The sequence below is a fragment of the Mucilaginibacter sp. NFR10 genome, assembly GCF_900100445.1.
GTDB classification, from domain to species: Bacteria; Bacteroidota; Bacteroidia; order Sphingobacteriales; family Sphingobacteriaceae; genus Mucilaginibacter; species Mucilaginibacter rubeus.
The window spans coordinates 1,028,849-1,259,534 of the sequence record NZ_FMTV01000001.1; the positions used below are offsets into that span (position 1 = coordinate 1,028,849).

The window sequence follows — 230,686 nt, forward strand, 5'->3', positions numbered from 1 at the left end:
CAGGAAATGATCAATACTTCTTGTATCTGGTTGCTGGCCACCGGTGTTCTTGGGGTTTTGCTGGTATTCAACCTCCATTACGCCTTTCTGCCACAGGATCACCTTCAGTTTTTAAGGCTCCATGCGCATATGGGAATGGGAGGCTGGTTTTTATTGTTGGTGATAGGGGTAAGCAGTAAATTGGTACCGATGTTCTTGGTGTCCCGCAAACAGAATTTGCGGCTGCTTGATTGGGTTTATTATCTGTTGAATGGCGGCCTGCTTGCATTTGTGATTGATACATACCTGGAAGGTATCAATAACCGGACCTATCTCATCGCACTGCTTCCAGCTGCAGCGTTTATCATATATTTCATTTATTTAATCCAGTGTTACCGGTCAAGAATGAAAAGAAAGTTGGATTTGCCCATGATGTACACTATGTTGTCTTTTATATTGCTGCTGGCTGCATTGCTGATACAGCCGCTCATTATTAACGCGCATGTTCAAAATACCGCACAAGGCATTGCGCTTACTAAACTATACGGGCTATTGGTGCTAATGGGCTGGCTTTCTTTACTGATCCTGGGGCAGGCGTTTAAAACTTTGCCTTTCCTGGTTTGGCTAAAAATTTATGGCCCAGGCACCGGCAAAGAACCTACGCCTTTACCTTCGGATCTATACAGTCAAAAATTACTGATCATCCAGGGTATTGCCTTTACCGGTTTTATATTATCCATGATCACTATGGCGTTATCCGGCCTGGCTGCGCCTGCGCGTATTGCCTCAGGTTGCCTGCTGTTAACGGCGCTTTGCTATCTTTTAAATTTAACCAGGGTCCTTACCCACAAAAAAACAACCGGCCATGCATAGCTTTGACATTACCGATCCTGATACCTACATAGAAATGGAAGCATGGGAGCGCTTACGATCCATTATTGACCCTGAACTTCATGTCAATATCATTGATTTGGGACTTGTTTATACTATCAGGGCAAATAGCACAGTGAGGATGCTGGTGGTGGTAATGACCTTATCGTCACCCAGTTGCCCGGTGGGTGAAGCCATTTTGCAGGGGGTGGCCAATTGCCTTCAAGCCAGATTTGTGGACTACAAGACAGATGTGCAACTCACCTGGGAACCAGCATGGGGCTTTGACAATATTACCGAAGAAGGCAAAAAACAGTTGTGGGGATAATGGACTGGATAAGTAAAGGCAGGTATCATTATTGGGCAGGAGGCAGCTTTGTGGTGCTTGCTGTTTTTGGCGTGGTGCTCAGGCTGATGCATATCGCCTTTGTGCCTCATTTAAACTATATTTTTTTGCTGCATGCTCACTCGCATTTCGCTTTTGCCGGGTGGGCCTTTCTTGGATTGGCCATGCTATTGGCCGGACGGGTTTCGCCTGTTCAAAGACGCCGGAAGTTCCTGTATGCCCTTAATGCAACACTCGTAAGTGCTTATGGCATGCTGGTTAGTTTCTCCTTTCAGGGCTACAAAACAGTCTCTATTATTTTTTCGACGTTTTTTATTTTAAGTACTTATTATTTTACCCGGCAGTTCCTGAAAAGTTTAAAGGAAACACGGCAACTTTCAAAAGGCGCGCGCCAATTGACCCTTGGCGCTTTGTTTTTTCTCTGCTTTTCCTCACTGGGCCCTTTAGCCCTGGAGCCGCTTATGGTTATGGGATTAAAAGGCACGGCAGTGTACCAGGATGCAATTTATGTTTACCTGCATTTTCAGTTGAATGGCTGGATGCAGTTGGCGGCCATTGCGTTGGTTGAAATCACCTATTTTAATATGTGCCCAACCAATCCGCGGCGTTGGGTATATCAACTATTAATCTGGTCGAACCTGCCGCTGTATTTAATTTTTACCTTGTGGAGCAACCCTGCCGGTTGGGTTTTTCTGATAGCCGGAATTGCGGCTACGGGTAATCTTACCGCGTGGTTTATGATATGCCGGGGTCGGAAAGCGCGGCTGCTGAAACTGCCTTTGCTGTTAAAAGTTGCATTTTTGGCCATCACCTTAAAAACCGTTTTCCAAACCCTGGTATGTATTCCCGTCATTGGCAGATGGGCTTTCAGTGACCGTAATATCATCATTGGCTATATTCATTTGCTGACATTGGGCATCGTGACACCAGTCATACTCGATCAGTTTAAGCAAGCCGGCTTTTTCGGCGCCGGAAAAAAATTGCAGATCATAAACGGAAGTTATATAGTGTTGACTTTCGCATATCTCGTGATATTATTTGTTGAACCCGCCTTAAAACTTGTCGGAATAATAGTTCAGGATGTCGAGCCCCAATTATTGTTGCTATCCATACTGTTGCTGCTATGCGGGGTCGGCTATTTTGGGCTGCTAATTTTAGGTAGTTCAAAAAAAAGCGAGGCAGTTAGCGTATAAAATCAGATTCAAATATTTATTTTTGGATTAACACGCCGGATATGAAAAACAAAGTTCTCCTAATCGAAGACAACCAGGACATTCGGGAAAACGCAGCAGAGCTGCTGGAGCTTTACGGTTTCGAAGTGCTGGTTGCCGACTGCGGCGAGGCAGGATTGGACCTAACTGATTTACACCCGGACTTGATTATTTCGGATGTAGTTATGCCGGGTATTAGTGGATACGATGTGTTCAATCAGCTTCAACAGGATTCCCTTAAAAAAAACATCCCCTTTATCTTTACCACTGCACTTTCCGAAAAGAGGGACCAGGACATAGCAAAAGTGATGGGAATACAAAACTATCTCATTAAACCATATGACGAAGCTGAGCTTATCAACTGTATCCGGAAGTGCCTGGACATAATCTGATTTCTCTTCGGTTGAACGCCCGGTAATTTGCCTCAAATATCGGGTTAACGTGCCATGACTATTTTTTACTGAATTTACGGCAATGCTTTTCAAAGTTTCAGCCGTAGCTAATGAGCGCGGTCACTTTTGCGCTTTAAAAATTGATTGTTATCACATTTACGAAAAAAGAACAGCCTAAAATATACAAGAACAATAATAAAGGATAAATTTGTCTTCTATTAAATTAATAACAAATGGAAACACAAATTTTGGATGTAACGGTCATTGAACCAAAACTAAAACATCCCACTATTTTTAAGAGATTCGATGAACTGACCGGCGGTGAGGAATTGATCATTCACAATGATCATGACCCCAAACCGCTTTATTATCAGTTGCTGGCAGAGCGCGGACAGATCTTTAACTGGGAATATCTGATGAGCGGCCCGGAGGTTTGGAGGGTTCTGATTGGTAAAAAGAACCCGCATAACCAGGAAGAGACAATTGGTGAGATTGTTGCTAAAGACTATAGGAAGGCGATGGTTTTCAAAAAACTCGGCATTGATTTCTGCTGCGGCGGCAAAAAAACATTAACAGAAGCCTGCGTGAAAAAAGGGCTTGCCGTTGAAGAAGTGAAGCTCGCACTGCAGTCGGCGGATAACGGAGAATATGTAAATGCGCATAATTTTCAGGACTGGGCTCTTGATTTTTTAAGTGACTACGTAGTAAATGTCCATCATAAATATGTACGTGACAATATTCCCTTTATTGGTGAACTTGCAACAAAAGTGGCGCGTGTACATGGGGACAAACACCCCGAACTGGTTAGGGTGGCTAACGTATTCGCTACGGTGGCACAGGAACTGAGCATGCACATGATTAAAGAGGAGCGCATCCTTTTTCCTTATATCAGGGATATGGTGACAGCCCGGGAATTAGGTACCGCTGTGTTGCCGGCGCCGTTTGGAGGGGTTATGAATCCCATTCAAATGATGGAGATGGAGCACGAAGGAGCGGGAGAAGAACTCGAAGAGATCAGGCAAATGACAAATAACTATACGCTTCCGGAAGATGCCTGTACCTCGTATCGTATCCTTTTCCAAAAGTTGCAGGAGTTTGAAAATGACCTGCACACACATGTACACCTCGAAAATAATATTTTGTTTCCGAAGTCGGTTCAACTCGAACAGCAGTTAAAAGATAATTCTCAATTATAGGTTTTAAGTTGAAAGGATAGTAGTGTTATTATCTAAATCATGTGAATATGCCATCAGGGCGGCAGTATATGTTGGTTATAAGACCTTGACCAAAGAAAAGACCGGCATCTCAGAGGTCGCTGAAGCGATAGGTGCACCTGTCCATTTCACTGCCAGGATCCTGCAGGGGTTATCCCGAAAGCGCGTCATTTCCTCCAGCAAAGGTCCGCACGGTGGTTTTTATATTGAAAACTCCGCCAAGGTTTACCTGATTGATATTATCCGGGCTATTCAATGCCTGCATACTTGGACTTAAAAACTGTTCCGACACGAAGCCTTGTCCGGTGCATGACGAAATCAAGACGGTACGGACACAACTGCTCCTCGAATTTAACAAAAAATCCCTTCGAGACCTGGTAAGCGATTACCAGCAAAATAAGTTCGTTTTAAAATAAAAAAAAATTATTCAACAAACAGGAGGGGACAAGTTTAAAATAATAAAAGATAAAAATGTCTTTATTTATAGGGGTGCTTTGGGGCAGAAGCTATATAGATATATTATATATCATATAAAATGCTATTTAAATGAGATATATCACTAAAAAAACATGATTTGAATCATGAAATAGTCAAGATTAATAAAGCAATTTCGAAGTATTATAAATATGAAAATAATGAAAATTTCAACCAGCTTTATCCGGGCCGCCTTTATAGGAGGTATGGCCCTTTTGGCCGCTTGCGGCCCTTCCAATGGGGGTGATAAACAGGCAACGGAATCTGCTCCGGCTGCCAATGCCGAAAATAGTTCGGCCGCATCTTCAGCAGATGTTGACCCCGCCGCCAAAAGTGACAGCAAGGGCGTAGGTAAATTCACAAGCGTGGAGATCGGCACAATTGACAATGCAATGGCCGACAAAGGCAAAGGAGTTTTTACTGCCAAGTGCTCCGCCTGTCACCAGATCACCGATCAGAAGGTGGTTGGGCCCGGTCTTAAAGGGGTAACCAAACGCCGTACGCCGGAATGGATCATGAACCAGATCACCAATCCGGTAGAAATGGAACAAAAAGACCCCGTGGGTAAAGCACTTTTAGCAAAATATCTGACTCAGATGAGTTTTCAGAATGTAAGTGACGATGAAACCCGACAGATACTTGAGTATTTGAGAAAAAACGATCAATAACCTCTTTATATGTTTAAACCATGAAACGAATTACACAAACTACCCTGTTGTTAGCGGGACTGGGGGCGATTGCCATTGCCAGCGGTTGTAAAGCAGGTAAAACGGGGCAGGCAGCCACCGATGAAGATGCTGCCAAAAAAGTATACGTAGCGCCCGGCAAGCATGATGAATTGTACATGTTCGCTTCCGGTGGCTTCAGCGGCCAGATTGCAGCGTATGGCATTCCTTCCGGCAGGTTGCTTAAAGTGATACCTGTGTTTTCCCAGAACCCGGAAAATGGTTATGGCTACTCAGAAGAGACCAAACCAATGCTCAACACCTCGCACGGATTTGTGCCCTGGGACGACACGCACCATCCTGAATTTTCCAAAACCAATGGCGAAGATGATGGCCGCTGGCTTTTTATCAACGGTAATAACACGCCACGCATTGCCCGTCTCAACCTGGCAACTTTCAAAACGGAAGAAATTCTGGAGTTACCAAACGTTGCCGGTAACCACGCCTCTCCATTTTGTACAGAAAATACCGAGTATATAGTAGGTAACACTCGTTTTAGCGTACCGCTTGATGGAGATAAGGATGTATCGATAGGTGATTTCAAAAAGAAGTTCAAAGGTGCCGCGACTTTTATCAAGGTAGATAAGAACACGGGCCGCATGAACATTGCCTTTCAATTGATTGTTCCTGGCTTTAACTATGACCTGGCACATGCCGGCAAAGGCCCCTCACATGATTGGATCTTCTTTACCTGTTATAATACAGAGCAAGCTAATACCTTACTTGAAGTTAATGCCAGTCAACGTGATAAGGACTTTATCATGGCGGTGAACTGGAAAAAAGCAGAAGAGTTGGTGGCCCAGGGCAAGGGGCATAAAGCGCCTGCTAAATACGCGCATAATCTCTATAACGAGCGCACCCACTCAGCTACTTCAACCATGGAAAACGACGTGACCATGCTGGATGTAAAAGATTATCCGGGACTAATCTATTATATTCCCTGCCCAAAATCACCTCACGGTGTTGACGTGGAACCCAACGGCGAATACTTTGTAGCCAGCGGTAAACTGGCCGCGGTGATTCCTGTATTTTCGTTTAAGAAGATGCTTGGTGCTATTGACCAAAAACAATTTGAAGGGGACTTTGACGGTATTCCGGTATTGAAATATAATACTGTATTGGAAGGTGAAGTGCAAAAGCCGGGTTTAGGTCCGCTGCATACCGAATTTGACGGTAAAGGTTATGCTTATACGTCCATGTTCGTGTCTTCAGAGATTGTAAAATGGAAAGTGGACACACGTGAGATCATCGATCGTATTCCAACTTATTATTCTATTGGCCACCTTTCTGTACCGGGCGGCGATTCCAGGCATCCATATGGTAAATATGTGATTGCATTGAACAAGATCACCAAAGACCGTTATCTGCCCACCGGTCCTGAGCTAACGCAATCTGCCCAGTTGATTGACATTACCGGCAACAAGATGAAACTATTGCTTGACTTCCCGACCATTGGTGAGCCGCACTATGCACAGACCATACCGGCGGAGAAAATAGAGAAAAATTCTGTGAAGTTTTTTAAACTGGAAGAGAATGATAATCCATACGCTGCCAAATCAGAGAAAGAAGCCCGCGTAGTAAGAAAAGGCAACCGGGTGGATGTATACATGACTGCTATCCGGTCTCACCTGGCCCCGGACAATATAGAAGGCATAAATCAGGGTGATGATGTGTATGTGCATGTGACCAATCTGGAGCAGGACTGGGACGTTCCGCACGGCTTTGCCATCAAAGGTTCCAATAACTCAGAATTATTGATCATGCCGGGCGAGACCGCCACACTGAAATGGACACCTGACCGGACTGGTATTTTCCCATTCTATTGTACCGACTTCTGCTCTGCATTGCACCAGGAGATGTCTGGTTACTTTAGGGTATCGCCTAAAGGCTTAAACGTACCACTTACTTTCCACCTGGGAGAAAACCTCGCGGCAAGGTAATAGATCTTTTATTCAACGGGAGGGCCCTGTGTCCTCCCATTAATACCAATAATATGAAAACCGGTTCAAGAATAGCAATAGCTGCAGCCATGGTGCTGCTGCTAACAGCGTATTTTCTTCCTTTATGGGAGATTACCTTGTCCGCACCACAATACCCTGAGGGCCTGAGTATGGATATATGGCTGAATGGTATCACAGGAAACGTGCTGCAGATCAATGGGCTTAACCATTATATCGGCATGCAGCATATCGACCCGCAGAACTTTGCCGAATTTAAGATTGCCCCCTATGTGTTCGGGTTACTAATCCTGATCGGGTCGATTGCTTCAGTAAAAGGCAGCAGAAAACTGCTGATTGGCTTGCTGGCGCTGATGATCGTTTTTGCCGCCGCCGGATTTATTGATTTTTACCTATGGGAATACAACTATGGGCACAATCTTGATCCTCATGCAGCCATTAAAGTTGAAGGCATGTATTATCAACCTCCGCTGATTGGGTATAAACAACTTCTGAACTTCCTGGCAGGGTCTTTTCCTGCTACGGGGGGGATGCTGATCGGCCTGGCCGGAATAATTACCGCCGCTACATTATACATCGAAATAAGAAATGGTAAAAGAAATGAAAAAGAGAGGAATGATCGTGCTGCTGGCACTTTGGATCACCGCCTGCAGTCAAAAGCCTGAGGCCCTGCAATATGGAAAAGATGCCTGCGTACACTGTATGATGACAATTATGGACCGTAAGTTCGGTGCAGAGATCGTAACTTCCAAAGGCAAGATTTATAAGTTCGATTCTGCAGAGTGTATGCTGGGTTACATCAGCGAAAAACGTGGGCAGTTTGGCGATGCAGATACTTACCTTGTTGTAAACTACAAGTCAGGCGGTACACTTATGGATGCCCGCAAATGTGCCTATATACATGACCAAAAGATCAGTTCTCCGATGGGCGGTAACCTCGCGGCCCTTGCTTCCGAACAAGAGGCGAAAACCTTTCTTGGAAACGGGAAACTGCTGACCTGGAATGAACTTGTTAAATAAAAGATTGCATGAAAAGGGTCTCACTCATTTGTCTTTTTGCCGTGGCGGTAACTGTTGTTTCGCATGCACGTACACTTGTAGTGGCCGTGGATACTGCCTTGCCTGATTTAAAGGCAGCTGTTGCTGAGGCTGCCGATGGTGATACGATCAAGGTGAAGAAGGGGTATTATTATTCGTACAATACACTTATCACCAAAAGACTGACCATCATTGGCGATGGGTATCCTGTGCTGGACGCAAATTATAAAGAAGAGGTAGTGACTATCCTGACGAATGGTGTTACGTTCAGCGGCTTTGTGCTCAAAAACTCTAGAACCGGTTCGATGCGCGACTATGCCGGTATCCGCCTGCATAAGGTACACAATGTTACAATCAGTAATAACAGGTTAATCAATAACTTTTTTGGGATTTACCTGTCCGATTGCGATCATGTGTCTGTTATTGGTAATACAACCAGTGGCACTGGTACCGAGCTTACGGCCGGTAACGGCATTCATGCCTGGCAATGTCATGATGTTATCATTATGAATAATTATTCTACCCGCCACCGCGACGGTATCTACTTTGAATTTGTGAAAAAGAGCAGGATCATCAGTAATACCAGTGAACGGAACTTTAGGTATGGGCTGCACTTCATGTTTTCGGATGATGATCTGTATCAAAAAAACACTTTTCGCAATAACGGATCAGGTGTCGCGGTGATGTATTCCAAACGGATACGAATGTTTGATAATTTGTTTATTGAAAACTGGGGAAGCTCTATTTATGGTTTGCTGCTGAAAGATATTACCCGGTCCCAAATTGTTGGCAATCGTTTCGTTAGGAATACGACGGGTATTTATATGGAGGGTTGCAACCTCATGACGGCTAACGATAATATCTTCATCAATAATGGTTGGGCTATGCGTATACTGGCTAATTGTGAAAACGGCAGGTTTGAGCGGAATAATTTCGAGTCGAACTCTTTTGATGTGACAACCAACGGGGTGCTCAACCTTAATAAATTTGATCAGAACTACTGGGACAAGTATGAAGGTTATGATTTGAATAAAGATGGCACCGGTGATGTACCCTACCGGCCGGTTAGCCTCTATGCGCAGATAATGGAGCAAATTCCGCAAAGCGTGATGTTGATGCGGAGTTTTATGGTCAATCTTTTAGACAAGGTTGAACGGGCTATCCCATCTCTTACCCCTGAATCTGTTAAAGATATAAACCCTAAAATGAAACCATGGACACGTTAATTGAACTAAGCCACATTAAAAAGGCATTCGGCAAATTACAGGTGCTAAAAGATATTAGTTGTCATTTTGAAAGCGGCAACATTGTGTCTGTTTTGGGGCCAAACGCCTCCGGAAAAACAACCATGATCAAAAGTATACTCGGTATGGTTATACCTGACGAAGGCGACATCCGGTTTCGCGGAGCCAGAGTCAACAAGACTTTTGATTACAAAAAAAATATCGGCTATATGCCACAGATCGGGCATTACCCGGATAATATGAAGATTGGCCAGTTGTTTGACATGATGCTTGATATTCGTAACTGCAATAAAATACCTGATACAGACCTGATTGAGGCTTACCGGCTCAAAAGTATGTACCATAAGCCTATGAGGACACTTTCCGGAGGTACCAGGCAGAAAGTGAGCGCCGCCCTTGCTTTTATGTTTAATCCTGACGTACTGATACTCGACGAACCCACAGCGGGCCTTGATCCCTTTGCCACCGAGATTTTAAAACAAAAGATCCTCGCCGAAAAAGCAAATAACAGGCTTGTGATCATCACCTCACATATCCTTTCAGAGTCGGAGGAGTTAGCTGATACCGTGATGTACCTTTATGAAGGCAAGATCAAATTTTATGAGCCGCTGGCTACGCTGCAAATGGAGACAGGTGAGCAGAGACTGGGTAAAATATTGACCCGATTATTAACTGAAGAACATGTTTAAGATAGCCAAATATATTATTCTCGACATCATACGCAGTAAGGTACTCATTGCCTACACGTTGTTGCTCGCTACCATTTGTACAGTGATCTTCCTGTCAGACAGCGATGTGATTAAAGGACTGGTAAGTATTACAACCATTGTGATGATCATTGTGCCGCTGGTCAGCATTATCTATGCAACCACCTATTATTTCAATGCAGCGGAGTTTACCGAATTGCTTGTTTCCCAGCCTATCAAACGCAGGGACATTTTATTGGGAGAATACCTCGGCATCAGCAGCTCTATCCTCGGGGCTTTTGTGCTCGGAGTTTGCCTGCCGGTTGCTTTGTTTGCACTCTCAGCTACGGGCATCACCTTAATGGTTGCCGGAGGTTTGGTAACCTTAAGTTTTACTTCACTCGCTTTCTGGGCTTCCACCAAAACCAGGGATAAATCAAAGGGGATTGGGCTTGCGCTAATGATTTGGTTCTATGCGGCCATTATTTATGATGCTTTGGTGCTGTTGTTCCTGTTCACCTTTAGCGATTATCCGTTGGAAAAAGCCATGATTGTGCTCACGGCCTTAAATCCCGTAGACCTGGCAAGGATCATGATCTTGTTAAAACTGGATATTTCTGCTCTGATGGGTTACACCGGCGCGCTTTACCGACAGTTTTTCGGAAGCGGTACAGGCATTGCCTTCAGTGTTTCGATGCTATTTATCTGGTCTGTTTTACCCGTACTACTGGCGCTTAAAATTTTCTCCAAAAAAGATCTGTAAGATGTTCCGCCGTTTCACCGCCATATTGCTCCTGTTCTCGGTGCTGGTTATGAACCTGAACTCGCTATGGCTTTATGCGGGGTTCCGGCTCAACCAGGATTATATCGCGGCAAAACTTTGCGCCAATAAGTCAAGGCCCATGCTGCACTGCAACGGCAGGTGTTTCCTGAGCAAACAGCTTAAAAAGGCTAATAGTGAAGAGAAAAGCAACGAAAACCGAACCGCTAAAGAAATCATTTTTGAGGCTTATTATCACGGGGTTAATCAATTTACTGTACACATCAAACTGCTGGCCATTTTTACCTCCCTGGTAAGTTTCGCCCTGCTGCTTCGCCCGCTCGGAGCTATCTTTCGGCCGCCCGCTGCATCTTCAGTTCACCGCTACATGCTCTCCTGAGCAAATTCAATTTTGGTTTAACAAGAAGATGTTTAAAAATGAAATACTTTATCGTGTTCTGCTTTGCTATTGCCTTTACTTTACAGGCATCAGCGCAAAAAATACGGGGTGTTGTTGTCGACGCCCAAACCCAGGCACCCGTTGTCGGTGCCAGTATCCGTGTCAAAGGAAGTAAGCTGGGTACCTCAACGGATTTATCAGGCAAATTTATATTGGCGCATAAAAATAAAACTGATTCCCTGATGGTCAGCTGTACCGGTTATGGTACTTGCTGTATCAGGTGCGATAGCTCGCTCACAGTTCAACTAAAACCGGTGATTGCCGGCCTGGAGGAGGTGGTGGTAACGGCGGGCCGCCAGGAGCAGCCCCGCAAGGATATACCGGCTGCAATCAGCAAGATAAGTTCAAATACCATTCGCGAAGCGCATGCAACTACTCCTTATCAATTGTTGAATAAAGTTGCGGGGGTATATATGGTGAACCTCGGTAATGAGCAGCATACCATGGCCATTCGCCAACCGATTACTTACAATGCGCTTTATCTTTACATGGAAGATGGTATCCCGATCCGACCGACGGGCATATTCAATCATAACGCTTTGTACGAGATTAATACCGATGGTATCCGGGATATTGAGGTGATTAAGGGGCCAGCTTCGTCTTTATATGGCAGTAACTCAATAGGTGCGGCTGTTAACTTCAATACGGCAAAAGAATCCGTAACGCCGGCAGGGCAAATCAATGTACAGGGAGATAAATACCATTACCTGCGGGCTGGTATTCAAGGGGGGCTCACTGCGGGAAAAGTTGGGTTTTATATGGCAGGTTATGCCACACACCAGGAAAAAGGCTGGCAGGATTATACTGATTTTGATAAGTATTCGCTTTCTGCTAAAGTTAGTTATCCGCTGGGGGCCGACAGTAAGCTAACAGTATATGGTACCTATAATTATCTTAACACACAAACACCCGGAAACCTTGACAGTACACGTTTCTATAACCGATCTTACAGTAGTAATCAGCGTTTTGCCTACCGCAGGGTGAACGCATTCCGGGCCAGCAGTCGTCTTGACCATAATTGGAATGATGATAATCACACCTTTCTAACGCTTTTTTACAGAAACAATTCCACCGGGCAATTACCCAGCTATTACATTTCTGATGTCCGCAACAATAAGGGCCAATACTTAAAGTCAACAGGTCAAATAAATGAGCTGAGTTTTTACAGCTTTGGCTTACTTGCCCAGCATACGGTAAAGTTAAATTTTATGCACTCACAATTGATCGCAGGCATTTACCTGGATAATAGCCCAAGTTCGTTTTATGCTAACTTCCTGAATATTAAAAAAGATAATACCACTCAGTATTATACCGGTTATATCAACACTGATTCGCTGATTGATAATTATAAGATCCACCTGTTTAATGCCGCATCCTATGTACAGTATATGGCAGAGCCGGTTAAACGGATAAAAATTACTGCCGGACTGCGTTATGACCTGCTCGTTTACAATTTTGACAACCAGCTTCCTCCTTTAAAAACCAAGTACAAACAACAGGAGCATAATCGATATGATGTATTGGCGCCGAAGCTTGGCGTAACTTATGACCTGCAGAAGGGGCGCGGCATTTATGCCAATTTCAGTATGGGCTTTCAGCCGCCTGAAACTAATACCCTTTACAATTCCAGGCAATTAACACCGCTTAAACAGGCCACTTACAATAATTATGAACTGGGCGGCTGGACATCATTGTTCTCCCAAAAGATCAGGTTTGAGCTAACTGCTTATTACCTGCAGGGGAAAGATGAGATCATCAGCTTGCTTCAGGCAGACAATACTACACAATATGCCAACGCTGCTGCTACTACCCACAAAGGCTTAGAGTATAACCTCCTGGTTGGCTCCGTAAAAAGCCTTGCCTTTCGCATCGGCGGAACGTTTGCGTCCCATACCTTTAATAAATACAGTGAAATTAGTGCCGGAAAATCCATCGGCTATGACGGTCATCAAATGACCAATGCGCCAAAATGGATTGCTAATTCGGAGATTACCTGGAAACCCGCTTTTATCGCTGGCTTCAGAACCGGTGTTGAATGGCAACATTTGGGTAAATACTTTACAAATGCAGCTAATACCAAAACCTACAGCGGTTATGATCTTTTTAATTTACGCACTGCCTATCGCATCAGCAGCGGCAGCGCGAAGGGACTGGAAGTTTGGTTTAATGTAATGAACCTGACCAATAAGCTATATGCAACTACTGTGACTGGAAATAGCTATGGGGATACTTATACGGCGGCCCCTCCGCGCACCTTTTCATTAGGTATCAGTCATTCTATTTCAAAACTATGATCATGAAAAAAACATCCGTTGCGAATCCGGTTAGATTGCGATATATCATTCATTATCGTGAAATCGCGATATATCAAAAAGCTCAAAAAACTATCTTAATTACAAATATTTGACTGTTAATTGCTTAACAAATGGCACGTGTTTGGTGTTATGGATAGTAAATTACCACATCACTAACGCTAAACAACCCAAACATGTCAAAAAAAGTAGCCGAGCAACTTGTAGAAATGCTGATACAGGCCGGCATCAAACGTATTTACGCCATTACCGGCGATAGTTTAAACGAACTTAATGATGCCGTACGCAGAACGCCCGAATTAAAATGGATCCACGTACGCAATGAAGAAGCAGGCGCTTTTGCAGCTTCGGCCGATGCGCAACTGAGCGGGCTTGCCTGTTGTGCAGGAAGCAGTGGTCCCGGGCATGTGCATCTGGTGAATGGCCTTTATGATGCTCACCGGTCAGGAGCACCTGTTTTAGCCATAGCATCTACCTGTGCTACTAAAGAGTTTGGCAGTAACTACTTCCAGGAAACCAATGTTATCAAGCTTTTTGATGACTGCAGTTACTATAACCAGGTGGCTGCCAACAACAAGCAAGTACCCCGTATGGCACAGGCGGCTATCCAAACCGCTATTCAGCGCAAAGGGGTTGGCGTATTGGGTTTACCGGGCGATGTGGCAGGGGAGGATGCTGTTGAAATCGATTCGTCGGTAAATAACTTTTTTTGCAAAGCCAACATTACCCCGGTATGGGAAGAGTTAGTAAAACTGGCCGATCTGATCAATCGTCACCCTAAAGTTTGCATTTTTGGCGGTATTGGTTGCGCCGACGCCCATGATGAGGTAGTTGAACTGGCGGCACTGATCAAGGCGCCGGTTGGTTATTCGTTCCGTGGTAAAATGTTTTTGGAGCATGATAACCCATACGAGGTAGGTATGACCGGCCTGCTTGGCTTGCCTGCTGCGTATCATAGCATGCATGAAAGCGATTTGGTTATCCTGCTTGGCACCGATTTTCCTTACACGCCTTTTTATCCCCAGGATAAAAAGATAGTGCAGATTGACATCAAGCCCGAAAATCTTGGTCGCCGCGCAAAACTAACGATGGGGCTTTACGGTGATATAAAATCTACAATTAAAGCGTTGATCCCTTTAATTAAAGAAAAAACCGACAGCAGCTTTTTAGATGCGCAACTTCATGTACATGCTAAAGTAAAAGAACAGCAGCAAGCTTACATTAAGGATTTTGGTGAACATGATGCTATTCATCCCGAAGCTTTAGCAGCTATCGTAGACGAATATGCATCTGCTGATGCCATTTTTACCTGCGATACCGGGATGTGTAATGTTTGGAGTGCCAGGCATATCAGCGCTAATGGGCGGCGTTCTATGATCGGCTCGTTTGTTCATGGATCTATGGCCAATGCTATGCCGCATGCTATCGGCGCGGCGCTGGCTTGCCCCGAAAGGCAGGTTGTGGCTATGTGCGGCGATGGCGGTATTTCTATGTTGTTGGGTGACTTAGCCACTATTAAACAATATGATCTGCCTATAAAGATCATTGTATTTAATAACAGGAGCCTTGGCATGGTAAAGCTGGAAATGGAAGTAATGGGCCTGCCCGATTTTGAAGTGGACATGCACAATCCTAATTTTACCATGGTCGCGGAGTCAATGGGTATAAAGGGGATCACTATTAATGACCCGCAGGACCTTGAGCAGGGCATAGCCGAAGCTTTTGCACACACAGGACCAGTTTTAGTAAATGTTTATACCGACGGAACTGCCCTTGCCATGCCGCCGCATATCGAACTTAAAATGGTTAAAGGAATGGCCGTCTCCATGACCAAAATGATGCTTGGCGGTAAATTTGATGAGGTGTTGGCAACTGTGAAAGGTAACTATAAGCATCTGCCCGAAATATTTGATTGAATTATTATACGAATACCTTGCAAATTCAACACAATTAAAACGAATTACACGAATTCCTAATCAATTCGTGTAATTCGTTTTAATTAGCGAAAATTAGTGTGGAAATTATTTTGCCCCCGAATGCCTGATTACCATAATGGCCCGAAAGTGATACTACCTGTTACGAATTGATTTTTGATTGATTTTTTTTACTATACCCATCGTAAGGTTGATGATAAATAATAGCTGCCCCAGTATAAAAGCAGCTGTCATTATTAAAGCGCCCTGCTGCTTTTTTTGAAATTCTGAAACCGCGTAATACCTGCGTGGGACACCATCCAATCCTATAAAATGTATTTGCTTACTTAGTAAAAGAATAACAACGGTTGTGGTGATCAATATATGCGCCCAGCTTAACCAAAGGGATGGCAAAGCATTCATCGCCAATGTATAAATTGTCCATATCAAAATAAGTATAAGCGCTATTAGCCGGTAAACTACAGGATATGAGATTACAAAATATGTATCATGCAGATTAATATCCAGGGAGCCGTTTGTAAACAGGAACGAAATTACAACTGATAGCAATGCAGTAATGGGCAGTAAGTGATATGGCTTAGTTCTAATATTAAAAAAAGTATAAGGTTTCAAGGCGTTGGTAATATTTGTTGCTGCTATAAAATTATAGATAAGTTGAAGCATCTCCATACTTATTTTGAAGTTAATTTAATAGCAAGTCCTTTTTTTGTGCAATGCTTGATACTTACAATTTCAAATGCGCAACAATGTTATTGTCCCTGATCTGTATAAAATTAATATGCTCATCAGCCGGATCGTAATCGATACTTAAAACAAGGTTATCTATTTTGTAATGGTCTACCAGGAAGGGTTTATCCAGTATCGGCGAATCTCCGTGTTTGGTTTGCGTAAGTTCTCCTGCTTTTTTGAAAACGTCTGCGCGGGTATCGTCAAATGAAATCTCAAACGGGAGCACGTATTGCAGACCCGGGTTGGGGTAAATATTCAGATGCGAGAATATTGGCCGGCCGGGTTCTAAAACGATCAGTTCATCTTCGTCAATAACAGCATCCTCATTGGTGAACCCCAAATCGATACCCAATATTTCAGATCGCATGTAATCGCTTTTCAGGATATTGTATGAGCTAAGATCAGTAAATGTATGGGCTAAAAATGCCTGGAAACTATCATCATAAAGATACGAGCCGAATTGGTTTGTAAAATGGAGGTAGGTGAACATTTGGCCGTTTCTTATTTGATTGATCAAAATTACAACAAATCAAAATAAAGCTACATTATGTTTTTTACTTTCGTTACACGATGATAATACAGTTTGCTCCAGGTTTGTTTTTGAGGGAAGAAAATGATGATATCTTAATTGTTTCTTATGAAAACCCAATGTTATCCTTCGAAAAAACGATCCATTTAAATTCAAAAGCTATTATCCATAATGATCATCTAAAGACCAATATAGTTGATATTCGTTCAGATAGTCTGGTTTTTATAACAATTAATCAAGGTTCGCCCAGGGGAATTAACACATGTTCTGAAATCTATGTTAAAAATGCAGAAGAAATCTGTTTGCTTTGCAGTTTTCGTGCGTTTGAACAAGTAAATGACCTTCGTAAAACAGGATGTTATAAGCTTACTGAATATATTGCAAACCGGTTAAAGGATAAATATGGTATTGAATGGGAATACAAAATATCGGTGGATACCCCCGAAAAAGAGAAACAGTTTAACATGAGCGTTTTCATTATAATCCTCACGCTTATAGTAATTTTTGTTTTAATATACTACCGGCTAAAGTATGATATGAACCATCCTAAAATAAATTCCAGTCGTTGATGATATAAAGCAATTTATTTTTCTTCAGTGAATCGGGCTTCCTCTAAATTTCCCTACTTTTAAGCCCGTAATGGAAGCAAAAAATAACAAGAAAACCATTTGGGCCTGGTGCATGTTTGACTGGGCCAATCAGTCATATAATATCGTTATCACCTCTACCATATTCCCCGCATACTTTGTGGAGGTTACCAAGTTCAATTCAAAAAACACCCAAATGGTAACCTTTTTGGGGCACAGGTACGTTAATACGGTTTTATCAAATTATATATTGGGTTTGTCATATCTTGTGGTGGCAGCTATTTTACCAATCCTTACTTCCATAGCCGATTATCGGGGCAATAAAAAATCATACCTGCAATTATTTACCTGGTTGGGTAGCCTGGCCTGCGCGGGTTTGTTTTTCTTTAAGCCCGGCACAGGGTTGGAAATCCCGATGCTTTGCTTTGGATTGGCTTCTATAGGTTATTGCGGTGGCTTTGTGTTTTATAACTCTTATCTCCCCCAAATAGCCACGCCCGATAGGCAGGACGCTGTGAGCGCCAAAGGGTTTATTTATGGTTATGTAGGCAGTATTGTAGTGCAGGTATTATGCTTTATCGTAGTGCTTGAACCTAATTGGTTTGGCATTACCGACGACTGGCTGCCGGCCCGGATCTCGTTCCTGATGGTTTTTGTATGGTGGATAGGTTTTTCCATTATCCCGTTCCGCATGTTGCCGAAAGGGCAGCCCAATGCGGGCAAGCATAGTTATAACGTGCTTACCGGCGGCTTTAAAGAACTGGCAAAGGTTTTTGGCAAAGTGCGCAAAATGCCGCTTCTCAAACGCTTCCTGGTGTCGTTTTTCCTTTACTCTGTCGGTGTACAAACCATTATGCTGGCTGCGGCTAACTTTGCTGCCAAAGAATTGCACATGCCCGATGCTGCCCTGATCTCTATTGTGCTCATCATCCAGGTGGTTGCTGTGCCGGGGGCATTGATCGCCTCCAAATCATCGGAGAAATTCGGGAATGTGCGTACGCTGGTAGGTTTGGTGGCAATCTGGTCGGCCATTTGCTTGTATGCTTACTTTATCACCAATTCTACCCAGTTTTATGTTGCCGCGGTGATCATTGGTATTGTAATGGGAGGGGTACAATCCTTGTCACGCTCAACCTACTCCAAATATTTGCCCGAAAACATCCCGGATACGGCTTCGTATTTCAGTTTTTATGACGTTACCGAAAAGCTGTCGATTGTGGTAGGCCTGTTTTGTTTTGGCTTTGTGGAAGCTGTGACTAATGAGATGCGCGACTCGACACTTGCCCTTGATTGTTTTTTTGTGTTGGGGCTTATTATGCTCATCGTGCTGATGTTTAAAGAAAATAAACTTCGCAAACAGCGTGTTGAAGTAGAGGCCTAAACAATTTGGCGGCAGGCTTGTACTATCAATAAATAAAAACATAAGCCATGATCCACACAGTTAACCACAACGTTACCGGCGATAACGGCACACAGAGAAATATCATTATTGAGCCGGTACTGCATCAATCAACAAATCATGAATTAAATGCCACTGGCTTGTACAAGCTTTATAAAGGTGGGGCCGATGGGGAAGCTACACTTTTTGAAATTCAGGAGATAGCTCCCGAAATTGGTGAAAGTAAGCCGCTGCTGGATGATAACAAAAATCCGGATTATTTAGGACAGATCAGGTTTGAGGGTGATGTTACTTCTAAATGGCATTATTCGGAAGGCACTTTATCGAATTATGAGCAGCAACAGGTGGTAGAGTTTATCCAAAACACAAATTAGTTAGTTTTTCTTTTTTCCTGCTGACATAGGGCTGTCACCATGGTTTGGTTACTTTGTATTGTAATCAAAAACAAAACATCAAAGCAATGGAAACTAACACAAATCAACAGTCAACAGAAACTGCAGTAGCATCTGTTTATACACCCGATCAACTTTTACAAAGCTGGCTTGGCCAGCGCCGGGTAACCCGCAGGGTTATAGACGCTTTTCCGGAGGAAGCCTTATTTAATTATTCGATAGGTGGTATGCGCCCCTTTGCCGATATGGTTAAAGAGTTTATTAGTATGGGCGGGCCTTGTGTAAGAGGTGTTGTAACAGATAACTGGACCCCAATTGCAGGTCTGGATCACCATACAGGTAAAATAGCAGCGGCTACAAAGGCGGAACTGTTGCAACTTTGGGATGAGGCCACTGAGGAAATAAAAACCTATTGGCCCCAGATTACGCCTGAGCGTTTCCAGGAAACAGTACTGGCATTTGGCCAATACGAAGGATTAGTCAATTATATTTTACAGTACGTTATTGATAACGAGATCCATCACCGCGGCCAGGGCTATGTTTACCTTCGCACTTTGGGTATTGAGCCACCCGCGTTTTATGACAGGAGCTAAACCCGTTTTATAAAAAATAATCAAGGCTTTCCGAAAGGGAGGCCTTTTTTTATAATTGCCCCGGGCCAATATTGGCGTTTTTATATCTTTAACGAAGTGGTTACTTCAAATTTTAATAATGGCAATTATCCGCTCTTTTGCTCTTTTTTTGCTGGCCGGTTTATTTGAAATAGGCGGCGGCTATTTGGTTTGGCTTTGGTTAAAAGAAGGTAAGCCGCTTTGGTTTGGTATAGCGGGCGGGGTGATCCTGGCGCTTTATGGTATAGTAGCAACGTGGCAAACCGCCAATTTCGGCAGGGTGTATGCGGCTTATGGCGGTATTTTTATTGTACTGGCATTAATCTGGGCCTGGAAGGTGGATGGATTTAAGCCCGACCGTTATGATATTATCGGTGCTTTGATTGCATTGGTAGGCGCTTGTATCATTGTTTATGCACCGCGAGGACATTGATAAGTACTATTGTCGGACTTTTTTGCAGTTTCTAAAATTTGCATACATTTAGTGAGCAAATGGAAAATAAAAACAACAAAAAAACCATCCGCGCCTGGGCTTTCTTTGATTGGGCCAACTCAGCGTATAACCTTGTCATCACTTCAACCATTTTTCCGGCTTATTATGTAGCTATAACTACCAATCATGCCAATGGCGACAGGGTTAACTTTTTTGGTAAAAGCTTTGTAAATACAGCACTTTCAGATTATGCTTTATCGGCCGCTTACCTGGTAATGGTATTGCTGCTGCCCATATTGTCATCAATAGCCGACTATAAAGGCAATAAGAAGATCTTCATGATGTTTTTTACCCTGCTTGGTTCGGCAGCCTGCTGCGCGTTGTTCAACTTTGACAAAGACCACCTGGAGTTAGGTATCATTTGCTTTGCGCTGGCGGCTATAGGTTATAGTGGTGGCTTTGTGTTTTACAATTCATACCTGCCCGAAATTGCCACTGTTGATATGCAGGATAATGTGAGTGCCAAAGGTTTCACCTATGGTTATATCGGCAGCGTACTGCTTCAGCTTATTTGCTTTTTATTTGTGCTGAAAGGGGAGTGGTTTGGTATTGTTGACAAAACCTTCGCGCCCCGATTGTCGTTTTTGCTGGTAGGCTTATGGTGGATAGGTTTTGCTATGATCCCCTTCAGCGTATTGCCTAAGGGCAGCCCAAATGCGCAAAGCCACAATCATCATATTATAAAAGGCGGTTTTATCGAATTAGGGCACGTTTGGAAAAAGGTTAAGGAAATGCCGTTGTTAAAAAGGTTTTTACCGTCATTCTTTTTTTATTCCATGGGAGTGCAAACCATTATGCTGGTGGCAACCGGTTTTGCTGCTAAAGAGCTTAAAATGGAAACTCCGCAGTTGATCACTATCATTTTAATTATTCAATTGGTAGCTATTTTGGGCGCTACGCTGATGTCGCGCCTGTCGGGTAAATATGGTAACGTAAGGATTTTAATTAGTGTGGTGATCCTGTGGATCGCGGTTTGTATAGCTGCTTACTTTACCTATACACAAACACAGTTTTACATCATAGCAGTGGTGGTTGGTTTGGTGATGGGCGGTATCCAGTCCATGTCGCGCTCAACGTATTCAAAATATCTGCCCGAAAATATCCCCGATACGGCATCTTTCTTTAGTTTTTATGATGTTACCGAAAAGCTGGCCATAGTAGGCGGGGTATTTAGCTTTGGTTTTTTTGAAGAAATAACCGGCAGTCCGCGAAACTCGGTTTTGGTACTGGGTGTATTTTTCATTGTTGGCTTAGTTTTGTTGTTTTCTTTGCTGAGGGCTGAACGAAACGTCAATAAAAATTTGGATTTTAGCGCCCGTTAACTAATTTGTGCCGATGAAGGTTGAATTGTTTATACCGTGTTTCATAGATCAGTTGTTTCCGGCAACTGCTTTTAATACCGTAAAATTGTTGGAGAAAGCAGGCTGCAAGGTTAGTTATAACCCGGCGCAAACCTGCTGCGGTCAGCCGGCTTTTAATGCTGGTTTTTGGGATGATGCCAAAGAGGTGGGAAGCAAGTTTTTAAGCGATTTTTCGGAAGACAGTGTTATTGTTTCGCCTTCGGCTTCATGCACCGGAATGGTGAAGAATTACTATAACGATCTGTTTACCAATACGGCTGTTCACAATAAATGCAGAGCCATTCAAGGGAATATCTACGAACTGTCCGACTTTTTGGTGAATATCCTGGAGTTTGATTATTTCGGCGCCGAGCTTGATGGCAAGGCCGTTTATCATGATAGCTGTGCCGGCCTGCGCGAGTGCAAAATAAAGGATGAGCCGCGCCAACTGCTCTCCAAGGTACTTGGCCTCGAACTGCTTGACCTGAAAGACGGTGAAACCTGCTGCGGTTTCGGCGGTACATTTGCCGTTAAGTTTGATGGCATTTCAACCGCGATGGCGCAGCAAAAGGTTAATAATGCCCTTGATGTTGGTGCGGAATACATCATATCTACTGATGCCTCATGTTTAATGCACATGCAGGGGTACATCGATAAAAATAACCTGCCTATCCAAACCATGCACATTGCCGATGTTTTGGCTTTGGGCTGGGGGAATGTGTAAGAAGCAGCTATTCTTTGATTAGTTTCAACTTCAAGGTATCATCATATACTTTGGTATCCCATTGCATTTGCTTACTGTTGTAGTTGCTGATCTTTACCTTTGTTGTATCTCGTTTTGTACCTCCGTCAAAAACAATGTCGAACTTTTTTTCTCCTGTCTGGTATATGTATTGACCAAACCATGCGCGGTTAGCCTCAAAAACATAAGGGTTGGCACAAAATGCAATCCGGCCGCCGTCTTCTATATAAACGTAGCACCAGTTTTGCGCACCGTTCATCCATTCGTTTTTACCCACGAGTTTGCCGTTCCTGATAAGCTCATCTATTTTCCATTTTCCTGTAAGGGCCGATGGAGGGACGGCTGCTACATAACGGTAAATACTATAAAACGCAAGACCGATTACTAAAAGTTTTAAAACTGGTTTTGCAAAACTTAGCCTTAAGGGCGGTATTGTTACGTCTTTAAATAAAACAGGTTTAATATCCGGCCATCGTAGTAGTAAAAGGTATAACAATCCGGTAGTTATAATGATTGAGTTCATAAATGCCCCCACGGCTATATTATAAAAAGCATTGATTAGTACAATGTTTAACATTATGGGTAATAATATGCAGGTGCCCAGCAAGGTAGTACGCCTGAATAAAAGCATGATGGCGCCACCAATCTGAAGTAAACCGAGTATGACCGCGAGTGTAAGAGTGGCCAAAATAATTCCAGGTGAGGTCGAAGCCGTTTAACTTGCCTACAGGCGTGTTATCCCTCATGTAAACGTGTCCAAACTGTGTTTTCAGGATCTTGGCAAAGCCATAAGCCGACACTTGGAAGGCAAGGAAGTACCGAATAACGCCCCGCAGAAACGCGTGCCTTATTCCTGAATTAAATCCTTCCTTTTTACTTTTTTGATGCCAATAAATGGAATAAATCACCGAAAGGATGCATATTCCAATAATGATCCAGGTGAAAATCATTGCGAAGGACAGGTCACCAAAAGAACTAAACAGCTTATAAAGCAAAGTGCCCCACATTATCATTAAACAATCGTAGATAGCTACGAGCAGATACAGGCATTCAAGGAACTTGGCAAACCAATAGGAGCGGGGTGTGGTATTCATAGCTTATTTGCGTTCAATATCCAGGATAGATCCTTCTTTGGCCATCTCTACAAGAAATGGTTTGGCAATACCTTGCTGGGCGTTATCATAGGCGGTATCACCCTTTGCCGCGATATCATCAAGGCCCTCTTCACGGTCCGATTCATATTTGTTTAAGGCCAGGTAAACAGAATCGCCGGAAACCTTATTTACCCTGTAAAGGGTATAGTGATCGTTTTTAAGTTTGATATGAAATATATCGTTCTTTTGTGGCGATAAAACCCATTGGTTTACTTTTTTTGCTTTCTGCTTTTCGCTGATATAAAAAAATATCGAACCAATAACGATCAGGAAACAGCCTGCAAATGTCCACACAGGTATTGTAGTTTGAGATTTTTTATTATCATAGCTTAATTTAAGCGAGGCGGGCATTTCCTTAAGCTTCAAAACCTGCCTGCAATGGAGGCATTGGGATACGCCTGTTTTACCTATCGGGAAAAACGGGATCCAGAAAATATGCGCCCAGCGTTGAAATACATTCATCTGGATACTGTTGGTTGTATTGCAGTTTGGGCAGATGTCGCTTGTTATTTCAGCTTTTAATAGTTTCGCTTTGGTGCCGTATATGATCATGGTATGGGTGGTTTAGGGTTTACGTTTATCCGCACTGAAAATAGGTAAATTACCAGGACTATGAAAATACCGGGACTATAAAGAGGCTCTTGTTTATAGAAAAACTAAAGCAACGATGGTGGCACTGTTTTGTCAGCGGGTATTGGCAATAGGCCCTGCAGGTTAAAAAAACTCAAAAAAACATCAAAAAAAAGCCGAAAATAAATGCACGTTCTTAAGTGTTGATTTCGTACTCCTTAAAGTTTTAATTGTTGATAATCAAATATTTATCGATGTTTCAGGTGAAATGTTAAAGCTTTGATTATCAATATGTTTCATAAAAAGCATGTTTTGCGTTTCAGTCTCAAAAAATGGGACATTTTAAAAAATCGGCAAAGACAAAACCAATTTTATTTGGGAATCGCGATTTTGGGACACCCATAATTTTACAATTACTTTTTACCTTGAAGTGAAATTGCTGAAATAGGCATTTCTTTAAAAAACATTATCTTTGCCGATTGAAATGAACAAGAAAGTCGCTTTTTACACTTTAGGCTGCAAGCTGAATTATTCAGAGACCTCATCCATTGGTCGGCTGTTTAACCAGGCCGGTTATGATACGGTAAATTTTACCGAAACACCGGATGTTTTTGTGATCAATACCTGCTCGGTAACTGACAATGCCGATAAAAAGTGTAAGAAGATTGTTAAAGAGGCGCTTAAAATTTCACCTAATGCCTATGTAACTATAGTAGGATGCTACGCGCAGCTAAAACCGCAGGAAATTGCCGAAATCCCTGGCGTAGACATGGTACTTGGCGCTGCCGAAAAATTTCAGATTGTTGACCACATTACCGACTTAACCAAGAGGCCAAAGGCGCTGGTGCTTAATCAGCCGGTGTCTGAAGCTAATGAGTTTGTTCCCGCATATTCTTTTGGCGACCGTACCCGTACTTTCCTGAAAGTGCAGGACGGTTGCGATTACTCTTGCACCTTTTGTACCATCCCTTTGGCCCGCGGCACAAGCAGGAGCGATACTATTGAAAACGTTGTTGCTCAGGCAAAACAAATTGCTGAGTCGGGCGTAAAAGAAATTGTGCTTACCGGCGTAAACCTTGGCGATTTCGGGATCCGGAACGGTAAACGCGAAGACAAGTTTTTTGATTTGGTTAAGGCCCTTGATGAGGTAGAAGGGATCGACCGTTTCAGGATCTCATCCATAGAACCTAACCTGCTTACCGACGAGATCATCGCTTTTGTAGCTGCTTCAAAACGTTTCGTACCGCATTTTCATATCCCGCTGCAATCGGGTTCGGATAAGATCCTGGGCTTGATGCGCCGCCGTTACAAACGCGATTTGTATGTTAACCGTGTTGCCAGGATAAAAGAGCTGATGCCCGATTGCTGCATTGGCGTGGATGTTATTGTTGGTTTCCCCGGCGAAACAAGGGAGGATTTTATCGATACCTATAACTTCCTCAACGAACTTAATATATCGTACCTGCACGTATTTACTTATTCGGAAAGGGAAAATACTTTGGCCGCTCAGATGACGGGCGCGGTACCCGGCTCGGCAAGGGGCGAGCGGAGTAAAATGTTGCATATCCTGTCGGATAAAAAACGCCGTGCTTTTTATGAAAGCCAACTCGGTAAAAACCAGGAAGTTTTGTTTGAGGGTGATATCAAAGATGGCTTCATGCACGGCTTTACCCGTAACTATGTAAAGGTACGTACCAAGTATGATCCTGTACTGGTTAACGAATTGAAAACGGTGCACCTAACAAATATTTCACCTGATGGTGATGTTGAAATAACAGAAGGCGAAGAAATATTAGTGCATTAAATTCTATATTCGCCTTAAAATATAACCTATGTTTCCAACGCTTACATCGTTATTGAAATACCTTTTTGGTTTTAATCTTCCTTTGCCTATACAAACCTTCGGCTTTTTTGTGGCGATAGCTTTTGTTGGCGCTTATTGGGCATTTGGCCAGGAGTTTAAACGTAAAGAAGCGTTAGGCGTAATCCATACTTTTAAAAAACGTGTTACTATCGGGTTGCCGGCTTCAAATGCCGAGCTTGCGGGAAATGGTGTTTTTGGCTTCATATTAGGCTATAAAATTGTTGACTGTATCCTTAATTACCAGGCTCTTATAGATAACCCGCAGGAGTTTTTGTTATCCCTGCGAGGCAACTGGATAGGTGGGATCCTTGGAGCTGCAGCGTTCGCGTACTGGGCATGGCATGAAGCTCAAAAACAAAAGCTTGATAAACCGGTGACCAAAGATGTAGATGTACATCCCAATGAATTGATGGGTAGTATATTGTTATGGGCAGCCGTGTTCGGCTTTGCTGGTGCCAAGCTGTTTAATGCGTTGGAAAACTGGGGCGACTTTATGAAAGACCCGGTTGGCATGCTGATAGGCTTTAGTGGTTTAACCTTTTATGGCGGTCTGATCTGCGGTGGCGCGGCAGTACTCTATATTGCTAACAAACACGGCATTAAACCGCTGGATATGCTTGATATCGGTGGCCCGGGCATGATGCTGGCTTATGCTTTAGGCCGTATCGGATGCCAGATGAGCGGCGATGGTGATTGGGGTATAGTTAACCTGGCGCCGAAGCCTCATTGGTTAAGCTGGGCACCTGATTGGATGTGGAGCTTCAAATTTCCGCACAACGTGAACGACGAAGGTGTGCAGATGATGGATTGCGTGGGTAAATTTTGCCATGAACTTCAATATCCGGTTTATCCAACCTCGTTTTACGAATCTGTAATTTGTTTATTACTGTTCTTTGTATTGTGGAAAATAAGGCACATTTTTAAAGCTCCGGGCGTTTTGTTTGGTATATACATGATATTAGCAGGCGTTGAGCGTTTCTTTATTGAGCTCATCAGGGTTAATACAAAGTATGTTGTTGCGGGTGTTTCATTTACCCAGGCCGAAATGATCTCTGTGATCATGGTTTTAGGTGGTATTACACTTATTGTAACCGGATTAAACAAAGAAAAGAAAGCGCTGGGCACAACAAATGGCTGATAACAAATCAAAAGGCAGTTTAATTCATAACCAGGTATTCAGATTTGTAGTTTCGGCCGGTGCCGGTTTTTTGGTGGATGTTTCGGCATTTTATCTTTTTTACCACAACCTTTTAATACAGCATACTTATAGGATATTCGGGCTTACCGTTCGTAACTATACCGTATCATTGGCATTATCGTTTTTTATGGGCGTAGTAGTTAATTTTTTAATTACCCGTTACATGGTGTTCAATGAATCTAAATCCGCGCCGCGCAAGCAGTTTTTTCGCTTTGTAACGGTGGCTATAATCGGTTTCTTCGCCAACTTATCAGTTGTAAAAATATTGATCCAAACTTGCAGCTTTAACCCTACAGTAGCACGGATCTCGGCTGCATTAAGCTTGTTCTTCGCCAGCTTTTTTATCCATAAAGTTTTTTCATTTAGCTTATCATTAAAACGTAACCATGCAAACAGCGAACATCATAAACCAGGTAATTGAAGTTTCAAAACAGGCGGGTGATTTCATCAGGCAGGAACGTAAAGCATTTGATCCTGATAAGATAGAATATAAAGGCCTCAACGATATGGTATCCTACGTTGATAAAACCGCCGAAGAAACTATAGTAAAAGGCCTGAGCAAGATTTTGCCTGAAGCAGGGTTCATCACCGAAGAAAAGACAACAACCAAAATAGGCGAGCGTTACAACTGGATCATTGACCCTCTGGATGGTACTACCAATTTCATTCATGGAGTACCCGCGTTTTCGGTAAGTATTGCTTTGAAAGAATATGATGAACTGATAGCCGGTGTTATATATGAAATAAACCTTGATGAATGCTTTTACGCCTGGAAAGATGCGCCCGCATATCTGAATGGCAAAGAAATCAGTGTAAGTAAAAACAAAACAATAGGCACCAGCTTATTGGCAACCGGGTTCCCATATTACGATTTTACCAAGCAGGCCGCCTATATCGAATTGTTTACGGAACTGATGCGCAGCAGCCATGGCTTACGCCGTTTAGGTTCTGCAGCAGTAGACCTGGCTTATACCGCCTGTGGCCGTTTTGATGCTTTTTATGAGTATAACCTTAACGCCTGGGATGTGGCCGCCGGTATTGTGATTGTAAAACAAGCAGGAGGCGAAGTGGTGAACTTTAAAGGCGGCTCTGAGGTATTGGATACCCGGGAACTGTTAGCTACCAATGGGAAGATCACGGGGGAGATGTTGGGGGCGATACAGAAGTATTTCAGGTAATACTTTTACACCTTTATTCCTTAGCATATCCCAAAAGCAATCCTTTATAAAATTGCAATTGCCTCTTAAGCGCATGTTGCTGATCTTTTGGTAATATTATTTGATCGTGGCCTTTGTTACCGTTAAAACGAACAATGACCTTATCTGCTGTTACAAGTTTTAATAATATTGAGATTTTGTCGTCGTAAATCGTCTCCTCGCTGTATTCGTTTATCCAATGCTGTAAAGAGTCTGTCGCAAAATCGGGTTTGTACAGGAGACGTTTACCATTTATAACAAATGTCAAACTCTGTAATCCTAAAGGTTTTTTATTTATATGTTGACAACCAAAATAAATGTTGCAGCCTGTTATGTCATAACAATTTATATAGGCGTATAAACCGGTGACTGGCTTACCGACTATTGAATTTTTATCTTTGAAATACGTTGCCTGAACCGCAGACTCTCTTGTGATATTGCTTGAATCTTTAATTAACTTTTTAAAGAGTTTTTTATCCACATTGATTGCGGCTAATTTTTTGAGACTCGCTTGCGCTGTTTCTGACAATTCAACAGATTGAGTTGGAGTGTTTAATATTGAGGTGTCAATAACCATGCTACCACTATAAGTAGTCTTCTGCTCCGATCCAATCATTTTAGCTATGAATATTACCACCATGATGGCGACCGAAGCTATCAGAGCGATACTACATCCAAGATTTGTATTTTGCTTATCGGTAGGAAAATCATCTGACTGGAGTGTTTCATTGGCATCACCATTTTACATGCCTTCCAATTGATTTTCTGCATATTCTGTTACGATTTCTGTAGATGATAACGTATTATTTGTCTGCGGTTTTTGATGGTAAGTTGTTCCGCAGTATGCGCATTGAATTGTTTGATTTGCGCTTGCAGTTAATATTGCACCGCAATTCTTACAATTTAGTAATTCATTAACTTTCATAATTTAGAAAGTTAGAGTAAACCAAGCATTTATCGACTGAAATTAAAATGTGGCAGTTGGGAATATCAATCAAATTAGGCATTGTGGTAACGTTTAAAGATTGGGTAGCTAAAATAAAAACTTATAGACAGATAACCTCATTTAATTATAAACAGGATTGGGGGTAAAAAAGCAAAAAGCCTCTCATTTTCATGAAAGGCTTTCGGGTAAGCAATGGGGCTCGAACCCCAAAATCAATATCATTATAACGCTTCAGAAACCACCTCGGTAACTTCAGGCACCATTCGTTTAAGCAAGTTTTCGATACCGGCTTTAAGGGTTACGGTTGATGATGGGCAGCCGCTGCACGAACCGCGAAGTTCAACAGTTACAACACCCTCGTTAAATGAGCGGTAAGAAATAGCGCCGCCGTCCTGCTCTACAGCCGGGCGAACGTAGTCATGCAGGATCTGCTGAATTTTAACTTCAGTTTCAGTGCCTTCAAAGTTTCCGGCTTCGGCTTCTTCCTCTAACTGGATCTTTAATTCTGACTCGATTGCACCTTTAACAAACTCTTTCATTATCGGTTCAACATCTGCCCATTCGCTGCCTTCAGTTTTGGTAATGGTAACAAAATTGCTGGCAAAGAAAACGCCGTTTACAAATGAGAACTTATACAGTTCCTTTGCAAAAGGTGAATGTTCGGCACTTTCCTTAGTAGGAAAGTCAACACTGCCGTTAATAAGCAGTTTGTTAACTATGAATTTCATAGTTGCCGGGTTAGGCGTTAATTCGGTATATACGTTGATATTCATCGTTTCGTGTTTTTATTCAATCTAATTAACAAATTTAACTACCTTTTTTATTAAAAGCTACCCTAAACTTTGTTATGACATTTCTTTGATGTGCAGATTTTAAATTTCAGATGTGCGGATGTGCAGATATGAAAATTGCTTGGACAATTAAAGCATCAAAAAATCATAATAAAATTCGCACATCTAACTCAAATCCCTGTATAGTTCAACGGCGTTATCTTTTTAATCTCTTCTTTAATGGCCGCACTTACATTTAACGTATCAACAAACTCGGCTATTGTGTTGGCGTTGATTTGGTGGTTGGTTCGGGTAAGGTCTTTCAGGGCTTCGTAAGGATTAGGGTAAGCTTCACGCCTTAAAATGGTTTGGATAGCTTCTGCAACAACAGGCCAGTTAGCTTCTAAATCAGCATTGATAGCATCAGTGTTTAGCAATAGTTTGTTTAATCCCCTTACGGTTGATTTAATGGCGATCAATGTATGTGCAAAAGGTACACCGATGTTCCTTAATACGGTCGAGTCGGTAAGGTCGCGCTGTAACCTTGAAATCGGCAGTTTGGCTGCAAGATGCTCAAATAAAGCATTAGCGATACCCAGGTTGCCTTCCGAATTTTCAAAATCGATAGGGTTAACCTTATGCGGCATGGCCGATGAACCAACTTCGCCGGCTTTGATCTTTTGTTTGAAGTAATTCATGGATATGTAAGTCCACATATCACGGTCAAGATCAATCAGGATATTGTTAATGCGTTTCAAAGCATCACATTGTGCGGCAAAATTATCGTAGTGCTCAATTTGGGTAGTAAACTGCGAGCGTTTTAAACCCAATATTTCGTTCACAAAATGATTACCGAATGATTTCCAGTCCTTATCAGGATAGGCGATAAAGTGAGCGTTAAAATTACCGGTAGCGCCACCAAACTTGGCTGAATTTGGAATAGGTTTTAGCAACTCAAGCTGGGCTTCCAAACGTTCAACAAATACCAGGATCTCTTTGCCTAACCGGGTTGGAGAAGCTGGCTGGCCATGCGTATGCGCCAATAACGGAACATTTTCCCACTCGGCAGCAAATGCTTTCAGGATACTAATCAGGTTATTAATGGCAGGGTAGTAGCTGTTATTCAGAGCAAGCTTAAAGGTATATGGAATAGCAGTGTTGTTGATATCCTGAGAAGTAAGGCCAAAGTGGATAAACTCTTTGTAGGGCTCCAAACCTAATTTATCAAACTCTTTTTTAATGAAATATTCAACCGCTTTAACATCGTGATTTGTCGTTTTTTCAATCACTTTAATGCTTTCAGCGTCATCTTCCGAAAAATTCCTGTAAATATCGCGTAACTTTTCTGATAGATTTTTATCAAATGATTGTAACTGAGGTAGTGGGTATTCGGCCAGTGCTATGAAATATTCTATCTCAACAAGTACACGGTACTTGATAAGGGCAAATTCTGAAAAGTATCCGGCAAGATCGCCGGTGGTGTTTCTATAACGGCCGTCAATAGGCGAGATCGCTGAAAGTGAAGTAAGCGTCATATATTAAAAAGAGAGTGGGTAATAATTTTTTGCAAAGGTAATCATTTTTGGGGTGCCAGCGGCAGATTAAAAGCTTCACAATTAAACCACAGGATAAAAAGCATAAATTAAATGGATTTTAAAAATGAACAAGTATTTGTAATGAAAAAGTAAAAATGAATGGAAACTTTTTATTCAAAAAATGTTTCCTTAGTTTTGACCCGGAAAGTCAATGAGTCAAACAGAAAGAATTATAAAAGGTGCTGAAGACCTGTTTTTAACCGCAGGTATTAAAAGTATCACCATGGATGATATAGCCAGGCACCTTGGCATGTCAAAAAAAACGATCTATCAATTTTTCAAGGACAAAAACGAATTAGTTGTTGCCCTTACAAAAAAGAAATTGAAGGAAGATGAGGATCAAATGAATGAGATTATCAGTAAATCAGCTAATGTGATTGAAGAGATGATCAACATGACCAAATGCTCAGAAGAGATATTTTCAAGGATCAACCCGATTGTTATTCATGATTTGCAAAAATATCATGCTGAAGCCTGGGAAGACTTTCAAAGATTCAAGGCCGGGGTACTGATCCAAAAAATGGAAGAACTTTTAACTAAAGGCATGGGTCAGGGTTACATTCGTAAGGATATTGACGTAAAGATAATGGCACGGATGCGGGTTAACCAGGTGGAGTTGGGTTTTAATACTTCAATATTCCCGGTAACTGAATTTAGCCCCTGGAAGGTACAAGTTCAGTTTTTAGATCATTTTAACTATGGCATTTGTACGCTTGAGGGCTACAAGCTGCTTAACGAATATAAAAATATTAATAATGAATAACCGGCTGCTGACACAAGGTTGTCAATAGCTAAAAGAAATTTGTATCAGTTTAAGTAAATCACTCAACCACAATATATATAATGAAATATCTATTTTTTACGGCAACTGTATTTTGTGCCGTAGCCTTTAAAAGCTACGCGCAGGAGGCAACGTCAAATGGACAAACCTATAACTTTACAGTTCAGGATTGTGTCAATTATGCTTACGAGCACCAAAGCGCAGTTGTGAACTCGGGTCTTGATATCAAAAGTGCGGAGTATAAGGTTAAAGAAACAACCGGCATTGGCTTACCACAAATCAGCGGCTCAGCCTCATTCCAGGATTATCTTAAAATACCAACCACGTTATTACCGGGTGAGTTTTTTGGAGCCCCTGGTACCTTTGTGCCGGTTAAATTTGGCGTAAAGTACCAATCAAACCTTGGTGTTAGTTTAAACCAGATCCTTTTTAACGGGAGTTATCTTGTTGGTTTAAAGGCTTCAAGAACATATCGTGAGCTTTCACAGCGTAATTATACCCGCTCAAAAATTGAAGCCAACGTTGCTGTCACCAAAGCATATTATCAGGTTTTGGTTAGCGACGAACAAATTAAACTATACGATGCTAATATAACCCAGTTAAAACAGCAGGTTGACCAAACCGTAGCACAAAATAAGCAAGGCTTTGTTGAAAAAATTGATGTAGACCGCATTACTGTGCAATACAATAATTTAATAACGAACCGCGAAAACGTTGTACGTTCATTGGCTTTGAACTATCAAATGCTGAAGTTTCAGATGGGAATGCCTGTTGATGAAAACCTTGTGTTGAAAGATAAGCTAAGCGACGTTAGCCTTGATAATAACGTTGCAGAAATGTCGGTAGATACAGGCTTTTACCATAATCGTATAGAGTACTCCTTGCAGGAAACTCAGAAAAAACTAAATGAGCTTGATCTGCAAAACAAAAAAACAACTTATTTGCCAACATTAAGCGCGAATGGCAGCTATGCGGCATCATATCAGAATAATAATTTTAGTAAGCTTTACAGCCAGGTTTTTCCTTCAAGTTATATCGGTTTAACGCTCAACGTTCCTATTTTCAGTGGCGGGCAAAGACTAAACCAGGTAAGACAGGCAAAAATTGAGGTGCAAAAATCAACAAACGACCTCGTAAACCTTAAAAATACGATAAATCTTGATGCAAAGGTGGCAACTGTGTCATACATTAATGGCTTACAATCACTTAATAATCAAAAACGTAACCAGGAGCTTGCACAGGAAGTACTGCGTGTATCAAAAGTAAAATATCAGCAGGGGGTAGGCTCAAGCATTGAGGTTACACAGGCTCAAACATCTCTTGAAGATGCCGATAACAAATATATACAAGGTCTTTATGATGCCCTGGTTAGTAAAGTTGACCTTGACAAAGCTTACGGACGAATTAAATAACAACACTAAACTCACTATATAACAATGAAAATGAAAAAATTCATATACATACCTTTCCTGGTTTTACTGGCTGCATGCTCAAGTAAGCCCAAAGATAAAAAGGCCGAACTGGCCGATCTGCAAAAGCAACAATCGGATATCAATTCAAAAATAGCGAAGCTGCAGGCTGAAATGGGTACTACCGATTCGGCTAAAACAACTGATGTAAGTGTTACAGAAGTGAAGAATGGCAGCTTTACCAACTATGTACAGATTCAAGGTAAAATAGACGCACAGGATAATGTTACTGCCTATCCGCAGGCATCAGCCGTCATTACTGCTATCTACGTAAAACCAGGCCAGCATGTAACTAAAGGCCAGGTGTTAGCACAACTGGATAATAGTGTTATGCAACAAAATATAGCACAAGCCGAAGCACAGGTTAGCTTAAGCCAACAGTTGTTTGATCGTCAAAAAAACCTTTGGGATCAGAAAATTGGCACTGAAGTACAATATCTGCAAGCTCAAACCGCATTGCAAAGCAATCAGAAAGCTTTGGCTTCCTTAAAAAGGCAATCGGGTTTATACCGCATCATATCGCCAATCTCTGGTACCGTAGATCAAATGGACCTGAAACTCGGACAGGGTGCCACGCCGGGGCAAACAGGGATCCGTATTGTGAATGCCGATGTTTTAAAAGTTAAGGCCGATGTCCCTGAATCATATGCAAGTAGCGTAAATACCGGTAACGATGTCAAAATATTAATTCCGGATGCTAAGGACTCGTTGGTTACTAAAGTTACTTTTGCGGCCAAAGCCATCGACCCAACATCGCGTAGTTTCGGTGTGGAGGTCAAATTACCTCAGCGCAGCACACTTCGCCCTAATATGACTGCAATTTTAAAAATTGCTGATTATTCAAAAACAAATACCATAGCAGTACCGGTTAAAGCTATACAGAAATCAGAGAATGGCGACCATGTTTTTGTTAATCAGAATGGTATTGCCAAACAGGTGAATGTAAAATCGGGTGTTACCTATGGTGGCCAAACAGAGATATTATCAGGCTTAAAAGCCGGCGACCAGCTGGTTGTTGAAGGTGCAACTGAAATAGAAGACGGCGATAAGATCAAAGTTGTTCAGTCGGCCAATTAGTTATTAATCAATTGATCTGTTCATTATGAAAGATGTAAAAAAAGAATTTGGCCCTTCAAGCTGGGCCATTGATAACAAAACAGCCATTTACGTGCTCATGTTCCTGATCACTGCGCTGGGGCTGATAAGTTATAACCGTTTACCAAAGGAAAACTTCCCGGACATAGCGCAATCAAAGGTGTTTGTCACAACACAGTTTCTGGGGCAATCACCGCAAAATATTGAAAATTTGGTAACCAGGCAAATCGAAAAACGCCTGAAATCATTAAAAGGTTTAAAAAAGGTAACATCTAATTCAATTCAAAACGCTTCGGTAATTACTGCGGAGTTCAATGCTGATATTGATATAAAAGATGCGAAAACAGATGTTAAGGAAGCTGTTGATAAAGCGAAGCAGGATCTTCCGCAAGGAGATCCAAATCTTAAGGAATCGACCATTTCAGATATTAATGTGGCTGATATCCCTATCCTTTATATAAATATATCGGGTAATTACGACCTCAAAAAGCTTAAAGAATATGCAGACGCGTTAAAAGATGAAATAGAAGGATTTAAAGAAATCTCTAAAGTAGACGAGGTGGGCGCATTGACTCCAGAAATTCAAATAAATGTCGATATCAATAAAATGGCTGCCGCGCAGCTTACCTTCAATGATATTACTACAGCTGTAGGAAACGAAAATATATTAGCTTCTACGGGCACAGTGAAAACAGATGGAGTACGACGTACCATTGATATCAAGCAGGATTTTAAAAATGCTGATGAAGTAAAAGCAATGGTAATCAGGAACCCTAAAGGACAGCCAATATATCTTAGGGATATTGCGGAAGTGAAGGATTCATTTCTTGAGCAGGAAAGCTATGCTCGTTTGAAAACTAATGCCAACCCTAATTTTAAAAATGTAATTACTCTTAATGTAAGTAAAAGGGCGGGGGAAAACTTGATAGAAGCCTCAGACAAAATCAACGACCTGATCAAACTTAAGCAGAAGACAGTATTTCCCAAAGGATTAGATATTACAGTAACCGGGGATCAATCTGACAAAACCCGTACAACGTTAAACGACTTAATCAACACGATTGTTATTGGTTTTTTGCTGGTTACCGTTATTCTGATGTTTTTCATGGGCACAACCAATGCTATTTTCGTTGCGCTCTCGGTTCCGTTGTCATGCTTTATAGCCTTTTTGGTGATGCCTGCTATTGGCTTTACGCTCAATATGATCGTGTTGTTCTCGTTTTTGCTGGCGCTGGGTATTGTGGTAGATGATGCTATTGTAGTGATAGAAAATACACATCGTATTTTTGCTAACGGAAAGGTTCCGATTAAGGAGGCCGCAAAAATGGCTGCAGGCGAGGTTTTCTTGCCAGTGTTTTCAGGGACCATGACCACTTTGGCTCCATTTATACCATTGGCATTCTGGAATAGTTTGATTGGTCATTTCATGTTTTTCCTGCCTATAACACTGATCATTACTTTGTTGGCCTCGTTGGTGGTAGCCTATATCTTTAACCCTGTATTTGCGGTTGACTTTATGAAACCTCATCATAATGGTGAGCATGATAACCCTAAGTTTGACAGGCCTACAAAAAGGGCTATGATATTTTTGGCCATCGCTGCAGTAATCGGTTACTTGATCAATATTGGTTTTGGCAACCTGATGGTGCTGATCATGGTATTATATCTGATCAATCATTTCTTCCTACTGCGGATTATTGACAAATTTCAGAAAAACGCCTGGCCCAAATTTCAAAATTGGTATGCCAAATGGCTTGAACGCGCTGTCCGCAGACCAGTAACCGTTTTGGTAGGAACCATTGGCTTATTTGGTTTTGCTATTTTCCTGATGGCAGTACGAGGAAAGACTCCGGAGTTTTTTCCTTCCGGCGACCCTAACTTTGCATACGTCTATATTACTTTGCCTATCGGTACTGATCAAGCTTATACTAACGAAGTAACCAGGCAGATAGAAAAAAAGGTTGCAACAGTTGTTGAGCCTGATAAAGATATTGTGTCGTCAGTTATTTCAAATGTTACAAAGGGAGTAAACGATCCAACAGATGAAGACCAAAGTGACTACCAGAATAAAGGCAAAATAACAGTTGCTTTTGTTGAGTTTGGTAAGCGAAACGGAAAAGATACTAAAGCAATACTCAAACGTATACGTGAAGCAGTACAAGGTGTCCCAGGCGCTAAAATATCAGTAACCCAAGAAAATAGTGGCCCGCCTGTACAAAAGGATATAAGTATTGAAATTGTTGGTGATAATTTAGATACTTTGGTAGCGACAGGCACCCGACTGAAAAATTATTTAGCAAAACAGAATATTGCTGGTATCGAAAATCTTATTGCCGACGTGCAAAGTGATAAGCCTGAAATAGTATTCGATGTTGACCGTGAGCGTGCCAACAGGGAAGGAATATCGTCCGGGCAGATTACTGATAATTTGGCAACCGCTATTTTTGGAAAAAAAGCAGCTGATTTTAGAAATACTAAAGAGGATGATTATCAAATAAAAGTAAGAGCGCTCGAAGATCAGCGAGGCAGTATTGATGAGATCAAAAACTTAAAAATAACCTATCGCGATATGGCAATGAATGGAACAATACGCCAGGTGCCAATATCAGCTTTCACTGATGTACGTTATACAACTACGTACAGCAATATCAAGCGTAAACAGCAACGCAGGGTTTTAACGCTTGGCTCAAATGTTATTAAGCCTAATAACCCTAACGAGGTTAACGCCAATATTTTAAAGGCGATAAACAACTTTAAGAAACCGGATAATGTTATTATAAGGCAGGGTGGTGGCCAGGAAGACCAAATGGAAGCAATGACTTTCCTGCTTTCTGCACTTGGTGTGTCGTTCGGGCTTATTCTCATTATTTTAATGATCCAGTTTAATTCAATTGGTAAAACGCTTATTATTATCAGCGAGATCCTCTTTAGTATTATTGGTGTGTTGCTGGGGGTTAGTGTATTTGGTATGACCATGTCTATTGTAATGACTGGCATTGGTATCATAGCACTGGCGGGTGTGGTTGTTCGTAATGGGATCTTATTGGTTGAGTTTACCGATATGTTGTTGGAGCAGGGAGTGAGCATCCACGATGCAGTAGTTGAAGCAGGGCATACCCGTATGACTCCTGTATTGTTAACCGCAACAGCTGCTATTTTAGGTTTAATACCGCTGGCAGTTGGTTTCAATATCGATTTCGTTGGCTTGTTTACCCATTTTGCACCGCATATCCATTTTGGTGGTGATAACGTTGCTTTCTGGGGCCCATTAGCCTGGACAATGATCTTTGGTTTAGGTTTCGCTACCATCATTACATTGATCCTTGTACCTTGTTTATACCTCATCCGCTATAATCTTAAAGCAAGGCTGTTCGGTAAAAAATCGGTTGAAACCAAACATGTGGAGGTATTGGAAACAGAAACAGTTTAAAATAGAGAGCCATTAGTAACACAAACAGCCGCGGTCGAAAGATTGCGGCTGTTTTGTTTTATGACAGTTTTTTAAATAAAACATAATAATGTATTTATGGTTCTTTATGCAAACGTTTATCACAGCCATGAAACTTGAAATATCAAAACCGCTTTGGCCGGTAATAGGCCTTGGTACATTAGCCGGTATGCGTACCTTATCTGCCCCTGTTGTAACAACGCATGTATTAAGTCATCATCCATCAAAGCAACTTGAAAAATCACCGCTAAGGTTCATGCAATCAACAACCGTGGCTGCTGTTTTAAAGATCTTATCGGTTACTGAAGTTATTGCGGATAAATTACCTTCAACTCCAAACCGTATAGAACCCACCGGGTTAGCGGCAAGGGGGCTATCAGGTGCTTTGGCCGGCGCAAGTATTTACAAAGCTGTTGGCGGTAAAGCATTAACCGGAGCACTGATAGGAGGGGCAGTGGCAATAGCAGCCACCTACGGAAGCTACTTCCTGCGAAAAAACACAGTTAAGGCAAATCATATTGCCGATCCATTAATTGGCGCGATTGAAGATGCTTTGGTAATAGGATCGGGTTTTGGCTTAAGCAAGCTGATTTATGCCCCGGTTGCAGGCTGAACATATTTTTCAAGTTCTCCCAGGTTACTGATCTCGTTACGCGAGCGGGGCAGGCTGTCGGGATAATTCTTTTGAATAAAGGTTACCAGGTTTTCGCGGATATAGCAGCGGAGGTCAAATGCATCTGATGAGGTTCGGGAACTCATTAGTACCCTGATCTCGATAGTGTGTTCTTTAACATCAGTTACCTGTACTACTTTAACCCGTTTATCCCATAAGTTTGATTTAACTATCAGGCGTTCAAATTCTTCGCGTATAGCATCAACCGGGACTGTGTGGTCCATGTACAAAAACACGGTACCCAGGATATCTGCCGACGTACGTGTCCAATTTTGGAAGGGCTTTTGAATAAAATAATTGATGGGCAGTATCAACCTCCGCTCGTCCCAGATCTTTAAAACCACGTAAGTGAGCGTGATCTCTTCCACGCGCCCCCATTCGCCCTCCACAACCAAAACATCATCAATACGGATTGGCTGCGTAAAAGCTATCTGGAAGCCTGCGAGTAAATTACCCAATGAGGTTTGCGCGGCAAAACCAACTATGATACCACCAATGCCAACGCCGGTAAGCAAACCCGTACCTATCTTGCGCATACTTTCAAAACTAAGCAGGATAATGGCTATAGTTAAAAAGATGATGGTTACTACAATGATCTTACGGATAAACTGGATCTGTGTCCGCACCTTACGTTCTTTAAGGTTATCTACTTTATTAAGATCATAAGCGTGATAAATATAATCTTCCAGGATCCGCACAGAACGTACAAGCAAGCCTGCAAATGATATGGTAAGCAAAATCTCGATAGTTTTATCGAAGGGCTGATAATAGAGTTTGTTCATCCTCATCAACGGCGAAAACAGGTTGAGTATGAATAAGGGTATAAAATAAGCCACTGCCGGTCCCAGGTTTACAATTATTGATCGCAGGATAGAATAATCAGTATCCTTTCGCTGGGCGTACACTTTAAATAACCTGGTTATGATAAATTTGGTAAAAAGGCCTATGAGTATCGCCGAAACGATAATGATCAGGTTCCAGGCAACAGGGGGGATCTGTTGTGAAAACTCAAGCAAATCGGGCGGCAGTCTGGTTTCTATATCCATAATCACATGCTTCTTTCCCGTATAAAATAGTTGGAATGTAAAATTGTTTTAGCAAATGACCTGTGAGCGGGTGTTGCTACATTTATTTAATGAATTTTTGATAGTTTTGTTAAAAAAGTCAGGAAATCGATTGTATTGACTTGTTTGTTTACCTGTTTTTAAGCAAAATTTTTCACATGGCAGCAGCGAATGACCAGCAGGATATTAAAAGGGAGAAAATTTTAGAGGCCTCGCACCAGCGCTTTTTACATTACGGTTATTCTAAAACTACGATGAATGAAATAGCAGGTGATCTTTCCATGTCGAAAGCTCTGTTGTATTACTATTTTCCCGACAAAAGCCAGCTGTATATCGCTGTAATGCGTAAACTCGCCACCGATTATCTTAAAACGCTCGAAAACAGGTTAAATAGTTTTGCCAATTTAAAAGATGCTTTTACTTTCCAGGTAAATACCCATCACGAGTTTATTGTTAATAATTACAATTTTTTTGATTTTTTCAGGCTCAATGAGCAAAATCTTCCCGAGGCCATCTGGCAGATAGTTGGCGAGGTACACAGCGCCGAACTGGGCCTGTTAAGCAATGCTATTAAAACAGAGGTTGAAAAAGGCGCTATAAAGCCTGTGGAAAACCCTGAAGAAGTTGTTGATGTGTTGATGGACGCTTTACATGGCATCAGGGTTGGTGCCATATCTCAAAAGAAAACTAACTTCCCCCGTAAAGAGCATCTTGAAGAGATCCATACCAAGAAACTGCTCCTGCTCGATATTTTTATCAAAGGGTTAACGGCTTAAAGTCATTTGAAAGTATAAATAGGCTGTACTGTCAGTTAGCCGTCAAATGAACCATCTGTTGAGCACTGCGGCTATTATTTATAGGTACATTTGTACCCACAAATAGTTTAATAGCCAGGTAATTACCTTCTGTTTAAATTATTTTACTTACTTCTTTTTTAAGAGGTGATTGTTTTAGAGTGATTTAGCCTGCGTAGCTTTTTGCCGCGCGGGCTTTTTTATACGCTGATAACAGTGTTAATATCAATATTGCCAACCAGTATTTTATGAACCGGACAAGCATTAGCTATCTTGAGCAGGCGGTCTCGTTGCTCATCGCTTACTTCGCCTTTAAAGCTAAGCCTGGTTTCAATACGTGTACCAGTTAAAGTCTTAAACATTTCAACATCGGCTTTAATTTCCTCTATAGGCCACATTTTACGGTTAATGTACATGCGCAGGGTGATTGCAGTGCAGCTTGCGAGGCTCGCCAGTAACAAACTAAATGGGTTCATGCCTGTATTGCTGCCTTCGGCCTCAAGGGGTTCATCGGTTATAAGGCCATGCCCACCGCTGTTAACTACTGTTTGATATTGAGTGAGTCCTATAAGTGCAGTAGCTGTTTCTATCAACTCAATTCCGGTTTCTTCCATAAGGCGTTTAAATAGAGTATTGTTATTAATAAATTAAGCTTAGTCCTTAGTCCTAAGGCATGAGTTCTAAGTATAGAAAAGCAAAAAAACAGATTGGCGACTTCCGACTCAATACTATCGACTTAATTTTCTTTATTCGGGTGTTTCATTAATATCAACCAGGTTCCAGTTCTTTTTCAGAAATTTGGGGCCGCCATTATATTTCAGTATCACTTCAAAATTGGTACGGTTTGTTTCACCCTGGCTATCTGTTGAAAGAACATACGATTTGATAATAAAAACAGAGTCGGCCTTTTTGCCAAATTGATATCTGTCATCAGGAAAAGAGATATTTCCCGAACGTATGGTTGGGATTACAAATTCCTTCGCAATTTTATAAGCATCATCGGTATTAGGCATTTTGCTAAATGAAAGCACCTCCGTAACATCACCGGATATGGCAAACTTTACCATAATAAAAATAAATACTACACCAGCGATGATAATAGCGTAGACGCCTTTCATAGCGCGCTTTTTTTTTAGCTGCTTTTCTTTAAGATAAGTTTGAGTCATTAGTTTATAAAGGGTGCGATAAAATTAGCAATTAATTTGATGAATAAACACCCCTTTGTTAAGCGGTAATTATGGCTGATGGCCGAAGAACAAATAAGCAATAAAAATAGCCGCAATAACGCCGGCCAAATCGGCAATAAGTCCTGCCGGAATAGCATAACGCGATTTTTTAATACCCACCGAACCAAAGTATAAAGCAACGATGTAAAAAGTAGTATCGGCCGAACCGTTAAAGATCCCGGCAAGCCGCCCCGCAAATTTATCGACACCAAAATTTTGCATTACCGTTATCATCATACCTTTTGAGCCCGAACCGCTAAGTGGTTTTAAGTAAGCCACGGGCATAGCATCTACAAAGCGTGTATCTAAATTAAACTGAACACAAACCCAGCGTAAGCCTTCATTCATATAATCCAACGCGCCGCAATTCCTGAACACGCTGATCCCAACCAGCATAGCTACCAGATAGGGAATTATCTTTACTGAGGTTTCAAAGCCGCCTTTAGCGCCCTCTACAAAAACTTCAAATACGTTTACCTTTTTTATAAGGCCACCCACGATAAATATTACCGGTATGGTAAACAACATCACATTGCTTATAACTGATGATACCGTACTGATCTGCTCTTTGGTTAGCTGCGTGGTAAAGTACCATACCACCAATGTAATGAAAGCGGTAACGCCGCCAAGCCAGCCAATAATAACCCTGTCAAAAAGATTGATTTTTTGCTTAATGGCCACTGCTATTAAGCCAACTACCGTGGCTACATAGGTAGCAATGATACAAGGTAAAAATACTTCGGCCGGATCTTTTGAATTAAGGATGGCCCTTTGTGCGATGATGGTAACGGGTAATAACTGCAAGCCGGATGTATGCAGCACCAGGAACATGATCTGGGCATTTGAAGCTGTTTCTTTATCTGGATTCAGCTCCTGCAGGCTGCCCATCGCTTTTAAGCCAAGCGGTGTAGCTGCGTTATCGAGGCCCATTAAATTGGCCGAAAAGTTCATCATCATCTGGCCCGTAGCGGGGTGATCTTTAGGTACATCGGGAAACAATCGGCTAAAGAAAGGTCTTACTATCCGTGATAAAAAATTAATAGCTCCAGCTTTTTCGCCAATGTTCAGAATGCCGAGCCAGAATGCCATAGAGCCAATCAGCGGCAAAGCGATATCCATTACCGACGATTTTGACGAATTAAATAATCCTTCAACCAATAATTTGAAAGCTTCTGTATCGCCAAAAAAAACTAATTTTATGAGTGAAACTACAAATGCAATTACAAAAAAAGCTATCCAGATATAGTTAAGCGCCATAGTAATGTTTAAGGCTTTGAAGTTAGTGCTTTTGCTGTTTAATATGAAATACTGATACTTTTATACTACCGATAAACCAATAAATGAACGACACTATCCATAAACTCAACGGAATTATAGATAATGTAAGGCAACTTAAAAGCTATGACATTGACTGGGCCCATAAGGCATCGCCCGCTAAATGGTCAAAAAAAGAAGTGATTGGGCATTTGATTGACAGTGCTCAAATTAACCTGCAGCGTTTTGTGCGTTGCACCTATGAAGAAAACTTCAGACTTACCTACCAACAGGTAGAATGGGTTGCTGCCGCACGTTACCAGGATGCTGACATTAACGAATTGATTGAACTTTGGGCCTTGCTGAACCTGCAGATTGTACGGGTTTTAGAGAATTACCCTGCCGACAGATGGAGTGCCCGCTGTGACAACAGCAAACAGGAACCAAACCTGCAAACTGTAGAATGGCTTGCCGCCGACTATGTTGATCATATGCTGCATCATCTAAAAGATATATTGTAATGGCTGGCTATTCGGGTACACCACTGGCAAAGAAACTGGGCATAAAAGCAGGCGGGAAGCTGTTGCTTGTTAATGCCCCTGACCATTACCTTGATCTGTTTAGCGACATGCCTCCTGATGTTTATTTTACAGATGATATTTCATTTGAAATTGATGTGATTCATTTCTTTAGCAAAAGTGCGGATGAATATCGGGTTAAGTTGCCTGAACTGATAAAGCAAACTAAACAGGACGGCATGATTTGGGTATCCTGGCCCAAAAAGGCTTCAAAAGTAGTTACTGATATTACAGAAGATTTGATCAGGAACTTTGCTTTGCAAATGGGGGTGGTTGATATCAAGGTTTGCGCGGTTGATGAAGTGTGGTCGGGTTTAAAGCTGGTGATCCCCGTTAAAAACAGGAAATATGTGGTATAGGTCATTTTTGGTTAAAACCAGTTAAACAAACGGCACTGCGTTTTAGCATAAGCACTTAATTGTATAACTTAGCGCAATAATACCCGATAATATGGCTCAGATTGAATTAAAACGTGTACATGGCGATTTTGGCTTTGAAGCTGTTGACGCTAACGGTCACACCGTAAAAATGGACAGCAGTCCGGAAAGTGGCGGCCAGGATTTTGGCATCCGCCCAATGCAAATGCTTTTAATGGGCCTGGCTGGTTGCTCGGCAATTGATGTGATCAGTATCCTGAAAAAACAGCGCCAGGAAATTACCGACTATAAAATGGTGGTTAATGGCGAGCGGGAAGCCGGTAAAGAACCTTCATTATGGGAGGATGTAGATATTGAATTTCATATTTATGGCAATGTCGATGAGGATAAAGCTGTACGGGCTGCCGAGCTTTCTATTAATAAATACTGCTCAGTTGCTGCAACACTTGCAAAAGCCGGTGCTGAAATTAACTGGAAAGTAATTGTTCACCCTGCTCAATAATATAGTTATTATTCGTTGAAAATACCAGATGGTGGAACAGGAAGTACCTATTAAAACAGTTCACCTGTTCCCCCTGTTGGACCAAAAGCTAATAGAACTGCTTAGATCATTATCAACCGACGACTGGAACAGGCCTACATTAGCAAAGCTTTGGACTGTAAAGGATATTGCCGCTCATTTACTTGATGGTAACATGCGCGTCATTTCTTCCGTTCACCAGTTTGCCGGCGACCCTCCTTCAAATCCCATTAATAACTATAGTGATTTAGTTGTTTTTTTGAACGGATTAAACGCTACCTGGGTAAACGCTATGAAGCGTGTAAGCCCACAGTTGCTTACCGATCTTTTAGAAACTACAGGCAAACAATACAGCGAAATAATGACTGCTGCTGATTTGTTTGCGCCTGCACCATTTTCAGTAGCCTGGACAGGTGAAGATGAATCTGTTAACTGGTTTCACATAGCCCGCGAATACACCGAAAAGTTTCATCACCAACAACAGATCCGTGAAGCGGTAGGCAAACAAGGTATCCTAACTGCCGAATTATTTTATCCCTGCATCGATACCTTTATGTGTGGGCTTCCGCATACATATCGTACGGTCAACGGAAACACTGGTATGCTAATTCAAATTACTGTAACTGGCGAAGCCGGCGGTAACTGGTACCTGCTTAAAATGGCTGAGGGCTGGACACTCATCAAAAATGCCGGATCAGTGCCGGATACTACAGTAACTTTATCGCCTGATATTGCCTGGAAGGTTTTCACCAAAGGTATCGATCCACAAACAGCATTGGAGGTATCTAATATCAGCGGCAATATTAACCTTGGCGAAAACTTGTTTAATATGGTTGCCGTGATGGCTTAACAACTATTTTGTTTAATTACTCTTTAACTGTACAAAACTGTATTCTTTTTAACTCATTAATCAGTTTGTACAAAAGGTTAAAAATTTGGCTGTTATTGCTTGTTTAAAGCAACCTTAATCGCATTATAAAAACATAAGCGCTTAACTTAGTTAATCAGCATTTTATCTCAAATTTCATATGCTTTTTTTGTTTGATTAGCCTGCCTTTTGGCCATGGGCTTTCTGGATTAACAAATATTGATGGCATCAATGTTGGATTAACCAGTGTACGTTTTACTTGAATGTTAAACGTATAATTAAACATATAAATATGAAAACAAATTTAAAAAAAGCCTCATTGCTTCTTACGGGAGTTATGATTGGCAGTAAATTATTCGCTCAGTCAACAGATACCTCAGCTACAGCAAAAGATTACGTGAGGCCCTTTTCGGGTGGTGGTGAATTGCGCACATGGTCAATAGGTGTACATGGTGGTTTGTTAACCCCTTTTACCATATTTGGACGCAATAACAGGCAGGATTTTACCAGCCCAACCGAACAGTTTGGTTATGGCGGATACATTAAAAAACAAATATTGCCATCCTTGGGCTTACAGGCCGACTTCCTTCGCGGTAAATTAACTTCATCAAACAGTCAACCTAACGCAGCAGGTACTTCTCCCTATGATTCATACTCTACTAAATTAAACTGGTCGGCAGCTTTAAGTGCTAATATTACGCTGGCTAACATCAATTGGCGCCATGAAAAGCCGTTTATTCAGCCTTATTTAACCGCAGGTGTTGGTAATTTGAACTACACACCAAGGATTACCCCGGTTGGCGGGCAACAGGAAAACTTTAAGAAAACCGATAACGGCCATATCAACGAATTGTTTATCCCGGTTGGCTTAGGTTTGAAATTTGACCTTGCACCAGGTATAAACCTTGATTTAGGTTACCAGGTTAACTTTGTACAGGCCGATAACCTTGACGGATATAAGTATGGAGCGGGTGATGACAGGTTTTCATACGCGCATATTGGTTTAGAGTTTGCCCTTGGTAATAAGAAAAAACACCAGATGGCAACTCATAATCCCGTATCGTCAATGCGTACAGAGTACCAATGGGAAAACCAGCGTACCCGCGCCGAACTACAGCAACAGATTGATGCTGAAAAAGCAAAAAATGCGCAGCTGGCCAGCGACCTTGCAACAACCAATGCCAATCTTGCTAAGTTAACTGCCGACAGCGACGGTGACGGTGTTGTGGACGTAAACGATAAATGCCCTAACACACCAGCCGGCCAAAAAGTTGATGGCTCAGGTTGTCCTTTGGCTAAACCGGTAGTTTATGTTACTGAAGAAGATAAAAAAGTGGTTAAAGACGCTATCAAAAACCTTGAGTTTGATTTGGGTAAAGCTACCATTCGTGCGCATTCATATCCAAGTTTGGATAGGGTAGCACAGTTATTAGTTGATAAAAACTTTAGCCTGAAACTTGCTGGCCATACTGACAATACAGGTTCGGCTGATTTAAACATGCGTTTATCAAAAGATCGTGCTGAATCGGTTAAATCATACCTCGCAAGCAAAGGTGCAAATCCATCGCGTATTGAAGCAACCGGCTATGGTCAAACACAGCCAATAGCTACAAACAAAACAGCTGCAGGCCGTCAGGCTAACCGCAGGGTTGAATTTACCTTGTATTAACAAAGGTTGTTAAACCTTAAATAAGTAAAAAGCTGCTCAATTGAGTGGCTTTTTTGCTTTCATATTTAGCAACCAAACCAGGGATTGGTTGAATAGGCAGGATTTTAATCGATTCGCCAATACCATCATCCCGTGTAATTTCTTGTAGCAGGAGCGGGTAACGGTTGTGATACGAGGGAATCGTTAACAGCGATCAAGTGTTGAGTATGTGCGCTCAATTTTGTTGTAAATTGATCTGTATTTATTTGTCCGTGACATTTATAAGCAACGTTATTTAATATCAGTGTAAATTAAAACAAAGTCATTTTAAAGATTACTAACATAACCGTTTATTGCAGCGGGTGGTGAATAATATCCGCTTTTTAGTTAAGGTTAAAGTTTATATGCTATCGGTAACTCCTGAGCGTATCAATTGACTTTTTTATGACTTTTTTAATTACAAATTAAGAAACAGCTCTTGTCATCACTTGTTCAAATCATACATCTCATTATTATAAATTAGCTATGAAAGCAATCCTGGTAGTTCACAATCTCAAAAAAGAAAGCAATTATGCACTTACTTACGCCGGTAATTTAGGTGATAAATTAAAAACCAAAGTAATTGTTATGAACACGGTACCGGAGCCGATGAGTGTTCAGTTATCTGATACTACCAAGCAGGATATATTTGATAATGAGGAATTCAGTTTTAAAGATCAAAATAAAGGCATCGAAAAGATAGTTTTCCTTAACTATCTGGATACTTTGGGGATGTCGCTCCACGCAATTATAGCTAAATATGATATAGGTTTAATTATCAAAGGGGTTGGCGGAACTGCAAAAGAAATTAATGAACAGCTTGTGCCTGTTTTAAATCATTCATGCTGCCCCTTACTGGCCGTTCCGGAAGGTGCCTCATTCAATATTACGAATATGGGATACCTTGCCGATCTTCGTTATGCCAAAAAGGATATCGTAAGCCTTTTAAGTAAAATGAGTGAAGCAATGGATGTAAAGGCATCACTTTTTAATATAACTGAATCGGGATTACCCCATATGCATAATGATTATGCTGATGCTGTGTTCAGGCAATTGTTCTCCGGTTCAAGGCTGAACCTGGTGAATATCAAGGAGCGGGATATCATGAAAACCGTTGATGTACTGGCCAATATAATGCGGGTTGATTTTTTTGTATTGAGCAACCGCAGCTCACAATTAAATGGGTTATGGGATTGGGAGAATATGGAGAATGAAGAACATGCCCATCTACCGGCGCTTATCTTTCCATGCTGAAAATAGCGTAAATATAAAGGGAAGATACTGTGATCGATCTTCCCTTTATATATTCAATTTGGTCTTTTATAAAACGTAAACACCATTTGCTTTCAGAACTTTGCTGAAAAACAACAAATGCCCCGGCAAGGCGTTTTGCCAAAACTCCCAGGTATGGCCTCCTGGTTGTTCGGAATAATCATGTGGAGTATGGTTATAAACCAATCTGCGGTGTAATTCACGGTTGGGCTCAAGCAAAAAGTCATCAACTCCTATATTAATAACCAATGGCAGCCCGTTTTTACGGATCTGATCTGCCATGTTCACAACAGAATATTGCAGATAAGTATCGGGCGTCATAGGCCCCCAAATCTTATCAAGCATTTTGCTAAGCATCTCAAACCTGTCGGGCGGAAGTTTCCAGGTTGTCATGTTGGGGTCAAGGGCTCCGCTCATGCTCCCTGCTGCTGCGAAAAGGTCAGGATGTTTGGTCGAGAGATACAACGAACCAAAGCCCCCCATGGATAAACCTGTGATAAGCCTGCCTTTTTTATCATTGATAGTGCGGTATTTGCTATCGATAAAAGGGATCACCTCTTTAATAATATAAGTTTCAAACTTGCTGTTAGGATCAATCGGGCTATCAACATAGTAGCTGAAGATTTCACCTTCCGGCATTACAATAATGATATTATACTGATCGGAGAGATCTTTCACCAGTGATTTATCCGGTGTTTTCGACAGCCAGTCGTCAAAATGGCCGTAGCCGCCATGCAGAAGATAGAGTACCGGGAAACTGGCTTTACTTTTTGCATATGCCTTCGGAAAGACAATCGCCGCTTTGTAAGTTTTGTTCATAGCTGCGCTGGGGATTTGTACCGTGTCAACTTTGGCAGCAAATACCCATACGCAGCAAAACAACAGCGTAAATGTTAGAACTATTCTTTTCATATACTTAGGGTTTAGGGGCAGCTGCTACTATTTTTAATAATTCATCATCAGGGTGGTTTTTAACTACGCATTGGTTGTCCAATATCATTGTTGCACCATTTTCGGCAGTATATGCCGGCCAGTTAGGTAATGATGGCGTATTCGGGTTGCCGGTTTTGGAAAAATTTATCCATGCGCTGCTTATTTTATCGGCAAGGGCATATGCTTCCTTACCGCCGCCGGTCATTTCCTGGCAACGGGCTATGTTATTAAACTGAAAAGCAATATCCATACAGTGCATGGCTTTATACATACCTCCATTTACGGGCGATTGCCAGGTAAACAGGTACATATACACCGGGGCCGCGCCACTAACAGCCTTTTCATTGGCCTGTTTAATGGCTAATGAGCGGAAGTTAAATTCAATGTCGGTATATTCTGATGGTTTTGAGATTGTTGGATACGCTTTTTGAGCAGCAGCGATATAAGCGTCGGTTTTATCGCCGTATTTCTTTTGCAGGGCAGTCTTTAACTCATCCATTGTTTGGCTTTTGGGGCCGGGAACAAATGGAGCAAACTCGTTTTTGGTAGTGCCTACCAGCAGCGGAACATTTTTAGACAATGCCTTGGCGGCAGCATCAGAGGGCTGATAAGGCAGAAAATCGCCGTCTAAAGCAGGGCCCCAGCCGTTCATGGTTCTGCCTTCTTTCTTTAAATCGGCTGAAACCTTGCGCATTGCTTTTTTACCCGCTTCGTTCAGTACATCATAAGGCAGTTTTTGAAGAGAATCAACCTGTGAAGGCTGCAGGTGAAGTTCTTCCAATAATGCAGCGGCAATTTTTTGGGTAACCGGTTTTTCATTAAAATTGGTGATATAGCTGCCGCTTTCAACAATGGCATTTTTAAATAAACCTTTTACTGATGGCGCGTTCATTAAACAGGTAACCTTGCCGCCGCCGCCCGACTGCCCAAAGATGGTCACATTATCAGGATCGCCGCCAAACTGGGTTATATTTTGTTTTACCCATTCCAGGGCCAATTTCAAATCGAGCAGGCCCGCGTTTGCAGAGCCCTTATATTTATCACCATAGGCTGAAAGATCAAGAAAGCCCAAAATGTTTAACCGGTGATTTACCGACACCAGTACCACATCTCCCTTTTTAGCCAGGTTTTCACCATCATACGATGGAAGCTCAATTGATGAACCGGCAGTAAAGCCGCCACCATGCAGCCAAACCATTACCGGGCGTTTTTTGCCATCGTTCAGTTTCTGTGTCCATACATTGAGCGACTGGCAGTGTTCATTTGAATAACCCAGATCATGCTGAAAGGCAAATTCAAATTCGTCGTTAACAGTTGTAGTTGGATCGGTAGAACAAACCGGACCGTAAGTTTTTGAACTGCGTACATCTGTCCATGGCGCAGGTTTTTCGGGCGCCATAAACCGGTCGGCTTTGGCGTAGGGGATACCTTTAAATGTAAAAATGCCATTGTGAAGATAGCCTTTTACTTTTCCGCTTTCGGTTGATGTTACAGCCACATCGCTCCCGGCGACAACTGGTTCGTTGCTGCTTTGGCAAAACGCCGTTACGGGTAAAAAGCAAATGAGTAAAAGCAGCATGAGGGTACTGTTTTTTTTCATGATTGTATTTGGTTAAATTGGTTTAAACTTCGTGATCCGAAACTGGCTTCCGGAATTGAAAGATAGCTAATTACCAATAATTGGCGAGGATCTTTATCCACTGGTAATAGCTATTGTGTAAATATAACACAATGGATTAGCCAAATACAACTATATCATACTTTTTACTTTAAAAAAATTTCAGCTGAAAACGTAGTTAATTTAATATAATTATAATCCATAGCTATCCTTATACCGCTGCATCGAAGTTTCAAATATTTCCATCGCGTTGCCCTCGATATCCTGGTTTTCAAATGCTCCATACACAGTATCAAAATTAAGCATGGATGCTTTTTGATATGCTTTGACAAATTCTTCCTTGGCGAGTAATATAATATTAGGATAGCTGTACATAATAGCCATATGCCGTTTGCTTCTGGCTATATTAAATGTATCACCACAAAGCATAGTTCCATTAGGTGTAAAGCCTGCAATGTGCAACACACAGCTGCCCGCAAAATGACCACCGATATGTACTACGCTTATGCCATCCCAAAGTTGTGTGGTGTTACCACCCCATAAGTAGATATACGGAGAATTAAAAGGTATCCATTCGGCGTCATTTTGGTGTATATAGATTGGGCAGCCAAATTCGGCGGCCCAGTCATTCATATTACTATAATAATGCGGATGTGAAAACGCGATAGCTTTTAATCCGCCTTTAGCCCGGATAAATTCAATTGTAGCATCATCCAGGTACGGAATACAATCCCACAAAATGTTACCTCCCGGAGAGATAAGGAGCAGGGCCCTTTGGGCAATTGCAAAGTCTGGTTGTATTTTGAGTGCATACAGATGTTTATTTAACTGTGTTATTTTGATGGTGCGGTTCTTAAGTTCGGCTGGCGTATTCCATTGCTGTCCACTCTCCGAAACGTATTGTCGATCATCGGTACAAATTGGACAAAATTGGGGTGTTACCGGCCCGGCTAAAAGCTGGGTGCCGCATGTGCTACATATGATGGTTTTATTCATTGTTTTATAAAGTGTTATTTAGGGAGATGATTTTAGATCCGGTAAGCTATTTTAGCCAATGCTTTGATCTGTTCCAAATCGGAAGCAGGGTTGAGGTGGTTGCAGTTACCTGTTTGTTCAACTGTTTCGGTCACAGGTTTTTTAAACGTAAGCTTCCCATACTTTGAAAGATTTACAAGCAATACGCTGAGCAAGATCACAATTAACCCCAAAAACTGCATTAACGAAATACTTTCATGTGCAAAGCAAACCCCAAGTAATACGGCGATAACCGGATTTACATACGAATGGGTGCTCACCTGCGTTGCAGGCCTTACCTGCAGCAGCCATACATAAGCGCTGAATGCCCCAATTGATCCGAATATGATAAGGTAAACGATAGCCATCCATGACTGAGCCGGAACAGTAGCGAGATCAAATCCGTTAAACTCCTGGTGAATAATGGCAGCCGGTACAAAAGCCAAACCGGCAATGATCATTTGCCAGGAAGTATTTACCCTTGCCGGAGCTGTACCGCCCCGCTTTTTTGAATATAATGATCCTGCCGACCATGCGACAGGACCAGCCAGTAACAATAGTAATCCTGTTAATTTTGCATGGTCCATAGTACCGGTAACTGATTTTAGGAAGGCTTCACCAAAAAGGAGCAGGATTCCTGCAAAGCCGATGATGAGGCCGAATATGGTCGATTTATTTTTTAGGTTTACCCGCCAGTTAGCTTTATCTAATATGATGAACCATATCGGGTTCACGGAAACCATAATGGCAACCATGGCACTGGGGATATTGCGCTCGACCCAGATCACTATACCTGTAGCTATGAATAGGGTAAGCAGCCCGCAGATACCGGAGGTAATGATATCGCGCTTAACAAATATGTTGTCGCCCTTAATGTAGCACCAGCCAAGTAATAAAATACCCGCGGTAAAAAAACGAAATGCACCCATCAGCATGGGAGGGAAGCCCTGAATTGCCATTTGTATAAAGAAATAGGTTGACCCCCATACTATATAAACAGTAGCAAAGGCTATGATCACTAAAAGGGGGGATGCTTTTGTATTTGCTGTAATTGCCATGATTATTTTATTGGTTAAAGATGTTTGCTGATTTTAATTGGTTTGCAATGATTGGTAAGCCGTAAGCTTTTTGTTCACAATACGTGAGGCGAACCATTTATCCAAGCTCCATGAATATTGGGACGTCCCGGCCAGCAGAAAACTTGCGGCGCTCAAAGTAAACACTGAGTAACCTAAAGGCGATTCGACGCCGAAGGAAATTGCCATCGCGATAGCAAAACATAAACTAAGGATACCGCTGCCGATAGCTGCCACGCGGGTAAATAAGCCAAGGATGAGTAATATGCCAAAACCGCCTTCGCCAATGGTTGCAATAGTTGCCAGCGGATTTATGATGCCATTGGGCAGGAAACTCATTACCTGTTTGGCATAGGCAATAAAATGTTTCCAGTCGCCCCAGCTAACGTGTGCGTGACCGTTTGGGCCAAATAAGCCGAGGCGGTCGGCTACTTCCCACAGGTAGCTTACTCCAATGGCTAACCTTAGGTATATGGATGATATTTTTTGATTGAGTTGCATAAGTTTTATTTTTTTGATGATCAAAAATATCATGCTTTTGGACTATACTTGTAGTCCAGAAAATAGATTAAAGATAGTCCAGGATGATGCTCATTGAAAGTTTATTAAGTGTAGATAAAAGCAGCCAGGTGCCTGTGTATTTGCAAATTAGCAACGGTATTATCAATTATATCAGGCAGGGGACCTTAAAACCAGGCTCTGCGCTTCCTGCCAGTCGTGTGTTGGCAGCATCGTTAAACGTACATCGTAAAACAGTAGTAGCTGCTTATGACGAACTTTATGCGCAAAGCTGGGTTGATGTTATAGCGCGTAAGGGGATTTACATAGCTAAAAACCTGCCCGATGTTGCACCCCGGCCTATCGAAAAAGCTGTTCTGAAACATAGCCTGGCAAATAAGACATCGTTCAACGTTGATGACAACAGGATCAACCCTCAGCGCATGTTTGTGGAAATGCCTGATGGCAATATTACATTTACCGAAGGGTTTCCCGATACCCGCATTGCGCCTGTCGACCTGATGGTGCGCGAATACAGACGGATGGCAGGTTATCATTTTACGCATAAATACCTGATGTACGGGCTGGAGCAGGGTTCCGAAAATTTAAGGAACGAACTTGCCCGTTTTTTGGGTGAAACCCGTGGCCTGCATGTAACACCTAATGATATTTTAATAACCAAAGGCGTTCAAATGGCACTTTACCTGTGCGCACAGGTACTGATTAATAAAAATGATATTGTAATTGTAGGTAACCCAGGCTACAGTGGTGCAAATGAGGTGTTTGAGCAAGCCGGTGCCAGGTTGGAATTTGTCCCTGTGGATGACTACGGTATTGATATTAATGCTGTTGAGACTATTTGTAAAGCACAAAAGGTACGTATGCTTTATGTGGTGCCGCATCATCATCAGCCTACTACAGTAACGCTGAGTTCGGAGAGGCGTATGCGTTTACTCGAACTGGCAGCAAAATATCAGTTTGCCATTATTGAAGATGATTACGACTTTGACTTTCATTATACAAGCGGCCCTATTTTACCGCTGGCCAGTGCCGATTATTATGGCAATGTAATATATGTGGGTTCATTTTGCAAAACCATCGCGCCGGGCATTCGCATTGGCTTTATGGTTGCGCCGGCTAATTTTTTATTACAAGCCACCCGCTTACGCAGGCTGATTGACCGCCAGGGGGAGCACCTGTTAGAAGAAGCTATGGCAAGTTTATTAAAGAACGGTGACATTAGCAGGCACCTGAAAAAAGCCAATAAGCTGTATCACGAACGGCGGGATATTCTTTGCAAATTACTGCAGGAGCAATTGGGCGATTATATTTCCTTTAAAATACCATGTGGCGGTTTTGCCATATGGGTTAAATACCTCCATGATCTGGACACTGCCGTTGTTGCAGAAAAAGCTAATGAACTGGGGCTGTCTATAGGTGCGGGACATGATTATTATTATGATAAAACATTTAAACACAGCTTTGTACGAATAGGGTTTGCCTCATTAAACGAAAAAGAAATGCATGAAGCGGTAAATATCTGGAAAAAGGCCATTCTTAAATGCCTTCCAAAAGTTTAAAAGTTTGGCATAGGGGATTAAACGCCATAATAGGATGAATTTGTTAATATGATGTCATGCTTTGGCAGTTACTGTCATGCTTTTAAGTTAGATATTTTCTGCCAAAATTTGCGTTTGTCATGCCGATGACAAATTGTCGGTTAATTTTTTTAAAAAAGCTAAGACCTATAATATGTAAAAATCAGGGAATAGTTTTTTTACAAAAAAAAGTTTGGCGATGAGTTTTTATAGCCGCAAAGCAGGCTAAGAAATTAATGAGCGAAATAATTTTCTCCAAAAATAAATTTGTGCTTGTTTGTCCGCTTTTTTTTAAATAATTCGGCAAAAAACAATTTTTCGGCTTTTTTTGCCTCGATTTAAGCCCATTTTTTTTCGTTATGCGCAAAACTCTGGGTTAAATTTAATAAACACCAGTTTTTGAAGGTAGTTTCAAAGAAAAAATCCATTTTGAAAATGACTTTTTTGGGCTTAAAGCATTGATTTATAGGGCTGATTTTTTAATGGCATGTTTTTAGCCGAACTGGTGGCAGGAATGATACAATTGTTCTTGCATCCCTGCCACAGCATGCCTGTAGGAACGGTTGTATTTCCTGAAAACATTGTTAGTTCAGTAATCAAAACATTAAAAAATTAAAGTTATGTTAACCGTATTAGAAGTTGCCCTTTTCTTAGCTGTTATTATCGTTCCATTAATCCCTGCAAGAAAAACTGCAAAATAATTGGACATTAAAACCAGTTAATGAATGGGCGGCCTTTGGTTGCCCATTTTCGTTTTTATACCATTTGTGATCGGTCGTACGCATTGCTAACCAATCCGCTCCGGGTTTTTTTCCGTCGCTTCCGAAACCTCCTTCTTTCCCAATTTGCTGAATTTTTTATTTATATATAATGTTACCTGTGGTAGTAGTGATGTAGTGCTGTAATAAAAGCATCAGATCATGCTATCGGATAGATTTGTGCATCAATGATCCATTGGATTTATACCAGTGCTTTATAAACGAGGTTGGCATTTGGCATGCACGGCGATAATATTTTATATACCGCAAGCCATAATTCACTATTTTCCAGAAAAATTAAATGAAAACTCTTAAATAAGCATGCAGCAATTACCCAAACGCCTTTTATCAATAGATGTATTGCGTGCGATTACTATGCTCCTGATGATATTTGTTAACGATGCGGGCGGTGTACAGCATATTCCCGAATGGATAGACCACGCCAAAGGTCTTGAAGACAGGATGGGTTTTGCTGATACTATTTTCCCGGCGTTTTTGTTCATTGTGGGCTTGTCGTTACCATTTGCCATTAATAACAGGATCAAAAAGAGTGATAGTACGAGACATGTGTTATTTTATATCCTGGTGCGCAGTGCGGCGCTGCTCATTATGGGTTTTTACCATGTAAACCTTGAAGAATATAATTCATCGGCGGCATTAATTCCGAAGGCTGCATGGGCACTGGTTATTACTATGGCATTCTTCCTGATCTGGCTTGACTATCCGGAATCTATGGCAAAGACTAAAAGATATGCCTTGCAGACATTGGGAATTGCTATGCTGATTGGCATGGCGGTGATTTATAAAGGTGGCGAAGATGGCGAGGTACGGGGTATGGAGCCTTCATGGTGGGGGATATTGGGTTTGATAGGATGGGCATATTTGGTTTGTGCTTTGATATTTTTCGTGGTTAAAGGCAAATTGAACGGCATTATCGTAGCATGGATAATGCTTGCCGCCATTAACATTTTGGCACACTCTATATTAAAGATAGAGGTGTTGCACGACGAAACGATGGTAGCCATCGCAGGAAAAGATGTTACAGGCAGTTTCCTCGGCAATGCTATTATCTTTTTAAAACCGTTTTGGATAATCAACGATGCGTCAACCATGACTTTAACTATGGGAGGCGCGGTGATATCAGGGATCTACGCCAAATTGGTTGAGCAGGGTAAAACGCAACATATTTGGGGTACACTGATTGTCGTCGGTATCTTGTTCCTGGTAGCGGGTTTTGCTTTAAGGCCTTATACCGAAGGTATTTCCAAGATCCGTTCAACACCTGCATGGGTATTCATTTGTTCCGGAATTACCACGTTAGCTTTTTTGATGCTGATATACATGGTAGATGTTAAAGGAAAAATAAATGCCTTTAACTGGATCAAACCGGCAGGTACCAGCACACTAACCTGCTATCTGATCCCGTATTTTCAGGTGTTTACACTGGAACTGTTCCAAATTAACTATCCCGGCGTTATCAATAACGGATTTCCGGGACTATTGCGCTCTTTTCTGACGGCTGTGATCATCGTTTTATTTGTTGGATTACTTGAAAAGAAAAGATTGCGCTTAAAAATTTAATTATTATACATACCTAAAATGTCATGGCAACAATTTCATCATTATTGTAACCATGGCTAGTGAAATATGCCGGGAGATGTTGGTGAAAAAATGAGCGCTTACTCGATACGGCTATCAGACACTTGGATTAAAAGAACTTTAAAAGCATCTTCAAAAGAGGCCCCCTGAAATCAAGCGGCCTCTTTTAGGTTTAGGTTGATTATAATAAAAGCTACTAATTATAATTGCGTTCTTTGGCATAATCGGCAATCAATGCGCCCGCATTGGCGTCAGGCAAAACCTCGCAATTAGGATGTAGCTATACTAATGACGTAGGGATGTCCGTACTTACACGGCCTGGAATAGCCTGTTTAACAATTTTAACTTTACGGCAGTCTCGTAGACTATATTTCATGTTGGATTTATATAAGAGATGAAATTTTATATTCTGCAATTATCAGCCAAACTTTACTCAATTGCTATTTTGAAGCCACTACAATACCACTACTATTATGTTATCGATAAAGTGCTACGTGGTCATTAGCCCAAAGTCGTAGTTTCTAAGCACAGAATTTTAAAAACGACTTTATACTCCTCACTTAGCATTTGACGGGCAATCGGCGAAGGTAAGTTTGTAACAAATTGAGGTGTTTAATCGCGGTAGTGCTAATGTAGTGGCACAAAAATATCCAGCCGAAACTTAATCTTTTAGCTTTGACCAACATTGCAAAACCATTATGCTTAAACCGCAGGGCAATTTCTTAACTTTATATATGAGTCTGAAAAAACACATCAATGTCCTGTTTAAGGCCACTGCCTTGTTTTGGTTCGGTCTGCCGATTTTTGTACAGGCACAAAATATTAAAGTGGTAACCAATCACGTTGGTTATGAAGATAACAAGGCAAAACATGCCGTTATAGTTGCCGACAACCGTCTTACATTTACATCATTTAACCTCATTGATGCAGATAAGGGTAAAGCTGTATTTACCGGAAAGATCTCTTACAGCGGCCCGGTTGGCAAATGGAAAAAATTTGAGTTTTGGACGCTTGATTTCAGCAGTTTTACCGTGCCGGGGACTTATAAAATTCAATTCGCTTCACCTAAAGGAATAATTTCATCATACCCTTTTACCATTGGCAAAAATGTGCTTGAAAAAGCAACTATATCCGATGTAGTATATTATTTTAAAGGGCAGCGCAGTTCGGGCCTGCTGGATAAGGCCGATCATCATCTGGTATTACCGGGCACAACGGATACTATTGACGCGCACGGCGGTTGGTATGATGCCACCGGCGATTATGGCAAGCATTTGTCGCATTTATCATTTTCCAATTATTTTAATCCGCAGCAGATCTGTTTAACAGCCTTTAGCCTGTTTAAAACATATGAGCTGCTAAACGCCCGCCCGGGAACTGATTTCCGCCAGTTTAACCGCAGGATTTTAGACGAAGCCATGTATGGCGCTGATTATTTAGTGCGGATGCAGGCTAAAAATGGCTCATTTTATCGCTCTGTGTCATCGCCCGGCCCCGGGAAATTGCCTAAGGATAGAGTGATCCAGGCAGATGAAGGCAATTACCGGATTAAACAAACCAAAGACCAGTCGTTTACCAAAACCACCGGGGGCAAAAACTGGCGTGCTTATCAGGTCAGTTACCGATCGGGCGGGGGGATTGCTATTGCGGCGCTGGCTATGGCTTCGGCTTATCAAGCGTCGGGTGAGTTTAGTAACGCCGATTATCTGAAAGCTGCCGAAAATGCCTTTGCTTTTCTGGAAAAGGAAAACCCGCAAATGGACTATGATAAAAAAGAAAATATCCTTGATGATTATTGTGCGCTGAGTGCCGCTACCGAATTATACAAAGCAACTCACAAGGATATATATAAAGCTGCTACAGAAAAGCGTGCTAACAACCTGCTTAACCGCCTAACCTCATGGAATAAATACCAAAATTTTTGGCGCGCCGATGATAAGGACAGGCCTTTTTTTCATTCATCAGATGGCGGCTTGCCTGTAGTAAGCCTGCTGTATTACTATCCTTATGCGTCCACAGATCTGCAGGCAAAGATCAAAACAGCGGTAAGAAAATCAATGGAATTTGAATTGGCTATTACCCACGAAGTGAACAATCCCTTTGGTTACAGCCGCGAACTGGTGCAGGATACATTGGGCAACCGGCACAGCGCTTTCTTTTTTCCGCATGGCAGCGATGCTTCGCCCTGGTGGCAGGGCGAAAACGCGAGATTAGGTTCAGTAGCCACTGCTGCACGAATGGCTGCCAGCCTGTTTAAAGATGATAAGACTTTCCATGACCAGCTCTCCGGCTTTGCGATAGATCAGTTGAACTGGATCCTGGGCCTGAACCCCTTTGATGCCAGTATGCTGCAGGGCACAGGACATAACAATCCGGCGTATGGCTTTTTTGGCACGTTTGAATATACCAACGCGCCGGGCGGCATTGTGAATGGCATTACTTCAGGGTTTGATAATGAGGATGATATTGATTTCAATATCCCTTATGCAGTGTCAGGTAAAGATTCCGACTGGCGCTGGGCCGAGCAATGGCTTCCACACACGGCCTGGTACCTGCTGGCAGTATCAACGAGTGATTAATTGTAAACCATATCTACTATGAAGGAGTTTAAGATCAGTTTGTGTTTCATCTTCGGGTTACTGTTGGTTTTGCCGATGTTTTCTTTTGCCTTTGATGAACATAAAACACTGGCGATAGGAGCAGCGGCGCCCGATTTTAGTCTGCCCGGTATTGATGGCAAAACTTACACTTTGCAATCGTTCAGAAATGCTAAAGTGTTAGTTGTGGTTTTTATGTGCAACCATTGCCCTACCTCGCAGGCTTATGAAGACAAGGTAATAAAACTAACCAGCGACTATGCACCAAAGGGAGTTGGTGTGGTAGCAATCAATCCTAATAATCCTGCCTCATTGCGCTATGATGAATTGGGCTACAGTGATTTAGGCGATTCATTTGAAGAGATGAAAATACGTGCGAAAGATAAAGGCTTTAACTTCCCATACCTGTATGATGGCGAAACCGAAGTAGCTTCCAATAAATATGGCCCGGTTGCTACCCCTCATATTTTTGTTTTTGATAAAGACAGAAAGCTGCGTTACAATGGCCGAATAGATGATGTGGAAAACCCTGCCAAAACACCCAAATCATTGGATGCTCGTAACGCTATTGATGCGGTACTTGGAGGCAAAGAAATAGCAGTACCGGTTACCAAAACCTTTGGCTGCTCGGTTAAATGGGCCGAAAAAAAGGACTGGATAGATAAGGCGCAAATTCAATGGGCAAAGGAGGCGGTAAAACTTGATACCATTAACGCCAGCGGAATTGCAACAGTGGTAAAAAATCATTCGGATAGGTTAAGGCTTATCAACCTTTGGGCTACCTGGTGCGGCCCCTGCGTTGCGGAGTTTGACGATCTGGTTACCCTAAACAGGCTTTACCGCGACAGGGGACTGGAATTTGTAAGCATCAGCGCTGATGACCCGGCTAATAAAGATAAAGCTCTGAAGTTTTTACAACGCAAGCAGTCATCAGGTATCAACTACATTTATACAGGCGATGACAAATATAAAATGATAGAGGCAGTAGATCCTAAATGGGATGGAGCTTTACCTTATACCATGCTGATTGACCCGGATGGGAAGGTTGTATACAGCCATCAGGGCGCTATCGATCTGGAGGAAGTTAAGAAAGTGATCTGGAATAACCCGATGATGGGCAGGATCTATAAATAAATCATCAATGCAGAAATTATCGATATGAAAAAAATAGCCCTGATCTTCAATTTTTGCCTGTTAACCGTTATCAGCGCGTGGGCACAAAAGGCCCCGCGTTTTAAAGTAATAGCCCTGTATGAAAACGGGGGACATCATATTAAGTATTCAAAAGTGGCAAAAGTATGGCTGGATAAGCTGGCTGCTGACAGTAATTTTTCTGTCGATTATATTCAAAGTACTGATAGAATTGATGATGCTTTTTTATCTAATTATCAGTTAATTATCCAGTTGGACTACCCGCCGTATGCCTGGAAAAAAAAAGCCGTAAAAGCCTTTGAAAAATACATTGATGAAGGCAACGGAGGCTGGATAGGTTTTCACCACGCAACCCTGCTGGGCGAGTTTGATGGCTACCCGATGTGGAACTGGTTCTGGAATTTTATGGGGGGGATCCGCTATAAAAACTACATAGCTACATTTGCCAAAGGTACTGTCAATATTGAAGATCAAAACCATCCGGTAATGAGGGGTGTATCACCAGCTTTCCTGGTTCAGAAGGAAGAGTGGTACACTTATGACAAAGATCCAAGGCCTAATGTACATGTGCTGGCCTCGGTAGATGAATCAACCTATGAACCTAAAGACGGTATTACCATGGGTGACCATCCTGTTGTGTGGACTAACCTCAGGAAAAAAGCCCGTAACGTTTACATCTTTATGGGACACTCGCCTGTGCTTTTTGATAGTAGGGATTATACCAGGCTTTTCAGCAATGCGATATTCTGGGCCGCCGGAAAATAAATACGGAGTTAGCCGGGATTGAATAAAAGCATTTTTAAAACAAGATGCCTATGGGGCAGCACTTTGTTCGATGTTTGATAGTAGCTGGAAAGTAGTGAAATCTGGAAGCAATTTTACCCGGATTGTTTAGTAACCTCCATCAAAAAGTCGTATAGATTAGTTTCGGTACTTAATTGCAGTTTTTTGCGTACCCGATAACGGCTGATTTCCACGCCTTTAAGCGAAATATTAAGTAACTGCGCTATCTCCTTCGACGAAAGGTTTAACCGCAGGTAAGCACACAGCTTCAAATCGGTTGAGCTTAAACCGGGGAATTTGGCTTTCATGGTGGCTAAAAAGTTATTATGCACCTGATCAAAATATATAGAAAAGTTGTCCCAGTCATCATCACTTTTCCCGGTATCGCTTAATAATTTAAACACACTCCTGAATTGGTATGATGCATCAGGGATGTTAAGTTTTTTGATTAATACCATCAGCTCGTCCTTAATATTGAGCAATAGTTTTCCCCTGTCAACCATTTGCATGGTTAAGGTAGCCAGCTCCTTATTTTTATAAGATAGTTCGGCTTCAAGTTTTTCGTTTTTAAGAGCTATGATCTCTTTATCATTCCTGTCAAGTTCAAGACTATGGAGGTAGCTTAATCTTTTTTGCTCCTCTTCATGGCGTTGCTGATGCAAAGCGAAACGTTTTTGCTGCGCCTTTATGCCGATATACACAGTACAGGCAATGATCAGGAAATAAGCCAGGTAGGCCCAAACAGTTTGATACCATGCCGGCTCAACAATAAAAGTATAATTGACAGGAGCAGATGCTGTGCCCAAATTATTACGGGCCTTTACCGAAAAGGTGTATTTGCCATAAGGAAGGTTGGTATAGTCCTTCTCTGTTTTAACCGACCATTGCGACCAATCTTTATCAAAACCTATCAATTTATAGCTAAACTCCTGATTGCTTTTTTGTGCGAACAGGGTGGAGGTATATTCAAAATGAAAGGAATTCCAGTGGTTGGACAGCGAGGCAATAAGTTGCGTGTTTTGTGCTGATTCGATCCGGTTGTTTTTAACAAAATATCCCCCGAAAATAAGGCTGTCTTTTTCAGCTATAGCTTTTACTGTAGTAAGCAACACCTTGAGTTTGTTCTCCGATGAAATGTATTGGCGATAATTTAAATGGAAAACACCATTGTTTGAGCCGATAAAGATGTTCTCCATATCGTGCGGATAAATATACTCTGCCCCCTTTACCGTTTGCCCGGCCAGTTCAGGGAAATAGATCACCTTATAAGATGCGTTAGATGATCTTTTGCCAAAATCAATTACTCCAACCCGCTGGTTGCTGATAAACCAGATATTGCCTTGGCCATCTTCTGTAAGGAACTCGATTTTTGCTTTGCCAAATATAGGGTTGTAAAAAACAGACCGGGCAAAGTCACCCTCGGTGACATTATATTCATAAGCACCTTTTTCGGTGGCAGCTATTACTTTGTTTTTAATAAAATATACATGATTATTCAGCGCCGATGGCAAACCACTTTTTTTAGTATATTGCGTATAACTAACTATCTTTTTTCTATCAGCGGATAGCTGCACTTTAAAAATACCCCTGTAGGGGTGCGTTGCCCACACAAAATTGCTCTTATCTACCGCGAGGTTTCCTAATGATTCATAAATACCATTTATTTTTCCTTCAAAGCTAAATCCGGCACCATTGTATTTTAAGAGCTGAAAGCCGGTGTAAGTCCCCGCTATCACATCCTGCGAAGCAGGGAAAGCTTTCATCATCCACGCCCCCGGGCCGGGAGTAATCAGTTTAGCCTGGTTATCGTCTACCTGTAAAACACCATCCTGATGACCGGCCAATAAATGCCCGTTAATTTGCGTTAGGCTTAAAACCTGTCCTTTAGTGTTTGGCACTTCTGTAAAAGCACCTGTGGCCGTGCTGATATCTTTTTGCTGCGCGCCTATCGATACAGTATATAAGCCATTTGATGTTCCGATATACAACTTGTTGTTAAAAATGCTTACCGAATTACTTTTTACCAGGTTTTCGCGATTAGGATAAATATTTTTAACGGACGTGTTATAATTGATAAAATCGAGCCCGTTTTCCAGTCCAAGCCATAAATTATGATCTTTGTCTAACAATATACCATGCACATTATTGTTTTGTAACCCCTGATTGTTGGAGAACTGGTCTATCGGCTTGCCTTTGCCATCAATAATAATCAGCCCTTTTGCTGATGTGCCAACGGCGTACCTGTCGGCACCAATTTTTTGAATGAAGTTTATCAGGTCCGTGAACAGGACGCCATCAATAGCCGTAGTTTTTTTTACCAGTGATGAGCCAGTCATGATAAAGAGGCCATTTTTGCGGGTACTTACCAGTAAGGTATCTTTATTAAACTCAGTGATGCCGGTGACACTCAGCGCCGTTGTGGGTTGTTGAACGAAGACTTGCCAGCGCGAATCTTTAAAAATAACCAGTCCGATAGCTTTATCATAAGCAAACAATTTACCGCCGGCCCGGTTTAGCAGCATCCAGCCACCGGGTGCATCAAATGTGTGCATGGTGTTGTTTTTTAACTCAAAGATGCACTCAATGGTTCTGAAAAATACCTCGTTATTATGGATAACAATATCCCAGATATCGGCGAACTGCCTTGCTTTTTTGGGCAGGAGTTGTTTAAGCGAATGGAATTTGAGGATGCCTGAATTGTTCGGAAAAAAGTAACCTACTTCATCCTGTCCGCCAACATAAATACGCCCCCAGGCATCAATTGCTATAGATTTTATGGCACTTTTGTTAGGAAGCGGATATGTTTTCCAATAACTCCCATCGAATGTCAGCAGGCCTTCGTCATTGGCAAAATAAAGGATCCCATTCTTATCTTGTTTAATATTCCAAATCTCGCTCCCTGCATTATATTCATTATGTGTGTAGTTTTTAATAGCGGGTGTCCCAATGGTAGTTTGAGCAGAAGATGCGCAGATCGACATGCGCAGAACAATAATAAATAGAATGTTTTTTTTCATTAACGATTTCCTGGCAAGGGTTTAAAACCCATTGATAATTAGTATTACCCGGCAAATGTGGGCCTAATTAAGAGCCGTAAATTAATCAACATTTTACATATAGTATGTAGTTCGCTAATATTGCTAAGCGAAAAAAACGCATATGTGGTAAACCTGCAATAGATTGCGTAGTGGTATTGCAGAGGCAGAGACTATTTATAAAACCAAAATAGCAATGCTCCATTGTGTAGCTGTCAAATATCTGCAGCGGCATTGAATAGCATGACCTAAGCTAAATGCATAATTGCATACAATGCTGCCCCTGATATTGCAATCCAAAGCGCTACTCCCTGCAGAAGCGGCTTCAATCCAACCGATGCTAATACCCTGCGTGAAAGGCCTGCACCTATTAAAAATAAGGTAAGCGTTAAACCAGCTTTTGCTATGTTGACTATAAACGGGCTTACCAACTTTATAACGGGCACATAAGTATTAGCTATCATAGCCAATATGAACAAGCCAATAAAATAAGGAATGCTTACTTTTTTCGATCGGTTCCTGAACAGAAAGGTAGATAGAAATGCCACCGGGATGATCCACAGAGCCCGGGCCAGTTTAACAGTAGTGGCTACTTCAAGCGCGTAAGCTCCGTATTTACTTGCTGCACCCACTACTGAGCTTGTATCATGTATGGCAATCGCGCACCATAAACCAAACTGCGTTTGTGATAAATTAAGATAATGACCTATTAGCGGGAAAACAAACAAGGCTATTGAGTTGAGGATGAATACGCAACCTAATGCTACAGAAATCTGCTTTTCTTCGGCTTTAATAACGGGCGAAATGGCTGCGATGGCACTCCCGCCGCAAATAGCGGTTCCTGATGAGATTAAAAATGATGTCTTTTTTTCGATGTTTAGCCATTTGCCCATTAGTGTACCAAAGAGTAAAGTTCCGGTTATGGAAGCGATGGTAAACAGAATCCCTTCTTTGCCGGCTTGCAATGCGCTGTGCACATTCATGCCAAAGCCTAAGCCTACCACTGAAACCTCTAATAAAATATGGGTTGCCCTATGATTAAGGTGCAGATAGGGATGACCGGAACATTGCGCTACTATTAAGCCTAATAATAAAGCAACGGCCGGGCTCATGAAGGGCATTAAACATAGCACTATACAAATTGCGAATATAACCTTGCGGGCGTTTTCATTGATGTTTAATAAAAGGCCGCCGGTATTGTTTAGTTGATGTTGGGTATTCATTTTTCCTTTGTTTTAATGATACAAAGGTGTGAGGAATTACCGCTGGTTTTTTATCATAAAACGCAATCTGTGATAACTAAAAGTTATTATGAACTCTTAATAATTTAATGTGCCAAATACGCCGTTTTGATAATCGGATAATGCCTGCTCAATTTCTTCGGGTGTGTTCATCACAAAATTATCCTTAGCTGATACGGGTTCGTCAATAGGTTCTGCTGAGAGGAATAATACCTGCGAATCTTCGGTAGCCATCACTGAAATCTCTTCGTTATTTTTTTCAAATACGATTAGATTATATTGGTTGATGGTTTGTTCATTTACATTAACACAGCCATTTATAATATAAAGTAATGCCCAGTAGCCGGGTATGGCTTCAAAGTTTGCCTTTTTACCTTCGGCTATTTTTCCAACTATAGAAATAACCGGGGTGAAGTTTTTGATAGGTCCGGTTTTGCCCTCATAATCTCCGCTGGCCAAACTGAAGTCGAGGCCTTCACCAATAAGTACTTTCGGTAGTTCGCTTGCTTTGGCCGACTGGTAAAAAGGCTCATCCCACTTTTTACTTTTAGGCGCATTGATCCAAAGTTGAATAAGTTCCTGAACGCCACCCTGCTGCAGTAATTCGGCAGTGGGGCCCTCGCTGTGCATAATACCTTTGCCTGCAAACATCCATTGTACATCGCCGGCTTTGATGATCTCATCGTTACCCGCATTGTCTTTATGGTAACCTTCGCCCTGCAGCATAATAGTGTAAGGGCTAAAGCCTCGATGCGGGTGTGGATGGATGCGCAAGGTTTGACCGGGCGTTATTATCTCCGGCCCCATGTGATGCAATACAATGAACGGGTTTGCAAACCTAAAATCTTTATGGGGCAGCGGTTGGCGAACGGTTTCTTCGGCAGGAATTTTCTTCTCACGACCGGCGAGAATATGAGTGATGACTTTTTTCATTAGGATGATGTTATCGGAATAAAAATAGTTTATTCAGCACATAATACAGCTTGCCAACAAGAAAATTACTGTTGTTTTACTTGCTCATTGTTAACCGCACCAGATACTGCTTAAATTCATCCTCCAATAACACCTCCATATCAAATTCTGCTTCTGCAACGATGGGCTCAAGTGTTTTTTCATCAACATATAGCCAACGGAACCAGTCAGTTTTTTGGCGATTGTATTCATATTGATAAAGTAGCTCACCGTAATAACCTTTTTCCGGCAGGCCATCTTCATATAAATAAGTGATATCTGATGAATCAAATAAGATTTGCCCGCCTGGCTTGAGCAGCAGTTTAATGTGTTGTAAAAACACCTTTAGGTTTGCAAGCGTTCCGGTAAGGCCAATCCCGTTCATGAGCAAAAGCAGGGTATCGTATTTACATTCGTCATAAACAAAAATGTTACCTTTGATTACTTTGTTTACTTTGCGCAGTTTCATTACATCACAGGCTAACGGGGAAATATCAAGCGCGGTGCAATCAAAGCCACGTTGCTGCAATACTAAAGCATGACTGCCTGCTCCTGCGCCAATATCCAGCACGCTTCCGCGGCATTCGTTCATGGCCAGCCATTCTATATCCGGCATGTCATCCTCATCCCTGAAGTAAACATCAATGGGCATCTCCTCTTTAGGTCCATATTGATTATTGATCCAAAGTTTATGGTTAGCTGATTTATGATAATGATCATGTATGGCCTGGCCCAGTATATCTTTCATGTGCCCAAAAGTATGAATTGAAAGTTTAATTTAGCGCCACATTAATCCCTTTGATCGACTATGTGGTTAAGTTATGGTTTGCTGGCACTTATTTTAGTAGCTGGTGTAGCATACAGTATATCGGCCCGTAAGCTAACTGTTATAGCAGCATTAACCGGTGCCGCTGTTGCCATCCTGGTATTTGCCGGTGCCTGCTTTACAGGTTTAGCCATGATGACCACCTTTTTTATCTTAGGCTCGGCGGCTACCTCAGTGCAAAGCAAAGTTAAGCAGGATTTAAATGCGGCGGAAAAAGGTGGAAGAACAGCCGGACAGGTTTTGGCCAATGCAGGTACCGCTGCCTTATGCGGAATTTTGATCTTCGTTTTTCCGGCCCAAACTCAAGTTTTACAATTGATGATTGCCGCCAGCTTCGCTTCGGCAACAGCCGACACATTGTCATCGGAGTTAGGGACGGTTTACGGAAAACGTTTCTTCAATATTATAACCCTAAAGCCGGATTTACGCGGACTTGATGGGGTGATCAGCTTAGAGGGTACTTTAATTGGCGTAATTGGCTCAGTTATCATTGCTGTTGTTTATGCCATAGGAATGGGTTGGACAGCGGACCTCATCTTGATAGTTGTTGCCGGCATATTGGGGAATGTAGCCGACTCTGTGTTAGGTGCTGTATTAGAAAGAAAAAATCTGATCAACAACAATACCGTTAATTTTTTAAATACCCTGATAGCCGCTTTGTTTATGTTGTTGTTGTACTTTGTTTTATAATTTAATCTGTAAATAAAAATGGTTCCTATCCTGATATTGATCGTTGTTGCGTTGGTGGTGTTCGTTTTCCTCAATAAAAAGAAAATGGTAAATGAAACGCCTGCTGCCACATTGAATTATAAAGCGCTTTTAGAATTGCACATTCCATATTATCAGCACCTTGATGCTGATCGAAAACTGTTGTTTGAGAGAAAGGTTGCCGGACTTTTAGCGGATATTACTATCGAGGGTGTTGGTACAACGGTAAGCGATGCTGATAAAGTAATGATAGCTGCCAGTGCCGTGATCCCGATATTTGGCTTTAACGATTGGAAATACCGTAACCTCACCAACGTGATCCTTTACCCAGATACTTTCGACAGCGAGTTTCGGTTTGAAGGAGAAAACAGGAACATTTTAGGAATGGTAGGCTCAGGATATATGAACGGGCAAATGATCCTGTCGAGAGCGGCGTTGACAAAAGGTTTTAGTAAATCGGCAGGGAAAGGGAACACGGCTATTCATGAGTTTGTACACCTGCTTGATAAATCGGACGGGGCTACTGACGGTGTGCCCGAAAGTCTGCTTGCTCATGAATATGTAATGCCGTGGCTGAAGATGATTCACCAGGAAATTCACAAAATAGAAGCGGGTCGTTCTGATATTAATCCATATGCAATAACCAATGAAGCCGAGTTTTTAGCCGTTGTTTCCGAGTACTTTTTTCAAAAGCCAAACGAGTTGAAACATAAACACCCCGAACTGTATGATATGCTAAGCACCATCTTCTTGCAGGATCTGGCTGATAATGATGTTGCCTGATCAAAAGCTCAGGCCAAGCTGCCCTAACGACTCATGCTGAACAACCGTATTGCTGATATAATAAACCGGCGTTTCCTCGTGCCTCGAAGCTACGATGATATTGATACCATCGGCACAATTGGTAAACAAATCTTTCACCAGTTTAGGGTCGTTGTTATTTTTAGATAGGTGTGAAAGCAGCAAGTGGGTCATGTGCGGTGGGCGGTGTGTTGTAAATAACCCCAGGGCCTGCTTGTTTGATAAATGTCCTTTTCCCCCGCGGATGCGTTGTTTTAAATAATAAGGGTAACCGCCTTTATCAAGCATGTTATCATCGTAATTGGCTTCCAAAAAAGCGGCGTGGCACTGGCTAAAGTAGCGGATCAGTTGGTCGCACACTATTCCCAGGTCGGTAAACACGCCTACCTTAACATTGCGACAGCTTACAATAAAGCTATGCGGCTCAGACGCATCATGCATTTTGGGGAAGGATGTTACTTCGAGGTCACCAATAACAATTGTTTGAAATGCGGTAAGGTGATGGACCTTAAAATGATCAACACCGCTAAGGTGCATCAACGTGCCGGGGGTGATGTAAACCGGCAGCTGATATTTTTTGGCTAATACCGGTATACCACGAATATGATCAGAATGTTCATGCGATACAAAAATGGCTTTTACCTTTTGCATGGACAAGCCCAGCCGGGTCATGCGTTTTTCAGTCTCGCGGCATGAAATGCCCACATCAACCAATATAGCCTCCTGGTCGTTCCCTACGTAATAGCAATTGCCATTACTTCCCGAATTTAATGATGTAATGAATAAAGACATTGCAATGCAAAGTAAACTATTTTGGTGTTATTATTTTAATCCTAATGATTTTAGCATTCAGAAAATCAGCATTTTTTTTTGACGCTATAAAAACCTGCTTATATTTAGCCATGGATTCACCGCAAACTTTACCCGTACTTGATGCAGAAGAACTACGTGTGCTTGGTACTTTAATGGAAAAGGCCAAAACCACGCCCGATTATTATCCTATGACCCTTAACGGATTGGTGGCCGCCTGTAACCAGAAAACATCGCGCAAACCTGTTGTTAATTATGACGATGATACTGTTATCAATGCGCTAAACTCATTAAAACGACGGGGGTTGACATCTACCGCTACCGGTGGTTCTATTCGCAATATTAAATACAAACACAATTTTGCGATAGTTTTCCCGGTGATCCCGTCAGAAGTAGCACTGATTTGCCTGTTGATCCTTCGCGGTCCTCAAACACCCGGTGAATTGAATACCAACAGCGGCCGCATGTACGAATTTGATTCGATAGAAGAAGTACAGGAGATCCTGGATAAACTAGCTGGCGGCGAGACGCCTTACATTGTACAGTTGCCAAAACGCCCCGGCCAAAAAGAGGTTAGATATGCCCATCTATTAAGCGGAACACCCGAAATTAACGATGATGATTTTGCAGATGAGCCAAGTGGTCGCCCATCTTCATCAGTAATGGAGGCCCGTTTAACAAAAGCCGAACAGGAAATTGCCGAATTGAAAGAAACCGTGGGCAGGTTGATGAGGGAATTGGGAGTGGAGTAAAAATTATGGTCTATGGAACTTGTTTCAACACCTCATTTGCTAAGCCGCCTGCTAATCTGGGCGTCTGCCTGTCCTGTGGGGTGCTGAAATAAATTCAGCATATGGTGCAGTTTTTTCATGGCTATATTTCTTTTAAAAATACTTCCATTACATCCCGCAAAGCCCTCTCCGTTTGCTCATCTGTAATATTCCCATTCACATCTATTTTACTCCTGATAAAAGGAATAAGCAAAGTTGCTCCTGCTGTTACTTTTGCTGAAAGCGCCCCAAGTGTCAGCAGCAATGCAGCGTGAGCATGACTGCCAACTGATGACGCGGTAACTAAAGCTACAGGTTTATCAACCAACGAACCGCTCGAAACCATCCAATCCAACATATTTTTAAGCTGACCGGGAACTCCAAATGCATACTCAGGTGTACAAATGATAATGCCTGATGCATTTTTAATTAATTCTCGCAATTCTGCAATTGCTTCTGGTGGATGTTCATGATCCAATCCCGGATCAAATGGCGGGATATCTGCCAGTTTGCCGTACACAAAAAAGCTTATATCAGTTGGAACCAATCCGCTTAAAAATTGAAGGATTTTATGATTAGATGATCCCGACCTTAAACTGCCGGAAATGGCGAGGATATTACCTTTATAATTCATGAAGCAGACGTTATTAAACCAAACTTACGAAGTTTTGGAAACTTCGTAAGTTTTCGGAATGTCATATAAAGGATGCTAATCAAAAGCTCCCCTTCAGGGGGCTGGGGGGTTATACGAATGACAAAATAAACGCCGAACCTTTACCTTCGGTTGATTGTACCTGGATATTGCCCTTGTGCAACAGCATGATCTGTTTACACAGGCTTAGGCCAATACCGCTGCCTGTTTTACGGGTACTGAAGAAAGGGATAAAGATTTTGTCGAGCAGTTCGGGTGGCATGCCTAATCCGTTATCGATAACTTTTACAAAGGTTTTTCCACCCTGAATCTCAGCTGTAAGCGTTATGCGCGGTGTTTCGCGGTCTTTTACAGCTTCAATAGCGTTGACCAGCAAATTGATCATCACCTGTTCGATGAGGTTAATATCGGCTTCAATGGCAAGTGTCGGATCGCGCAGGATGATCTCCAGTTCTATCTTCTTTTTCTCCAGTGTAGGCGTCATCAAGCTGTTGAGGTTTTCAAAGATATTACGCACCATGATCTTGTTCAGATCAAGTTTGGTGATCTTATTGAGGCTGCGGTAGCTTTCGGTAAACTTAAGCAGGCCTTCGCTGCGGCGCTTGATGGTATCGATACCGAGCTCAATATCTTCCAAATCGCTATGAGGCAGGCTTTCGGCAATATCAGGGCTTTGCAGGCGGTTCTTGAGCGTATCCGCCAGTGAGGAAATAGGAGCTACGGAGTTCATGATCTCATGCGTCATTACATTAAGCAATTTCGACCACGCTTTCGACTCCGTTTCGTCCAAAGCTTCGTTCACGTTTTGAAATGCTATTAGCTTGTATAGTTTATCATCGCTGCGCATCAGGCTCGCATTCACTAATATTTTAACCTGTTGCTGGTTACGGGTAACAGTGATAATCTTACTATCTCCGGGTTTGAGTTTAATAAGTTCAGCATACAATGATGGCTCACGCTTTTCAAGTGAGTGCACAGTCTTAAGATAAGGTACGCCTATAATGGTTTTAAAAGCTTCATTGATCCAGCCGGTTTCGCCGGTTTCTTCTTCGTAAGATAAAATGCCGGTATCAACCAGCTCAAGGATTTTTTGCAGGTAATGATATTGTGTTTCGCGTTCGCGGCTTATCAGTTTAAATGTGGTATTGATATCGTTAAAACCTTTACGCAGGGGCTTAAGCTCATTGGGGGCCTTGCGTACATCAAAATGGCGGGAAAAATCACGGTAATGGATCGACTCTACAAATTGATTTACTTCGTCCTGTGCTTTTTTCTGAAAACGGATCATATCCACCACCGAGTAGGCAACCAGCGGCAACAGGATCACGAGATACAACAGCTGATTAAGGCTTACTATGACAAAAGCCGTGACGGTAAGTACAATCAGCAATAAAAATACACGCAGCAAAAGCCGCCACTCGTAACGGTTAAATATCATATTTACTTAGTCTTCGGTATAAGGCGGTGCGGGTGAGGCCAAGTTCTTTGGCTGCGCGGGTAATATTGCCATTGTGTTTTTCAATAACCCTTAATATAGCGTTCTTTTCAAGGGCGCTTAACGGAATATTGTCGGCATCAACCACGCTCTCTGTTGATGTTTCCAGTATTGAAAAGATCAGGTCGTCGGGCCTTAAGGTATTGTCGTCGGCCATAATCACTGCACGTTCAATAGTATATTGTAATTCACGAACATTGCCCGGAAAATTGTATGATTTAAGCTTGTTAATAGCTGCCGTATCAAAGTCCATTGATGGCTTAAGATATTTACTCGCGTACAATTTCGCAAAATGGCGAGCCAATATTACAATATCCTCATTACGACGGCGTAGCGGTGGCATATTGATCTCGACAGTATTGATACGATAGATCAAATCCTTACGGAACTTGTTTTCGTTTGCCAGTTCGCTCAAAGGCACATTGGTAGCGCAAATGAGCCTGATATCCACATCAACAGGTTTGTTGGTGCCCAAACGGGTTACCTGGCGGTTTTGTAAAATGGTAAGCAGCTTGGCCTGTTGCTGCAAACTGATGTTGCCAATTTCATCTAAAAATAAAGTACCGCCCTGGGCTTCTTCAAAACGCCCCATACGGTCTTCCCGGGCATCGGTAAAGGCGCCTTTTTTGTGGCCGAAGAGCTCACTTTCAAACAGGGTATCTGTTAACGCGCCAACATCTACTTTAATAAAAGGTTTATCAGCGCGGAGCGAACGTTCGTGGATAGCCTTTGCCATAAGATCTTTACCGGTACCGTTCTCTCCAAGGATCAGGATATTGGCATCGGTAGGGGCTATCTTGTTCACCTTATAAAAAATATCCTGCATCACGTCCGATTCACCAAGGATAGAAGTGTCTCCCGCGGTGCTTTTTACAGGGGTTTTGGTGGTTTTTGTTCCACCTTCTTTTTTATCCAAAAGATCTTTTATCGTATTTATGAGCTTTTCGTTGTGCCATGGCTTTACCACAAAGTCATTTGCTCCTTCTTTAAGCGAACGGACAGCCAGGTCAATATCACCATAAGCTGTTATCATAATTACGCAAACATCAGGCTTCCATTCTTTTACCTTGCGCAGCCAGTAAAGCCCCTCATTGCCCGTGTTAATTGCGCTGTTGAAGTTCATGTCAAGCAAAATCAGATCAACCTCGTTACGTTGCAGCAGCCAGTTCAGGTTTTCGGGGTTCTTTTCGGTGATGATTTCACGGGCTTCGGGTTTTAGCAAAAGTTTAACCGCGGTAAGTACGTCCGGATCGTCATCAACAATTAAAACGGTGGCTTTTTTTAGTATCATTTATTTTTAGTTAATAGTTCATAGATAATTGTTCATGGTCTTCAAAACGATGCCACTTGATCATTTAAGTTCAAAATAAAAATAGCATCTTATTTATTGAGGGTGTCAATTTAATAAAAGTTATAAATTTAAATTAAATTGTATCTCTTTACCGAAGCTGCCTAAATAAACTTTTAGCATTGTTGCCATCAACTATGAACTATACGCTAAAACCATTTAACTATGAACAATAAATTAAAGACTCGCTAATTATGCCACATGTTACAATTTTTGTGCTAAATACCCGCACTTTATGCAGTATATGATATAAATACTTCACAATGAAGTGCTAACCTGTATTTGCCTATAACAGGCTATTAATACGTAAAAAAACATTGTATCAATACCGTACACCTGATGTAACAGAAGCGTACGCTCAAATATGGTGTTTTGTGTTTAAGTTATTGAAAAACAGTATCTTAATTTGTGGCATATCTTTTTGTTATAACATTCAAAATATTATAGAAATACAGTGGACAGAAAAATTGAGAAAAAGACCTGGAACAACAAAAAGATACTTACCATTGCAGGTATTACAGGCATTATTTTACTAATAGGCGGCAGTATTTATCTTACATCGGGTAAAAGCAAGCTTGATGTTGATACTGAACGCTTAACTATAAGTACTATTACTAAAGGTCCTTTCCAGGAGTTTATACCGGTTAACGGCGTGGTTATGCCGCTAACTACCATATTTCTTGATGCATCTGAAGGCGGTGTTGTTGAAGAAAAATACGTTGAAGACGGAGCTAACCTTAAAAAAGGCGATCGGATTTTGAGAATGTCTAATACCGATCTTGAGCTTACTTTAGCTAACCAGGAAACCGCGGTTTATGCCGAGCAAACCCAAATGCAGATCTCCCATAACAATGCACAGCAAAACACCATCAGCAAGCTAAATACTATGGCCGATGTAGAGAATGCATATAAAGAGGCTGAAAGGATTTACAAGTTGGACAAACATTTATATGATCAGAAAGCCATCGGCCTGCAGGAATATCAATCAGCTAAAAATACTTATGATTATCAGGTAAATCGTTACAAATTGGCTAAACAGATTCTTAGGCAGGATACAGCGTTGGTTAAGCAACAGGCTTCACAATCACAGGAACAATACGCCCACATGAAAACTACACTTGAACTGATGCGAAAAAAAGTGGCCGGTTTAGTATTGGTGGCGCCTACCGATGGTCAGTTAACCTCAATGGATGCCGAAGTAGGTCAGAGCAAAAATAAGGGCGAGCATTTGGGGCAGATAGACGTACAATCAGGCTTTAAGGTTAGGGTTGATATCGATGAGCATTACCTGTCACGTATTTACACCGGCCTGAAAGGCGATTTTCAGTTTGCCGATCAAACATATAACCTGGTCATAAAAAAGGTATATACCCAGGTTAAAACAACAGGTAGTTTCCAGGTTGATATGCAATTTGTTGGTAAAGTGCCTACAGGGATCCGTAAAGGGCAAACACTGCAGGTGAGGTTGGCGTTGAGTGATCAGATGCAGGCGGTATTGGTGCCTAAAGGTGGTTTCTTCCAGCAAACAGGCGGCAATTGGATCTTTAAGGTAAGTGAAGATGGTTCAAAAGCATACAGGGTAAACATCCAGCTTGGACGCCAGAGCCCTGATTACTTCGTGGTAACAGAAGGCTTAAATCCGGGCGATAAGGTTATTACCTCAAGTTATGAAACCTATGGTGATATTCAGGAGCTTGTGCTAAAAAAATAACGTAACCAAGCTGCAACGCCTGGCACTGTTTAAGCGTCATATATAATATATAACAGAGCTAATTAATAAATTAAAATAAACAAAAAATAAAATCATATCGCCATAAAGGCGGGATGAATAACGGAGGCACCAATGATAAAAATTTCTAATCTTGAGAAATTCTACCGTACCGAAGAGGTAGAAACCATCGCATTAAACAAGCTATCTATGGAAGTGGCTACAGGTGAGTTTGTAGCCATTATGGGCCCATCGGGCTGCGGTAAATCAACCCTGCTTAATATTTTAGGAATGCTTGATGACCCGGATGCCGGCAGCTATGTTTTTAATGAAATTGAAGTAGCGCATTTTAATGAGCGTAAACGCGCCGATCTGCGTAAACACAACATCGGTTTCGTGTTCCAGAGCTTTAACCTTATTGATGAACTTACTGTGTTTGAAAACGTTGAATTGCCGTTGATTTACACAGGAGTGGCTGCTTCAGAGCGTGTTAAAAGGGTGGAAGAGGTGTTAGACAAAATGCAGATCATGCACCGTCGCAACCACTATCCGCAGCAGTTATCAGGTGGTCAGCAACAGCGTGTGGCCATTGCCCGTGCAGTTGTTAATAAACCCAAACTGATCCTTGCGGATGAGCCTACCGGTAACCTGGACAGCAGCAATGGTAACGATGTGATGGAACTGCTTACCGACCTGAACGAACAGGGAACTACCATTATCATGGTTACCCACTCTGAACATGACGCCCGTTACAGTCACCGCATTATACGCCTGCTTGACGGACAAACGGTTATGGAAAATATCATGGTGTAGTTTGTTTGGTTAATAGTTGATGGTTCATAGTTCATGGCAAGAAAGGACTTTTAACTTAAAACTAACGACTCCAGACTTAGACCACCGCCCCCGAAATCAGTTTATAGATAAGTTAATAATTGCCTCTGCTGCCCTTCTCTGCATTTGTAGAGAAGGGCATGTTAGAGAATTTTTTTATTCAGAGCTATTCCTATGTTTAAAAACTACTCGAAAACCACATAGCAAAATTTAGTTAACGCCAAGCTTTAGCGCCTTAAGTATCACCGGCCTTACCGTTATTATAGCTTTTGTTATATCAGTTTCCAAGCATTGAAGGCGGCGTTGACTAACCCGGTGAAGAGTTTACGATCTGAATAATTATTATTAAGTCATTAGCTACGCGTCATAAAGTCATTTTGATTGGCTAATTGCGCAAGTGACAGGTAATGACTTAATGGCCAATGACTAATGAAATAAAACATATGTTTAAGAACTATTTAAAAATCGCGTGGCGGAGTTTGATTAAAAACAAACTTTATTCGACCATCAACATTGGAGGTTTGGGTGTAGGCATGGCAGTGAGCTTTATGTTGCTGTTATATGTTTATAATGAATTTACTTACGATGGGTTTCATGAAAATAAAGACAGGTTGTATAAGGTAATGCGTAACCAGCCTTCAAATGGCGAAATAAACACGGGGGATGCCACGCCCGTGCAGATTGCTGCCGCGCTGCAAAAAGACTATCCGGAGGTTGAGTATGCAGCCCGTGCAAACTGGTCATATGATCAACTGTTTAATTACAACAACAAACCGTTAAAAGTTAATACAATTGCGACCGACGAGTCATTTCTGAACATGTTTACACTTGATTTTGTGAAGGGTAACAAAAAAGATGCTTTTAGGGATATGTCGTCAGTTATCATGTCCGAATCGGCAGTAAAGGCCGTTTTTGGCGATGTCGATCCTATAGGTAAAACTGTTAAGTTAAATGGTTCGCGGCTGGTAAAAGTGAGTGCTGTTTACAAAGATCTGCCCCGGAATTCTACGTTCAGGTTTAATGCACTAATTCCATGGAAACTTTATGAAGCTGATAATGGTTGGGTGAAAACATCGGGTTGGGGTAACTATTCGTTTAAAACTTATGTTATGCTTAAGCCTGGTGTTAATGTAGATAAGCTTAATCTGGAAATCAAAAAGTTAATTGGTCGCTATGACGATCATAATAAAGAAAATCAGTTGTTCTTGTTTCCATTTGCCAAATGGCACCTGCACAGCGAGTTCAAAAATGGAGTGAATACAGGTGGCGCAATCGAATACGTGCGTTTATTCCTTTTTCTGGCAATAGGTATTTTGCTTATTGCGTGTATCAACTTTATGAACCTTTCTACTGCGCGGTCTGAGCGCCGCTCCCGTGAAGTTGGGATCCGTAAAGTTGTGGGTGCACGGAGAATAGCCATTGTTCAGCAGTTTTTAGGCGAATCAATCCTAACCGCTATAATTTCGCTTGTTGTTGCACTGGTAATAATAGCATCAACGCTTGGTTATTTTAACGAAATCATACATAAGCAACTAACAATTCCTTATAGAAATGCGTGGGCATGGGGTGCCGCTATATTAGTAACGCTGATAACAGGTTTATTGGCAGGTAGTTACCCGGCTTTGTTTTTATCGTCGTTTAAACCGGTAAAAGTTTTAAAGGGCACTAACAAAACTGGTAGAAAAACGCTGCACTCAAGACAGGTATTGGTTATTGTGCAATTTGTATTTGCTACATGTCTTATACTTTCAAGTATCCTGATTTATAAACAGATCAACTACATTAAAGACCGCCCGGTAGGTTATTCACAAAATGGACTTATCGAAATCTCATTAGATGGAAATTTATATAAAGAGTACGAAAACTTCAGAACGGATATAATTAATGCAGGAGCCGCTGTTGATGCTGCAGAGACATCGGGCAGTATAGCCAGTAACGGCAGCAGCAGTTGGGGTATTAACTGGCCCGGACAGCTACCTGGCGAGGATAAAATACCTATCGACCAGATTGTTACTTCATTTCATTTTATTTCAACCTATAAGCTTGAATTGATAAAAGGGCGTGATTATATACCAGGTCGCATGGCCGACTCACTGTCGCTCATTATGAACGAATCGGCCGTTAAACTGATGCGGTTAAAAGATCCGCTTGGGCAGATAGTGAAATGGCAGGGCCGTAATTGTACCGTGGTTGGTATTGTTAAAGATTTTGTTTGGGGATCGCCATATGAGCCTGTCAAGCCTGCCATTATTGGTTTTGATAAAGGCTGGGCAGGTCAGCTTGGTATTCGTTTAAATCCGAATGCTCCTGTATCAAAAAGCCTTGCTACAATTGGCGACATTTACAAAAAATATAACCCCGAATATCCTTTTGAATACAAGTTTGTTGACGAAAACTTCAGCGGCAAATTTGAAAATGAAAAGCTGTTGGGTACGTTGTCGAGTTCGTTTACGGTGTTGGCCATTATCATATCTTGCCTCGGCTTGTTTGGCTTAGCTTCGTTTTCGGCAGAGCAGCGTAAAAAGGAGATCAGTATCCGTAAAGTATTAGGCGCAAGCATCAGTAGTTTGTGGTTCAACCTTTCGAAAGAGTTTTTAATGCTCGTGGTTATTTCATTTATCATTGGTTCGGCCCTGAGCTGGTACAACATGAGCAAGTGGTTACAGCATTATACGTACCGTACCGATATAAACGCCTGGGTATTTATTGTCACTATAGGGATTAGTATGGTAGTTTGCCTGCTTACGGTAAGCTGGCAGGCTATCAAAGCGGCGTTGAGCAATCCGGTTAAGAGTTTGAAAAACGAATAGATCGGTCTACGCTCCGGCAACCGCTCAATACTTGCGCCAGAAAAGTGTGATTTAAGAGGTCAAAGGCGAAAGGAAGAACAAAATGGATTAAAATCCCAATTTCAAAGCCTTTTGCCTTTAACCTTAAACAATCGTTCACAAACGCACTACATGTGTTCCATTATCGTACGGTTTTAAATTGATGTTTTTTGTATAAATATCTGATTTTTAATTAATTGTATATTTGGTACGGGTTTTAATACTTTAGTGGTATAAACCCTTTACCAATGTTGCGTAACTACATTAAAATAGCCTGGAGAAACCTCCTCAAACATAAAGTATTTTCATTTATCAATATTTTAGGGCTGGCTATTGGTGTTGCTGCCTTTTGGCTCATTGCCCTATATGTTATCGACGAATGGAGCTATGACCGGTACAATGAAAAGGCCGGCAGGATTTTCAGGGTTGTACAACACGGGGCATGGAACGGCGGCAAGTTTAACCTTGCAGTGACATCGGCCCCATATGCCCCCGCTTTAAAAAACGACTATCCTGAAGTTGAAGATGCTGTCCGCATAGATGCTGAAGGAGGTGGTAAAATAAGCTATGGTGAAAAGCAGATCAATGAAGGCGCCATGCTTTTTACTGATAAGGGCTTCTTTAATATCTTTACCCATCACTTTTTATCCGGCGACGCTGCCACTGCCTTAAGCAAACCTAACAGCATTGTACTTACCAAAACACTGGCCAAAAAACTGTTTGGCAACACTGCCGATGCTTTAAATAAAACGGTGCTTATCGAAAATAATCCCAATACCGTTACCGCCGTAGTAGATGATGTGCCGGTAAATTCGCAATTCAGTTTTGAGGCGCTGCGCTCGTTTCCTGATGGTTATACTGATAAATGGGGCAATGCAGGTATTTATACCTACTTACTGCTCAAAAATCCGGGCGATTATAAAAAGATAGAAGCGAGCTCGGATGCTTTCTTCAATAAATATATAAAAGGCGAACTTGGCCCAATGCAATTTACGATGGAACTGCAACCGCTTACTTCCATCCACCTGCATTCAAACCTTGATTATGAGCTTGGGAGCGTTGGTAACATCACCTATATCTATGTGTTTGGTGTAGTGGCCTTGCTAATCCTGGCAATCGCGGTTATTAATTACGTAAACCTAACTACCGCACGTTCATCGGTAAGGATCAAAGAGATCGGCGTACGCAAGGTGATCGGATCAAGCAAAAAACAACTAATAACCATGTTCTTTGCCGAATCGGTATTACTAACCGGCGTTGCTACCCTGATAGCTGCGGTAATGGTACAGTTTTTACTACCTTATTTTAACCAGCTATCGGGCAAAGATTTGATTCTATTTCAATTCGGCATTAGTAAAACGGTTATTATATCTACACTGTTTGCTTTTATTACGGGTATTTTGAGTGGCTTATACCCGGCCTTATTCCTTTCGGGTTTTCAAACCATCACTGCTATGAAAGGGCAACTGGGCAGCCAGGCTTCTACTTTAATTTTCAGAAAGGCATTAGTGGTGTTTCAGTTTGTGATTACCATTGTGATGATAGCCGGTTCATGCATTATTTACCGGCAGCTGCATTATGTAATGAACAAGGATCTCGGCTTTAACAAGGCGCAAACGCTTACTTTTCATATTCATGATAAATCGGCCCGAACTAAAATAGCAGCTATTAAAACTCAGCTGTTGCAAAACCCTGCCGTTGAGGCTGTGGGTATAGCCGGTAACCCGATAGGCAATAATGATATTGGTACAGTGAAATTCAATATCGGTGCTGATGGTAAAAACAACGCTGATTCAAAGGTGGTGGAAAGCCTGGTTGTTGATGAAGATTTTATACCAACCTTACAAATCGGGCTGGCTAAAGGACGGAATTTTTCAGCCTCGATGGCGACTGATCAGAAAGAGTCCATCATCGTCAATCAAACGCTTGTGAATGAAATGGGATGGAAAGATGCTGTTGGAAAATCGGTACGTACCGGGGTGGATGAAAACGGTAATGTAATTACACAAAAGATCATTGGTGTAGTTAAGGATTTCAATACCTATTCGCTCCAGCATAAAGTATCGCCTATGGTACTGCACCTGCCGGCTACTACTAATGATGAGGATAATATGTACGTGCGCATAGGCAAAAATAACATCCAGGCCACGCTTAATTATATCGGTAAAGTGTATGGCAGGTTTGATATTGAAAACAAGGCAGAGTTTCATTTTCTTGATCAGAATTTTGCCAAACAATATCAGTCAGAGCAAAAGCAAGGTAGCATCCTGTTCATATTCACCGTGTTGGCCATCAGTATTGCTTGTCTTGGGCTTTTCGGCCTGGTAACCTTTACCGCCGAACAAAGGGTAAAAGAAATTGGCATCAGGAAAGTTTTGGGTGCAAGTGTAACCTCAATAGTTACCCTGTTGTCAAAAGATTTGATGAAACTGGTGTTGATTGCCACACTGATAGCGTCGCCGCTGGCCTGGTATGGCATGCGGAAATGGTTACAAAGCTTTGCTTATCGCGTAGATATTAACTGGTGGATCTTCGCTATAGCAGGTGTTCTTGCAGTAATTATTGCCTTTGTAACGGTGAGCATGCAATCGGTAAGGGCGGCAAATGCTAACCCGGCTAAAAGTTTAAAAAACGAATAAACCTCATCAACCCTCTCCAAAGGAGAGGGCTTAATGTGGGGACTATGATATAAAATAATTAATTAAAATTCCTCCCCTTGGGGAGGTTAGGAGGGATTTATGTTAAAAAATTACTTAAAAACAGCATTCCGTACCCTGCGTAAAAACGTGGGGTTTACGGTTATAAATATATTGGGGCTGGCCCTTGGCCTGGCTACCTGCCTTATGATTGTGCTATATGTAGCTGATGAACTGAGCTATGATCGTTTTAACGACAAAGCCAATCGCACGTACCGCGTTAATGAAGACCTTAAATTTGGTAATAATAATGTACTTTATGCCGTTGCAATGCCGCCGTTGGCTCAGGCTTTAAAAACGGATCTCCCTGAGGTTGAAGAAGCAACCCGGCTTAAAGCAGCGGGAGGGTTTCATGTCAAAAAATGTAATGAAAGCATCCTTGAGTACGGTACCGTTTATGCCGATCCATCGGTTTTTAACGTGTTTACGCTGCCCATGATTAATGGTAACCCGGCTACGGCTTTGAAGGAGCCTAACACCGTGGTTATTACCGAAACTATCGCCAAAAAGTACTTTAACAGTACCAATGTTGTAGGACGAACACTTACCATCGATAACAATCAACTATTAAAGGTTACGGGGGTGATCAGGGATTTACCGAAGCAATCGCACTTTCATTTTGATTTTTTCATGTCGATGATAAGCTGGCCTGATAGCAAATCTTCTGAATGGTTGAGAAGTGATTATAATACTTACGTGGTGTTGAAACCGGGCACAGATTACAAGTTATTTGAGAAGAAATTAATTGCCCTCCTAAAAAAATACAGCGAAGGGCAAATGCAAACGGCCTTACACGTCAACATTGCCGATTTTGAAAAAAGCGGCAGTTATTTCAGGCTTAACCTAACTCCGTTAACCGATATCCATTTACACTCAAACCGTACCGGCGAATTAAGCGGCAACAGTTCGGTGCAGTATGTTTATATATTTTCGGCCATTGCCATATTTATATTACTTATAGCAGGCATCAACTTTATGAACCTTTCAACAGCTCGTTCGGCCAGCAGGGCAAGAGAGGTAGGAGTACGTAAAGTTTTAGGTTCCCCACGTAAATATTTAATAACCCAGTTTTTAACAGAATCGATATTGGTGACCCTGGCATCAGCAGTTATCGCTTTTTTTGCCGTTTTACTTTTATTGCCGCTATTTAATCAAGTGTCCGGAAAAGAATTGGTTGTAGGTTCGCAAACCTTAACCTGGTTGTTGCCGGCCTTACTATTAATTGTACTGGTGGTAGGTTTTGCTGCCGGATCATATCCTGCTTTTTTTCTTTCAGCATTTCAGCCAATTAATGTGCTTAGCGGTAAACTGGCCGGTGGTTTCAAAGGCAGCTGGCTCAGGAGTGTACTGGTTGTCTTCCAGTTTTCTATTTCAATATTCCTCATCATTGGCACCATTGTTATTTATAATCAGCTCAATTATATTCAAACCAAAAACCTGGGTTATAACCGTAACCAGGTGCTTATTATTAATAATGCGTTTGAGTTGGGCAGCCATGCCAAAACCTTTAAAAATGAGGTGAAGCAATTACAAGGCGTGGTTAACGCTACATTGACGGGTTATTTACCAACCGGTAAAAACAGGGGAACGTCCATTTTTTACAAAGAAGCGGCAGCCGATCAAAAAACTGCTTTGTTTCCACAAAGCTGGCGGGTAGACGCAGATTACATCAATACCCTGGGTATGAAGATCTCAGCCGGGCGCGATTTTTCCGCAGGCATGCCAACGGATTCCACCGGATTAGTGATAAACGAAACAGCGGCCAAGTTTTTAGGCTTTACTAATCCCGTTAATAAAATCCTGTACCGCAATATGGATGGCAATCGTGATCATGTAAAAGCTTATCACATCATTGGCGTGGTTAAGGATTTTAATTTCAATTCGCTGAGAGAAAATATCAGTCCGATGATTTTTTTAATGGACGAAGACAGTGGAAATCTGAGTATCAGGGTAAATACAACTAATTTACCGGCTCTCGTCGATCAGATAAAAAGCAAATGGCAGGGCATGACCCAAGGCCAGTTTAGCTACTCTTTTATGGATCAGGACTTTGACGCTAACTATCGGGCCGAGCAGCGTACCGGCACCATATCTATCATATTTACCGTATTAGCCATCTCCATTGCCTGCCTTGGCCTATTTGGCTTAGCTGCGTATGCCGCCGAGCAACGTACCAAAGAAATCGGGATCCGTAAAGTACTCGGTGCAAGTGTATCTGCCATAGTAAATACCTTATCCAAAGATTTTATAAAGCTGGTATTGATCTCCATAGCCATTACAACCCCTTTAGCCTGGTATTTAATGAACAAATGGCTGCAGGATTTCGCTTACCGCATCACTATACAATGGTGGGTGCTGGTGCTGGCAGGTGCAGGCGCCATGTTAATAGCTATTGTGACAGTAAGTTTCCAATCTATAAAAGCAGCATTGGCAAACCCGGTTAACAGCCTTAAAAATGAGTAGGCAGTTTGTAGTGGCAGTTAGCAGTTATGTAACAGGAGGATACCAATGAACTAACGAACAATTGAACCAATGAACCATGTTTAGAAATTACCTTAAAACTGCATTTCGCACATTGAAAAAAAATGTGGGTTTCACCGCAATTAATGTATTTGGTTTGTCCCTTGGGCTGGCCACATGTTTACTCATTATATTTTATGTGGTTGATGAGCTAAGTTATGACAAGTTCAATGTTAAGGCCGACAGGATCTATCGCGCCAATATGCAGATTAAATTTGGCGGTATCGATCAAAGCTATGCATCGTCTCCGGCGCCGCTGGGGGCTGTATTTCAAAACGATTATCCCGAGGTTGAACGTGCCTGCCGTTTGTTGCAACGCGGCGGTTATAACGTGAAAAAAGGTAACCAAACCATTCACGAAAACAGAATGGTACTTGCAGATTCGACATTGTTTGATGTATTTACCCTGCCTATCATAGCCGGTGACCCAAAAAAAGCGCTTGTTGAACCTAATACCGTGGTTATCACTGAAAGTACGGCTAAACGTTATTTTAACAACACACAGGCAGTGGGTAAAACATTTACGTTTGATGAAAAGCTGCTTTATAAGGTTACCGGCGTAATTAAAGACCTGCCAAAGCAATCGCATTTTCGTTATGATTTTTTCCTGTCGATGGCATCAAATGCCGAAAGCAAAGATGGGGCATGGTTCAGCAATAATTTCAATACCTATGTGCTGCTAAAACCAGGTGTGGATGCCAAAAAATTTGAAGCGAAGTTTCCTGCATTGATGCACAAATATGCGGGTCCGCAATTGCAAAGTATCTTACATCTTACTTTTGATTCGTTTGAAGGTTCAGGCAACAAATACCAATTGAGCCTTATACCATTGAAGGATATCCACCTTAAATCAAATCTCGTGTCGGAGCTTGACCATAACGGGAATATCCAGTATGTGTACATTTTTGGCGCGGTGGCAATTTTTATCTTACTGATAGCCTGTGTAAACTTCATGAACCTTTCAACCGCCCGTTCTGCAAACCGGGCCCGTGAGGTAGGTGTACGCAAGGTTCTTGGTTCAAGGCGTCAGTCGCTTATAGCTCAATTCCTGTCCGAGTCAATCATGGTAACGTTTATCGCAACAATGATAGCCATGCTGATGGCTTATTTCCTATTGCCGGTATTCAATAATATAGCGGGTAAAAACATGGAGCTTAATATAGGCTCACTGGTTTGGCTGATTCCTGCTTTGCTGGTAATAGTTTTGGTGATCGGCTTCCTGGCCGGTTCATATCCCGCATTTTTCCTTTCGGCATTTCAGCCAATTGATGTTTTAAAAGGAAAGCTTTCCTCAGGCTTTAAGGGCGGGATGTTAAGGAGTTCATTGGTGGTGTTCCAGTTTTTTATATCGATAGTGCTCATCATTGGTACGCTGGTGATCTATAATCAGCTTAAATATATTCAGAATAAAGACCTTGGTTATAATCGCAGCCAGGTATTGGTGATTCATGGTGTGTATGACCTTGGCGACAAGAGCAAAGTGTTAAGAGATGAAGTAAAGCAGTTGCCCGGCGTAATAGGTGTAACTATGACAGGCTTTTTGCCAACTTCTGATTACCGGAACAGCAGCAGCGTTTTCCAGGAACGCGGGCTCGACCCCAAAAAAGCAGTGCTTGCACAAACCTGGGTAGTTGACGACAACTACCTGCCAACCCTCGGCATAAAACTAACCAAAGGCCGTAATTTCTCAAACCAGATGCCTACCGATTCGGCGGCTATGATCATTAACGAAACGGCGGCGAAACTGATGGGCGTACGTGACCCGCTTAACAAATCCATGTTTTTGCCTATGGACAATATGGCCAAAACGTTTAAAGAATATCATATAGTAGGTGTTATTAAAGATTTTAATTTCGCTTCGCTGCGCAATAATGTAAGCCCGGTGATATTGATGTACGGACAGGATACCGGCGCCTTAAGTGTAAAAGTAAATACCGCTAATATCACCGCACTTATGGCAATGATCAGCGACAAATGGAAATCCATAAAGCCGGGTAAGGAGTTTGAATATTCATTTATGGATGACGATTTTGATTCATCATACCGTGCGGAACAGCGGATGGGTACCATATTCATCATATTTACAAGTTTAACAATTGTGATAGCCTGTTTAGGTTTGTTTGGCCTTGCTGCATATGCCGCCGAACAGCGCACTAAGGAGATAGGCATCCGTAAAGTGCTTGGCGCTAATGTAGGCGCTATAGTAGGTATGCTGTCAAAAGATTTTATCAAACTGGTAATGATAGCAATAGTGATAGCCATTCCGGTTGCCTGGGTCGCCATGCAGCAATGGTTGCAGGGTTTTGCCTACCGGCAAAACATACAATGGTGGGTGGTAGTATTGGCCGCGGTTTTGGCCGTGTTGATCGCTTTCGTAACCATCAGCTTCCAATCCATCAAGGCGGCTTTGGCTAACCCGGTGAGGAGCCTCAAAAATGAGTAACCTCACCCAACCCTCTCCAAAGGAGAGGGCTTTACTGTGCAAGATTAATAATTAATTAAAATTCCTCCCCTTTGGGGAGGTTAGGAGGGGTAATGTTTAAGAACTACATAAAAACAGCATGGCGAAACCTGTATCGGAATAAGGTATTTTCGCTGATCCACATTTTGGGGTTAACCACGGGGATAACCGTTTGCCTCATGATATTCCTGTACATTATGAATGAGTTTAGCGTGGATAATTTTCATAAGCAGGGCAAAAATATTTACAGGGTAATGCGCGGTTTTGATAAGTCGAAAGCGCCTACATCTTACCTCTCGGGACCTTACGGCCCTGCCATGCTGAATGATTATCCGCAAGATATAAAGATGGCAGTGCGCGTTTCTCCGCGAAATAACCTGGTTTCTTTTGGCGAAAAATCGTTCAATGAGAAAAAGGTTTACGCGGTTGACTCCAACTTTTTTAGCCTCTTTACCTTCCCGTTGCTGAGGGGGGATGCTACTTCGGCACTAAACCATCCGGGTAGCGTGGTGTTAACTGAAACCACGGCCAAAAAGTATTTCGGCAATATTGATAACGCTATGGGCAAAGTGGTACAGATGGATAAACGCCTGCAGTTAAAGGTAACCGGTATTGCCAAGGATGTGCCTTCCAACTCGCACCTTGATTTTGATTTGGTGATGCCAATAGCCAATTACACCCACGACCAGGGTTTTAATGTATGGATTAACAATAGCCTGTTTGTTTACCTGTTGTTGAATGAGCATAGCAACCCTGCTGCATTGGAAAGCCGCTTTCCGCAATTTATGGATAAATACATGGGCAAGGATATGCAGCGTTTTGGTACTAAATTTAACCTGAGTTTAAGACCGTTAAAGGATATCTATTTTGAAAATGCCTCGTCGTTTGATAATGTAAAACATGGGGATAAAACCGTGGTATTCATCTTTATTTCGATAGCAGTGCTCATCATGATCATTGCCTGTATCAATTTTATGAACCTGGCCACTATCCGCGCTGTTGAACGCTCAAAAGAAGTAGGGATGCGTAAGGTTTTAGGCGCGTTAAGAAACCATTTGGTATGGCAATTCATAGGCGAATCTATTTTGCTGGCGCTAATTTCATGCGCGCTTTCTATTGGTTTGTTACTCCTGCTGATGCCATCATATAACAGCCTGCTGGGGTATGAACTCACTGTATCATGGAACAGTGTGCCGATTTACCTTTTTCTTTTAGGAGTTATTTTATTTGTAGGTTTCCTTGCCGGAAGCTACCCGGCTATATTCATGTCGGCGTTTTCGCCCATTGAGGCTTTAAAGGGTAAGCTTAAATTAGGCAAAGGCGGGTCATTTTTCAGGCAATCGCTGGTGGTGTTCCAGTTCAGTATTTCGGTGTTGCTTATTATTGGCACTATCGTGATAGTTAACCAGATGCGGTATGTCAAAAACAAATCATTAGGTTATGACAAAAAGCAAACGGTTATTGTGCAGATTGATAATAACGATATCTATGATCACAGGCAAACATTTAAACACCAGCTGCAAAATTCGGACTATGTGAAGTCGGTATCCCTGATGTCGGGCGAACCGGGCGGCTTTTTTGATATGCAGGGCTTTGAGGTTGAAGGCCAGCACGAAACGTTCAAATCCAGGTCGGAATTTGCCGACTTTGAATATGTAAAAACATTTGGCCTGAAAATTATTGCCGGCAGGGATTTTTCATCAGGGTTTGCTACTGATACTACGAACTCGGTATTGATCAACCGTACAGCGGCTAAAGAACTGGGCTTTACGCCGCAGCAGGCTATCGGTAAATGGATTAAAAATACAGTGCGTGATAGTAGCCGCCGCACTATCATTGGTGTAGTTGAAGATTTTAACTTCCTTTCACTTAAAGAAAACATGGATGCCCTGGTGATATCGCCAAGCGAAGACAGGCGTGTAGCAGTAATCAAATTAAAATCCGGGAATATCCAGGCTGGTTTGGCGGCTATCAAAAACATTTATGCCGAAGTTGCGCCCGTTTATCCGTTTGAATACAGCTTTCTTGATCAGCAGTTTGATACTACCTATCGCAACGATGTCAGGCAGCAAACCATGTTAAGTATATTTTCAGGCTTGGCAATCTTTATAGCCTGTTTGGGCTTGTTCGGTTTAGCCTCATTTACCGCGGCGAAACGTACCAAGGAGATCGGGGTCCGTAAAGTATTGGGTTCATCGGTACAAAATATCCTTATCCTGATATCAAAAGATCTACTTAAACCAGTGTTATTAGCTACAGTGATTGCTGTCCCCCTGGGTTATTACAGCATGGATAAATGGCTGCAAAGTTTCGCTTACAAAACACCTTTGCATTGGTGGATCTTTGCTTTGGCGGCTTTGCTTACATTTGTTATAGCAGTGGTTACCATTAGCTTTCAATCGTTAAAGGCGGCACTTGCAAATCCTATCCGGAGTTTGAGAAGCGAATGAGATCAGTTTGCAGATAGCAGTTGAAGAAATAGAATATACCCTGAGCCCGTGTCCCTACGGGCTTTTTTATGACGTTCTGTCATTATTAGGCAGCCTGAATTTATTTTCAGCACCATGCAACGTATTTGCTAAACGCCTGGTCTTATTATATATAAACCAAAGATCATTATTATGAAAAAGTATTTACTTGTGTTATTTGTTGCCTGTGCAGGCAGCGCTTTTGCGCAAAATAATCAGAAAACACCATACCTCACCAAATCATTGTCAGGACAGGCTGTGAAAAATGTATTTGTTAATACATCGGGCGGCAGTATTACTGTTAGCGGCGCATCGGGCGAAGAACCGAGAGTTGAGGTTTTTATACAAGGTAATAATGGTAATAATGACCTTTCCAAAGAAGAGATCAAAAAGCGCCTCGACGAAAATTACGACCTGAGCATTGATGTTAACGGCGGGGAGCTGCATGCCAAGGCTAAAAGCAAGCACGATGGCAACTGGGACTGGAAAAAATCGTTAAGTATCTCGTTCCGTGTGTATGTACCCGGCAATGTGGCAACAAATCTGAATACCAGCGGAGGCAGTATCCATTTGGATAATCTAACAGGTGCGCAGCAATTTGAAACCAGCGGCGGCAGTTTACATCTTGATAAAATTACCGGTATCATTAAAGGCCGTACTTCTGGCGGCAGCATTCATGTAAGCGATTCAAAAGAAAATATCGATCTGCAAACCTCAGGCGACAGTATCGAAGCCCGTAATTGCATAGGGCATATCAGACTTGAAACATCTGGCGGTTCGTTGCATCTCGATGGTTTAAAGGGAGATATCAAAGCTACAACCAGCGGCGGCAGTATCAGCGGCAGTAAAATTGACGGCGATTTCATTACCGGCACATCAGGTGGCAGCATTAACCTTACTGATTTGTCGTGCAGCCTCGATGCTTCAACAAGTGCCGGCAGCTTTCATGCGCAATTTGTAAGCGTTGGTAAATCTGTTAAAATTGATGTAAGCTCGGGTCATATCGATCTGCAGTTACCGTCAAAACAAGGTCTTAACCTCGATTTGCGCGCCAACAAAATAGAAAGTAACCTTGCAGATAACTTCTCTGGTAACAAGGATAAAGAAAGGGTAGAAGGCAAACTTAACGGCGGCGGATCCCTCGTTGAAGTACGTGGTAATGGGCGAGTTAATCTTACCGTCAATTAATATAAGTGTAAGGAATATTACAAAGGCCTGTTGCTCAAATAGTGACAGGCCTTTTGTGTTGCCTGGGGTGTATCATAACCGAACACATGGTGTTACGTCTTCGTACAGTTTTTATATGAAATAAATCGTAATTGATTGATAATTAGAGATTTGATTTATTGGTATGGCTTTTAAACCTGTATTAAGGTTAATCGTACACTCATGTTCAGAAACTACATCAAAACCGCCTGGCGAAACTTAAGGCGGAACAAAATATTCTCTTTTATTAATGTGTTTGGCCTGTCTGTAGGCTTAGCATGCTGTATGCTCATTTGTGCTTATGTATATAGTGAATTAAATTATGATCAATATCCGGCACAGGCCAAACAAATGTATCGTGTTGGTTTACGTTCCATTGAAAATAATGGCGTAAGCGAATACCCGATGGTTGACATCGCGGTAGGACAGGGGATTAAAAATATGTTTCCCGAAGTGCTTGAAACTACAAGGCTTGCCCGTCGTGGTCCGGTTTTTATAAAATATAACGACAGGCAGTTTAAGGAAGAGCATGTGCAGATGATAGATGCCAATTTCTTTCGCCTGTTTTCGATACCATTGGTTGATGGTGATAATAAAACCTGCTTTACTGAGCCTAACAGCATGGTAATCACGAGGGCCATGGCTACCAAATATTTTGGCAACCAGGAAGCTGTAGGAAAAGCTGTTACAATAGACGGGAAGCCTTATAAAGTAACAGGAGTAATTGACAAAATACCCGATGATTCGCACTTTCATGGCGATGCATTTTTAAATATGGCCCCTTTTGTTGAAAAAGCAAAGCAAAGCTGGAGCAATATTGGTTATTTTACTTATGTGGTATTAAATAAAAATGCCGACGCAAAAAAACTGGAAGCTGCTTTCCCTGAAATGGTGCGGAAATTTGTTGTGCCCGAAATTGCCCATGATATGGGTACGAGTTTGGCACAGGCAAGCAAATCGGTGAACACTTTCCTGTTTTTCCTGCAGCCTTTAAGCGATATCCACCTGCACTCGGCAACCAAATACGAATTGGAGCCCAATGGCGATATTCATTATGTATATATATTTGGTGCATTGGCCGCTTTTATATTGATATTGGCCTGCATTAATTTTACTAATCTTTCAACGGCAAGTTCGGCCAAGCGCTCAAAAGAAGTGGGCATCCGTAAGGTGCTTGGTTCTGAAAAGAGCGGACTGGTTTCCCAGTTCCTCACCGAATCGGTTATGCTAACCTTAGGGGCTTTATTATTGGCATTAGGTATTGTATATCTGCTGTTACCGCTGTTCAATAACTTGGCAGGGAAACATATCGAACTTAGGTTTTTCCTGAGCCCTATGGCTTTGCTTATCGAACTGTTTACAGCTTTTGGCGTTGGAATTCTCGCAGGTATTTATCCGGCATTCTTCTTGTCCTCGTTCCAGATCATCGCTGTGTTAAAAGGCAACAGCGCTACCAAAGCAGAAGGAAAAGGGATTTTACGCAGCGGATTAATCATTTTTCAGTTTGCGGTATCTACAGCACTTATTATATCAACTTTTGTAGTGTACCAGCAATTACACTATATGCAGAACAAAAAGTTGGGTTATGATAAAGACCAGGTATTGATAATTAATGATGCCTATACCTTAGGCCATAATGCAGATGCTTTCAAAAATCAACTTCTGCGCAACCCGCAGGTGTTGAATGCTACTATATCCAGCAGTGTGCCAGGTATGTTAGCCGGTGTTGATGGTACCCAAATTGCTGCTAAAGAATTTGATGACAAGGGTGGTCATGCCGAGATCCATACCAATATTTACCATGTGGATGAAAGTTATGTGCCTACTTTAGGTTTACAGGTTATCAACGGGCGCAATTTTTATCAATCCTTTCCCGCCGATTCGATGTCGGTTGTAGTGAACGAAGCTTTAGTAAAAGGTTTGGGATGGGGTAACACCAACCCGATAGGTAAAACTATAGTGCGTTCAGCCCGTACCCAATACAAAGTTGTAGGTGTGGTTAAAGATTTTCACTATGCTTCGGCCAGGCAAAAAATAGCGCCATTGATGCTGTTATCGGGGCATAGTACAGGGACACTAATTTTAAAGGTTAAAACTGCCGATGTAAAATCGGTTATTGCCGGCATCAAAGCCGAATGGGATAGTTTCAGGCCGGAAGCGCCTTTTAGCTACTCGTTCCTTGATGAGCAATACGCATCACTTTATGCGTCCGAACAGCAAACGGGTAAAATATTCACCGTGTTTTCATGCATCGCCCTCATTATAGCAAGCCTGGGCTTGTTCGGTTTAGCCGCGTTTATGATCAGGCTAAGGGTTAAAGAAATAGGTATCCGTAAAGTATTGGGTGCATCGACAGGCAGTATTACGGTGATGCTATCAAAGGAGTTTTTGCGGTTGATTGTGATTGCTTCGATCATATCGTTCCCGGTAACATGGCTTGCCATGAACAAGTGGCTGCAGGATTTTGCATACCGGATCAGTATCCAATGGTGGGTATTCCTGTTAGCAGGTGGCATTGCCCTGCTGGTAGCGGGTATCACAATAAGCTTTCAATCGGTTAAAGCGGCTTTGGCTAACCCGGTGAAAAGCCTCAGAAGTGAGTAGCAGTTGGCAGTGGCAGTTTACAGATCATTGCCCAGGGACTAATAATTAATGAATAAGTGAACTAATGAACTAAATCATGATAAAGAATTATTTACGAAGTGCCTTTCGCAATATTGCCCGGCATAAATTTATTTCGTTCATCAACATATTTGGCTTAACCATAGGGTTAACCTGTTGCCTGCTTATTTTAACTTACATAGTTAAAGAGCTCAGTTATGATAAATTTAACCATAATGCGCCCAATATTTACAGGGTGAGCCGGAGTTTTAATACAGCTGATGGTATAGTCAACCTGCATTTGGGGGCCGTGGCGCCCCCCTTCGGTCCGCTGCTGAAAAACGAATTTCCGGATATAAAAAAGGTTACCCGTTTATTCCCCAACGGCGATGTGGTTTTGCGTTATAAGGATAAATTATTAACCGAAAAGGGCTCTTATTTTGCTGATGAAAACTTCCTTAGTTTCTTTGATCTTAAAACAGTAGCAGGCGACCCCAAAACTGCCCTTAGTGAGCCGTATACAGTGATGATGACCGAGGATATGGCGCGCAAGTACTTTGGTAATGAAGATCCTATAAACAAAGAAATCAGGCTTGATAATACAGCCAATTTTAAAGTTACAGGTATTTTTAAGCCATTCCCGGCTAACTCGCAGATGCACCCTCAAATGTTGCTGTCATTCAATACACTGAACGATGACAAGGTTTACGGACGCAATCAACTGGCAACCAATTGGGGGAACAACTCATTTTTTACCTACCTGCTATTGCCCGATCATTATAATATTGATCGAATCAGCTCACAGTTTCCGGCTTTTATAGATAAATACATGAATTCTCCCGGGCAACCCCGGCAGTCAAAATTTACCCAGCTGCATATTCAAAGATTCCTGGATATTCACCTGCATTCACATCTTGATGATGAAGTAGAGCAAAATGGCGATATTAAAAGGGTTTACATTTTTTCGGCTATCGCCCTGTTTATTTTGCTGATCGCCTGTATCAATTACATGAACCTATCTACTGCCCGCTCAACGCTTAGGGCTAAAGAGATCGGTATCCGCAAGGTGATCGGCGCACAACAAAAAGAGATTATTACCCAATTTTTAAGCGAATCTGTGTTGATCACTTATTTTTCGCTTGTACTGGCCTTGACTTTGACGTGGTTGCTGCTGCCACTTATTAACCGGCTTTCAGAACTTAGTCTTTCTATCAATAGTTTATTTCAACCGATAATTTTAATATCGGTGTTATTGCTGCCGCTGATTATCGGACTTATCAGTGGTATTTATCCGGCTATTTTTATGTCGTCATTTAAACCGATAAAAGTTTTAAAAGGTATCCTTAAAGTTGGATCTGGAAATATCTCGTTCCGTAAGGTATTGGTGGTGGTGCAGTTCTCCATCTCCATCATCCTGATTGTTGCTACGACGATAGTTTTTCAGCAATTGAGGTATATTCAAACCAAATCACTTGGCTTTAATAAAGATCATTTAGTAACATTGGGCGGTATCCCTGCTAACCAGTTTGAAGCTTTCAGGGCAGAGGTATTACGGGATCCTGCCGTAAAAGATATCGGCCGTTCATCGCGGATTCCGTCGGGGCGGCTACTGGATGATCAGGGCGTTTCTGTTTTTGACGGGGATAAACCGCTGCCGGTTAAAGCAGATATCAAATGCATCAATGCCGATTATGGCTTTATTCCAACCTACGGTATAAAAATGGCAGCTGGCAGAAATTTTAGTCGCGAGTTCGCCACCGACAGTAATAATTTTGTGATCAACGCATCGGCAGTAAGTGCATTAGGATGGAAATCGCCTGAAAACGCTATAGGCAAGGATATGAGCTATGGTGGCGTTAAAGGAAAAGTGATAGGGGTGGTTAATGACTTTCATTTCGAGTCATTACATCAAAATATCATCCCGCTTTTAATGGAGATGCCCTCATTCGTCAACAATAGTTATAGAAGAATAACGGTTAAGATCGATGGTAATCGCATCAATTCGGCATTGGCAACCCTTGGGCAAACCTGGAAAAAATATCAACCCGAAACACCTTTTGAGTACAGCTTTTTAGATGAACGCTTTCAAAAGCTATACAACAGCGAGCAGGAGCAGGGTAACCTGTTTACCATATTCTCGTGCCTGGCCATATTCATTGCCTGTTTAGGCTTATTCGGGCTTTCGGCCTTCACCATATCACAACGGGTAAAAGAAATAGGTGTGCGCAAAGTACTTGGCGCAAGCATACCGCAAATTGTTACCGAACTATCAAAAGACTTTTTGAAGCTGGTGATCATAGCATCGGTAATTGCTTTACCAATAGCGTGGTACGCAATGAGTAAATGGCTACTTGATTTTGCCTTCAGAATTAACATACAATGGTGGGTTTTTGTGATGGCCGGCGTAATAGCGCTGATCATCGCTTTTGCAACCATAAGCTATCAATCAATAAAAGCAGCTATGGCTAACCCGGTGAAGAGTTTACGTTCTGAATAAATTCGTCATTATGTCATTTTGCTTCGCGTCATAAAGCCATTTTTTGATTAGCGCGAGGCAAAAATGACTTAATGACCTAATGATGACTTGACAATGTTTAAAAACTATTTCAAAATCGCGCTGCGTAATTTTTGGCGGCATAAATTTTTTACATTCATCAATGTAATCGGTTTATCTATAGGGATCAGTTCGGCGCTGGTTATTTACCTGATAGTTCATTTTGATTTTACTTTTAATCAAAACTTTGATAACGGCGACCGCATTTACCGGGTAGTATCAAACTATACCTTTTCCGGCGAAGAAGCGCATAACCGCGGCGTATCAGGCCCGGTGCCCGAAGCTGTAAGAAATGGCGTGAGTGGCGTGGAACTTACCGTGCCATTTTTCTTGTTGAATCAGCCTAATGTGTTTATTCCCGAAAAAGGGCGCGTTCCTGTTAAGTTTAAACTACAGGATAATGTGATCCTTGCTGATGGCAGGTATTTCAGCATGTTTAAATATAACTGGCTTGCGGGCTCGGCCAACACTGCTTTGAATTCTCCCAATCAAACGGTGCTCACTTCAGATCAGGCAAAAAAATATTTCCCTCAGCTGTCATATAGCCAGATGATGGGCCGGGTAATCACTTATGATACTATTAGTGTGGCCGTTAGTGGCATTGTTGAACCATTAAAGGGGAATAACGATTTTACTTTTCACGATTTTATCTCTTATTCAACGGCAAAAGCTAATAAAGCGCTGTCTGACGAACTAAGCCTTACCAGTTGGGGAGGTACTACTTCATCATCTATACTTTTTGTTAAGCTGGCGCCCAATGCCACTGCAGCTAATTTTGAAAAGCAACTAAATATTATTCTTAAAAAGAATGATCCTCCAAAACCCGAAAACAAGGGCAACACACGTGATTTTGCCTTACAGCCTTTGAGCGATCTGCATTTTAACAGTATATACGGAACATTTGATTCCGGTAATCCGGCTAATAAAACAACACTTTACGGTTTACTGGTTATAGCTGCCTTCCTGTTGTTATTAGGCTGTATCAATTTTGTTAATTTAACTACCGCGCAGGCTACCCAAAGAGCCAAGGAAATTGGCGTACGTAAAACAATGGGAAGTAGCCGTACCCAGCTTATTACGCAGTTTCTGAGCGAAACATTCATCATAACCCTTTTGGCAGTTATCATTTCGGTGGCGTTGGCACCCGCTATATTAAAGCTGTTTAAAGATTTTATATCCGCAGGTATTAAACTTGACCTGCTGCAACAGCCCCATCTTTTTGTGTTCCTGTTTTTATTGATAATAGTGGTAAGCTTATTGTCGGGCTTTTACCCCGCAGCTTTGCTATCAGGCTACAAACCTGTTTTAGTGCTTAAAGATCAGGCATCGTCAAACACGGGTAAAACACGTAATGCGTGGCTACGTAAATCATTAACAGTAACTCAATTTGTTATTGCCCAGTTTTTTATAATGGCTACTGTGCTGGTAGGCAAACAGATTCATTATGCGCTCACAAAAGACCTGGGTTTTAAAAAGGATGCCATCCTGATCATTAACTCACCCTGGAAAAATAGAACGCTTAGTAAGAACCAGGTATTTATGAACAAATTAAAGGCGATACCTCAGGTTGAGCTGGTAAGCGCGGGTAAGGCCGCTCCGTCATCAACCAGCACCAATTCAACGGAAGCTACGTACATAGATGGCAAAAAGGAAATAAAGATTGAATTGTACGAAAAGTACGGCGACCCTAATTATATTAATGTATACAAGCTTAAACTTTTGGCCGGACGTAATATACAATATGGCGATAGTACCAGGGCATTTTTAATTAATAATACTTACGCAAAACTAATGGGGTTTAAAAATCCGGCTGATGCTGTAGGTAAATACATTGATAAATTTAATGGCGATAAAAGAATGCAGATCATAGGTGTAGTGGCCGACTTTTATTCTGAATCATTGCATTCGGCAATTAAACCTACCTGCATTCATATCAGCAACAGTTATTACAATAATGGTACCTTTCATATAGCGCTTAAGCCGCAGACTGCCGGAGGCAACGAATGGAAAAAAGCTATTGCATCAATGGAAAAAACGTGGAAAGAGATTTATCCTGAAGACGATTTTGAATATAGCTTCTTTGATGAAAGCATCGCCAAATTTTATGATTCCGAGCAACATACATCAACGCTGTTAACATGGGCAACGGGCTTATCCATATTTATCAGCTGCCTTGGTTTGTTAGGCTTGGCCATTTACAATACCAATCAGCGTACTAAGGAGATAGGCATACGGAAAGTACTTGGTGCTACGGTAACGCAGATAGTAACCCTGCTTTCAACTGAGCTGGTAATGCTCATTGTGCTGGCCTTTGTACTGGTAACCCCACTGGCCTGGTATGCAATGAACAAATGGATGGAGAGCTTTGCCGACCGTACAACAATAAGTTGGTGGATATTTGTAGTAAGCGGCGGCGGAATGTTATTGACGGCGTTGATCACCTCAAGTTTTCAAACTGTTAAAGCTGCGTTGGCTAATCCAACCAAAAGTTTACGTTCTGAATAATTGGTCATTTGAGTCAGTTGCTTCGAGTCATTAAAACATTTTGATAAATGATTTAGAAAAGCAAAATGACTTAATGACCATACAATAATGACTCAATGACTAATTAATATGCTCAGAAATTATTTTAAAATAGCATTCCGTAATTTAGGTAAGCACCGCACTATCAGTCTCATTAATATTGCCGGACTTACTATTGGCATTACCGCATCGGTATTTATAATGTTGTGGGTACAAAATGAGTTTAGCTTTGACAATTACCACCCTGATGTTGATAATATCTACAGGGTAAAAACCAAACTAAGCCTGACTAAAGACGAAGTGTGGGACTGGGAATCATCTCCTTATATGTTAGGCCCGGTTGCCAGGCAGGAAATACCGGGTTTAAAGAATTATACGTTTTTGTGGCCGGGTTATATGATGACGGTGCATCATAATAACCAACTGATATCGGAAAAAAAGTATGCATATATAGATGCTAATTGGTTCAAAGTATTCCATTACGATTTTATCGACGGAAGCGCCGATAGTTTTTCGAAAAATCCATTTAGTTTAATCCTGACAGAATCAACAGCAAAGAAATATTTTGGTAATGGCGAAGCTGTCGGCAAAATGCTGAAAGTTGACTCCATGAACTACCAGGTGCAGGCAGTAGTTAAGGATAATCCTGCAAATTCAAGCTTTCAGTACGATATATTGATGCCAGTAGAGGCTAAACTAAGCAATGCACATGAAAAAGAACAGGCGAGCAATTGGGGTAATTACAGCGGCCTCACATTTTTAAAGCTGCAGCCGGGCGTAAATATTAAAGAGGTAGGCCAAAAGCTAACCCAAATTATCAGGAAAAATAACAAGGGCAGCGAAAACACAACCATGAGTGTGATAAGCCTTAAGGATATCCATTTTGAAAGTGGCTTGCTAAGTACTTCATTTGAAAACGGCAACCGAAAGTTGGTTAACATCTTCCTGATACTGGCTTTTTTACTTTTATCAACGGCATGCATTAATTATGTAAACTTAACTACGGCAAGGGCAAGCGTGCGTTCAAAAGAGGTGAGCGTACGTAAAATTGTTGGTGCCGGCAGGAGGCAGCTTTTCGCCCAGTTTATGTCCGAATCATTGGTTGTTAGTTTCTTATCATTATTATTTGCCATTTTATTTATCCAGATTTGCCTGCCCTGGTTTAATCAGGTTACCGAAAAGCATTTTGTACAACCACTAACATCCGGTATTACATGGTTGATATTGTTGGGTACACTGATAGTTTGCTTTATTTTTAATGGCTTATATCCCGCTGTGTTATTGTCGTCATTTAAGCCATTAAGCGTGTTTAAAGGTAGGGCACTATTGAATTTTAAGGATGGCGGCATCCGTAAAACGCTGGTTGTTTTGCAATTTGGTATCTCGGTGATGCTTATCATTAGTACAATGATCATTTACCGTCAGCTTAATTTTATGAAAAATGCTGATTTGGGGTATAAGCGCGAACACGTTTTTGTAATGACTATACCATGGCAGGTGCTTGGCTTAGACGATAAGACAAGAGAGTCGAAATTAAAAAGTATCGCCAGCGAGTTAACCCAGCAAAGCGCGATAGCTGAGATCTCTCAATCGGCCAACGATGCCTTTTTTAATAATAGTAACAAGGTGTCAGGATCAATGGATTGGGAAGGCCGGCCACTGGATTATAAACCTTCGGTTTCCACCATATCGGCCGACGAAAAATTTCAACATATACTAAGCCTTAAAATGGCCGACGGGCATTGGTTTGATAAAAATGGCTCCGATCAGCATAATGTAGTTTTGAATGAAACCGCAGTAAAACAGCTTGGTATCCATAGGCCTGTTATAGGGCAGCGGTTTAAGTTTAACGGGGATTCGGGCGTTGTTGCAGGTGTGGTGAAAGATTTTAACTTCAGGAGCCTGCATGAAAAGATAGGTCCTATGGTTATAAATAATCATACTGATTGGGCGCGTAGTTTTTATATCAAAACTGCTCCCGGCAATACGGCGGCAGCCATCAGGATAGCCCAAAATGTATGGAATGAATTTGTTCCCGACCAGCCGTTTGATTATAGTTTTATTGATGACGGTTATAATAAACTTTACCATGCCGAACAGCGTTCGTCAACATTGATAGCCGCTTTCGCCATTATAGCCATTGCAATATCGGCCATGGGTTTACTCGGCCTGGCCGCCTTTGCCGCCGAACAGCGGGTAAAAGAAATAGGTATTCGTAAAGTGCTTGGCGCCAGTGTCCAAAATATAATAGGATTGCTATCTGCCGAGTTTTTAAAAACAGTTGTCATAGCCAACGTCGTTGCTTTCCCGGTGGCTTGGTACATGATGAACAAATGGCTGCAGGATTTCGCATACCGTACAAATATCACATGGTGGATCTTTGCTGTTGCCGCGTGCATAGCACTTTTAATAACATTGATAACCGTAAGCATCCAATCTATTAAAGCTGCACTGGCCAACCCGGTAAATAGCTTAAGGAGCGAATAGATTTTTGAGGCGAAAGGTTAAAGGCGAAAGCTAAAAGGTAGTTGTCAATTTATGAAAACGTCCGATGTTAGAGACCTTCCGCCTTTAACCTTTCGCCTTAACATATTTTAACTACTCATTTAAAGGGTTTTGCGTATCATCGTATAAAAGTATTTGATATGATAAAAAACTACTTTAAGATAGCCTGGCGTAACCTTTGGAAGCATAAGTTTTACACCTTTATCAATATGTTTGGCCTGGCGCTGAGCATAGGCTGCAGTATTATACTTTTTCAGTTTATTACCTATCATTTGAGTTTTGATACTTATCACCATGATGCCAAACAGGTATATAGGGTTGTTCACCAGCTTACTTTTGATGATGGCATGCCGTTATATGACCAGGGAGCGCCTTTGGCTTTGGCAACAGATGTGAAAGCGAACAATCCGCAGGTGAAAGATGTAGGTGTGTTATTACGAATGCATGATATCAATGTCAGCATTCCTCAAAATGATGGGGCTGGTAAAAAAATGTTTGCCGAGCATGAAAATATCAGCATAACCGATGGCCATTTTTTTAATTTATTTGATTACGGGTGGGAGCAAGGCAATCAGAATACCGCTCTTACCGAACCTAATACCGTAGTTTTAAGTCACTATCTTGCCGAAAAGTATTTTGGCAGCCAGGAGGTTATCGGAAAAACTATCAGGGTTGATAATAAGAATACTTTCAGGGTAACAGGTGTTGTTAAAGATCACCCGGCTAATACTGATATCAAAGCAGATCTGTTTCTTTCTCTCGCCACATTAAAAAATATCTATCCCGATGTTGCCAATGGCCTTCAAAATGACTGGGGCTTTATCAATTCAACTAACTCAATTTATTTAGAACTTAAGGATGGGGCAAATCCGCAATCGGTAGAAAAAGATATCAATCGGTTGAATGTGAAATTACATGGTGCGGAAGCCGCAAAACCATACCATTTTATGATGCTTCCGCTAAGCGAAGTGCATTTCGACGGTCGCTTTGCGGGTGTTATCCAACGCTCTTTATTGGTAACCCTTGGTATAATTGGTTTACTGCTCATTATTATTGCTTGCGTTAACTTCATCAATATGGCTACAGCCCAAAGCTTTAAGCGGGCCAAGGAGATAGGTACCCGCAAAGTTTTAGGCAGCTCACCGCGGGCAATATTCATTCAGTTTATTTCCGAAACATCATATATCGTAGTTTTTGCGGCATTGTTATCATTTGTAATGGTGATTACAGCCATCCCGGTGTTGAATAATTGGCTGCAAACTCAACTGAGCTTTAAGCTTTTTAATGACTATCGCCTTGCTGGTTTTACTGTAGTTGTTTTAGTCATTATCATAATAGCTGCCGGTTCATATCCCGCACTGATATTAAGCAGGTTAAAGCCTGTAAACGCTTTGAAAAACCAGCTTGGCGGTAAAACGCACGCTGCTGGTTTTACCCGTAAAGGTTTAATTGTGGTTCAAAACATAATAGCCCAGGTGCTTATCATTAGCACGATATTGATAACCATGCAGGTTAAATATCTTAAAACTGCTGACCTCGGTTTTAATAAAAATGCCGTTGTAATGATTCCGGTGCCAGATAATGATAAAAGTAAAACCAATTATTTGCGTAACCAGTTGCTGGCCGATCCAGCGATAAAAAGTATTTCATTTTGTTATCGCGCGCCATCTTCTACAGCTGATAAAGGCGGATCAATTAAATTTGATACCCGCGACTGGGAAAAATTTGTTGGGTATACTCAGATAGGTGATGCCGACTATGTTAAAACTTTTGGAATGCAGTTAATTGCGGGCCGCAATATTGTTGAAGCCGATACCGCCCGTGAATACCTGGTTAACGAAGTGTTGATACATAAATTAGGTTTAAAAGACCCGAAACAAGCTATCGGCAGGTTTTTTACCGCCGGGGATTTATCCAACAATCCGGGAATTATAGTAGGTGTGGTTAAAGACTTTCATGCCAAATCATTATATACAGCTATAGCACCTGAATATATTTCCACCTTCAGAAAAGGATATCAATATGCAGGCGTAAAAATCGGTTCGAATAACCCTTCAGCTGTTATCGACCGTATTAAGAAAGAGTGGCAAGAGATTTATCCGGATAATGTATTTGAATACCGCTTTCTCGACCAGCAAATAGCCGACTTTTATCAAAAGGAAGATTTGTTAAATAAGCTGATCACCTCAAGCGCGATAATCGCCATTTTTATCAGCTGCCTCGGTTTGCTTGGCCTGATATCGCTGTTAACGCTTCAGCGTACCAAAGAGATTGGCATCCGTAAAGTGCTTGGTGCATCGGTAACCAATATAACAGGTTTGCTTTCTGTTGATTTTCTGAAATTGGTACTGATTGCTGTTATTGTGGCATCGCCTATTGCCTGGCTTATGATGAGCAAATACCTTCAAAATTTTGCTTACCGCATAGATATTCAATGGTGGGTATTTGTGCTGGCTGCTTTTGTAGCGCTGCTGATAGCATTTATCACAGTAAGTTTTCAATCCATTAAGGCAGCGATGGCAAACCCGGTTGAAAGTTTGAGGAGTAGAGATTAGAGATTAGTTTATGATGATATATGAATAAACTAATAATGTGTTGAAGGCACAAGTGAGCCTTACAATTGTTCACACACAACACTTGCGCCTGCCGGGCGCAGGAAACAAACTTCTAAATCCGAAATCGAACTTCCGAAATTCGAGTTATAACTAATCTCTAACCTCAAACCACTAATCTCCAAAACCACTGTATCAATACCGTACACAAGGTGTTACACTTACGAACAGTTGATGTTTTTTATTTGATTTAAATAATTGATATTCAGTTGATTTTGGTTTTGGTATAGCTTTTACATCAATTTCGAAAATTACTGTACGATATGCTTAAAAATTACTTCAAAATAGCCTGGCGCAATATCGTGCGTCATAAAGGCTATTCTGCTAAAAATGTTGCGGGTTTAACAGTTGGCCTGGCTGCCTGCCTGCTCATTTTTGTGATTATTCAGTTTGAACTTAGTTTTGACACTTTCAATCCTAATTATAAAAGCATTTATCGTATAGTTACCCAGGAAAAGCACGAGTCGGAAACTACCACCAATCCAGGAGTTGCTGTTCCTGCTACAGATGCCCTTCGTTTGGATATACCTCAGGCTAAAGTGGCAGCTTTGAACAGCAGTTATGGCAGTCAGATCACAGTGCCGCAAACTGCAGGAAGTAATGGCAGCGATAAGAAATTTACTGAAAATATTGGCGTGCTATTTATTCAGCCTCAATTCTTCGATATTTTTAGCTACAAATGGCTGGCTGGAAGTCCCGCTGTATTGGCCAGTCCGGATATGGTTGTGTTGGATAAAAGTTCGGCCATTAAGTATTTTGGCGACTGGACAAATGCTGTGGGCAAAATTCTTAAAATGGATAATGTTTTGACGCTGAAAGTATCCGGCATTGTAGAAGATGCCCCGGTTAACAGCGATTTTCCATTTAAGGTAATGGTATCGTTTGATACCTGGAAACAGCATCCGAAAGATTACAACTACAGCGCCGAATGGGGATCAACCAGCAGCAGCCATGAGGTGTTTATGTTGTTCCCGGCAAGCATGTCAAAAAGCAGTATCGACGCACAGTTAAAAGCATTTTCGACCAAGCATTTTAAAAATGGATCGGCACAAACTACGCTGTTACCACAGCCGCTTGCTGATATGCATTTTGATACCCGGATAGGTAACCCGCTTGGTGATCATAGCACCAGCAGGGCTACCTTGCATACCCTGTCATTCATAGCTTTGCTCATTATCATTATGGCTTCTATCAATTTCATCAACCTTTCAACAGCACAATCTGTGGGCCGGTCAAAAGAAGTTGGTATCCGCAAGGTGTTGGGCAGTACCCGTCCGCAATTGATTTTTCAGGTAATTGGCGAAACAACAATCATTGTTATTGCTTCGGCCCTGATTGCTTTGGCAGTAGCGAGGCTGGCCATGCCGCAATTGAAAAACATAGCCAATGTGCCCGATAGTATTAGTTTATTCACTACTGGCAGTTTGTTGTTTTTAGTGGCCAGTACAGTTACTATCGTTTTATTATCAGGTATTTATCCCGCATTGGTAGTGTCAGGTTTTAAACCTGTGCTTGCACTTAAAAATAAAATAACAGCAGCTTCTATCGGCGGTATTCCGCTTCGCCGGGGATTGGTGATTGCACAGTTTGCCATATCACAATTGCTCATTATTGGTACCATCGTAGCGGTAAACCAGATGGACTTTGTAAATAAAGCCGATCTCGGCTTCAACAAAAATGCATTGCTCATTATTCCCGGCTATACCGATAGTTTAAGTCTCCGTAAAATGGAATCATTCAAACAACAGGTGTTGCAGGACCCTAATGTTAAAGCAATCAGTTTTTCTTCGGATGTACCATCATCAGAAAATAACTGGGGTACAAATTTCGATTTCAATAACTCAACCAAGGACGTTGGCTTTAATACCTACCTTAAATTTGGAGATGTTGATTACTTCAAAACTTATGCGTTAAAGTTTGCAGCGGGCAAAGGGTATGACGTAAGCGATACCGCAAGGCAGTACGTGGTTAATGAAACCTTTATCCATAAATTGGGTATCCAAAATGCTAATGACGCCGTTGGCAAAACATTACGTTTGGGCGGCGGCAAGTGGCTGCCAATAGTAGGGGTGGTTAAAGATTTTAAAACCAACTCACTTCGTGAGGCTATAAAACCAATAGTAATATCACCTGCTAAGAAATTCGAGGGGCAAATAGGTATCAAGATCCAAACTGCTGATTTGAGCAAAACTGTATCTCAGTTGCAAAAACTGTGGGAGAATACTTATCCCGAATATGCTTATAACGGTTATTTCCTGGATGATAATATTGCTAAATTTTACGAGCAGGAGAACAAGATGGCCTTGGTGTACAAAGTATTTGCCGGGATAGCCATTTTTATATCATGCCTTGGTTTGTACGGACTCGTATCATTCATGGCTGTTCAGCGCACAAAAGAGGTTGGCATTCGGAAGGTATTAGGTGCATCGGTAAGCAGCATCGTATTCCTGTTTTCAAAAGAGTTTATGATACTTATCGGTATCTCGTTCCTGATAGCCATGCCCGCCGCATGGTATATTATGAACGGATGGCTGCAAAACTTTGTATACCGTATTTCGATGAGCATCTGGATCTTTTTACTGGCAATAATATCATCGCTGATAATAGCCTGGGTGACAGTAGGGTATAAGGCTGTTAAAGCGGCACTTGTTAACCCGGTTAAAAGCCTGAGAAGTGAGTAGCAGTTGGCAATGGCAGTTTGCAGTTAACGGACTATGCAAGTACTAATGAACCAGTGAACCAATGAACAACTACCATGATAGGAAATTACATTAAAACAACCGTGCGCGGCCTGATGAAAAACCGGGCCTACAGTTTCTTGAACATTGCCGGTTTGGCTATTGGCGTTGCTTGTGCATCCATGATATTTTTGTGGGTGCAGGATGAGCTTACGTTTAATCAAAATTTTGTAAAGCGCGATAATCTGTACACAGTTCGTGAAAATCAAACCTATGATGGTAAAACCTCCACATTTCGCGCTACGCCGGGGCCAATGGCCGCTGCACTAAAAGCAGATATTCCCGGTGTAAAAAATGCGGCACGTATGGCCGGCTCTGATAATATAGTATTTGCATTGGGCGACAATGTGATCAACGAAGATGGCTCCTATACTGATGCTGAGATTTTTCAGATGCTGAAACTGCCGTTTTTACAAGGTGATGAGGCCAATGTTTTTCATGAACTGCATTCGGTAGTAATCAGCTCTACTATGGCTAAAAAGTTTTTTGGTGATGTTAACCCGGTAGGTAAGGTCCTGAAGATGAACAATGAGCAGGATTTTGCAGTTGCCGGGGTGTTTGCAGATTTTCCCAAAAATTCAACATTCCAAATGCAATGGTTTGCACCATTGAAAAATATCGATCACATGCAGCCCTGGATGCAGGACTGGGGAGCAAACTGGGCTCGTACCTATGTGGAGCTGGAACCATCAGCAGACGTTAATGCCGTTAACAAAAAACTGGCTAACTACATCGGTACTAAGAAAAATGGTAACAAAACCGTTTCGTTCCTGTTCGGAATGAACGACTGGAACCTTCGTGATAAATTTATTGATGGTAAAATGAATGGCGGTCGCATTGAGTATGTTCGTCTGTTTTCGGTAATTGCCTTTATTATACTTATTATAGCTTGCATAAATTTCATGAACTTGTCAACCGCAAGATCTGAGAAAAGAGCTAAGGAGGTTGGGGTACGCAAAGTGATGGGAGCCGGTAAAGGTAAGCTTGTAGCCCAGTTTATAGGCGAGGCGGTGATTATGGCGTTTATAGCGGTAATTGTAGCTGTGTTTTTAGTTTACGCAGTTCTGCCATCGTTCAATAATATGGTTCAAAAAGAGCTTACTATCGACCTTTTGCAACCACTCCATTTGTTTTATTTACTGTCGATAGGTTTGGTTACCGGTTTGCTGGCTGGCAGCTATCCTGCGTTTTACCTGTCGTCATTTAACCCCATTGCCGTATTAAAAAATATCAAATTACCATCTGCAGCTGGCGCGGGCTTTATCAGGCAAAGTTTGGTGGTGATCCAGTTTTCTGTTTCTATCATACTCATCATTGGTACGGTAATTATCTATCAGCAAATTCAACACGTTAAAAATCGTGAGCTGGGTTATCAAAAAGATAACCTTGTTTATATCGATACCAAAGGCAAACTGACAGATCATTTTGCTGCGGTAAACAATGAATTAAAACAAACCGGGGTTGTAGCCGATGCTTCATTGAGTGAATATCCAATTTTGCAAATTTGGAGTAACACGGATAATTTTTCATGGGACGGAAAAGATGCCTCAAAAAATCCACTGATCACTATCGAAAGCGTAAGCCCTCAGTTTGTATCAACTATGAATATGAAACTGCTTGCCGGCAGGGATTTTTATGCCAATGCAAAGCTCGATAGCAGCAATGTGATTATTAATGAAGCCTTTGCCAAACAAATGGGAAAGGCTGGTCACGTAGGTGGCATTATCAGGGATGGTGGCAGTAAACCATACCAAATTGCTGGAATCATTAAAGATTTCCTTTATAATGATATGTATGTTTCTGGCGCACCGCTGATGCTGTTTAGCCGTCCACAAAACAATAACATTTTAACTATCCGCTTTAAAGAGGGCGTTAATTTAACCGAGGCGCTGGCAAAAGCAGGCGAAGTTTATAAACGCGCCAACCCCGGTTATCCATTCGAATACAAGTTTGTTGATGCTGATTTTGATGAGCTTTTTAAAACGGAGGCCCTTACCGGTAGGCTGTCGGGCATATTTGCATCGCTGGCTATCGTTATTTCATGCCTTGGTTTGTTTGGCTTAGCAGCTTATACTGCCGAAAGAAGGATCAAAGAAATAGGCATTCGCAAGGTACTTGGTGCTTCGGTAGCTGGTTTAACCGGGTTGCTATCCCGTGATTTTTTAAAGCTGGTTGCAGTTTCATGCCTGATTGCCTTTCCGGTTGCCTGGTATGCAATCAATAACTGGCTGCAAAGTTATCAGTACCGGGTAACTGTACAATGGTGGGTATTTGCTGTCGCCGGCATTGCCGCTATTGTTATAGCGCTGGTAACTGTGAGTTTTCAGGCTGTTAAGGCGGCATTGAGCAACCCGGTGAAAAGTTTGAGGTCTGAATAGCCTCGCCCAACCCTCTCCAAAGGAGAGGGCTTTAAATGAAATTGAAACAATAATATAAAAAGGTCCCTCCCCTTTGGGGAGGTTAGGAGGGGTTTATGATTCGTAACTATTTAAAAATCGCGTGGCGCAACATCCTGAACAATAAGGTTTATAGCGCAATTAATATATTGGGGCTTGCCGCAGGCATGGCGGTTGCGCTGATTATTGGTCTTTGGGTAGCCAATGAATATTCATACGACAGGTTTTTACCCAACTATGAGCAGCTTTACCAGGTTGAACAGCATTTTACTACCCAGCATGATGGGGAGCACACACAAACGGCGGTTTCATTGCCATTGGCCGGGGTTTTGCGCAAGGAAATTCCGGGCATAAAACGCGTGGCCGAAACAGATTGGGTAGGCATGCAATGGCACGATCTGTTAGTAGGTGATAAAAAGCTCTACGTTGCCGGAGGCGCAGCTAACCCCGATTTTTTACAGATCTTTAAATACGCCTTTGTAAAAGGTAATGCTAAAGATGTGTTTACACAACCAAATTCCATCATCCTTAATGAATCTACCGCGAGAGCACTTTTCGGCGATGCCGATCCGATCAATAAAGTAATACGTTACGATAATAGTCAAAATTTGAAGGTTACGGGCATAATAAAAGACATCCCTAAAAATGCCACGCTGCAATTCAGCTTCCTGACTCCTTTCAGCTTTAAAGAAGCAACCGAGGGCTGGATGAAAGGAGCCCGCACTACATGGACCAACAACTCCTTTAACATGTACCTGGAGCTGCAACCCGGTGTTACTATGGAGCAGATTGCACCAAAAATTAAAAACATAGTATATGATCATAACGAACAGATGCGCCCGGCAAAACCTGAAGTAATTATTCATCCATTAAAAAAATGGCATTTGTATAATGATTTCAAAAACGGTAAGGCTGTTGGCGGTTTTATTGATTATGTGCGTATGTTTAGCGTGATAGGTGTTTTGGTGTTGCTTATTGCCTGCATCAACTTTATGAACCTTTCAACCGCCAGGTCTGAAAAACGGGCTCGCGAAGTAGGGGTACGCAAAGCCATTGGTTCGCAACGCGGCGATCTGATAGCCCAGTTCCTCGCGGAGTCGATAATGATCACTTTCATTTCATTTTTGTTGTCGATAGTGATGGTGCAGCTGGCTATCCCGTCTTTTAATGCTATCGTAGGTAGCGCTATTAGTATCCCATATACCAATGTGTTGTTTTGGGCTATGATGATAGCCTATGTGCTGCTTACTGGTTTGTTAGCAGGTAGTCGTCCTGCATTTTATCTATCGTCATTTAACCCTGTGCAGGTATTAAAGGGTACTATTAAGGTTGGCAGGTCGGCTTCATTGCCGCGCAAGGTGTTGGTAGTAATGCAGTTTAGCTGTTCTGTTGCTTTGATTATCAGTACTGTTATTGTTTATCAGCAAATACAATATGCTAAAAACAGGCCTACCGGTTATAGCTCAACCCGTTTAATGATGACCGACATGAGCGGCGATCTTGAAAAAAACTACAGCGCTTTAAAAAACGACCTGATAGCCAGTGGAACGGTGGAGGGCGTGGCCTCTGCGTCAAGCCCGGTTACCAATATTTATAGCCATATGGGTATTGATAACTGGCCCGGAAAAGGAGGGGGTGAAACAGGGATAAACGTTGGAGCTATCTCTGTATCTCCTAATTACTTCAAAACAATGGGCATGACCATGAAAGAAGGCCGTGATTTTTCGGCCGAATGGGCATCTGATACAACAAATGTTATCATCAACGAAGCTGCCGTAAAACGCATGGGCTTAAAAGATCCGATTAACAAAGTGATAAATTATAGCTTTATGGGTCGGGTTCATATTATAGGTGTGGTTAAAGATGCCCTAATGGAATCGCCATTTACACCTGTGCAGCCGGCTGTATTTAATCATGGCAGGGGAGGTAATAACATCATGTATCGCCTGGCACCTAACGTAAATATGCAGGATGCCATTAAGAAGATAGGGAAGATCTTTGATACCTATAACCCGGCGTATCCTTATATCTATCAGTTTGTTGATGAGGAATACAATCGCAAGTTTAGCCTCGAAGCCTTAGTTGGCAAACTTGCCGGCGTTTTTGCCGGATTAGCTATTTTCATTTCATGCCTTGGTTTGTTTGGGTTAGCTGCGTACGTAGCCGAGCAACGCACCAAAGAAATTGGTATACGAAAAGTATTGGGTGCTTCAATAGCACAAGTGTGGCTGCTGCTATCAAAAGAATTTATTTTACTGGTGATGTTAAGTTGCATAATAGCAACGCCTGTAGCTTTTTATTTTTTGAAAGACTGGCTGCAGAAATATGATTACAGGATAACAATAGGTCCGGGAGTGTTTGTGCTTTCGGCAGTGGCAGCAATCGTTATCACACTGGTTACGATAAGTTTCCAGGCTATAAAGGCAGCGTTGACAAATCCGGTGAAAAGTTTGAGAAGTGAGTAACCTCACCCAAACCCTCTCCAAAGGAGAGGGCTTTAAGAAGATTAAAATACATAACTAATAACTAAATATATCACAAGTACAATTCCTCCCCTTTGGGGAGGTTAGGAGGGGTTTATGATCAAAAACTACATAAAAATTGCATGGCGAAATTTGGTGCGTAACAAGGCTTACGCAACCATCAGTGTTATTGGTTTGGCTTTGGGTATAGCCTGTGGCGTACTAATATTTACGCTGATCACTTACCACCTGAGCTTTGATACCTTTCATAAGGATAAAGACAGGATCTACCGTTTTTATACCGAGTTTCACGATCAGGGTGTAGACCGGGTAGGCGCTATTCCGCAACCGATGGCCAAGGGTTATCGAAATGACTTTGCTTTTAGCGAAAAAACGGCGAGATACATCAGCTTTAATAAAACGCTGATCACGATTACCAAGGGAAGTGAAGTGAAAAAATTTGGTGAGGATGATGGCGTTGCGTTTGTTGAGCCCGAGTATTTCAATATCCTGAATTTTCCGTTGCTCAAAGGTGATAAGAAAACCATGCTTGTTAACCCCAATGAAGCTTTAGTTACCGAAAAAGTGGCCCAAAAATATTTTGGTAATGATAACCCCATAGGCAAAGTTTTCAAGCTGGATAACAACATCAACGTTACTATAACCGGTGTACTGCAGGATTTGCCAAATAACACCGACCAAAAGCAACAGATTTTCATTTCGTATGCAAGTATGGAAGCGTACGCAGGTAAAGGCCGTGAAAATAACTGGGGCGGCGTTTACAGCGGCTGTCAGGGCTTTACCCGATTAAAGCCAGGCGTAACAAAGGCACAGGTTGAAACTGCCATGCTGCAATTGGTTAAAAAGAATTACACCGGTCGGGATTTGCAGGTTTGGCGCTTTAAATTACAGCCTATTGCCGAAATGCACTTTGACCGTGAACTCGGCGGCTACGCTGATAAGAGCTATTTATGGGCACTGTTCTTTATCGGCGTGTTCCTGATCATTACTGCTTCGGTGAACTTTATAAACCTAGCTACGGCTCAGGCACTAAATCGCTCAAAAGAGGTGGGTATCCGTAAAGTATTGGGCAGCCAGCCTTTTCAATTATTTTGGCAGTTTATTGCCGAAACAGCCATTATCAGTATTATAGCCGTTGGGGTGGCCATTGGGTTGTCGGAAATTGCCTTGCCTGCATTGAATAAACTCTTTCACGCAAGGATGACCTTTAACTGGTCGGAACTTAGTGCTTTTATCGTGTTGATTACTATTATTGTAGTATTCCTTTCGGGCTCGTATCCTGGTTTGGTACTGGCACGGTTTCAACCTATCAAGGCGCTCAAAAGCAAGCTGTCACAAAAAGACGTCGGCGGGTTTTCGTTGCGCAGGGTTTTGGTGGTTACTCAATTTACTATATCGCAGGTTTTGATCATCGGCACCATTATCGTGGTATCGCAATTACACTATTCACAAACTGCGGATCTTGGTTTTAATAAAAATGCCATAGTATTGGTGCCGCTCCCTCAAAACGATAAGATGAAAATGAGCACGATGCGTAATCGCCTCAGCGAAATTAAGGGAGTTGAAAACGTATCTTACTGTGCTAATGCACCTGCATCCCGTTCAAATAGTAATACCGGTATTCAATATGATAACCGTGCCGAAGACGAGCATTGGAGCATCAATACCAAACAGGCCGACGAAAATTACATTTCAACCTTTGGCATTAAACTGATTGCCGGTAGAAATTTCTTTAAAGGCGACTCGGTAAAAGAGTTTTTGGTGAACGAAACCTTTGTTAAAAAACTACACCTTAAACCGCAGGATGTAATTGGAAAACAGATGGCAATTAATGGCCGCGACTATAAAGGCACCATTGTAGGGGTGATGAAAGATTTTTATAATTACTCTTTCCATTCGGAAATTTCCCCATTGTGTGTGATGCCTAATTACCAGGATTTGGGTACCGTTGCTGTGAAAATAGATATGCGTAATGCTAAGGCTACATTAGCTGCAATTGACAAGATCTGGAACCAAACCTTCCCGGAAGAATTATATTCATACCAGTTTTTGGACGATACTATTGCCCATTTTTACGAAATGGATAATATCCTGTTAACATTGGTTGAAGCGTTTGCCGGTATCGCGATCATCATAGGTTGCCTCGGTTTATACGGTCTGGTATCGTTTATGGCCGTGCGTAAAACCAAAGAGATTGGAGTACGCAAGGTATTGGGAGCCAATATCAGCGGTATCCTATGGCTATTTGGTAAGGAGTTTAGCATATTGTTGCTCATCGCTTTTGTAATAGCCGCTCCTCTGGCCTGGTGGGCAATGCACAATTACTTAAAGGATTTTCAATACCGAATCAGTATCGGCCCGCAAATATTTGTGATATCGATTTTGTCAAGCCTCATAATAGCCTGGATTACGGTAGGTTACCGCGCTGCAATGGCGGCGCTCGCCAACCCGGTTAAAAGTTTGCGTTCCGAATAAATAGTCATTGAGTCATTTGCTTCGTGTCATTAAGTCATTGAAGAATGAGCAAAGCAAAAAATGACCTAATGACGCATTGACCTAATGATATAGAATATGATTAGAAATTATCTGAAAATAGCCTGGCGAAATATCGCAAACAACAAAGCTTATACAGCTATCAACGTTTTAGGATTGGCAGCTGGGATGGCTGTTGCCTTGATGATAGCGCTTTGGGTTGCCCATGAATATTCATATGACAGATTTTTGCCCGATGCCAACAGGGTATACCAGGTTCGCCGTAATTTTAATAGTAATGGCGAAACATTAACGTTTAGTTCAACCTCGCTAAAACTGGCAGATGTGTTGAAAACTATGCCCGAAATAGAATATGTAGCACCCACAGATTGGGGGGGCACACATGGGTTAATGGTAGGCGATAAGAAGCTATCTATTGATGGCGTGCAGGCAGGTAGTGATTTCCTGAAAATTTTTCAATACAATTTTTTACAGGGGAGCCGTACCACCGCTTTGAATGATCCATATTCAATTGTATTGACCAAAGCTACTGCTCTCGCTTTATTTGGCGCGGGGAATGTGATCAATAAGGTAGTTAAGGTTGATAATAACTACAATTTAAAAGTTACCGGCGTGATTCAGGATGTACCATTGAATTCGTCGCTTCAATTTAAATATGTTATTCCATTCAGTTTGATGGAGCAACAGCCTTACATGAAAGACGCCCACGATAGCTTTGGTAACAATAGCTTCGAGCTATTTGCAAAGCTAAAACCAGGTGTAACGTACGCACAACTGGCCCCAAAGATCCTTCATATCGAAAAAGGCGAAAAAAATATAAATGCCGAAAACTCTGACGTAATTATGCAGCCGATGGTCGACTGGCATCTATTGTCCGATTATAAAAATGGAGTTGCTGCAGGTGGTTTTATTGATTATGTACGCACCTTTAGTATTGTTGGTGTACTGGTACTACTGATAGCTTGTGTGAATTTCATCAACCTCACAACTGCCCGGTCTGAAAAACGCGCGCGCGAGGTCGGCATCCGTAAAGCTATCGGATCACAACGTCAGCATCTGATATTCCAGTTCTTGACAGAATCTACATTGATCACACTGATCTCCTTTATATGCTCAATGCTTTTTGTTCAAATAGCGCTCGGGCCGTTTAACTCGCTCACCGGTACTACTATTGCCATCCCTTTTAACAGCGCAATTTTTTGGCTGATTGCCATAGGGTGCGTATTACTTACAGCCTTGGTAGCCGGTAGTCGTCCTGCATTTTATCTTTCGTCATTTAATCCGGTTAAGGTATTAAAAGGTACTATTCAGGTTGGCCGCTCAGCATCGTATTCGCGTAAAGTTTTAGTAGTGATGCAGTTTAGCTGTTCAATAGCCTTGATCATAAGCACAGTTGTTATTTACAGGCAAATTCAATATGCAAAAAACCGCCCGGCGGGATACGATATTAATAGGTTAATAGCCACTAATGCCAATGAAGATTTGGGTAAGCACTATTCCGCTTTTAAAAATGAATTATTGCAAAGCGGCGTGATTGAAAGTATCTCCACAGCATCAAGCACCATTACAGATATTAACATGCACAACAACCTTGACCAATGGCCTGGTAAATTTGCCGGCGAAACCGTTGAAATGGGCGTAATAGCTGTAGCTAATGATTATTTCAAGACGGTGGGCATGAAAATGCTTGCCGGCAGGGATTATAATAATGTTGTGTCCGATTCATTGAATATCATTTTTAATGAAGCGGCGGTTAAGCGCCTGCGCCTTAAAGGTGATCCGATAAGCCAGGTAATAACTTATGGAGGTAAGCAGCGCAAGATAATTGGTGTAGTTAAAAACGCGCTGATGTTATCGCCGTTTGCACAGGCCGACCCAACCATGTTTGTGTATAATAATGATCCGCATCAAAACATGATTTACCGCCTCTCGCCCAAAGTGAACCCGCATGATGCTATTGATAAAATTGGGCAGGTGTTTTCAAAATATAGTCCGGCCTATCCCTATACCTATCGTTTTGTAGATGATGATTATAACCGCAAGTTTGGTCAGGAAGTGTTGGTGGGTAAGTTGTCGGGCATATTTGCCGGTTTGGCTATTTTTATATCCTGCCTCGGTCTCTTTGGCTTGGCTGCATATATCGCCGAACAACGCACCAAAGAAATTGGTGTGCGCAAGGTATTGGGTGCAACTGTAAGTCAGCTATGGTTTTTACTGTCGAAGGATTTTGTGCTGCTGGTGCTCATCAGTTGCGTGATAGCATCACCTATAGCATTTTACTTTTTGCAGGGATGGCTACAAAAATATGATTACAGGGTAACCGTAGAGCCAGGTGTGTTTATTATATCGGCAATAGCGGCTATTTTGATCACACTGTTAACTATCAGTTTTCAGGCTATTAAAGCTGCAATTGCTAACCCTGTTAAAAGTTTAAGAAGCGAATGACCTCACCCAACCCTCTCCAAAGGAGAGGGCTCTAAGTGATACTAAATAATATTAATAATTCCTCCCCTTTGGGGAGGTTAGGAGGGGTAAATGATAAAGAATTACTTCAAAACCGCCTGGCGGAATATCCGGAAAAGCAAGGTTTTTTCGGCTATCAACATTTTTGGGTTGGCCGTTGGTATGGCAGCCTGCATCGTAATCACGCTTTTTGTTTATTACGAAAAAAGCTTTGATAACCTGCATACTAAAAATATCTATCGCTTAAACGAGGTGCAAAAGTTTGAGGGAATGGGAGCCACGCAAAAAGTTGCCTTATCTATGTTCCCAATGGGGCCAACACTTAAAGCCGATTTTCCGGAAATAAAAAACTTTACACGTGTTCGCTGGCAGCAAAAGTTTCCGCTCAATAACGGACTTAAACGTGTGTACATGCCACAGGTATTCTTTGTGGATTCGGTTTTTTTGAAAATGTTTGATTTCAAACTGCTAAGGGGCGACAGGGCAACTGCCTTATTAAAACCGCGCAGCGTTTTATTGACGGAAGATGCCGCAAAACGTATGTTTGGCAATGATGACCCGATTGGTAAAACGGTTACCAATTACGGGCAGGATACCATCACCTATTCGGTTACCGGCATATTGGCTAATGTGCCCAAAAACTCGCAATTGCAGTTTGATTGCCTGTTTTCGTTCAGTAGTATTTATAAGAAATGGATGTTTACCAACTGGGGCGGCAACTGGTTAAATACCTATCTTGAACTGGCCCCTGGTACCAACGTAGCGGCGCTTGAAAAGAAGTTTCCAGCCTATCTTCAAAAATATAAAGGTAAAGACGGCCCTAAAAATTATGAGCTATTCTTGTTATCCCTGAAAGATGTTCACGCTAACTCGGCTGATATAGGGCTGGATTATATCAACTATCAAAAATTTGATAAACATATCACCAACCTGTTTACAGTTATAGGGATCATTGTTTTGGTAATAGCCTGTATTAATTTCATTAACCTTTCAACCGCGCGGTCATCGGAGCGGGCAAAAGAAGTTGGCGTACGCAAGTCTATTGGCGCAGGGCGTATTCAGCTGGCCATGCAGTTTTTGGGCGAAACGGTGTTACTTTCCCTGATAGCTTTAGTTTTTGCATGTGTTTTGGTGACCCTTGCCATTCCGTTTATCAATAGTTTGAGCCAGCGCGATATCAGTTTGCCGCTGCATGATAACAAAATGCTTATCGGAGTGGTGTTTATAAGCACAGTGCTTGTCGGTATTATATCCGGTATATATCCTGCACTCTTTCTGTCGTCATTTCAGCCGGTCAAGGTATTAAAAGGGGCTTTAACTTCAGCAGGAGGTAATAAGGTGCCACTGCGTAATATTTTGGTTGTTGGCCAGTTTACGAGTGCTGTAATCTTAATGATAGCTACGGTTTTGGTTATCAGGCAACTTAAGTTTATGCAGAAAAAAGATCCCGGTTTTAATCGCGATCAGATTGTTAATGTTCCTTTGGGTTTGATCCCGCAAAACAAATATGATTTGTTTAAACAGGAGTTGCTTTCCAACTCGATGGTGCAGGGAGTTACTGCATCGCAGGATATTTTGGGTAGCCACCTTGACCAAACAGGTATCTCATTTAAACTTGGTGATTCGCCGTTGCGCCAGCTTACTTCAACATTGCTGGTGGTTGATAATAACTACCTTGATCTGTATAAGATCAAACTGCTGATGGGTAAAAATTTTTCTACCGATACTTCTGCGGTTTGGAAACAATATATCATCAATGAAGCGCTGGCTAAGGAGTTGTTGAAAGATCATAAAGGGAAAAATATGGAATCCTTATTGGGGCAAAGATTTGGTTTTGATTCGTTGGGCGTGATTACCGGAATAGCCAAGGATTTCAATTTCAATTCCCTGCATTATAAAATTGAAACGCTGTTCCTGGTAAATGGTAAAGGGTTTAACCAAATGTCAGTTAAGATCAACGGCGGCAGGGCTAAGGAAGCGGTAGCATTCATCCAGTCAACCTGGAATAAAGAGTTTCCGGGTGTGCCTTTTGAATACCAATTCCTTGATGATCATTTTAAAGAAGTTTACAGCGTTGACAACCAGATAAGTACCGTAGTAAGTATCTTAGCTGGACTTATCATTATCATATCCTGTTTGGGGCTGTTCGGCCTTGCATCTTACTCAGCCGAAAAACGAATCAAAGAAATCGGAGTACGCAAAGTATTGGGGGCATCGGTACAAAACATTGTGATGCTGCTTTCGGGCCATTTTGTAAAACTAGTGTTGATTGCCAATGTCATTGCCTGGCCTATCGCATTTTATGTCATGAGCAAGTGGCTGCAGGACTTTGCCTATCGTATTGATATCAGTTGGTGGATATTTGGTATTGCCGGGCTTACTTCGCTGGTTATTGCCTTTGCAACGGTAAGTTTCCAGGCTATAAAAGCGGCGGTGGCTAACCCGGTTAAAAGTTTAAGGTCAGAATAGATTCGTTCATTGGTTCACTTGTTCATTGGTTCATTAGTGAACACGGGGTAAGTGAGAAAAGATTTTGTAAACATGCAAATACCAATGAACTAATAAACCAGTGAACTAATAAACTAAAAAATGATTAAAAACTATATAAAAACAGCATGGCGTAACCTGGTTATCAACAAGGTTACTTCACTCATAAGTATTGCGGGATTGGCAGTTGGAATAGGCTGCTTTATATTGCTGGCTACCTACCTGTTAAATGAATTACGGTACGATAGATTTCATGTAAAAGCCGATAGGATAGTCCGTGTGGTTTATAATTATAAATCGTCGGATGATGCCGAGGCGAAATCGGTGGCGGTAACGCCAACTGCGCCGGTACCTGTATTTAAACAGCAATTGCAGGAAATTGAGGATGGTGTACGGATTTCATGGTATAATAACCCCGTGCAGTATCAGGATAAACTATTTAATGAAAAGCGGTTCTTTTTAGCCGATGAAGCATTTTTCAGGATCTTCAGTTTTAGGTTTTTGAGGGGGAGTGCAGCTACCGCACTTAAAGACCCCTCAGCCGTGGTGATTACAGCTTCTACCGCAAAAAAATACTTTGGAAATGAGGATGCTATAGGTAAGGTTTTGAAGGTTAATAACAAGCAAAACATGATGGTTACAGGCGTGGTGGAGGATGTGCCTGAGTATTCGCAACTCAAATTTGATATGATTGGTTCGTCTGCAGGTTCGGAACATGCTAAAACACGCAGATGGGATTCGGCTAACGATTATTCTTACCTGCTTTTAAGGCCGGGCGTTAATATAAGTTCAGTTGAGCAAAAAATGAACAACTATGTAGCAGAGATGTTTAAGGATGATTTCAGGCAGGGGCATAAAATGTGGTTCAAACTCGAGCCTTTGACCGATGTCCACCTGAAATCGCAGGCTACATATCCGCTAACACCATCCGGCAATATCAGATACATTTACATTTTAGGAGCAGTTGCCATTATCTTATTGCTGCTGGCTTGTGTCAACTTCCTGAACCTTGTAACAGCCAAAGCTATAGAACGGGGCCACGAAATAGGGGTAAGAAAGGTATTGGGTGCTGCACGTTCGCAACTTTTTACACAATTTATCATCGAATCTGCCATGATCACCCTCGTATCGTTGTTGGGGGGCCTGTTTTTGGCGAATGTGAGCTTTAAATGGTTCAGCGATTTTTCGGGACAGCAGTTGGGCTTTCAAACCTGGAATCCATCATGGCTGATTACGGCCATGGCTGCCTTATTTGTAGCAGTTACTTTTTTGGCCGGCACTTATCCGTCATTATATCTGTCGGCATTTAATCCTATTGTTACTTTGAAGGGGAAGCTTACAAATACCTCAAGTGGTAAGGCTTTACGCAGAACGTTGGTTATATTTCAGTTTGTTGTATCCGTATTCTTCATGATCTGTACGGTTATCGCGGGTAGCCAACTGCGGTATATCCAGCACCTCAATATAGGTATCAATAGGTCGCAGGTGATGGTGATCGATATCGGCGGCAAATCATTAAAAGATATTAAATCATTTAATAACGAGGTAATTCAATTACCGGGAGTGCTTAATGCTACTGCTTCGTATGATTCGCCGGTTGATGTTCATGGTGGGTATAGCATTAACCGGGCAGATGGCAAAAACAGCGACTATAATCTCTCGGTAACTGCCTTGCCGGTAGAAAAGAATTTTTTAAACACGCTTGGTATTAAACTGGTGCAGGGCATTGATTTTACAGATGCCGATGAGAAACGTTCTACGGATGCTGATGAAAATAAGCGCTATTACGGTTTTATTATCAATGAAAAAGCCGCCAAAGCATTGGGCTGGAAAGCAGAAGAAGCAGTAGGCAAACATATTGGTCTTAACGGACGCACCGGTGAAGTAAGGGGCGTTGTGCAAAACTTTAATTTCGCATCTCTTCACCAGGAAATTACACCAATTGTAATGTTTACTGAGGATTATTTTGGTAAAGTGCTTATCAAAACCTCAGGAAATAATATTGACAAAACCGTATCTGCAGTAAAAGAAAAATGGAGCGCTTTTAATCCTGCCACACCTTTTGAATATCATTTTCTTGATCAGGAATTTGATGATATGTACAAAGCCGAGCAGCGCACCGGTTCTATATTAACTGCATTTACTCTGGTTACCATATTTATCTCCTGCCTTGGTTTATTTGGACTGGCAGTATTCTCAACCAGGCAAAGGGTGAAAGAAGTTGGAGTACGTAAAGTTTTGGGTGCAAGCGTTTTCAGTATAGTAAAACTTGTTTCGGGCGATTTTTTGAAACTGGTGATCATATCGGTTATCATAGCGTCGCCTATAGCCTGGTACGCCATGCACCGCTGGCTGCAGGAGTTTGCTTATAAGATCAGCATACAAATATGGGTATTCATAGCTGCAGGTACAGCGGCAATACTTATCGCTTTTATTACCGTGAGTTTGCAATCGCTTAAGGCCGCGCTCGCTAACCCGGTTAAGAGTTTACGCTCGGGAGATTAATTTTTAGGAGAAAGGTAAAAGGCGAAAGCTGAAAGGTTTATTAGCGTTGATGTAATGTTAAATATACCTTTCAGCTTTTTGTTTTACTTAAGCTCTGTAGAACACCGAAGTTTTGGATCCCGCCGCCACTACCTGTTTGCGAAAAAAAATACCTTTAACCTTTCGCCTTTTACCTTTCACCTCAAAAAACACTGTATCATAACCGTACGCATCTTGTTACATAAGCGTACAGTGAAGTTTTGATAGGATGGTTTAATTTATTGATAATTAGTTAGATATAACTTTGGTATGTTATTGATATGTTAATCGCAAAATGATGAGTATTATTGTTTAACTCATTTATTTACTAACAAACTAATTCAATAATTAAAAATGTTATCACTGCAACATATTTCAAAGTATTTCCAGGTAGGGGGCAACAGAAACATCATCCTTAACGATCTGAGCCTTGAGGTTGACGAGGGCGAATTTATTTCGATCATGGGCCCTTCAGGTTCGGGCAAATCAACGCTGCTGAATATCATTGGTATGCTCGACGAACCATCTGACGGTTACCATTATTTTGAAGGTCATGCGGTGCATCAGCTTAAAGAAAAACAACGCTCGGCTTTATACAAGCAATATATTGGTTTCGTTTTCCAGGCTTACCATTTAATTGACGAGCTTACCGTTTATGAAAACATTGAAACCCCACTTATTTACCAGGATTTTAAAAGCGTTGAGCGTAAAGCCATGGTTGCCGATATGCTTGACCGCTTTAACATTGTTGGCAAAAAAGATCTTTTCCCGGCACAGTTATCGGGCGGACAACAGCAGCTTGTGGGGATAGCGCGCGCGCTTATTGCCAAACCAAAATTGTTATTGGCCGATGAACCAACCGGTAACCTCAACTCAAAACAAGGGGAGGAGATTATGGAACTGTTCCGTAAGCTGAATAAGGAAGATGGTGTGACCATTATACAAGTTACCCACTCCGAAAAAAATGCCGAATACGGTTCGCGCATTATCGATCTGCTGGATGGCAGGATCGATTCATCAAGAAAACTCTGAACTCAATAATAAAATGCGATACTATAAATTACTATTTCTCGGTCTTGTTACGTTGTCGTCGGCAAAAGCGTTTGGCCAGTCTGATACATCCCTTTCGTTGCAGAAATGCATCGATATTGCTATAAAAAATAACCTTGATGTAAAGCAAAGCGAATTAAAGGCCCAAAGTGCCCGCATTGATTTTATGCAGGCTAAAGAAAACATGCTGCCAACTTTAAATGCTAATATAAACCACGGTATAAACCAGGGGCGCAATATTAACCCCTTTACAAATACCTATGTAAATCAATCATTAACTTACGGCAACTACAGTCTCGAATCAAACCTTACGCTTTTTGGTGGTTTACAAAACGTAAATGCTATCAAACAAACTTCGCTGGCTTACCAGGCCGGTAAAATGGATTTGCAGCAGGCTAAAGATCTGGTTACTATAAATGTGATTACTGCCTATTTGCTTGTACTGGATAATACGGAGTTGTTGGCACAGGTTAAAAACCAGGTTGATGTTTCGGCAAAGCAGGTTGAAAGGCTAACTGTTTTAGAAAAGGATGGTGCTAATAAATTGCCGTCTGATCTATATGATTTGCAGGGTACACTGGGCGATAACAAGTTGAACGTTGTTGCGGCTAACAGCGCATTGGAAAGTGCCAAACTGAGCTTATTACAAATACTTAATATCCCATATAATAAAAATATTGTATTGCAGCCCATTAACGCACAGGACGTTTCAAATCAAACTGCGCTCACGTCCGATCAGGTTTATGATACAGCGTTACAGCAACTGGCCTTAGTTAAAGCCGCCACGCTTCGCCGTCAAAGTGCCGAAAAAGCAGTCAGCGTAGCTAAAGGGGCTTTGCTGCCAAATGTTTCGTTATATGGCGGTCTGTACACCAATTATTCAAGTGCTGCGCAGACCTCGGTGTTCACCGACTCATCAACCGTAAATACCGGTAACTTTATAAATACGCCAGGTGGTAAGCAACCAGTTTTAACTACGCAGGCCAATTATGTAAATAAAGATATCGGCTACTATGACCAGTTTAAAAATAATTACAGTACACAGTTTGGTGTAAGTCTAAAGATCCCGATCTTAAATTATTTCCAAAATCACAATAAAGTGGCCAAAGCCAAGATCGATTTACTCAATTATAAATACATAGAGGAAAATACTAAAATTAAGCTGAAACAGGATGTTGAACAGGCTTATCTTAACATGACATCGGCCTATAACAGGTATACTGTGCTCCTTGAGCAGGTTAAAGCCTATGCCGAATCATTTCGTACTGCCGAAATACGGTTCAATGCAGGTGTTTTAACTTCCGTAGATTACGTAGTAGCAAAAAATAACCTTGATAAATCAAAGATAAACATGATCAACGCCCGCTATGACTGTTACATTTACAACAAAATACTTGATTATTACCAGGGCAAATTAGCGTTGTAAATGCGACAAGACTAACAAATCCTATACTTTTATTAAAAATTATAAGTTAAATATCCGGTTAAACTTTACTGAATTATCAGTTGGGTTTAGCCGGATATTTCTAATTTAGCAGCGGTTTTGCAAACAATAAGGTTTGCCAAGACTTAATACATCATTCAAACACCTAAAAAAATGAAAAAAGCAATTTTACTTTCCTTATCTATTTTTTTACTGTCAGTTGGCGTTTCAAAAGCCCAGGTTATCCCGAGCTTTTCTTTCGGCCTTAAAGGTGGTTTAAACTATTCAACATTTCCCTCAAACGGAGTTTTTAACAACGATAATAGAGCAGGTTACCAGGCTGGCGCATGGGCACGGATAGGTGGCCTGGGCTTAATTTTTCAACCCGAACTTTATTATACCAATAAAAGCGTAACTGTAAATAATGGAGGTGTTTCAAATAAACAAAGCTTTAAAAGTTTTGATGTTCCATTACTTGTAGGTGCTAAAGTTGGTGCTTTAGGTTTAGGTGGAAGGTTTTATGGAGGGCCGGTGCTTTCATTTACAACCGGAAGAGATAGGGATGCATTTAACGATGCAACAGCGTTAAGGTATAAAGATGCGAACTACGCAATACAGGTGGGGGCAGGTGTTGATATCAGTAGCCTGTCTATCGATCTTCGTTACGAAGGTGGTTTAAATAAAATAGCTTATGGCAACGATAATTCACACACGCGTGTTAGCTTGTTCAGCCTTGCCGTTGCTTATAAATTGTTCTCATTATAATCTCCCAGTCCCTCAAAAATACTGAAAGACCTGCCGGTAACGGCGGGTCTTTTTTCGTTGGATCGGAGTGTAAACTTTCCTATTATTCAAGTCACGCAATCGATTGTATATTTAGTATTATATTTTAGCTTTTATTTGATAGAATAGTATTATGCTTATTGTACAATGTACACCTATATTTAGGTGCCATTTATGCGTTAGTTATCTGTTTAAACGCAGGTTTCGGACATTTCCTAAAATTCGGGGCAGATGAAAAAATACCTTTCAATCTCATTTTACAAAGTTTTGTTTGCGCTATCGCTGATAGCGAACAATGCTGCTGCTCAAACGGATACAACTTCGAGGCTTATCCGCCTCAATCAAATTGGCTTTTACCCCGGTGCCATTAAAAAGGCCATTGTTTTAAGTGACAGAGGGGGCGACTTTTTTATCCAAACCATTCAAAAGCAAACAGTATTTACCGGTAAGCTTAAACCATCGCTTAAACCAAACTTTGCCGGTCATATTGTTCAATTGGCCGACTTTAGTACATTCGGCAAGCCTGGCAGGTATGTACTTTATGTCCCCTTTGCAGGTTATTCTTATCCCTTTGAAGTTAAGGCTTCGGTTCATAAAGCGGTGGCCGTTGCTGCTATCAAAGCCTATTATTTTATGCGCTCAGGCACACATTTACCCGAAAAGTATGCCGGCAAATGGCACCGGGCCGAAGGTCATCCCGATACTGTTGTACTGATCCATCCATCTGCCGAAAGTGAAGGGCGGAAGGCTGGCTCAATAATCTCATCACCGCGCGGTTGGTATGATGCCGGCGATTATAACAAGTATATTGTGAACAGTGGTATTACAACAAGTACGTTGCTTTCTTTATATGAGGATTTTCCCGCTTACATGAAAACAGTTAACCTTAATATCCCCGAAAGCAGCAACAAAATTCCGGATGTTTTGGATGAGGTGCTTTGGAACCTGCGTTGGATGCTGACTATGCAGGATCCCGCCGATGGCGGCGTATACCATAAGCTTACCAATGCTGCTTTTGATAAGTTTGAAATGCCCGATAAAGACACATCGCCACGTTATGTGGTACAAAAAGGTACTGCGGCCACGCTTGATTTTGCCGCTGTTATGGCGCAAGCTTCCCGCGTTTTTAAACAGTATCCTAACGAGCTACCGGGCTTAGCCGATTCATGTATCAATGCTGCTCAAAAAGCCTGGAGTTGGGCTGGTAAAAATCCGATGGTCGCCTACCGGCAGGATGAAATGAACCAAAAGTTTGAACTGAAGATCACTACAGGCGGTTATGGCGATAATAACTTTACCGACGAGTTTATCTGGGCGGCATCCGAGCTGACAGTCAGCACCGGTGAGGTTGACTATCTTAAAAATATTAATCTTTTGCCTGATAGCCGGATGCCGGTAGCTACATGGTCGCAGGTTAGGCTGTTGGGGTATTATACGCTGATCAAAAATTATATAACAGGGAAAACCGTCCCCGCGTTACCGGAAATAAGGAAGCGGCTTATCAACACGGCCGATGATATGATTAATGGGGTTGATTCAAACGCTTATCAGACAGTGATGACTAAATCCGCCAGGCATTTTGGCTGGGGCAGCACATCCGAGGCCGCAAACGAGGGAGTTCTGCTTATCCAGGCTTACAAGTTATCGGGCGATAAAAAATACCTGGATTATGCTTTAGCAAATCTTGACTACCTGCTTGGCCGTAACGGCACGGGTTATTCCTTTGTAACAGGGTATGGTACTAAAACGCCAATGCATCCGCACCACAGGCCTTCTGCAACTGACGGTATAGTTGACCCAATACCAGGCCTGCTTGTTGGCGGCCCCAATCCTGGTATGCAGGATGGTGTCAAAGTGCCGTCAAAAGTGCCCGATGAGGCTTATATTGATGATGAGCACGCTTACGCCGCCAATGAAATAGCCATAAACTGGAATGCGCCGCTGGCTTATCTGGCTAATGCGTTAGAGGCTTTGCAACAAAAGTTAGCAAGCCAACCTTAGAGATAATGAAACATTAGCCCATATCTGTAAAAAGAAAGCGCTTCCAGAATTAAATAGAAGCGCTTTTGTTTTTTAAGAACTTACGAGGTCTCTAAAACTTCGTAAGTTTGAATTTATCGTTACTTCACCACCTCAACCCATTGTCCTTTCAATAAGCTGCTGATTTGGTTATTATACATCGCCTCGCAATAAATAGCCGGTAAATAATATTTACCGGTGTATGCTGCATTAAGCATTACATAATAGGTTGATTCCTGCCCTTCGTATAAACTGAAATATGTGTTCACCCTGTCATCACGGATGTCGCGGTAATCAGATGGTGATGATTTAAACGCTTCGTCGCCAAGCAGCCGGGTATTCAGGATCTCCCAGCCCGACGGAAAAATCTGGGTGAGGGCCAGGTTATCGTACCTGCCGCGTTTACCGGGGTTTTTGATGTTTACCTGTGCTACAAAATCGGTCCCTTGTTTTAATGATGATGGGTCAATAGGCTTACCTTTAAGCGAAAAATAACCGACACGCATCTGTAATACATCCAGGTTAAGGATTGATTTGGTATCCTGCCCTGATGATGGCTGTCCTTTTTGTATCAGCCTAATGTACAGTTTATTATTGCTGTTATTCTTAAGGTATACTTTACCGCCATTGCCGGCCAGCGCCCCTTGCCATAAATATGAACTTGTACTAATGGTGGCTTTGGCGCTTCCTGCTGCATAGTTAAATTCAAGTTTGCCTGCAGGTTTGTTTTGCCCGTAAAACTGGGCCAATGCTATCAGCGAGTATGCTGTAGTTTGGGTGCTGTACCAATCATCCTGTGACAAACGCGCAGCAACGGTGTGCACCAATCCGGCCACTTTTTGTTTTTGGCCTAACAGGGTAAGGGTTTCCAGTATCATTGCCTCATCCCTTAAATCAGATCCATAAGTGCCATAAAGACTATTGTATGGTTTAACGGTAGTTGATAATCTCGCAATCATTCTTAAACCAACTTCGGGCTGTCCTGCAAGCTTATAAGCCGCTGCAAGTCGCCAGGCCGCTGCATCACTCAGCAACGCAAACTCACGCAGTCGGTTCATTGCGCCCATTTCGGGCGAGCGGGCCAGTGCCAGCAGATATAAGCGGTAGGCTTGGGTAAGGTCATCCTCGTAATAATATGGTTGCTTGCGTGGCGCCCAGCTAAGGGCCTTTTCTTTCTGGTATTTCTTCCAGCGGTCAATAAAGCTTATCGGCATGCTGAAGCCTTTTGCCTGTGCCGCTAACATGAAATGCCCCGCATAATTGGTTCCCCACTCATCGGCTTCGCCGCCGTAAGGCCAGTAGCTTAAACCACCACCCTGTACCTGGAAGCCATTGAGCCTGTTAATGGTGGATTTAATATTCCGGTCGGTTTCGGCCCTTTGTTTTGGCGAAAGATCAAGCAATTGGTTCAGGTATAATTGCGGGAATGCCGAAGACGTAGTTTGCTCAACACAACCGTGTGGGTATTCAATCAAATAATCCAATCGTTTGGAAAGGTTTAACGGTGGGATGTAAGCAACCTCGAGTGTGGCTTTGTTGGTGCCGTTGATGCCAACAGGCTGATAATCGGTATTCCATACTTCGCCCGGCGCAAGTTCTTTCTGAATAATTCGGGTAACCGACGGATTAGGGTTGTGTACATTAAGTTCAACATCATAGGCCGCTGTTTCTGAACCGCTTTTGGCAATTATTTTTACTTTACCTACGCCGACAAAATCTTTAACGTTCAAATCAAAGGTTACCATTTGGTCGCCCGGCTTGTCAAAAGTGAGGGTCTTCTGATTATTACCATTCAAATTACTGAAGGCATTACTTTGCACCTGCAGGTTAACGGATTTAATATTGTTTTCCATTGCAAATACAGTAACCGGCAGTTGAATACTTTCGGAAGGGCCAAGTACACGCGGCAGGGTAGCCAGGATCATCAAAGGCTTTTTCACGGCTACAGCTTTTTCGGCAATGCCATAAGCTCCATTGTGGCCTGCTACTATCATAGCCTTAACAGAACCCACGTATTGCGGCAATATAAAGCGCTGTGTTTGCTTTTCGCCGGCATTGAGGTGGAAAGGCCCAAGAAATTTCACAACGGGTTTAAAGCGGTTTACAGATACGTTTTTGTTGTTGCCAAGGTTTCCGTCACCACCGATGCTTAAAATCCGTTCCAGTCCGCCGCCAAACACGCCTATTACATAGTCGAACAGGTCCCAGGTTTTTACGCCTAATGCTTCGTGTGCGTAAAAAGTATCATGCGGATCGGGCAGTTTATAGTTGGTGATATCTAACAATCCTTCATCAACAATAGCGATGGTGTAGGTCATTTCCTTGCCCGATGCCTCTGATACGGTGATGGCCGATTGTGTTTCGGGCCTGATCTTATCAGGCATGCTGATGATTGGTTTCAGGATAGTTTCGGGGTTTTCGACCTGCAGCGGAATAACGCCGTACATGCGGATGGGCAGGTCATTAACCGTTTGCGAATGTTTTTGCAGCAGGGTAACATTCACAAACACGTTTGGTGCCATTGTTTCATCAACGGTAAAGGTATAACGGGTTTGGCCTTTCTTAGTATCTATCCAGGCTGTTTTTAAAACTTTACTGCCATTTTCAAAACTGATCAACGCACGCCCCGCCTCACCGGTAGGAATGGTCAAAGTAGCCTCATCGCCAACCTTATAAGTCGGTTTATCTGAAGTGAAAGATAACATCGCTGCCTCGGTAGGATTGGTTGATTGTAACCGTTCCGACCAGTTTGGCCAATCCACATAAATGATCTTACCTGTTGAATGGCCTGTTTGTTCGTCTTTAACTTTAATGAGGTAGCGGCCCCAGTCGGCTTTGTTGATATGCAGCTTCCATTTCCCTGCGCCACCGGTAAGCCTTACGGTTTCAGTTTTAATAAGTTTATTATACTTATCCTGGGTAAAGTTGCTCATTTCATTGCCGGTTTGATCCCACCACCAACGCCATTGCACTTTATATAGTTCAACCTGCACATCACGGCTGCCCGGTAACGCGTTTCCATTCACATCAACATCGGCTATATCAATTAAATGGTCTTTATCGGTAACCAACATACCTGATAGGTCGCTGCCTTCCGGCGTTTTAATACCCACGTAGCCGGGATAAACGTTGTAAGGCATGCTAACCTGGTTTATACTGAAGTTGCCGCCCGGTTCAAATACTTTAACCAAGAAGTTTGCACGAAGCTGTCCGGGAGCTTGTTTTTCTACATTAACATTAGCATCAACGTCGGCTGTACCTGTTTCGCTTAGCTTGCCGTCAAAAACGGTTTGCACCTGGGTATTGAAGGCCAGTGTAGGATCATCAAAAACATAATCTTTATATTTTTTGAAGCTGGTGTTTTGCGCCGATAAATAAGCATCAACCTTAGCCTTTAGGTTTTGGGCCGCGCCACCGAAGAGCCATTGGGCACTTAACTTACCGTTGGCATTGTTCCCTTTGGTTAATTCTGCTGCTCCGCCGAATGATAAACTAAGTTTAAGCCTGTTGGGCATGATGGTTTCAACCTTTATTTTTTTCTCAAACGTGGCACCGCCTACTTTAACCTTAGCTATCCAATTACCGGTAGGGGACGAGGTTTCGGTTGCGGTATGGAAACTGTAAAACCCATCTAAACTTTTGGTTTTGGCAATACGCCTGTATAGCTTATCACTTGGGTCATACAACTCAAACTCTACAGGATGATCCGCAGGGATGGTTTTTAGTTTATCTTCGAGGATAAAGGAGGTATAAATAGAATCCCCCGGGCGCCAGACGCCGCGTTCGCCATAAATAAACCCTTTTAAGCCGTTTTGTATTTCCTCACCGCCAACGTTAAATCTCGACAGGGGCAAAGAGCTGCCATCGTCCAGTTTTAGATAACCGCGCTGCACGCCTTTTTTGGCTACTAAAAGGTATGGTTTCCTTTTCAGATCGAACTTAACCAAACCATCGCTACCGGTTGTGTTTTTGTAGATCACCTGTTTCTGATAGTCGAGCAGTTCGATATCTACATTGTTCATCGGCTCAGCACTCAGGATATCGGTAACAGCTACCAGCATACTGTTATCGTTGCCCCGTTTGGCGATAAGCCCGATGTTTGATGCAATGATATTGCGCGTAGCCCAACGCTGTTTGCTATAGTACGAATCGGTGCAGGCGTCGTCACGTTCCTGCCAGTTATAGCCTTCCGGATAGTAATTGTCATAGCGTTTCCAAAAGTCGTCATCCTCGTCATTCACTTTCGATGTATTGTCGCCGTATTCACCACCGTAGTAGCCACCGTCTTCATCATCACCATCATTATCTTTTTGAACCTTGCCGCTATTGACCTTACAATTGAATAACGAATATGACCGCCTGAAGCCAATAACCACACGATAGATAGCACCTGGTTCAGTGCGGATCATTTGGTCAAGATCGAGCATAAAGCGGTTCTTCTTGTGCAGGTTAAGGCCTTTGTCAGTATCTAACCGAATAGTTTTTTGTGCTATAGGTTTGCCAACCTGCCTTAGTTCGGCGCTGCCATCAAAGCCGTTGCTTTGGAAATATTGAGGTACGTTGTTTTCGTAGATCTTGATGATGGTGACATCAACCGCGTTCAGGTTAATTGCTTCAAACGGCATCATAATGCGGCCCGAATCGGGGAGGATCACACCCTTGCCGGGGATAGTAACTGCAGGCAAACGATTTTCAAAGAATAAATTAGCGGTATAACCCTTCGTGATCCTTTTAAGGAGCGTGTTTTTAATGCCTTCGTTCACAGATATGGTGTAATCCCCCTGCAAACGATCAGGTGCGTAAACTTTGACCAGGCTGCCATCTATGCTATAAGCAGGATCAGTTATATTATTGATTGTGATAAGCCCGTTAAGCTCCTGGCCAACCAAAATATTATCCGAAAATTGTACTTCAACATACTGATCATTGTCCTGCACAGCGCGGATATTCAGTACCTTAAAATCGCCAATGGCGGGCACTTCAAAATTCTGGTTACCTTTTTTATCTACTCCAATGCTGCTGCCATCCCATTTAATAGTAAGTGGATTGGCTTTGCCTGCAATACGGGTTAAGCCGGCTATGGTAAAATGATGGTTTTTGTGGGCAGCGTCATGCTCCCAGTTTATTTTTACCGGAGATGCGTAGTTGGGTGTGAGGATCTTATCAACAGCCGATGGATCTTCTGCATCGGCTGTTTGAACATCGCCAGTCAGTTTCATTTCGGTGTTTGAAGTGCTGCTTGCAGTTTGCATGCCAACAAATGAAACCGTAAAATCGGGCTGAATAACCTGGAAATTAAATTTAAAGTGCTCAAAATGATCCGACACTTCAATAAGCTTGCCCAATTTAAAATCGGCAGTATAGTTTTTACCGGGGTCGAGCTTTTCATCGGGCCTGAACTCGATGGTTCGTGCATCCGTCCAAATAGCCTTTCCTTTTATAGCCGGTGAAAAGTTGAAAAGATCTTCGGTTATTTCCTCATTTTGTTGGTGCGTTACCTGCACGTCATTGGCCAGCCTGATACGAATGGGGCTCTGTTTGGAAATAACACCAGTTGTATACGACTCGATATACTTGCTGAAAGCAGGATCAACTATTGTTTTTTTATGGCCATGAGCTACCAGGTATACGATGAGTAATGCAAGAGCAATGGTAGTGACAACAGTGATTAAGGTTCGGCGTTTGCGGAATTGATTGTATCCGTTTTCCATGAATAGGTTTATTTATTATCAGGTAAATTATGAAATTTATGACAATAAATAATTTAAAGCGAAAATTATTTTATCATAACCCCGGGCTTATTTAAAACCGGGATCTTGATAAAATTCATCTCCACAATACTTTCAGGAAGGAATATAAATTTCTTGTCGAAAATGTCTTTGCCTATATAATAGCTGAGCCAATATTCGTTATTAAGGCCGAAGGTTTGCTCATCAATAGGCTCTATAAGCTTATATGCTTTGCTGTCAACAACAGGGATCATATGCCTCAGGGTGGAGGTTTTTACCTGTTCACCGTCCTTTTCCCCATAGCCTTTTGAGGTTATGAGCACGTTTTCGATCGGCTCGTTTTTAAGGTTAATGAGATATACATACCATACCTTACTTTCCACGCTCTCGCTCTCTAATGCTACCGCGATAGCAATATCCTTTACATTATTTTCGGGCAGGTCTTTTTTCATTCTTTTGGTTGATTGGGTTAATTAGGCTGATTAGGTGAGTGGTTTAGTAAAGATGCGATTAGAACCATTTCCCTAATCAACCCAATTAACTATTCACTACTTCTTCTTAGTTGCCGCCTTTTTCTTGGCCGGTGCTTTAGTTGCAGTAGGTTTAGCTGAGGCAGCAGCTTTACCAAAGCGGCCTTTTTTTGCATCCTTCGGTGTTGCATCGGCGAGTGCCTTGCATTCCTCGTAGGTCAGGGTCAAAGGATCTTTATCTTTAGGGATCTTAACGTTCAGTTTGCCGAATTCAATATAGGGCCCCCACCGGCCGTTCAATACTTTTACATCCGGATCTTCATCAAAAGCTTTGATTAACTTTTCAGCATCTTTTTTTCGCTTAAGGTTAATGAGCTCAATGGCTTGTTCCTCGGTAACATCATGCGGGTCGATCTCTTTAGGTAAAGATACAAAAGCGCTGTTGTGGCTGATGTAAGGCCCGAAACGGCCGATGGCCACTTTCATTACCTTGCCTTCATACTCGCCCACAACTTTGGGAAGCTTGAATAGCTCAAGTGCTTCTTCAAGGCTGATGGTCTCGATACTCTGTCCGCTCCGAAGACTTGCATAGAGGGGTTTCTCTTCGTTTTCGTCTGTAGCGCTCTCTCCAACCTGTACAAATGGCCCGAAACGGCCTATCCGAACAGAGACTTTTTTTCCGCTTTCCGGGTGGATGCCTAATTCGCGTTCGCCGGTTGCTTTGTCGGCCTTTTCGATGGTGCTTTCAACTTCTTTATGGAATGGATTATAAAAATCATGGAGCATTGCAGTCCACTCTTTCATTCCTTGCGCTATCTCGTCAAATTGTTTTTCAACGCTGGCGGTAAAGTTAAAATCAACAATATCCTTGAAGTATTGTACCAGGAAGTCGTTAACAACTGCACCAATATCAGTAGGGAACAGTTTGCCACGTTCGGCTCCGGTGTTCTCTGTTTTTTCCTCTTTGGTGATGCTGCCCGCCTTCAATGTTAACACCCGGAAATTACGCTGTTTACCTTCGCGTTCTTCCTTAACCACATAACCACGGTTTTGAATGGTGGAGATAGTTGGAGCGTAGGTTGACGGACGCCCGATACCAAGCTCTTCCAACTTTTTCACTAAGCTTGCCTCAGTGTAGCGTGCCGCCGGACGTGAAAAACGCTCTGTAGCCGACATTTCCTGTAATGCTAAGCGCTGACCCTTGGCTAAAGGAGGCAGTATGGCATTTTCACCGTCCTGTTGTGGTTCGTCTTCCTCATCTTTCGATTCGAGGTAAACTTTCAGGAAGCCATCAAATTTCATTACCTCGCCGTTTGCCACTAAATCTTCATTACGGGTTGAGATGCTGATTTTTGCTGTGGTTTTCTCAAACTGGGCTTCGCTCATTTGCGAGGCGATGGCGCGTTTCCAGATTAGTTCATATAAGCGCTTTTCTGCCGATTCACCATCGATAGAATGATTATTGAAATATGTTGGCCTGATCGCTTCGTGCGCTTCCTGTGCACTGGCATTTTTGGTTTTATATCTTCTTTGCTGATGGTATTTTTCGCCATAAGCCGATACGATTTCGCTTGCAGCCGAATTTAAAGCCAGTTCAGACAGGTTTACCGAATCGGTACGCATGTAGGTAATGTAACCAGATTCGTATAGCCTTTGTGCAACCTGCATAGTCCGCGCTACTGAGTAACCAAGTTTACGGCTTGCTTCCTGTTGAAGGGTAGAGGTAGTAAACGGCGCAGCTGGCGAACGCTTTGTTGGGCGGGTATCTAACGATTTTACATCGAAATCGGCCGCAATACAATCCTGTAAAAACTTTTCAGCATCTTCCTGTTTAGCAAAACGCTCAGGAAGTTCCGCCTTGAAAGCTTCTTTGCCTTTACCAAATATGGCTACAATTTTAAATGAAGCTTCTGATTTAAATTTATTGATCTCACGCTCACGATCTACGATAAGCCTTACTGCAACTGATTGTACACGACCGGCCGAAAGTGATGGTTTTACCTTCTTCCACAAAACAGGGGAGAGCTCAAAACCTACCAACCTGTCTAAAACACGGCGTGCCTGTTGAGCGTTAACAAGGTTATAGTCGATTTTACGTGGTGTATCTATTGCTTTTAAAATGGCCGGCTTAGTGATCTCATGAAAAACGATACGCTTGGTATGTGTGTCCTTCAGATCCAATGTTTCAAATAAGTGCCAGGAAATGGCCTCACCCTCGCGGTCCTCGTCCGATGCGAGCCAAACCATTTCGGCTTCCTTAGCTAACTTCTTTAATTCGCTAACTACCTGCTTTTTATCTGCAGGCACCTCGTATTTTTGTTTAAAGTTATTAGCTATATCAATTGCATCTTCCGACTTAACCAGATCACGGATATGCCCATAGCTGGACTTTACAGTAAAGTCCTTTCCAAGGTAACCCTCAATGGTCTTAGCTTTCGCAGGTGATTCAACTATCAGTAAGTTTTTGGCCATTTAATCAGTTTTAGTTTTTGCAAATAAAACATAAAGTAAGCGAAACACCAATTAGTTTTTAGTAAAAGGTGTAAAAGTTGGAGGCGAATTATGTTTTAAGTTGAGATTTTTACGCGAAAATGCCTGTGAAAATTATATTCTTGCAAAATAACTAAACTGATTTTAGCAAAATGATAACGAGCCGCTAAGGCGGTTCATGTTGTTAAGTTCAAAAGATTGCAGTAAAAGCGCTCTTTACATCAGGAAACCGCCGCCAACAAGGTCATCCCCTTCATAAAATACAGCTGATTGGCCCGGCGCTATGCCTGATACATTATGATGAAAATCAACTTTCATATGTTCGCCCATTTGAAGAATGGTGCTTTGCGCTCCGGCATCTTTATAACGGATTTTGGTAATAGCTTCGAGCGGCTCATTTATATTTTCATATTTAATGAGGTTGAGGTTTTTTACCCAGGCTTGTTTGCGTTCAAGCTCGTCGGCGGTGCCTAAAACAACTGTGTTGGTAGCCGGATCGATTTTTGTAACAAACATAGGATGACCTAATGCCACGCCCAAGCCTTTACGCTGGCCAATGGTATAAAAAGGATAACCCTGGTGTTTGCCTACTACGGTGCCGTTGGTAAGTACAAAATTACCCGGACCTATGCGCTCGTCAAGGTCTTCTACTTTATGGCGCAGAAACGAGCGGTAGTCATTATCGGGTACAAAACAGATCTCGTAGCTTTCACTTTTACCGGCAAGCTCTATTTGCCCCATATCAAGCGCCATTTGCCTGATCTCGGGCTTTGAAAAACTACCCAACGGGAATTTAGTACGTGCAAGATTTTTTTGAGACACCCCCCACAATACGTACGATTGATCTTTATTGGTATCCTTACCTTTTGATATCACGTAACGGCCGTTATCCTGCAAACGGATATTGGCATAGTGACCGGTAGCAATAAATTCACAGTCGAGCTTATCAGCACGTTTTAGCAATGCTTCCCATTTAATATGGGTATTGCACAAAACGCATGGGTTAGGGGTGCGACCGGCTAAATATTCATCAACAAAGTTATCGATCACAAAATCGCCAAACTCATTACGGATATCTAATATATAATGAGGGAAACCGTAACCAACGGCAAGGGCACGCGCATCATTGATGCTATCTAAACTACAACAGCCGGTTTCTTTTGAGCTGCCGCCCGATGAGGCATAGTCCCAGGTTTTCATGGTTAAACCAATAACTTCATAGCCCTGTTCATGCAGCATCACTGCCGCCACCGAACTATCAACCCCGCCGCTCATTGCCACTAATATCCTGCCATGCTTACTCATAATGCTGCAAAGATACCTATTTGATTTTTATGTTAACACAAGCTTGGTCAGTATAGGGTAAAATGTGTTGAGATAACTATTGCTTTGTATTAATTAATAGTTAATTAATGCTGTATTACAGTATTTTATATAGATTATATTAAGCAAAAGTGATGATCATATTCAAAACAAATTCGGGATAAATACTGCTCATAAATCCTGATTGCGTCGTCTTTAGTTTTATTGTTTCTTTAATATAAGTTAAAATACCCCAATAGCTATTTCCTTAACATACTATTAATATTGTATAATAATTGATAAAATTTAATCTACTTAGTGTAAAAAGGGCTGATTAAAAAAAGGAATTAAACGCGCGCTCCGGGAGTTCATTTCGTTGTAAAAAGTGTGTTTGTAACAGGTGTAGGTGATACACTAATTTCAACATTAAAAGACATTTGTTGCTAAAATTTTAAATAATAAATGTAGAGTTGACTATTATAAAAACAAGCAACATTATTTATTAAAAATAACGTAAAAGTGATGCTGCCTATTGTAACGGACCTATTACATTATAAATTTGCTATATCCTAATTAATAAAACAATGTTAACTCAATTGACTTTAGAACAAAAATTACAGGGCGTAATTTTAGTGATTATTTGCTTTATTGCAGCAGCCAACTACTTAATAAAGTAACGCTTAACAATACGAATAAACACGTTGAGGTGCTTACTACACAGAGTAAGCACCTTTTTTATGCATATGGTTTTACAGGATGTCTTACGGATTACGTGTTTGTCCGTTGCCTTTAACTATCCACTTGTAACTGGTAAGTTCTTCCAGGCCCATAGGACCGCGGGCATGAAGTTTTTGAGTGCTGATGCCAATCTCGGCGCCAAGACCAAATTGGGCGCCATCAGTGAACGCTGTTGATACGTTTGCATAAACAGCTGCAGCATCCACATCATTTAAAAATTTAGCAATGTTTTCTGCATTTTCAGAGATAATGGCTTCACTATGTTTTGAACTGTTTACAGCGATATATTCTAACGCTTCAATAAATGAACTTACCGTTTTAATAGCCATCTTCATCGAAAGAAATTCGGTACCAAAGTGTTCTGGGCTGGCTTTATGCAAAAGGTTGGAAGGATAATTACTTCTTAGTGCTTCAAAGGCCCGTTCATCGGCAAAGATCTCTACTTCTTTTTCCTTTAGGATGTGTGCCAGTTGCGGCAAGTCATTTAAGCGTGCCGAATGGACTATCAAACAATCCAAGGCGTTGCAAACACTTACCCGGCGGGTTTTTGCGTTGGCAATAATTTCAGCACCTCTCTCTACGTTGCCCGATTCATCAAAATAAGTATGCACAATACCGGCACCTGTTTCAATAACCGGTACCTTGCTATTATCCCGCACAAAATCAATCAGCGACTGGCTTCCCCTTGGGATGAGCACATCGATATAACCAATAGCTGTCAATAAGGCGGTAGTGGCTTCACGGTCGGCAGGGAGCAGGGTAACTACATTAACATCAACGCCATGCTTTATCAATACCTTATGGATAACGGAGATAATGGCCCGGTTGGAGAAATCGGCATCACTACCACCTTTTAATACACTGATGTTACCTGTTTTAAAGCAAAGAGCAAAAACATCAAAAGTAACATTGGGGCGGGCTTCATATATAACACCAACAACGCCAAGCGGTACGCGTATCTTTGATATCGATAAGCCATTAGGCATTTCGGTAGCCGAAAGTTGTTTTCCAAGCGGACTATCCAATTTTGCGACGCTTATCATATCGCTTGCAATACCTTTTATCCTATCGGCGGTAAGTTTCAGGCGATCATATTTAGGATCAGCCGGATCCATTCGGTCAAGATCTTTCTGGTTTTCGGCCAGGATATATTCGGTTTGAGCTATCGCCTCGCCAGCAACATCCTCCAAAATTCCGTTGATTACGGAAGGGGCGAGGGAGGCTTTGCGGCTTGCTTCACGTGCTTTATCAAAATAGCTGTTATAATTCATGGTGTTTAGCCTTGTAAGTAAAGATAATCATAATGTACCAGTGCCTTTTGGTTTTTTTGGCCTACACGTTCGCGGGCCTTATCGGCACCATATTCGGCAATGCCTAAACCAATAAGCTTATCGGTATCATCTATCAGTTTAATAATATCGCCTTTTTTAAAGTCGGTTATTACTCCCACTATGCCAACCGGCAATAAGCTGGTTGCCTTGTTTGAGATGAGCGCGGCTTTTGCGCCGGCGTTAATGAGTACACTGCCCGTTGCTGATTTTTCGGAATGGGCAATCCACTTCTTTTTGCCTGATGCTGTTTTATTGGGAATGAAGCGGGTATGTGTAACCTGGTTTTCCAAAACATCGGTTAAAATCTGGTCCCGTTTACCATTGGCGATGTGCACCGAAATACCAAGCTGGGCGGTTTTTTGCGCCATGGTTGACTTCGTGATCATGCCACCTCTGCCAAATTGCGAACGTCCCGATGATACAAAGCTTGAAAAATCGAGTTCATTACCGCTAACCTCGTCTATTACTGCCGAACCTGCTGCTTTGGGATCGCCATTGTAAATACCATCAACGTTGGTGAGGATGATGAGCGCATTAGCGTTTAGCATAGATGCTATAAGGCCTGCCAATTCATCATTATCGGTAAACATAAGCTCGGTTACCGATACCACGTCGTTTTCGTTTACCACAGGGATCACCTCATATTGCAGCAATGCCTCAAGGCAGTTTTTCATATTTAGGTAATGCATCCTGTCCCTGAAATCCTCGCGGGTAACCAAAACCTGCGAACATAATATCTGAAACTGCTCAAACAAATGTGAATAGGTATTGATCAATTTTACCTGCCCAATGGAGGCCAATACCTGCCGGGCCGCAACAGCATCTGATTTTTCGGCAACCGTAATTAGGCTGCGACCGGATGCTACAGCGCCTGATGAAACTAGTATCACTTCAATGCCTTGCTTTTTTATCGCAGCTATCTGGTCAACCAAATGGGTTATTCGCGGAAGGTCGGGGAGCCCGTTTTCCTGGGTGATAACATTTGAGCCGATTTTGATAACGATGCGTTGATAATTGAAAGCCATTAGTGCAGTACAGATTGAGGCTTCAATATTACAAATTTGGGAGAAATTAGGCGTTGTTTATTTTGAAATATCCAGTAAAGTGATGGATTTTATAGTGAAATGATGCGAAAGCCATCAAAAATTTAAAAAACCAAGCAGAAAAGCTTGACAGTTAGTATTAAATTCATATTTTTGTCGACTAATTCTATAGACAATGTATCACTTTAGTGCAATTGCCGCTCTGTCCAAGTTAAAAATGCAGCTCCTAACTGCAATGTGTTGTTGTTGAGCCATAAGCTCCATCAACGATAATACACAACCCAAAATCACAATTTTAATTACCACCACCACAAATTACTTCATGAAAATTTTTACAAACTTAGTTAGAATACTTGTGCTCTTCCTGGTACTATTGCCGGGTATAAGTTATGCACAGCTTAACGGCTCATATATATTGAGCGGAAAAGTGAACGACGATCAGGGTAAGCCGCTGATAGGGGCAACCGTATCTATTAAAGGCACAACCAATAAAACATCAACAGATACTACCGGTAAGTTTTCATTAACTACCAGTGCCAAATTGCCCTATACACTTGTTTTTACCGCGATCGGTTATCAGCCGCAGGAGTTTTACATTAAAAATGCCAATAGTGCCGTAAATATTACGCTTACTACGCAATCATTGTTGGTTAATGAGGTGGTAGTAACGGCATCCCGTAAGGAGGAAAAATTGCTTCGCTCGCCCGTAGCTATCGAAAAATTGAGTATCACGGCGTTAAAACAATCGCCCGGCCCAAGTTTTTATGATGCTTTGGAGAACGTGAAAGGCGTACAGATGACAACCACCAGTATCACCCTCAAAGTGCCTAATACCCGTGGCTTCAACAGTCCCAACAACTTCAGGTTTATGCAACTGGTTGATGGTGTTGATATGCAGTCGGCTACATTAGGTGTACCGCTTGGCAATGCCATTGGGCCGACTGAACTGGATATTGCCAGTGTGGAGATCACCCCGGGCGCTGCTGCTGCCCTTTATGGTACCAACGCTATCAATGGTTTATCAAATCTGTTTACTAAAGATCCATTCAAATACCAGGGCTTAAGCTTTTACCATCGCCAGGGTTTAAACCATGTTGGTAAAGACCGCTTAGGGGCAAGTTCACTTACCGAGGATGCTTTGCGCTATGCCAAAGCTTTTAACGATAAGTTTGCGGTGAAAGTAAACTTTAGCTATATGCAAGGTCAGGACTGGCAATCAGATACCCGTAATGATCAAAACCCAACCAACCTTAAATCAGCTAATCCTGCTTATCCTGAATTAACCGGTACCAGTAACGCTGCTTATGATGGCTGGAACAAATATGGTGATGATGCCCTTGCAGGTAGTAATACCGTATCAATAAAAGGTATCACCGTTGATGGTAAAGCCCGCCCTAATCTTACCGTTGCCCGTACAGGCTACAATGAAGTTGACCTGGTTGACCCACACGTGAAAAACTTAAAATTGGATGGAACTTTATCTTATAAATTATCGCCAAACACCATCTTGTCGTATACTTATCGCTATGGCAGACTTGATGGCGTGTTTCAGCGCGGTAACAAAATCTCGTTACAAGGCGCAACAGTTCAGAATCATAAAATTGAGTTAAAAGGAAAAGATTTCCTGGTTCGTGGTTATGAATCAATAGAAAATACCGGCAACTCATTTAACGTAAAACCGCTTGCTGATAACCTTGATCTTAAACATGCAAGTAACTCGGCCTGGGCCACTCTATATGGTAATGCTTTAAAAGCCTACAATGGCGGTGTGCTTACTTCCGCAAATCTTGCTGCGGCAGAACAAGCTGCACGTGCTGCCGCCGATAAAGGCCGGGTTGAACCAGGCACTCCTGAGTTTGACGCGTTACGCAAAACCATCATTGGTATCAATAACTGGGATATTAAGTCGAGCCTGATCCCCAACGCCCCGGAAACAGGCGGTGCAGCTCTATGGCAAAAAAGCCATATGTACAACGGCGAGGCCCAGTGGGACCTGAGCAGGAAGGTTAAATTTGTTGACCTGTTGGTTGGTGCTGATGTACGTGTGTACAGTATTACACCTGATGGCAATAACTTCGTTGATTTCAGCCGTCCTATTGCAGACAGGAATACCCCATTGGCTGATGGCTCTTTCGGTAAAGACGTTATCTATAAAAAATACGGTGCATTTACCCAGATTACCAAAACCTTTTTTGACGAAAAACTGAAAGTATTCGGCTCTATCCGTTGGGACCGCAATCCATACTTCGATCCTAAGTTTACACCGCGTTTAGCTGCTGTTTACACCGTTAATCAAAACCATAACTTCAGGTTTACATTCCAGAATGGTTATCGTTTCCCTTCATTGTTTGAGGCTTTATCATATGTAAATAACGGTCGCGTAAAACGTGTGGGTAGTTTACCATTCATTAACGAAGGCTTAGGATACCTTGGTAATAGCTATACCCAAACATCTGTAGTGGCATTCAATGCCGCAGTAAACGCTGCAGGCGGCTCAGACCAGGCAGCTTTGGCTAACCGCAACCTGTTAAAAGTAGCGGACCTGCCGCCGGCACGTCCGGAACAAATTACTTCTTTCGAGGTAGGCTATAAAGGTATCGTAGCTGATAACAAAGTGTTCATTGATATTGACGCATATACCAACCGCTATGACGGCTTCCTTGGCCAGGTACAGGTGTTTGTTCCTAACGGTGCTACGGTTGGCTCAGACGCAGCCGTACTGTCAATGCTTGACATTAACCGTGACCCTACAACAGGCACATCAAGTAACGCAGCCAGCCAGGGGCAAAGCAGGTATCGCGTTTATACCAATGCTAAAAACATTTATCATAATTATGGTTCTTCGGCAGGTATCACTTACAATTTCTACCAGCACTATACAGTATCAGGTAACGTGAGCTTCAATAAGCTGAAAGCCCAAACAGCTTCAGATATTTTTGTTACCGGCTTCAATACCCCTGAGTGGTCGGGCAATGTATCATTCGGTAACCGTGAGGTGGTTAAAAACTTCGGCTTCAACGTGGTTTACAAATGGCAGCAGTCATACCTGTGGGAGAGCCCGCTGGTTACAGGTACCGTGCCTTCAATTAAAACAGTTGATGCACAGGTTACTTACCGCGTACCTTCATACTACGCAACATTTAAGTTAGGCGCTACAGATATCTTTAACAAAAGGTATTATCAATATGCTGGTGGTCCAACTATTGGTGGCTTGTACTATGTATCTGTTACGCTTGACGGTTTATTAGCAGGTAACAACACTAACAAGTAATAGCTTTTAAACGTTTTATATAGTTTGTAAGGGGATGGGATGTAAAAACTTCATCCCCTTTTTTACCGTTGATTTTTCTGTGATTACGCTGATCTTTTTGCGGTAGTATACATTGAAGCCAAAAGGAAAATAGTTACCGACGCTAAAAAAACATCAACGAAATCAGCGCAATCACCAAAATCAGCGGTAAAAAAAGGCCAACTGATTTTTCAACCAATTGACCTACGTATAAAAAAAAGCATCTTGAACCTTGATTTGCCTGATTAGAGGATTTTCATGAATTGGTTGATTACTTCAACTTGCATAGTTTTCAAGGCAATCTTTTAATCCTAAAATCAAAGTTTTGCTGTCTCATGCAAACCACATTCTTTTTTGGATTGATCTTCCCACCACCAGCGGCCTGCACGAAAATCTTCACCTTCGGCTACGGCACGGGTACATGGCATACAGCCGATGCTTGGGAAGCCTTTATCATGCAGTGAATTATATGGAATATTGTATTGTTTAATGTAAGCTTTCACTTCGTCAAGCGTCCAGCTAAAAATAGGGTGGAACTTTACCAGTTGGTTTTGTTCGTCCCATTCCAGGTCATGCATGTCGTGGCGGTTAACCGACTGCTCCGCACGGATACCTGTAATCCAGATCTTATTGCCCTTTAAGGCACGCTTAAGCGGTTCTATTTTACGGATCCCGCAGCATTCCTTACGGTTTTCAACCGATTCGTAGAAGCTGTTGGGCCCTTTTTTGCTTACCATTTCTTCCAGCAATTCGTTATTGGGATAGTAAGCATGAATTGGCTTCTGATACCTGTTCATGGTAGCCGCCCAAACTGAATAGGTTTCGCGGAACAGCCTGCCGGTTTCAAGCGTAAATACTTTGATAGGCAGGTTATTGGCAAATATCATATGACTGATCACCTGGTCTTCCCATCCAAAGCTGGTTGAAAATATAACTTCACCAGGAAAAAGCTCTGCCAGTTTAGTCAGGGCTTCAACCGGATTAAGTCCGGTAGTTACACCTTGTATTTGTTGTAATGCGGTGCTCATTTTATATAACCTTAGTAATAAACATTATAATAGAACGGATACTGATGAGGATAACAATTACTGATACCGCCACCATGATAGTTTTCGCAGAGATCTTATTAGAAATCTTAGCTGCGATTGGCGAAGCAAGCGCACTGCCTAAGATAAGCCCTCCGACAGCCTGCCAGTGATCGCTGCTTACCATGGCTATGAAGGTTATTGAGCCCATCATTGCCACAAAAAAACGTGAAAGCTTAACAGTGCCTAACGAAAAACGTGGGCTCCGGCCACCGGCTATCAGGGTTGATAACACGATTGATCCCCAGCCACCGCCGCCAACAGCATCGATAAAACCACCGCCTAAACCCAGCAGCGAAATGCGTTTTACCTTATCGGCCGATTTTTTCTTTTGTGTATTGAATGCCTTCCTGAATATCACTATACCCAATATCAGGGTATAAACCGATACAACAGGTTTGGTATACATACTGTAATGCTCAAGCGAAGATAGGAGATAAGCTCCCGTTACCGCTCCTATTATACCGGGAATAACTAATAACTTAAATAGTTTCCAGTTGATGTTGCCCATGCGATAATGCATCCAACCGGCTATACCGCAACTCATGATCTCGGAAAGATGTACGCCCATGCTGGCCGAGGCCGGAGGGATACCCATAGAAAGAGAGAATGTGGTTGAAGTAACTCCGTATGACATACCAATGGCGCCGTCGATCATTGCAAATACAAACCCGGCACCTAAAAAATAATAAAAGATAGGATCGATGCCAGTTACGAAGTGCTTAAAGTTCGGCTCCTTGAAATAAAGTGCCGTTATACCAATGGCCAGCGATATGATAATGGTTGACCAAATTAGCCAAATGAAATTTTTCCGGTTAACAGGTTTTGGTTCAACCAATACGGAGGTTACGCTATTTAGTTTTTTTACCTTGTCGGCAAAATCGCCTTCAAGGGTATTTCTTAGTTCGCTCATTTGCTGCAAAGTAATGTCGAGTTCAGCAGGGAGGCTTTCATTTAATACTTCTTTTAATCGTTTTGCCACAGTGGGTGATTTTCCATTGGTAGATATGGCTAATTTCAGGTCACCCTTTTGCACTATCGATCCCAGGTAAAAATCACATAATGCAGGCTTATCGGCTACATTGATCAGTAGCTTTCGGTCGTGAGCTGCGCTGCGGACATAGCTGTTAAGCTCACTATCGTTAGTAGCGGCAATAACAATATCTGCATTGTTCAGGTCGTCATCTGTAAATGATTTTTGTACAATACGGATACCGGGATATTGCGATGCAAGCGTATGTACCTCGGGCAAAAACTCGCGCGAAATAACGGTTACCCTCGCGCTGTTGCTGTTATTAAGCACAGCGGTAAGTTTTTCCAAACCAACATTACCGCCGCCTATAAGCACAGTATGCAAGTCATTCAGTTTTAAAAAAACAGGGAAAAGCTGATTGCCTTCCTGTTTCATATCCTGAATATTGGTTAAACTCCTATCCCCGGGCAACAACGTCATAAACTTCTTGTATCAGTTGGAATTTTGGATGAAGCGACACTACCTCGCCTAAAACAATAATTGCGGGCGATGAGATCTTGCTTTCTTCAACAGCATTAACAATTGTATCTACTGTAGCAACAGCTATTTTTTCATCATCTGTCGATCCGCTTTGGATAACGGCTACAGGTAGTTTGTTCCTGCCTTGCAGCTTAAATATTTCAGCGATCTCGGCCAGCTTATGGATCCCCATCAATACAACCACTGTAGCATTTGAGCGTGAAGCATCAATAAGATCGTTAGAGATCTTGCCGTTTGCAGTAGTGCCTGTAACAACCCAGAAACTTTCGCTTAAACCACGATGCGTAACAGGGATCTGCTGTAATTCGGGCACGGCTATCGAGCTTGAGATGCCAGGAATAACTGAAGCCGGTATCTTATGCGCTGCAGCAATAATGAGTTCCTCGTATCCGCGACCGAATACAAATGGATCGCCGCCTTTTAACCTAACCACATGGCCATAGTTTTTGGCATAATCAACCATAAGGTTGTTAATAGCTTCCTGCGAAAAGGTGTGATCGCCTGAACGTTTGCCAACGTAAACTTTTGTTGATGTTTCGGGAGCGTATTCAAGCAGTTCTTCATTAACCAACGCATCGTATAAAACAACATCAGCTGTTTTTAAAGCTTTGATGGCTTTCACGGTTATCAGGTCGGCGTCGCCGGGACCGGCACCCACCAGTGTGATGCGTGGTTCTTTTATATTTTTATTAGTTTCAGTCATTATTGTACAAGCGCCTCTCTCTTATCCTTGCTTCTGCTTAAAAATTCTGTAGCCTGTGCTAAATATGTTGTGGCAAATTCTTGTGACGGCTCATTTTGGTTGAGTTGTAATACCAGATCATTAAAGCTCCCGTTCAATTCAAACTCGCCTTTTTCAACGTATTGTGCATCAAACTCGCGGATCACACCTATTTGTGTACTGCTATTAACACCTTTGTCAAGCAATAGCGCTTTTGCTGAGCTAACAAAGACATTATAAGCATGATAAATAGCGTCAGCCCAGCGGCCATCAGCATAAGCTTCGTTAGCCCAGCCTAATTTTTCTTCCGATTCAAACAGGAGGGTAGCTACCAGGTCGATGATCACACCGGCGCATTCACCTACGCCTATAGCGGTAACAAATGTTTCCTGGTGGCCCCAGTCAATGTATTCGTCATCGGTAAGAGTAGTTAAATCGGCAAGTGGTTTCAGCAAACGGTAAAAATAATCTTTACCCTGCCTGTCGTAATATTCGTGGTAGGTTTCGCCCTCCGGTGAAAACTCTTTATAGTCGTTCAGTAAATACCTTAAAACATCTGTAGCACGTTTGGTTGGCACTTTGATCACCCTTTCGGCAGCGCGGCCAACGCCGTCGCCAACGGTACCGCCGCCTAACATTACCTGTACCGAAGGTAATACTTTGGCACCTGCTTTAAGCGAGCTGCCGTGGAAACCAATGTGGGCTAAGCCGTGCTGACCACAAGAGTTCATACAACCGCTTATTTTGATTTTGATTTCGCGGTTATAAATAAAATCCTCGTATTCGTTATAAATCAGATCTTCCAGTACGCGCGCCATGGTCATGCTGTTGGAGATACCAAGGTTGCAGGTGTCTGTACCCGGGCAGGTGGTAACATCAGCAATGCTATCAAAGCCCGGCGCAGCCAGTTCAAGCTTAGCGAGGCCTTCATATAAAGCAGGCAATGCTTCTTTTTGAACATATTTTAAAAGCAATCCCTGGTTTTGAGTAATGCGGATCTCGTGACCAACCAATGGCTCCAGTGTTTTAACCAGTGCACGGGCAGTATCTGATGAGATATCACCTACAGGCACTTTAATATACACGCCGTAAAAACCTTTTTGCTTTTGCTCAAAAACGTTGGTAGCCAGCCATTGCTCATAGCGCAGCGGGTTGCTGATGGTTACTTCAGGATAGCTATCAGTTGGTGGTAAAGCCGGGGCATCAACAGTATCCCGGTTGATAGGGTATGATTTTACTTTGTTGGCAGTACGCTCGATTTTGGTTAAACGCAATACTTCATCCAGACCTAATTTTTGGATAAGGTATTTCATACGGGCTTTGTTGCGGTTATTGCGTTCGCCGTAACGGTCAAAAACACGGATCACTGATTCGATATAAGGGATCAGCTGATCTTCTGGTAAGAACTCTTCAACAATACTGGCTAAAATTGGCTGTGCACCTAAACCGCCGCCAAGCATGATCTTAAACCCACGTTCGCCATTGGCGTTTATTTTAGGGATAGCACCGATATCATGAATGTATGAAAACGCTGTATCCTCATCGCTTGACGAGAAAGATATTTTAAATTTGCGGCCCATTTCCTGGCATATCGGGTTACGCAGAAAATAATCAAACGTAGCATATGCGTAAGGGGAAACGTCAAATGGTTCTTTTGGGTCGATACCTGCAGTAGGAGAGGCTGTAACATTACGCACGGTATTGCCACATGCTTCGCGCAGGGTGATGTCATCCTGTGCAAGCTTAGCCCAAAGCTGGGGTGTACGGTCAAGACTTACATAGTGGATCTGGATGTCCTGGCGGGTGGTAAGGTGGAGATTACTGCTCCCAAACTCGTCAGAAATCTCGGCAATCTTCAATAGTTGCTTAAAGCTAACTTTACCAAAAGGTAGTTTAATACGTACCATTTGCACGCCTGGCTGACGCTGGCCATAAACACCGCGCGCCAAGCGCAAGCTTCTGAATTTTTCATCATGAATTTTACCTTCACGAAAAGCATGGATCTTTTTTTCAAGATCTATAATATCCTTCTCAACAATAGGGTTCTCCAGTTCCGTTCTGAAGCTCTGCATATTCTATGTATTAATCTTTTATAAAAAAGCCCCTTTGGCTGTGGCTAAAGAGGCATATATGGTTAAATATTACGTTTACAGCCTCGTTTTCTCATTGCACATATAGCAATAAGTCAGCTGGTTAAGACAAGTAATATTAATGCTCTCACGATTCATTTCCCAAATATATATATAGTATACGGAAAAAGTAGCATTTAATTTAAAAAAACTGTGTTATGACAGTTTTATGAAGTTTTAAAATTAAACGCTGATGAGGGTGGTTTCGCGTTTGATGATATCGGCGATGCTGGTTTCGCTTAATATTTTAAGTGTGGCATCTCTTACATCAACAAATACATCCCTTATGCCGCAAGTGCTTTCCTGGTGGCATTCATCGCATTTGTGGTAAAAGTTTAAGCTGGCGCAGGGCACCATGGCAATAGGTCCGTCGGTTATACGCATGATACTTACCAGGAATATTTCTTTGGGATCGCGGTTAAGGCTGTAGCCACCACCTGCTCCTTTTTTGCTGTAAAGAAACCCCGCATTGCGCAGATCAAGCAGTATCTGCTCAAGAAACTTTTTAGGGATTCGTTCAATTTCGGCAATCTTCGAAATTTGCATAGGCGGCTGGTCCATGTTCTTGCCAAGAACCACAAGTGCCTTTATAGCATACTTAGTTTTTTTTGAAAGCATTTTCTAAAATAAAACTCACAAAGGTAAATAAAGATATTCTCTAAATTAACTATTTTTTCGAGTAATATTATAGATTATATAGAAAGGATATTTTATACAGACATTGTTATATAAAAGTTACAACTGATGCCTGTCTGAATGACCGAGGCTTTTACCCGGGTTAACTTTATCACGAACGGCCTGTTTTAACTCTTTGATTTCTGGGAAATGGCCATCAAGCTTGCGGTCAAACAGCGTTTCTTCATCAATGCTTATCGTATATCTGCCGCTCACTTCGCTTGGTTTTAAGGTAACCCCATTTAGGTCATCGGTAAAGGTTGTAAGCAGTTCCTGGGCCATATAAGCGGCACGCATCATCCAGTTGCATTTTGGGCAATATTCAATAATTATAGTTGGTTTCATGCTGTTGTGATTGGTTGCTTTGCTACAATAAATCTATCCTCAGTATGGGTACTTAAAACCTTAAGTTCGTCACCCACAGAAATTATGCCTGTATTTTCATGTACCAGGTTTTGTCCAAACATGATCTTATTGTTTTTCATACGGTAAGAAGCCAGGGTTTTTAGAGGCTCCTTAGCTTTCAGGGCTGTTTGCTGATCGATGGTGGTTAACACACAACGTGCGCAAAGTTTTGCCCCGTAGAAGGTTATCCCTGCTATTGTTATCTGGTTCATCAGGTCCTCGCTATAAGCATCACCGCCGGTAAAAACTATATTGGGACGAAAGCGGTTCATTGGCAAAGGCAATGGCATTCGTTTGTTAAGGTCATTAAGCGAAGCCTGCCCAATAAGCAGGAAAGGATAGGCATCTGCAAATGAAGTGATCATGCCGGGTTTGGCGTAGCGCTGGTCAACTTCGCGTTCACTGTCATCGGGCATGTAAACGAGGCGGCATTTCATATTGAGTGCTTCGCTGAACCACTGGTCAAATCCATTATTTATGTATTGTCCCATGCAGGTGTCGTCCCATACAGTAAATTGTTGTAAGGGGTTTCTTTCGCCATTAAATGGAATTAATAATGACCCGCCCGAATGATGATGTACAGCTACACCATCAGTTTCTACTGTCGTTTTGATCAGTGCCATTTGCGGAAACTCCCGTTGGGTTATAAAGTGCCCGTGTTCATTAACCAGCATCCAACGCCTGTCGTGTTGTAAACCGCGACGGGTAACCTCCGCATTTTGTACCGCAACGCCGCCCAATGATTTAATAGGGTAGATGTATAATTCGCTTACTTGTAGCATGGGGTAAAAATAAATAAAAGAACCATGGTTTTCAGGATTAGAGGATTTCATGATGGCTGAATAAAACTTATTATCAAGGTAATCCATCAATCCCATAAATCGTGGTTCACACTTTTCTTCACAATCGATTGCTATATCGATTTTTAATTAATATAATTGTTTTATCCAATCTCAAAACCAATTTATAAACTATGCCATTAAGTAATATAAACGGCAAGGCTAAGGCTAATAATACCTATGATGCCATTGTAATAGGGTCAGGCATCAGCGGTGGCTGGGCAGCAAAAGAGTTATCCGAACTTGGCTTGAAAACCATTATGCTTGAACGGGGCCGAAACTTTGAGCACATTAAAGATTATAAAACTGCTAGTCAGGACCCCTGGGACCGACATCATGCCGGAAAGCCAACGCAAGCCCAACGTAAACAACGCCCCGTAATTTCACGTAATTGGGGAGCTTCCGAACCTATTATGGATTACTGGACCGACGAGCAAGCCGCTCCGTATACCGAGATCAAACCCTTTAACTGGTGGCGTTCATATCAGCTTGGCGGTCGCTCCATTTTATGGGGAAGGCAAAGCTATCGCTGGAGCGATTTTGATTTTGAAGCAAATGCTAAGGACGGCTGGGCTATTGATTGGCCTATCCGCTATAAAGATCTTGCACCCTGGTATGATCATGTAGAGAAATTTGCAGGTATAAGCGGCTCATTGGAAGGCTTACCACAACTGCCCGACGGTCATTATTTGCCCCCGATGGATATGAATTGGGTGGAAAAAGATGTAGCTGCCCGCATCAAGAAAAATTACAACGGCACCAGGCATATGATCATTGGTCGCTCGGCCAATTTAACTGCTGCTATTCCGGGACGTACGGCTTGCCAGTTCAGGAACAGGTGCTGGGAGGGTTGCCCTTTTGGCGGATACTTCAGCACGCAATCGTCAACATTGCCAGCGGCTTTGGCTACAGGCAATCTAACCGTGAGGCCATATTCTATCGTCACTAAAATATTGTATGATAAAGATACTAAAAAGGCCAGAGGGGTGGAAGTGCTTGATGCCGAAACCAACCAAACTTATGAGTATTATTCAAAGATCGTTTTTGTAAACGCCTCTGCTTTGAACAGCGCCTGGGTATTGATGAATTCGGCTACCGAAATTTGGCCTGATGGTTTGGGCAGCAGCAGCGGAGAGTTAGGCCATAACATTATGGATCATCATTACAATCTCGGCGCAAGCGGATTGGTTGAAGGTTTTGAAGATAAATATTATTACGGTCGCCGGGCCAACGGTATTTATGTTGTGCGTTTTGCCAACCTGTTTGGTGATAAACGCGATTACCTGCGTGGTTTCGGTTACCAGGGCGCGGCAAGCCGTATGGGATGGAGCCGTGAGATTGCTGAATTGAACATTGGAGCCGACTATAAAGACGCACTTACAGAGCCAGGTCCGTGGACTATAGGCTTAAGCGGTTTTGGTGAATTGCTGCCTTATCACGAAAATAAAATTACCCTTGATAAAACCCGCAAGGACAAATGGGGGTTGCCTATTTTAGCGATGGATGCTGAGATCAAAGAAAACGAAAAGAAAATGCGCTTTGATATTGTAAGAGAAGCCAAAGCGATGCTTGAAAGTGCTGGTGTAAAAAACATTGAAACCCACGACCGCGGCCACAACGTTGGCGATGGAATTCACGAAATGGGTACTGCAAGGATGGGACGCGACCCCAAAACATCAGTATTGAATGGCAACAACCAGGTATGGGACGCCAAAAACGTCTTTGCTACCGATGGCGCAGCTATGACCTCATCAGCGTGTCAAAACCCATCATTAACGTACATGGCAATGACGGCCCGCGCCGCTCATTTTGCTGTAGATGAATTGAAGAAGGGAAATTTATAATTTATCCAATACGTCATCCCGAATTTATTTCGGGATCCCACATGCTAAGTATGCGCCATACTTGTCGGCTATCTGGCATGTGGGGTGCTGAAACAAGTTCAGCATGACGTTCATTTTTAATCTGATAACCAATAATAATCAACTATGAAAAAACTATTAACCATTTGCCTTTTAATAGGCGCACTAATAAGCCAGGTACTTGCTAAAGATAAGGTACTGATATTTTGTAAAACCGCAGGGTTTCATCATAATTCCATAGCGGTAGGTGTGCCTGCAATAATTAAACTCGGGCAGGAGAATAATTTTGATGTAGACAGCACCACCAATGCCGCAAAGTTTACTACCGATAATTTAAAACAATATAAGGCGGTAATATTTTTAAACACCACCGGCGATGTTTTAAATGATGCCCAACAAACTGCATTTGAGCAATATATTAAGGCCGGCGGCGGTTTTGTTGGTGTTCATTCCGCAACAGACACCGAGTATGAGTGGCCATGGTATGGTAAACTGGTAGGGGCTTATTTTAAAAGTCATCCAAAACAACAGGAAGCAACATTACATGTGGTCGACCGTAATTTTATTGCCACTAAACATCTGCCCGAAACCTGGAAGCGATGGGACGAATGGTATAACTATAAATGGATAGGCGATGATCTGCACGTACTGATTAAAATTGATGAGAATAGTTACACCGGCGGCGAAAATGGTGACAATCACCCAATGGCATGGTATCATAACTTCGATGGCGGCAGGGCTTTTTATACCGAATTAGGTCATACTGATGAATCATATGCTGATCCATTATATTTGAACCATCTGTTAGGTGGTATCAAATATGCAATGGGTTGGAAATGAACCATGATTTTAGGATTTAAGGATTTCTTGATCCTATTATATTATAAAAAGAGAAGGCCTGCGAATTCGCGGGCCTTCTCTTTTGTACTATCATGGCAATCCCCAAATTATGGTTCCTAGGCATGTTGTATCGCTTCAACGAGTGCCTTATTGTGCTTATATCTGAATACGAAAGGGAAAACAATTGCAATTACAAGAGCATACCCGGCAAACGTAAGCCAGATCCCATGCCAATCTTTACCACCGCCCGGCAGCAAAAAGAAATGATCGATAATAAGGCCGCTTGCGATGCTTCCGAAGAATGCCCCGAAACCGTTTACCATCATCATAAACAGGCCTTGTGCACTTGCCCTGATATCAGGAGTAGCCTGTGTTTCAACAAACAGCGAGCCCGATATATTGAAGAAGTCGAAAGCCATGCCGTAAACGATGCATGATAAAACAATCATCCATAAACCACCTGCCGGATCGCCAAAGGCAAAAAGGCCAAAACGCAGCACCCAGGCCAGCATGCTGAACAGCATTACATACTTAATACCAAACTTACGCAGGAAGAATGGGATCAGTAAAATGAAAAACGTTTCAGAAAACTGGGAGATGGACATGATAATGGCCGGATATTTTACGCCGACCGAATCTTTATAAATGGCTATATTTTTAAAGTCTTGTATAAAGGTATCACCGTACGCATTGGTAAGTTGCAGTGCTGCGCCCAAAAGCATCGAAAATGCAAAGAAAATAGCAAACTTTGGATCTTTGAATAGTTTAAAGGCATTTAGCCCCAATGAATCAACAAACGATTTGTTATTTGCTTTGGCTGAAAGTGGCGGGCATTTAGGAAGACTAAAAGAATAAATGCCAAGTGCAAGAGCTACGGCCGATGCAATATAAAACTGGTTGGGAGAGGTTTCGTTATGTGTGAGGCTCACTGTCCATAATGCGGCTATAAACCCGATAGTTCCCCAAATCCTGATAGGGGGATAATCTTTAACTACATCTTTGTTGTTACTTTTTAACGCCGAATATGCCACTGTTATTGATAATGAAAGGGTTGGCATATAAAAGATCATGTTGATCAGCATTACCCAGAAAAAGGCGGAAGGACTGGTAATTAAAGGCAAGGTAAATAAGGATGCCGCCCCTAAAATATGGATGATACCGTAAAGCTTTTCAGCATTGATAAACCTATCGGCTATGATACCGGTAAGGGCAGGCATAAATATTGCCGAAATACCCATGGTACTGAAGATTGCCCCAAATTGTGCGCCCGACCAATGTTTATCCTGGAACCAGTATGCACCTATTGTAAGCAACCAGGCACCCCAGATAAAAAATTGCATAAAATTCATCAGTATTAAGCGGAACTTAATATTCATACGGTACCTTGTTTAAATAATTTTAGTCAGTGTTAAATTAAAGCGGAAAGTAGTGAAATAAATGTAAATCAGAAAGCTACCCTTGAAGAAATTACGCTTATAAAACAGAAACCCATCAAGGGCTTCTGTTGTCATCTATGAAGAATACTAAATATTAAAATTAAAAAATCCGAAATCTCAAATCCGATTTCCGAAATCACTAAGACGCTTTACGTTTATTTAGTTCGTCGCGGATCTTTGCCGCTTTTTCGTATGATTCTTCGGCGAGGGCTTCCTGAAGTTTGGTTTTGAGCTCTTCAGTACTGATAGAAGCATAGCCACTTACGGATGCACTAACCGATTTCTCCTCTGGGGCTTCGTTGATATTTTCCAGATAAACAAAGTCGTTGCCTTCTATAACAATGCCTGCAGTTGAAAGGATAAATTCATAAGTGAAGATAGGGCAGTCAAAACGCACCGCTACAGCAATGGCATCAGAGGTGCGGGCATCTATCTCTACAGAGCGTTTTCCATCACTACAAACCAGCTTAGCATAAAAAATACCATCAACCAGGTTGTAGATAATTACTTCCTGTACTTCAATTTGATAAGCCTGGGCGAAGCTTTTGAACAGGTCGTGCGTAAGCGGGCGGCTTGGGGTCATTTTTTCTATTTCGATAGCGATAGCCTGAGCTTCAAAGCTTCCGATGATAATAGGCAAGCGACGACGGCCGCTAACCTCGCCTAAAACAAGTGCATAGGCGCCCGATTGAGTTTGACTGTATGATAAGCCGACAATATCAAGCTTTATTTTTTTCATGTTATTCCCCATCACACCTGTATTTATGCTGAAGCTTTATATTCTTTAACGGCTGCTATTAATTTAGGGAGTACTTCAAACGCGTCGCCCACAATTCCGTAATCTGCCACCTTAAAAAACGGTGCTTCCGGATCTTTGTTTATGACCACAATAACTTTTGATGAACTTACCCCGGCCAGGTGTTGAATTGCACCTGAAATACCGACTGCAATATACAAATTTGGACTGACAGCTATACCGGTTTGTCCAACGTGTTCGCTATGCGGCCTCCAGCCAGCATCTGATACAGGTTTTGAACATGCAGTAGCTGCGCCTAAAAGTTCGGCAAGTTCTTCTATCATGCCCCAGTTTTCGGGGCCTTTTAAACCGCGACCGCCCGAAACAACGATTTCAGCATCAGGCAATGAAACTTTATCCGTTGAACGAACGATTTCTTTAATCATCGCCTTAAAGTCTGAAGCTTTAGTTTCAACACTAAAGTCCTCAACCTGGGCAGTACTGCCAGTTTCAACAACTTTATAAGAGTTGGGTACAAGCGCAATAACTTTTATGGCGGAGGTAAGCTCGACAGTTGCGAAAGCTTTACCTGAAAATGCTGTCTTTTTTACTTTAAACGAGCCGCCTGTCTGTTCAGGTAAAGCAACCGCTCCGTCGGCAACACCGGCTTCCAGTTTAACACCTATCCGGGGCGCTAAACCACGACCCGAAAATGTGTTTGATAGTACCACAACAGCCGAACCTTCTTTTTTGGCCGCCTCGGCTATGACAGAGGCGTAGGCCTGGTTTACAAATTCCTTCAATTTATCTCCTGATACATTAAGCACTTTATCTACACCGTATTTACTTAATAAAGCTAATTCGGTGGCGTCAACGTTGCCTATTGAAACAGCAGTAAGGGAAGTATTATTTTGATCGGCAATGGCGCGGGCATAAGAAACGGCTTCAAAAACTGATTTCTTGAATTTGCCCCCGGTATTTTCCGCATATATTAAAACTGACATATTTATCTGTTAATGATTTAGATCATAATTTATATAACACGCGCTTCGGTATGCAGCAGCTCAACCAGTTTAGCAGTATCATCAGCAGGTATAAGCTTCACCTGGCCGCGTGGAGCAGGTGTTTCATAACTAATGATCTCCGAAAATGTTTTTATCTCAACCGGTTCAACAACTGTAAGTGGCTTGGTTCGGGCAGACATAATGCCGCGCATATTGGGTATTTTGGGTTCGGCCACACCTTCGGCCGTACCGGCTACAAAAGGATAGGGAATAGTTAAAACCTCTTTACCACCTTCAATCTCACGCTCAACGGTTGCCTCTGTGTCAGCGGCATCTAATTTTTTAATGATGGATACCGATGGCAGATCAAGCAGTTCGCCAAGCATACCAGCAACTTTTGATCCATTATAATCAATAGATTCACGACCTGTCAGGATCAGATCAAAAGGATTTGATTTTACATATTGCGCAATCTGATATGCTACATACCAGGCATCGTGCGGTTTAGCGTTTATTCGTATCGCATCGGTAGCGCCAATGGCCAGGGCTTTACGTATAGTGGCTTCTGTATTTGCTTCCCCAACATTTATTACAGTTACTGTACCTTTACCGCCGTCTGTTAGTTCAATGGCGCGGGCAAGTGCAATTTCATCATAAGGGTTAAGTATAAACTGAACGCCGTTTGTATTAAATTGCGTGTTATTATCAGTAAAAGTTATTTTTGTGGTGGTATCAGGAACATTACTTATACATACCAGAATCTTCATATCAATAGGTTTTTGCAAATTTAGTTAAAAAAGATAGAGTTTAAAATGGAGTTAAGCAGATTGAATAAGCTGTTGGAATTTATAAAAAATGAACCGGATGATGAGTTTCTGAAATATGCCCTGGCAACAGAATATCTGCGTTTGAATGAGACAGATAAGGCTCTTGCTTATTATGAAGACCTGGTAAATAACCACCCCGGCTATACAGGTACCTATTATCATTTGGGTAAGCTTTATGAAGCGCTAAACCGAAAGGATGACGCCATTAAAACTTATGAAGCCGGTATGAAAGTGACAAAAGAAAAGCGCGATAACCATGCTTTTTCTGAATTGCAGGCAGTATATAGGCAGGCAATGGGTTTTGAAGAAGACGATGACGATTATTAGTAGTTCATAGTTAATGGTTAATAGTTCATGGTAGCTCCGCAGTATTGGCTCGTCCATTTTTCGTGAACATATCTAATGATCTGCCTGCTATGAACCATGATCTATGAACTATCTGCAAAAAACTATCTGCGAATATACAAATGAAGAAACGGCAACTATTATTTCTGCGGGATGTGCTAATTTATACTTTTACCGCTTTTGGCGGACCGCAGGCCCACATTGCTGTTTTGCTGCGCGAATTTGTTGAAAAACGAAAATATATTACCGAAGATGAGTTGATGGAGCTTAACGCCTTATCGCAGGTATTGCCCGGCCCTTCGTCAACCCAAACACTGGTTGGGATAGCCTGGAAAGTGGGTGGACTTAGGCTGGCTATTATTACATTTTTAATTTGGATCCTACCCTCGGCTACTATTATGTGTATGGCGGCTATCAGTTACAGTATGGTTGCTAATAAGGCCAAATTTGCTCATGTAATCAGTTATGTACAGCCTATAGCGGTAGGCATAGTTGCTTATGCCACTTATACATTTGCCAATAAATTTTTGAAGACCAGGGTCAGCACCATGCTGGCTATTGGTTCACTGATTGTGACACTCATCCTTCAAAATGCTTATGCCTTTCCGATACTCATATTGCTTGGCGGCATTATATCGTCGGCCATGGAAACCCAGCAGCATGAAAACGAATTGAGGGTAAAACTATATTCAAATGTAAATCCTAATAAAGTAGCATACTTTATAGGGATTCTGCTTTTTTTCGCTGCTTTAGGTGCGGTTGTAAATCAAACGTCCCCATTAAGTTTACCAATCCGTTTATTTGAAAACTTTTACCGCAACGGCATCCTTATTTTTGGAGGGGGACAAGTGCTGGTACCACTCATGTATACCGAATTTGTTGAGGTTAAGCATTACTTAAGCCGGTCGGAGTTTTTGTCGGGATATGCTTTGCAGCAGGCTTTGCCGGGGCCTACATTTTCATTTACTTCGTTTTTGGGCGGCATAACGCTTGGCAACAAAGGAAACAGCATTTGGGGGCAGGTAATTGGGAGCCTGGTTGCTGTTATTGGCATCAATACACCAGGCCTTATCCTGATCCTCTTTATTGTGCCGTTTTGGGAGGATCTGAAGAAGATTACACGTATAAAAAACTCACTGAGCGGTATAAATGCAGTAGCTGTAGGTTTTATGGCTACTGCGCTGATTTTACTGGTAAGGCCTTTTGGCTTAAATTGGACAGCCTATGCCTTAATGATCGGTACGTTCCTGGTGCTGCATTTTACCAAAATAAAAACACCGATAGTGATCATTATCGGCGTGGTTTTAGGAATAATATTTTAGCCTCCTGGCCCCCTAAAGGGGAGGTTAGGGAACCCTGGGATTACTTTTAACGGCATCATATTCCACAATCAGCAATTGAGAATTACCTTTAATCCTTTCTCCAACTGTTTTATCAATTTTGGTTTATCAGCTACAAAATGCAGTGAATTTGCCATAAGCACCCCATTCAGCAACCTAACGCCGATCTGCTCATTTACAAAATCGACTTTTCTGAAATCTATTTTGACGTCATCACTAAACGCAGGAAAATGTTGTTGTGTTTTGTTGATGGCTGTAATATAACTTTCCGGAGGCAGCAAGCTTGCAAGGGCAAACCTAAATGTGCCGTTTTCGTAACCCGGATCTGCACAGCATTGTGGATGTTCACTTGTTATTCCTTTTTTATAAGCGCTATAGCTCCGGGCTGTTGCAGGCCTGAAATGAGGATCTAAAACTCTTCGGCCGTGCTACGGCTGTCAATAAAGGGCGAACTATAAAGATTTATAATTAAAAGCTTGTAATCAACGATGAAAGTCCATTCTGATGTTTGATTTTTTTTATGGGTAACCAGGTCTTCGCAGCCGAACGCATAGTCGATATCTAATACTATCCGGAAACTTCCCTGGCCTGTGTTCTCATCAAATTTGATCCTGTCGAAATTTAAACGGGTTACTTCCGGCGAACCTTCCGGCCTGAATTCGCGCTCAAGCGCATGTTTAAGCTGTTCGTAGTTTGCTGAAAGAGGCTTAAATATAACATTCAGAAAACTTAACAAGCTGGCAGGTTCATCCTTTAGCTCATCGAGCTGCCCTTTGTGAAGTTTAATTTGCAAGCTGTTTATCATCAAAACAAAATTAAAAACAAAGCCGGATTAAATGAAATGCGAAATAGAACGAGTGTTTTTGCGCATTTTGTAAAAAAAAGAGCCGGATAAATTTTGATGCCGAACTGGATATCCTAAGTTAAAAAGAATTAAAAGAGGAATGCCTTATTTTTATTTTTTAATTGTTTTTATTACAATAATTACTAAATGAAATCGATTGCTTTTGAATATTTTTCAAAACCAAAGTATGTCCCGTTTCTTAGGATGTATCAAGAATGTCTCCGCTATAAATCTTAACTTTTAAATGGCCCGTTTAGTAAAAAAGGCTTGTTAGAGATCCTGGTTTTGAGTAAAGTGACGATTTTTTAATATTTTTTTAATAATTGTTGTTTTGACAATAAAAGTTTTTACATTTAGCTTTCTATAGTAGCCCAACCTATTTAATTATAAACCAGTTAAGACCAATTCATGGAGATTTTGAACGATGATCATATTATTGAGCAATTAAAATTGGGGAACAAGGAGGCCTTTGAAGCAGTATTTAAAAAATACTATAAGCTGCTTAATGTATCGGCCTTTTATATTTTACGGGATGAAATGGAAGCTGAAGATACCGTTCAGGGTTTTTTTGTTGATCTTTGGGAAAGACAATTATATACCAATATTAATTCGTCATTAAAAGCTTATTTAACTACAGCAATCCGTAACAGATGCCTCAAAAAAGTTGAAAGCGAAACACGAACGCAAAAAAAATTGGTAGATTATAAATATACACTTACCGAAATAGAGGAGGAAGAAACACCTGTACCGGAAATTTATCCTGAAAAAGTGCTGGCCGATTTGTCGATACAGCGGATGCAGGCTTTTACGCTGGTGCATTATGAGCATAAAAAGTATAAAGATGCGGCCCTTGAAATGGGCATTAGCATAAATTCTTTGAAAACTCATTTAAAACTGGCAATAAAAACTTTAAAAGAAGGGTTAAAGAGTGCCAAATAAGTTCACCCTTTTTATCCATAATGAGGTCTTATAAATAATGACATACAATAAAGCGTATTTTCAGGAACTGATAATTGAGCAAATTACAGGCGTAATAAGTGAGGAAGACAGTCATTTGCTTGAACAGGCTATACAAAATGATCCCCGGATTAAACAACTGTGGGATGAAATGCAACAGGTACTTACTTCAGATAAAGCTCAAACCTTCTTTAATAATATTGATGAAAATAAAGCCTGGGATACAATCCAGCCCGAAATAAAGCCGGTACTATCGATCAGGCCTGGCTGGGCAGGCGCAATAAAATGGCTTTCCGTAGCGGCTTTATTATGTGTCGCTTTTACTGCCGGATATTATTGGCGGCAAATACCTGTTAATACTATTGTTGCTGCAAAAAAAAATCTTAAAACACCGTCCATTGAGTTACGGCTGGCAAACGGGCAGCATATCAACCTGTCTGATACCAGCAAAAAGGTGATTAATATGTCGTTCGCTCATTTAAAGAAAGGTGTTAACGGTTTAAGTTACCAGGTAGATAATAGTAAAAATGAGGAGTGGAGCACACTCGTTATTCCTTCAAAATTAAACTACCGGATAGTACTTTCAGACGGTACACAGGTTTGGTTAAATTCGGTATCGAGCCTGCGCTTCCCGTTTTCATTTTTAGGCAAAACCAGAGAAGTGTACTTAACAGGCGAAGCTTTTTTTAAAGTTGCAAAAAATGCTGCTCACCCCTTTATAGTTCATACAGGCCAAACTGATGTAAAAGTTTTAGGTACGGAGTTTAACGTAAATACTTATCATGCCGATGAAACAGTAACCTCGTTGGTTGAAGGTTCGGTATCAACAAGCGGCCAGGATAAACAAAAAATGCTTTTACAACCTGGCTACCAAGCTGTTTATACATCGGGGGCTGGGTTTCGGGCCCAACCATTTGATTCAGCTGTTGAACTGGCCTGGATGAATGATATTTATTATTTCCATAACATTAAACTTCACGATATAAGCGATGTGCTGCTCCGCTGGTTTGATGTAAAAGTGGTTTTTGACGATCCAGCGAAAGCCGACGAAGCATTTAGTGGTGCTATTCAAAAAAACAAACCAATTGAAGTCTTTATTCAAAATATTAAAGCATCTGCAGGAGTTTCGGCCCTTTTAAAGGAAGGGGTTTTACACATCAGGTAAGAAAGCGCCACGGTTAAACCACAATCTATTTTCCGGTTATTTAATGCCTGGCCCTTAAGCGCCATGGGATTATTTGCCCTTGTTTGTCAAATGGGTAGCATTAGTAATGCATTGAAATAGTGTTGATTAACAATGTTTGTTTTTCATTGTAATAAAAAAAATACAATTTTTCTTGTTTCCGTTCACCCGTTTTAGCAGGAACAGGTCTTAGAGAAAACCAATCGTAAACCCAATAAATATGGAGAGAATTCTATTCAGCCGGCGGCTTATCCTGCCCTTTATTTTTCTTTTATTGGTAACCCGGTATAGCGCTGTACAAGCGCAGGGTACTGGACCAATAACACTTAAAAAGGCTAACATCAGTTTGGCCGAAGTATTTAAATCAATCAAAAAACAAACAGGCCTAACCGTTTTTTACAGTAACACTCTTTTGAATGACAAAGAATTGGTTACTGTTGATTTTAAAAACGCTGAACTGAAAGAAGTGTTCGGCGTACTTTTGAAAGGAAAAAACCTGAATTATGTAGTGCGCGACCAACTCATTGTTATTGAAAAGAGCGAACCCGCGTCCGTTGTAAACCCTCCCAAAAAAGAACCTGCAGGAGCCGTCGTTCCTAAAAAAGTGCAGGGGATTGTTTCTGACGACAAAGGCCTTACTTTACCAGGTGTAAGTGTTAAGGTTAAGGGAACCATGAACGGCACACAGTCAGACATGGATGGAAAGTACACTCTTAATTTAAAGGAAGGCGGAGGTTCAATTATTGTATTTTCATTTGTGGGATCAAAATCGCAGGAATTTGATCTTGCAAACTATTCTCCATCAGCCGGCGGCGTTTATAAAATTAATGTGCAAATGGGCGCTGATAAAAATGGCCTTGAAGAAGTTACCGTAGTTGCCTACGGTACGCAAAAAAAGGCGAGCCTTGTTAGTTCGATTACCTCTATAAACCCTAAACAGCTCAAGGGGCCGTCAAGTAACCTTACCACCATGTTGGCAGGCGTTGTACCGGGGATGATCTCTTACCAAAGAAGCGGTGAACCGGGTGCTGATAATGCCCAGTTCTTTATCAGGGGCGTGGGTACGTTTGGAGCTGGTAAGGTTGATCCGCTGATATTGATCGATGGTATTGAAATGGGCACCACCGATCTGGCAAGGCTTCAACCGGATGACATATCGGGCTTTTCGGTGCTGAAGGACGCTACAGCCTCATCACTATATGGTGCAAGGGGGGCAAACGGTGTAATATTGGTTACAACTAAGCGTGGTGAGACGGGGGCTGTAAAATTCAATATCCGCGGTGAAAATTCAACATCATCAAACGTTAAGAATATTGATCTGGCCGATAATATTAGTTACATGACATTGGCTAATGAAGCGGTACTTACCCGTAATCCGCTGGGCATCTTGCCTTATTCGCAAAATAAAATAGACCATACTGCAAAAGGTGATGACCCGCTGTTATATCCCAGTAATAATTGGATCAAGCAGTTGATCAAAACCAAAACCAATAACCAACGGTTTAATATGAACGCCAGCGGCGGGTCAGAAAAAGCTAAGTACTATCTGGCCATGACCTATAATATTGATAATGGCAACCTGGCCGAGAACAGCCTTAACAATTTCAGCAACAACATTAAGCTGCAATCATATTCTCTTTTATCAAATACAACTTTAAACCTTACTAAAACCACTGAGGCGGTGGTGAGCTTAAAAGGCCAGTTTGATAGTTATCATGGCCCTATCGGCGGTGGTGGTTACACTTTTTTAAACGCCCTTTGGAGTAACCCTGTAGCTTTTCCGGCAATTTATCCGGGTAATTTGCTGCCATATGTAAATCACCCGCTTTTCGGTAATGCCATTATACCTGGTGGCGGTTTGTATATGAATCCTTATGCGCAATCCCTGTCTGGTTTCCAAAGCTCAAATACCAGCACACTGACAGCGCAATTAAGCTTAAGTCAAAAGCTTGATTTTATAACGCAGGGTTTATCGGCAAGGGCAATGGCGTATACTACGCGTTATTCATACTTCACTGTTTCACGTCAGTATAGTCCTTATTATTACCAATCGGATGTAGTTAACGGAACGTTTAATGGCTTAACGCTACTTAATAACGGTTTGGCAGGCAGCAGCATTGGCAATACGCCAACCGAATATTTGACTTATAATCAAGATCCGGCGTTAAATGTTTCTAATTCCATAGCTTACATTGAAACGGCGGTAACCTATAACCGCACCTTTGCTCAAAAACATGCTGTTAGCGGGTTACTGATCGGGACTATGCGTAACTATCTTACAGGTAATGCCAAAACATTACAATTATCATTGCCGTCACGTAATCAAGGGGTATCGGGCAGGTTTACCTATGGTTATGATAACCGGTATCTGTTTGAGTTTAACTTTGGTTACAATGGGTCTGAGCGTTTTGCAAGTAATCATCGTTTTGGTTTTTTCCCGTCTGTAGGTGCGGGTTGGGTAGTATCTAACGAGAAGTTTTTTGAGCCATTGCTTTCAACTATTGATAACCTTAAATTCAGGGTTACCTATGGTTTAGTAGGTAATGATCAGATCGGAAAGCCGGAAGATCGGTTTTTCTATTTGTCTGACGTTAGTTTAAATAATGGCGCCTATGGCCAGTTTGGTACCAACTACCTATATAGCAGGCCGGGCGTAGCTACCAGACGTTATGAAAATCAGAATATTACCTGGGAGCAATCAAGGCAAACTAACCTCGGTATGGATTTAACTGTGGCCAAAAACTTCACCTTAACAGTTGATGCCTACCAACAAAAACGTGACAATATTTTAATGGTACGCAGCACCATCCCAACCTCTATGGGTTTGCAAGCTGATATATCTTCAAACGCAGGTAAATCATCCAGTAAAGGTGTGGACATTGCTATGGATTACAAGAAAAACTTTAACAACTCTTTCTGGATCCAATCGCGCGGTACGCTTACTTATGCTAAGAGCAAGCTGTTGAAAAATGAAGAACCTGTTTATCCAAATAACCTTCAATACCTGAGCAAAGTAGGTAATTCCTTAAGCCAGATATATGGCCTTATAGCCGAGCGGTTATTTATTGACAATGTAGAGGTAGCCAACTCGCCCGTCCAAAGCTTTGGCGACTATAAAGCCGGCGATATTAAATACCGCGATATGAACGGCGATGGAAAAATAACCAGTTCGGATATAGTGCCGATAGGGTATCCGCAAGTGCCGGAAATTATCTACGGTTTCGGTTTTTCTGTTGGGTATAAAAACTTTGATATCAGCGCGTTTTTCCAGGGCTCGGCAAGGTCTTCTTTTGTCATCAATTCAGCAGATATTTCTCCGTTTTATTTAGTGAGCGGCCTGCAGAACAACGGCCTTAATACAGGTAACCAAAGCGGTCTGTTAAAATCAATTGCCGATGATCACTGGTCTGAGGATAATCGTAACCCTTACGCGTTTTGGCCACGCTTAAGTAATACCATACAAGCCAACAACAGCGCTACACCAAATTCTCCAACATCAACATGGTGGTTAAGAAATGGCTCGTTCCTGCGCCTGAAGTCGGCAGAACTTGGATACAATTTCAATAAGAGTCAACTCAAGTTTATCCATTTGAATAGCGCACGTATCTATCTAAACGGCTTAAACCTGTTAACCTTCAGTAGCTTCAAGCTTTGGGATCCCGAAATGGGAACCTCAGGATTGGGTTACCCGATTCAAAAAGTATTTAACGTGGGCCTGCGGGTAGAATTTTAAAAGCTTTCAAATTAATTATATGAAAAGTAATTTTATACAAAAAATTAAGCAATCGGTATTAAGTCAAACACCAAAGAGGAATATCTCCCTGGTAATAATGACCTTAATAATGATTGTACCGGTAACATCTTGTAAAAAATCATTTTTGGATGTTGTTCCTGATAACGTATCAACAATAGCCAACGCCTTTGTTTCACAAACCGAGGCAGAGAAGTATTTGTTTACCTGCTACTCATACCTGCCAACGGAAACAGATCCCACTTATAATGTTGGGCTTACCGCCGGTGATGAAGTTTGGGTGGAAGACCCTGCAAATCACATACGGTCAACAAACGTACTGCAACTGCCCAGAGGATTCCAAAACTCGTCTGACCCTATAGCCAATTATATGAATGGTACCAGGGACGCGGCTGCGAATTATAAGGCTATACGGGATTGTAATGTCTTTATTGAAAATGTCAGCGACAAAAGCAAAGTGCTGGATTTGGATATTGACACACGTGAGCGCTGGATAGCAGAAGCCCAATTTTTAAAGGCTTTTTATCATTTTCAACTTTTCAGAGCGTATGGGCCAATACCCATTATCGATAAAAATCTGCCTATTGACGCGTCCATTGACGATATACGGGTAAAACGCCGGCCGGTTGATGAAGTAGTAAATTATATAGCCGGGTTATATGATCAGGCTGCCGCAAAATTACCCTTAACAATCAGGAATGAAGGAAGTGAACTGGGGCGTGTTACCAAGGCGGCTGCTTTGAGTATGAAAGCCAAATTGTTAGTAACGGCGGCGAGCCCGTTGTTTAATGGCAACCCGGATTATAATTCATTCAAGAATAAGGATGGCGAGCAGTTGTTTAACCCCACTTTTAGTGCCGAAAAATGGCAGCGCGCTGCCGATGCCTGCAAAGCAGCCATTGATTTTTGCGAGTCGCAAAATATACGCCTTTATACGTTTCCTACACCTACTAATCCACTTAGTCAAACTACTATGACTCAAATGGGTATAAGAAACGCGATGAGCGAAAAGTGGAATGAAGAGCTGATATGGGGGCTAACTGCCAATAATAACATCAACTATAATTCATTCTTCCAGTCGATGTGCGCCGGGCAATATGATTTTAACAATGCCGATGCCGCAAAGTCAGCCAATCGCCCGTTACTTGGCCCTACCTTAAAAATGGCTAAGATGTTCTACACTAAAAACGGGGTGCCAATTAACGAAGATAAAACGCTTGACTTTAGTGATATAGCTCAGCTAAGGGTTGGTACACATGACGAACGTTTTAACATCAAAGAAGGGGAAACAACTGCAAGGCTTAATTTTGACAGGGAACCGCGCTACTATGCCGATCTGGGATTTGACCGCGGTGTTTGGTATATGGCCAACAGCCCAACTAAAACCGATGAAGATACCTGGTGGATGAAGGCCCGTGGTGCCGAAGTAGGCCAATCTTCACCTATACCAATTGCTGGTTTTTACATGAAAAAAGCCCTTAACTGGCATTACGAATGGGCAACAGTTACCTATATCAATTACCCTTGGCCCGAAATGCGTTTGTCTGATCTGTATTTGCTTTATTCAGAAGCATTAAATGAAGCTCAGGGGCCTGTAGCTGATGTATATACCTACGTAAACCGCGTGAGAGCGCGGGCCGGCCTGCCTACGGTTCAGGATGCCTGGACTAATTACAGTATTAATCCAACTAAATATACTACGAAAGAGGGAATGCGGGCAATCATTCAGCGCGAGCGCAGCCTTGAGCTTTGTTTTGAAGGCCACCGGTTTTGGGATCTTTTGCGCTGGAAAACAGCCGGTATTGAACTTAACGGAAACGTAACAGGATGGACAATAAGCGAAAATTCACCTCAGTTATATTACCGCGAACGGTTGATTTTTTCGCGGCATTTTGTGATTCCGCGCGATTACTTATGGCCAATAAAAGAAAGCGATTTACTGGTTAACCAAAACCTGGTTCAAAACCCTAACTGGTAGATATAGCGATAATATGTTTAACAATAAAAACATTCACATGGAAACAATAAAATTACGTGCTGCTTTCTGGATCGGGTTGTTAGCGACAATAATAACAGGCTGTAAGCAGGAAACACTTAATAAACCTACTATAACTAATAACAACCCGCCTGGAGTTGTTACCAACGTGCAGGTACAAAACGAAAACGGTAAAGCCAGTTTAACTTATACGTTACCCGGAGATAATGACCTGTTTTACGTAAAAGCAGTTTACGAAACCTCTCCTGGTAAAACACGCGAGGTAATTGCATCACGCTACACCAATACATTAACTGTTGATGGCTTTGGCGATACCCTGGCACATGTGATAAAACTTTACGCGGTAAATTCAAGCGAAAAGGTTTCGGCACCTGTTAGTGTCACAGCAAACCCTTTAACGCCACCATATCTTCTTGCTTACCGATCACTTAAAATAACTGCTACTTTCGGTGGTTTTAACATTGCCTGTGATAACCTTACCCAGGATAACCTGGTTATTGTACCAATGGTTGATACCGCTAACAATGGTTTATATGTGCAGCCAAAGGGTATGGATAATGTTTACAGTAACAGTATTTCAATAAAGGCCGCTGTAAGAGGCCAGCCGGCTATTGAGCGTAAGTACGCATTCTTTGTAAGGGATAGATTTTTAAATAAATCCGACACTTTATTTTTAAATCTTACACCTTTTTATGAGGAGCAGTTTTCAAAATCGGATTGGTCGGTTTACAAGCTGCCAGGCGACGCAACCAACTTGTATTCATATACCGATGTAACCAAAATTTTTGATGGAAACTTTACCGGCGGTTGGCCAAATTGCCTTTTCACGGTTGAAAGTGCCGGAAGCCCACAAATGGTAACAATCGATCTTGGTAAACAAAGGGTATTCAGTCGCTTTATTCTCAATCCATTCATCGAGATCGGTAATGTATATTATGTAAGGGGTAATTTGCGTGATTTTGAAATATGGGGGTCAAATTCGCCAAATGTGAATGGCGCGCTGGATGCTTCGTGGACAAAATTGTTAACCTGTAACATAGTAAAACCATCTGGTTCGCCTTCAGGTACGGAAACAGCTGCTGATTACAAATACGCACATGATGGATGGGGCTTTGATTTCCCGGCCGGATTAAGTGCTTACAGATACATCAGGATCAGGAGCTTGCGCAACTGGACAGGATCGTACTTTATGAGTATCAGTGAATTTACCATGTTTGGAAAGTAACAAGGCCGATGCATTTATCAATTTAATTACAATTATGAAACTATATAAAATAACATCATGCTATCTTTTAGTGCTGGCTGCTTTCACCATGAGCGCCTGTACAAAAATGGATGATTATAAAAAGAAATATGAGCCTAATGGGGCAATAATATATCCGGGCAAACTGGATTCCGTTCAGGTGTTTTCTGGCAAGAACCGTGTTTTGCTAACTGGTCTGTTTACATCTGATCCTAAAATTGTGAAATACCGGGTATACTGGAACAGTAAACAAGATTCGATAGAAACGCCTGTAACCCGTACATCAGGGGTTGACACGGCTAAATTGGTCATACCTAATTTACCTGAAGGTACAATGACCTTCGAGGTCCGCACTTTTGATAACGGGGGCCATATTTCCGTTCCGGTTACATTGGCTGCTAATGTATATGGCACTCTTTACCAAAGTTCACTTATCAACAGAGGTATAATCGCGGTCAAATTACAAACAGATGGCTCAGCTTTAATTAACTGGGCTGACGTGAATGCTGATGACGGGTTGGTTTCAATGGAACTAAAATACACAGACGCTGCCAACAAACAACGTGATACAGTAATTGTATCGCAGCCAACTGGTTTAACCACATCTCTCCCTAAATTTAATGCTGGAAAAACGCTTAGTTACCGCACAGGTTTTAAACCCAATAAAACGGCCATCGATACTTTTTATGCAGATTACGTAGATCAGAAAGTAATCGATGTAACTAATGCTTACCTCTTAAACACAGGGCCTTTTCAAAGAAACACCTTTGATGGCCGTTGGGGAACCCTCGCCGCGCCATGGATAACCAATGCGGCGGCCAAAAATAAAGATGGCGGTACCAATGGGGGCTATAGTTCTGATGGCGGCGGTACTATTAACTGGGAAACATGGAACAATACACCTGTTGTAAACGGTATAGTATATCAGGCTACGTCTTCGCAGCTATCGGCAGGAAGTTATACTGTGTCATTTGATGCCTATTCGGAAGTGCAATCAAATTCATCGGTTTACTGTGTGGCAGCCGCCGGAGGGAACGGCATCCCGATACTCGCAGATCTTTCAACAGCGCTGGGATCTGTAAAGATGTATAACGGCGCAAAGGCTGGTACAACCAGTCCGAGTTCAAGGGATGTGAAAACTTTTACTTTTACACTTTCTTCACCGCAGGTTGTGTCCATAGGATTTCTGGGTAACCTGGTTGGTAATGGAAACCCCGGCAATTATTTTACGGTGTTTAATATTAAACTGTTTAAAAATTAAAAATGATAAAAAGTCCCTGGTGTTAGCCAGGGACTTTTTACTTTAATATAGCTATCGTTTACAATTGAGCTTATTCATAAATGGCTACCTGTACAGGTTCGTCCTCAGGTATTTCCTTAATTTGAGCTGATATTGATCTTTTTGTTGCATTTGAGGTAATAAAACTCATGCCAAATGCAAGTAAAAGCAGTGGTACTGTCATCCAGATTACCTGGTGGATACCATAATGGGCAATCACAAAACCACCCAGTAAAGTACCCAATGTAATACCGGCGTTAAAGAAGGAGGGAAGCAGGCTGTTTACAAAGTCAAGCGCTGGTTCCTGAATGCCATGGGTAAGCTGTATATTTGCCGCTAAAAATCCTCCGGTGTGTATAAATCCCCAAACTGAAAGAATAATAACCATTGGAATAAAATGCCCGCCAAACAGATATGCCAAAACATGGGTTGCAACTAAAGAAAGCAAAAACAGCCGCGTTGTAAGCGTTACATTTTTACTAAGCGCTATACCCATAAGCCAGTTGCCGGCTATCCCTGTACCTCCAAATACCAGCAACATCATGCTAATTTGAGCTCCGCTCATACGCGAAACTTTATCCAGGTATTCGGCAAGATAACCATAGGTGGCAAACATGCCTGCCAGGATAATGGTTGAAGCCAGTAGCTTAATCCATAAGTGTACACTCCGCAGCAGCTTTACCTGGCTTTTGGGACTTGCCTGTTCCTCATTAACGGGCATTGAAGGTGCAAATAGCGTCAACGCGCCAAAGGCTAATAGGTTAATGACGGCTGATAAGAGAAAAGATGCCCTCCAACTAAAAAGATCTGCCATGTAGGTGGTGAGAGGCACCCCCAATACGGTAGCAACGCTAAGCCCGCCCATTACTATCGAGATGGCTTTTGGCGCATCTTTTGGCCCCGCTTGTTTTGCAGCCGCAGTCATGGATACTGCCCAGAACACCGGGTGCAAAAATGCCGGTAGTATACGGGCAATCATAAGTACGGTGAAGTTCGGCGCTATTGCCGATAACAGGTTAGAAATAACAAATATCCCTAATACCAGGCACATCACAAATTTGCGGTTAAGACGTGCTGTTAGCATATTGGTAAACGGTCCTGCAAGCGCTACCGTTAACGCGAAGGCACTAAGCAGCCAGCCTGCCGTATCAATGGAAATATGAAATTCTTTCACCAGGTCGGGAAGGATACCGATAACTCCGAACTCTGTGGTTATGATGCCGAAGGCACCAAGGGCCATAATGTAGATTAATTTATTCATGAGTAGATGTATTTAAATATTTGAATGTTTCGATGTTTTATATTGAAGTAACCAGTCAAATCAGAAGATGTCAGTATTTAGCTTTTCAGTTCGTTCAGGCAGGCAATGTAGTCGTCAAGTACCTGTTGGTTCAATACATATTTAAGGTTCCGACCTTCTTTTTGTGATAGTAATAAATCGGCATCAACCAGTTGTTTAAGGTGGTGTGATACGGAAGGCTGCGTAAGGTCAAGCAGATCATTTACCTCCGCACAGTAAAGGCAATCTTTCTTTTTTTTAAACTGTTGTAAAATAGCTATCCGGTTCGCATCGCTCAGCGCCCTGGATATTTTCTCTATTTTTTTGTTGTCCATTTTTTGCCGTCAATTATATGTATTCAACGTTATAGTGTAAAGATAAAAATATTAACATATAGAAATGTTTCTATGTATTTAAAACGCATAAATGACAATAAAAGGATATATGGGCAAGCCTTATGGGAGAGAGATGCTTCTCCGATATTCGATTTTGTCACAAACACACCCGTTTGTTGGCACATTTGCCTGTTTAATAGTGATCGTGTTGATCTTAATTTTATGGTATGAAAGTAGTAAGAGTACAATACACCACGCGCGCGGAGTTTGCGGCCACCAATCAGCGGAACATCGCTGCCATTGTTGAAGAGTTGAAAATTTTAAATCATCCCGGTATTAAATATACAGCATGGCTATTGCCCGACGGTAAAACATTTATGCATTTTGATCAGCTCGAAAATGAAGAAGCCCACCTTGTATTACAAGGGCTGGCTTCGTTTCATAAATTTGCTGACGAACTTGAAGCCAGTGATTTAGAAGTCGAACCCAAGCTTGAGCTGCTTTCGCTTGTGGCGTCTACGGAGACCTATTTTTAATGCACTAAAACTACTGTTTGCCGATTGGTAAAGCCGTTTCTGTTTTCGCAGCTTTCATCACGAGTTTGGTTTCTACTTTACCAATTGCAACGACCGCGAAAAGCCGGTTCATCAAAAAATCATAGTACTCTTTGCGGTCTTTTACGGTTACCTTAAGTATGAAGTCAAAATCGCCGGTGAGGTGATAGCATTCCAGTACTTCCGGAAGTTTAATGATCTCACTTTCAAAATGACTTAAACTGTGCTGACTGTGATCTTTCAGTTGCACATGCGTAAAGGTCATGAAATCCAGCTCGAGCTTTTCATGATCAAGCACCGCAACGTATTTTTTAATATAGCCTCGCTCCTGGAGCGAACGGATCCTGTTATTGATAGGAGTAGTGGTTTTGTTAAGCTTAAGGCCTATCTCCTGGCCGGTAAGGCGCGCATTTTCCTGTAAAAGCTGGAGTATGCGGATATCTGTTTCATCGAGTTGGTTGAGCATGAGAGTTATAAAAACTAAAATATAAGCTTTAAATATTTATCAAAAGTTTTAAAACCTGTTTTTCAGAAGATTTTTAGTCTTAAAAACCAAATTTTAAGTGCTGTGTGGATTATGAGATTGTGAATATACAATTTTACATCGTAATACTATGAAGCACGACAAAAAACAACTATCGCCGGTAATCCTTGTTACGGGCGCCCGGGGGCAGATCGGTACCGAACTGGTTGCCGCTTTAAGAAATGTTTATGGCAGGGAACAAGTAATTGCCACCGACTTACATGATGCTATGGCAACCCCGGATTTAGAGGGGCCATATCGTCAGTTAAATGTATTAGATAAAGATGAGCTGGAAAATCTGATTGCTACCTACGGAGTAACTCAAATTTATCATCTTGCAGCTACCTTATCTGCCAAAGGAGAAGAGGCTCCGTTAAAAGCATGGCACCTGAATATGCAAAGCCTGCTTAATATATTGGAAGCAGCCAAAGATCATAAATTGGATAAAGTGTTTTGGCCTAGCAGTATCGCTGTATTCGGGCCTTCAACAGCACGTAAGATCAGTCCCCAGAATGCTTTGCTTGATCCGCAAACGGTCTACGGTATCAGCAAGGAAGCTGGTGAACAATGGTGCGCCTATTACAGGGGGCATTATGGAGTGGATGTACGCAGCTTGCGTTATCCAGGATTAATCAGCTACAGCGCCCCGGCTGGCGGGGGGACTACAGACTACGCAGTAGCTATATTTCACGAAGCTTTGCAGAATGGACGTTACGAATGCTACCTAAGCCCCAACACCGCATTACCTATGATGTATATGGATGACGCGGTAAGGGCTACACTTCAACTGATGAACGCGCCCGTGGAAGCACTCAAAGAACGCGGAGCATATAATATCGGTGCTTTAAGTTTTACACCTGCTCAGCTTGCCGTAGAGTTGAAAAATCACTTGCCCGATTTTACCATTAGTTATAACACCGACAAGCGCCAGTCCATTGCGAACTCATGGCCCGCTGGTGTTGAGGATGCTGAAGCAAGGCGCGACTGGAACTGGCGTCCTGAATATGATCTTGTTACTATGACTGCAGATATGCTCGGTCATCTTACACCTGTTTATAAAAATAACAGCAATACTGCCGCAGTGAGTTAAATAAGGGTTTAATGAGAGACCTGAATATTACCCAATCGATCACAGCCCGGGATGCTGCTTCGCTGGAAAAGTATTTTAGTGATATTGCCCGCGAGCCAACTATCAATACGGAAGAAGAAGTTCTGTTAGCTCGGAAGATCCGGCAGGGAGATCTGTCCGCTTTGCATAGGTTGGTAAAGGCCAATCTGCGTTTTGTGGTTTCCGTGGCAAAAAAGTATCAGCACCAGGGCATTCCCATGGGCGACCTGATAAGTGAAGGTAATTTGGGTTTGCTTGAAGCCGCGAAACGGTTTGACGAAACCCGCGGCTTCAAGTTTATATCTTATGCAGTTTGGTGGATCAGGCAGCGAATCATGGAAGCGCTGTTGGATAAAACGCGGATGATCCGCCTGCCTGCCAACCAGGTGGATATGATTGTTCATGTTAACAGGGCTACAGGGGTTCTGGAACAACGACTTGAGCGACTGCCCGTTCAGGATGAAATAGCGGCATTCCTGGAAACTGCTGAATGGAAAGTAAAAGAAGCTTTACATGTGGCTCCTTTTACTCATTCGTATGATAAAGCCGATACACCCGGCAATGACGGATACAGCCTGCTTGATCGTTTACATACAGATGAACCCGGAATAGAAGGCCTTTTGGAAGCTTACCAACTTAAACAACAGCTTGATGATTTGCTTAATAAGCTAAACGATGCTGAACGATCTGTTGTGTTTTATCATTATGGTCTGGACGGGCACAGTGAACTCTCGGCCCCCGAAATCGGTAACCGGCTTGGTATTAGCGCAGAAAGGGTGAGGCAGCTAAGAAACCGGTCTATTGACAAGCTTAGGGAAAGTGCTAATTTGCAAAAACTTGAAATTTGAGATAAGAGGTAGGGATTTTATTTTCTGTGTCTTAATTTCTTTCGGTGCTTTATCATTCGTTTGTTAACTTCACCAGTTCATTATTCAGAGCTAATTTGCGATTAAAATGAGCTGCTGAACTATTTATCTTGCATCCGCTGGATTAAGCAAACGTTTGCGCTAAATTAAGATTGCAGGAAATTAGGCATTCCTATTTAACCTTTATAATTTAGGAGCTTAAAAACATCATGGTCGGAACACTTAATATACGGTCAATCATGTTCAACCCTACAAATGCAAATGAAAAAAATACTCCTCTCTTTATTATTGCTAACCCTTATAATTTCACAGGCTTTTAGCCAGGCGAAACATAGTTTTAAAATTGCTGATGGTAATTTTATTTATGATGGAAAATCCATTCAAATCCACTCGGGCGAAATGCATTTTGCAAGAATCCCTAAAGCTTACTGGAAGCAGCGCCTGCAAATGCTCAGGGCAATGGGTATGAATGCGGTTGCCACTTACGTTTTCTGGAACCATCATGAGGTTAGTCCGGGTGTATGGGACTTTAAAACCGATAATCGTGATATCCGCGAGTTTGTAAAAACCGCGCAGCAAGAGGGCTTAATGGTAATATTAAGGCCGGGTCCTTACGCTTGTGCCGAATGGGAATTTGGCGGCTATCCGTGGTGGCTCCAAAATGATAAACAATTGGTTATCCGCAGTAAAAACGACCGCTTCCTGGACTCCTGCAAAACTTATATCAACCAGTTGATGGGGCAGGTTAAAGACCTGCAAATAACCCATGGCGGGCCAATAATCATGGTTCAGGCCGAAAATGAATTTGGATCATATGTAGCCCAGCGTAAGGATGTGCCGCTTGCCGATCATAAAATTTACAGCGCAGCTATAAAAGATCTGCTTTTAAAAGCGGGCGTTGATGTGCCATTGTTTACTTCTGATGGCGACTGGTTGTTTGAAGGCGGCGTAATTAAAGGGGCATTGCCAACTGCCAATGGCGAAGGTGATACCAAAAATTTGAAGAAGCTCATTAACCAATATAACGGAGGAAAAGGCCCTTATATGGTGGCCGAATATTATCCTGGCTGGCTTGACCATTGGGGCGAGAAATTTGAAAAAGTATCAGAAACCTCGGTAATTAAAGACCTGGAGAAGTACTTGAAAGATACCGTATCATTTAATATATACATGGCACATGGTGGCACCAATTTTGGTTTCACAAGCGGTGCTAATTATGACAAGGAACATCAAATTCAGCCGGATATTACCAGCTATGATTATGACGCCCCTATCAGCGAGGCAGGATGGGTAACTCCCAAGTTTACAGCTATCCGCAACCTGATGAAAAAGTATGCAGCTTATGCTGTTCCTGAAGTGCCCGCGCAGCTTCCGGTGATCCGCATTCCGGCTATTAAGCTTACCAAAACGGCCGATTTGCTGGAGATGGCGAAAGACCAGCCCGCTGTAGAAAGCGATACCCCGCAAACATTTGAAACGCTTAAGCAAGGCCATGGCTATGTATTATACAGCCGTAAATTTACCCAACCTGTCAGCGGCACTTTAAACCTGGAAGGCCTGCGGGATTATGCGACCATATATGTAAATGGCGAAAAAGTTGCAGAGCTTAACAGGCAAAGTAATAAATTTAGCTGCCCTATAAATATTCCTTTTAATGCGCGTTTGGATATTTTGGTTGAAAACCTTGGCAGGATCAATTACGGGGGCGAGATCATTCACAATCTTAAAGGAATCATTAGCCCGGTGAAGGTTGATGATCATGAAATTACAGGCAACTGGCAAATGTATAAGCTACCTATGGATAAAGTACCGACGCTCGGGGCAGGCACAACAAACACCACCGGCCATCCAGCACTTTACCAGGGGACATTTGACCTGAATAAAGTGGGAGATACTTTTTTAGACATGAAGAATTGGGGTAAAGGTATAGTATTCATAAACGGGATCAACATTGGTCGCTATTGGAAAATTGGCCCGCAGCAAACGCTTTATTTGCCAGGCTGCTGGCTTAAAAAAGGTACAAACAGCATCGTTGTACTTGATCAGTTGAATGATATCCAGCAAACAGAGATCGCTACGGTAACCGTGCCGGTATTAGATGGCCTGGTAAGTAAATAATATAATTTAACTTAATGAATGACGGCAGGAGACTATCCTGTCGTTTTTTTATGGCTGTTATTTAACAGGATTGGGTTTTAATATTTAACTATTACTATTTAAAAATAAGAAGTAATTTAACCTATTGTTTATATCAATAGATAAGCCTTAATAATAGTTCTAAATATTCGTACGGGTTGGTATATTCACACTTAATTATGAAATCCTTAAGTTAGATTAAGGAAGATAAATCCTGTTTCTTATTCCCGAACGAAACAATTTGTAAGCTTTTGGTTTGATAATAAGTGCCGTAAATCGATGAAGATCAGTAAGGTTCTATATGTTATATTTATATTATTGATCGGAACCATAGCGAGGGTATCTGCCCAAAATACCTATGTAGCCGCGGTACACGGCGTACTCGATCTTCGTAATCAGCCTGTCAATGATAAAATTGAACTGACCGGAAACTGGCTGTTTTATTGGAACCAATTAATAAATCCCAATGACACTACTGCTATTAAGGACAGGCTTTTGGTTGAGTTTCCATTTAAATGGAGTGGATATGCCTGGCGGGGCAAAAAGCTACCTGCGTTTGGCTATGGTACATACCGACTTAAAATTTTACTTCCCCAAAAACATGGCGAATTAAAGCTGGGCATGCCTGATGTTTACAGCGCGTACAGGCTGTATATTAACAAAAAGTTAGTATCATCAAACGGGAAGGTAACTACTTCCGGAAAGGGATTTGAAGCACATTGGGAATATCATGCTGTTGCCCTGCCCAACAGTGATACCATCAATATCACATTACAAATTTCCAATTTTATACACAGTAAAGGAGGAATCAGTAAACCCATTTTCATAGGGCCTGCGGAAAGAATTGACCTGGCCCGGCATCGCGCCGAAGGTATTGATCTGATGCTGACGGGCTGTTTACTGATGGGGGGATTATTTTTTCTTGGTTTATATCTGCTGGGCAGCCGTGATAAAGCCATTTTACTTTTTGCCTTGTTCTCGATAGTTTATAGTTACCGGATCATAGGTACAGATAACTATGTGCTGCACACCTTATTGCCTGATATTAACTGGTACATAACGGTCCGGTTGGAATATATGAGCTTATTTTCGGGGATAGGTCTGTTTGGGCTTTACACGTTATACTTATATCCGGCAGATGTAAATCGGCGGGTTGTAAATATTATTAATGGCATTTGCTTTTCGTTCACTTTAATGACATTATTTAGTCCTCCGTGGATTTTTACCCAGCTCGTGAACCCATTTTTAGCAGTGATGCTGTTTTGCCTCGTTTATATTCCATATGTATACTCAAAAGCCTGGCGCAATAACAGGCCCGGATCTGTTTATGCTTTAATGAGCGCGTTTGCTTTAATGTCGGTATTTGCGATATCGCTTTTTCATTACTGGGCATTAATACCTCCGTTGCAGCTGGTTAGTTTTTTAGGATATATCGCTTTTTTCTTTTTGCAGTCGCTTGTGTTAGCGCACCGGGTATCATTTGTATTGAAAAAGGCGAGGGCTGAAGCCGAACAGGGTTTAAAGGTTAAAAGTGAATTTTTGAGCACGATGAGCCACGAAATCCGGACACCGCTTAATTCGGTAATAGGGATGAGCCATCTGCTGCTTAAGAACGAGCCACGCAAGGATCAGATCGAACATCTCAACGTCATGCTTTTTTCGGCTAATAACCTTTTGGCAATAGTGAATGATGTACTGGATTATAACAAGATAGAAGCCGGGAAGATAACTTTTGAAAGCATTGAAATGGACCTGGCTGCACTTGCCCGTAATGTAGTAGGTGGTTTGCAAACAGTAGCACATGATAAGGATATAACCCTACGCCTTGATTTTGATAAGAAATTGCAGCATAAACTGCTTGGCGATCCCACCCGCTTATCGCAGGTAATTACTAACCTGGTTCATAATGCTATAAAGTTTACCCCAAGCGGGGAGGTTGTGTTAGGGATTGAGGTGAAAGAACAAACCGAAACTACGGCCACATTAATGGTGTTTGTTAAAGATACCGGTATCGGTATCCCCCGTGGCAAACAAAAACTCATATTTGAACGCTTTACCCAGGCCGATTCGTCCATATCACGCAGTTTTGGTGGGACAGGTTTAGGTCTCGCAATCAGTAAAAAAATATTGGAGTTACAAGAATCGTCCTTGCAGTTGATTAGTGAGGAAGGAGTAGGCTCGGTATTTTATTTTATTAAAACCTTTGAAAAAGCTGGTAAAATATCAGAGGCGGTTAATGTTAACGTTAAACCTGATGCAAATGATAAGCTTCTGAACGGGATCTCTATCTTGCTGGTTGATGATAACCCGATGAATGTGCTGGTGGCGCAAACTTATTTAAAACGCTGGGGGGCTGCTACCGATGTGGCAACCAACGGACAGGAAGCACTTGACAAGCTGGATACGTCAAAACATCGTCTTGTGTTGATGGATTTGCAAATGCCTGTGATGGATGGGTATGAATCCACAAAAAAAATGAGATTGAACGGTATAAATATCCCCATTATAGCGCTTACCGCCAATCTTCCCAAAGACGTAGAGGACGAAGCTTATAAAACAGGTTTTGACGATATTGTGATGAAACCTTTTTTACCCGATGAACTGCATAGTAAAGTATTGCACCACGTTTTTAAGCAGGAGCATGTGTAAGATGTTCCTGAATCAAACTTCCTGTTTATTTTCTGAATAAAAATTTCATTTACTCATAGGGGTAAAATGATCCTGGCGTGTTTCAGGATAAATTTTACTAAAATGAACAGATTAGCTTCCTTATTACTTCTTATTACTTTTATTTACCCTCCCGATAATAATTGGGCCAGGCGGATAATGGAGGAAAATAAATGGATAAACATCCTTACAACCATTAATTACCGCGTTAAGATTTAATTGAATGTTAACCCAAACTGATGATATTTTGGATATAAATAGCGAACAATTGATCCCGCTACTGCTCTCGGGCGATGAGCCGACCTTTGAAAAGGTATATAAGCACTTCATCAGGCCGTTGCATGTGTACGCTATCTCTATTTTAAGAGATGAAGATACGGCGAAGGGGATGGTACAAAACGTTTTTATGCGGCTGTGGGAACGAAAGGAACGGCTGAATTTTACCGGCTCGATAAAGGCCTACTTGTATGGCGCGGTTTATAACGAATGCCTTAACAACCTCAGGCACCAGAAAGTAAAGGTTAATCACCAGCAGCACGTACTGTATATGACAAAGGATAAAGTTGATAGGGGCGCCGGTATGGAACTGCTTGACCTCAAGGAAAAATTACAACAGGCATTGAATGACCTTCCCGAAAAATGCCGCACAGTGTTTCAGTTGAGCAGGTTTGAGGATTTAAAATACCAGGAAATTGCTGATGAATTAGGCATCTCCATAAAAACGGTAGAAAACCAGATGGGCAAGGCCCTGAAAACATTACGGATCAAATTAGTTGATTACCTGCCGTTGATCATTTGGGTTATCAGCCGGGCTTTTAATATTATTTAACATGATGGACGATTTATTAACCAAATACATGCTGAACGAGACCACGCCGGTTGAGAATGAAACCATCAACCGCTGGCTTGGCGAAAATGACGATAACCGGAAATATTTCGATCATTTTAAACTGATCTGGGATACCAGCCGCGAACTTAAAATAGAAAGTAAGCTTGATCCCGAAGCTTCATGGGCCGAATTTAAACAGCTGGCGCACAACAGGGATGAAGCACCGGTTACAATTAAATCTTTAAAACCGGCAAACCGCTGGCTTAAAATGGCTGCTATGTGGCTCGTGATATTAGGCACTGCCGGGATCTTATACACCCTGTTCAAGCCGGTAAAAGTTAACATGCTTACATTGCAAAGCGGCAATATAGTACGCAAGGTTACCTTATCGGATGGATCATTGATCACCATGAATAAAAACTCGGTGTTGAATTACCCGGACAGATTTACCGGCGGTACCAGGGAGATATCATTAAAGGGAGAAGCCTTTTTTGATGTGGCTCATGATAAATCAAAACCATTTATGATCCACGTAAATGATGTAGTTGTGAAGGTGGTAGGCACATCGTTCAATATCAAAACTACCGGCGCCAATACCGAGGTTATTGTTGAAACCGGCGTGGTGCAGGTAATTCAGCAGGAGATCATTGTAAAGCTAAAGCCGAAAGAGAAAGCATCGGTGCAGGGTGGTCGCCTGCAAAAAGGCAGCAGCCAGGATGAGCTATATAATTATTATCGTACCCAAAAGTTCGTAGCTAATAAAACACCACTGTGGCGGCTTGTGGATGTGCTTAATGAGGCCTACCATGCAAATATTGTGATAGATAATAAAAAGCTGGCTAACAGGACTATAACAACCACATTTAAAGCAGATTCACTTGACGGGATATTAGAGGTCATAAGCAAAACCCTGGGCGATGTTAAAGTGGTCAAAAAACCTCATCTCATCATAATCAAAAACTGATGGAAAAGAAACTAAGCATATTATTTTATATAATGCTCGTGTTGGCGGGCTGCCTGCTCATTACCAATGCGCTGGCGCAGGATAACCTGAACCGTACTGTAGCGCTCAATGTTAAACAAAAAAAGATAGCCGAGATCCTCACCATTATCGGCGAAAAAGGGAAGTTTTATTTCTCGTACAGCAATGATGTCATCAAAACCGATAGTGTGGTGAGCATAGTATCATCCGGGCAAACGATCAAAAACTTACTTGATGAGCTGTTTCATGGCAGGGTTGATTATAAGGAGTCGCCGGGATATATTATACTCCGGCCTACCCCGTACAGGTTAGCCCTTGTGCCTGATACCCTGGCCGGGCCAGGCAATGTTTATTACATCAGCGGGTACGTGTATGATGATATCACCGGTAAAAAACTTTACAATGCCAGTGTTTATGAAAAAAATTCGCTGGAATCAACCCTTACCGATCAGAACGGTTACTTCCAGCTCAAGATAAAAGCCAATGGTATGATTACACTTAATGTAAGTAAGGAGCTATATCGTGACACCAGTATCAATTTTTTAAATAATGTAAACGTATCCATAAAGTCACGCGAATATTATTACAGCGCCGATGCCGCAAATTCAAAATCAGACAGGAGCTGGCTGGGCAGAATGTTCCTTTCATCCGGCCAGAAAATACAGAACCTTAATTTAGGTGGATATCTTTCAACGGTTCCGGTACAAACCTCGCTTTTACCAAGTTTAGGAAGCCATGGTATGATGAGCGGGCAAATAGTCAATAACTTTTCGCTCAATATTTTAGGGGGATATAACGGTGGCGTTAATGGCGTTGAACTTGGCGGACTGTTTAATATCAACAAACAGGAAGTTAAATATGTACAGGCCGCCGGGCTCTTTAATATTGTTGGGGGTAACAGCAAAGGCGTTCAACTGGCCGGCATTAATAATAACGACCAGAAAAACATAGAAGGTATCCAGGCGGCTGGTATATATAATATGGTAAAAGACAGTCTTAAAGGCGTTCAGCTTGCCGGGATCTTTAACCACGTGAGCAATAGCAAAGGCATCCAGGCGGCAGGTATTTACAATTACACCCGGAAAAACAACAAAGGTTTTAGTATCGCAGGGATAGCCAATGTTACAGGCAACGAAGCAAGCGGAATACAGGTAGCAGGAATTTTTAATAAAGCCCGGGTGATAAAAGGCGTGTCATTTGCTATGGTAAATATTGCCGATACGCTTGATGGTTATGGCATCGGCTTATTGAATATTTCGCGTAATGGATATGCTAAAATTGAAGTGTACAGTAACGAGATCGCTACAACAAACATCGCCTTTAAATCGGGGAATGCTAAACTGTATTCCATCATATCAGGCGGCGTTAATTTTACAGATAAGCATGTTTATTATAGCACAGGTTTTGGCTTAGGTCACGATTTTATCTTCAATAACAATATGTCACTGTCAGCTGAAGGTTCGACTCACTTACTATTGGCAAAAGGATGGAAAAACCAAAATCAGATAAACCGGGTAAGCGCGTTGCTCAATTTCAGGGCAGGTTCAAAAGTTAGCTTCTTTGCAGGGCCGTCGTTTAATGTTTACACTAATTATGGCAATCATCCCGGAGACAGCGATATTCAGCAGATCATAAAAAACAAACCCGGTTTGATTGATTGGGGTAACCGCACAAAAGGTTGGATCGGTTGGTCGGCCGGTATCACGATATTGTAAGTGTGCTTTAATATGTCCAAATTTGTGCAAATCAATAATCACCTGATGAAAAAACTCCTTTATCTCATTTTGTTCTGCGCATCGTCAGCTTGTTTTGCCCAGGATTCGAATAAAGACGTAACTTTCTTAAACCCATCTACAGTTGGTAAGCCATTTGGCTATTCTCACGCTGTAATTGTTGATCTGGGTAAAAATAAAATGGTGATCATGTCGGGTCAGGTTGGTTTGGATCAGGCCGGCAAGCTTGCCGGCAAAGGTGATCTCGCGAGCCAAACTGAGCAGGTTTTTGCCAATATCAAAAACATTGTTGAGGCTGCAGGCGGGACCATGAATGATCTGGTTGAGTTGAACTACTATATCATAGACGCATCGCAGGTGCAGGTAGTTCGTAATATCAGGGATAGATATGTGAATACAAAGCAACCACCGGCAAGTACACTGGTGCAGGTAAGCAAGCTTTTCAGGGATGATATTTTAATTGAGATAAAAGCGACGGCTGTTATCAAAAAGAAGTGAGGTTAATATTAAGCCTACGAAGTTTTAAAAACTTCGCAGGCTGATTTACGTGTTACCATTTTTTATTGGCAACCCTTGCTGCCTTTACCTGTGCAGCAGTTACCGTATTTGCCTTATTGCCAAAGGCCATTAATTTAAAAAAAACCGACGACAGGTTTCCTTGTCGCCGGTTTTTATGCCTTGTTTATGCCTGTGAGGCAATACTTGTAAGTGAGATTATGAATAATAAAATGAGAGCTTTTTTCAGTCTGTTATTATTTTTTATAGGTGATTTTATAAATATTTCCAGCTACATCATCGGTAACGTAAAGTGAGCCATCCGGGCCTTGCGCCAAGCCGCATGGACGGTGGGCCGCAGCACCTGAAGCTGTATTAGCAGCAGAGCCAGAAAAGCCGTTGGCAAAAACTTCCCACTGACCATCGGGCTTGCCATCTTTAAATGGTTGAAATACCACGAAGTAACCAGCCTGCGGTTCAGGTGCGCGGTTCCATGAACCATGAAAAGCGATGAATGCACCATTTTTATATTTCGCGGGGAACTGATCGCCGGTATAAAATAACAGGCCGTTAGGGGCAAGGTGGCCCGGATAAGCAGCTGCGGGGTCGATAGCATCTTTTCCGCCTTCAATCTTGCCGTCGCCGCCATATTCAGGCATCAGCATTTTTTTATGTTGTTCCTGGTCGTAATACATATAAGGCCAGCCTGCATTATCTCCTTTTTTAAGCGCATACATACACTCGGCAGGTAATATGGCCGATTGTTTAGCAGTGAAATATTGTGGATAGAATTCAAAAAGCTGATCGCGGCCGTGCTGCATTACAAAAAGCTGGTTGTTTTGCTGATTCCAGGTGATACCTACAACATTACGCAGACCGGTAGCATAACGTACACCATCGCCATAATGCTGATTCAATTTATCCGCTTTAAACTGCCAGATGCCGCCGGCCGAATCTAAAATAGGGCAGCCCTTTTGGCCCGGAGAACCTTTTTTACGGTCTTCAACCTGGCAGGCATTTGAGTAAGCGCCAATGTTTACGTAAATGTTGCCATCGTTATCAAGCGTTATGGCCTTAGCTTCGTGCTCGTGGCGGCTAATAAGGCCGGTCACTATTTTTTCGGGCTGATCAGGATTGATCACCTCGCCCTTATCGTTCAGTTTATAACGAAAAACCTCTTCATCCGACGATGCATACAGGTATCCGTTTTTAATCGACATACCTGTGCCGCTATAAGCGCCAAAGCTGTTCTTTACGGTAGCCTTGCCGCCATCTTCGTGAAGCATTAATATCCCCTTGTTGTTTTTAACATTGGTAAGCTTTACATAGATGTCGCCTTGCGGTGTAATGGCAATATGGCGGGTACCACCAAGTTTTTCAGCAATAATACTGGCGCTAAAGCCTTCTGGAGTTTTAATACCCGCGTTTTCTGTTGATGGAGCAGGGGTAGAAGTGCTATCAGCAGTTTTCTTTGAGTCGCTATTACTTTTGCAGGCTGTAATAAACATAATACCTGCCATAGCAACTACAGGCAGTATGGAACGTAATAATTTGCGGTTTTTCATGGTAAAGATTAATGGTTATCAAATTAAGTAAATATACCGATAATCCTAAAATCTGTTTTGTAGTAATCAAGTGACACTTTGTTTTTTATTTAACCATACCAATTAATAAAATTTGGCAGCAATAGATTGCGGTATTAATTGTTTGAAATAAAATTTGGTTAAATAGCTTGTGGGTAAAACATAGTATCAATCAACTAATGTTGTGACATATAATGCTGTGTTTGATTAAACCATTGCTGATAGATATCGTCCTAACTATATAAAATTTACAATTATGAAGAAGTTAGCCATATTATCAGCAATAGCAGCCGGAAGCTTATTTATCAGTAAAGCCAACGCACAGGTATCTATACAATTTGGTATCAATATCCCCGCTCATCGCGTTTACGTACCTGCCCCTCCTCCGCCCGTAGTAGAAGAAGAGCCTGTTTATGATGATAACGTAAATGTTAGTGACGACGATGATTATTACTATTTACCGGAAGTAGAAGCTTACTATAATGTAGGTGCAGGATGCTACTACTACAATGACGGCAGCCGCTGGGTAAGCTGTGCTTATCTGCCAGGCGCTTACCGTGACTATAACTGGCGTACTGCTGTACGATACGAGGTAAGAGCGCCACGACCATACTTGCGTCACGATTTTTACAGGCAAAGGTGGGGCGGTTACATGGGCGACCGTGGTAACTGGGGTCACCGTTTTGACAGAAGGCCTGCAGGCGGCTATGCTTATCGCCCGGGTTGGGGTGGTGACCATGGAAGCTGGGGCAGAAGACCTAATCCGTATGATAACCGTGGTAACTGGGGAAGTGGCAGAGATAATCATAACTGGGGCAACGGTAATCATGACCGTGGTAACTGGGGTAATGGAAACCAATCTGACAATGACAACCATGGTAACCATGGCGGATGGGGTAACGGACAGCCTAACAATGGCAACAATGATAACCGTGGCGGTCATGACAATCGCGGCAACTGGGGTGGCCGACCATCAAACGGCGGCGGTTATGACAGGGGCAATGGTGGTGAGCGTTTTTCTCAAAATGGAAATTACGGCCGGGGCATGCGCAGGTTTTAATATTCTAACTCCCTATATATTAACTGAAAGGTCGCCTGTTATGGGCGATCTTTTTTGTTTATATATTGTTGTGCATTTTTGAGTTATCCTGCATGCATTAATTAATAAGTAATATAAACCATTTATTATCTACTAAACCTGTTTAGCATTACTATTTATATTATATATTTGGTTTTAAAATACTAAATCCTTGAAGAAGAAATTATCTATAGTTGACATTGCCAATAGCCTTAATATATCTAAAACTACGGTATCTTTTATCCTTAATGGTCGCGCGCAGGAAAAACGCATCAGCGATGAGTTGGTGAAGCGCGTACTTCAATATGTGAAAGAGGTTGGTTATAAACCCAATTCGTTAGCCAAAAGTTTACGCACCGGCAAATCAAATATCATCGGCTTGCTGGTGCAGGATATTTCCAATCATTTTTTTGCCACAATAGCCCGCCGCATAGAGGACCTTGCTTACCAAAACGGTTATAAGATCATTTACAGCAGTACAGATAACGATACGCAAAAAACGCGCGAACTGATAGCTATGTTTCGCGACAGGCATGTTGATGGGTACATTATTACCCCGCCCGATAATATTGAAGAGGATATCAGCGATTTGATCAAAGATGGTTTCCCTGTGGTACTTTTTGACCGCTACCTGCCTAAAGTAGCTACCGACTATGTAGTGGTTGATAACCTGTTCAGCACCTTTAACGCCACACAGTACCTTATTGATAAAGGACATAAAAATATAGCTTTTATAACTTACAGCTCTATCCAAACTCAAATGATAGAAAGGCTTGAAGGTTATGAAAAAGCCATGCACCAAAGCAAATTAAAACCCAATATAACCGAGGTCGATTTTCACACTACTGTTCAGGAACTGCTTAAGTTAATGACAAACTTCCTGGAAAAAAATAAAGATGTCGATGCCATTCTGTTCGCCAATAATCATTTGGGCAAATGCGGCTTGAAGGCCATCCGTAAGGCAGGTAAAAATATACCGGGTGATATTGCTTTGATCGCGTTTGACGATTACGAACTTTTTGAATTGTATACCCCAGCTGTTACCGCTATAGCTCAGCCAATTGACGAAATAGCCGACAACGTGATCAAGCTGCTGATGGAAAGGCTTAACGCTGCTGTCCCCGAAGAAAAAAATCAACACATAACATTAGCAACCGAACTAATTATCAGGGATTCATCAAACTAATGAACTATTTTGCAGAATGAATTCAGGGTGATGATGCACCACGTCCTGAACGATTGATTATTTCAATTCATCTTTCAATATAGCCCAAACATTATTGGCTACAATCTTTGCACCCTGAGCGGTAGGGTGGATGCCATCGCCCTGGTTAAGTGAGGGTACGCCTCCAACGCCTTGCAATAAAAAGGGGACAAGGGCCATATTGTTTTTTTTAGCCAGATGGGGAAAAACGTTTTTAAACTTAGCGGTATAATCGGCGCCCATGTTCGGCGGTACCTGCATGCCCAGCAAAACAAGTTTAGCATCAGGATATTTGGCTTTTACCTTATCTACTATGGACTGAAGATTTTTGGCGGTTTCGCTTACCGGGATGCCACGAAGGCCATCGTTGGCGCCAAGCTCTAATACAAAAACGTCTACTTTTTGCTTTAACAGCCAGTCTATGCGGCCATTGCCGCCTGCGGTAGTTTCGCCGCTTAGTCCGGCATTTATTACTTTATACGGTAATTTTAATGAATCAACCCGGCGACTGATAACGCCGGGAAATGCATCTGCAGGATCATCGAGGCCGTACCCGGCAGTGAGGCTATCGCCAAAAAACAAAACAATTTTCTTTGATGCCGAATCGGTTTTGGCATTTTCAGTGGCAGCTTGCGCCTGATCATTGTTTGATGATTTAGCGCCATCGCCGCAACCTGCCATTGTGAGGGCCGCAAGCAAGATACCGCTTAATGTAACTTTGTTCATATAAAATAAATACAATGCGCTCAGGCGTTTGTTCTTAAAATCTCAAGCGGCGGTTTGTTTAATACCCCACGGCTATTCAGTAAGCCAATAACAACCGTCAGCAAACTTACTATTAAAAATAGCACAAGTGCTGGTAATATATTCACACTGTATGGTATTTCAAAACTATATTTTGCCAGGAAATAAGTACCCGCAAAAGCTATCAGGATTCCGGTTAAGGCCGACAGGCTGCCCAAAAACCAATACTCCAACGCTGTTATAGTGAATATTTGTTTACGGCTTGCACCAAGCGTACGCAATAAAACACTTTCCTGGATGCGCTGATATTTGCTGATCCGCACAGATGCTATTAGTACCACAATACCTGTTATAATACTGAACGCGCTCATGAAACGTATAACGTAGCTGATTTTACTTAACAGCTCATCAACAACACTTAAAATTAGCCCCAGATCAATTATCGAAACGTTAGGATAAGCCCTTACTACAACCTGCTGAAAAGCTGCTGATACCTTGTTTGATGGCACGTGTGTCATCAACACATGAAATTGCGGTGCACCCTCAAGTATTCCCTTCGGAAAAACCACCTGAAAATTGGTTTGTACCTTACCCCAGTTAACCTTGCGGATACTGGCAACATATGCCGGCATTTGTACGCCCTGCACATTAAATACTATTTTGTCGCCAATTTTAAGGTTGCCCCGTTTAGAGAGGTTTTCTTCAACAGATACCGGGATTTCTTTTGAAGGATCGGCTTTGCCAATCCATTTGCCATCCAGCAATTTCTCTGATGATGTTAACGAATCTCTGAACGTTACACGGTACTCCCAGGTAAACACACCATGCTGTATTTTAATAGTAGTGTCTTTTGTAAGGTCGGCGGCCGTTTTACCGTTGATTTGCTCAATACGCATCGTAACAATAGGCACTTGTTGCAGCACAGGAAGTCCCTGTTGCTTTGTTAACTGAACAACCCCTTTTTCCTGGCTGCTCTGAATATCAAACAATATCATGTTTGATTGATTGCCGCTTGTAGAAAGATTGACTTGCTGTACCAATAATGTCTGCACAAAATAAAGTGTACAAATAAACATGGTACTTAAACCAATGGATACGATAAGAATAATGGTTTGATTATTGGGCCGGTATAAATTGGCAAATCCCTGTCTCCATAAGTAGCTCCATGAGCCTTTTACTATTGCTTTTGTGATGCGCATTAATAGCCAGGCTGTTGCCGTAAGGATCATAAAGGCAATCAGGATTCCTAACGTAAACAGGATACTGCCAATGATGCTGTCTAATTGTAAATATGTAAATGCTATCACAAATACCAGTATCAGCAAATACACGAGCCAACGCAAAGGATCACGCCTGTTGCCACTTTCATCAAACGAGATACGAAGCGTATTGAGCGGCGAGATATTGCGAACGGAGATTAAAGGTAGTAAAGCAAATAGTATAGAGATAATCACACCCAGTAAAATACCCTGGCCAATAGCCATCCACGAAATTTGTACGGAAATGGTAAACGGTAAAAAGTCCTTAAATACAATGGGGAGTAAATGTTGAACAGCGGTACCCAATATAGCCCCGGTAACAGAACCGATAATCCCGATGCCTACAATTTGTATCAGGTAAATCAAAAATGCTTCGGATGATTTAACACCAAGACAACGCATAATAGCTATCGATGCAATTTTTTCTTTTACATAAATATGGATTGCACTGGCTACACCAACGCAACCTAATAATAGGGCAACAAAACCAACTAAGGATAAAAAGCGGCTTAAGTCACCGAAGGCTCGCCCCGTATTGTCTTTTTTTGTTTCGATGGTTTCAAAGCGCATCCCTGCCTTGTCAAGCATAGGATCGATCTTTTTCCCGATCTTATCTACATTAACCGACGAATTAAACTTATAATAAAAACTATAATTAACCCGGCTGCCAATTTTTACAAGCCCGGTTTGCTCCAGGTATTGCATGGGGATATAAACTACGGGGGCAATACCCGCCATTACACCGCTTTGGCCTGGTGCTTTATTCAGGATACCGGCAATCTGGAAGTTGAGGTTACCTACTTTCACAGAATCACCCACTTTAGCATTAAACTGTAGCATCAGGGTTTTATCAACTAACGCCATTCTGCCTTTCTTGAAGGTAAGTCCGGCTACCTCGGGTGTGGTTTCTAAAGTGCCGTAGTAGGGGAAATCTCCCTGTAAAGCCCTGATCTGCACCAACCGGGTACCATTGGTGCGCGGAAAATAAGCCATGGACGCAAAGCTTCGTTCCTGTGAGCGCTCGTCGCCTAATGAATCGAGCATATGCTTTAATTTATCGTCGACCGGTTTGTTGCCGGAAATAGATAAGTCGGCACCAATCAGCGTAGCGGCCTGATCGTTCACATCATTCTGTACATTGTATTTGAACGAATAAATAGCCACCAGCGCAGCAATCCCAAATACGATGGCCGATATAAAAAGGAACAGCCTTGACCGGTTGCGCCGGCTATCGCGCCAGGCCATCCGAAACAGCCAGGGGATATTTATTTTTCTTTTGAAATCAATAGCAGTATTATCCATTAGCTTATCCGTTAATGGTTTTTTCGTCGGCAATCAGTTTGCCGCCTTTGATCCTGATGATGCGCTGGGTTTTGGCTGCCAACTCAAGATCATGGGTCACCACTACAAGTGTAGTACCCGCTTCCTTATTCAGGTCGAAAATGAGTTTGATCACCTTGTCACTGGTTTCTGCATCGAGGTTTCCCGTAGGCTCGTCGGCAAAGAGGATCCGGGGGGCATTTGAAAAAGCACGAGCCAATGATACACGTTGCTGTTCACCACCCGAAAGCTGGAGCGGGTAATGATGTCCGCGCTCTGATAAGCCCACTTTATCTAAAAGATCCAAAGCCCTTGCTCTGATGTTTTTTTCGCCTCTAAGCTCAAGTGGCACCATGACGTTTTCGAGCGCAGTAAGTGTAGGTAGCAACTGGAAATTCTGGAATATGAAACCTACATGCTGATTCCGCACTTGTGCACGCTGATCTTCAGTAAGCTTATTAAGGTTAATACCATTAAGCTCAACAGTGCCTAAAGTTGAGCGGTCGAGCCCGGCACAAAGGCCAAGCAGGGTGGTTTTTCCGCTGCCTGATGGCCCAACTATAGCATTGGTTGAACCTGCCGCCACCGAAAAATTTATTTGATCGAGCACGGTGAGCGTACGACCGGCACTTTGGTATGTTTTACTTAAATCAGAGATATTGAGGATATTGTCCACAGATGTTTTTTTTATGGTATAGATACAAAAAAGCCGGGGTTGTTACCACGCCCGGCCATTGAATGTCCAAGTATTATGCCATCTTTACTTTTAGCTGACATTGAGTTTAAAGGCGGCTTTTCAAGCTGTCTCTTAGTTTATTTTTCCATTCGTCTTTTAAAATACTCAGCACAATCGAGTCACGGCGGCTGCCATTGGCAAGAGGCGTATGATTTCGCAAAACGCCTTCAACTGTACAACCAATGCTTTTCATGGCAGCTATGCTTCGCTCGTTTCGAGCATCGGCCCTGAATTCCACACGCTCTATTCCCAGTTGGTCAAAAGCTAATTGAAGCAGCAAAAATTTACAATGTTTATTAAGTCCCGTACCCCTGAACTTTTCGCCATACCAGGTATAGCCTAACTGTAAGGTTTGATAGGCAAGCTGAATATCATAGAAACGGGTACTGCCTGCATACCCGCCGCTTGCTTTATCAAAAATTATAAAAGGATATTCCCTACCTGTAGTGCGGCCATTAGCAGCTGCTTTAATATAAGCTCGCATGCCATCCTCGCCGGCAGCACTTGTGAGTGAGTAATTCCAGGTGTCGGGTTCATTGATGGCAAAAGGGAGCAGGTGGTCAAGGTCAGTTTCCTGTAAGGGGCGTAATAGTACCCTGTCGTCTTCTAAAACATAGGTTGCTTCGGGGTGGAATGCAGTGCTCATCGTTAATTGTTATTACCTCGTACTGAAGTTAAGCTTTATCTGCCATTGCAAGTTCATACATCTGGTCAAAAGGTTTATTTTTTAGTTCGATGGCAACAGCCGAGTTCCGCTGCTCACAATATTTTAGCATTTCATAGCAATCGGTTAAAATATCATCATCGATACCTTTAAAAGTCATTTCCACCACTTTTCCAGAGATCTTATAATATTCGTCAAGAGCCGCAATACCCTTCTCGGTTATTTTGATCAGCTTAGCCCGTTTGTCATCGGGGGAGGTTCGTTCATCTATCTTGTTTTCCCGGATGAGCCGGTTAATGACTTCCATGCCGGTTGTTGTTTCGGCAAACATATAGTTGATCAGGTCGCTTTTTCTTACCTCCCCAAGGTGAAGTAAACCATTTAGGTAATAGAAACTTTCGGCAGGAGGGATGCCGATGTGGTTAACTGCCGACCGGAAATAAAGTGAATAAGCGCTCAGGATGCGGCCGAGGGTTTTAAGCAAGTATGCGCCGTTCATGATGCGCTCACCTTTTTTGCCGGCTTGTTTAGGCTTTGGGCGTTGCTTTTGCAGGTAGTATCTGCAAAATGCTTCTACAGTAGGTTGTTCGCTTACTTCTTCAAAAGCAGTCCATTCCTCAACTAATTGCACTATTGGTTTCATTTTATTCCGGTTTAGGTGTAAAATTATAAATTTATTTCTAAAATGTTTTAATTATTCCCAAATAGAAATATATTTGTCAAACTATATCGAAATAGAAATATATGGAAAATGAGAATGGCTTACCGTTCCGTTCTGATTTATTTCGATAATTTTAGATTGAAATAAAAATGTTTTGCAGGTTCAGTCGTCAACTATAATAAAAGCGCGATTTGATACCCGCAAAAGAGAATTATAAATCAAGATCACTATGCAACCTGATCCTACAAAAAAAACAAACAATAAACCTCCCGGCGTATTTAGTTTGCTGAAACCATATAAAGGGCTTGTGGCGCTGTTACTGTTATTTGCTTTACTGGGCAACGCCATGAACCTTTGGCTGCCTAAAATTATAGCTAACGGTATTGATGCCTACTCCAATCATCATTTTGTGATAAACGAGGTTATGGCCAAATTTCTGACGGCGACAATTGTGGTATTTTTGTTTGCAGGCTTACAGGCAATTGTGCAAATATATGCATCTGAAAAAGTAGCGCGTGATCTCAGGCAGCAACTGGCTGATAAAATATCCCGCCAAACCCATGCTTTTATCGAGCAGGCAAACCCTTCAAAACTGTTAACCAACCTTACTTCGGATATCGATTCGATCAAACTATTCGTATCGCAGGCTTTGGTTTCTATTGTATCGTCGCTATTTATCATTATTGGCTGCAGTGTTATGCTGCTCACCATTAACTGGAAACTTGCGCTGGTTGTGATCACTATTATTCCCATCATTGGCGGTACTTTTTTTTACGTTTTGAAAAACGTGCGCGCGTTGTTTATGAAAAGCCGCGGCGTTATCGACCAGCTTAATAAGGTAATTAACGAGAGCATACTCGGCGCAGCACTCATCAGGGTGATCAACTCGCAGCAGTTGGAATACAATAAATTCCTCGCCGCCAATACCGAAGCAAAGGATTACGGTTTAAAGATCCTTGGTTTTTTTGCCGGGCTCATTCCCATTGTAACGTTTACCGCTAACATGGCAGCATTTACTATTTTGGTAATGGGCGGGCATTTCGTAATCAGCGGCAGCATGACCCTGGGTAGTTTCGCGGCTTTCAACAGCTACCTGTCGTTATTGATATTCCCGATATTCATTTTAGGTTTCATGAGCAACCTGATAGCCCAGGCTACGGCTTCATTTACGAGGATCAGCATGGTTTTGAATGCGCCGGATGTTACCGACGGTGGCCCGTTGAAGGATACTTTGCGCGGCGATGTGGAACTGAGGAACGTTACAATAAGCTACGGCCAAAAATCGGCGCTGAAAAACATCTCATTTAAAGTTAAGGCAGGTTCAAAGATCGCCATCATCGGGCCTACATCTGCCGGTAAAACGCAATTATTGTACCTGCTCACCGGCTTGATCAATGCTACCGAAGGCGAAGTGTTGTTTGACGGCAAAGCCCTTGCCGAATATGACAGTGAAACCTTTCACCGGCAGGTTGGCTTTGTTTTTCAGGATAGCATTATCTTTAATATGAGCATTCGTGAAAATATCGCTTTCAGCGATACGGTGACTGATGAATCGCTTCAAAAAGCGATTGAAACAGCCGAGTTAAGTACGTTTATCGATAACCTGCCCGACAAATTGAGCACTATTGTTTCTGAACGGGGCTCAAGCCTTTCGGGCGGACAAAAGCAACGCATTATGCTTGCCCGGGCACTTGCAGTTAATCCAAAGGTTTTGCTGCTTGATGATTTTACTGCCAGGGTTGATAACAATACCGAAAGGAAGATCCTGGCAAATATTCAAAAGAACTATCCGGGTTTAACACTGATATCGGTAACCCAAAAGATTGCCTCTGTTGAACATTACGACCAGATCATTTTGCTGATGCAAGGCGAAATAGTAGCCAGCGGCGTGCATGATGAGCTGATGAAAACCAGTCCGGATTATGTACAGATCTTTAATTCACAGCAAAGCACCAGCAATTACGAACAGGGTGTTAGCCATTAAACATAAAGTTAGCGCCTGAAAAATATTGATTATAATGAACTACGATCTTAACCAATTAGGTAAAAATCAGCCAAAAACTTCTACGCTGGCCGGGTTAAAAAAGCTGCTGCAGCTGATAGCTCATGAAAAGCGTACGCTCATCATTGCTTTTTTTGCCATCCTTATTAACTCCACACTTAACCTGCTTGGGCCGCTTATTATCGGTCATACCATTGACAAATATGTGCAGCACAAGGATTTTAGCGGAGTTTTACATAATGCGGCTATTTTATTTTGTATGTACCTGGTAGCTTTGTTTACCAGCTATAAGCAAACCACGCTGATGGGAGGGGTAGGGCAAAGGATGTTATTTACACTACGCAATTCTATCTTTAATAAGTTACAGCAGTTGCCGGTAGCCTTTTTTAATCAGAACAAGGCCGGCGACCTGATATCGAGGGTTAACAACGATACCGATAAGCTTAATCAATTCTTCTCCCAGTCATTGATGCAGTTTATCGGCAATATCTCTATTATGATTGGCGCCGGTATTTTTTTGCTGGCTATCAATATTGAGTTGGGAGCAGCTGCTTTATCTCCGGCCTTGGTCATCCTGTTTTTAACGCTGGTATTATCACCATGGATAAAAAGAAAAAATGCAGCAAATTTGAAAAGTACCGGTGCATTGAGCGGTGAGATCCAGGAGAGTATTAATAATTTTAAAGTGATCATCGCTTTTAACCGGCGCGATTATTTCAGGAAGCGTTTTGACATAGCTAACAATCAAAACTATAAAACAGCCATTGGATCGGGCTTGGCTAACAACGTCTTTGTGCCGGTATATGGTTTACTTGCCAGTATGGCCCAGCTTACCGTACTATGCTTTGGTATCTACCTGATCAGTAAAGGTATGTTCTCTATCGGATTGCTGGTGAGCTACTTATCATATGCTACCAATTTTTATAACCCGTTAAGGCAATTAGCTGCCTTATGGACAAACTTTCAGCTGGCGATGGCGGGCTGGGACAGGATCTCGCAGATCTTATCCCTTGAAACCGATTTGCCCGTGCTGCAGGCAGGCATTAACGAACCAGATGCTGCTTTATTAGAGTTCAGACATGTGCACTTTAGTTATGATGAAAGCCGGGAGATCCTCCATAATATCTGCTTTAAATTAGAGCGCGGCAAAACCTATGCCTTGGTTGGCCCCACAGGTGGCGGCAAAACAACAACGGCTTCATTAATAGCACGTTTGTATGACCCTACTAAAGGCCTGGTATTACTTGGCGGGAAAGATATCAGGAGTTTTACGGCCGAGGAACGCAGCCGAAAAATAGGCTTTATTTTACAGGAGCCGTTCCTGTTTACCGGTACGGTAAGAGATAATATCCTTTATGGCAACGAGCTTTTTAAAGATCATACCAACGAAGAAATGGAACAGGTGATCAGGGATGCTAACCTGGGGAGCCTGCTGGCAATTTTTGAAGAAGGGTTGGACACCAAAGTTCTATCAGGAGGCGACAGCATTAGCTTGGGCCAGAAGCAGCTTATTGCCTTTATGCGGGCTGTTTTACGCAACCCGGAGATTTTGATACTGGATGAGGCAACAGCCAACATTGATACCATTACCGAAAAATTGCTGAGCGACATTTTGGATAACCTGCCAAAAACTACTACAAGGGTAATCATAGCACATCGTTTAAATACGATTGAAAATGCTGATGAGATCTTTTTTGTAAACTCGGGTGAGGTGATCAGGGCTGGATCATTTGATGACGCTATGGATTTATTGTTGCAAGGAAAGAGGGTAAGCTGATCTTTCTTAGGATATGGATATGCAGTATCACGGTTTTGCCTTGTTTTTTATCCGGACTTGATAAATCGTTTTAAATTTTTGGAGATAAATTGCCGGTATATAAAATAGTTGTCCGATCAACACTAAATAATTGCTAAATTATTTTTACAATTGCATATAAACTTAACCTAAGTTATGCATAAGTACAGCGGCGAAACGCGCATTTTAGTTGCAACAGATTGTATCATATTTGGATTCGACGGGGCAAATATTAAGTTATTGCTTGTTCAGCGTGGCCTTGAGCCCGAAAAACACAAGTGGAGCCTGATAGGTGGTTTTATAAAGCCAACCGAATCACCCGAAGATGCTGCAAACCGTGTGCTTGAATTGCGCACCGGGCTTAAGAATGTGTATATGGAGCAGTTCCAGGTATTCGGTAAACCGGAACGTGACCCGGTAGAAAGGACCCTTTCCGTTGCTTATTTCGCGCTTATCGACATTCATAAATATGAGGCCCAACTAAGTGAAGAATATCACCCCGAATGGTTTTTACTGGATGAGATGCCCGATCTCATCTTTGACCATAATGAAATGGTGCGCCTCGCTAAAAGACAACTGCGTTATAAAGCCGCGCTTCACCCGATTTTATTTCAATTGCTTCCGGAAAAGTTCACCATTCCGCAATTACAGGCCCTTTATGAAGGAGTTTATCAAACCAAGTTTGATGACAGGAACTTTAGCCGTAAGCTGCTTTCAACAGGTTTACTTGTAAAGCTTCCTGAAAAAGATAAGCTCTCATCAAAAAAAGGTGCATTTTACTATAAGCTTGATCAGTCGCATTACGAAGAAAATTTTGAAAAGTTCCTGAACCTGGTGCCTAACCCGGATAAGTTTTTTTAGCATGCCGGGCAATGCATTTTAATATTTTTATGGCAAGGCCTTGTTATTCATATAACTAACGAAATGGTGCCGGGTTAGTAATTAACATCAAATTATACTTGTTTTATGGCCTGATGTGGTTTAAATGTACCCGGTCTTGTCAGCATGTTTTTACTAATAACACGCGCAAACATTCGGATGTGCATGATTACTCAAAAATTAGTTTAGTGTTAACCCTGTAAAAATATAAATAATTGATTATTAGGTGATTGAATATGTTGTTTTTAAAATGTGTTAAGTCGTGTTAACCCCTGTTATTTGCGTGTGTCCTGTTTTAGAACGTGTTTTTTTATTACCACCTGAACCCGCTGACCGGGTTTTTAAATAGCCATATTTTTTCTGACACTATTATCGCGGGGGATCCACAAAACCATTACTATACCATGATAGCATGACGATCTGAAATACATCATTTAAAATGCTCTTGAAGTTTATGATCTGCGGAAAAGCGACTTGAGCTTAGTTATAAGTTAAACGTAGCTAATTATGAAATTGACCGGGCAATTAAACGGGCTGGTTATTTTATATAATCATACCGTATAAATTAAAGGTTTTTGTATTTTTAAAGGGTTAGTTTAATACTACAAAACCAAATCCAACTGTACACCTTTGAGCAAGATAATTTTTTTGCGGTCGTTAAGCCTCTCTTTTATTTTCATATGCATTGCTATTTGCACTAACGCGCAAGGTTCAAACCAGGGTACGGAGTTTTATACCGCATATATTGACCACGTTGATGGTGCAGCAGGCAGTCCTACCGCGTTGGGCAGGGGTAGTCAGATGGACCTTTACATAACTGCCGACGTAAATACCACTGTAACAGTTGAAGTTGCAGATGGTAGCTTTTCAAGTACCTACCAGGTTAAGGCAAAGGATATATTAACGGTAGCTATTCCCCCCGAAGCCTTTGTAGGAAACCAGGGGCAGTTTTTAAAGGGGATTCATATCAAGTCGTTAAAACCTATTGCAGTTTACGCGCATATTTTTGCAGAGAACGTATCCGGCGCAACGCTTCTGCTGCCCGTCAATACGCTCGGTAAAGATTACCTCTCCATTAACTATAAACAAATATCAAACTCAAACAACGGTACGAAAAATACTGAAGGCGTACCCTCATATTCAACCTTTGCGGTAATAGCTACAGAAGATAATACTACGGTTGAAATAACACCCTCGCAGCCACTGCTAAACGGGATTCCTGCAAACCAACCATTTACCGTAAATTTAAAAAAGGGCGAAGTATACCAGGGATTATCAGCTACTGACCTTACCGGCAGCCGCATTCGCTCAATTGTGAGCGCAGCCGGGGCCTGTAAAAAAATCGCTGTTTTTTCGGGCAGCTCAAAAATAAGCATAGGGTGTCAGGGCGATAAGGGATCATCAGATAACCTCTTTCAGCAAGTTTATCCTTTAGCAGTTTGGGGTAAGAACTATGTAACCGCACCTTTAAAAGGGCGCTATTATGATATCTTAAGAATAGTGCTTAGTTCGCCCGATACAAAGGTTACCGTAAACGGTGCCGCGCCAACGGGAGGGCTAAACAATGGTTTGTATTACGAGTTTACGTCAACCACAACTAACGTTATTGCTGCCGATAAACCAATTCAGGTAGTGCAATATGCGGTAACCCAGGGCGAAGGTTTAAATTGCCAGTTTATTCAAGGTGATACAGGTGATCCTGAAATGATCTATCTGACCCCGATTGAACAAACACTCGATCACGTTACGCTAAACTCAACCGGAAACTATAGGATCCTGAATAATTTTATTAATGTTATTATTAAAACAGCTGCGGTGCCAACGTTTTCGCTCGACGGAGAACCTTATACCCAGTTTTCTCCTGTGCCGAACAGTATTTATTCGTATGCACAAATCAGCGTAAACGCGGGTGTACATAATATCAAAGCATCCGACGGGTTCAATGCAATTGCTTATGGGTTTGGCAAAACGGAATCTTATGGTTACGCTGCGGGCACCAACCTTAAAAACCTGAATGAGTTTATTGTATTATTAAATCCTGCGGACAAGACGGTGCAGGCCAATGGCTGTACTGATACTCGTTATAAACTGCAGCTTACGCTGCCATTTCAAACCAATAAAATAAGCTGGGATTTTAAGGATGGTAGTGCTGCTGTTGTTGTAGACAACCCAATACCAACCGGTTCTATCATAAAGGATTCGAAGGTGCTTTATACTTATGAATGTCCGGGAGATAAAACCTATATTGACGGTGATTATAGTGTAGTAGCGACTGTATTTAACCCTATTGCGGATGAATGCGGATCGAACGAAGATATAGAGTTTGATTTTAATATATCATTGCCACCGGTTGTAAAGTTCAATTTTGCAAATACCTGTTTTGGCAGCGATGTTCAATTCACCGACCAGTCAACCTCAGGTACACGGCAAATTAAAACATGGCGATGGGACTTTGGCGATGGGTTAACTGATGTTGTGCAAAACCCTGTACACAAATATGCCCAACCCGGTTATTACCTGGTTAAACTTTTTGTTACCAATGAAAATGGATGCGGCGCTGCATCTGATCCAATAAAGATCCATATATCAAAACCACCTCTTGCATCTTTTAGCTATTCGTCGCCAAGCTGTACAGGTCAGGATGTTACATTTACGGATAAGTCCACATCTGCCGAAGGAAGTATCATTAGCTGGCAATGGGACTTTGGTGATGGCACACCGGTTGAAATTCTTAAAAGCAAGAACCCATTTAACCATACATTTAGTGAACCGGGAGATTATTTAGTTAAGCTAACCGTCACAAATGATAATGGTTGTACAAGTAATATAGCCCCGCTGCCTGTTAAAGTTTATCCTGTGCCGGTAGTGGATTTTTTATTGCCCGATGCCTGTGAAGATGACTTTGTTCAGTTTACTGATCGAAGCACAATTGCTGATGCCACAGAAGCTGACTTTACCTACGATTGGAATTTTGGTGACCCTAATGCAACACCAGCTAACCCGAATATTTCCCACGGGAAAAACCCGAAGCACAAGTTTTTAGCCGGCAACTATCAGGTTACACTTAAGGTTACTTCAAAAAATGGATGCTCTTTTACATCGGCTTCAAAGTCATTAACAATTAACGGTAGCAAACCAAAAGCTAAAGTAATTATTAAGGATCCGGCTGGTTTGTGCAGCGCTCAGGAAGTATTTTTTGAAAACCAATCCTCGGTTAATTTCGGCGAGATTACCCGGCTGGAGGTTACTTATGACATCAACGATCCATCAACTACGGTAGTTTATGACCATCCGGTATATGGAATGCAACTCAGGCATAAATACCCTTTATTTACATCAGGATCGCGGCAGGTTACCTTGCGAGTAATTGCATATTCGGGTACATCATGCTCTGATGTCGCAGAAATCCCGGTTAATTTAAAAGCATCGCCTGTCGTCATCTTTGATCAGGCGCCTGTTCTTTGTATCGAATCGGAGCCCAAAAAATTGTTGCCAAAACCTCAGGGCCCTGTTGGCTCCGGTGTGTTTTCAGGAACAGGGATTAGTACAGATGGTGTGTTTAACCCTGCTGTTTCGGGTGTCGGCGAATTTGATATCATGTACATTTATACCACCCGGGACGCGTGCGCTGATACAGTTATGCAGCAGGTGAAGGTAGATGCATCGCCTGTTGTAACGTTGGGGCCGGATTTTACTATGCTTGAAGGCACAAAGCGTGTTTTAAAACCCATAGTAAACGATAATAACTTAAGTTATAAATGGACACCAGCAACAGGCCTTGATCATGATGGCGTGGCTAATCCTGTTGCAAGTCCGTCGCAGGATATTACCTATCAGGTAGTGGTTACATCGGCACATGGATGCCAGGCCATGGCCAGCGTATCGGTAAAGGTTTTAAAGTTTTTAGTCGTTCCCAATGTGTTTACGCCTAATGGAGATGGGGTAAATGACATTTGGAATGTTAAATATTTAGAAAGTTATCCAAATAATAAGGTTGACGTATACAACCGATTCGGAGAAAAGGTATATTCGTCAATTGGTTATAGTATACCCTGGGATGGGAAATACAAAGGCTCATATTTGCCTCCCGGGACTTATTATTATATTATTGATCCGAAAAATGGCCGGGAGGTTATTGCAGGTAATGTGACCATTATCAGATAAAATGAAGCGAATTTTATATACTCTACTTATTATTGCCGTAACAATTCAATTAGCAAAAGCACAGCAACGGCCGCAGTACACTCAATACGTATTCAATAATTACCTTTTGAACCCTGCGTTAAGCGGTATTGAAAACTATACCGATGTAAAACTGGGTTATCGCAGCCAATGGACAGGGCTTGAAGGCGCGCCGGTAACATCCTATTTTTCAGTAAACGCGCCTATAGGTAACCGGTTTTTACAGGGCGATGCTACTGCATTTCCTGCGGGTGGAGGTTTAAACCCATCAAGCAGGTCATATACACAAAATTACATGGCTGCGGAGCCGCATCATGGCGTGGGCTTAATGGTGGTGTCTGATAAAACAGGCCCGATAACACAAACCAATATTGACGCTACTTACGCTTATCACCTCGGCCTTACCGAAACATTGAATTTAGCGGTAGGGGTGTCTGCCGGGGTAAGTCATAATATTATTGACAAAAGTAAACTCACTTATGTTGACCAAAATGACCCAACCATTAATAGCATCGCGGGCGCGCAGTGGAAACCTGATTTGGGAGTAGGCGTATGGGCTTATTCATCTAATTATTTTTTTGGTGCGTCGGTACAGCAAATCCTTCCGCAAAATTTATATGTAACTACTTCGACAACTGCTGTACAAAACAAAACGGTACCCCATTATTTTGTGACCGGCGGCGTTAAGCTTTTCGTATCTGATGATATTACGCTTATGCCTTCAGCCTTGTTGAAATTTATAGCACCGGTTCCGGTAACTTTTGATGTGAACATGAAAATGTCATTTAAAGACAGGTTCTGGATTGGTGGTTCATACCGCCGCAATGATTCATACGCGGCATTGGTTGGATTTAACCTGAGTTCGCTTATTAATGTTGGCTACTCATACGATTTTACAACATCTGCCCTAAATACGGTGAGTCATGGTTCGCATGAAATTGTGTTAGGCATCCTGCTTAATAATCGATATAAAGTAACTTGCCCTCAGCATACTTTTTAATTTTAAAAAGCGTTTTTAATATACTGGCGAATAAACTGCCGTATCGTTCGAGATTAGTCCGAATCAAGCTCTGTAATCCGGTTCGGCTCGCGAAGGCGCAATTATGCCATGCTGCATAACATTTATAAACTATTTTGAAGCTTCCTAATAATTACAACTATAATAGTTTTAATTTACGATATTTAATTTCTTAAAAGGATAAAAAATAAAACAATACAATTGTTTCGTAGGTTTATTAAATAACAACTAAAATTAAAACCTATGAATACCAATAATGAAAACTGGGGAAACCAGGATAATGATCGTAATGATTTTGAAAACAACACCAACTCATTTTCTGTGAATGGTGATGAAGCCTATCCAAACCGTGATCTTGAAAACGATGATGATGATCTGGATGAGGTAGACGATATAGTAGACTATGATGAACAGCCTGAAGTAGAAAAACCCGAAGACGAACAGGTGGGTACCCATAGTCAATCGGAGATTGACCAGCCCAACAGAAGCGCCGACACCTCATTTAGCGAGCAAACAGATGTAACACCGCCGAATAAAAAGGAATTTCCATCGGTAGGCCCCGCTAAAACTGATTTTGAGAGCCGCCCACAAGGACGCACCACCGGCAGGATGGTTGGTCATGAACCAGGAACTGAAGGAATTTAGTAAAAGGAGGGTATAATCATGAATGATTATAAAAATGACTATCCTGCTTCCCGGCAGGGTAATATTAAGGAGACCAGGGAAAGTAACATTAAAGACAGCTATAACTATGCTGCCCGAAACAACCCCTGTCTTGAAACAAAAGGTCCTCAAAGAAAACACTTTAAAGTTTTACATGAGGATGGGAGCCTGGCTGATCTTCCGGATCCAAATGTTGAAGGAGCAGGTGTCGGAGATGGCACAATAGGCCGTTAAGCAAAAAAGGTGACCGAAATGGCCACCTTTTTTATGCTGTTATGATTAGATTTACAATTACGTGGTATAACCCAGAATTTTCAATACTTGCTTGCTGTTTTGCTCTTCTCCAAACACCTCAAAGTTAAACGTTTCGTCCCTGTTACGGCGAATGATCACATGCTTGGGTGATGGCAGTAGGCAGTGGTGGATACCGCCGTAGCCACTTAATACTTCCTGGTAGGCGCCGGTATTAAAGAAGCCTAAATATTGCACCTTACGGGTTTTAGGCATAAATACGCTGTTCATATGCGCTTCCTGGTTGTAATAATCCTGCCCGTCGCAGGTGATACCCCCAAGGTTTACACGTTCGTATTCCGAATCCCAGTTGTTAACCGGCAACAGGATATATTTTTGGTTCAACGCCCAAACGTCAGGCAGATTGGTAATAAACGAGCCATCAAGCATCAGCCAGCGTTCGCGGTCGTTTTGTTGTTTACGGCCTAATACCTTGTATAGGATACCAGAAGCTTCGGCTACAGTATACTTACCGAATTCGGTAATGATATCCGGTTCCATGGTATCATGCTCAGCACATATCTCTTTGATCCGGCTTACTATTTCGTTGATCATGTATTCATAATCAAAATCGAAAACCAGTGAATCTTTAAATGGCATACCACCGCCAATATCAAGCGTATCCAGATGCGGGTTTACTTTTTTGAATTTGCAGTAAAGAGTTACATATTTTTCAAGCTCGTTCCAGTAGTATGGTGTATCGGATATACCGGAGTTGATGAAGAAATGTAACAGCTTAACCTGGAAGTTAGGGTTATCCTCAATTTTGTTATGATAAAAATCAATAACATCTTCCATACGCACACCCAAACGTGAAGTATAAAACTGAGAATCAGGCTGTTCTTCAGCTGCGATCCGGATGCCCAGATTGCAAGGGGTGTCCATCTCAATTTCGTCGTCGTAAAGGTTAAATTCTTCTTTATTATCTAATACCGGAATGATGTTTTTAAAGCCATCATGCAGCATATCAATAATATATGTTTTGTACTGGAAGGTTTTAAAGCCGTTGCATATTACGGTTATATCCTTTGTTACAGTACCTTTTTTCTCCAGTGCATCAATCATCGGCATATCAAAGGCCGATGATGTTTCCAGGTGGATCTCGTTTTTCAGGGCTTCTTCAACAATGTGCTTGAAATGCGAGCTCTTGGTACAATAGCAGTATTTATAACTGCCGCGATAGTTGTTTTTGATGATGGCCTGTTGAAACAGCAGTTTAGCTTGCTGGATCTTTTTGGATATCATAGGCAGATAAGTAAAGCGTAAGGGAGTACCGTACGTTTCAATCATCTCCATCAAATTTAGGTCCTGAAAGTATAGTTCATCGTCGATGATCTCAAAACCATCCTGTGGAAAGCCTACACTTAAGTCAAGAAATTCCTGATAACTCTGCATCCTTAAAAATTTTGGGGCAAAAATGTAATTTTTAAACGGAATATTTGGCTATTTGTTAGGATTAATTTTATTGACAGAATGTAATGTTTTTGAGGTAGAAGCCGGATTGGCCAGTACTTACTGCAATACAGCAGGTTCCGGTTGATAATCAATAGATATTTTCGATAATAACAAACCTGGAGTATAGGTGACCGAGGGTTAGCAGAAATTCAAAATTCTGATGGACATACCTATGCTACAGCCGCTTCTTTGTTATATTTATTACGGTAATCAATTGGCGAGAGCCCGGTGATCTTTTTAAAAACTGTACGAAATGCTTTGGCATCGGTATACCCAACATCATACATTACCTCATTGATGTTTTTGGGGGTACTTTCCAATTGTTTTTTGGCTGCTTCAATTTTTACGCGCTGTATATATTCGACCGGGGTATTGTTGGTGGCTTTTTTAAACCGGCGTTCAAAATGCCTGCGGCCAATAGCATACATTGATGACAGGTCTTCAACTGAGATTTTTTCGGTAACGTTATTTTCTATGTATTCCTGGGCTTGCTTTATAGGATTGTCTTCATGTTTTTTTTGCCCGGTGAACATAGCAAATGGGGACTGACTTTTCCGGTCGATCTCTAAAGCATAGATCTTGGCGGCCATGATGGCTATATCCCGACCAGCATATTTTTCAATCAATAACAGTAATAAACTCCAGTAAGAGGTAGCGCCGCCGCTTGAATATAAACCCTGCTGTTCGGTAACAATACGCCCGTCAACCAGCTTCACTTCCGGGAACATATTTCTGAAGGCATCAGCTGTAATCCAATGGCTGGAACACTCTTTACCGTTCAATAACCCTGTAGAGGCCAATATGAATGAGCCGATACAAAGACTTGCTATTTCGGCGCCGTTGTTATATTGGTTGATGATCCACGGTACAAAATCCCGGTTTACGTTTACCGCATTTTGAAGATCGCCGCTTATGGCAGGGATGATCACCATATCGCTTTTTTGCAGATCGCTTAACAAAATATCCGTATGAACCGAAAACATGCCGCCATGCACCTTAACTTCTTTAGAAAGCCCAACCATCTGTACGTCAAAAACAGGTTGCCTCCCCATGGATTGTAAAAAATCGTTGGCGCCTGTAAAAATGGTTCGGGCGTCAACGATGCTGGCTAAAACTGCTTCGTTGGGTATCAGGATGGCAACATGTTTCATTTTATTATTGTATAACTGGTTATCTGGGATAAAGATAGCGAACACTAAAGTCGCAAACAACCCCTTAACAAGTCCTTTTTACGTGCTACACAACTTTATCGCCCGAGATAACTTTGTATCGTTAACAAATATGTAAATCACACAAAACAAATATCATCATGAAACCAAAAACAATTAAAACCCTTTATTGGATCTTTACCGTCCTTTTTTTATTAGCTATGCTTGGCGATGCATACGGAGGGATCACAATGCAGCAGGCAGGCAAAGATTCATTAGCTAAACTTGGTTACCCTTTTTACCTCATGGTTATTATGGGGGCGGCAAAAATAGCAGGTGTACTGGCCATAGCTCAAACCAGGTATCAGGTTATTAAAGAATGGGCTTATTCAGGCTTCACCATCAGCTTTATCGGTGCATTTTTATCATGGCTTGCTGTTGGAGCCGGGGCAGCTATGCTCATTCCGCCGGTAGTTATGCTGCTTGTTATGTTCCTTACCTACTATTTATGGAAAAGGTATGAGCAGGTAAAAGAGCTGGGCTTAACCAATACCAAACTTGCCGGAAATACCGAACTGGCTTAATGTTTTTAGTTTAATTATAAATTCCGGGTTTATCAATAAACCCGGTTTGCTTGTTTATCACCATGCGCAAACTAATTGTATCCTTAAACATTACGCTGGATGGTTTTGTAGCGGCGGAGGATGAGGGCCTGGATTGGCACTATCAATACTGGACGGATGAAATAGCCGAGACAACAACAGAACTGCTTAGCCGGGCCGATACTATTTTATTAGGCAAAAACACCTATCAGGCTATGGCTGCCTATTGGCCCTTTCAAGCTAAGTGCATGAACTATCCCCGTACGGATATTGCCTATGCAGATATGATGAACAATTACCAAAAAGTGGTTATGTCCTCAACAATGACCTCCGCGTTGTGGAACAATTCATTATTGATCAAAGGAAATCTGAAGAAAGCTGTTGAGCATTTAAAAAAGCAGCATGGCCGTGACATCCTTACTTACGGAAGCATCAGTGTGGTTAAAAAACTGGTGACCGCGAATTTAGTTGATGAGTACCAGCTTTGGATCCACCCGGTAATTTTAGGCAATGGTAAAGCACTTTTCAAGGGATTAAAAAATAACTTGCCTTTAAAACCGGTTTTAAAGAAAGTTTTTTCATCGGGTGTTATATTGATGGTTTATCAATCACATAATTAACTTAGGTAACAGAATCAAACCGACCGGGTTAAAACGCGTCTTTACTGCTGACACACTGTTGTCAACAGCGAGTTACATCTTTGTATAATAAAAATGTGATCCGTTATGAACAGAGCCGACAGGTTGCTCAGAGTATTGGTGTTGCTGCAAACCAGGGATGTGGTTTCTATCGACCTGCTGAAATCACATTTTCATATCAGTACCCGCACAGCCTACCAGGACCTCGAGTGCCTGAAGCAATTAAAAATAACAGTGACCTTTGAAGCTGAAAAAGGGTGTTTAGTTTTAGTCGCAAGCTGCCCTTCACCCGATAGAAAAAATGACATCATTTCTCAGCCTATGCTGGTTATTCCGGCGGCCATAAAAAATGAAATGTTATCAATTATCCCGCGTGTGGTAAATAATGATCCTCAAAACTCATCGTCGTAGTTTACCTTTCCATTTTTTAACCGCACATAATCTACCGATCCCGTACCCTGGAACCGGAAAACAATCCCGATTATTTTAGCCCGACTGATTCCTTTATTCACTGTGTAAACAGGTTTGTTATCAATAAAAATCACTGCCTTTCCATTGTGTGATTCAATTTTAAGCGGTACATATTTTTCAAAATCTACCCCAAAGGCTGATAGATCATGTTTTTTACCGGATGCCTCATAACCTGCAAAATACATGTCGAGATCAGATACACAGCCTTTAGTACTTAGGGGAATCCAGATAGCAGTGCCTTTACACAATATATAAACAGTACTTAGACGGCAAGCAGCCGCGCCCTCGTTATAGTTGTTTTTTACGGATGTTTCAAATGTGAAATCATCGCTGTAAATCTCGCCGTAATCGGTTACGTTAGTATAAACCACAAAAGGAGGGGCAGGCTGCAGGGCAATATTTCGCTCTTTGATCTTTTCGGGCGATAGGGAAAGCTTACCATCGCCTAACGCATCCCTTATTTCATAATAAACGGGAACAGGCTGCTTTTCAACTACGGGTAACCATCCGTTCGATTCAACAAACAACTCATGCTGTTTTACAATTTTTCCACCGACAATAAGCTTGGCGTAATAAAAATCGGGAAAATAATAAATGGACGTATGCTGGCGGTCGTTTTTGGAAACGTTAACCCGTAAATGCCGGTCCCATGATTGCTGAATAGCTACCGAATCATATGGAGATTTACTTGCATCAAAATCAAACACAACTGAATTAGGTAATCCTGATGTGATCACCTTTTTACTGCTGAAAGTATAATCCTTAGGGTTGATAGCCGGTGTTGTTTTCGAATGTTCGGTACGTGAAGCTATTATCAAAACCAATAAAATACCCGTCAGCGTTAAAGCGCCCAAAGCATAGCGCATTGATCTGAACTGTTTTTTTACAGGCCGGGGTTTCGGTTGAGAGAGATTGACCGGTATATCAGCAGGAACAAACCGCATACCGAATACCCTGAAGTTTTCATAACCTAAAAACTGAGCCAGCGTATCCATGGTATAGGTATTGGGCAGGCTGTCATATTTAACTTTGCCCCAGATGCGCTTCAGCGTAACGTGGCTAATGGAAGCGCCGGTCTTCTCCCTTATCTTTTCGCTAAGGTTTATAAAATCCTGGTTCTTCCAGTTACTACTGTCGCCCCAGCCGATAAAGGCCTCGTATTGTTTTATCAGTTCGGTAATAAGCAACGCTTGTGCAGGCATATCCATTGGTCAAAAATAGCCGGTAAATCAGTTCAAATATTATTTGTACGGGCTTGTACCAACTTGTACAGGCTGTGAATTGCAATAGCCTGGCGGGCAAACTAATTTTATCAGCAATTCGAAATTAAGCCTAAATATACCATAACCTAACCAACAATGAAACAAATACTAAGCAGGATCAGTGCATACATTTATGCCACAGTAATGTTCATATTCGGTATCCAGCATTTTATGTATGCCGATTTTGTAGCAACGCTTGTACCCGGCTGGATCCCATTCCATCTATTTTGGGTATATCTTACGGCGGTTGCACTTATAGCCGCTGCAATTAGTATCTATGTTAATCTGTATGCCCAATGGGGATGTTTTTTATTAGGATGTATGATATGGGTGTTTATTTTAACGATCCATATCCCGCTGCTGATCGACAGTCATTTTGATGCGGGTAAAATTACTAATGCCCTTAAAGATACCGGTCTTGCATCATGTGCCTTTATACTTGCGGCTATCTACGATCGGCAGGGGTAAAATTAATATCCTATCGTATGTAATATGAATGCGTTTGTTGTATGAACGAAACCAACTCTTATCTCATGAACAAAAAAAACGGCCGATACAGTTGCTGTTTGAATAAAGTAGATAACCCTAAAAAGATCATAACCGAACTGGATAAATAGGGAAGCCGAATTGTGCAAACACTTACCAACAATTATATATATCCACCTGTTAGCCGGCTTGCACAAGCAAGCCGGCTAACGGTCATTAAAAGCATAAATTATCCAGCCTCACACCACCTGTCTGGTACAAGTTTAAAACGAGGGAACCTCTGGTTTTTGCGCAAAATTACGTATGAAAATACCGTATTTTAACGGATTGATATTTGGCCGATTGCTTTGTAAATTGGGAAACATTTTTATGTCTGTTAAACCCGCAACCTTATGTTTAATTCCCCAATTATCGATCTTGCGCTCACGCTGTCGTTCACCTATTTTTCGCTCAGTCTAACTGTTAGCACAATTCATGAGTATCTATCCGCTCTGCTTAATAAGCGGGGAGAGTATCTGAAAAATGCTATTGACTGTTTACTTTTTGACCAGGACTGGAAAAAAATAGCTGAAAAGCTTTATAACAATCCGAACATTACATCTTTAAAAAAGGATTTAAACAGTTTGCCATCATATATCCCAGCGGGCAATTTTGCCGCGGCTTTAATGGATCAGTTTAAAGACGATAAAAATATTATCCTTGATATGAATAAGATCAGGGACGTTTTAACAGATGATGGAATAGCGGCACAGGTTGGTATCTCTGCCGGGATCAGGAAACTTCTTCTTAATTTTTATGAACGCGCCCAGGGCGATCTTCAGAGTTTTCAAAAACAGATCGAAACATTTTATAATTCGGCCATGGACAGGGCCTCGGGAGTTTATAAACGATCGTCTCAGCTTATTGTATTTATTATTTCGGTGGTAATCTGTGCCTCCTTGAATGTTGATACCATAAATATTGTGAACAAGCTTTGGGGTAATCAGGAAGCACTGAAACATACAGCCGATAATTTACAAACCGTAGTTAAACAAGTAAACGAAAAAGGATATAATCCTAAAACTGATACGATAAAGTTTGAAGCCAGCAAAGTAACGGTTATTAAAAACATACCTGCCGATACGAGTAAAAACGCACCTAACGGGAAAAAAGTCGCCCAACAAATCAGCACAGTTAGTACGTTTCTGGTAAGCTCTGGTATCCCTGTTGGTTGGACGGCACAAAACACGCCAGATTTGAAGGGTAAAACATTTTGTCAAAGCCTTTTGTCGCTTTTAATCAAGATAACGGGTTTGTTATTAACAGCTGTAGCTTTAATGTTAGGCGCTCCCTTTTGGTTCGATTTGATCAATAAAATTGTAAGTTTACGTGCGGCAGGCAAAAAGCCTGAAGAAGAAGCAACCACACCAACTAAGAATACCACCGTAACCGTAAAACCAGTAGGCTAATGCGTATTAAAGTAACCAAGCTGCTCAATACCAGGGTAGGAGGCGCTCATACAACCTATCAAACCGGTGCTGTAAGAGAGCCGGGTGACGAGATAGAAGTAACGGGTACTGTGCAGGGAGAGGAACTTGATGGAAACAATACCTGGTATAAAGTGGGTGACGATGCTAATAGTCATTATTGGAGCGGCGGGGCCGAACAAATAGAAGGAGCTGGGAGCAATTATCAGCAATGGATGATTGACTTGAGCCTGCCGGAGATTTGGGGCCGGTATGCAGGTACAGGCGTTGGTGTTGCTGTGGTTGACACCGGTATTGCGCCAGGCATAACAGACCTGTTTTATAATCAGAGTAAGTATTATGTTTATGGCGATAATGTTGAGATAAAAGATAACGCCGGTCATGGTACATTTTGTGCTTCCCTTGTTGGGCTACGGAATACCAGCGGCAACTATGTCGGTGTGGCTCCGGGATGTAATTTATTCGCCTGTAAAATATCCGAAAAAAGAACATTTGAAAACACGGAGAGAGATGCCCAAAGATATGCTGGCGCGATTAATTGGTGTGCAAAAAATCCCGATATTCATATAGTGTCAATAAGTTGGTCGTCAGGTATAAGCAATGCAGCTACTCTAAGTTTAATTCAGGAGGCTATAAACAATGCCGTAGCTAACAATAAAATAATTGTTTGTTCTATCGGAAATTCGATAGTATTTGGAGATACAAGTAAATATTATCCGGCCTGTTTGAAAAATACAATCGGGGTCGGCATGGTTCCGGATAAGGAGAATGGCTATCCTTGTATAAATGAGTGCCTGTCGCTGGTGATCAATGGCTCGCAAATAAAATCATATGATCAGAATAACGAATTGATAGCTGATAGCGGGAGTAGTTTTGCGACGGCTATTACATCGGGCATAATTGCGCTGATGATTCAAAAAATGAATTTTAGTTATTCATTTGCTACGATCATTGAAAAATTGGCGGCTATGACGCAGAAAACAACCTTCATTATAACCGAAGATGGAAACCCGCCAGCATCCTTCGATCTTCCACTGCTAAAACCCGAACTTTTATTGAATTTTTTTAATGATGTTGTATGAAATATAAATACGCCCCCCTTTTTTTGTTCTTGCTTCTGTCTTGCAAAATGTTTGCACAACAACCCGAAAGGCGCGTTTTTTATGATGTGTTATATTTGAAAAGCCTTTACGACAAAGACGGGAAAATAAGGATCAGCCCGCAAAATAAGCCGCTGTTTGCTTATTATTTTAATCTCAAGAACACCACTAATGTAGATACTGTTATCAAGAAAAACCCTTTTTTTAATTTGAACGGGATTTATGAAGCTGGCGGTGCAAGCGGAGGGACAATACCCAGCCCATCCGGATTACTACAATCCATAGGCTCACTTGATGTTACCAATCTTGCCGACGGTCTTGCAAAGTTTTTAGTGGAACGAACAAAGCAGGAACTTTCCACTGCCTTTTTTTCACGGTTTAAAAAGGAGCTGGACAGTACCAGGCAGTTGCAGTTATTATTCCCGGTTACTTACAAATCACTTACAGCTATAGATGTTGAGATCTATAATTACGCCGCCTATACGGATTTGCTGCGGGAGTCATTTCAGAAAGACCTGGCACTATTACTTCCCAATGTTTCCAATTTGATTGACGACCCGTGCATGGATCAATTGTTTGCTGCCATGCCCCACGTCAGGATAATCTTCATCGATGCCTTGTATATAGCCAACGAGTTTCATGAGGGTTCGCATCCGGGGGATATTTTTCATAACTACCTGGTTAATAAAGCAGGCAATGGCACCTTAAAGCTTGTAAATGAAAATGTATATCCGGCATTGCAAGCTTTTGATCTTTTTTCACAATCATTACGGTCAAATCAGAGAGATAAATACTGGGTCGATGCCGATTCGGCGAAGATGCTGTTTAGTAACCCTGTAACTTTCCAAATCTACCTTGGTTTGCTTTATCAGCAATTGGAAAAAAAAGACATTAATTTTAAAGAGGGGTCAATGAAGCAGTTTCTGAAAGATCGTAGTGGTGACTTTTTAAAGTTTGAGGAAATTTATCAGAGTTATAACATTGAATTTATCCAAAAAGCAACAATAGTAAACAGGTATTTCATTAATTTAAAGCAACTTCAGCAAAAAGGTGAAAATACTTTTAATTACCAGGATTATTACGCGCTTTATAATTCATCACTTAATCTTTTTGAGCAATTATTGAAATCACCATTGCTTTTAAATGTCGACCCGGCCAATATTACTATACCAATGATTGACCGGAAAGACACAAAGATTGATCAGTACCTGTCATCAGCCAGGAGTCTTGGCAACGTTTACATTGATGTTTACGAAAAACAGTACCCATCGGCCATAGTTGAGCTTAGTGGCGTTTACGATAACCTGTTTATTAATAAAGTCGTTACTAACCCAATAAAACAGGATTTAGTTAGAAATCTTGCAGACAAAAAAGCAGAATATGATAAACTGCAGGATGCAGTCGTCAAGACTGCCATAAAGAAAGAAATAAATGAACTTGAAGCGAAAATTGCAGCGTTCACCGAGTGGCCGGCAATAAATAAAATGTTTATTAAATATGCCAATTTTGCCGCTGAGGTATCAAAAGCGAAAAACAGCGACGAAGTAAAAAATGCTATTGAAGCAATTGCTTTACCGGTAGGCAGTTCAACCGTTAAACGCGAGGTTATTTTTAATGTCGCTCTAAACGCCTATGTTGGCCCTTATGTAGGTGAAGAAAAAGTGCATGGCATTGATGAAAAGTATAAAGGCACATACGGGCTCTCAGCACCGGTAGGAATTTCATTTAGCTGGGGGCACCGTTTATTATTTGTTCCCACGGGCGATAAAAAATGGTCGACTTCTGTTTTTGTTTCTTTAATTGATATCGGCGCACTTGCTTCATACCGTTTTACATCCGGAAGTACCCCGGTAGCAAAAGATACCAGCGCCACTGTAGCGCAGGTGCCTAAAATTGAGCTGAAGAATATCATAAGCCCGGGTTTGTTTTTATCTGTAGGCATACCATCCACACCAATTTCAATTTCGGGTGGTTTCCAGGTTGCGCCAAATTTGCGTAGCGTTAGTTTAACAGGAGCCAATAAAGATGTGATAACTAACACTTACGGCGATAATAAGTTATATACACGTTGGTCGGTGGGGGTTTTAGTTGATATACCGATACTCAATTTGTTTACTAAAGGACGTTAACAGATTTGATCAACGGTTCGTCGGCCAACGATAAATCGAGGGCGAAGGATGGCAGCGCCATTTACAGCTTGAAATTGATAAAACTTTTACTGGAGTATCTTGTTCAGATAACGGTTCGGCGGCCGCCGCTCTTGCCGTGCATTATATTTAAAAGTTATTGCATATTGGGCTGGCATAATTAAAAAGATGATTTAACTTTAAGGCGTTCTGTTTTGATTATTTATTATCATATTTAAAACAAAACCGAATCTGATAAATTGAAAATATACAACCACTTATGCAGGAATTAGACCCCACCATTCTTCAAAAAGCAAACTCATGGCTTCAAGGAAATTATGATGCTGATGTAAAGCAGGAAATTCAAAAATTAATTGACGATAAGGCATATACCGAACTGACGGATTCATTTTATCGTGATCTGGAGTTTGGTACCGGTGGCCTTCGCGGTATTATGGGGCCGGGTTCAAACCGTATCAATAAGTATACTATAGGCGCCGCCACACAGGGATTAGCTAATTATCTGAAAAAAACCTACCCCGGCGAAAAAATCAAAGTAGCTATTGCTCATGACAGCCGTAACAATGCCGATTTCTTTTCGACTATTACGGCCGAAGTTTTTTCAGCTAATGACATTTATGTTTACTTCTTTAAGGCATTGCGTCCTACACCCGAGCTTTCATTTGCCGTGCGCCATTTAGGTTGCAAAAGCGGCGTAATGCTTACAGCATCGCACAACCCAAAAGAGTATAACGGTTACAAAGCTTATGGGGCCGATGGTGGGCAATTTGTTTCTCCGCACGATAAGGCCGTAATGGACGAGGTTGCTGCAATCAGCAGCATTGATGACATCAAATTTAACCGCGTTGATGCTAATATCGAAGAAATAGGGGAGGACATTGACGAGCTTTACCTGAGCAAGATCACTGAGCTTTCTGTTTCGCCTGATGCTATTGAACGTCAAAAAGATCTTAAAATAGTTTATTCGCCCATCCATGGTACAGGCATCACGTTGGTACCCCAAGCCCTGAAACGGTTTGGTTTTGAGAATGTGATCCTGGTTGACGAGCAAATAACTCCCGATGGAAATTTCCCAACAGTAGTTTACCCTAACCCCGAAGAAAAAGAAGCGCTTACACTTGCTCTTAAAAAAGCCCAGGATACTGATGCCGATCTGGTATTGGCAACGGATCCGGACGCAGACCGTGTGGGTATTGCTGTGAAAAATACCGATGGCGAGTTTATTCTGCTCAATGGTAACCAAACCGGCGCTATGCTGATCAATTATTTATTAAGCGCATGGGAAGAAAAAGGCAAGCTTACCGGTAAAGAATACATTGTTAAAACCATTGTTACCACAAATCTTATCGAACGCATAGCCGAAGCCAAGAATGTTACTTACTATAACACCCTTACCGGCTTCAAATATATTGGCGAGTTAATGACCCATTTTGAGGGTAAACAAACTTTTATAGGTGGCGGTGAAGAAAGCTATGGTTATTTGATAGGCGAACTGGTAAGGGATAAGGACGCTGTAGTTTCAAGCGCATTCATTGCCGAAATGACCGCTTATTACAAAGACAAAGGAAGCAGCCTTTTTGAAGCATTGATTGATACTTACGTGCAATATGGGTTTTATAAGGAAAAGCTGATCTCCCTGACTAAAAAAGGTAAAACCGGTGCGGAAGAAATTAAGGAAATGATGGAGAAATTCCGTACCAATCCTCCGGCCACCTTAGGCGGATCAAAAGTAAGCACGCTTAAGGATTATGAAAAACGTATTGAAACTGATTTAGCAACCAATACAAGCAAACCAATTGAATTGCCTGTATCTGATGTTTTACAATTCATTACCGAGGACGGCAGTATCATCTCGGCCCGTCCGTCAGGCACGGAGCCTAAAATTAAGTTTTATTGCAGTGTGAACGGCAAACTTGAAAGTAAAGAAACATACAGTGAAACAGACAAACAACTTGACGCTAAGATTGCCTCAATTATGCAGGACCTCGGTGTTTAACTACGGATAATGATGTTTGAAAAAATCCCGGCCGATTGAGATCTGGCCGGGATTTTTTTTAGTATGACCTATCAGTGGTTTGTTACATCGTTTTTCTGGGGCGCCTTGGTCTGTCACCTCCAGGTGACTGATCATTATTGCTCCGGTAATTGCTTGGGCTATTATAGCTTCGGGTATTGTTAGTTCTGTCACCGGTGCCTCTATTATTGTTGTTGCCGTATCCAAATGACTTACGTGGCGGAGGAGTTTTCTTAACAAAGTCGTCGTTTATTTTTACACTTAATACCCGATCGGCAATGGGCGTACCGTCTAAGGCAATCACCGCGTTCTCGGCCCCGGTGCGGTCCTTCATTTCAAGAAATGCATATCCTTTGCATATCCTTGTTTTTTTGTCGCGTACAATTTTAATCGTTTCCACATCGCCATGTGGACCTATCATTTTAACAAGTTCCAGCTCTGTCATTTCCAGAGGAAAGCCGCCTACAAATAATTTGACCATTTATAAATTGAGATTAAGATGATAGATAACCACCGTACACAAATTTCGTTTGATTTTTTTTAAATAAAGGATGTTTTCGCGTTAAAACCAAAGTTTATTTAATAATTCGTTGTTTTCAAGTCAGTAATGGTCCTGAAGAGGCATTTTGTGACCCTTAATAACAGAACGTCATCAATACAAAACAGAAAACGACTGATATGCATCTTTAAGGAGTACTGAAGGCCGGTTGGCTGCAATTTCGTTTTCAAGGTTTTTATTGCTAAATATAGCTACCCCCATCTCGGTTTTTACCTGGTATCTCAATGACAAATTCAGTGCGGTTGTATCCCAGTTATAAATATCAGCATAAGCGTTCGGGCGCCCTGTAAATGGCCCATATGCTTTTAAGAAATAGTCCAGTATTTTATAAGCGTCAGTCATCTTAAAGAAAAGATAAATGTTCACTATTTTGTTTTTGTAAACGCGGAAACCTATTGCATCTAATAACAAACTATCTCCCTGTATCAATGAGCTACTGTCTTTATATTGATAACGGATACAGCTGTCTGCATCGGGTTTAGCATCATTATCTAAATAGGTAAACTTACGGGCCGGAATTTGGCTAATGTCCTCACCAAGTGTCAGTCCGCTAATTCCATTGCAAAATTTTAAATACTCAACCGATCCTGGTGTATTAGGCTGTGAGAAAACCAGCGATGGTAAAAGGCAGACTGTTGCAATCAATAGGGTTTTGATGCCTGTTGTTAGAGATTCATAATATGCTTTCATAAGTCAGGTTTTACAATAATAAAAACAAGGGAGATGCCATCTTCGCCCTAAAAATTAGTTTTTATTAATTTTTACTTAAATTTTGAAAATTTGAGTTTATATAATTGAATTTATTGCAATACTTTAGTTAGTTACGCACTTCTTGTATAGAAAAGAACGCAGTAATTGAAAATACTGTCTGCTTTTGTTAACTATAGGTTAAAAACAAAGCCCGTCGTTTGAGTGGCATAGTCTCAATCTTTTTTCGGTTCGGACAGTGTAATCTCTGTTGACCAAAAAACAAAACTAAAACGCATTAGCAATGCCGTAAATCCATATATTTGAGAATATAAACCGGGGATAGGTGTGCAATTTATCTCCTAAAATGATAGCCTTGTTGGTTGCAGTTTAATTAATTTATTGCCGCATTTGATTTGCAGAAATTGTGTGTTTGATTAATCATCGGATCGGTACGCTATTTAAAAACCGTTATAACAAAAATGAAATATATCTTCTGTTTGTTTTTTTCATTAATTATTCTTTCGGCAAATGCATTCACTGATCCTAATACCTTACTCGAAGAATTAAAAACTGAAATCGCAAAAAAAAATATATATGATAGCAGTAAAGAAGCAAGGATCCGAAAATTAAAGGCATATCAATCAAATCTTTCGCAAACCAATTATGATGCGCGGTTTGATACCTGGGACAAGCTTTACACCGAATACAAATCATATCAGTTTGATTCAGCGTATGTTTATGTCGATAAAATGATATCGCTAAGCAAGGTAACAGGTAATAAACCAAAGGAGTATTATAGTTATGTAAGGATGGCTTTTATTCTCCTGTCGTCGGGGATGTTTAACGAAACCTTTGACTATTTACGAAAAGTAAATGTAAAAGCCCTAAGCAATGCCGATAAAGTTGATTACTATTTCTTTTTAGGCAGGTGCAATTATGACCTGGCGAATTACAGTAATGACAAATATTTTAGCCCCGATTATATTAAGGCCGGCAATAAATACATTGATTCGGCGGTCTCGTTTTGCGGCAACGACCATATAATGCATACTTATTTACTTGGTTTGAAGGATTACCAGGAAAAGAATTACGGAGAAGGACGCTTACGGTTTAAAAAATTACTGGAGAAAGATATGCCAATTTCCATGCACTTGCGGGCAATGGTCTCATGCTCATTAGGAGCAATCTGTCTTGAAGATAACGAAAGGCAGGAAGGCCTTAATTTGATGATGAGGGCTGCCATAGCCGATATCAAATCATCAACCCGTGAAACGGTTGCGCTTTATACGCTGGCAGAACTGTTGTATAAACAGGGCAACATCAAAGATGCTTACAGTTTCATTCAATTGGCAAAAGCTGATGCCGACTTTTACGGAGCCCGGCAGCGTAAAATACAAATTGCTTCAATTTTACCATTAATAGCAGCAGCCGAGCTTAATAATACCGAGCATCAAAAAAACCGCTTCCTGGTGTTCCTGTTAATTATTACTGCGCTTGCATTGCTGGTTGTCTTTTTCCTGGTGATGATCATTAACCAATTAAAAAAGTTGAAGGTTAAAGAAGCAATAATTGAAGGGAAAAATGTGCAATTAAACCACATAAACGCGAAACTAATTGAAGATGCAAAAATTAAAGAGGAATATATCGGGCAGTTTTTTAAAGCCATTTCGGGATATATCGTTAAGCTCGAAAATTTGAAAATCTCTATTGATGCCAAGCTCTCGATGAAGAAGTATGACGCCATTCATACTTTTGTAAATAATATTGATATTAAAAAAGAAAGGGAGAGCTTGTATTACAGCTTTGATCATATTTTTTTAAAGATCTTCCCTAACTTTATTACGGTGTTCAATAGCTTGTTTGCCGAGAAAGATCAGATCTGGCCTGATGAAGACGAAGTATTAAATACCGACCTTCGCATATTCGCGCTTATAAGGATGGGTATTGCTGATAATGAAACTATTGCCAAAATATTGGAATATTCTGTCAATACAATCTATGTTTACAAAATGAGGATCAAAGCCAAATCGTTGCACCCTGATCAATTCGAACAACGGATTATGGATATTAAGGCTTTTGATTACGAGTGATTTTTTTTGAAGATACATGCTAAAAACCCTGTAAAGTAGCCAAACCTTACAGGGTTTTTAGTAAAAAAAGTATTATAAATGTTTAAAAAAACATTATATTTTTTGTCAGCATTTTTTATATAAATATCTGTTTTTCAATGTTTTAAATTTAAAAAACATCGAAAAAAATTATAAAATTATTAAAATAAGCCTTTTTCGCGTTTACCGCAACGCATAAGTCTTTTTCTGAGTTTATTTATAAGTAAATTGCATCAGAATTTAACCTGTAATAATTGTAAACCATTACATTTTTAAACGATCGGTCATTGTTAACCTTTTCCTGTGCTCACCTGCTAACCTATCGGTACGGGCGATGTTTGCATGGCCATTATGCGTATACTTCGGGTATTATTTATTATGATAACCCGAAACCATATTAGCATGACTTCGTATAAAATGTTGGGGATCTCTTTTACGGATTGAAAACTAAACCCAAACAACAACCAATTTCAACTAAATCTCAAGTTTTATGCAAATTAAACATTTACTCAACGTATGTTTCTTTGCTGTTTTTCTCTTTTTGATGGAGCCTGCTATGGCCCAAAATAAGATAATAACAGGTAAAGTAACCGACAAAAAGGATGGCTCCCCCTTAATAGGAGTATCGGTAGTAACTGCCGTAGGCGCCCAAGGCGGGGCCATTACCGACGCAAATGGCGCTTACAAAATCTCTGTACCGGCAAGCGCCGCCAGTATTACATTTACCTATGTAGGCTATTTAAATGTAACGGTTCCAATAAACGGACGCACATCTATTGATGTGCAAATGTCAGAAGCTAACAAAGCGCTGAACGAAGTTGTGGTAATTGGTTACGGTACCCAAAAAGTTAAAGATGCAACGGGTTCGGTAGCCTCATTGAGCACAAAAGATTTTAACAAAGGCGTTATTTCAACTCCTGATCAATTACTTCAGGGCCGTATTTCGGGCGTTCAGGTTACACCATCAAGTGGCGAACCTGGTGCGGGTGCTGCAATCGCGATACGTGGTGCGGGCTCTATCCGCACGGGAGATGGCCCGCTGTATGTAATTGATGGTATCCCAATTGATAATAGCGCTGGTACCGCTGGCAGTTATGGCGTTGGTGCCGGTAGTTCCTCTGCCCGTAACCCACTGTCGTTCCTGAACCCGGCTGATATAGAAAATATCTCTGTTTTAAAAGATGCCTCTTCTGCCGCAATTTATGGTTCGCGTGGTGCAAACGGTGTAATTTTAATTACCACACGTAAAGGCCGCAAAGGTCAGGGGATCCAGTTTTCTTCAAATACAAGTGTTTCATCGCCGGCAAAACGTTATGATGTACTTGGCCGGGATGCTTTTTTAAAGGCAGTTGCAGCCGTTGGGGCCAATGCATCGCCGGCCGCTGATGGCGGGGTTGACTATGGTGGCAATACCGATTGGCAGAAAGAGATTTTCCGTAGTCCGATATCACAAAACTACAATCTTAGTCTTGGTGGTGCAAGTAAAGACAATACCGGCAGCTTACGTGCATCTTTTGGCTATGACGACCAACAAGGTATAGTAAAAAAATCAAGTTTAAAACGTTTGAACGGGCGTATCAACGCGTCACAGTCATTCCTGAACGACAGGGTTAAGCTTGATCTGCAATCAACTTATTCAAATGTAAAAGATCAGTTTGCCCCGGTTACCAATAACGCGGGCTTTAACGGTAGCTTAATTGGTGCTGCTATACAGCTAAACCCAACAGCGCCGGTATTTGACTCCCAGGGCCGGTATTTTAACTTAAACGGCTACAATGATGCAGGCTATCCAAACGGCAACAGCTTCAGGAACCCGGTATCATTATTAAACCAGATAGATGACCGCGATAACATTAACAGGTTCCTTAACAATTTAACGCTAACCTTAAAGCTATTTGCCGGCATTTCGTATAAAGGTAATTTTGGCGTGGATATATCAAGGGGCGTAAGAAAGACTTTTTACGATCCTAAAATTGTTGGTTTTACCGATGCAATTGGTATTAGGCAAGTAAACTACCCTTCACCAACAGGTAATGGTACAGCTATCATAACACATAACGAGGTAACAAATTACACAACGGAGCATACTTTAAACTATGACAAAAAGTGGAAAGACGGTAGTTCGATCACTGCTTTGGCGGGTTATTCATACCAAACTTTTAAAAACTTTGCCCGTAATGACTTTGGTTTCGGAACTTCTACCGCAGGTGTGCTGGTTAAAAATTATGACGATTTTAAAACCCACTTGCCTTACCCGGTTGGTGATAGTTCAAGCTACAAACTACAATCATACTTTGCGCGCGTAAACTATTCATATAAAGATCGGTATATTGTAACAGGAACTATCCGCAGAGACGGTTCATCGCGTTTCGGTGATAATCATAAATATGGCAACTTCCCGGCTGTTGCGGTTAAATGGCGCATCACTAACGAGGAATTTATGCCTAAAGGTGGTTTATTTGATGATTTGAGCCTAAGGTTAAACTACGGTAAAACCGGCAACCAGGAAATTCCCGATTTAGGTTCACAAAACCTTTGGCAATTATTAAATTTTCCAGGTACTGCAACTGCACAATTGCATCAAAATAACCCCGATCTAAAATGGCAATCTAATATCACTTATGGAGCAGGTTTGGATTTCTCTATCATAAACGGACGTTTGAATGGTTCGGTAGATTATTTTCACAAATCGATAAAGGACCTGCTATTCCGTCAGGATCTGCCTCAGCCAACAGCTGCACCGCAGCTTTATAAAAACCTTGATGGTGATGTTATAAATCAAGGTGTTGAAGTTGGTTTAAATTTCGCTGCCATACAAGGCAAAGATTTTTCATGGGATGTTGCGTATAACATGACCTTTATCAGCAATACCCTTAAAAATTTTAAAAACTATATCGTAACAGGTAATATTGATGGTCAGGGCCTTTCAGGTGCTTACGCGCAGCTTATTACCAATGGTGTTCCTTTGTACACCTTTAATATGCCAAACTATGCGGGTTTAGATAAAAATGGTTTCGGTATTTATCCGCAAGGTATTGACGTACCTTCATTACAAGGCAGCCCTAACCCTAAATTTACAGCCAGCTTAACCAACAACTTTAATTATAAAAACTGGAGCTTCAGCTTTTTCCTCAATGCTGCAACCGGCTTTTATATTTATAACAACACGGCTAACGCGTTTTTTTACAAAGGCAACCTGCTTAGCGGCCGTAACGTAACTAAAGATGTAGCTGCAACCAATGAAAGCCCGCTTAACTCAGGTGAAGTATCTACCCGCTTTCTTGAAAAAGGCGATTTCTTAAGGTTAAGTAATGCTACCTTAGGTTACACCTTCCCAATTAAATCAAACGCCATTAAAACGTTAAGGGTATCACTTACTGGGCAAAATTTGCTCCTGATCACAAATTATTCAGGCCTGGATCCTGAAGTTAACACAGATAAACAACGAAACGACGTGGCCTCAAAAGGTATCGACTATACCTCTTATCCTAAGGCCCGCATATTTACTTTAGGTGTAAATGCAAGTTTTTAACAACATGAAAATGAAAAGAATTACATCACAGGCAGCTATCAGTTGCCTTGCTCTGATGATCGCAAGTGGTTGCGCGAAACTGAATGAGAAAACTTACGGATCAAAATACGTAGACAATAACCCCAGTGGTTCATCTGCTGAGCTTAACGGTGTTTACTCGCAGTTGTATGGGCAAACCGACCAGGCAAATACCTACGCTTTACAGGAGCATCCAACGGATGAAATGATGGGTCCAACCCGCGGTACAGACTGGGGCGATTTTGGTACATGGCGTAAACTACATACCCATACCTGGACACCGATCCACAACCAGGTTAACGACACCTGGGATCAGTTGAATATAGGTGTGTTCCGTGCGACACAGGTTGTAAAAAAAGCTACTGATAATAATATCAAAGCACAGGCGAGTTTCCTGAGGGCTTACTTTATGTTCCAGATAGTTGACTTGTACGGACAACAGCCATTTCGTGATCCTGATGCGCCAACTTCATCTATACCAACTGTAATGAAACGCCCGGAGGCAACAGATTTTATAATTAAAGATCTGGAGTTTGCGGAAGCCAATCTCGCCGCTACTACGGCTAACATAGGCATAGCTAATAAAGCAGCAGCACAAGCACTGTTAGCCAAGGTTTACCTTAACAAAGCAGTTTACACTGCAACAACCGTTGGCGGCCCTTTTACATTTGCTAAGGCAGATATGGATAAAGTGATAGAATATGCCAACAAGGTAACCGCTGCTGGTTATACCCTGGAGCCAGCCGGCAAATATTTTCAGGATTTTGCCTGGGATAACTCAGAAAAATCGCATGGAAACATTTTTGGTTTTTATAACACCGAAACCTCAGCTCCGGCATCGGCTAAAAACCGCTGGAGAATGGGGCTGCATTATAACCAAACTCCGGATGGCTGGAACGGTTTTACCACACTGGCCGATTTTTATAACTCATTTGAAGCTACAGACGAACGCCGTGGTGTAGATTATCCTGGATTAACTGATAAAGTTGGTTTAAGGGCGGGTTTTGCTGTGGGACAACAATATGGTCCGGGTCACAAAGCTTTAACACAGCGTAGTGGCAAGCCTCTGATTTTTACACCGGATGTTAACCTTAACTTTTCAACCGAAGCTCAAGGAATCAGGGTGTTTAAGTATTTTCCCCAACCCAAGGCTGATAACACAGTTAACGATGATAATTCATCTAATGATTATGTGATTTTGCGTTACGCCGACGTGGTGCTTGAAAAAGCGGAAGCTATTTTACGCGGTGGTACTGACCCTATGGGACAAACAGCGTTGCAGCTTGTAAATTCAATCCGTGTACCTCGCGGTGCCACAGCTTTAGCTACTGTTGATTTAGCTGCTATGCTTGCTGAAAGGGGCCGTGAACTTTACTGGGAAGGTTGGAGAAGGAATGACCTGATCCGTTTTGAGAAATTTAATGATCCGGTTGATCAGCGCCCGGCCAAAACAGATAAAAGCAAAACGATCTATCCAATTCCTCAGCGTGCAATTGATACAAACCCTAACCTTACCCAAAACCCAGGTTATTGATAATTGAGATTTATTTGATTGAAAGGAACGTAGCGGAAAATTCCGCTACGTTTGTTTTATCCCCGATTATATGCATTCAAAAATACCCCTGACTCTATTCGGCTTAACTCTTATTATTCTTTGTGCCTGTAATCGTGCCAATAAACAAACCCTGTTTACGCTCCAGGATAATGAAGCTATGGGTGTAAATTTTGCTAACCAACTTAATGACCAGGACCGCACAAATGTTTTTACTTTCCGTAATTATTACAACGGGGGAGGCGTAGCTATCGGCGATGTTAATAATGACGGCCTAAACGACGTTTACTTAACCTCAAACATGGGGGGCAACCAATTATATATCAATAAAGGCAATTGGAAATTTGAAAATGTAACTGATAAGGCAGGGGTTAAGGGTACTAAATACTGGAGTACCGGGGCTACAATGGTTGATATTAATGGCGATGGGTGGCTCGATATTTACGTTTGCCATAGCGGGAATGCCCGCGGCAATGAAAAAGGGAACGAGTTGTTTATAAACCAGCATAATGGCACGTTTAAAGAAGAAGCCCAAAAATATGGCCTGGTAGATAATGGATTATCAACCCAGGCCATATTTTTCGACCATGACAATGACGGCGACCTGGATTGCTTTGTATTAAACAACTCTTTCAGGCCTATAGAATCCTTTGATTTCAGCAAAAACCTTCGCGCCGTTGTTGATGAACTGGGCGGCGCGCGCCTGTACCGTAACGATGGCGGGCACTTCACCAACGTAACTAAAGAGGCCGGCATCTATTCAAGTGATATTGGCTTTGGCCTGGGCGTTTCTGTTGCCGATATAAACCAGGATGGCTATCCCGATATTTACGTATCTAATGATTTTTTTGAGCGCGATTATCTCTACATCAACCAAAAAAACGGAACATTTAAAGAAGACATACAAAATGAAACAGGACACCTGAGCCTGGCTTCAATGGGCTCGGATATTGCCGATATTAATAACGATGGGCAGTACGATATTTTTACCACCGAGATGCTGCCCGAAGGTGACCAGCGTTTAAAAAAAATGACTTCGTTTGAATCGTACGATGTGATCAAAGCAAAGCAGCGGGATGGCTATTATAATCAATACATGCAAAATTGCCTGCAGGTACGTAATGCAGATGGCAAATTTTCAGAAACTGCATTTTATTCGGGGGTAGCCGCGACTGACTGGAGCTGGGGAGCGCTGATGTTTGATATGGATAACGATGGTTGGAAAGATATTTTTGTATCAAACGGTATTTATAAAGACCTGACCGATCAGGATTACATTGAATTTTTAGGCAATCGTGATAATATGGCCAAAATAGCCGAAGGCCGGAAAAAATTTGATTATAAAGATTTTACTGATAAAATGGCTTCATCGCCTTTGTCTAATTATGCCTATCTGAATAATCACAACCTTACTTTCACCAATAAATCAACTGATTTTGGTTTGGATAAGCCGGGGTTTAGTAACGGTTCGTCATATGCCGATCTGGATAATGATGGGGACAATGACCTCATCGTAAATAACGAAAATGCCCAGGTGTCGATCTTTAAAAACAACGCCGAAAAAAACGGGAACCATCATATCCAAATAAAATTAAAAGGAACAGGTCTGAATACTTTTGGAATAGGTACTACGGTAAAAGTGTTTATGAAGGGCAGTTCGCTAATTTACTATAATCAGCCTACACGTGGTTTTCAAAGTTGCACATCGCCCAATTTACTTACAATAGGTATAGGTAAATACAAATCTATTGATTCGGTCCAGGTGATTTGGCCGGGTAATACTTATCAGTTGCTAAAAAACGTAAACGCGGATAAAGTTTACGCGGTTAATCAAACCGATGCCGCCTTGAAATATAACTGGACAAAGCCTGCTGTTAAAACACTATTTGCCGATGTTACCAAATCAATATTTGACAGCATTCCTAAGCATAAGGAGGACGATTTTATCGATTTCGACAACGAGCGCCTGATGCTCCAGATGTTATCGACAGAAAATCCTTATATGGCTACCGGTGACGTTAATGGCGACGGGCTGACTGATTTTTATTTCGGAAGCTCAAAAAACAGCTTTGCCAGCATCTATATCCAGCAAAAGAACGGTAAGTTTAAACAAACTATTCCCGAAGATTTTAAAAAGCAGGAATACCTGGAAAATGCCGGGGCTGTTTTTGGCGATTTTGATGGCGATGGCGACCAGGACCTGATTATAGGAGTAGGAGGTAATGCCGATGAAGCCGAAACACCAGTCTATAATCCCCGCTTTTTTGTGAACGATGGTAAAGGGAATTTTCATAGGGACCCTGAGAGAACACTCCATGCAGCTGTTAATGCCTCGATCATTATTTCGGCTGATTATGATGGCGATGGCAAGCCCGACCTTTTTATTGGGGGCAGAAGTATGCCCGGGCTTTACGGATGTTCGCCGCAATCATTTGTTTTTCATAATGAAGGCAACGGGCATTTTACCGATGTATCAAAATTAGTATTGGGCACGGATACAAGGCTCGGTATGGTAACAGCAGCCAAATGGGCTGATATTGATCATAACGGCTCGCCCGATTTGATAATTGCCGGTGATTGGATGGGAATTAAGATTTTCAAAAACAACAAAGGAAAATTTGCTGAAGATAAACAACTGGCTAATTACAAAGGCTGGTGGAGCAGTCTTGAAATTGCTGATGTGGATGGCGATGGCGCACTTGATATTATTGGCGGTAACATCGGGCTTAACTCAAAATTCAGGGCTTCGTTTGAGCAACCAATGGAAATTTTTGTAAAGGATTTCGATAATAACGGTACAAAAGAATGTGTAACTTCCATGTATAAAAGTGATGGGGTAAACTATGTTTTTCATATGAAACCTGATTTAGTGGGCCAGATGCCAATCTTCAAAAAACGTTTTCTGCGCTATATTGACTATGCGGGCAAACCATTTGACGAGGTATTTCCTGCTGAGATGCTTGATGGCGCCGAAAAGCACCAAATGAATTTCCTGGCTTCGGCGGTATTTTTTAATAAACGCGGAAAATTTATTTGTAAACCACTGCCTGCCGATGCACAGTTATCTATGATAAATACTATTTTGTGTGCAGATTTTGATAATACCGGAGCTGTGAAGATCATATTAGGAGGTAACTTTTATGGCTTTAAACCCGAAATCGGCCGGCTTGATGCCAATCGGGGGCTTGTTTATCAATATACAAAAAATGGGTTTGCTTATTTTCCGGCTGCCAAAACGGGCCTCAATTTAAACGGACAGGTACGCTCATCGTTAGGTATAAGAAATGCATCCGGTAAAAATTATTACCTGTTTGGCATTAATGATGAACCGCTTAAAGCTTATGAACTACGTTAACATCAATTTAATGCTGTTTGCCAAATATATTCTGAGATACTTCTTTATCCTTCTTTGTATTGGTGTGGTCGGCCTGTCTTCTTGTAAACCCCAAAAGGCCGGAGAAGGTGTATTTAAATTACTCCCAGCTAATGAAACGGGGGTGACCTTCGAAAACAGGAACGTAGTATCCGATTCGGTCAATGTTTTAGATTATTTGTATTTCTACAACGGTGCCGGCATAGCTACCGCTGATTTTAATAACGACGGCTTGCCCGATCTTTATTTCGTATCAAACCAGGGTTCTAACAAGCTTTACCTTAATAAGGGAGGGATGAAGTTTGAAGACATCACCGATAGAGCGGGTGTTGCAGGTACCGGGAATTGGAAAACCGGCGTAACTGTAGTTGATATCAATGGCGATGGATTTAAAGATATCTACGTAAGCGTGGTGTCAGGTTATAAAACCTTTAAAGGTAAAAATCAGCTTTACATCAATAACGGTAATTTAACTTTTACAGAAAGCGCGGCCAAATACGGGCTCGATTTTGCAGGACTTTCTACCCAGGCTTCTTTTTTTGATTATGATAAGGACGGTGACCTGGATATGTTCCTGCTTACCTCATCAGTTCATAGCAATGATACCTATGGCGATTCAACCCAAAGGTTTAAATACAGCCATGATGCCGGCGATCATCTTTTCAGGAATGACAATGGACACTTTACAGATGTAACTGCGGGTTCAGGCATTTATTCGGCGCCAATTGGTTACGGATTAGGTGTGAGTGTAGGTGATTTGAATAATGATGGCTGGGATGATCTTTATGTAAGTAACGACTTTTTTGAGCAGGACTATTACTACGTTAACCAACATAACGGCACATTTAAAGAAGAGTTGAAAAGTGCGTTCGGACATACGAGCCTTTTTTCAATGGGGAATACTATCAGTGATATCAACCAGGATGGCCATTTGGATGTGCTTAGCACCGACATGCTTCCGGAAGAAATGAAGGTGTTACGATCGACCATCAACGACGAACCTTTGGATATTTATAATCAGGAAGTTAATGCCGGGTATTACTATCAATATTCAAAAAATTGTATGCAATTGAACGTAGGCAACGGCAATAAGTTTGTCGACCTGAGTTTGTACAGCGGGAACTCTGCTACGGATTGGACATGGTCGCCACTGGTACAGGATTTTGATATGGACGGAATGAAAGATATGTTCTTCTCCAACGGTATCAAACGCCGTCTCAATGATATGGACTACCTGAAATATCTTGGTGACCCCATGGTTATGCAGGCATATAAACAAAATCGCGTTTTTGATAAGGACAAGATCAACAGAATGCCCGAAGGCGGCGTGCATAATTACTTTTATCACGGTGAGGATAAATTGAAATTTACAGATGTTTCTAACGGCAACGATATGCAGCAAGCATCTATATCGGCAGGATCTGTTGCCGTTGATTTAGATAATGATGGCGATCTCGATATTGTGACCAACAATATGGATGAACCGGCATATATCTATAACAATACCACAATGGAGAACCGCAAAGAAAGCAAGCCGGGCTATCTTAAATACACTGTAAAATATAACCTTTTAAACCGTGATGGCATCGGTACTAAATTTTTCCTTAAGTCAAAGCATC

General features: G+C 41.8%; 171 protein-coding genes (2 of these 171 cut by a window edge). 113 read left to right on the plus strand and 58 right to left on the minus strand.

The window, feature by feature from the left end; translation table 11 throughout:
* From BLP33_RS04305 to BLP33_RS04380, 16 genes are all read left to right on the plus strand, one after another.
* On the plus strand, positions 1–852 hold the 3' portion of the coding sequence (locus BLP33_RS04305) for a heme-copper oxidase family protein (RefSeq protein ID WP_139159927.1). 435 nt of this gene lie to the left of the window's left edge; the window shows 852 of its 1,287 coding nt (coding positions 436–1,287); its start codon lies beyond the left edge, outside the window; it ends in the stop codon at positions 850–852.
* On the plus strand, positions 845–1,177 hold the full coding sequence (locus BLP33_RS04310; RefSeq protein WP_217633104.1) for a metal-sulfur cluster assembly factor: 333 nt from the start codon (positions 845–847) through the stop codon (positions 1,175–1,177). Before BLP33_RS04305 ends, BLP33_RS04310 begins: the two co-directional genes overlap by 8 nt.
* Positions 1,177–2,388, plus strand: coding sequence for a hypothetical protein (locus BLP33_RS04315; RefSeq protein WP_090525211.1), 1,212 nt, complete (start codon positions 1,177–1,179; stop codon positions 2,386–2,388). The genes BLP33_RS04310 and BLP33_RS04315 overlap by 1 nt, the downstream gene beginning before the upstream one ends.
* A 41-nt stretch (positions 2,389–2,429) precedes the next feature.
* Positions 2,430–2,798 carry a response regulator gene (locus BLP33_RS04320; protein ID WP_090525213.1) on the plus strand — a complete coding sequence of 123 codons (369 nt, stop codon included), beginning with the start codon at positions 2,430–2,432 and terminating at the stop codon, positions 2,796–2,798.
* A 233-nt stretch (positions 2,799–3,031) separates the two neighbouring features.
* On the plus strand, positions 3,032–3,994 hold the full coding sequence (gene ric, locus BLP33_RS04325; RefSeq protein WP_090525215.1) for an iron-sulfur cluster repair di-iron protein: 963 nt from the start codon (positions 3,032–3,034) through the stop codon (positions 3,992–3,994).
* A gap of 85 nt (positions 3,995–4,079) precedes the next feature.
* Positions 4,080–4,289, plus strand: coding sequence for an Rrf2 family transcriptional regulator (locus BLP33_RS04330; RefSeq protein ID WP_254780056.1), 210 nt, complete (start codon positions 4,080–4,082; stop codon positions 4,287–4,289).
* 358 nt (positions 4,290–4,647) lie between these two features.
* Positions 4,648–5,154 carry a c-type cytochrome gene (locus BLP33_RS04335; protein WP_229701493.1) on the plus strand — a complete coding sequence of 169 codons (507 nt, stop codon included), beginning with the start codon at positions 4,648–4,650 and terminating at the stop codon, positions 5,152–5,154.
* Positions 5,155–5,174: 20 nt separating this feature from the next.
* Entirely contained in the window at positions 5,175–7,151 is a 1,977-nt protein-coding gene (gene nosZ, locus BLP33_RS04340; RefSeq protein ID WP_090525217.1) for a Sec-dependent nitrous-oxide reductase, read from the plus strand.
* A gap of 53 nt (positions 7,152–7,204) precedes the next feature.
* Positions 7,205–7,834: a hypothetical protein gene (locus tag BLP33_RS04345; RefSeq protein WP_217633107.1), complete on the plus strand. Its 630-nt coding sequence runs from the start codon at positions 7,205–7,207 to the stop codon at positions 7,832–7,834.
* The gene (locus BLP33_RS04350) at positions 7,770–8,189 is read left to right on the plus strand and encodes a nitrous oxide reductase accessory protein NosL (protein WP_175489926.1); all 420 of its coding nucleotides are present in this window, start codon (positions 7,770–7,772) and stop codon (positions 8,187–8,189) included. Before BLP33_RS04345 ends, BLP33_RS04350 begins: the two co-directional genes overlap by 65 nt.
* A gap of 8 nt (positions 8,190–8,197) precedes the next feature.
* Entirely contained in the window at positions 8,198–9,433 is a 1,236-nt protein-coding gene (locus BLP33_RS04355) for a nitrous oxide reductase family maturation protein NosD (protein ID WP_090525221.1), read from the plus strand.
* Complete coding sequence (locus BLP33_RS04360) at positions 9,421–10,140, plus strand: ABC transporter ATP-binding protein (protein ID WP_090525224.1); 720 nt, start codon at positions 9,421–9,423, stop codon at positions 10,138–10,140. Before BLP33_RS04355 ends, BLP33_RS04360 begins: the two co-directional genes overlap by 13 nt.
* Positions 10,133–10,900, plus strand: a complete 768-nt coding sequence (locus BLP33_RS04365) for an ABC transporter permease subunit (RefSeq protein ID WP_090525226.1) — start codon at positions 10,133–10,135, stop codon at positions 10,898–10,900. The genes BLP33_RS04360 and BLP33_RS04365 overlap by 8 nt, the downstream gene beginning before the upstream one ends.
* Position 10,901: 1 nt before the next feature.
* Positions 10,902–11,297, plus strand: coding sequence for a hypothetical protein (locus tag BLP33_RS04370; RefSeq protein WP_090525228.1), 396 nt, complete (start codon positions 10,902–10,904; stop codon positions 11,295–11,297).
* A gap of 38 nt (positions 11,298–11,335) precedes the next feature.
* On the plus strand, positions 11,336–13,651 hold the full coding sequence (locus BLP33_RS04375) for a TonB-dependent receptor domain-containing protein (RefSeq protein ID WP_090525230.1): 2,316 nt from the start codon (positions 11,336–11,338) through the stop codon (positions 13,649–13,651).
* Positions 13,652–13,845: 194 nt separating this feature from the next.
* The gene (locus BLP33_RS04380; RefSeq protein WP_090525233.1) at positions 13,846–15,585 is read left to right on the plus strand and encodes a thiamine pyrophosphate-dependent enzyme; all 1,740 of its coding nucleotides are present in this window, start codon (positions 13,846–13,848) and stop codon (positions 15,583–15,585) included.
* A gap of 153 nt (positions 15,586–15,738) precedes the next feature.
* Here BLP33_RS04380 and BLP33_RS04385 read toward each other — a convergent pair whose 3' ends face one another.
* Both BLP33_RS04385 and BLP33_RS04390 read right to left on the minus strand, forming a co-directional pair.
* Complete coding sequence (locus tag BLP33_RS04385; RefSeq protein ID WP_139159928.1) at positions 15,739–16,266, minus strand: heme-copper oxidase family protein; 528 nt, start codon at positions 16,264–16,266, stop codon at positions 15,739–15,741.
* A gap of 61 nt (positions 16,267–16,327) precedes the next feature.
* Positions 16,328–16,822 carry a hypothetical protein gene (locus BLP33_RS04390; protein WP_090525238.1) on the minus strand — a complete coding sequence of 165 codons (495 nt, stop codon included), beginning with the start codon at positions 16,820–16,822 and terminating at the stop codon, positions 16,328–16,330.
* A gap of 80 nt (positions 16,823–16,902) precedes the next feature.
* On the opposite strand from BLP33_RS04390, the gene BLP33_RS04395 reads away from it, so the two are divergent.
* The 7 genes from BLP33_RS04395 (at position 16,903) to BLP33_RS04425 (ending at position 22,407) form a co-directional block, all read left to right on the plus strand.
* Positions 16,903–17,430: a hypothetical protein gene (locus BLP33_RS04395; RefSeq protein ID WP_090525240.1), complete on the plus strand. Its 528-nt coding sequence runs from the start codon at positions 16,903–16,905 to the stop codon at positions 17,428–17,430.
* Between the two features lie 70 nt (positions 17,431–17,500).
* Positions 17,501–18,829 (plus strand): MFS transporter, encoded by a 1,329-nt coding sequence (locus tag BLP33_RS04400; RefSeq protein WP_090525242.1) that lies wholly within the window; start codon positions 17,501–17,503, stop codon positions 18,827–18,829.
* A gap of 47 nt (positions 18,830–18,876) precedes the next feature.
* Complete coding sequence (locus BLP33_RS04405; RefSeq protein ID WP_090525244.1) at positions 18,877–19,221, plus strand: hypothetical protein; 345 nt, start codon at positions 18,877–18,879, stop codon at positions 19,219–19,221.
* Between the two features lie 86 nt (positions 19,222–19,307).
* A complete protein-coding gene (locus BLP33_RS04410; protein ID WP_090525246.1) occupies positions 19,308–19,832 on the plus strand; it encodes a DinB family protein in 525 nt (174 codons plus the stop codon).
* Between the two features lie 118 nt (positions 19,833–19,950).
* Positions 19,951–20,283, plus strand: a complete 333-nt coding sequence (locus BLP33_RS04415) for a YnfA family protein (protein ID WP_175489927.1) — start codon at positions 19,951–19,953, stop codon at positions 20,281–20,283.
* Positions 20,284–20,342: 59 nt separating this feature from the next.
* Positions 20,343–21,665 carry an MFS transporter gene (locus BLP33_RS04420; RefSeq protein WP_090525248.1) on the plus strand — a complete coding sequence of 441 codons (1,323 nt, stop codon included), beginning with the start codon at positions 20,343–20,345 and terminating at the stop codon, positions 21,663–21,665.
* 13 nt (positions 21,666–21,678) lie between these two features.
* Positions 21,679–22,407: a (Fe-S)-binding protein gene (locus BLP33_RS04425; RefSeq protein WP_090525250.1), complete on the plus strand. Its 729-nt coding sequence runs from the start codon at positions 21,679–21,681 to the stop codon at positions 22,405–22,407.
* A 7-nt stretch (positions 22,408–22,414) separates the two neighbouring features.
* Here the strand turns inward: BLP33_RS04425 and BLP33_RS04430 are convergent, their stop codons facing one another.
* From BLP33_RS04430 to BLP33_RS04440, 3 genes are read right to left on the minus strand one after another with little or no spacing between them, the layout of a single operon-like run.
* On the minus strand, positions 22,415–22,948 hold the full coding sequence (locus BLP33_RS04430) for a hypothetical protein (RefSeq protein WP_139159929.1): 534 nt from the start codon (positions 22,946–22,948) through the stop codon (positions 22,415–22,417).
* A 19-nt stretch (positions 22,949–22,967) separates the two neighbouring features.
* A complete protein-coding gene (locus tag BLP33_RS04435) occupies positions 22,968–23,519 on the minus strand; it encodes a hypothetical protein (protein ID WP_139159930.1) in 552 nt (183 codons plus the stop codon).
* 3 nt (positions 23,520–23,522) lie between these two features.
* Complete coding sequence (locus BLP33_RS04440; RefSeq protein ID WP_090525256.1) at positions 23,523–24,131, minus strand: hypothetical protein; 609 nt, start codon at positions 24,129–24,131, stop codon at positions 23,523–23,525.
* A gap of 502 nt (positions 24,132–24,633) precedes the next feature.
* On the opposite strand from BLP33_RS04440, the gene mtaB reads away from it, so the two are divergent.
* Genes mtaB through BLP33_RS04460 form a run of 4 tightly spaced genes read left to right on the plus strand, consistent with a single transcriptional unit; the run spans position 24,634 to position 28,389 of the window.
* A complete protein-coding gene (mtaB, locus tag BLP33_RS04445) occupies positions 24,634–25,953 on the plus strand; it encodes a tRNA (N(6)-L-threonylcarbamoyladenosine(37)-C(2))-methylthiotransferase MtaB (protein ID WP_090525258.1) in 1,320 nt (439 codons plus the stop codon).
* A gap of 28 nt (positions 25,954–25,981) precedes the next feature.
* Positions 25,982–27,151: a prolipoprotein diacylglyceryl transferase gene (locus tag BLP33_RS04450; RefSeq protein ID WP_090525260.1), complete on the plus strand. Its 1,170-nt coding sequence runs from the start codon at positions 25,982–25,984 to the stop codon at positions 27,149–27,151.
* Positions 27,144–27,632 (plus strand): GtrA family protein, encoded by a 489-nt coding sequence (locus BLP33_RS04455; RefSeq protein WP_090525262.1) that lies wholly within the window; start codon positions 27,144–27,146, stop codon positions 27,630–27,632. Before BLP33_RS04450 ends, BLP33_RS04455 begins: the two co-directional genes overlap by 8 nt.
* Positions 27,598–28,389, plus strand: a complete 792-nt coding sequence (locus BLP33_RS04460; protein WP_090525263.1) for an inositol monophosphatase family protein — start codon at positions 27,598–27,600, stop codon at positions 28,387–28,389. Before BLP33_RS04455 ends, BLP33_RS04460 begins: the two co-directional genes overlap by 35 nt.
* Before the next feature lie 13 nt (positions 28,390–28,402).
* On the opposite strand, the gene BLP33_RS04465 is transcribed toward BLP33_RS04460, so the two are convergent.
* The 4 genes from BLP33_RS04465 to purB form a co-directional block, all read right to left on the minus strand.
* Positions 28,403–28,984 carry a hypothetical protein gene (locus BLP33_RS04465; protein WP_139159931.1) on the minus strand — a complete coding sequence of 194 codons (582 nt, stop codon included), beginning with the start codon at positions 28,982–28,984 and terminating at the stop codon, positions 28,403–28,405.
* A gap of 165 nt (positions 28,985–29,149) precedes the next feature.
* Complete coding sequence (locus tag BLP33_RS27150; RefSeq protein WP_139159932.1) at positions 29,150–29,332, minus strand: hypothetical protein; 183 nt, start codon at positions 29,330–29,332, stop codon at positions 29,150–29,152.
* A gap of 242 nt (positions 29,333–29,574) precedes the next feature.
* Entirely contained in the window at positions 29,575–30,126 is a 552-nt protein-coding gene (locus tag BLP33_RS04470) for a NifU family protein (protein WP_090525267.1), read from the minus strand.
* Positions 30,127–30,314: 188 nt separating this feature from the next.
* On the minus strand, positions 30,315–31,658 hold the full coding sequence (gene purB / locus BLP33_RS04475) for an adenylosuccinate lyase (RefSeq protein WP_090525269.1): 1,344 nt from the start codon (positions 31,656–31,658) through the stop codon (positions 30,315–30,317).
* A gap of 211 nt (positions 31,659–31,869) precedes the next feature.
* On the opposite strand from purB, the gene BLP33_RS04480 reads away from it, so the two are divergent.
* From BLP33_RS04480 to BLP33_RS04500, 5 genes are all read left to right on the plus strand, one after another.
* Positions 31,870–32,481, plus strand: a complete 612-nt coding sequence (locus BLP33_RS04480) for a TetR/AcrR family transcriptional regulator (protein WP_090525271.1) — start codon at positions 31,870–31,872, stop codon at positions 32,479–32,481.
* Positions 32,482–32,561: 80 nt separating this feature from the next.
* A complete protein-coding gene (locus tag BLP33_RS04485; RefSeq protein WP_090525273.1) occupies positions 32,562–33,911 on the plus strand; it encodes a TolC family protein in 1,350 nt (449 codons plus the stop codon).
* A gap of 30 nt (positions 33,912–33,941) precedes the next feature.
* Positions 33,942–35,045, plus strand: a complete 1,104-nt coding sequence (locus BLP33_RS04490; protein WP_090526205.1) for an efflux RND transporter periplasmic adaptor subunit — start codon at positions 33,942–33,944, stop codon at positions 35,043–35,045.
* Positions 35,046–35,070: 25 nt separating this feature from the next.
* Entirely contained in the window at positions 35,071–38,493 is a 3,423-nt protein-coding gene (locus tag BLP33_RS04495) for an efflux RND transporter permease subunit (RefSeq protein WP_090525275.1), read from the plus strand.
* Positions 38,494–38,620: 127 nt separating this feature from the next.
* Positions 38,621–39,124, plus strand: coding sequence for a DUF4126 family protein (locus BLP33_RS04500; protein WP_090526206.1), 504 nt, complete (start codon positions 38,621–38,623; stop codon positions 39,122–39,124).
* Here the strand turns inward: BLP33_RS04500 and BLP33_RS04505 are convergent.
* Complete coding sequence (locus tag BLP33_RS04505; RefSeq protein WP_090525277.1) at positions 39,103–40,230, minus strand: mechanosensitive ion channel family protein; 1,128 nt, start codon at positions 40,228–40,230, stop codon at positions 39,103–39,105. The genes BLP33_RS04500 and BLP33_RS04505 overlap by 22 nt on opposite strands.
* Before the next feature lie 176 nt (positions 40,231–40,406).
* Here BLP33_RS04505 and BLP33_RS04510 point away from each other — a divergent pair, with 176 nt between their 5' ends.
* Positions 40,407–41,024, plus strand: a complete 618-nt coding sequence (locus BLP33_RS04510; protein ID WP_090526207.1) for a TetR/AcrR family transcriptional regulator — start codon at positions 40,407–40,409, stop codon at positions 41,022–41,024.
* A gap of 218 nt (positions 41,025–41,242) precedes the next feature.
* Here BLP33_RS04510 and BLP33_RS04515 read toward each other — a convergent pair whose 3' ends face one another.
* The 3 genes from BLP33_RS04515 to BLP33_RS04525 all read right to left on the minus strand — a co-directional run bounded on the left by BLP33_RS04515 (position 41,243) and on the right by BLP33_RS04525 (position 43,525).
* Positions 41,243–41,656 carry an OsmC family protein gene (locus BLP33_RS04515; RefSeq protein ID WP_090525279.1) on the minus strand — a complete coding sequence of 138 codons (414 nt, stop codon included), beginning with the start codon at positions 41,654–41,656 and terminating at the stop codon, positions 41,243–41,245.
* 132 nt (positions 41,657–41,788) lie between these two features.
* The gene (locus BLP33_RS04520; protein ID WP_090525281.1) at positions 41,789–42,208 is read right to left on the minus strand and encodes a hypothetical protein; all 420 of its coding nucleotides are present in this window, start codon (positions 42,206–42,208) and stop codon (positions 41,789–41,791) included.
* Between the two features lie 69 nt (positions 42,209–42,277).
* Positions 42,278–43,525 carry a nucleoside recognition domain-containing protein gene (locus BLP33_RS04525; RefSeq protein ID WP_090525283.1) on the minus strand — a complete coding sequence of 416 codons (1,248 nt, stop codon included), beginning with the start codon at positions 43,523–43,525 and terminating at the stop codon, positions 42,278–42,280.
* A gap of 83 nt (positions 43,526–43,608) precedes the next feature.
* Here BLP33_RS04525 and BLP33_RS04530 point away from each other — a divergent pair, with 83 nt between their 5' ends.
* From BLP33_RS04530 to BLP33_RS04555, 6 genes are all read left to right on the plus strand, one after another.
* Positions 43,609–44,043, plus strand: a complete 435-nt coding sequence (locus BLP33_RS04530; protein WP_090525286.1) for a DinB family protein — start codon at positions 43,609–43,611, stop codon at positions 44,041–44,043.
* Complete coding sequence (locus BLP33_RS04535; protein WP_090525288.1) at positions 44,043–44,459, plus strand: DUF3052 family protein; 417 nt, start codon at positions 44,043–44,045, stop codon at positions 44,457–44,459. The genes BLP33_RS04530 and BLP33_RS04535 overlap by 1 nt, the downstream gene beginning before the upstream one ends.
* A gap of 91 nt (positions 44,460–44,550) precedes the next feature.
* Positions 44,551–44,979, plus strand: coding sequence for an OsmC family protein (locus BLP33_RS04540; RefSeq protein ID WP_090525291.1), 429 nt, complete (start codon positions 44,551–44,553; stop codon positions 44,977–44,979).
* 28 nt (positions 44,980–45,007) lie between these two features.
* The gene (locus BLP33_RS04545) at positions 45,008–45,847 is read left to right on the plus strand and encodes a maleylpyruvate isomerase N-terminal domain-containing protein (protein ID WP_090525293.1); all 840 of its coding nucleotides are present in this window, start codon (positions 45,008–45,010) and stop codon (positions 45,845–45,847) included.
* A gap of 310 nt (positions 45,848–46,157) precedes the next feature.
* On the plus strand, positions 46,158–47,534 hold the full coding sequence (locus tag BLP33_RS04550) for an OmpA family protein (RefSeq protein WP_090525295.1): 1,377 nt from the start codon (positions 46,158–46,160) through the stop codon (positions 47,532–47,534).
* 504 nt (positions 47,535–48,038) lie between these two features.
* A complete protein-coding gene (locus BLP33_RS04555; RefSeq protein WP_090525297.1) occupies positions 48,039–48,806 on the plus strand; it encodes a hypothetical protein in 768 nt (255 codons plus the stop codon).
* Positions 48,807–48,872: 66 nt separating this feature from the next.
* Here BLP33_RS04555 and BLP33_RS04560 read toward each other — a convergent pair whose 3' ends face one another.
* The 5 genes from BLP33_RS04560 to BLP33_RS04580 all read right to left on the minus strand — a co-directional run bounded on the left by BLP33_RS04560 (position 48,873) and on the right by BLP33_RS04580 (position 53,966).
* Positions 48,873–49,736, minus strand: a complete 864-nt coding sequence (locus BLP33_RS04560) for an alpha/beta hydrolase (protein ID WP_090525299.1) — start codon at positions 49,734–49,736, stop codon at positions 48,873–48,875.
* A 4-nt stretch (positions 49,737–49,740) separates the two neighbouring features.
* Positions 49,741–51,357, minus strand: coding sequence for a carboxylesterase/lipase family protein (locus tag BLP33_RS04565; RefSeq protein ID WP_090525301.1), 1,617 nt, complete (start codon positions 51,355–51,357; stop codon positions 49,741–49,743).
* A 210-nt stretch (positions 51,358–51,567) separates the two neighbouring features.
* Positions 51,568–52,371, minus strand: a complete 804-nt coding sequence (locus BLP33_RS04570; protein ID WP_090525303.1) for an MBL fold metallo-hydrolase — start codon at positions 52,369–52,371, stop codon at positions 51,568–51,570.
* A gap of 32 nt (positions 52,372–52,403) precedes the next feature.
* Entirely contained in the window at positions 52,404–53,447 is a 1,044-nt protein-coding gene (locus tag BLP33_RS04575; protein WP_090525305.1) for an EamA family transporter, read from the minus strand.
* Between the two features lie 33 nt (positions 53,448–53,480).
* Positions 53,481–53,966, minus strand: a complete 486-nt coding sequence (locus BLP33_RS04580) for a DoxX family protein (RefSeq protein WP_175489928.1) — start codon at positions 53,964–53,966, stop codon at positions 53,481–53,483.
* Positions 53,967–54,049: 83 nt separating this feature from the next.
* On the opposite strand from BLP33_RS04580, the gene BLP33_RS04585 reads away from it, so the two are divergent.
* The 5 genes from BLP33_RS04585 (at position 54,050) to BLP33_RS04605 (ending at position 62,432) form a co-directional block, all read left to right on the plus strand.
* A complete protein-coding gene (locus tag BLP33_RS04585; protein ID WP_090525309.1) occupies positions 54,050–55,543 on the plus strand; it encodes a MocR-like pyridoxine biosynthesis transcription factor PdxR in 1,494 nt (497 codons plus the stop codon).
* 1,097 nt (positions 55,544–56,640) lie between these two features.
* A complete protein-coding gene (locus BLP33_RS04590; protein WP_090525311.1) occupies positions 56,641–57,900 on the plus strand; it encodes a DUF5009 domain-containing protein in 1,260 nt (419 codons plus the stop codon).
* A 752-nt stretch (positions 57,901–58,652) separates the two neighbouring features.
* Positions 58,653–60,497 carry a glycoside hydrolase family 9 protein gene (locus BLP33_RS04595; RefSeq protein WP_090526208.1) on the plus strand — a complete coding sequence of 615 codons (1,845 nt, stop codon included), beginning with the start codon at positions 58,653–58,655 and terminating at the stop codon, positions 60,495–60,497.
* 18 nt (positions 60,498–60,515) lie between these two features.
* A complete protein-coding gene (locus BLP33_RS04600; RefSeq protein ID WP_090525312.1) occupies positions 60,516–61,649 on the plus strand; it encodes a redoxin family protein in 1,134 nt (377 codons plus the stop codon).
* Positions 61,650–61,673: 24 nt separating this feature from the next.
* A complete protein-coding gene (locus BLP33_RS04605; RefSeq protein ID WP_090525314.1) occupies positions 61,674–62,432 on the plus strand; it encodes a ThuA domain-containing protein in 759 nt (252 codons plus the stop codon).
* Positions 62,433–62,545: 113 nt separating this feature from the next.
* Here BLP33_RS04605 and BLP33_RS04610 read toward each other — a convergent pair whose 3' ends face one another.
* From BLP33_RS04610 to BLP33_RS04625, 4 genes are all read right to left on the minus strand, one after another.
* Positions 62,546–65,467, minus strand: a complete 2,922-nt coding sequence (locus tag BLP33_RS04610; protein ID WP_090525316.1) for a ligand-binding sensor domain-containing protein — start codon at positions 65,465–65,467, stop codon at positions 62,546–62,548.
* 266 nt (positions 65,468–65,733) lie between these two features.
* On the minus strand, positions 65,734–66,708 hold the full coding sequence (locus BLP33_RS04615) for a YeiH family protein (protein ID WP_090525318.1): 975 nt from the start codon (positions 66,706–66,708) through the stop codon (positions 65,734–65,736).
* A gap of 96 nt (positions 66,709–66,804) precedes the next feature.
* On the minus strand, positions 66,805–67,659 hold the full coding sequence (locus BLP33_RS04620; protein WP_090525320.1) for a pirin family protein: 855 nt from the start codon (positions 67,657–67,659) through the stop codon (positions 66,805–66,807).
* A 76-nt stretch (positions 67,660–67,735) separates the two neighbouring features.
* Positions 67,736–68,425, minus strand: a complete 690-nt coding sequence (locus BLP33_RS04625) for a class I SAM-dependent methyltransferase (protein ID WP_090525322.1) — start codon at positions 68,423–68,425, stop codon at positions 67,736–67,738.
* Between the two features lie 60 nt (positions 68,426–68,485).
* Here BLP33_RS04625 and BLP33_RS04630 point away from each other — a divergent pair, with 60 nt between their 5' ends.
* On the plus strand, positions 68,486–69,193 hold the full coding sequence (locus BLP33_RS04630; protein WP_090525324.1) for a DUF92 domain-containing protein: 708 nt from the start codon (positions 68,486–68,488) through the stop codon (positions 69,191–69,193).
* A gap of 18 nt (positions 69,194–69,211) precedes the next feature.
* Positions 69,212–69,994 carry a M90 family metallopeptidase gene (locus tag BLP33_RS04635; protein ID WP_090525326.1) on the plus strand — a complete coding sequence of 261 codons (783 nt, stop codon included), beginning with the start codon at positions 69,212–69,214 and terminating at the stop codon, positions 69,992–69,994.
* Here BLP33_RS04635 and BLP33_RS04640 read toward each other — a convergent pair whose 3' ends face one another.
* Positions 69,995–70,804 carry an MBL fold metallo-hydrolase gene (locus BLP33_RS04640; protein WP_090525328.1) on the minus strand — a complete coding sequence of 270 codons (810 nt, stop codon included), beginning with the start codon at positions 70,802–70,804 and terminating at the stop codon, positions 69,995–69,997.
* Positions 70,805–70,914: 110 nt separating this feature from the next.
* Here BLP33_RS04640 and BLP33_RS04645 point away from each other — a divergent pair, with 110 nt between their 5' ends.
* Positions 70,915–71,574 (plus strand): YceH family protein, encoded by a 660-nt coding sequence (locus tag BLP33_RS04645; RefSeq protein WP_090526209.1) that lies wholly within the window; start codon positions 70,915–70,917, stop codon positions 71,572–71,574.
* 121 nt (positions 71,575–71,695) lie between these two features.
* On the opposite strand, the gene BLP33_RS04650 is transcribed toward BLP33_RS04645, so the two are convergent.
* From BLP33_RS04650 to BLP33_RS04660, 3 genes are all read right to left on the minus strand, one after another.
* Positions 71,696–72,226 carry an NADPH-dependent FMN reductase gene (locus BLP33_RS04650; RefSeq protein WP_090525330.1) on the minus strand — a complete coding sequence of 177 codons (531 nt, stop codon included), beginning with the start codon at positions 72,224–72,226 and terminating at the stop codon, positions 71,696–71,698.
* Between the two features lie 109 nt (positions 72,227–72,335).
* Positions 72,336–73,682 (minus strand): sensor histidine kinase, encoded by a 1,347-nt coding sequence (locus BLP33_RS04655; RefSeq protein WP_090525332.1) that lies wholly within the window; start codon positions 73,680–73,682, stop codon positions 72,336–72,338.
* Positions 73,672–75,030, minus strand: a complete 1,359-nt coding sequence (locus BLP33_RS04660; RefSeq protein WP_090525334.1) for a sigma-54-dependent transcriptional regulator — start codon at positions 75,028–75,030, stop codon at positions 73,672–73,674. The genes BLP33_RS04655 and BLP33_RS04660 overlap by 11 nt, the downstream gene beginning before the upstream one ends.
* A 511-nt stretch (positions 75,031–75,541) precedes the next feature.
* Between BLP33_RS04660 and BLP33_RS04665 the strand changes: the two genes are divergently transcribed.
* From BLP33_RS04665 to BLP33_RS04785, 24 genes are all read left to right on the plus strand, one after another.
* On the plus strand, positions 75,542–76,798 hold the full coding sequence (locus BLP33_RS04665; protein ID WP_090525336.1) for an efflux RND transporter periplasmic adaptor subunit: 1,257 nt from the start codon (positions 75,542–75,544) through the stop codon (positions 76,796–76,798).
* A 132-nt stretch (positions 76,799–76,930) separates the two neighbouring features.
* Complete coding sequence (locus BLP33_RS04670; protein ID WP_090525339.1) at positions 76,931–77,608, plus strand: ABC transporter ATP-binding protein; 678 nt, start codon at positions 76,931–76,933, stop codon at positions 77,606–77,608.
* A 461-nt stretch (positions 77,609–78,069) separates the two neighbouring features.
* The gene (locus tag BLP33_RS04675) at positions 78,070–80,436 is read left to right on the plus strand and encodes an ABC transporter permease (protein WP_175489929.1); all 2,367 of its coding nucleotides are present in this window, start codon (positions 78,070–78,072) and stop codon (positions 80,434–80,436) included.
* Between the two features lie 266 nt (positions 80,437–80,702).
* Positions 80,703–83,093, plus strand: coding sequence for an ABC transporter permease (locus tag BLP33_RS04680; protein WP_090525343.1), 2,391 nt, complete (start codon positions 80,703–80,705; stop codon positions 83,091–83,093).
* A 99-nt stretch (positions 83,094–83,192) separates the two neighbouring features.
* Complete coding sequence (locus tag BLP33_RS04685) at positions 83,193–85,613, plus strand: ABC transporter permease (protein ID WP_090525345.1); 2,421 nt, start codon at positions 83,193–83,195, stop codon at positions 85,611–85,613.
* 76 nt (positions 85,614–85,689) lie between these two features.
* On the plus strand, positions 85,690–88,113 hold the full coding sequence (locus BLP33_RS04690) for an ABC transporter permease (protein WP_090525347.1): 2,424 nt from the start codon (positions 85,690–85,692) through the stop codon (positions 88,111–88,113).
* Between the two features lie 92 nt (positions 88,114–88,205).
* On the plus strand, positions 88,206–90,581 hold the full coding sequence (locus tag BLP33_RS04695) for an ABC transporter permease (RefSeq protein ID WP_090525349.1): 2,376 nt from the start codon (positions 88,206–88,208) through the stop codon (positions 90,579–90,581).
* A 171-nt stretch (positions 90,582–90,752) separates the two neighbouring features.
* Positions 90,753–91,787, plus strand: a complete 1,035-nt coding sequence (locus BLP33_RS04700; protein ID WP_090525351.1) for a DUF4097 family beta strand repeat-containing protein — start codon at positions 90,753–90,755, stop codon at positions 91,785–91,787.
* Positions 91,788–91,988: 201 nt separating this feature from the next.
* Complete coding sequence (locus BLP33_RS04705) at positions 91,989–94,409, plus strand: ABC transporter permease (protein WP_090525353.1); 2,421 nt, start codon at positions 91,989–91,991, stop codon at positions 94,407–94,409.
* 76 nt (positions 94,410–94,485) lie between these two features.
* Positions 94,486–96,903, plus strand: coding sequence for an ABC transporter permease (locus BLP33_RS04710; protein WP_090525355.1), 2,418 nt, complete (start codon positions 94,486–94,488; stop codon positions 96,901–96,903).
* A 93-nt stretch (positions 96,904–96,996) separates the two neighbouring features.
* Positions 96,997–99,465, plus strand: a complete 2,469-nt coding sequence (locus BLP33_RS04715; protein WP_090525357.1) for an ABC transporter permease — start codon at positions 96,997–96,999, stop codon at positions 99,463–99,465.
* A 108-nt stretch (positions 99,466–99,573) separates the two neighbouring features.
* Positions 99,574–101,970, plus strand: coding sequence for an ABC transporter permease (locus BLP33_RS04720; protein WP_090525359.1), 2,397 nt, complete (start codon positions 99,574–99,576; stop codon positions 101,968–101,970).
* A 158-nt stretch (positions 101,971–102,128) separates the two neighbouring features.
* A complete protein-coding gene (locus tag BLP33_RS04725) occupies positions 102,129–104,543 on the plus strand; it encodes an ABC transporter permease (RefSeq protein WP_090525361.1) in 2,415 nt (804 codons plus the stop codon).
* Between the two features lie 320 nt (positions 104,544–104,863).
* Positions 104,864–107,281 carry an ABC transporter permease gene (locus tag BLP33_RS04730; protein WP_090525363.1) on the plus strand — a complete coding sequence of 806 codons (2,418 nt, stop codon included), beginning with the start codon at positions 104,864–104,866 and terminating at the stop codon, positions 107,279–107,281.
* A 74-nt stretch (positions 107,282–107,355) separates the two neighbouring features.
* Positions 107,356–109,716, plus strand: a complete 2,361-nt coding sequence (locus BLP33_RS04735; RefSeq protein ID WP_090525366.1) for an ABC transporter permease — start codon at positions 107,356–107,358, stop codon at positions 109,714–109,716.
* Positions 109,717–109,811: 95 nt separating this feature from the next.
* Complete coding sequence (locus BLP33_RS04740) at positions 109,812–112,199, plus strand: ABC transporter permease (RefSeq protein WP_090525368.1); 2,388 nt, start codon at positions 109,812–109,814, stop codon at positions 112,197–112,199.
* A 114-nt stretch (positions 112,200–112,313) separates the two neighbouring features.
* Positions 112,314–114,692 carry an ABC transporter permease gene (locus BLP33_RS04745; RefSeq protein WP_090525370.1) on the plus strand — a complete coding sequence of 793 codons (2,379 nt, stop codon included), beginning with the start codon at positions 112,314–112,316 and terminating at the stop codon, positions 114,690–114,692.
* 96 nt (positions 114,693–114,788) lie between these two features.
* The gene (locus tag BLP33_RS04750) at positions 114,789–117,155 is read left to right on the plus strand and encodes an ABC transporter permease (RefSeq protein ID WP_090525372.1); all 2,367 of its coding nucleotides are present in this window, start codon (positions 114,789–114,791) and stop codon (positions 117,153–117,155) included.
* A gap of 90 nt (positions 117,156–117,245) precedes the next feature.
* The gene (locus tag BLP33_RS04755; RefSeq protein ID WP_090525374.1) at positions 117,246–119,642 is read left to right on the plus strand and encodes an ABC transporter permease; all 2,397 of its coding nucleotides are present in this window, start codon (positions 117,246–117,248) and stop codon (positions 119,640–119,642) included.
* A 120-nt stretch (positions 119,643–119,762) separates the two neighbouring features.
* Positions 119,763–122,165 (plus strand): ABC transporter permease, encoded by a 2,403-nt coding sequence (locus tag BLP33_RS04760; protein ID WP_090525376.1) that lies wholly within the window; start codon positions 119,763–119,765, stop codon positions 122,163–122,165.
* Positions 122,166–122,537: 372 nt separating this feature from the next.
* A complete protein-coding gene (locus BLP33_RS04770; protein WP_090525379.1) occupies positions 122,538–123,215 on the plus strand; it encodes an ABC transporter ATP-binding protein in 678 nt (225 codons plus the stop codon).
* A 13-nt stretch (positions 123,216–123,228) separates the two neighbouring features.
* On the plus strand, positions 123,229–124,659 hold the full coding sequence (locus BLP33_RS04775) for a TolC family protein (RefSeq protein ID WP_090526210.1): 1,431 nt from the start codon (positions 123,229–123,231) through the stop codon (positions 124,657–124,659).
* A 171-nt stretch (positions 124,660–124,830) separates the two neighbouring features.
* Positions 124,831–125,421, plus strand: a complete 591-nt coding sequence (locus BLP33_RS04780; protein WP_090525381.1) for a porin family protein — start codon at positions 124,831–124,833, stop codon at positions 125,419–125,421.
* Positions 125,422–125,670: 249 nt separating this feature from the next.
* Positions 125,671–127,440, plus strand: a complete 1,770-nt coding sequence (locus BLP33_RS04785) for a glycoside hydrolase family 9 protein (RefSeq protein ID WP_090525383.1) — start codon at positions 125,671–125,673, stop codon at positions 127,438–127,440.
* A 119-nt stretch (positions 127,441–127,559) separates the two neighbouring features.
* On the opposite strand, the gene BLP33_RS04790 is transcribed toward BLP33_RS04785, so the two are convergent.
* From BLP33_RS04790 to proB, 6 genes are all read right to left on the minus strand, one after another.
* The gene (locus BLP33_RS04790; RefSeq protein WP_090525385.1) at positions 127,560–133,169 is read right to left on the minus strand and encodes an alpha-2-macroglobulin family protein; all 5,610 of its coding nucleotides are present in this window, start codon (positions 133,167–133,169) and stop codon (positions 127,560–127,562) included.
* Positions 133,170–133,234: 65 nt separating this feature from the next.
* Complete coding sequence (locus BLP33_RS04795) at positions 133,235–133,639, minus strand: hypothetical protein (RefSeq protein WP_090525388.1); 405 nt, start codon at positions 133,637–133,639, stop codon at positions 133,235–133,237.
* A gap of 96 nt (positions 133,640–133,735) precedes the next feature.
* Entirely contained in the window at positions 133,736–136,129 is a 2,394-nt protein-coding gene (topA, locus tag BLP33_RS04800; RefSeq protein ID WP_090525390.1) for a type I DNA topoisomerase, read from the minus strand.
* 234 nt (positions 136,130–136,363) lie between these two features.
* A complete protein-coding gene (gene mnmA, locus BLP33_RS04805) occupies positions 136,364–137,452 on the minus strand; it encodes a tRNA 2-thiouridine(34) synthase MnmA (RefSeq protein ID WP_090525391.1) in 1,089 nt (362 codons plus the stop codon).
* A 758-nt stretch (positions 137,453–138,210) separates the two neighbouring features.
* A complete protein-coding gene (locus BLP33_RS04810; RefSeq protein WP_090525393.1) occupies positions 138,211–139,458 on the minus strand; it encodes a glutamate-5-semialdehyde dehydrogenase in 1,248 nt (415 codons plus the stop codon).
* A gap of 5 nt (positions 139,459–139,463) precedes the next feature.
* Positions 139,464–140,543 (minus strand): glutamate 5-kinase, encoded by a 1,080-nt coding sequence (gene proB, locus BLP33_RS04815; protein WP_090525396.1) that lies wholly within the window; start codon positions 140,541–140,543, stop codon positions 139,464–139,466.
* Between the two features lie 340 nt (positions 140,544–140,883).
* Between proB and BLP33_RS04820 the strand changes: the two genes are divergently transcribed.
* On the plus strand, positions 140,884–143,832 hold the full coding sequence (locus tag BLP33_RS04820) for a TonB-dependent receptor (RefSeq protein ID WP_090525398.1): 2,949 nt from the start codon (positions 140,884–140,886) through the stop codon (positions 143,830–143,832).
* Between the two features lie 335 nt (positions 143,833–144,167).
* Here the strand turns inward: BLP33_RS04820 and BLP33_RS04825 are convergent, their stop codons facing one another.
* From BLP33_RS04825 to BLP33_RS04855, 7 genes are all read right to left on the minus strand, one after another.
* Entirely contained in the window at positions 144,168–144,878 is a 711-nt protein-coding gene (locus BLP33_RS04825; RefSeq protein ID WP_090525400.1) for a phosphoadenylyl-sulfate reductase, read from the minus strand.
* A 1-nt stretch (position 144,879) separates the two neighbouring features.
* Positions 144,880–146,343 (minus strand): TSUP family transporter, encoded by a 1,464-nt coding sequence (locus tag BLP33_RS04830; protein WP_229701494.1) that lies wholly within the window; start codon positions 146,341–146,343, stop codon positions 144,880–144,882.
* 22 nt (positions 146,344–146,365) lie between these two features.
* Positions 146,366–147,151 carry a uroporphyrinogen-III C-methyltransferase gene (gene cobA / locus BLP33_RS04835; protein WP_090525404.1) on the minus strand — a complete coding sequence of 262 codons (786 nt, stop codon included), beginning with the start codon at positions 147,149–147,151 and terminating at the stop codon, positions 146,366–146,368.
* A complete protein-coding gene (locus tag BLP33_RS04840; protein ID WP_090525406.1) occupies positions 147,151–149,241 on the minus strand; it encodes a HEPN domain-containing protein in 2,091 nt (696 codons plus the stop codon). The genes cobA and BLP33_RS04840 overlap by 1 nt, the downstream gene beginning before the upstream one ends.
* 240 nt (positions 149,242–149,481) lie before the next feature.
* Positions 149,482–149,916 carry an RrF2 family transcriptional regulator gene (locus BLP33_RS04845; RefSeq protein WP_090525408.1) on the minus strand — a complete coding sequence of 145 codons (435 nt, stop codon included), beginning with the start codon at positions 149,914–149,916 and terminating at the stop codon, positions 149,482–149,484.
* Between the two features lie 117 nt (positions 149,917–150,033).
* Positions 150,034–150,318, minus strand: a complete 285-nt coding sequence (locus BLP33_RS04850; RefSeq protein WP_090525410.1) for an Rdx family protein — start codon at positions 150,316–150,318, stop codon at positions 150,034–150,036.
* Positions 150,315–151,160, minus strand: coding sequence for an MOSC domain-containing protein (locus BLP33_RS04855; protein WP_090526211.1), 846 nt, complete (start codon positions 151,158–151,160; stop codon positions 150,315–150,317). The genes BLP33_RS04850 and BLP33_RS04855 overlap by 4 nt, the downstream gene beginning before the upstream one ends.
* Before the next feature lie 191 nt (positions 151,161–151,351).
* On the opposite strand from BLP33_RS04855, the gene BLP33_RS04860 reads away from it, so the two are divergent.
* Together BLP33_RS04860 and BLP33_RS04865 are read left to right on the plus strand one after the other, a co-directional pair.
* Entirely contained in the window at positions 151,352–153,061 is a 1,710-nt protein-coding gene (locus tag BLP33_RS04860) for a GMC oxidoreductase (protein WP_090525412.1), read from the plus strand.
* A 144-nt stretch (positions 153,062–153,205) separates the two neighbouring features.
* The gene (locus tag BLP33_RS04865; RefSeq protein ID WP_090525414.1) at positions 153,206–153,919 is read left to right on the plus strand and encodes a ThuA domain-containing protein; all 714 of its coding nucleotides are present in this window, start codon (positions 153,206–153,208) and stop codon (positions 153,917–153,919) included.
* Positions 153,920–154,035: 116 nt separating this feature from the next.
* Here BLP33_RS04865 and BLP33_RS04870 read toward each other — a convergent pair whose 3' ends face one another.
* The 4 genes from BLP33_RS04870 to BLP33_RS04885 form a co-directional block, all read right to left on the minus strand.
* A complete protein-coding gene (locus tag BLP33_RS04870) occupies positions 154,036–155,295 on the minus strand; it encodes a nucleoside permease (RefSeq protein WP_090525416.1) in 1,260 nt (419 codons plus the stop codon).
* 199 nt (positions 155,296–155,494) lie between these two features.
* Positions 155,495–156,094 (minus strand): bifunctional nuclease family protein, encoded by a 600-nt coding sequence (locus BLP33_RS04875; protein WP_090526212.1) that lies wholly within the window; start codon positions 156,092–156,094, stop codon positions 155,495–155,497.
* A 23-nt stretch (positions 156,095–156,117) separates the two neighbouring features.
* Positions 156,118–157,095 carry an electron transfer flavoprotein subunit alpha/FixB family protein gene (locus BLP33_RS04880; RefSeq protein ID WP_090525418.1) on the minus strand — a complete coding sequence of 326 codons (978 nt, stop codon included), beginning with the start codon at positions 157,093–157,095 and terminating at the stop codon, positions 156,118–156,120.
* Between the two features lie 29 nt (positions 157,096–157,124).
* Positions 157,125–157,862, minus strand: coding sequence for an electron transfer flavoprotein subunit beta/FixA family protein (locus BLP33_RS04885; protein WP_090525420.1), 738 nt, complete (start codon positions 157,860–157,862; stop codon positions 157,125–157,127).
* Between the two features lie 45 nt (positions 157,863–157,907).
* Between BLP33_RS04885 and BLP33_RS04890 the strand changes: the two genes are divergently transcribed.
* Positions 157,908–158,249 (plus strand): tetratricopeptide repeat protein, encoded by a 342-nt coding sequence (locus tag BLP33_RS04890; RefSeq protein WP_090525421.1) that lies wholly within the window; start codon positions 157,908–157,910, stop codon positions 158,247–158,249.
* 140 nt (positions 158,250–158,389) lie between these two features.
* Positions 158,390–159,589: a chromate efflux transporter gene (gene chrA / locus BLP33_RS04895; RefSeq protein ID WP_090525423.1), complete on the plus strand. Its 1,200-nt coding sequence runs from the start codon at positions 158,390–158,392 to the stop codon at positions 159,587–159,589.
* A 427-nt stretch (positions 159,590–160,016) separates the two neighbouring features.
* On the opposite strand, the gene BLP33_RS04905 is transcribed toward chrA, so the two are convergent.
* Positions 160,017–160,400: a hypothetical protein gene (locus BLP33_RS04905; protein WP_139159933.1), complete on the minus strand. Its 384-nt coding sequence runs from the start codon at positions 160,398–160,400 to the stop codon at positions 160,017–160,019.
* A gap of 459 nt (positions 160,401–160,859) precedes the next feature.
* Here BLP33_RS04905 and BLP33_RS04910 point away from each other — a divergent pair, with 459 nt between their 5' ends.
* The 6 genes from BLP33_RS04910 (at position 160,860) to BLP33_RS04935 (ending at position 170,842) form a co-directional block, all read left to right on the plus strand.
* On the plus strand, positions 160,860–161,390 hold the full coding sequence (locus BLP33_RS04910) for an RNA polymerase sigma factor (protein ID WP_090525429.1): 531 nt from the start codon (positions 160,860–160,862) through the stop codon (positions 161,388–161,390).
* A 37-nt stretch (positions 161,391–161,427) separates the two neighbouring features.
* Positions 161,428–162,573 carry a FecR family protein gene (locus BLP33_RS04915; RefSeq protein ID WP_090525431.1) on the plus strand — a complete coding sequence of 382 codons (1,146 nt, stop codon included), beginning with the start codon at positions 161,428–161,430 and terminating at the stop codon, positions 162,571–162,573.
* A 238-nt stretch (positions 162,574–162,811) separates the two neighbouring features.
* Positions 162,812–166,324, plus strand: coding sequence for a TonB-dependent receptor (locus BLP33_RS04920; RefSeq protein WP_090525433.1), 3,513 nt, complete (start codon positions 162,812–162,814; stop codon positions 166,322–166,324).
* Positions 166,325–166,343: 19 nt separating this feature from the next.
* The gene (locus tag BLP33_RS04925) at positions 166,344–168,320 is read left to right on the plus strand and encodes a RagB/SusD family nutrient uptake outer membrane protein (protein ID WP_090525434.1); all 1,977 of its coding nucleotides are present in this window, start codon (positions 166,344–166,346) and stop codon (positions 168,318–168,320) included.
* A gap of 37 nt (positions 168,321–168,357) precedes the next feature.
* Positions 168,358–169,563 carry a DUF5000 domain-containing lipoprotein gene (locus tag BLP33_RS04930; RefSeq protein ID WP_090525436.1) on the plus strand — a complete coding sequence of 402 codons (1,206 nt, stop codon included), beginning with the start codon at positions 168,358–168,360 and terminating at the stop codon, positions 169,561–169,563.
* Positions 169,564–169,597: 34 nt separating this feature from the next.
* The gene (locus tag BLP33_RS04935) at positions 169,598–170,842 is read left to right on the plus strand and encodes a DUF4998 domain-containing protein (protein WP_090526213.1); all 1,245 of its coding nucleotides are present in this window, start codon (positions 169,598–169,600) and stop codon (positions 170,840–170,842) included.
* A gap of 70 nt (positions 170,843–170,912) precedes the next feature.
* Here BLP33_RS04935 and BLP33_RS04940 read toward each other — a convergent pair whose 3' ends face one another.
* Complete coding sequence (locus tag BLP33_RS04940; RefSeq protein WP_090525438.1) at positions 170,913–172,121, minus strand: MFS transporter; 1,209 nt, start codon at positions 172,119–172,121, stop codon at positions 170,913–170,915.
* 77 nt (positions 172,122–172,198) lie between these two features.
* The gene (locus BLP33_RS04945; protein WP_090525440.1) at positions 172,199–172,474 is read right to left on the minus strand and encodes an ArsR/SmtB family transcription factor; all 276 of its coding nucleotides are present in this window, start codon (positions 172,472–172,474) and stop codon (positions 172,199–172,201) included.
* A 227-nt stretch (positions 172,475–172,701) separates the two neighbouring features.
* Here BLP33_RS04945 and BLP33_RS04950 point away from each other — a divergent pair, with 227 nt between their 5' ends.
* Entirely contained in the window at positions 172,702–173,010 is a 309-nt protein-coding gene (locus tag BLP33_RS04950) for a hypothetical protein (protein ID WP_090525443.1), read from the plus strand.
* Between the two features lie 10 nt (positions 173,011–173,020).
* Here BLP33_RS04950 and BLP33_RS04955 read toward each other — a convergent pair whose 3' ends face one another.
* Positions 173,021–173,494 (minus strand): Lrp/AsnC family transcriptional regulator, encoded by a 474-nt coding sequence (locus BLP33_RS04955; RefSeq protein WP_090525447.1) that lies wholly within the window; start codon positions 173,492–173,494, stop codon positions 173,021–173,023.
* 148 nt (positions 173,495–173,642) lie between these two features.
* Here BLP33_RS04955 and BLP33_RS04960 point away from each other — a divergent pair, with 148 nt between their 5' ends.
* From BLP33_RS04960 to BLP33_RS04995, 8 genes are all read left to right on the plus strand, one after another.
* Complete coding sequence (locus BLP33_RS04960; protein ID WP_090525450.1) at positions 173,643–174,641, plus strand: NAD-dependent epimerase/dehydratase family protein; 999 nt, start codon at positions 173,643–173,645, stop codon at positions 174,639–174,641.
* A gap of 11 nt (positions 174,642–174,652) precedes the next feature.
* Complete coding sequence (locus BLP33_RS04965) at positions 174,653–175,507, plus strand: sigma-70 family RNA polymerase sigma factor (RefSeq protein WP_090525452.1); 855 nt, start codon at positions 174,653–174,655, stop codon at positions 175,505–175,507.
* Positions 175,508–175,786: 279 nt separating this feature from the next.
* Positions 175,787–177,643, plus strand: a complete 1,857-nt coding sequence (locus BLP33_RS04970; protein ID WP_090525454.1) for a beta-galactosidase — start codon at positions 175,787–175,789, stop codon at positions 177,641–177,643.
* Between the two features lie 297 nt (positions 177,644–177,940).
* Positions 177,941–180,310, plus strand: a complete 2,370-nt coding sequence (locus tag BLP33_RS04975) for a response regulator (protein ID WP_090525456.1) — start codon at positions 177,941–177,943, stop codon at positions 180,308–180,310.
* 241 nt (positions 180,311–180,551) lie between these two features.
* The gene (locus tag BLP33_RS04980; protein ID WP_090525458.1) at positions 180,552–181,157 is read left to right on the plus strand and encodes an RNA polymerase sigma-70 factor; all 606 of its coding nucleotides are present in this window, start codon (positions 180,552–180,554) and stop codon (positions 181,155–181,157) included.
* A 4-nt stretch (positions 181,158–181,161) separates the two neighbouring features.
* Positions 181,162–182,121: a FecR family protein gene (locus tag BLP33_RS04985; RefSeq protein WP_175489930.1), complete on the plus strand. Its 960-nt coding sequence runs from the start codon at positions 181,162–181,164 to the stop codon at positions 182,119–182,121.
* Positions 182,121–183,854 (plus strand): carboxypeptidase-like regulatory domain-containing protein, encoded by a 1,734-nt coding sequence (locus tag BLP33_RS04990; RefSeq protein WP_090525462.1) that lies wholly within the window; start codon positions 182,121–182,123, stop codon positions 183,852–183,854. The genes BLP33_RS04985 and BLP33_RS04990 overlap by 1 nt, the downstream gene beginning before the upstream one ends.
* 45 nt (positions 183,855–183,899) lie before the next feature.
* Entirely contained in the window at positions 183,900–184,370 is a 471-nt protein-coding gene (locus BLP33_RS04995) for a RidA family protein (RefSeq protein WP_090526214.1), read from the plus strand.
* A gap of 254 nt (positions 184,371–184,624) precedes the next feature.
* Here the strand turns inward: BLP33_RS04995 and BLP33_RS05005 are convergent, their stop codons facing one another.
* The gene (locus tag BLP33_RS05005; protein WP_229701496.1) at positions 184,625–185,932 is read right to left on the minus strand and encodes a PQQ-dependent sugar dehydrogenase; all 1,308 of its coding nucleotides are present in this window, start codon (positions 185,930–185,932) and stop codon (positions 184,625–184,627) included.
* Between the two features lie 274 nt (positions 185,933–186,206).
* Here BLP33_RS05005 and BLP33_RS05010 point away from each other — a divergent pair, with 274 nt between their 5' ends.
* Positions 186,207–187,010, plus strand: a complete 804-nt coding sequence (locus BLP33_RS05010) for a hypothetical protein (protein ID WP_090525466.1) — start codon at positions 186,207–186,209, stop codon at positions 187,008–187,010.
* Between the two features lie 190 nt (positions 187,011–187,200).
* On the plus strand, positions 187,201–188,214 hold the full coding sequence (locus BLP33_RS05015; protein WP_090525468.1) for a LacI family DNA-binding transcriptional regulator: 1,014 nt from the start codon (positions 187,201–187,203) through the stop codon (positions 188,212–188,214).
* Between the two features lie 57 nt (positions 188,215–188,271).
* Here BLP33_RS05015 and BLP33_RS05020 read toward each other — a convergent pair whose 3' ends face one another.
* The 5 genes from BLP33_RS05020 to BLP33_RS05040 all read right to left on the minus strand — a co-directional run bounded on the left by BLP33_RS05020 (position 188,272) and on the right by BLP33_RS05040 (position 193,598).
* Positions 188,272–188,958 carry an arylesterase gene (locus BLP33_RS05020; protein ID WP_090525470.1) on the minus strand — a complete coding sequence of 229 codons (687 nt, stop codon included), beginning with the start codon at positions 188,956–188,958 and terminating at the stop codon, positions 188,272–188,274.
* Positions 188,959–188,978: 20 nt separating this feature from the next.
* Positions 188,979–191,537 carry an ABC transporter permease gene (locus BLP33_RS05025; RefSeq protein ID WP_217633108.1) on the minus strand — a complete coding sequence of 853 codons (2,559 nt, stop codon included), beginning with the start codon at positions 191,535–191,537 and terminating at the stop codon, positions 188,979–188,981.
* Between the two features lie 4 nt (positions 191,538–191,541).
* A complete protein-coding gene (locus tag BLP33_RS05030; protein WP_090525473.1) occupies positions 191,542–192,231 on the minus strand; it encodes an ABC transporter ATP-binding protein in 690 nt (229 codons plus the stop codon).
* Between the two features lie 106 nt (positions 192,232–192,337).
* The gene (locus BLP33_RS05035) at positions 192,338–192,937 is read right to left on the minus strand and encodes a GNAT family N-acetyltransferase (protein WP_090525475.1); all 600 of its coding nucleotides are present in this window, start codon (positions 192,935–192,937) and stop codon (positions 192,338–192,340) included.
* Positions 192,938–192,965: 28 nt separating this feature from the next.
* Complete coding sequence (locus tag BLP33_RS05040; protein ID WP_090525477.1) at positions 192,966–193,598, minus strand: MarR family winged helix-turn-helix transcriptional regulator; 633 nt, start codon at positions 193,596–193,598, stop codon at positions 192,966–192,968.
* 247 nt (positions 193,599–193,845) lie between these two features.
* Between BLP33_RS05040 and BLP33_RS05045 the strand changes: the two genes are divergently transcribed.
* The 7 genes from BLP33_RS05045 (at position 193,846) to BLP33_RS05075 (ending at position 204,389) form a co-directional block, all read left to right on the plus strand.
* On the plus strand, positions 193,846–195,600 hold the full coding sequence (locus BLP33_RS05045) for an ABC transporter ATP-binding protein (RefSeq protein WP_090525478.1): 1,755 nt from the start codon (positions 193,846–193,848) through the stop codon (positions 195,598–195,600).
* 34 nt (positions 195,601–195,634) lie between these two features.
* Complete coding sequence (locus BLP33_RS05050; protein ID WP_090525480.1) at positions 195,635–197,395, plus strand: ABC transporter ATP-binding protein; 1,761 nt, start codon at positions 195,635–195,637, stop codon at positions 197,393–197,395.
* Positions 197,396–197,569: 174 nt separating this feature from the next.
* Positions 197,570–198,274, plus strand: coding sequence for an NUDIX hydrolase (locus BLP33_RS05055; protein WP_090525482.1), 705 nt, complete (start codon positions 197,570–197,572; stop codon positions 198,272–198,274).
* A 648-nt stretch (positions 198,275–198,922) separates the two neighbouring features.
* On the plus strand, positions 198,923–202,456 hold the full coding sequence (locus tag BLP33_RS05060; RefSeq protein ID WP_090525484.1) for a PKD domain-containing protein: 3,534 nt from the start codon (positions 198,923–198,925) through the stop codon (positions 202,454–202,456).
* 1 nt (position 202,457) lies between these two features.
* The gene (locus BLP33_RS05065) at positions 202,458–203,474 is read left to right on the plus strand and encodes a PorP/SprF family type IX secretion system membrane protein (RefSeq protein ID WP_090525486.1); all 1,017 of its coding nucleotides are present in this window, start codon (positions 202,458–202,460) and stop codon (positions 203,472–203,474) included.
* Positions 203,475–203,735: 261 nt separating this feature from the next.
* Positions 203,736–204,137 (plus strand): hypothetical protein, encoded by a 402-nt coding sequence (locus BLP33_RS05070; protein WP_090525488.1) that lies wholly within the window; start codon positions 203,736–203,738, stop codon positions 204,135–204,137.
* 18 nt (positions 204,138–204,155) lie between these two features.
* Entirely contained in the window at positions 204,156–204,389 is a 234-nt protein-coding gene (locus tag BLP33_RS05075; protein WP_090525490.1) for a hypothetical protein, read from the plus strand.
* A gap of 57 nt (positions 204,390–204,446) precedes the next feature.
* Here the strand turns inward: BLP33_RS05075 and BLP33_RS05080 are convergent, their stop codons facing one another.
* Positions 204,447–205,841 (minus strand): arginine decarboxylase, encoded by a 1,395-nt coding sequence (locus BLP33_RS05080; RefSeq protein WP_090525492.1) that lies wholly within the window; start codon positions 205,839–205,841, stop codon positions 204,447–204,449.
* A gap of 230 nt (positions 205,842–206,071) precedes the next feature.
* Complete coding sequence (locus BLP33_RS05085) at positions 206,072–207,052, minus strand: GlxA family transcriptional regulator (RefSeq protein WP_090525495.1); 981 nt, start codon at positions 207,050–207,052, stop codon at positions 206,072–206,074.
* 158 nt (positions 207,053–207,210) lie between these two features.
* On the opposite strand from BLP33_RS05085, the gene BLP33_RS05090 reads away from it, so the two are divergent.
* From BLP33_RS05090 to BLP33_RS05100, 3 genes are all read left to right on the plus strand, one after another.
* Positions 207,211–207,633 carry a DoxX family protein gene (locus BLP33_RS05090; protein ID WP_090525498.1) on the plus strand — a complete coding sequence of 141 codons (423 nt, stop codon included), beginning with the start codon at positions 207,211–207,213 and terminating at the stop codon, positions 207,631–207,633.
* A gap of 62 nt (positions 207,634–207,695) precedes the next feature.
* Positions 207,696–208,271, plus strand: coding sequence for a dihydrofolate reductase family protein (locus tag BLP33_RS05095; protein WP_090525500.1), 576 nt, complete (start codon positions 207,696–207,698; stop codon positions 208,269–208,271).
* 105 nt (positions 208,272–208,376) lie between these two features.
* Positions 208,377–208,700 carry an HTH domain-containing protein gene (locus tag BLP33_RS05100; protein WP_090525502.1) on the plus strand — a complete coding sequence of 108 codons (324 nt, stop codon included), beginning with the start codon at positions 208,377–208,379 and terminating at the stop codon, positions 208,698–208,700.
* On the opposite strand, the gene BLP33_RS05105 is transcribed toward BLP33_RS05100, so the two are convergent.
* Positions 208,682–209,968 carry a hypothetical protein gene (locus BLP33_RS05105; RefSeq protein WP_090525504.1) on the minus strand — a complete coding sequence of 429 codons (1,287 nt, stop codon included), beginning with the start codon at positions 209,966–209,968 and terminating at the stop codon, positions 208,682–208,684. The genes BLP33_RS05100 and BLP33_RS05105 overlap by 19 nt on opposite strands.
* 150 nt (positions 209,969–210,118) lie before the next feature.
* On the opposite strand from BLP33_RS05105, the gene BLP33_RS05110 reads away from it, so the two are divergent.
* From BLP33_RS05110 to BLP33_RS05130, 5 genes are all read left to right on the plus strand, one after another.
* Positions 210,119–210,490, plus strand: coding sequence for a DoxX family protein (locus BLP33_RS05110; protein WP_090525506.1), 372 nt, complete (start codon positions 210,119–210,121; stop codon positions 210,488–210,490).
* Between the two features lie 410 nt (positions 210,491–210,900).
* Complete coding sequence (locus BLP33_RS05115) at positions 210,901–211,956, plus strand: hypothetical protein (protein ID WP_090525508.1); 1,056 nt, start codon at positions 210,901–210,903, stop codon at positions 211,954–211,956.
* On the plus strand, positions 211,956–213,056 hold the full coding sequence (locus tag BLP33_RS05120; RefSeq protein WP_090525511.1) for a S8 family peptidase: 1,101 nt from the start codon (positions 211,956–211,958) through the stop codon (positions 213,054–213,056). Before BLP33_RS05115 ends, BLP33_RS05120 begins: the two co-directional genes overlap by 1 nt.
* 47 nt (positions 213,057–213,103) lie before the next feature.
* A complete protein-coding gene (locus BLP33_RS05125; protein ID WP_139159934.1) occupies positions 213,104–215,203 on the plus strand; it encodes a hypothetical protein in 2,100 nt (699 codons plus the stop codon).
* A gap of 277 nt (positions 215,204–215,480) precedes the next feature.
* Complete coding sequence (locus BLP33_RS05130) at positions 215,481–217,217, plus strand: phospho-sugar mutase (RefSeq protein WP_090525515.1); 1,737 nt, start codon at positions 215,481–215,483, stop codon at positions 217,215–217,217.
* Between the two features lie 82 nt (positions 217,218–217,299).
* Here BLP33_RS05130 and BLP33_RS05135 read toward each other — a convergent pair whose 3' ends face one another.
* Complete coding sequence (locus BLP33_RS05135; RefSeq protein WP_090525518.1) at positions 217,300–217,716, minus strand: RNA recognition motif domain-containing protein; 417 nt, start codon at positions 217,714–217,716, stop codon at positions 217,300–217,302.
* Between the two features lie 171 nt (positions 217,717–217,887).
* A complete protein-coding gene (locus BLP33_RS05140; RefSeq protein WP_090525520.1) occupies positions 217,888–218,484 on the minus strand; it encodes a hypothetical protein in 597 nt (198 codons plus the stop codon).
* 479 nt (positions 218,485–218,963) lie between these two features.
* Between BLP33_RS05140 and BLP33_RS05145 the strand changes: the two genes are divergently transcribed.
* From BLP33_RS05145 to BLP33_RS05165, 5 genes are all read left to right on the plus strand, one after another.
* On the plus strand, positions 218,964–220,574 hold the full coding sequence (locus BLP33_RS05145) for a DUF6377 domain-containing protein (RefSeq protein WP_090525521.1): 1,611 nt from the start codon (positions 218,964–218,966) through the stop codon (positions 220,572–220,574).
* A gap of 508 nt (positions 220,575–221,082) precedes the next feature.
* Positions 221,083–224,124, plus strand: coding sequence for a SusC/RagA family TonB-linked outer membrane protein (locus BLP33_RS05150; protein WP_090525523.1), 3,042 nt, complete (start codon positions 221,083–221,085; stop codon positions 224,122–224,124).
* 10 nt (positions 224,125–224,134) lie between these two features.
* Positions 224,135–225,676, plus strand: a complete 1,542-nt coding sequence (locus BLP33_RS05155) for a RagB/SusD family nutrient uptake outer membrane protein (protein WP_090526217.1) — start codon at positions 224,135–224,137, stop codon at positions 225,674–225,676.
* A 70-nt stretch (positions 225,677–225,746) separates the two neighbouring features.
* Positions 225,747–229,049 carry a VCBS repeat-containing protein gene (locus BLP33_RS05160; protein WP_090525525.1) on the plus strand — a complete coding sequence of 1,101 codons (3,303 nt, stop codon included), beginning with the start codon at positions 225,747–225,749 and terminating at the stop codon, positions 229,047–229,049.
* On the plus strand, positions 229,036–230,686 hold the 5' end (the start) of the coding sequence (locus tag BLP33_RS05165; RefSeq protein WP_175489931.1) for an FG-GAP repeat domain-containing protein. Its footprint extends 1,697 nt past the window's final position; the window shows 1,651 of its 3,348 coding nt (coding positions 1–1,651); its start codon is at positions 229,036–229,038; its stop codon lies off the right edge, out of view. Before BLP33_RS05160 ends, BLP33_RS05165 begins: the two co-directional genes overlap by 14 nt.

Excerpts from the sequence above, each read along its gene's own strand:
- BLP33_RS04310 (WP_217633104.1), top strand. The coding sequence starts at position 845 with ATGCATAGCTTTGACATTACCGATCCTGATACCTACATAGAAATGGAA.
- BLP33_RS04315 (WP_090525211.1), top strand. The coding sequence starts at position 1,177 with ATGGACTGGATAAGTAAAGGCAGGTATCATTATTGGGCAGGAGGCAGC.
- BLP33_RS04320 (WP_090525213.1), top strand. The coding sequence starts at position 2,430 with ATGAAAAACAAAGTTCTCCTAATCGAAGACAACCAGGACATTCGGGAA.
- ric (WP_090525215.1), top strand. The coding sequence starts at position 3,032 with ATGGAAACACAAATTTTGGATGTAACGGTCATTGAACCAAAACTAAAA.
- BLP33_RS04335 (WP_229701493.1), top strand. The coding sequence starts at position 4,648 with ATGAAAATTTCAACCAGCTTTATCCGGGCCGCCTTTATAGGAGGTATG.
- nosZ (WP_090525217.1), top strand. The coding sequence starts at position 5,175 with ATGAAACGAATTACACAAACTACCCTGTTGTTAGCGGGACTGGGGGCG.
- BLP33_RS04345 (WP_217633107.1), top strand. The coding sequence starts at position 7,205 with ATGAAAACCGGTTCAAGAATAGCAATAGCTGCAGCCATGGTGCTGCTG.
- BLP33_RS04350 (WP_175489926.1), top strand. The coding sequence starts at position 7,770 with ATGAAAAAGAGAGGAATGATCGTGCTGCTGGCACTTTGGATCACCGCC.
- BLP33_RS04355 (WP_090525221.1), top strand. The coding sequence starts at position 8,198 with ATGAAAAGGGTCTCACTCATTTGTCTTTTTGCCGTGGCGGTAACTGTT.
- BLP33_RS04360 (WP_090525224.1), top strand. The coding sequence starts at position 9,421 with ATGGACACGTTAATTGAACTAAGCCACATTAAAAAGGCATTCGGCAAA.
- BLP33_RS04365 (WP_090525226.1), top strand. The coding sequence starts at position 10,133 with ATGTTTAAGATAGCCAAATATATTATTCTCGACATCATACGCAGTAAG.
- BLP33_RS04370 (WP_090525228.1), top strand. The coding sequence starts at position 10,902 with ATGTTCCGCCGTTTCACCGCCATATTGCTCCTGTTCTCGGTGCTGGTT.
- BLP33_RS04375 (WP_090525230.1), top strand. The coding sequence starts at position 11,336 with ATGAAATACTTTATCGTGTTCTGCTTTGCTATTGCCTTTACTTTACAG.
- BLP33_RS04380 (WP_090525233.1), top strand. The coding sequence starts at position 13,846 with ATGTCAAAAAAAGTAGCCGAGCAACTTGTAGAAATGCTGATACAGGCC.
- BLP33_RS04385 (WP_139159928.1), bottom strand. The coding sequence starts at position 16,266 with ATGCTTCAACTTATCTATAATTTTATAGCAGCAACAAATATTACCAAC.
- BLP33_RS04390 (WP_090525238.1), bottom strand. The coding sequence starts at position 16,822 with ATGTTCACCTACCTCCATTTTACAAACCAATTCGGCTCGTATCTTTAT.
- BLP33_RS04395 (WP_090525240.1), top strand. The coding sequence starts at position 16,903 with ATGATAATACAGTTTGCTCCAGGTTTGTTTTTGAGGGAAGAAAATGAT.
- BLP33_RS04400 (WP_090525242.1), top strand. The coding sequence starts at position 17,501 with ATGGAAGCAAAAAATAACAAGAAAACCATTTGGGCCTGGTGCATGTTT.
- BLP33_RS04405 (WP_090525244.1), top strand. The coding sequence starts at position 18,877 with ATGATCCACACAGTTAACCACAACGTTACCGGCGATAACGGCACACAG.
- BLP33_RS04410 (WP_090525246.1), top strand. The coding sequence starts at position 19,308 with ATGGAAACTAACACAAATCAACAGTCAACAGAAACTGCAGTAGCATCT.
- BLP33_RS04415 (WP_175489927.1), top strand. The coding sequence starts at position 19,951 with ATGGCAATTATCCGCTCTTTTGCTCTTTTTTTGCTGGCCGGTTTATTT.
- BLP33_RS04420 (WP_090525248.1), top strand. The coding sequence starts at position 20,343 with ATGGAAAATAAAAACAACAAAAAAACCATCCGCGCCTGGGCTTTCTTT.
- BLP33_RS04425 (WP_090525250.1), top strand. The coding sequence starts at position 21,679 with ATGAAGGTTGAATTGTTTATACCGTGTTTCATAGATCAGTTGTTTCCG.
- BLP33_RS04430 (WP_139159929.1), bottom strand. The coding sequence starts at position 22,948 with ATGAACTCAATCATTATAACTACCGGATTGTTATACCTTTTACTACTA.
- BLP33_RS04435 (WP_139159930.1), bottom strand. The coding sequence starts at position 23,519 with ATGAATACCACACCCCGCTCCTATTGGTTTGCCAAGTTCCTTGAATGC.
- BLP33_RS04440 (WP_090525256.1), bottom strand. The coding sequence starts at position 24,131 with ATGATCATATACGGCACCAAAGCGAAACTATTAAAAGCTGAAATAACA.
- mtaB (WP_090525258.1), top strand. The coding sequence starts at position 24,634 with ATGAACAAGAAAGTCGCTTTTTACACTTTAGGCTGCAAGCTGAATTAT.
- BLP33_RS04450 (WP_090525260.1), top strand. The coding sequence starts at position 25,982 with ATGTTTCCAACGCTTACATCGTTATTGAAATACCTTTTTGGTTTTAAT.
- BLP33_RS04455 (WP_090525262.1), top strand. The coding sequence starts at position 27,144 with ATGGCTGATAACAAATCAAAAGGCAGTTTAATTCATAACCAGGTATTC.
- BLP33_RS04460 (WP_090525263.1), top strand. The coding sequence starts at position 27,598 with ATGCAAACAGCGAACATCATAAACCAGGTAATTGAAGTTTCAAAACAG.
- BLP33_RS04465 (WP_139159931.1), bottom strand. The coding sequence starts at position 28,984 with ATGGTTATTGACACCTCAATATTAAACACTCCAACTCAATCTGTTGAA.
- BLP33_RS27150 (WP_139159932.1), bottom strand. The coding sequence starts at position 29,332 with ATGAAAGTTAATGAATTACTAAATTGTAAGAATTGCGGTGCAATATTA.
- BLP33_RS04470 (WP_090525267.1), bottom strand. The coding sequence starts at position 30,126 with ATGAATATCAACGTATATACCGAATTAACGCCTAACCCGGCAACTATG.
- purB (WP_090525269.1), bottom strand. The coding sequence starts at position 31,658 with ATGACGCTTACTTCACTTTCAGCGATCTCGCCTATTGACGGCCGTTAT.
- BLP33_RS04480 (WP_090525271.1), top strand. The coding sequence starts at position 31,870 with ATGAGTCAAACAGAAAGAATTATAAAAGGTGCTGAAGACCTGTTTTTA.
- BLP33_RS04485 (WP_090525273.1), top strand. The coding sequence starts at position 32,562 with ATGAAATATCTATTTTTTACGGCAACTGTATTTTGTGCCGTAGCCTTT.
- BLP33_RS04490 (WP_090526205.1), top strand. The coding sequence starts at position 33,942 with ATGAAAAAATTCATATACATACCTTTCCTGGTTTTACTGGCTGCATGC.
- BLP33_RS04495 (WP_090525275.1), top strand. The coding sequence starts at position 35,071 with ATGAAAGATGTAAAAAAAGAATTTGGCCCTTCAAGCTGGGCCATTGAT.
- BLP33_RS04500 (WP_090526206.1), top strand. The coding sequence starts at position 38,621 with ATGAAACTTGAAATATCAAAACCGCTTTGGCCGGTAATAGGCCTTGGT.
- BLP33_RS04505 (WP_090525277.1), bottom strand. The coding sequence starts at position 40,230 with ATGGATATAGAAACCAGACTGCCGCCCGATTTGCTTGAGTTTTCACAA.
- BLP33_RS04510 (WP_090526207.1), top strand. The coding sequence starts at position 40,407 with ATGGCAGCAGCGAATGACCAGCAGGATATTAAAAGGGAGAAAATTTTA.
- BLP33_RS04515 (WP_090525279.1), bottom strand. The coding sequence starts at position 41,656 with ATGGAAGAAACCGGAATTGAGTTGATAGAAACAGCTACTGCACTTATA.
- BLP33_RS04520 (WP_090525281.1), bottom strand. The coding sequence starts at position 42,208 with ATGACTCAAACTTATCTTAAAGAAAAGCAGCTAAAAAAAAAGCGCGCT.
- BLP33_RS04525 (WP_090525283.1), bottom strand. The coding sequence starts at position 43,525 with ATGGCGCTTAACTATATCTGGATAGCTTTTTTTGTAATTGCATTTGTA.
- BLP33_RS04530 (WP_090525286.1), top strand. The coding sequence starts at position 43,609 with ATGAACGACACTATCCATAAACTCAACGGAATTATAGATAATGTAAGG.
- BLP33_RS04535 (WP_090525288.1), top strand. The coding sequence starts at position 44,043 with ATGGCTGGCTATTCGGGTACACCACTGGCAAAGAAACTGGGCATAAAA.
- BLP33_RS04540 (WP_090525291.1), top strand. The coding sequence starts at position 44,551 with ATGGCTCAGATTGAATTAAAACGTGTACATGGCGATTTTGGCTTTGAA.
- BLP33_RS04545 (WP_090525293.1), top strand. The coding sequence starts at position 45,008 with ATGGTGGAACAGGAAGTACCTATTAAAACAGTTCACCTGTTCCCCCTG.
- BLP33_RS04550 (WP_090525295.1), top strand. The coding sequence starts at position 46,158 with ATGAAAACAAATTTAAAAAAAGCCTCATTGCTTCTTACGGGAGTTATG.
- BLP33_RS04555 (WP_090525297.1), top strand. The coding sequence starts at position 48,039 with ATGAAAGCAATCCTGGTAGTTCACAATCTCAAAAAAGAAAGCAATTAT.
- BLP33_RS04560 (WP_090525299.1), bottom strand. The coding sequence starts at position 49,736 with ATGAAAAGAATAGTTCTAACATTTACGCTGTTGTTTTGCTGCGTATGG.
- BLP33_RS04565 (WP_090525301.1), bottom strand. The coding sequence starts at position 51,357 with ATGAAAAAAAACAGTACCCTCATGCTGCTTTTACTCATTTGCTTTTTA.
- BLP33_RS04570 (WP_090525303.1), bottom strand. The coding sequence starts at position 52,371 with ATGAATAAAACCATCATATGTAGCACATGCGGCACCCAGCTTTTAGCC.
- BLP33_RS04575 (WP_090525305.1), bottom strand. The coding sequence starts at position 53,447 with ATGGCAATTACAGCAAATACAAAAGCATCCCCCCTTTTAGTGATCATA.
- BLP33_RS04580 (WP_175489928.1), bottom strand. The coding sequence starts at position 53,966 with ATGCAACTCAATCAAAAAATATCATCCATATACCTAAGGTTAGCCATT.
- BLP33_RS04585 (WP_090525309.1), top strand. The coding sequence starts at position 54,050 with ATGATGCTCATTGAAAGTTTATTAAGTGTAGATAAAAGCAGCCAGGTG.
- BLP33_RS04590 (WP_090525311.1), top strand. The coding sequence starts at position 56,641 with ATGCAGCAATTACCCAAACGCCTTTTATCAATAGATGTATTGCGTGCG.
- BLP33_RS04595 (WP_090526208.1), top strand. The coding sequence starts at position 58,653 with ATGAGTCTGAAAAAACACATCAATGTCCTGTTTAAGGCCACTGCCTTG.
- BLP33_RS04600 (WP_090525312.1), top strand. The coding sequence starts at position 60,516 with ATGAAGGAGTTTAAGATCAGTTTGTGTTTCATCTTCGGGTTACTGTTG.
- BLP33_RS04605 (WP_090525314.1), top strand. The coding sequence starts at position 61,674 with ATGAAAAAAATAGCCCTGATCTTCAATTTTTGCCTGTTAACCGTTATC.
- BLP33_RS04610 (WP_090525316.1), bottom strand. The coding sequence starts at position 65,467 with ATGAAAAAAAACATTCTATTTATTATTGTTCTGCGCATGTCGATCTGC.
- BLP33_RS04615 (WP_090525318.1), bottom strand. The coding sequence starts at position 66,708 with ATGAATACCCAACATCAACTAAACAATACCGGCGGCCTTTTATTAAAC.
- BLP33_RS04620 (WP_090525320.1), bottom strand. The coding sequence starts at position 67,659 with ATGAAAAAAGTCATCACTCATATTCTCGCCGGTCGTGAGAAGAAAATT.
- BLP33_RS04625 (WP_090525322.1), bottom strand. The coding sequence starts at position 68,425 with ATGAAAGATATACTGGGCCAGGCCATACATGATCATTATCATAAATCA.
- BLP33_RS04630 (WP_090525324.1), top strand. The coding sequence starts at position 68,486 with ATGTGGTTAAGTTATGGTTTGCTGGCACTTATTTTAGTAGCTGGTGTA.
- BLP33_RS04635 (WP_090525326.1), top strand. The coding sequence starts at position 69,212 with ATGGTTCCTATCCTGATATTGATCGTTGTTGCGTTGGTGGTGTTCGTT.
- BLP33_RS04640 (WP_090525328.1), bottom strand. The coding sequence starts at position 70,804 with ATGTCTTTATTCATTACATCATTAAATTCGGGAAGTAATGGCAATTGC.
- BLP33_RS04645 (WP_090526209.1), top strand. The coding sequence starts at position 70,915 with ATGGATTCACCGCAAACTTTACCCGTACTTGATGCAGAAGAACTACGT.
- BLP33_RS04650 (WP_090525330.1), bottom strand. The coding sequence starts at position 72,226 with ATGAATTATAAAGGTAATATCCTCGCCATTTCCGGCAGTTTAAGGTCG.
- BLP33_RS04655 (WP_090525332.1), bottom strand. The coding sequence starts at position 73,682 with ATGATATTTAACCGTTACGAGTGGCGGCTTTTGCTGCGTGTATTTTTA.
- BLP33_RS04660 (WP_090525334.1), bottom strand. The coding sequence starts at position 75,030 with ATGATACTAAAAAAAGCCACCGTTTTAATTGTTGATGACGATCCGGAC.
- BLP33_RS04670 (WP_090525339.1), top strand. The coding sequence starts at position 76,931 with ATGATAAAAATTTCTAATCTTGAGAAATTCTACCGTACCGAAGAGGTA.
- BLP33_RS04675 (WP_175489929.1), top strand. The coding sequence starts at position 78,070 with ATGTTTAAGAACTATTTAAAAATCGCGTGGCGGAGTTTGATTAAAAAC.
- BLP33_RS04680 (WP_090525343.1), top strand. The coding sequence starts at position 80,703 with ATGTTGCGTAACTACATTAAAATAGCCTGGAGAAACCTCCTCAAACAT.
- BLP33_RS04685 (WP_090525345.1), top strand. The coding sequence starts at position 83,193 with ATGTTAAAAAATTACTTAAAAACAGCATTCCGTACCCTGCGTAAAAAC.
- BLP33_RS04690 (WP_090525347.1), top strand. The coding sequence starts at position 85,690 with ATGTTTAGAAATTACCTTAAAACTGCATTTCGCACATTGAAAAAAAAT.
- BLP33_RS04695 (WP_090525349.1), top strand. The coding sequence starts at position 88,206 with ATGTTTAAGAACTACATAAAAACAGCATGGCGAAACCTGTATCGGAAT.
- BLP33_RS04700 (WP_090525351.1), top strand. The coding sequence starts at position 90,753 with ATGAAAAAGTATTTACTTGTGTTATTTGTTGCCTGTGCAGGCAGCGCT.
- BLP33_RS04705 (WP_090525353.1), top strand. The coding sequence starts at position 91,989 with ATGTTCAGAAACTACATCAAAACCGCCTGGCGAAACTTAAGGCGGAAC.
- BLP33_RS04710 (WP_090525355.1), top strand. The coding sequence starts at position 94,486 with ATGATAAAGAATTATTTACGAAGTGCCTTTCGCAATATTGCCCGGCAT.
- BLP33_RS04715 (WP_090525357.1), top strand. The coding sequence starts at position 96,997 with ATGTTTAAAAACTATTTCAAAATCGCGCTGCGTAATTTTTGGCGGCAT.
- BLP33_RS04720 (WP_090525359.1), top strand. The coding sequence starts at position 99,574 with ATGCTCAGAAATTATTTTAAAATAGCATTCCGTAATTTAGGTAAGCAC.
- BLP33_RS04725 (WP_090525361.1), top strand. The coding sequence starts at position 102,129 with ATGATAAAAAACTACTTTAAGATAGCCTGGCGTAACCTTTGGAAGCAT.
- BLP33_RS04730 (WP_090525363.1), top strand. The coding sequence starts at position 104,864 with ATGCTTAAAAATTACTTCAAAATAGCCTGGCGCAATATCGTGCGTCAT.
- BLP33_RS04735 (WP_090525366.1), top strand. The coding sequence starts at position 107,356 with ATGATAGGAAATTACATTAAAACAACCGTGCGCGGCCTGATGAAAAAC.
- BLP33_RS04740 (WP_090525368.1), top strand. The coding sequence starts at position 109,812 with ATGATTCGTAACTATTTAAAAATCGCGTGGCGCAACATCCTGAACAAT.
- BLP33_RS04745 (WP_090525370.1), top strand. The coding sequence starts at position 112,314 with ATGATCAAAAACTACATAAAAATTGCATGGCGAAATTTGGTGCGTAAC.
- BLP33_RS04750 (WP_090525372.1), top strand. The coding sequence starts at position 114,789 with ATGATTAGAAATTATCTGAAAATAGCCTGGCGAAATATCGCAAACAAC.
- BLP33_RS04755 (WP_090525374.1), top strand. The coding sequence starts at position 117,246 with ATGATAAAGAATTACTTCAAAACCGCCTGGCGGAATATCCGGAAAAGC.
- BLP33_RS04760 (WP_090525376.1), top strand. The coding sequence starts at position 119,763 with ATGATTAAAAACTATATAAAAACAGCATGGCGTAACCTGGTTATCAAC.
- BLP33_RS04770 (WP_090525379.1), top strand. The coding sequence starts at position 122,538 with ATGTTATCACTGCAACATATTTCAAAGTATTTCCAGGTAGGGGGCAAC.
- BLP33_RS04775 (WP_090526210.1), top strand. The coding sequence starts at position 123,229 with ATGCGATACTATAAATTACTATTTCTCGGTCTTGTTACGTTGTCGTCG.
- BLP33_RS04780 (WP_090525381.1), top strand. The coding sequence starts at position 124,831 with ATGAAAAAAGCAATTTTACTTTCCTTATCTATTTTTTTACTGTCAGTT.
- BLP33_RS04785 (WP_090525383.1), top strand. The coding sequence starts at position 125,671 with ATGAAAAAATACCTTTCAATCTCATTTTACAAAGTTTTGTTTGCGCTA.
- BLP33_RS04790 (WP_090525385.1), bottom strand. The coding sequence starts at position 133,169 with ATGGAAAACGGATACAATCAATTCCGCAAACGCCGAACCTTAATCACT.
- BLP33_RS04795 (WP_090525388.1), bottom strand. The coding sequence starts at position 133,639 with ATGAAAAAAGACCTGCCCGAAAATAATGTAAAGGATATTGCTATCGCG.
- topA (WP_090525390.1), bottom strand. The coding sequence starts at position 136,129 with ATGGCCAAAAACTTACTGATAGTTGAATCACCTGCGAAAGCTAAGACC.
- mnmA (WP_090525391.1), bottom strand. The coding sequence starts at position 137,452 with ATGAGTAAGCATGGCAGGATATTAGTGGCAATGAGCGGCGGGGTTGAT.
- BLP33_RS04810 (WP_090525393.1), bottom strand. The coding sequence starts at position 139,458 with ATGAATTATAACAGCTATTTTGATAAAGCACGTGAAGCAAGCCGCAAA.
- proB (WP_090525396.1), bottom strand. The coding sequence starts at position 140,543 with ATGGCTTTCAATTATCAACGCATCGTTATCAAAATCGGCTCAAATGTT.
- BLP33_RS04820 (WP_090525398.1), top strand. The coding sequence starts at position 140,884 with ATGAAAATTTTTACAAACTTAGTTAGAATACTTGTGCTCTTCCTGGTA.
- BLP33_RS04825 (WP_090525400.1), bottom strand. The coding sequence starts at position 144,878 with ATGAGCACCGCATTACAACAAATACAAGGTGTAACTACCGGACTTAAT.
- BLP33_RS04830 (WP_229701494.1), bottom strand. The coding sequence starts at position 146,343 with ATGAAACAGGAAGGCAATCAGCTTTTCCCTGTTTTTTTAAAACTGAAT.
- cobA (WP_090525404.1), bottom strand. The coding sequence starts at position 147,151 with ATGACTGAAACTAATAAAAATATAAAAGAACCACGCATCACACTGGTG.
- BLP33_RS04840 (WP_090525406.1), bottom strand. The coding sequence starts at position 149,241 with ATGCAGAGCTTCAGAACGGAACTGGAGAACCCTATTGTTGAGAAGGAT.
- BLP33_RS04845 (WP_090525408.1), bottom strand. The coding sequence starts at position 149,916 with ATGCTTTCAAAAAAAACTAAGTATGCTATAAAGGCACTTGTGGTTCTT.
- BLP33_RS04850 (WP_090525410.1), bottom strand. The coding sequence starts at position 150,318 with ATGAAACCAACTATAATTATTGAATATTGCCCAAAATGCAACTGGATG.
- BLP33_RS04855 (WP_090526211.1), bottom strand. The coding sequence starts at position 151,160 with ATGCTACAAGTAAGCGAATTATACATCTACCCTATTAAATCATTGGGC.
- BLP33_RS04860 (WP_090525412.1), top strand. The coding sequence starts at position 151,352 with ATGCCATTAAGTAATATAAACGGCAAGGCTAAGGCTAATAATACCTAT.
- BLP33_RS04865 (WP_090525414.1), top strand. The coding sequence starts at position 153,206 with ATGAAAAAACTATTAACCATTTGCCTTTTAATAGGCGCACTAATAAGC.
- BLP33_RS04870 (WP_090525416.1), bottom strand. The coding sequence starts at position 155,295 with ATGAATATTAAGTTCCGCTTAATACTGATGAATTTTATGCAATTTTTT.
- BLP33_RS04875 (WP_090526212.1), bottom strand. The coding sequence starts at position 156,094 with ATGAAAAAAATAAAGCTTGATATTGTCGGCTTATCATACAGTCAAACT.
- BLP33_RS04880 (WP_090525418.1), bottom strand. The coding sequence starts at position 157,095 with ATGTCAGTTTTAATATATGCGGAAAATACCGGGGGCAAATTCAAGAAA.
- BLP33_RS04885 (WP_090525420.1), bottom strand. The coding sequence starts at position 157,862 with ATGAAGATTCTGGTATGTATAAGTAATGTTCCTGATACCACCACAAAA.
- BLP33_RS04890 (WP_090525421.1), top strand. The coding sequence starts at position 157,908 with ATGGAGTTAAGCAGATTGAATAAGCTGTTGGAATTTATAAAAAATGAA.
- chrA (WP_090525423.1), top strand. The coding sequence starts at position 158,390 with ATGAAGAAACGGCAACTATTATTTCTGCGGGATGTGCTAATTTATACT.
- BLP33_RS04910 (WP_090525429.1), top strand. The coding sequence starts at position 160,860 with ATGGAGATTTTGAACGATGATCATATTATTGAGCAATTAAAATTGGGG.
- BLP33_RS04915 (WP_090525431.1), top strand. The coding sequence starts at position 161,428 with ATGACATACAATAAAGCGTATTTTCAGGAACTGATAATTGAGCAAATT.
- BLP33_RS04920 (WP_090525433.1), top strand. The coding sequence starts at position 162,812 with ATGGAGAGAATTCTATTCAGCCGGCGGCTTATCCTGCCCTTTATTTTT.
- BLP33_RS04925 (WP_090525434.1), top strand. The coding sequence starts at position 166,344 with ATGAAAAGTAATTTTATACAAAAAATTAAGCAATCGGTATTAAGTCAA.
- BLP33_RS04930 (WP_090525436.1), top strand. The coding sequence starts at position 168,358 with ATGGAAACAATAAAATTACGTGCTGCTTTCTGGATCGGGTTGTTAGCG.
- BLP33_RS04935 (WP_090526213.1), top strand. The coding sequence starts at position 169,598 with ATGAAACTATATAAAATAACATCATGCTATCTTTTAGTGCTGGCTGCT.
- BLP33_RS04940 (WP_090525438.1), bottom strand. The coding sequence starts at position 172,121 with ATGAATAAATTAATCTACATTATGGCCCTTGGTGCCTTCGGCATCATA.
- BLP33_RS04945 (WP_090525440.1), bottom strand. The coding sequence starts at position 172,474 with ATGGACAACAAAAAAATAGAGAAAATATCCAGGGCGCTGAGCGATGCG.
- BLP33_RS04950 (WP_090525443.1), top strand. The coding sequence starts at position 172,702 with ATGAAAGTAGTAAGAGTACAATACACCACGCGCGCGGAGTTTGCGGCC.
- BLP33_RS04955 (WP_090525447.1), bottom strand. The coding sequence starts at position 173,494 with ATGCTCAACCAACTCGATGAAACAGATATCCGCATACTCCAGCTTTTA.
- BLP33_RS04960 (WP_090525450.1), top strand. The coding sequence starts at position 173,643 with ATGAAGCACGACAAAAAACAACTATCGCCGGTAATCCTTGTTACGGGC.
- BLP33_RS04965 (WP_090525452.1), top strand. The coding sequence starts at position 174,653 with ATGAGAGACCTGAATATTACCCAATCGATCACAGCCCGGGATGCTGCT.
- BLP33_RS04970 (WP_090525454.1), top strand. The coding sequence starts at position 175,787 with ATGAAAAAAATACTCCTCTCTTTATTATTGCTAACCCTTATAATTTCA.
- BLP33_RS04975 (WP_090525456.1), top strand. The coding sequence starts at position 177,941 with ATGAAGATCAGTAAGGTTCTATATGTTATATTTATATTATTGATCGGA.
- BLP33_RS04980 (WP_090525458.1), top strand. The coding sequence starts at position 180,552 with ATGTTAACCCAAACTGATGATATTTTGGATATAAATAGCGAACAATTG.
- BLP33_RS04985 (WP_175489930.1), top strand. The coding sequence starts at position 181,162 with ATGGACGATTTATTAACCAAATACATGCTGAACGAGACCACGCCGGTT.
- BLP33_RS04990 (WP_090525462.1), top strand. The coding sequence starts at position 182,121 with ATGGAAAAGAAACTAAGCATATTATTTTATATAATGCTCGTGTTGGCG.
- BLP33_RS04995 (WP_090526214.1), top strand. The coding sequence starts at position 183,900 with ATGAAAAAACTCCTTTATCTCATTTTGTTCTGCGCATCGTCAGCTTGT.
- BLP33_RS05005 (WP_229701496.1), bottom strand. The coding sequence starts at position 185,932 with ATGAAAAACCGCAAATTATTACGTTCCATACTGCCTGTAGTTGCTATG.
- BLP33_RS05010 (WP_090525466.1), top strand. The coding sequence starts at position 186,207 with ATGAAGAAGTTAGCCATATTATCAGCAATAGCAGCCGGAAGCTTATTT.
- BLP33_RS05020 (WP_090525470.1), bottom strand. The coding sequence starts at position 188,958 with ATGAACAAAGTTACATTAAGCGGTATCTTGCTTGCGGCCCTCACAATG.
- BLP33_RS05025 (WP_217633108.1), bottom strand. The coding sequence starts at position 191,537 with ATGGATAATACTGCTATTGATTTCAAAAGAAAAATAAATATCCCCTGG.
- BLP33_RS05035 (WP_090525475.1), bottom strand. The coding sequence starts at position 192,937 with ATGAGCACTGCATTCCACCCCGAAGCAACCTATGTTTTAGAAGACGAC.
- BLP33_RS05040 (WP_090525477.1), bottom strand. The coding sequence starts at position 193,598 with ATGAAACCAATAGTGCAATTAGTTGAGGAATGGACTGCTTTTGAAGAA.
- BLP33_RS05045 (WP_090525478.1), top strand. The coding sequence starts at position 193,846 with ATGCAACCTGATCCTACAAAAAAAACAAACAATAAACCTCCCGGCGTA.
- BLP33_RS05050 (WP_090525480.1), top strand. The coding sequence starts at position 195,635 with ATGAACTACGATCTTAACCAATTAGGTAAAAATCAGCCAAAAACTTCT.
- BLP33_RS05055 (WP_090525482.1), top strand. The coding sequence starts at position 197,570 with ATGCATAAGTACAGCGGCGAAACGCGCATTTTAGTTGCAACAGATTGT.
- BLP33_RS05065 (WP_090525486.1), top strand. The coding sequence starts at position 202,458 with ATGAAGCGAATTTTATATACTCTACTTATTATTGCCGTAACAATTCAA.
- BLP33_RS05070 (WP_090525488.1), top strand. The coding sequence starts at position 203,736 with ATGAATACCAATAATGAAAACTGGGGAAACCAGGATAATGATCGTAAT.
- BLP33_RS05075 (WP_090525490.1), top strand. The coding sequence starts at position 204,156 with ATGAATGATTATAAAAATGACTATCCTGCTTCCCGGCAGGGTAATATT.
- BLP33_RS05080 (WP_090525492.1), bottom strand. The coding sequence starts at position 205,841 with ATGCAGAGTTATCAGGAATTTCTTGACTTAAGTGTAGGCTTTCCACAG.
- BLP33_RS05085 (WP_090525495.1), bottom strand. The coding sequence starts at position 207,052 with ATGAAACATGTTGCCATCCTGATACCCAACGAAGCAGTTTTAGCCAGC.
- BLP33_RS05090 (WP_090525498.1), top strand. The coding sequence starts at position 207,211 with ATGAAACCAAAAACAATTAAAACCCTTTATTGGATCTTTACCGTCCTT.
- BLP33_RS05095 (WP_090525500.1), top strand. The coding sequence starts at position 207,696 with ATGCGCAAACTAATTGTATCCTTAAACATTACGCTGGATGGTTTTGTA.
- BLP33_RS05100 (WP_090525502.1), top strand. The coding sequence starts at position 208,377 with ATGAACAGAGCCGACAGGTTGCTCAGAGTATTGGTGTTGCTGCAAACC.
- BLP33_RS05105 (WP_090525504.1), bottom strand. The coding sequence starts at position 209,968 with ATGGATATGCCTGCACAAGCGTTGCTTATTACCGAACTGATAAAACAA.
- BLP33_RS05110 (WP_090525506.1), top strand. The coding sequence starts at position 210,119 with ATGAAACAAATACTAAGCAGGATCAGTGCATACATTTATGCCACAGTA.
- BLP33_RS05115 (WP_090525508.1), top strand. The coding sequence starts at position 210,901 with ATGTTTAATTCCCCAATTATCGATCTTGCGCTCACGCTGTCGTTCACC.
- BLP33_RS05120 (WP_090525511.1), top strand. The coding sequence starts at position 211,956 with ATGCGTATTAAAGTAACCAAGCTGCTCAATACCAGGGTAGGAGGCGCT.
- BLP33_RS05125 (WP_139159934.1), top strand. The coding sequence starts at position 213,104 with ATGTTTGCACAACAACCCGAAAGGCGCGTTTTTTATGATGTGTTATAT.
- BLP33_RS05130 (WP_090525515.1), top strand. The coding sequence starts at position 215,481 with ATGCAGGAATTAGACCCCACCATTCTTCAAAAAGCAAACTCATGGCTT.
- BLP33_RS05135 (WP_090525518.1), bottom strand. The coding sequence starts at position 217,716 with ATGGTCAAATTATTTGTAGGCGGCTTTCCTCTGGAAATGACAGAGCTG.
- BLP33_RS05140 (WP_090525520.1), bottom strand. The coding sequence starts at position 218,484 with ATGAAAGCATATTATGAATCTCTAACAACAGGCATCAAAACCCTATTG.
- BLP33_RS05145 (WP_090525521.1), top strand. The coding sequence starts at position 218,964 with ATGAAATATATCTTCTGTTTGTTTTTTTCATTAATTATTCTTTCGGCA.
- BLP33_RS05150 (WP_090525523.1), top strand. The coding sequence starts at position 221,083 with ATGCAAATTAAACATTTACTCAACGTATGTTTCTTTGCTGTTTTTCTC.
- BLP33_RS05155 (WP_090526217.1), top strand. The coding sequence starts at position 224,135 with ATGAAAAGAATTACATCACAGGCAGCTATCAGTTGCCTTGCTCTGATG.
- BLP33_RS05160 (WP_090525525.1), top strand. The coding sequence starts at position 225,747 with ATGCATTCAAAAATACCCCTGACTCTATTCGGCTTAACTCTTATTATT.